Here is a 228,710-nt window from a genome sequence, read left to right as displayed (position 1 = left end):
CAGACCATCCTCATCGACAACGGCGAACTGGTGGCCGAGCCTGCGCGCACCGCGGTGTACCGGGCCAATGATTCGGCGGCCACCTTTGGCGATGTCGACACTTCGTTGTACCTGCTGTTCAAGGCCATCGGCCGCCATTCGACAGTGGCCATTTCCGGGGAAGCAGCAGACGAAGTGTTTGGCGGCTACGCCTGGTTCCGCGACCCGCAGGTACTGGCGGCGCAGCGCTTTCCTTGGCTTTCGCGCATGCAGTTGCTGCAGCCTGAGCTGATCAACCCGGACTTCAACCGGCTGTGTGACTTTGCCAGTTACCAGGACGGGTGCTATCACCAGGCGCTGGACAGCGTCGAGCACTTGCCCGGCGACAGCCCGCAAGAGCGGCGCATGCGTGAGATCTGCCACATGCACCTGCAGCGCTGGCTGCCAATTCTGCTCGACCGCAAGGACCGCCTGAGCATGGCCGCCAGCCTGGAGGTGCGTGTTCCGTTCACCGATCATGAGCTGGTCGAGTACATTTACAACGTCCCGTGGTCGATCAAAGGTAAAGACGGTGTGGAGAAGTGGCTGCTCAAGCAGGCCTGCGTCGATATCCTGCCACCGGCCGTGCTGCAGCGGCGCAAGAGCCCTTATCCGACCTCGGCCAACCTGGGCTACGAACGGTTCCTGCGTGAGCGGGCCAGGCGCCTGCTTGGGCGGGCGGACAGCCCGGTGTTCCAGGTGATCGACCGTGTCCGGCTGGGTGCTGAGCTGCATCAGCCCGAGGGCTATTTCAACTCACAGTTGCGCCGTAACCACCTCGAGACCGCTCTGGCACTGGATGCCTGGCTGCGCGAATACCGCTTAGCGGTGTGATTCGCGCTTGTCGCTGCCATCCAGAATGAACGGTTGCTGGATGGTGTCGACGAATCGGCGAGGGGCCCCCAGGTCGAGCATCGATATGAAACTGCCCAAGGCTGGGGAGGCGTTCTGGATGTTCCAGTTCATGTACAGCCCCATGGTCGGCGTGGGCTGGTCCTTGATCGGCCGGATAGGGCGAAACTGCACGCGCTCGCGCAGCGTCGAGTAGGCGATCGATTCAGGCACCAGGGCAACCCCGAAGCCGCACGCCACCAGCCCGATCAGGGTGTGGATCTGCGCCGCTTCCTGCACTACCTTAGGGTAGAAACCGGCCGATTCGCACAGCGCGATCAGCTGGCTGTGGTAGCCGCTGCCAAGCGCTTGCGGGGTGAAGACGAAATCCTCTTCGGCAAAATCGCGCAGGTCGACCACAGGCTGATGCACCTTGGCGTGGCTGGCGGGCAGCGCCATGACGATCTGCTCATTGAGCAGCAATCTGGATTCGATGGTGTCAGGGGGCATCGGCAGCTTGCGCATGAAGCCGATGTCCGCTTCACCGGCCATCAACGCCTTGGCCTGGGAGGCTGACGGCATTTCGCGAATGGTAAGCCGCACGTTCGGGTAGGTTTCGCGAAATTTCTTCAGGGTATTGAGCAGCGACTCGTAGTAAGCGATGGAGATGGCGGTGATGGTCAGCTTGCCGCAGATGCCCTCGGACACGTTACGGGCGTATTCGATGCCTTGCTCCAGCTCCTTGAGGGTACGGTAGGCGGTTTCCAGGAAGGCCATGCCTGCGGCGGTGAGCTTGACCCCGCGCTTGTTGCGCAGGAACAGGCTGAAGCCCAGCTTCTCTTCGAGTCGGTTGATCGCCTGGCTCAGGGGCGGCTGTGCCATGTGCAGGCGGATGGCTGCCTTGTGAAAGTGCAGCTCCTCGGCCACGGCAATGAACTGCCTGAGCAAACGTGTCTCGATCATTCTACGTTCCTTCATCGAGTCGAACGGGGGCCGGGAAAGCGTTCACCGGCGGCCGACCCTGCAAGGCGGCCATGATAGTGCGTGGCATCGCGGCGACAAAGCCTCTGCTGCAAACGGCTGATCCGGGGGCCTGAGGTTGCAGGTCGGGGTGCATCGGAAGATGGCAGGCCTCAGGTGATATCCAGCAGATATCAAAGTTGCATGCTTTTAATATTAAGTCATTGATTTTTTTATTGTTATCGTAAAAAAGGAGAATCGGAAGGGCGCTACAATGCCAAGCACAGACCCATTCAAAGATAAAGTCGCCATCGTCACCGGTGCCGCCCAGGGCCTGGGCCTGGATTACGCCATGGCGCTGGCCGCGCGGGGAGCGCGGGTAGTCATCAGCGACCTGGGCACTGACCGCTCAGGTGAAGGGCAGAACCCGGCGGCGGTCAGCGTCGCGCTCGAAACGCTGCGGGGGCAGGGTTTCGAGGTGGTCGCTCATGCCGGCCACCTGGAAAACGAAGACGATTGCCGCGAACTGGTGGAACTGGCCATCGCGCATTTCGGCGCGCTGGATATCCTCATTCACAACGCCGGTTGGGTCGATTATCAAGGCATCGAGACCCAGGAGCAGGCGTTTCTCGATCGCGCCCTGGGCATCAGCGTGCACGCCCCGGTATGGCTGGCCAAGCATGCCTGGAAGCACCTCAAGCAAGCCGAGGCACCGCGCATAGTGCTCACCACCTCGGACCGCGCCATGTACCAGCGCTATGCCCAGCCAGGCCTGGTCGCCTACTCGGCGGGCAAGATGGCTCAGGTGGGCATCATGAACGCATTGAGCATGGAAGGGTTGGAACACGGCATCTTGGTCAATGCGGTCTCGCCGGTGGCCAAAACCAGGATGTGGGGCGTGACCCAGCCACCGGAAGAACTCAAGCCGCAATGGGTGACACCGGGCGTTCTGTACCTGGCCAGCCCGCTTTGCCGGGATACCGGGTACATCCTGCGGGCCAGCAATGGCCAGTTCACCGCCACGCGTTTCAGCGAGAACAGCGGCGTGAGCTACCCGCGTGACCTGGCGCGCGTCGAGGCTTCCAGCCTGGGCGAAGTGGCCGAACGCTGGAGCCTCATCAAGGAATGCCACTACGTGCCGACCAAGGTCGCCAACACCCGGGCCGACCTGGGTGAGAGCCCTGTGTGGGATGCGCGCACCGGCGCGTTGTATTTCGTCGATATCACCGGCGGGCGAATTCACCGGCTGCTAACGGATGGCGAAGTCGAGACCCTCTATGAATCCGCTGCCCGTATCGGTGCCTTGGCACTGACCGACCAAGGCAACCTGATATTCACCGAAGATGCCAGCGTTGCCATTCTGGATATGTCGTCTTGCAAGGTGCGCCAGTACTCGGCGCCTGTGCATCACCGCCCGAGCTACCGCTTCAACGACGGCGCCTGCGACCCGCAAGGGCGCTTCGTCACCGGGCTGATGGACGAGGGCCCGAGCGGCAAGACCGGCGCGCTGCTGCGCTTTGACGGGGAACTGCACGATGTGGTGATCCATGACGGCATGGCGTTGCCCAATGGCATTACCTGGTCCGCCGATGGCAATACCGTTTTCTTCGTCGACTCCGCTGCTCGCTCGATCTACCGCGCCGCGTATCTGCCCGAAGGGCGGCTGGAGCAGGTCAGCCTGTTTGCCGAGACGCCTGCCGAACTGGGGCGCCCTGACGGCATCGCCCTGGATCGTGAAGGTGGGTTATGGGTGTGTCAGTTCAATGGCAGTTGCCTGCTGCGCTATGACCGCGACGGCCATTTGACCGAACAGGTGGTGATGCCAGTGCCGCGCCCGACCAGTTGCTGTTTCGGTGGCGACGGCATGAGCACGCTGTACATCACCACGGCACGGGTCGGCATGTCGCCCACCGAGTTGCGGCATTACCCGGACGCTGGCGACCTGTATGCGATTCGCCCGGAAGTGGGCGGTGTTGCCCGCTACACGTTCACGGAATGAGCGCTTGCCCCTAGCTGGCCGGTAACACGGCCAGTTCCCCAAACCGCTGGCCCGAGTCGATATAGCGCAACGCCGATTTGGCATCCTTCCAGCCCACATAACTCATCAGCGACTTCAGCTCCCAGCCGTTGGCCGTGGCCCAGGTGGCAAAACCACGGCGCAGGGAATGGCCGGTGTACAGCGCCGCCGGCACGCCGGCCCGTTCGAGCATGCGCCGCAACAGGCCGACCAGGCTGTTGCTGTTGAGCGCTGTGTCGCCCAGGTTGCCCCAGCGGTCGAGCTTGCGAAACACCGGGCCGTGGGCGATGCCCGCCACTTCGAGCCACTGCAGGTAGGCTGCGACAGGGCACAGCGCCTTCAAGGCCGGGGTGCGGTGTTGTACGCCAAGCGCTTCACGGTCACCTTTGCTGCGTGGCAGGAACAGGCTGATGCCCACGCCGGCCTCGGCCTGGATGTGCTCCACCCGCAGGCGCGCCAGTTCGTCACCGCGAAACCCACGCCAGAAACCCAGCAACAATAGTGCGGTGTCACGCCGGGCGCGGCGCAGTGCTGGCAGGTCATGCTGGTCGCGGGCCAGCCTGGCCTCTTGTTCAAAACGCTCGACAGCCGTTTGCAGGTGCTGCAACAGCAGCGGGGCGGCCTGTTTCGGCGGTGTCGGGTGCAAGGTGCGGATGCCGCGCAGCACCTGGCGCACCAGCGGGGCCTTGGTCGGGTCGGGGAAGCCTTGGCTGATGTGCCATTGGCTGAGGGCCGCAAGGCGTTGGCGCAGGGTGCTGACCGCATGCTGCCCGGCGTGATCGGCCAGGTAGCGGGCAATGCTGTCGGCAGTGGCCGGGAGGAACCCGCCCCAGTGGGCTTCGAAATGCTCGATGGCAGCCTGATAACTGCGCCGGGTGTTGTCACGGGTGGCGGCGCGGACGTAGCGCTCTATGTCGGTCATGTGAGGGTGGTGTCAGCGTGTGTTGCCACCACAATAAACCCTAACGTCTGGTCTGTCCCGGCTCTTTGACGGGTGCGCCCGCCCAAGGCTTCAGAGCACGCATGGCTTTTCCTCGATGCCGTTGAAGGGCGGGTATTCACGCAGTTGCGCCGGCGACAAGGGGCGGCTGAAGTGGTAGCCCTGGGCAATATCGCAGCCGGCAAGTTTCAGGCACACCACCTGCTCGCGCGTTTCGACCCCTTCGGCCACCACCTCCAGCCCCAGGCGCTTGGCCAGAATAATGGTCGAGGAGACGATCGGGCTGTCGTCGTGGCTGTTGCACAGCGGTGCGATCAGCGACCGGTCGATCTTGAGCTTGCTCAACGGCAGTGACTGCAAGTGGGCGAAGCCGGCGTAGCCACGCCCGAAGTCGTCGAGGCTGATGCCCAGGCCGGCCGCGCGCAGGCGGTGCAGATGCTCAACCGCCGTGCCTTCCGGGTCCAGAATGGTGGTTTCGGTGATTTCCAGCTCCAGCCGCTGCGGGCTGATGCCGTACAGCTGCAACTTCGCCAACAGGCGGGTGCTGAAGTCGGCCTGGCGCAGCTGCAATGCCGATACATTCACCGCCAGGCGGTTGTCGCGGCCCTGCAGATCCCAACGTGCCAGCTCCTCGCAGGCCAGGCGCAGCACTTCCCAGCCCAGCTCGATGATGAAACCGCTACGCTCGGCCAGGCCGATGAAGCGGTCGGGGTAGAGCAGGCCGAATTCTGGGTGGTCCCAGCGCACCAAGGCTTCATAGCCCAGCACGCGTTGGGTATCCAGGCGGATCTGTGGTTGGTAGTGCAGTACGAACTGACGTTCGGCCAGGGCACTGCCAAAGGCTTGTTCAAGGGTGAAGGCGTGGATGTCGGAAAGATTCAGCGAGGGGTCGAAGAAGCGGTACTGGGCACGCCCTGCCTGCTTGGCCGAGTACATGGCTGCGTCGGCGCAGCGGATCAGGCTGTCGATGTCCTGGCCGTCGCGTGGGCAGATGCTGATGCCGACACTGGGGCTGGTATTGACCTCCTGGCCGTCGAGGGAGTAAGTGGCCGAGAGTTTCTGCACCAGTTCGCGCACCCAGGTATCGATCTGTTCTTCACTGCGTTCGCCGGCCAGCAGTACCACGAACTCATCACCGCCGAAGCGCGAGGCTTCGTCACCTTGCTCAAGCAGGCGCTGAATGCGCCCGGCCACGGCTTGCAGCAGCAAGTCGCCGATCTTGTGGCCGAGCGAATCATTGATCGACTTGAAGCGGTCCATGTCGATGAACAGGATCGCCATCAGCCGGCGCTTGCCGCGTTGGCGGGTCAGCGCAAGGCCCGCCACCTCGACGAACTGGCGGCGGTTGTGCAGCCCACTGAGGTGGTCGGTGGCAGCGGCGTGGCTGCTGCGCCGGTGCGCATCTTCCAGTCGCCCGATCAATTGCTGGTTGACCTGTTGCGCATGCTCAAGGGCGCTGAAAGCCTCTTGACGCTTGTGCAGCAGGCGCAAGGTCCAGACCAGGCTGGCAAGGATCATCACCGTCATGCTCCAGTTCAACCAGAACTGGCGTGAATACGCCAGGGCAGTGGGGGCGAGGATTTCGTCGATGCGCTGGCTGACGATGATGCTGAACCCGCGCTCGTCGATGCGCCGGTACAGGCTCTGGTAGGGCTGGCCGGATGCATATTGGATGAGCAGCCCCGACTCGCTGGCAGATGACGGCAAACCGGGTTCGAAATCGACATCGGCCATGACCACGCCGCGGGTGTCGACACGCAGGCGCTCCTGGCCGTCGTCCTGCAGCAGGCGCATCAGGCCGGTGGTGCCCAGGTCAATGTGCTGGAACAGCACCGCGAGGTAGCCGATATCGAGCTGCACCACCAGGATCTTGTCGATCTCCCGGCCTGGCAGGCTGGTCAGCGGCAAGAGGAAGGGCAAGCGCCAGGTGGGCAGGGCCGAAGGGCTGAGGCCCGGTTCCACACGCGGCATGAAGGGTTTGAAACCGTAGTGCGCGACATGCAGTTTCAACTGCTGCAGCCAGCCGTCCGGCAGCGCCGCTACTTCATTGACGTGGCTGGCTGACAACAGCTTGCCATTTCGGTCGTACAGGCCCATGCGTTTGAACACCGGGTCCTCGGCAAGCAGCCGCGCCAGGCTCAGGCTGCCTTGGGGTAGCGCCTCCATGTCGTCCTGAGTGACGCGGCCCACAGCCTGGGCGCGATCAACCAGCTGGCGCAGGCTCTCAGCGACGATGCGGGCGAGGTTCTGGTGCTCGGCTGCCTTGGCCATCAGCGCATCCTGGCGCGCGGCGGCCTTCTGGCTGAAGTGGACCCCCCAAAGGAAGGTGAGGGTGGCGGCACAGAGCATCAGGATCAATAGGCGCAGCAGGCCTGCTGACGAGAGAAAACGGCGTATCACGGCTGGTATTCCCGACCCTGGGTGAAGGTCGGAAAATACGACAATAAGATGACAGGCTAATGACTGGTGGCTATTTGCTTCTATGCTGTCTCTCTTGCTGCCAAGGCCCTTGAAGGTACGGCTGTCGCGGGCTGCTCGGGGTGATCTGCTCCGTGACAAAGGCCCCGGAGGTGCTGTATACCTTCACGCCACCAAGGGGAGCCCGGCAACGGGCTGAGAAACCGCTGGCACTGCAGCGCGGTGACCCTTAGAACCTGATCCGGATCATGCCGGCGAAGGGATGGGACTACCAACCTGCCTTTTTGCCGGCCTCATTGCGAGGCCGCCCCATGCGCCACCGTCAAGGCCTCGCTGTCACCCTAGGGAGGGCAGCACCATGAACGAACCTTTCACCCACGCCTTGCGCCGCCAGAACGAACCGACCTGGTCGGCTGCAGTCGGCCACCGCTTCGTCACTGAACTGTGCAACGGTAGCGTGGCGGACCCGATCATGGTCCGCTACCTGGTGCAGGACCACCGTTTTCTCGACAGTTTCCTGACCTTGCTCGGCGCCGCCATCGCCACAGCCGACACCTTCGAGGCGCGCCTGCGTTTCGGCCGCTTTGCCGGGATGATCAGCAGCGATGAAAACACCTATTTCCTGCGCGCTTTCCAGGCGCTGGACGTGAGCCCGCAGCAACGCACCGAACCCAAGGACACGCTGCCGACCCAAGGTTTCAAGGCCATCATGCGCGAAGCCGCCGCGACCCGCTCCTATGCGGCGGCGCTGGCAGTGCTCAACGTTGCCGAAGGCCTGTACCTGGACTGGGCGCTCAAAGCACCGAAACCCTTGCCGGAAAACTTCGTCCATGCCGAGTGGATCACCCTGCATGACAACGCGGCATTCCAAGCGTTTGTCGCCTTCCTGCAGGCCGAACTGGACCGCGTAGGCCCGCAGGAGCCGGCACTGGCGAGTGACTTTTACCAGCGCACCGTGGCGCTGGAACTGGCCTTCTTCGACGCGATCTACGATCAGGAGGGCTGAGCATGGATATCTTCGAGCGCCTGAAAGCGGCCAGCGCCCCCCAGTGGTCGAGCTATGTGGAGCATGATTTCGTTCGGCAGATGGGTGAGGGCACCTTGAGCGAAGCAGCGTTCCGGACTTACCTGGTGCAGGATTACCTGTTCCTCATCCAGTTCGCCCGTGCCTGGGCGCTTGCCGCTTATAAAAGCAGGCTGCCGGCCGACATCCGCGCGGCCCAGGCTGGCCTGGCGGCAATCCTTGACGAAACCGAGCTGCACTTGCGCCTGTGCGCCCGTTGGGGCTTGTCGCAGGCCGATATCCAGGCCGCGCCGGAGCACCAGGCCACGGTCGCCTACACCCGCTACGTGCTCGACTGCGGCGCTGCCGGCGACCTGCTCGAACTGCATGTGGCCTTGGCACCGTGCGTGATCGGCTATGCCGAGATCGGCCGCACCCTCGCGGCGCACATCGGTGACCTCAGTGCTCACCCTTACCGAGAGTGGATTGCCGAATACGCCGGCGAGGGCTACCAGAGCGTGGCCTCTGCGGCACGCAAGCACCTCGATGAGCTGGCCGCACGCAGCATGACCGAGCAGCGGTTCGTGGAACTGGCGGCGATTTTTGGCCAGGCGTCGAGGCTGGAGGCGGACTTCTGGCAAATGGGGTTGGATGGGGCTGCCTGAGCCCGTTCAGGTTCTGTGCCGGTTACATCGGGGTTCGCACGATGTGACCGGTTGGTCGTTCAGAGGATGGGCCAGGACGGTCCTGGAATAGGGGCTGCTGTTTCGCTCACAGGATAATCGCGGGGCCTCCAGCGCGGCCGCCCCCGGTTTTTGCGCAGGCATCGCTAGCAATTACAACAACAAAAGCCTGCAGCAAAACTGAAAAGGGCCCATCGATGGCAACGCAAGAGCACGTTGAAACACCGCCGCTAGGCGTCACCGACCCGTCCAAGACTGCCGAGGCCAGGCAGGACCGCCACCTTGAAGGCAAGCTCGACTGGGCGGTGTTCGGCGTCACCAGCCTGCTGGCAATCGCTTTCATCAGCTGGGGTGTCGTCAACCAGGCCAGCCTCGCTGCAAGCGCAACCTCTGCGCAATCCTGGGTCATCGTCAACTTTGGCTGGTTCTTCGTGCTGACCTCCACCGTGTTCGTGATCTTCGTGCTGTGGTTGGCCGCCAGCCGCTACGGCAGAATCCCGCTGGGGCGCGATGGCGAAGCACCGGAGTTTCGCACGGTGTCCTGGGTTGCCATGATGTTCAGTGCGGGCATGGGCATCGGCCTGATGTTCTTCGGGGTCGCCGAGCCGCTGTCGCACTACATTTCACCACCGCCCGGCACTGCCGCAGGCCAATCGGACGAAGCACTGCAGGTGGCGATGGCGACCACGCTGTTTCACTGGTCGCTGCACCCCTGGGCAATGTACGCCATCGTCGGCCTGGCAATCGCCTACGGCACGTTCCGCCGCGGCCGTTCGCAGTTGATTTCCACCGCGTTCCGGCCCCTGATCGGCAAGCACGCCAACGGCCCTGTCGGCCGCATGATCGACATGATGGCGATCTTCGCCACCCTGTTCGGTTCAGCGGCCTCGCTGGGGCTCGGCGCCCTGCAGATTGCCGGTGGGTTGGAATACAACGGCTGGATCGAGCACCCCGGCAAGCTGTTCTACATCGCCATCATCACCTTGCTGACCATTGCCTTCGTTGCTTCGGCCGTGTCTGGCATCGGCAAGGGGATTCAGTGGCTGTCCAATATCAATATGGTGCTGGCATTGGCGTTGGCGCTGTTCGTCTTCCTGGTGGGGCCGACGCTGTTGATGCTCAACCTGTTGCCCACGTCGATCGGTGTCTACATCAAGATGTTGCCCGAGATGATGGCGCGCACCAGCGCCAGTGGGGGCGATGCGATGGACGCCTGGCTGGCCGGCTGGACCGTGTTCTACTGGGCCTGGTGGATTTCCTGGACACCTTTTGTGGGTATGTTCATCGCCCGCATCAGCCGCGGCCGCAGCATCCGCCAGTTCGTCAGCGGCGTGTTGCTGGTGCCGGGGCTGGTCAGCCTGGTGTGGTTCAGCATTTTTGGCGGCGCCGGCATCGATGCCCTGCGCGAAGGCAGCTTCGTCCTTATCGACGGTGCGGTGAACAGCAACCATGCCCTGTATCAGTTGCTCGACAGCTACCCATGGGCCTCAGCGACTTCGGTGCTGGTCATGCTCCTGGTGGCGATCTTCTTCGTCTCCGGGGCAGATGCGGCGTCGCTCGTGATGGGTACCTTATCCGAACACGGCACCACGCAACCCTCGCGTGCGACAGTGATTTTCTGGGGGGCACTGACTGGCACAGTCGCGGCCATCATGCTTGCGTTGGGCGACCCGGGTAACCCCGGCGAGGCGCTTACCGGCCTGCAGAACCTGACCATTGTCGTGGCGTTGCCATTTGTGGTGGTGATGGTGCTGTTGTGCCTGGCGCTGTACCGCGACCTGCGCAAGGACCCGATGATGCTGCGCCATCTGCGCGGCAGCGAGCTGATCGAAAAAGCGGTGCTGTACGGCGCGGTCAAGCACGGCGAGGAGTTCTACATCGTGGTGCAGGAGAAGAAACCCTCGTTCAAACCGGCCCCCGGCAAAGCCCGGGTGACAGAGCCTTGATCGACCGGGCGCGGCTGCGCCCGTCAACCGGCGGTGAGCGATGCCAACACGCAGCTTGCGATCTGGGCGTCCTGCACGGCCACCCCGGTCAGGTCGGCGAGCGTGATCTGGGCGTCATGCTCACGGCCGGTGGCGCGGCCCTCGAGTAGGGCACCAAGCTCGGCCAGTTGCTGTTCGCCGATCAGGCCGGCCTTCAGCGCATGGGAGACTTCGCCGTAATGGCTGCACTGGTAGAGGGAGTCGACGATGATACGGTCGGCACATGCCACCAGCGCAGGATCGAGCTCCTGCTTGCCCGGCGCATCGGCGCCAACGGCGGTGATATGGGTGCCAGGTTGCACCCATTCACGCTGCAGCAGTGGCTCACGGGAAGTTGTCGTGCAGACGATCAGGTTGGCGGCGTGTGCAACCTCTGCAGCGTCACGGGTTACCCGCACTTCATAGCCCAGGGCTTCAGCAAAGGTTTTGTAGGCTGCCAGTTCCCCATCACTGCGCCCCCACACCACTACGCTGCGGCAGGACGTAACTGCACCCAGTTGCTGCAACTGCATGCGCGCCTGGGTGCCGGTGCCCAGAATACCGATCGCTCTCACGTTTGCAGGTGCCAACAGGCGGGCGACGATACGCCCGACCAGCGCGGTGCGGATGCAGGTCAGCCAGCCCTCATCCTGCAACAAGGCAAGCGGCCGCCCGGTACTGGCCGAGGCCACCAGCATCAGGCCATCATTGCTTGGCAGGCCCTTCGACGGATTGTCGTAAAAGCCAGTCGACAGTTTGACCGTGAACGTGTCGCTGCCCTCGATATAGGCAGCCTTGATGCAACAGTCGCCATTGGCCTGCGCAAAAGTGAATGCCTGTACCGGTGGCACCTGGGCCTTGCCTTGGGAGAAGGCGATGAAACCGTGCTCCAGCCATTGCACTGCCTGCTCCACATCGAGCCGGGAGGTGATCTGTTGCTTGCTGAAAATGTTCATCGAACGGCCTCGAGGAATTTATCCAGCACGATGTTGCGGCCGCAAATGACGACCGCGACGCGCTTGCCGCGGTATGCCTTGGCCATCTTCTGCATGCCTGCCACCGCGACACCGGCAGCACCCTCGATGATCCAGCGCTCATGCGCGGCCACATCTCGCATCGCCGCCTTTATCTCTTCTTCACTCACAAGCACGGTACGCGACAGCAGCGCCTGGCAGAGCGGGAAAGTCACGCAGCCTGGCTCGACCCCGCCGGCCGTACCGTCGGAGATCGTCTGCTGCTCTTGCATGTCGATGATTTCCCCGGCTTCCAGCGAGCGCTGCAGGGTCGGGGCATTCGCTGGCCAGCAGCCAATGATGTCGATGCCTGGGTTGAGCGCCCGCAGTGCTGCGCCGATACCTGAAATCATCCCGCCGCCGCCGACTGCGACGAATACGGCGTCCAGGTCCGGTGCCTGTTCAAAGAGCTCCATCGCGATGGTGCCTTGGCCGGCGATCACTTCAAGGTCGTTGTAGGGCGAGACAAACGGCTTGCCCTGCTGGGCTGCTTGACGCCCCGCTTCAAGCTCCACGCCCAAAGGGTCCAGATCCAGGCTGACCACTTCGGCACCGAGCGCGCGGATTGCACCCAGCTTGTAAGCAGACGCCGAAGTGGTGGTATAGACGGTGACCGGCACCCCCATCACCTTGCCGGCAAGCGCGAGCGCTTGCCCATGGTTGCCAGAGGAGGCCGTGATGACGCCCAGTGCGCGCTGCTCGGCGGGTAGCAGGCGAAGCTTGTTACTGGCACCGCGGAATTTGAACGAGCCTGTGTGTTGCAGGTGCTCGCATTTCAGATAAACGCTGCATTCGGTCATCGCTGAAAGCCCGGCGCTGAAGTTCAGCGGGGTGACCCTCACCTCAGGGCGAAGTGCCTGGTGTGCATCTGCGATCGCTTGATACAGGGAAGACAGGTTGGGGGCATCGACAGGCATCGTGGCTACCGCTCGTATATGGACTGAGTGTCCACAATAGACCCAATATCCATGGCGGACAAGCGCTAGTCATTCATTCAGCGGCCTGGCCCCTCAGTTCCTTGAGGTACTTGTAAACGGTCGCCCGGCCCATGCTCAGCACATTGGCCACATAGTCCGCCCCGCTGCGCCCCTCGAATGCCCCTTCGGCATGCAGGGCCTCAACCAGCGTGCGCTTGTCTTTCATCTTCAGCGTACGCAAGGACAAATTGCGCGCCTTGAGCCAAGCGTGCAGGAAGGTATTGATCCGCTCTTGCCAGTCATCCTTGAACAGCGCATCGGGCTGCGGTACCAGGCGGCTGACCTGGAAAAACGCATCCAGCGCTTCACGTGCCTGTTCCAGAACAGAGAAGTTCAGGTTGATGCAGAGCAGGTACTGGGCTTCACCGTCCTGGTTGTACAGCACCGTGGTAATGGAGCGGATCTTTTGACCATCCCAGTTGAGCTTCTCGTAAGGGCCGAGCTTGGCGGCGTTGCGGAAGTCGCCTAGCTCCAGGTCCAGTGCCGAGTCATCGCCAACCTTGCGCCTGGAAAAGTTGTTGGCGATGTGGACGACCGTCTGACTTTGTACCTCGTGCACGATCACTTCGGCGTGGGGAAAGAGCAGCAGCGCAATGCTATCGGCGATTGCCTTGTAGTTTTCGATGTTCATCTTGAGCCGGGGTAGGTGCTTGATTGGGCGGGTAGCCATTTTGTCCATGGTGGACGCAAGCACGATTCAACTTCAAGGCATGGGACAGAACTCTTTTCAGGGCCTTTCGTACTGCTTGTGCTACGCCAGGCGCTTCGAATCCGGCTGATACCGCCATATCATGCGATAAGCCGTGATTATTGCACCTTAGAAATGGCTTGAGTTGATGCCTAAAAACCGACAGAATTATTACGTAAATACATGGTACGTACCATGACACGAAATCGTAGGAGCAAACATGGCCCGGGGTGGTATCAACAAGGCGGTAGTGCAGCAAGCAAGGCAAGTGCTGATTGCCCGGGGCGAGTACCCCAGCATCGATGCTGTACGTATCGAACTGGGGAACACGGGCTCGAAAACCACCATTCACCGTTATCTCAAAGAGCTGGAAGGCCAAAAACCTGCGGCGCTTCAAGGCGCGCCAGCGCTGAGCGATACGCTGGCCAAGCTGGTGGCGCAGTTGGCCGAACAGCTGCAGGATGAGGCCGATGGGCGGATCGAGCAGATCGAAGCGGCCCACAACGAGCAAAAGGAGCAGTTGCAAGCGCAGCTACAACTGGCGCAGGAGGCCTTGGCCGCAGCGCATCAGCAACAGCAGATCCAGGCGGCGGCGCTGGCCGCCGAGTCGGAGCGGCTCAGCGCCACCCAGAGCACGCTGCAAGCCGAGCAGCTGCGGGGTGCCAGCCTGAACCAGGCGCTAGGTGAACTGCAGCTGCGTTTAGCCGACAAGGATGAACAGGTGCGCTCGCTGGAAGAAAAGCATCAGCATGCCAGGGATGCCTTGGAGCATTACCGCAGCGCCAGCCGCGAACAGCGTGACCAGGACCAGCGCCGCCACGAGGCACAGGTGCAACAGTTGCAGCTCGAACTGCGCCAGCTTCAACAAGGCATGATCGTCAAGCAGGATGAACTGACCCGCCTGCACCGGGACAACGAGCGCCTGCTTGGCGAGCATCGCCAGGCCAGCAGCGAGCGCAAGGCGCTGGATGAACTGCTGGAGCAGCGTGATACACAGATTCAGGGCTTGCGCACGATCCTGGCGCAAGCGCAGGGCGCCAGTGACGAGATGCGCAGGCAATTGCAGGCACAGGGCCAAACCCTGGAAGATAAACGTGGGCAATGTGCGGAGCAGGGCAGGCAGTTGCAGTTCCTGGAAGCTGAACTGCTCAGGCGCGACGAGGCGCTGAAGGCGCTGCGCGAGGGTGCCAGGCCGTGACGGGTACGTTGCGGGGGGGCGGAAAGCCAGCCCCCGCTACGCACCATTGAAAGGCTGGAAGGGTGACTTAGCCTTCCACCCGCTTCGCAGCCTCGACACCCGCTGCCGAGAGCTTGATCGGATAGCTGACGCTGAACTGCTGATTGCTGTCGACCGTTACGCTGCCATCGTGAATCAGCCCATGATCCTGCAGCGTCTTGAGCGCATCGGCAACGGCATTTTCACCACGGTAATTATCCAGCACTTCCTTGCCCAAGCCCTGTGGGTGGGCGTGCAGCAGGCGCGTCAGGATTTCGCTGCGCAATGTATCGTTACTCATGTGTGTCCTCCGATCACTTGCCATGTTTGGCCTGAAGAGCCTTGGCCTCTTCCAGGTGTTTCTCGAGCGTTGGCAGCGTTTCGCTGGCGAAAGCCTTCAGCTCTGGTTTGTCAGACGAAGCGGCTTCTTTCTTGAACAGCTCCACGGTTTTTTCGTGGGCATCGACTTGGTTGTTGACGTAGGACTTGTCGAACGACTCCTCGCGCCATTCAAGGATCATTTTCTTCACCTTGTCGGTCAGCGCCGCCTCATCGGGCACGCTGATGTCCAGCTTGCGAGCGATGTCGCCGAGCTTCTGGTTGGCCTTGGTGTGATCGGTGACCACATGCTGGGCGAAGGTCTTGATGTCAGGGTTCTGGCTCTTTTCCAAAGCCAGATTGCCGGTGACCACCTCGGCGATTCCAGCTTCGGTAGCGGCATCGACGAAGTCATCGGAGGAAGCCGCCAGTGCCTGCAGCGACGCCATGCCCAGCACCAGCGACAAACCTGCGCGCTTGATGAACAGATTGCCCATGTTTCACTCCTTGCTATCGGTGGCGCGACCTCAGTGTCGCGTACGGTTGAGCCGGGGAAGTGGGCATAGGTTTAAATTTTTTTCAGGTTTTTGTCTGGGCGAGCCAGCACCGCGGCGCCACGGTTGAACGATACGCAGTGCTAGCGCTCACACATTCAAAGGTTGCCGCGAAGGAGCAGGGCATGAGCATAGAGCGCAGCATTCCCGAACTTGAGGCTTGGTACGCGCAATACGATGATGACAGTTACCGTCGCGAATCCCCGGATGCCTACCATCACGAATTACTGCGCACCGCCGAAGCGCTGCGTGATGACGGCGCCATCGACTGGGATGACTGGTTGGCCCTCAAGGCCTTGGCAGACGAGGCCCATGTGGGTGCGCTGCAGGCGGCGGTGCAGAGCCACGTGGATGACCCTGGCACATGAAGCCCTTGCGCATCGCCACCTTCAATATCAACGGCATCGGCAGCCGGCTACCGGCGCTGCTGGCATGGCTGGAGCGGGAAAAGCCCGATATCGCCTGCCTTCAGGAGCTCAAGGCAGCTGACGCGAAGTTTCCCCGCGAGGCCCTGGAAGCTGCAGGTTATGGCTGCCTGTATAGGGGGCAGCCTTCGTGGAACGGGGTGTCAATCCTGGCGCGCGACAGCCAGCCGCTGGAAGTCCGGCGCGGCCTGCCAGGCATGGAGGATGACGACCAGAGCCGCTACCTGGAAGCAGCGGTACAGGGTGTGCTGATAGGTTGCCTGTACCTGCCAAATGGCAACCCGCAACCGGGGCCGAAGTTCGATTACAAACTGCGCTGGTTCCAATGCCTGGTCGAGCATGCGCGGGACTTGCTTGGGAGTGGCCACCCGACTGTTCTGGCCGGTGATTTCAACGTGGTGCCGACCGATTTCGATATCTACAACCCCAAATCCTGGCTCAAGGATGCCTTGCTCCAACCCGAGTCGCGCAATTGCTACCAGGCGTTGCTTGAGCAGGGCTGGACCGATGCCATTCGTCATCTGTACCCCGACGAGCGCATCTACACTTTCTGGGACTACTTCCGTAACCACTGGGCGCGCAACGCTGGCTTGCGTATCGATCACCTGTTGCTCAGCCCGGATATCGCCTCGCACCTCAAGGCCGGCGGCGTAGATGCGTGGGTGCGCAACGAGCCCAAGCCCAGCGACCATGCACCGGCATGGATCGAGTTGGGTGCGCGCAAACGGCAGTGATCTATAGTGACAGACGGCAAACGCGTCAAGACAAGGACTTCCATGAGGGCGGGCGGAACACAGGACGAAGACGGGCTCTTGAGCGTACCCAGCGAGGTGCGCGCGGTGGCGCTGTTTCGTTTGGTTCTGTCGTTCATGGCGGTTGTGATGTTGACCTTCGTGTCGATCGAAGGGTGGCGGATCTGGCGCGATTACAAGCAAGCCTTCGTCAATGCCGAAAACACGGTCAGCAACCTGGCCAGGGCCACGGCGCAGCACGCCGAGGACGCCATTCGCCAAGTGGACGCGATTACCGCTGTGCTGGCAGAGCGCCTTGAAGGAGATGGCTTCGATCATCTCGATCACCCACGCTTGCACGCGCTGTTGGCACAACAGAAAACCATCATGCCGCAACTGCACGGTTTGTTCGTGTACGGCCCGGATGGCACGTGGATCGTCACTGACCAGGCTTCCATGCCGGCAAAGGCCAACAATGCCGACCGTGACTACTTCGCTTACCACCAGACCCACACCGACCGTGCCGTGCATATAGGCTCGGTGGTACGTAGCCGTTCCACCGGTGACCTGATCATTCCAATCTCGCGCAGGCTGGAGAATCGCGATGGCAGCTTTGCCGGGGTGCTGCTCGGCACGATCAAGGTGGACTGGTTCGTGCGCTACTACGGTGATTTCAAGATCGACAAGCGGGGCGCTCTGGTGCTGGCCATGCGGGACGGGACGATCCTGGTACGCCGGCCCTTCGTGGAGGACGTCGTCGGCCGCAGCCTGGCAAACAGCGAAGTCTTTCGCCACCACCTGCCTCATGCGAGCGGAGGGCTGGTAGAAGCGGTGGCGGTCGTCGACGGTACGCCCCGTCTGTACGCCTATCGCGCCTTGGCGCGCTACCCGTTGGTGGTAGAGGCGGGTTTGTCGCGTGAGTCGATCATTGCGCCCTGGCGGCAAGACGTCATCAAGTCAGCCGTGATCCTGCTGCTGTTGCTGGTGGGGTTGAGTGGCTTCGGCTGGGTCGTATTGCGCCAGTTACGTGAGCGAATCGCTATCGAAAGGGCGCTGTACCAGGCCCACCAGACCCTCAGGTCGCTGGCCCTGACCGACAGCCTGACGGGCCTGGGCAACCGCCGCAGGCTGGACGCGGTGCTTGATGCGGAACTCCGCCGGGCGCGGCGACTGGGGCAGGCTGTGGCGCTGGTGATGGTCGATCTGGATTTTTTCAAACTGTACAACGACCGCTATGGCCACCCTGCGGGCGATCAATGCTTGCGCCGCTTTGCCGACTTGCTGCAGCAGGTGTTGAAGCGCCCGGCGGACTTGGCGGTGCGCTATGGCGGGGAAGAGTTCACGCTTTTGCTCCCTGACACCGATGTACAGGGCGCCGAACAGGTCGTCGATGACATCCTGCAACTGTTGCGCCGCTTGATGATCGAGCATGCCGGCAGCCCGCTAGGCCGCGTCTCTGCCAGTGCCGGCATCGCTGTGGGGCACCCGGCAGTGGACGCAAGCAGCCCCGAAAGCCTGATGTCTGCGGCTGACGGGGCGTTGTATCAGGCCAAACGCCAAGGGCGCGATGGCTATGTCGTTGCTGGCCGCATGGCGATGAGTGCCGGTCATTAGGCCTGTAGCTGCCAGCATACCGAACTGACACCTTTCTCCAGGCTTACCCGGCTGACCAGGCGCTCCAGCTGCGCCGGTGCTTGTGGGTTACCGAGCAACTCTGCGCGCACCTCCAGCCGTGCGGGGGTGGGCAAGTCTTCGCTGTGCAGCGACTGCAGGCGCAGTTGCGGGTCGCTCAGGCTTTGCAGCATCAGGCTGCGTACCTGAATTTCATCTTCGGCACGGCACACCACCCGCACCTCGAAACGGTGTTCGACCTCGCTGGCCGGCACCACGCCTTGGCCGTCCAGTCGTTGGGCGATGTCGCGCAGCAGTATGTTGGCACACAGCACCACCAGGCTACCCAGGGCCGCCTCCAGCAGCAGGCCGAGGCTGCACAGCACGCCGACAGCTGCTGTGCACCACAGGGTGGCGGCCGTGTTCAGCCCGCGCACCGTGAAACCGTCGCGCATGATCACACCGCCCCCCAGAAAGCCAATGCCCGAGACCACATAGGCGGCAACCCGAGACGCATCGGTAGGGGCCATACCCGGCACCGCCTGGGTCATCAGCACGAAAAGGCAGGCACCCGTGCTGACCAGCGCATTGGTGCGCAGCCCGGTCAGGCGCTGGCGCAGTTGGCGCTCGGCACCGATCAGGGCGCCGAGCAGCAGGGCGATGCTGACACGCAGCAAAAATACTTTCCAATCCATAGCGAACCTCTTGCGCGGGCACATGCCCGCTCTAACGCCACCGTAAATGGCGTGGTTGAAAAACCAGGAATGCGCAGGACCACGAGAGGAGGAAAGAGGAGGGCTCAAGCCGCAGAGGCTGAGAAATCCACCGTCTAGCCAGTAGCGAGACAGTGGCAGGAAGCTGCCGGACTAGCTCGCCGTGTGGGCCTGTCGCAAGCGACTGGGGCTACTGTCCAATGCAGGACTCCTGTTCAGGGATGCGAAATTGCGGGCCGAACATACGCCGCAGTGTGTGTAGGGTCAAGGGCGATAACATGACAATGGCTTCATAAGGAAATGCCCTACAGCAAGCCACGGCCGAATGGAAAAACCCGCCGTTACTCGTTACCCTTGCGCCATTCTTTGTCATCCCCCGGACCGTTACATGCTGCTCAATTTTGTTGTGCTGATCGGCACGCTGGTGGCCATGGAAGGTGTCGGCACGCTGGCCCACAAGTACATCATGCATGGCTGGGGCTGGTGGCTGCACCGTTCGCACCATGAGCCCCATCTGGGCATGCTGGAGACCAACGACTTTTATCTGCTGGCCCTGGGCATCATCGCAGCGGTCTTGATGGCCCTGGGCAAGGCCGGCCATGCGCCCTTGCAGTGGGTGGGCGGCGGCGTGGCGGGTTACGGAATACTGTACGTGCTGGCCCACGACGGCTTCTTCCACCGGCACTGGCCGCGCAAGCCGCGACCGATCAACCGCTACCTCAAGCGCCTGGATTGTGCCCATCGCCTGCACCATGCGGTAAAGGGGCGTACAGGCAGTGTGTCGTTCGGCTTTTTCTACGCACCTCCCCTCAAGGCACTCAAACGTCAGTTACAGGCCCAACGCCGGCGCAACTGAGACGTCAATTCACCGTTTCGCCCTTGCCTTGGGCGTCCCCCGTGCGGTGCCCACGGCTCACCCACCAGCCAAAGCCCGCCGCCGTGAAGAACATGATCAAGCTATAGAGCGCCGCCGGCACCGCCATGGTGGCGTTGTTGAGCAGCGATGGGCTCAAGGCGACGGCGATCGCCAGGGTGCCGTTATGGATACCGATCTCCATGCCGATGGCTATGGCCTGGCGCTTGGGAATGCTCAACAGGCGCGGTACCCAGTAGCCCACGGCGAGGCTGATCACGTTGAACAGCAGTGCCGCCAGGCCGACCACCGGGGCGTAGGCAACCACGGTCTGCCAATCCTTGGCCAGGGCCAGCGCAATGGTGAAGACCAGGAACAGCGCCGCCACCAGTTTCATGGGCTTTTCCATGCGAGCGGCAAAGCCTGGCGCCCAGCGGCGGATCATCATGCCCAAGGCGACTGGCAGAAGAACGATGGCAAATACCTGCATGACCTTGGCAAATTGCAGCGGGATGGCCTGGTCCGACGCCATGAACCACATCAGTGACAGGTTGACCAGCAGCGGCATGGTCAGGATGGCGATCAGCGAGTTGACCGCCGTAAGGGTGATGTTCAGGGCCACGTCACCATGAGCCAGGTGGCTGAACAGATTGGCGGTGGTGCCTCCGGGGGAGGCGGCGAGCAGCATCAGGCCCACGGCCAGGGCCGCTTCCAGCCCGAAACCGTTGGCAATCAGGAAACAGGCCAGCGGCAGCAGAAGAATCTGGCAGGCCAGGCCGATGACCACGGGTTTAGGGTATTTCACCACGCGCGCGAAGTCGGCCACTGTCAGCGACAAACCAAGGCCTAGCATGATGATGCCCAAGGCCAAAGGCAGGAAGGCGGTAAGCAAGGGCGAAGCGGTCATGATGGCTACTCGGGCAAGGGATCAAGCCAGTCTAGGCCGGGCCTGATCGATAGCTAATTGCAATGGGCCAGCACTTGGTAACCTTTTGTTACTGAAGCGCCCGCTTGGCTGATGGCAAAGGGATTGCCCCCCTCGTTGCGACCGGCCGCTGCGCGCAGTAGCATTCGCGCTTTTACCAAGGATTCGCCTGTCATGCCGTTCCAGCAAGGGCTGCTTGCCACCCCGGTGCCTACCCAGGCCCGCCACTTGTTCTTCACCCTGCAAGCCCCCGAGGGGTTGCCTGCAGCACTGGATGCGCTGCTGCCGCATGTGGATGGCGAACGCCTGATCATGGGCGTAGGCGCCCCCTTGGCGAAGGCCTTGGGCCGAGAAGTGCCTGGGCTGCGCGCGTTCCCCCAACTGGATGCAGCGGTGGAGAACCCAAGCACCCAGCACGCCTTGTGGCTGTGGCTGCGCGGCGAAGAACGTGGTGACCTGCTGCTGCAGGCCCACGCGCTGGAGCAGGCCTTGGCACCGGCTCTGCGCCTGGCCGACAGCATCGACGGCTTCCTGCACCGTGGCGGCCACGACCTGACCGGTTATGCGGACGGTACCGAAAACCCGGTTGACCAGGACGCAGTCGACGCGGCCATCGTCGCGGGCGAGCAGCCGGGCCTGGCAGGCTCCAGTTTTGCGGTTTTCCAGTTGTGGAAGCATGATCTGGAGTACTTCAAGTCGCTGCCCCAGGCGGACCAGGACAACATCATCGGCCGGCGGCTGAGCGATAACGAGGAGCTGGACGATGCGCCGGAGTCGGCACACGTCAAGCGCACTGCCCAGGAAAGCTTCGCACCTGAGGCGTTCATGGTGCGGCGCTCGGTTTCCTGGGCCGACCACCGTGGCGCGGGCCTGGCCTTTGTCGCGCTGGGCCGAAGCTTCGATGCGTTCGAAGTGCAGCTGCGGCGCATGAGCGGGTTGGAAGATGGCATCATCGACGGGCTGTACCGCTTCAGCCGCCCGCTGACGGGGGGGTATTACTGGTGCCCGCCGATCACCGACGCACACCTGGACCTGAGCCTGCTGCTGAAGGCTTGAGCAAATATTCAGAAACAGAATCATCTGCCAGGCCGAGGTAGAGCGGCTAGTCTTGGAAGTTTCCGACTTATGACGGGAGCTTTGCCATGTATGCACGTCGCGATGTCCTACGCGCCGGCGCGACTTTGGGGCTGCTGGCTGCCAGCCCTTGGCTACGCGCTGAGTCCCGCTCCGGGCTGCTGACCCGCAAGGTGCCGTCCACCGGCGAGGCCTTGCCGGTCATTGGCGCGGGGACCTCTGGCAGTTTCGAGGTCGAGGCCGGCTCGGCCGACTACCAGCAATTGAAGGCCGTACTGAAAGCGTTTTTCGAGGGCGGCGGCAAAGTCATCGACACGTCGCCGAACTACGGCGGGGCAGACCGTATCCTTGGCCAGTTGCTGGAGGAGGGCGGCTGGCACCGGCAGTGTTTCATCGCCACCAAAATCGCCGCCGACAGCCGGGCCGACGCCGAAGCGCAATGGGCGGGCACCCTCAAAAGCCTGCGCACAGACCAGGTTGACCTGCTGCAGATCCACAACCTGCGCGACTGGAAGACCCAACTGCCCTATGCCCGCCAGCTCAAGCAGCAGGGCAAGACCCGCTACGTAGGCATTACGCATTACCTGAACAGCGGCCATGACGAAGTCGCCAGCATCGTGCGTTCCGAACCACTGGACTTCATCCAGATCAACTATTCGGTCAATGCGCCCAACGCAGCAGAGGAACTGTTACCACTGTGCCAGGACAAGGGCGTGGCAGTGCTTATCAACCGGGCGTTCGATGATGGTCGCCTGTTTGCCAAGGTCAAGGGCCAGCCACTGCCTGCCTGGGCTGTAGAAGCGGGGGTGAGCAGCTGGGCACAGATTTTCCTCAAGTTCGCCTTCAGCCACCCGGCGGTGACCACGGTCATCCCGGCAACTGGCCGCCCCGATCGCCAGCTCGACCAGCTCAAGGCCGGCCATGAGCCGTTGTTCACCCCCGCGCAGCAAAAAGCGCTGATCGAACAGTTTGCCTGACAACATGACCGGCTGGCGCAAACGCCTGGACCACGGGCTGAATATCCAGCCTGGCGAAGGCCCGGCCGTGATCGGCGGTCTGGCCCTGTTCTACCTGCTGTTCACCGGTTATTTCATGCTGCGGCCGGTGCGCGAGACCATGGGCGTGGCGGGAGGTGTCGACAACCTGCAATGGCTGTTCACCGGCACTTTCATCGCTACGCTGACCTGCCTTCCGCTGTTCGGCTGGCTGGCCTCCAGGGTACGCAGACGGCACATCCTGCCTTGGACCTACGGCTTCTTCACGGCCAACCTGTTGCTGTTTGCCGTGTTGTTTGCTCGCCAGCCAGATGACCTGTGGACCGCACGGGCCTTTTACATCTGGCTGTCGGTATTCAACCTGCTGACAATCTCACTGGCCTGGAGCGTGCTGACCGATCTGTTTTCCACAGAGCAGAGCAAGCGCCTGTTCGGGTTGCTGGCAGCGGGGGCCAGCCTGGGTGGGCTGAGCGGTCCGGTACTGGGTACGCTGCTGGTTGCCCCGCTGGGGCATGCCGGGCTGGTGTTGCTGGCCGCTTTGTTCTTGCTGGGCAGCATCGCTGCCGCCGTCTATCTGCAACGCTGGCGCGATCGCCAACCACTGCCTGTGCAGAACCAACAACCCGCGTCGCGGCCACTGGGCGGTAACCCATTTGCCGGTGCGACGGCTGTACTGCGTTCGCCGTACCTCTTGGGCATCGCCCTGTTCGTGGTGCTGTTGGCCAGTGTCAGTACTTTTTTGTATTTCGAGCAGGCGCGCATCGTCAGCGAAACCTTCACCGACCGTACACGCCAGACGCAGGTGTTCGGCCTGATCGACACAGTGGTTCAAGCCCTGGCCATCCTCACCCAAGTGTTCATTACCGGTCGGCTGGCCAAACGCCTGGGGGTAGGGGTGTTGCTGGTGGCAGTGCCGCTGGTGATGGCGGCAGGCTTCGTCTGGCTGGCCCTGGCACCGGCATTTGCGGTGTTCGTGGTGGTGATGGTGGTTCGCCGCGCAGGCGAATATGCCTTGGTCCGGCCGGGGCGGGAGATGCTGTTCACGGTGTTGCCCGCCGAGGACAAGTACAAAGCCAAGAACTTCATCGACACCGTGGTTTACCGAGGGGGCGATGCGTTGAGTGGGTGGGTCAAGCGTGCACTGGATGTGCTGGGCGACCATCCGCAACTGGCCATGATGATTGGGGCAGCCATTGCCCTGGGCTGGGGCCTCACCGGTGGGTGGCTGGGGCGGCGGCAGCGCACATTGGATGCCCACGGCACACAACCGGCTGGCGCGCAAAATACACCCCCACCGGTTATTTAACGCCACCGGTCCGAACGCGCGTCAATAAAACGAATCCCTCGCTATCGCCAAACTCCGAACCTATGTACGGCGCTCGCCGTGCATCCAGAAGTCACATGAGGTTTCAGACCATGGCAAACAAAGACAACAGCCGCACCGGCAGCCAGGGCGGCCAGGGTGGCACCAAGAACCCCGGCAACTTCGCCAACGATCGGCAAAAAGCCTCCGAAGCTGGCCGCAAGGGCGGGCAGTCCTCAGGCTCCGGCATGGCCCACGACCGTGAGTCGGGCCGCAAGGATGCCGATATGCACAAAGACCGCGAGTCGGGCCAGAAAGGCGGCCGCTCGTAAGTGACGAGAGCGCGGTGTCGGACGCTTCGGCACCGCGTTCAGTTAGAAAGAGGACGCCCCATGCGCACCACAGCCATCATCATTGCCTTGAGCAGCCTGACGCTGCTCGGCGGTTGTTTCGATCGTGACCCCGATCACCCGGCGGAGGATGCCGACCACAGCAAACCTTCGCTGCAAATGCAGCAGCCCGATGAAAAGCCTGCGCCACAACCTGCACCTGGCCCTGAGCCGATGCCACGCGAAGGCCAGAGCCAATAGTCGACAAAGGAGCGAGGCATGACGGTTCTGACGCGCAGCAACCCCTCCAAGGCGCCGGCGCCAACCGCACAGCCGCTGAGCAGCCGCTACCATGCGTTTTTATCCGGTGATTACACCACTGCACGTCAGTGGCTCGCCGAGCAGTTCGCGAAGGCGAACGCCATGGCCGATGACCTGCCGGACACGCCTGATCAGTTGCAGGCATGGAGCGCGCGTCACGCCGCACAGGTTGCAGCCGAACACGCCGCCTACCTGGCCCAGCGCCGTGAAGGCGCGCCTCGGCGGTATTTTGCCAACCGCGCCCAGGCACTGTGGTTCCTGCAACAGGTCGCACCGACCAAGGTCGTCGATGGCGCCTGGCTTCATGGGGCCCTGCGCCACTGGCAAGACCCGCGCTACCACGGCCTGATCCGCACCTACCTCGAGGAGCTGGGTGACGGCGATCCGCATTGCAATCATGTGTTGATCTACCAGCGGTTGCTGGGCAGGCTCGGCTGCCTGGAGGGTTTGCCTCTGGAGGACGAGCGCTACCTGCAAGGGGCCGTGCAATTGGCGCTGGGCAGCTGTGTGGAATGGTTCCTGCCCGAAATCATTGGGTACAACCTGGGTTACGAGCAGCCGCCTTTACATTTGCTGATCACCACTCACGAACTGGCCGAGCTGGGTATCGACGGCCATTATTTCCAGCTTCACGTCACGATCGACAATGCTGCCAGTGGCCATTCCAGCAAGGCCATTAAGGCGGTTCAGCAACTGTGCCCGGCACAGGATGCCGAGGTGTTCTACCGCCGAGTCAGGCACGGCTACCGCCTCAATGATCTAGGTACTGACACGCCGACGCTGATCAGCACCTTCGACCTTGAAGCCCAATTGCTGGCTGCGTTGGAGCGCAAGCGCGTGTTCGGGCAGTTCATGCACGCTGACCGTTGCCGACTGCAGCAGCGCACGGTCAACCAATGGCTTAGTGAACCCTCGGCGCTACCGGGATTCTTGCAAGCGCTAGTGGCGCAGGGCTGGATCAAACGCGGGCAGAACCCCGCCGACAGCCGCTGGTGGTCGCTGATCGATGGCCCGGGCGCGCCGATGTTCGGGGTGTTCAATGCCTACGAAAAGCAGTTGTGGCACGACTGGATTGCCGGCGACTGGCAAAGCACGGTGCGCCGCGTGCCGCCGGGCAGTTGGGAAGCTGCCTTGCACCAGCAGCCCAATGGCGAACAACGCCATGAAGTGATTGATATCGAGACCTTGATCGAGCGCATGGCAGGCAATCAGCACGCCTTGCCGCAGGGGCTTGCCGCCACTCGGGCGTACCTGCGTGCCACAGGCCTTGGCGAGGAGGGACCGCACTGATGACGCTTGACCCGCAACAAACCCGGGCCGACGAAGCCCTGCTTCAACTCGGCCGACGCTTGCGCGCTGACGGTTACCGGTTCACCTGCGTAACGCCTGCCACCCATGCCTACAACAATGCCCGCGCCGGCGCCGAGCGCGCGGGAAACCTGCGTGACGTGTTTGGTTGGAGCCGCCCATTCCCAGCCTCATTGATCAGTGCCGACGAGCTGGACCAGCTCAGCACCGCGCACGTGCTGTACGAGGACGGTGACCTGCTGCGCAGCCGGGTACGTTGGTCCAGCCTGGATGATCTGCTGCTGGTGCATTCCGCCTACCCGACCGAGGCGGCTGATGCGGTGTTCTTCGGCCCTGACAGCTATCGCTTCGCCCAGGTCATCCATGACCATCTACAACGCAGCCCGGTACGGGTCGAACACGCGGTGGACATTGGCTGCGGCAGCGGCGTCGGTGCCCTACTGATCGCGCGCGCGGCGCAACATGCCCAGGTCAGCGCTGTGGACATCAACCCGCTGGCACTGCGGTACACCGCGATCAATGCGGCGCTGGCGGGGGTGAGCAATGTATCCATTGCCCACAGTGACCTCCTTGCGGGCATCAGTGGCCATTTCGACCTGATCGTGGCAAACCCACCCTACATGCTCGATGACGGCCAGCGTAAGTATCGCCACGGTGGCGGTTCTCTGGGCGCCGATCTGTCACTGCGCATCATCGAGCAAGCGTGCGAGCGTCTGAGCCCTGGCGGGTCACTGCTGCTGTACACCGGCGTGGCGATGGTCGAAGGCCGTGATCCTCTGCTCGAGGCCATTCGCCTGCGCCTGGCGGGGCCTGAATGGGCCTGGGTGTACCGTGAGGTCGACCCGGACGTGTTCGGCGAACAATTGCTCCAGCCAGGTTATGAGCATGTCGAGCGCATCGCTGCCGTGGCGCTGACGGTCAACCGCAGTGCGTGACGCGCTCGTGCGCCTTGCCACCACTGCGGGGCTTGCAATCAGTTAGCGTTCACCGACAATGGCAGCGCCCTTAGCAAGCCATTCGGAACGCCCTGCGCCATGATGCTGACCCAGCAATTTCCCGCCATTACCTTGGCCGACACCTTGTTCGTATTTGCCCTCGAGGCGGAAGCCGGCAGCGTATTCGCTGACGTCCATACCGTGTTCACCGGCATCGGCAAAGTCAATGCTGCCATCGCCCTGACCAAGGCGATCGAGCGCCAGCGGCCCAAACTGATCGTCAACCTTGGGTCGGCAGGCAGCCAGCGGTACGGCAAGGGGGAGCTGGTGTGCTGCACGCGCTTCGTGCAACGCGACATGGATGTGACTGCGCTGGGCTTCGCCCGCTACCAGACGCCGCTGTCGGACGTCCCGGTGCTGCTCGAACATGGCCACGCGATAGAGGGGCTGCCACTGGGCACTTGCGGCAGCGGCGACAGCTTTGAGGTCAGCCACGGGGATGCCCCGTACGACATCGTCGACATGGAAGCCTATGTTTTAGCGTTGATCGCCCGTAATGAAGGCATTCCGTTCGTGTGCCTGAAATACATTTCCGATGATGCCGGCAGCGATGCGGCCCAGGACTGGTCCGTGCAGGTGCATCTGGCCGCCGCGGCGTTCAAGCGCGTGCTGTTCAGCAGCGGAACCTGATCAGGCGTGACAGCCAAGCCAGTGTCTGTAGCAAACCCGTAGGGCACTTGGGCTAAACCTTCCGCCCGCCGCGCAGTCATTTCAGGTAAGTGCCCGACATTTGCGGGCCGAGGAGGTGGCTGATGACCTTTGTCTGCCTACTGCGTGGCTGCCATTGGCGTGCCATGGTCAAACCCGAAGTGCCCGGGCTGCAGTGCCAGCTTTGCGAGCGTTGTGGCGCGCTGCGCTACTGCCAGCCCGGTCATCCCCTGCAACCCTAGGAGGCACGTCATGGCCAGGGCAATCTGGAAAGGTGCGATCAGTTTCGGCCTGGTGCATATCCCGGTATCACTGAACACGGCGGTGCGCACCGAGCGCGTGGACTTCGACTGGCTGGACAAGCGCAGCATGGAGCCGGTCGGCTACAAACGGATCAATAAGGTAACCGGCAAGGAAATCGACAAGGACAACATCGTCAAGGGCGTGGAGTACGAGAAAGGCCGCTATGTCGTGATCAGCGAAGAAGAGATCCGCAAGGCGAGGCCGGAAGCGACCCAGACGATCGATATATTTTCGTTCGTGGCTGCCAGCGAAATACCGCTGCAGCAGTTCGATACGCCGTACTACCTGAGCCCGGACCGCCGCGGCGGCAAAGTCTACGCCTTGCTGCGCGAAACGCTGCAGAGCACTGGGAAGGTGGCACTGGCCACGGTCGTACTGCACACACGTCAACACCTGGCATTGCTGCGGCCGCTGGATGACGCGTTGGTGATGATCACGTTGCGCTGGCCGGAGGAAGTACGTGGGCTGGATACGCTGGAGCTGGACAACAGCGTGACCGACACCAAGCTCGACAAGCGCGAACTGGCCATGGCCAAGCGCTTGGTCGAGGACATGAGCGGTTCGTGGGCTCCGGATGACTACCATGATGCGTTTCGCCAGACCATCATGGACCTGGTGGAAGAGAAGGCCAGCAAAGGCAAGATCAGTGTGGTGGACAAGGGCGAGGGGGGCGAAGCCGAAAAAAGCGCCGATATCATCGACCTTACCGAACTGCTCAAGCGCAGCCTCGGTGGCAAAGCTGCGAAAAAAGCACCTGCCGAAAAGAAACCTGCCAAGCGTACGCGTAAAGCTTCATGAACGCTTGGGCGGGTTGCCTGCCTTGTTAGCACGGCATCATTCAGATAGAGCGCCATCCACGCGGCGCTCTATCTGAAGAATTCCGAAGAGCATGGTCCAGCTGATCAACCGCCCAAACGCACCTGCAGCCCTGCCAGAAAATCCCCAAACCCTTCACGCGCCCGGCTGTCCCTTCGGCTGCTGGTCGCAACACTGTGCTTGGCTGTCCAGACGATCTGCGCGCCGCTAGCCTCCAGGTCGCGGACCAGCTGCACGTCCTCATGCGCCGCCAGCGGTTGAAAGCCGCCCACACGTTCATAAGCGCGGGCACAGACCCCCAGGTTGGCCCCATGAATATGCCGGTGGCCTTCACAGGCCTGATACCCGCTGCGGTACAGCTTGCGCAGCGCCGCACGCTGCCACGGCTGCCAGTGTTCGATATGTACCGTGCCGCAGACCACTTCAGCAGTGCACGCCAGTTGCCACAGCAACCAGTGCGAGGGCACTTGGCTATCGGCATCGGTGCAGGCCAGCCACTGGGCGCCGCGCTCCAGCATCAGGGCCGCGCCAAGCCGGCGGGCCATGCCGACACTGCCCGCTTCCACCGCCAGCGTGCGTACACCGAAGCGCGCGGCCACCGCCGCACTGGCATCACGGCAACGGTCCAGCACCACCAACACTTCAACCTGATGCCCTGCCTGCTCGGCCAAGGCTACCGCCGCTGCCATGGCCTTGAGGCAGCGCCCCAGCCGTCGCGCTTCGTTATGGGCAGGAATGACGACGGCAATCATGAGCATGTCTCGTCCAGGTCGACCACGCTGGGCTCGGCTGACCAGTATTCCAGCAAAAAGTCCGCCTCTTCATGGCGAAACACCGGGTACAACGGCACATGCTTGGCCAGCAGCTGGTGCACTTCACGCCCATCCTGGGGGCAGCCTGCGATCGGATGGCGCCAGTGACAGGCCAGCAGGCCACCGTCATAGGTCAGGCTCGCAACAGACTGCTCGATCACCTGCAACCAGTCGGTAGGGTTCAGGTAGTAACCCACTTCGCTGAGCACGATCAGGTCGAAGCTGCCGCCCGGCCAGTCCGCCGGCAAGCGGCCAGCGACGACGGAAGCATTGGGCAACCCCGCCAGGCGCTGACGGGCCAGGGCAACTGCAGTAGGGTCAAGGTCCTGGCACAGCAGCTCGGCACAGCGATCGGCCAGCGCTGCGCTCAGCTCGCCATTGGCACAGGCGGGTTCGAAGACCCGTTGGTAGCACTGGCGCGGCAGGCTGGCCATCAGCAGGTCACGCTTGCGGCGTTCGTACCAACGGGTGCGAAACGCCCAGGGGTCGTCATTGCTGGAATACAGGTCGGCGAAATATTGCGCATCGATACTCATGACAACTCCTTCACAGGAATACCAGTTCGAAGGGTTGCAGCATGCAATCGAGCAGGTCGGCAGGCAGCACCGGCGCCCGCCCTTGGTCGGGCTCCAGCTGGCTGTGATACGCCGCCAAGGCCTGACGCTTGCGCGCAACCCGTGTTTCGTCCAGCTCGATGCGATGTGCCCGTTGCCAGGGTAGGCGCGGGTCGTCAGGCTGTGCCCAATGCCAGGCCCACACAGGCACCTCCACCAGTTGCACCTGGCGCGCGAGGGCAGCCTGCGCTGCCGCCCGTCCAAGCGCTTCGTGGTCGCAGTGGCCGTCGCCGCGCCAGGTAGTCATCAGCACATCATCGGGCTTGAGCAGTTGGTTGAGGTGATTGACCAGGAACGCTTCGTCGCGTGACAGCGCCCCATCCTTGAGGTGCAGGCGCCGCCAGTCCAGCCGGTTGAGGTCCAGGTCCAGCTGCTGCAGGGCGTGCCGGCTTTCAAGTGGCCGTTGACGGCGCAGGCGGTGCTCGGTCCAGGTCGCCGATTCTGGGTGGCTTCCTTCACCATCGGTGACGGAGATCAGCAGCACGTCCTGTTCGCGGCCGTGCAGCCCGGCCAACAGTCCACCGGCCATGAGGATCTCGTCATCGGGGTGGGGCGCCAGCAGTACCAAGCGCCGGCCTGCGGGTAGTAATTGCTCCGGCGTGATCCAGCTCGCCCGCGCCAAGTGTGCAGACTGCTGCCACTCGGCCCACGGCCTGCCTTCACTGGCCTTGATCAGGTTCTCACTCATAGTTGCCAGGCTCCTGCCGGCACCTGGGCCAGCTGTTGGCCAAGTGCGGCCAGGTCACGTTCTGCATGGCTTTGGCGCAGAAACACCGGGAGGTCGGCGCTCAGCCGTGCAAAGTGGCTACTGCGGCAGAACGGCGTTGCGCCCAACGCACGCCCCACATGGTGGATCACCTGCTCTACAGCCTGCTCTACCTGGGCACGCACACGGCGTACCTCGAAGCTGGCGTCGGCGTTGGGCTGGCGGTCTATCCACGTGGCGCATTCGCGCAGTGCCGCACGGGCACCGTACAACGCGGCATCCACTGCCCCCAGGTGTGCCTGGGCGTGGGGATCCGAGTTTGGCTTGCAGCAACGCTCACGCAAGTAATCGGCCAGCGCCTGCGCTGCGCCGTACCAGCAGGCGGCGATGCCCGCACCGCCGTGCCAGAAACCGGGGCGCGACAGGTACTGCCCGGGTTGGCCTACGGCGATCCCGGGCGCATCCTCGAAGGTGATTTCAATGCTGGCGGTCGTCGCCATGCCCACCGCTTGCCAATGCTCGACCTGCACCCCCTGGCCGGGATGGGCCAGTTCGATCGCCACCAACTGCGGCTGGTCGTCATCCTCGGCCCAGGCTGTGATCAGCGCGCGGTCGATCTGCAAGGCACCTGAGCACCAGGCCTTGCTGCCGGCAAGGCGCACCTGGTCGCCGTCGCGCTCGATGATCCGAGCCCGCGCATCAGGGGGCTCGGCGGCCCACACGCCCCATATTGCGTTGCCCGCAAGGTGTGCGGCGCCGCATTCGGCGAGGATCGCCAGTGCGTCGGTATGGCCTTCGTACACTTTGGCCAGCGCCAGGTCGCAACCGGCAATACGTGCCAACGTCTGCCAGCGTTGCAAGGTATGCCCTTGGCCCGGCAGCGGCAGTTGGTCGAGATGGTCCGCCTTCAGCGCCTGCATCAGTTGCGACAGCTTGTTGTCCAGGTTCAAAGGCTGCGCGCGCTCGCTGAACGTACGCAGCAGGCTATCGAGGGTGTTCAGGTCAACATCCTGAGTGATGCTCATGTCATTCCCATCTGTTTGCGCATGCGCGCTGTGATCGATTGTCGGGTCTTGCCCATGTCCGCCCAAGGGTCATCGACCTCGGCCAAGCGTTCGTGCAGGTTGCCGATATGCCACTGGTTGGCGCCTTTGAGCTGGGCAAGTTCCTCGCGCCAGATCGGCACAGACACCGGTAAGCCTTCCCGGGCCCGCAGGGAGTAGGCGCAGGCTGTGGTGGCGCCTTTACCGTTGCGCAGGTAATCGATGAAGATCCGCCCGACCCGGTTCTTCGGCCCGGACACTGCGCTCAGCCGGTCGGGGAACAACTTGGCCAGGTAATTGACGATGGCATGGCTGAAGTCTTTCACCTCATCCCAGCCCGCACGGCGGGTCAACGGCACTACAAGGTGCATGCCTTTGCCGCCGCTGGTCTTGAGGAACACCTTCAAGCCCAGTTCGTCGAGCAGGGTGAGGGCCAGCTGAGTGGCTTCGATCATGGCCTTCCAGGGCAGTGCCGGGTCCGGATCGAGGTCGAGCACGAAGCGGTCGGGCTTGTCGAAGTCCTTATCGGTGGCATTCCAGGTGTGCAACTCGAGCATGTTCATCTGCACGGCGCCCAGTAGCGTGTCAGCGCGGTTGATGACCATCGCCGCCTGGCCGGCCTCGGCTTTGTCGTAACTGAGCACATTGGCGATATGCAGCTGATCGGCGTTTTTCTGGAAGAACAGTTCGCCGTTGAGGCCCTCTGGCGCCCGTACCAGCGCGACCGGCCGGTCCTTGAGCTGCGGGAGAATCCACTGGCTGACGCCGGCGTAGTATTCGGCAACCTGGCGCTTGGTTGCGCCAATGCTGGCGTCGATAATCCGGTCCGGATGCGTCAGGCGCAGGTCGCCCAAGTCTTCTGGCGCTTTGCTACGCCTGGTTTTGGGCAGGGTCTTGGCTGGCATGGCGCGCTCCAGGTCGATGGCGCTGGCAGGTTTGTCGTCGCGCAGCCCGTGGAAAACCGAATGACGTACTACGCCGTCGCGCGTCATTTGCGCGTACGCGACCTCGGCCATCAGTTCTGGCTTGAGCCAGTGAACACCCCGAGCCTCCGCCCCGGTGGGTGGCCGGGGCAGGGCTGGCTTGCGGATTTCCAAAGGCTTGAGGCGAGCATGGATACTCTCGAGCGTGGTGGCGCTGAAGCCGGTACCGACTTTTCCGGCATAACGGAGCTCGCCGCTGTCTGGGTCATGAAGGGCGAGCAACAGGGCACCGAAGCCGCTGCGGCTCCCCTTCGGGTCCGTGAACCCAACGATGACGAACTCCTGGCGCTGCTTGCACTTGAGTTTGATCCAGTCCGCGCTGCGCCGCCCTGTGTAGGGGCTGCCGGCGCGCTTGCCGATCAACCCTTCGAGCTCCAGCCGGCAGGCGCTGTCGAGCAGCGACTCGACCGGCTGCTCGAAGTCGGCGGAAAATTGCAGAACATCGGACTGATCATGCTCAAGCAGGTCACTCAATGCGTTGCGCCGGTCTTCCAGTGGCAATGCGCGCAGGTCCTGGCCACCCAGGAAGGGCAGGTCGAACAGGTAGTAGACGATCTGCTCGTCGCGCTCGGTATCGAAGGCATTCTGCAATGCCTGGAAGTCGGCCACGCCGTTCTCGCCGTTGACCACCATCTCGCCGTCCAGCCAAGCGCTGTCCAGGCCCAAAGCACGCAGCTCGGCCACCTGCCGGGGCATTTTATGGCTCCAGTCGTGGCCGTTACGGGTGAACAGGCGCACGTCTTCGCCTTCGATACGGGCGAGCACACGATAGCCGTCGAACTTGACCTCATAGCGCCAGTCGCCAGCGGGAGGCGAATCGACCAGGGTCGCAAGCTGCGGTTGCAGTTGCGCGGGCAAGGCTGTTTTCTTGCCTGCGCCGTTTGGTTTGCGCTTGGGCGGTTTGGCAGGTTTGGCAGGTTTGGCAGGTTTGGCAGGTTTGGCGCTGGGACTTTGCCGCGGCACGAGCGTTCGATCGCTGATCACGCTGTCGGGCTGCGCTTCGACAATGCTGTAGTCGGCCTCGCTGCGTGCCTGTGCATCGGCGGACTTGACCAGCATCCACTGCTCTTTCTTGCCTGAAAGACGGGTGCGGAACAGGTTCCACACGCCACCGAGCTTTTCACCCTTCAAGCGAAAGCGCAGCTTGCCCTTGCTGTAGGCTTGGTCCGCGTCGCCTTCTGGCTCCCAAATGCCACGGTCCCAGACGATCACATCGCCGGCGCCATAGTGCCCCTGGGGGATATTGCCTTCGAAATCGGCGTAATCGAGCGGGTGATCCTCTACATGCACCGCCAGGCGGCGGACTTTGGGGTCCAGAGAGGGCCCTTTGGGGATGGCCCAGCTTTTCAGCGTACCGTTCAGTTCGAGCCGGAAGTCGTAGTGCAGGTGGCTGGCGTCGTGCTTCTGAATGCAGAACTGCAGGGCCTGGTGACGTTTTGCACGGCCGCGCTTGCCACTGGGTTCGGGCGAGGCATTGAAGTCGCGCTTGCGCTCATATTCCTGCAGGGGCTTGGCCTTCATCTAAGGCTCCCAGGGGTGGCGGTCTCTCATTTGGGAGGCAGCGGGCAGGGCGGGAGTTCAAAAAATCGATTGCCCGCGGGCGGGCAAAAAACTCTGAATTTTCCAGGCCCACTCGCAGTCGACCGAACACACCCCCTGATGGAGAGCCCAAATGAGCCGACCCGATGATCGCCAGCCCTATACCCCCAGCGAAATCGATGACACCGAGGACCGCATGGGCAGCGTGCACGAGCTGGACTTCAGTGACCGCCCGGAGGGGCGCATAGGGGATGAGCGCCCAGCCGCGGAAGTGGCGAAGGACTTCCCGGCGCGTCGCGTCGCAGAAGGTGGCATGACCGGCGGTGAGACACTGACCGACAGCGTGCATGAAGATAACGTCACCGACGACGACCTGAGCCCTGGCACCCTGCTGGATGAGACCGGCGCGCGCGACCCTTACGAACCGGGTGATGACGAAGGCCCCGCAGACCAGAACCTGCGTGAAGTCGATGCGCAGGAGATCGGTGGTGGCATTGGCCTGGATGAAGCCGAGTTGGCACGGTCCGCGCCGCTGGACGGTGAACCTTGGACGGATGAAGTGGTTGATGACGAGCCGAGGAACTGACCATGAATGAGCGGCGATGTGCCTGTGGGAACTGTTCGTGCATGGTGGACGAGAATGCCCGCATGCAGAACGAAAAGGCCTACTGCTGTGAGGCCTGTGCGTCCGGGCACCGTAACGGTGAAACGTGCCGCATGAGTGATTGCAAGTGCGGTGACGCGGCCCAGCCTAATGAAAGCAAGGTTGACAATGCCTTGGATGAAACTTTCCCGGCCAGCGACCCGATTTCCCCGTGACGGCTTCAATAGCTAGATAACTGCTGTAGCACACGCCCCAGAGCTGGCCATACCAGCTGCTGGGGCTCAGCTATGCCCGACCGTCAATGCGTTTGCCAGATCCCGTTATTACGCTCGCAATCGGCACGGGCCTGTCCAAGGCTTGGGGTGTCGTAGTAGTACGTCATCACCCGGGCTTCCTTGGACAGCGCCGGGCTTGTGGAGGCCTCGTCACGCCCTGCCGATTTCGGGTTGGCGAGGGTTTCCTGGGTCAACGGTGCGATGCAGCTACCGACACTGCCATCGGCGCAGCGCGGCACCTTGCGCTTCTCGGTGCTGAGCATCTCTTTACTTTCATTGCTGCACGACCAATTGATCGCTTCAGCCGGCATGTCGCTGAAGCTGTAGCAGGTCCGTCCCTCAACGGGCTTGACCGCTTCGCTGGAGGACCGCGTTATCACTTCGCACGCTTCAGCCAGCACTTCTGTGCTGGCCAGGACGCCCAACACCACCATCAGCAGGGATAAACGCATGTGCCACCTCCCGGGCTCAGGGCCCGTGGTCAAGTCTTGCGTAGGGTCGCTTCACCGCGTTGGCGCATGGCGCGGGCGCGTTTTTCCAGTACCAGGTAGGTGATCACCGCCAGCAGCAGCGGGATCAGGTAGTAGAGCGTACGGTAGCCCAGCAATGCTGCCACCAGGCTGCCCTGGCCCAGTTGGCCGTGCAGCAGCGCCAGGAACACGGCTTCGAGCACACCCAATCCAGCGGGAATATGCGCGACAATGCCAGCCACGCAACTGATCAGCAAGATGCCGAGTATCGAGGGGTAGAACAGGTCACCGGGCAGCAGCCAGTAAATCAGTGCGGCCATCAATGCCCAGTTGCTGGCACCCAGCGCCACCTGGCACAGCGCCAGGCGCATCGAGGGCAGGGTGATTTCATGGTCGCGCACACGCCATGTACGACGCTTGGCAAAACCGCAGGCCAGCAGATAGGCCAGCGCCACAGCCAGCAGCAGAAAACCGATCAACTGCAGCCCGGTCACACCCACCGCCCAGCTGTCCGGCAACTTGACCAGGCGCAAGGCGAACACCGTGCCGGCCAACAGCATGTAGCCCATCCAGTTGGTCAGCAGCCCCAGGGTCAGGATTTTGGTGATGGTGCCGGTGTCCAGGCCCAACCGCCCATATAGCCGATAACGCAAGGCAACGCCGCCGACCCAGGTCGTGAAGTTGAGGTTGAAGGCATAGCAGACGAAGGCCACCGGCAGCACCTGCCGCGCCGGCAGGTGGTGGCCCGTGTAGGCGCGTGCCAGCAGGTCGTAGCTGGCGAATGTGAGGTAACTGCACACTGCCAGACCCAAGCCGATAATCAACGTGCTTGGCTTGTAGTCGACCAGTGATTGGCGAACCTCGTTCCAGTCAAGGTTGCGCGCCAGCATGTACAGCAGCGCCGGAATCAGCACGATGAACAACAGGGTCAGCAGGCGCTTGCCCCAGATATGCCAGTCTTTGTGCTTCATCAGGTATTGCCCTCGTGCAGGTCGCCCTGGGCCTGGACTTCAGGCTGGACAGATTTCAAGCGTTGCCGGTGCGCCGGGAACCAGCCGGCAATGCGCGGGAAGTAGCGGGTGAGGTGGAAGCCGATGAAGATCAGCGGCGCCCGCCACCAGTAGCCACGGATCATGCGCTCCAGCGTCACCGCCTTGCAGTGGTCGCTGGCGAGCGAGGTCAGGTGTTGGTAAAGGTGCTGGTTGAATGCCCGATCACGTATCAGCAGGTTGGCCTCGAGGTTGAACGACAGGCTCAACGGGTCAAGGTTGCTGGAGCCTACCGTCGACCATTCATCGTCCACCAACGCGACTTTGCCGTGCAGGGGGCGCTGGCAGTACTCGTGTATGCGTACGCCGTCACGCAGCAAGTAGTTGTACAGCAGCCGCGACAGCGCGCGGACCCAGCGCATGTCCGGCTGGCCCTGGAGGATCAGAGTGACCTCTACACCGCGGCGCGCTGCATTGCGCAATTCACGCAACAGGCGGTAACCGGGAAAGAAGTAGGCATTGGCAATCACGATGCGTTGACGTGCCGCGCGCACGGCTTGCAGGTAGCAGGCCTCGATATCGCTGCGGTGGCGCGTGTTGTCCCGTTCGACCAGCACAGCGCTGATTTGGCCAGCGGGCTGGGTAAGCGGGCGCACCTGGCTAGGCGGTTCAAGCACCGGGGCCATCAGCTGGCGGCTGGAAGCGTGTAGCTGCGCCACCACCGGCCCGCGCACTTCCACCGCATAATCCTGCTTGGCCATCGGCCCATAATCGCCAAGGTGATCGGCGCTGTAGTTGATCCCGCCAATGAACGCCAGCTCGCCATCGATAACGACGATCTTGCGGTGCAGGCGCCGGAACAGGTTGGTCCGCATGCCGGCCACCCGCGGTTGCGGGTCGAATGCATGAAACCGCACACCTGCTTCTGTCATGGCCGCAATGAACTCATCCGGCAGGTCGGCTGTGCCGTAACCGTCCACCGCCAGCTCCACCCGTACGCCGCGGCGCGCCGCCTCGATCAGCACCCGCTGCAGCTGTTGGCCGACCTTGTCGTCGAAGATGATGAACGTTTCCAGCAGGATCTCTTCGCGCGCCTGGGCCATCGCCTCGAACACACGCGGGTAATAGCCTTCCCCATTGATCAACAGCTCGACGCTGTTGCCCTCTACCCAAGGTTTGTTCACAGATCGATCTCCGCAGCCAACGGTGCATGGTCAGACAAGTGTGACCAGGGATAATGAGACAGCACTTGCGCCTTGCTTGGTTTGGCATTGCGCAAGTAGATACGGTCCAGCCGCAGCAGCGGCAAGCGCGCCGGAAAGCTGCGGGCAGGGCTACCGAAGTGCTCACCGAACGCTTCCACGAGGCGTTGCGAGAGCACAGCATCGGCCTTGAGGCGCCAGTCGTTGAAGTCCCCGGCGACAATCACAGGTGCGTCGGCAGGCAAGCTGTCGAGCAAGTCGAGCAGCAGGCTGACCTGGCGCTGCCGGTGGGCTTCACGCAACCCCAGATGCACGCAGACGGCATGAACCGACTCGTGGCCTGGCACGTCCAGGCGGCAGTGCAGCAGGCCGCGCTGTTCGTTGCCATGGATCGATACATCGAGGTTGCGGTGCTCGGCGATTGGGAATTTGGACAGCAGCGCGTTGCCATGGTCACCATGCGGGTAAATCGCATTGCGGCCGTAGGCGAACTGCGGCCACATGCTGTCTGCGAGAAATTCGTACTGCGGGGTGTCGGGCCACTCGGCATGGCGCAGGGCATGGTGCTCATGGCTGCCGTGGACTTCCTGCAGGAACACAAGATCGGCATCGGTGGCGCGCACTGCCTCGCGCAATTCGGGCAGGATGAAACGCCGGTTCAGCGCGGTGAAGCCTTTGTGCACGTTGATCGTCAATACGTTGAGACGATGCACCGTGGTGATCCGGTCGATGACGCTGGTGGGTGTAGGCAATGTCTTGTTCACAGTTCCACCTGCGGTGTGACACCCGGTTCTGTCACCAAGTGGCCATTGAGATCCATCTTGTCCAGAAGGCGGCGTGCATCGTAAGGGGCATGTACCTTCTGGTCGTTGTCGAAGTAGCAGTACACATCCCGTGAAGCACGCCGGGGTGGCGGCTGATCGACGATCAGGTGGGCATCATCCGGCTGCTCGCCGCGGCTCCAGCATTCGATACGCTGCTTCCAACGGCGCAAGGCGCGGGCGGTGTAGCCGCTGCTGTAAAGCTCGACATCGCCATGCAGGCGCAGGTACACGAAGTCAGCGGTCACGTCTTCGACATAAGGCCATTTACCCGCGCTGTCGGCGACTACGAGCGCCACCCGGTACTTGCGCAGCAACTGCACGAACGTCTCGCACAGAAAGCTCTCGTTTCGAATTTCCACCGCGTGACGCAGGCGGGTATTGCCGTCGATGGGACTGCCGCCATTGTGCTGTAAACGTTCTGCACAGTTGCGGGCGAAGGCGTTCGCCGCCTGGTGGTCGTGAGGCAACAGCGCCAGGAAACGCTCGAAGCGGTCCGCGTCGAATTTCATGTTCGGGGGGAACTGCCACAAAATCGGCCCAAGCTTATCGCCCAGCGATAGAAGGCCAGATGCAAAGAAGTTGGCCAGCGGCTGTTCGATGTCCTTCAGGCGCCGGCCGTGGGTGATAAAGCGGGGCCCTTTGACTGAAAAGACGAAGTCGTCCGGCGTATCGTCCCGCCAGCGCTCATAACGTTCCGGGGTCTGCAGGCTATAGAACGACCCGTTGATCTCTATGCTGTTAACGGCGCGCGAGGCAAAAGCCAATTCATCATCCTGCCGCAGGCCATTGGGGTAGAAGTCCTTGCGCCAGGGGCCATAGCGCCATCCGGATATGCCGATGCGGATCTCGCTCACACTGTGGTCCTCATTGCTGTCCCATTATTAGCGACACGCAGCGACCGCAAACGGTTCAGGATGGTTGACCAGTGGCGATCTGGCCCGCGCCAGGGAACTTTGCACCCGCTCACGTTTCCACCGCAAACCAGGCCTGAAGAATACCTTGCGCTGGCGCAAAGAGAGGCCTGTTCACCCTACGGGAATGACCCCCACGTTGGAGGTAAGCATGGCCCGACACATCATTCACTTCACCGGCCCGATCAATTCGTCCACCTGTGGCAACCTGATCAGTACCTGCTCCAAAGTGATGCACCAGGGTGGCGATGTGCTTCAGTTGAACATCGCTACGATGGGCGGCGAATGCAGCTATGGGTTTACCTTGTACAACTTCCTGCGCGCCCTGCCGGTACCCGTGCACACGCACAACCTCGGCACCGTGGAATCGATGGGTAACATCCTGTTTCTGGCGGGCGAGCGCCGTACCGCCTGCGCGATGAGCAAGTTCCTGTTTCACCCATTTCACTGGACATTACACGGTGCGGTCGACCATGCGCGTATGGCCGAATATGCGATGAGCCTGGATTATGATTTGCGGCTGTATGCCCAGATCGTTGCCGAAAGAACCGCAGGCAGTGCCGAAACGCTGGACGTTCAACGCTACCTGATGGCTTACCCGCGGATACTGGACCCTCAGGAGGCACTCGATAGCGGCCTGATTCATGCCGTCGATGAGATGCCGATCGATTCGCAGGTGACCCAGTGGAGTGTGCATGCCTGACATGCGGAGCATGGGCAAATAGGCTGGTACGCAAACATTTTCCCAGGCGGTGTTTCGTGCCACCGGTCAGCTGCCCACGATCGAATTGAGTATTCCTGTGCTTCGACGGTTCGGAAAAAGGGCATGGCAGAGATTCATGCGTCCCACCATCCCATCGCAAGGAGAAACGGCATGGCTCGTGATCAAGAGCGTACTGGACAACGTGGCGGCACCAAGGAAACCAACCCGGGCAACTTTGCCAATGACCGTGAACGGGCTTCCCGTGCAGGCCAGAAGGGCGGGCAGGCGTCGGGTGGCAACTTTGCCAATGATAGGGAGCGCGCCTCGCAAGCTGGCCGCAAGGGCGGGCAGAGCAGCCATGGCGGGGGGCGCCAGACGAATTGAAGGGTCGCGGTCGTCGAGGCCTGCCGGTGCTACCAGCGGCCTCGGCCTCCGACCTTGCAGGGACACCCAATCATCCGCGCATTGGCCTATGGCTCGATGACCAGTGGGGCGCTGCAGCAAGGGAGTCCTGCTACTTGGCGATGCACCTAACCCGCTGCTTTGCGAGAGGGTGCAGGCAGAAATTGTTGGACAATTATTTTGAATCTTTCCCAATGGGCATCACTCAATGAATGAGTCATCCATGGAGAGAGGAGGGCCCCGTGATGCCTAATCCCCAGCTGTACATAATTGACTACCAACTGCATGGCCAGCCACGCAGTTTCATCATCCGCATGGAGCGGATGGATAATACCGAAGCCTGGCATTGGGCCAGTTGTGATGCGGGTGTTGGCATCATTCCTAAGTTCGGCCGCGAAAAAATCAAGAAAGTCAGTAAACCCATGGCTGAACGCTATGGCATTACCGCAGTGAGTTGGCGGCTGTCTGGGGGTAAACCCAACCAGCCGGTCAGTGACTCTGCAATTAGCAGTTGAGGGAAATGGAGCGGGTTTCTCGCCCGCTCCCTAGCGTCAGGCGCCTGATTCGGGGTCGCTTGCTGGTACGCCTGGATGCTGCTCTTCATCATCGGTGAGATTCGGGTCAGCATCCGGGTCGTCCACTCGATCGTCAGGCTGGTCCGGATCCAGTTCAGGCCAGTCATCTTGGGCATTACCGCCGCCCATTTTCATTAGTGGGTTCATCACGGTTCTCCTTGGCGTCAGATGCACTTTGGAGTGCGATCGAGCGACAGATGATCAGCCGGCGTAATGGGAAAACCGACAGATGGATCACGACCGCAGCACGGTTTTTATCGGCCGACTTTGCCCGAATTGCCAGGTGGGGCAGGGTGTCATTAATTGATGGTCGAGATGATTGCCAGGCAACGCCGAACGATCGGGCTGATGTCACTGGCTCGGCGACTGAGGATGATTGGAGAGACGGCTTGGCTTTCTTCCAGCCGTGCGTAGGTCAAGTCGGCGCGGTGCTGCTGCTGGACCGAGGCGGGGACGAGGGTAATGCCAAGCCCTGCCGCCACCAGACCCAAGGCGGTCTGCAACTCGTTGGCCCATTGGGATACCTGGATGCCCATGCCATGGTTGGCGAATAGCGCCAGTACATGGTCGGCGTAACTGGGCCGAGGGTTGGCTGGGTAGAGTACGAAGCGTTCCTTCGACAGACGTTCCAGCGTTATCGGTTGGCCTATCAAGTGGTGCCCAACGGGTAACACCGCAACAAGTGGGTCTTCACGCAACACCTCCTGATGGATAGCCGGGTCGTCGAAATGAATCCGGCCAAACCCTATATCGATGCGGCCGCTCTTGAGCGCCTCGATCTGCTGCAACGTGGTCATCTCCTGCAGCCCCAGCTCCAGGTCTGCATCGCGCCGAAGTTCTCGAATCAGTTCCGGCAGCACGGCATACAGGGTTGACGGGGCGAATCCTATGCCTAGCCATTGGCGTTGACCTTGACCTATGCGCCGGGTGTTTTCGCATAACTGCTCAAGCTGTTTGAGCAACGTGTCGCTCTGCTCATAAAAAAAGCGGCCGGCTTCGGTCAACTGCAACGGTCGACTGCGCTCCAGCAATGCGGTGCCCAAATGCTCTTCCAATTGTTGAATCTGCCGACTCAGGGGCGGCTGGGCGATATGCAGGCGTTCTGCCGCGCGGGTGAAATTCAGGGTCTGCGCAACGGCCTGGAAATAACGAATATGCCTGAGCTCCACAATACCTCCCAGGTATGGTGCGAGATTGAAACAATATTGGACTCAACGAATGTCGAAGGTCGATCCTAAGGTACACGAAACAAGATCCTATGGGTATTGAAGCCTTGTTGGCGATCCTTACCTCTACCTTGCGAGATGGAACCTGAAATGACAGCAGCCCGGATCGAGCGCCTTGATACGATCATTGTCGACCTGCCGACCATTCGGCCACACAAATTGGCGATGCACACCATGCGCGGCCAAACCTTGGTCATTCTTCGCTTGCTGTGCAGCGATGGCATCGAGGGTATCGGGGAGGCCACCACCATCGGCGGGCTCGCCTATGGCAACGAAAGCCCGGAAAGCATCAAAAGCAACCTGGACAGCTACTTCGCGCCTTTGCTGATCGGCCAGGACGCGGAGAACATCAATGCGGCAATGCAGCGCCTGGACAAAGCCATCAAGGGCAACACATTCGCCCGTTCTGCAGTGGAAACGGCGTTGCTCGATGCCCAAGGCAAGCGCCTGGGACTACCGGTCAGCGAGTTGCTGGGCGGCCGGGTGCGTGATGCGCTGGAAGTGGCCTGGACCCTTGCCAGTGGTGACACCGGCAAGGACATCGAAGAAGCCGAGCGTATGCTCGAGCAACGTCGCCACCGCATCTTCAAACTCAAGATTGGCGCCAACGCACTCGCGCATGACCTTGCCCATGTGGTGGCCATCAAGAAAGCCCTGGGCGACCGCGCCAGCGTCCGTGTCGACGTCAACCAATACTGGAGCGAGTCGCAGGCCATCAAAGGCTGCCAGGTGCTGGGTGAAAACGGTATCGACTTGATCGAACAGCCGATTTCACGGATCAACCGGGGAGGGCAGGTGCGCCTGAATCAGCGCAGCCCTGCGCCCATCATGGCGGACGAATCCATCGAAAGTGTCGAGGACGCTTTCAGCCTGGCGGCCGATGGTGCTGCCAGCATCTTCGCGCTGAAGATCGCCAAGAATGGCGGCCCCCGCGCCGTACTGCGCACGGCCCAGATCGCCCAGGCAGCCGGCATTGCGCTGTATGGCGGGACCATGCTGGAAGGGGCTGTGGGCACCCTGGCATCGGCACACGCGTTCATTACCCTGGATCAGCTGCAATGGCACACAGAGCTGTTCGGCCCGCTGCTGCTCACCGAGGAAATCGTGACCCAAGCGCCGGTGTACCGCGACTTCCAGCTGCATGTTCCTGCCACGCCGGGCCTGGGGTTGACGCTCGATGAAGAGCGCCTGGCCAGATTCCGCCGTACTTGAAACCTTTATAGGAGATTGGGCAAATGCTGTTTCACGTAAAGATGACTGTAAAGCTGCCAGTGGACATGGACCCGCAAGTGGCTGCCCGCTTGAAGGCTGATGAAAAGGAACTGGCCCAGCGCCTGCAGCGTGAGGGGAAATGGCGTCATCTGTGGCGCATCGCCGGCCACTACGCCAATTTCAGTGTGTTCGATGTGGACAGTGTCGAAGCGCTGCACGACACCCTCATGCAACTGCCTTTATTCCCCTACATGGACATCGAAGTGACCGGCCTGTGCCGCCATCCTTCGTCGATTCATGAAGATGATCGCTGAGCGTCGCCACGCTCGCTGTTGTGAATCATAAGAACAAGATGAGGATCCCATCATGACTGTCAAAATTTCCCAAACCGCCGACCTGCAGGCGTTCTTCAAACAAGCTGCCGGGTTGGATAACGATCAGGGTAGCCCTCGGGTCAAGCAGATCCTGCTGCGCATCCTGCAGGACAGCGCACGCCTGATCGAAGACCTCGAGATCACCGATGACGAATTCTGGCGCGCCATCGATTACCTCAACCGCCTGGGTGGCCGTGGAGAGGCCGCGCTGCTGATCGCCGGCCTGGGCCTCGAGCATTTCCTGGACTTGCTCAACGACGCCCGGGACGCACAGGTCGGCCACACCGGCGGCACCCCGCGTACCATCGAGGGGCCTTTGTACGTTGCCGGGGCCCCGCTGTGCGAGGGCGAGGCACGCATGGATGATGGTACGGAGGACGGCGTTGCCACCACGTTGTTTATCGAGGGCCAGGTCATCGACCTGCAAGGCAAGCCGATCGCCGGGGCCATCGTTGACCTGTGGCAAGCCAATACCAAAGGCAACTACTCGTACTTCGACAAATCGCAGTCGGCGTTCAATCTTCGCCGCCGCATCGTGACCGATGCCGAAGGCCGTTACCGGGCCCGCAGTATCGTGCCCTCGGGGTATGGGTGTGACCCGCAGGGGCCGACTCAGGAGTGCCTTGACTTGCTCGGGCGTCATGGGCAGCGACCCGCGCACATCCACTACTTCATCTCGGCACCGGGGTACCGCCATCTGACGACGCAAATCAACCTGTCAGGGGATAAGTACCTGTGGGATGACTTTGCCTATGCCACACGCGAAGGGCTCGTCGGCGAAGTGAAGTTCATCGAAGACGCTGGCTTGGCGGCCAAACGAGGCGTGGAAGGGCGTTTTGCCGAATTGTGCTTTGACTTCCAACTGCAGCCTGCGGTTGAGACGGGTGGAGAACAACGGAGCTTGAGGCCGCGGGCGCTGCAGGTTTGAAGCAGAGCAGGATGTCGTTCTTTTCTCGAAGATCCAGGATTGGTCATTGCCCATAGGGATTCGATTGGGAGTTGAAGTTGATAGCCGGGCAGGGGCGTTGGCGCTGCCCGGGAGGCTTACGAGTCGTTTGACATGGAGGCGAAATCGCCTTGATCTAAGTAAAATTAATCAAGGCGGTACCACCATTAACATGTAGCAAGGGCTGGTAGATCATGGCCATCCCAATATAACTAAACTAAATGAATATTTAGTGTAGTTATTCCTTAGATTTATATCATAAGGGCAGGGTAGCTGATCTGGTGAGCTGGGGGTAGCTCATGTGTGATCGCTAGCACTTACGTTTTCACGATAGCGTTCAAAAGTGAGCTACGGGTAGCTCAATTGGTGGGCTACCTTCAGCGGCGGTCACCATTAAGGAGCGCATTCAATGACTCACTTTCCAGGCTGGATGCTTGGAAGCGCCCTTAAATAGGTCAAGCACTGAGCTTGCGGACGTCCAAAACGTCCTGATGTGGCTATGGTAACTGCAGCGATCGGTATGGGAATCCTGCTAAAAAGCTTATTTCCGTGCCTGATCAGCACCGAGTTACGTCCGGCGAAACCCACAAGCTCGACGTGTTAGCACTCAAAGCGGCTCACCAGCACCTGCAGTCAATCGGCAATAATCCACCCAAATATGCCCGCAGCGATTCGCAAGACCTTGGCCCTGGATAGCCAGGAAGGTTCGTGCGACGTTATGGGGATGTGTCACCAACAGCCGGTATCAGTACGAGTGGACTTGCTGAAAGCTTTCCAATCCGGCGCTGATGAGGTTGCTGCGGTGGACGTCGGCGAACGTGGTTGGCGATTGCAAGCAACGAGGCTCGCAGGATCAATTTGTGGTGAATCACATCGCTGAGGTCCAGGCCCGAGCTGCAGCGCGCGTGATGAAGGCCAGCGCCTGGCTCCAAATCTGCCCACCCACGGCCCCGGTAGCTCCATACGAGGGTGCGCATAATGCATATTATGTTAAATAGCGTATCTTGGTACTGCTCCATGACATCTGTGTCGCTTGCTGCACCAATCGCGTTTTGAGTGGAAAGTCGCCCCTAACGGCCTCAAGCCCTTGTATTCCGGGCGCTTCAGCACACCGAATGCCCTGAGCCGGCCTGATCGTTCAATGAAATGAGTGGAAAAATCCTATGGCCATTGAAGCCTAAGATACTGATTTAACTAGATTTTTCATAAATTGCTCCACATGGAATAGCTCCCTTGCCCAAGGAGAAATTAGTGGAGTCAGATTAGAGGATGCGAAACCTCACCAACCCTGGAGCCCGCGTAACACAGGGGCCCCAGCGACATTTAAAGATTTAAGTGGACATTCCGACTCACCAATTCCTAAGACGTAATGAGTGGACATTCCATGCAAAAACCAACCCGCACAATATTCTCTATATTTTCAATCTAGCCCCTAGCGGCTTTGGGCCGAATCAAACGGAGCGCCCTAAACCCATCACGGCTGCCGCTGTTAAACACGCTCAAACCCTCGTAATTCCTGGCCTGCACCATATCCACCTAATTGCGCACACGGATTCCAGATGGCACTCCTGCTCCTCGAAAACACTCTTATCGACACGGATGTCGAAACGATAGCACCGCACAGCCTGATCGACGCCTCCTAGGATTTTGCGGTCATCCTTCAAAACAATGAATGGAAATTCCATACGCCGATTCCCGCCCGAAACTCCCTGCCCCCCCTAAATCGGGGGGGTTCCTATGATTCAAAGAAACGAGTGGACATTCCAAATGGTTTTTCCGTTTAAATCTTTGAATGGAAAAACCATTCGTGATTTTCCATTTTTTCTTGGGCTCGGAGTTTCCCGCTAGGATTTCAATTATTCGCAATAATTATCGAACAATTGACACGGTGCGCTGAATGAGTTTTAGGAAGTCAGTGCGAAATTCGCAGTAGCCACCGCTAGCCATAACGTCGACAGTGATCCACAAAACGCGGAGAAGATGTAAGCCTGGCAATATCGACTTAAATACTCGAATTCGTGTCTACGTCAAAATGCAGAGTGTCCGATGGTCGAGGCCTGACAATGAGCAGGCAAGCTAACCAAGAAACGAAATACCAATGAGCCAAAAAATCAGAGCGCCCAATTACAAAAATAGATAGTCCGAATGGGAGATTTAAAACAATTAGCGGAAAAACCGTGTTGCGCACAGATAGCTATATTGAAATCATCTGTCAAGCCATGTCATAAGCTTTTTCAGTCGAGGAAGTGAAAGTTGCATCGTTGGCTGTCAGAGGCTAACATCGATCAATGTCAATCGATTTTGGACAGAGGAGACGAAGGCGCATGAAACAGGCACATCCACCCTGCCCTAACTTCCAATTACTTCCATTACTGGAAGTTTCTTATTACAGCAAAACCACACGGTAACGCACCACAATGTCTACGCAGCCAATGCCTCTATTCGAGTCTTATGAAATCTTTATTGATTTGGACTTTAGTTTGCGTACACCTGGTATGGCTTGCGTGCGTGACTACATCGAGAAGTTTCCAGCTCCAGTAGACGCCATCAAGGGCTACCTAACAGCCCGTGACTTTCTGAGAGCTTTTTCTGATAACAGCCTGACATTCACTTCTTATAGAACCCATGTAGAGCGGCTGCTGCTATGGGCACTGATCATCAAGCAGAAGCCTTTTGATCAGCTCAAACGCCAAGATGCTGAAGACTATCTGGAGTTCTGCCGTAATCCTCCAGCGGACTGGATTGGCCCGGTCGTACGTGGCCGGTTCGTGACCAGTGATCAGACCGAGTCCGCTTGGGGTGATCCTGTCATGCCAAACGAGAAATGGAGGCCGTTCAGCCTGAAGCAATCCAAGGACTCATCGAGTGAACTGAAGTCAGCACTCGACGCTTCCTCGCGAGATGCAAAGCCTGGCGTGAGCTCGAGCGTCACTCGTTATAAGCCTTCTCCTAGTACCCTAAACCAGATCTATACGATCTGCAGCCGGTTCTTTGAATACATGATCGAAGACGGGACAGCTGCGGCGAACCCTTTCCGGATGATCAAGAAGCGCTCCCTCAACCGTGGAACGCCGCAAGAGGAGGGCTCGAATCGCGCCCTGACGCCCTTGCAGTGGGACTACGTGCTGGAGACCGCCGAACGGATGGCTCATGATGAGCCAGAGCGGCACGAGCGCACTCTGTTCATCGTCGCTACACTGTTTGCGATGTATCTCCGGGTCTCCGACATTGTTGGCCGGCCGAATTGGCATCCGGTCATGGGTGATTTTCGCCAGGATCCAGAGGGCAATTGGTGGTACCACGTGGTCGGGAAAGGCAACAAGGCCGGGAAGGTCGCAGTCAGGGATGAGTACGTCTCCAATTACCTGACGCGCTACCGCCGGTTTGTTGGTCTGTCGCCGTTGCCAGAATGGAATGAGCAGACGCCTCTGCTGATGACGCTTCGAGGTCGCTCAGGACTATCGGGGCGACAAGTGCGCGCCCTACTCCAATCAGTATTCGATAACGCTTTGGCGCGTATGCGCGTTGAGGAGCGTCAAGAGCATGAAATGAATAGCCTGCGTGCAGCTTCTGCGCACTGGCTGCGACATACCTCTGCGACGTTCGATGCGCCGCTGCGTAGCCCTAAGGATCTGCAGATGGACTTGCGCCATAGCAGTCTCAGTACCACTCAGAACGTCTACTATCACTCGCATGACCAAGAACGTAGCCTTTCTGTGCGAGGTGTCGGCATGCGGGACAGGGGCTAAGAGCCCCACCTTCTCCATAGTAGTTGCGGGCGGAAATTTAAACTCTAGCTTCATTCCTAGGAGGCTGTGCGCCATGGATTTCTTGTATTGTATCTGGGATATCATCTTCCCGGATCTCAGGCCAAAGAGTGAGATTAGGCGTGAGCGCGAGTTCATCGAAGCACTCAACCAACTCAGAACCTTGCGGGTCACTGATCGCGGCGGGATGTCGATTGATCCCGAGGAAATCCGCGAACAGGTCTTGCGTAGTCGTGAAGCCGCAATGCATTTAGTCGATCCGACACACCGGAAGCGCTCAAGAACGAGGGGTGAGGACTGACAGTCTGTCCAGCACCCTCCCCTAATCACTCTTTCTAGCGTTCTCCTTAGGGGACGGCTGTTGTGAACCAAGCCACCCTTCGGGCTGCCATCCTCACGCCTTCAGCCGCAGGCCTGCGCGCTCCGCTTGCGGGAAGACATGAGTGTCTTGTTGCGCTTTATCTCCATACCAACGAAAAATGAATGAGCATTTATCAAAGATGCACTGCCGGTTTAGCGGCCAGCAACGATGTGCTGTATATGGTACGCGAAGCTACTTCCCATGCCGTATACAGTACATTTCTTTGTTTTGGACTGTTTTGTATTGATCTCCAAGCAGACCAGGTTCTGCTCGCGTTGAATTTCCCCCCGTAATGTTTGTGTTATCTTGCCAAGCCTACATTCGCGCCTTTACTTAAATGCCCCACCGTGTGCGCGCTGCTCGAAACAACACTTTGTTGAGATCTAATGGCCTCTAATCGCTCAATATTCCAGATTTTCAACGGCGCCGACGACTCCAGCTGCATCCGCATGCCGCAAAACCAGCTTGATTCAACGCTCTACATGCACCAGGTACACACACTGGCGTCCAACCTCGAGAAATTTTCGGCCGACCGTGCCAAGGCACGCGCCCAATACCCATGGGCAACCCGATTCGCCATGGGTCATCCCCTCGCCCCCTGGCAGCGCCCGGCTGTGTGGACGGATGAGCAGAAGGTCAGGTTCATTACCTCGATTTGGATGGGGGCAGACCTTGGTTCGTACTTGGTCAATGACTGGTATGCGTATGCCGATCGCACTGGAGCGTTTGCGATCAATAGTGAGGTGCTGCTGGACGGCCAACAACGCCTTACCGCTCTAGAGGGTTACCTGCTTGGGGAGTTTGGGGTGCCTGATGCGCTAGGCCAGGTGAGGTTCTGGTCTGAGTTGAGCAATGCAGAGCGCCGGCGATTCCTCAACACGCCTTTTGCCCAGGCCCGGGTGCACTCGGATGATGAAACGGCGCTCAGACAGGCCTACGATCTTAGGGCGTTTGGTGGCACGCCTCACTCCGAAGACCAGCGAGCATCTGCATAACCGGTCTCAGCTAAACAGAGGGCTCCAGCAAGGGGGCCCTCTTTTTGATCTCCAACGCCACTGCTTCCCGCGCGGCCAGAGATCATCAGCCAGTCCGACAGGTCTCACCTAAAGCTGCCTCTTGAACGCTGTGCCAACGAATCGACTTTCCGTTGACCTCCCACCTCCTGTGCCTCAGACCGAAGGCAGCGCGTACTAGCCCAAGATACAGCAGCTCGACCTGTGTCAGAGATAGTTGGTGATGCGATTCCCCCAGCTCGAGTACAAATTCATCCCGCTGGCTGACCTTGATGAAGACCACGTTCTTTGGAAAATCAGGGTCTTCACCCTCACCCTCGTAAAGCCAACCCATCGCAAGAAACTTCACGTCTCTGAAATCGGCTGAGCTCACTTCACTCACACCGAATTTTTTTGATTGAGGCACAGGTATGGGGGTTACTGATTCAACCTGATGCTCTGCCCAAGGGGTGACGGTGTCCGCTCCTGAACGCAAAGCGGATTCGTAAAGGCCTGATGCAAGCGCGTCTGCTTGTACCGCGGACAGATCGTAGCTCTCGCCCTCGAGCGTCAAGGAGATACGGTTTCCATCTGATGTGTGTACCACTGGCAGCGATGAGTCGTTGCACGATTCGATCAATTGGACAGGGTCGATTTTTGAAGGTGATGCGGTTGTTTGATCAGTCAAAGTACCAGTCCCGATTTAGAGGTCTTCACTACAACAACGGTACAAAATCGCGAAAACTTTAGCCGGACTGGCAACTTTTTGATTGGATGGAGCGGTTCAAGTGGTCAGGGTTCCCAGACCGGCAGAGTCGACTTGCCCGGCTTGTCGATCACGATTGCAAGACTCTGCTTTGCGCGTGTTGCAGCGACATAAAATGCGGCTGCAGAGGTGGCTTCGAGGCAGGCTCCCTTCTGAATGAAAGCCGTGATTGGCCCTGTGGGTACGACTAGCACACGCTCGAACGTCGCGCCCTTGGAGACCTTGAAGTTCATATAGTCGAGGGCAAACTCCTTGCCGGATGCTGCCATGGCACGAAGGCATTGCGGTCGGTACTGTTGAACGTATTGGTCAACGTGCTTTGAGTGCACCAGGAACACACCGTCATGGTCTGAGACCTCGTGGTTTTCTGAGGTGGTGCTTGGAAATTCCCAGGACGCATCAAAAATGGTGTCAGAGAACGTTGCAATCTCCGTCCGACAGCGATAGGTGACTGTCGCGTAATTGATGCTCAACAGCCCTCCTTGCTCGCGTTCCTGGAACCATTCAAGAGCGCCGGCGTAACCATACTGCTTATTCTTCTGGCCCCTCGGGTTGGTCGACAGCACGGCCTGGCGAACATCACCGACCATGCGAACGTCGATTCGAGAGTGCAGCAGATCATGGATGATCTCCCAGTCGTAACCACTCAGATCCTGAACCTCGTCGATCAGAATCTCGTCGTAGAGATGCTCCAGGCGGCGAAGCAACGCAGGTGTTGCAGCCATTAGCTCGCGCGCCAGGCGGCCGAGCTCGCAGCCGTAGATCTGGTTGCTTCCGTCCATGAACCTTTGCTTGCCCTTGGCGAACCTGTAGGGGCGCCCTTCGAAATTGAAGCCCCCTACCCGTTCACCGGGAAATTTCACCGGCAGGAACGGCTTCGCAAAGTGGCGAAGTAGAAACGTGTACCAACCCAACACCTCGATGTTGTGGAGATCACCAGCCTGTGCTCGAAGCCGATGGGAAAGCTCTTGCTGATTTGTCTGGGTAAACGTGGCGACAAGGACGCGGCGATCACTGGGCAGACCTTTGCAGTGATCTACGAGGCCCTGAGTTTTTCTCCCGCCGGCGACCGCCAGGGTCAGATGGTTAGGCATTGTGAATGAACTCCGCCGCGGCCTTCATATAAGGAGGTGGGCTGAAGGCTTCGGCAGATTCGGCGATTCGAATTGCACCCTCCGTTTTCTCACGTGCCATCCACGTCAGTAATACGGCTGACTCTTTGATGCCCAACGTCTTCCGTAACTGAGGTTCACCGTTGGCGGTGATGAGCTGCGGCTCAAGCGTTTTGCCGTGAACGACATCACCGATGAACAGATCTCTGCGTTTCGCCTCCAACCACTTCTCAACTGGTTCACGCAGCTCGTTTGGATCTATGCCATCGTTGTCTCGCATTACGGCGACCGGCTTGTTGATCGCAGCACAAAGCTCTAAGCACCGAGCCAGTGCTAGCCCGCGCATGCTGATGACATCAATGCCATGGGCCATCGGGCGAGCATCGTACAGATCCTTATAGACACGCTCGAAGATGATCTCATCAGATGGCCCCTCAACCAGGACGACTCTTCTCGCCAGTACGAGACGGAGGGTGTCGTAGCCTGGAAGCTTTTGGAAGTAGCTCACCGTTGTCGGATCGAGCTCCGTGATCTTGGCCGCGCTGTTGCGGTGGAGTAGTAGCAACGCATTGAGGCCAAGCCGGTTCAAAACGTAGGTGCTGTGGGTAGAGATGAAGAGCTGCTGCTCCTCCGTGGCCAGGTCTTCAATACGGTCGAGCAGTGTCGTTAGGCTGGTGTGTGAGAGGTGGTTCTCCGGCTCCTCGATCATCACGATTTTCACGCTTGAAGAATGCCGTTTCATCGCGAGGGAGATCTTGATTGCGGCTTGCTGCCCCTGGCCAGCCATCGCGAACGGAAGGCCGTCGACGTGAGGAGTGACCACGCTATCCCAGGATGTACGGGACGTTTGATCCATTGCTAGCGCCATAGGCTCTGACTGCAGTGCAGCGCCAAGACCCTCGAGGCGCTTGTTCACCGGCGCCAGCGCTCCTTCAGTCATGGATGCTTTGACGCCTCGATAGTCCAGCGAGATTTGCGCCTTCTCAGCCGACTCCAGGTGATCGCTCAGAATTTGTCGAAGGTGATAGTCAACCCCAGCGGCGGACTTGACCGTCCGAGAATCGATCGTGGCCACCGAAAGCGCCCGCGGGCGCCGAGTGAGCTCGTTGTCAGCAAACGACCGCCATTCGTAGGTGTAATACTCAACGGGCAACAGGGGTGATGGATCCTTGAGCCACTGATCCAGCTCGTCCTGGTATTCCTCGTTCGGGAAAATGGAGAGGAATACCCCCGGGCACACGTTGGTCGGCACGTCCGCATTCACCGCACCGAGTAGCACCTGCAAATCGGCTACATCTTGTAGATAAAGCTCAATCAGAATCTCCGGGAGCTTAGGCGTCTTCCCTGCATCCAGTAGGGCCAGAAACTCAGCCACCATTTGAGTGTTGAACCAGTGTGGGTTCAATTCTTCGAGGATCCCTCGTCCACCTATCCGGCCGTTCAGCGCCAGCGAGATGGCCTCCATCAATGTGGACTTCCCTGCGTCATTGTCACCGACGAGGATGTTCACGCCTGGGTTGGGTTTAAGCTCGAAATCTTTGTAGATGCGATACCCACGGATGCGGATTTTTGTGATCACAGTCGACGTTCCTTGGCGAAGTGCTTTTGTATGGCGCTTTGATGGCCGTGTGGCCTGATGCTATAAGCGGAGCGCTAACGTTGTCGACTCCGTCACGTTCCGTACGTCCCTCACCACCCCTTCCGGCACTCCACGCACAGGATCTGCGTATGACTACTCCCTACTACCCAAGCCGCAAAGCGTTCATAGAGTCCTTGGGGGCGACGTGTAACAACTGGACGTGGAGCTGGTCGTTTGTGAATCACCAAAAGCGCCAGATCATTTTTGGCGCATGGGATATCCACATAAGTGGCGGTCGTTCACTCCTTCTCAGCGAGGATTGGGAAATCGAAAATGGACGTCGAAACCATGGTTACTCGCAGAGCGTCGAGCATCTCAGGTTGGTTGGAGAGGAAGGATACGAACTCTATACGTTCAAGATTACACACTCGGATGAGCGCCAGGATGAGGACGGTGCTGGCCCTGCAAAGATCAAAGATTTTGAGCGCTCCATCACGCGTAAATGGCTATTGAAGCAGGATGGCGACTGGTTTGCGTACGACGACCTGCCGATGCCTGCACTCCCTGAAGAGGTCAGTCAGCCCGAGCTGTACCTCGAGGGCGCTGTCCGAGAGGTAACGGTTAATGCCTATGAGCGTAGCGCTCAGGCTCGGGCAGCATGTATTGATCACTACAAAGCGGTTTGCTTTGCGTGCAAATTTGACTTCGGACTGGCTTATGGCGAGGTTGCTGAAGGGCTCATCCATGTCCACCACATAGTTCCTCTGAGTACGATCGGCGCAGAGTACAAGCTCGATCCAATAAAGGATTTGATCCCGCTGTGCCCGAATTGCCATGCGGTGGTGCATCGTGGATCGGAGGTTATGAGCATTGCGAAGCTTAACGAGCACCTGGCTGAAGCAAAGAGACGCTCTGCCCCTGGGGCCTGACCTCATGGTTTGTAACGTGGTTTTTGGAATGTAACGTGGCTGATGTTACATTCCAGAAACTACGTTACAACCCCCTAGCCTCGGGCTTCTGCACGAGAATCACCCCCCTCTGCAGGCAAGCCTATTCGTCAGCCATCGCTGCGAGGTACCCGGCAATCTGAAGATTCTCGATCAGCCATAGCGCATCCACAATACTGAAAGCAAACGCTCGGTTGTCGATGCTGATGCATGGAAGGCTAATTTCTTCATCAAGCGCTATGCAAACCCTATGATACCTAGATCCGCTGCTGGGATTATCCGGTCGCTCGAAGTCCGCAGAGGCCACGAATTCCCAGCCGTGGGTCGTCCCCTTGAAGACATGCATAGAGGGCAAGGAAGTAGAACCCAGCCGCTTTGCCATGATCTGTTGCCATATCTCACACCCCCCCAAAAGATCTTTCTGCTCATCATCTGGTTGTAAAACACCCAGCTTTGCGTAGATACCAAACGTTTGAAGCAGATTCTTCGAAATCTCTGTGGATTGCTGTGCGCTGAAAGCGTATTCAGATCCATCTAAGGTTAGGTATACGTGACCGCCCCTGGTGGCGACTTCCCCAATGAATGCGCTCTTCAGTCCGTATCCCTGCCAGTGTAGAGGTCGGATAGACTCAAAGGAGACTTTACTACCTGCTGTTGAAATTCCTGGATCACGATGCATTGAAAATTCCACTTCCACCTATTCAAGTTGTTATTTATATATACGGCTGCCCTTAGTCAAACCTTTAGGAAAAATAAATTAATTTCTGCCTCGCTTTGTCTTGACGAATGCAAGCATTGAGAAATGTGCATCTATCTGCAGTCTTTCGGTCAATGACTTCGATTCATTAGAAGAAACGTCACTTATTTCGTAAGCGTCTAGTCATCACGCATTGACACTGTCAGCCCTGAACCGAGCCATCTGAATGATGGTCAGAGCGCTAGACGCATCTTAATGGGCTGCTCAAGCTTGCCGCACGCAAGAGTGCACGGCGGAAGGTCTTCCAGGCGGGTAAAACCAAGCTTTTCGTAAAGTGATCTGGCAGGCTTGTTTGACTCAAAGACACTGAGATCCACCGAGGTGAAGCCCGCACCTCGGCAATGCTCAATCACGGCTGAAAGGAGAGCAGTGCCGTGGCCATTGCGGCGATATTCCCGTTTCACTTGCATCCCCAGAACACCGATGCTATCGCTACCGCGAGGTCGGCAGAAGCTTTCCGGGTAGGCCTCCGCCGAGCCCACTATTTGACCATCATGCTCTATCACGTACACAGGCCAAGATTTTTTTACAACTTGCATTAATGCTCGCTCTATTGCTTCTAGAGGGGGCGGGATTGAGCGAGCTGAGTAAAGGCCTTCGGCATTTACTTCACAAAAAAGCGAGTAAAATCCGTTGATGTCATTTAGGGTAACCTGCCTAACTTCCATGTTTACCTCATCAATAGTCTTCAGAACCCCGCTCGCTGACGGTCGCATTCGGACGCCAAGCGTGGGGTAACCTTACTTCTCCCATTCGCTAACGAATTTCTCCAAATCATCAGAATGCGAGCTAGCTTCTACTCGTATGGATCCTCGGCTCACTTCTGTAAAACGCTCCAGCCACGGCGCCGGAACTGATTGGATGTCTAATATTTTGCGGCCCGAGGGGTGATTCGACGTTTTGACGAGCATGAGGAGGTGCGTACAAGACGGAGCCAAAGTATGCAGATCGCCCTTTAGGGTCGCGGGGGCGGAGATCGGAGAGAGCCCAAAGCAGCTGTCTGAACTGGCGTTCTCGTTCAATCAGATCGGCCATGGTCTACTCCCCCTCGCTCTGCCCGGCTTTCGCCTGGTTGGCTTTGATAGCTTTTGCTGCAGCTTTCCCCCCTCGCTTGGTAAGGTCAATGCCGATGACCTTGATGTCAGCTACGTTTGAATATTTAGGGGCCAAGGACTGCCATTCATCCTGCAGTGCCATGACGAGCTCGTCAAAAGCTAATCGGCCCTTCGGTGTCTCCCAAATTCCTCTGCCTCCTTGATTAACCACAAGGAATATCCCGCAGCTAGAGCGTTTGTCGCGTAGGTAGTCTCCGCCCAGCTGATTCTCAAGTCGCTCGAACAACCGCGACCCAGGCCATTTGTCAGCGAGCTTCAGCTCGATAGGCACTGGCCCATCAAATCGGCTGCTATGCATTCTGAAGTCCGGGCGTTTGTCATCTGCGAGCTGCTCCTCCTGCGGAATGACGTAGCGTCCTCCCGCACGGTCTCTGCACCAGTTTCCGATAAATTTGCGGAGGGCAGTCTCTTGGTTAGCGAGCAGCAGGATTTCTGCAATGCTCGAGTCTCCATTTTCAAGGTCGTGCTTCAAATCGTGGAGACGGTCAATCGCAAGACTCCATAGCTCGCGGTGGTTAGCTGGTGCCTTTTCAAGCTGGTTTTGGAAGTCGACTACGTCCGCCGGTTCCCAAGGCGAAGATTTTGAATCTGCAGTGGCTCTTTGCTCCGTGTAAAACGCGCTCCATGCTCGTAGACGTTGTGCTGGATGTTCAAAAGCAATTTTCTCGAGTGCGAGAAAAGCTTCATGGCCAGAGGTGTCCCGAATGATGTTTAGGAGACCATTTCTTACGTCCTGAGCGTCATCGCGCAGACCAGGCGAGTAGACGCCCTTTCCTAGGCGGTCGATATCGTCTTCAACTCGTATGTACTTGCTGGCCAGTAGATACAAATCCGCAGCTTGCTGAGGGGCTTTGTACTGTTGACGGCAGCGGCTACCGTTGCGGTTACCTGCGATAACCGTCAGGCAGAGCATCATGAGTTTTGCCTTGTCCTCCTCAGATGTCAGTGCTCCGAGGTGTTGCGCTAGAGCCGGGATTGCAACGATTGGCTGCGTCCCGATCCAAGCAGCAAACCATGTGGCTGCTATCTCAGGCGCGCTACTGGGGAGAACCATCACACTGGCCAACCTCGAAATCGCGTCATCAGCAATGGACGAATCATTCAAAATGCTCAGCGCCAGCTGAAGACCGGCGACGCTTCCGAGTGGTTTCTCCAGCCGCGAGATGAGTGACGGGGCGATATGGTCGAACATCCAAGCACCACTCCTTCGCACCTTTTCTAGTATGCAATGGTGGTGCGACTCACCTGGAGCTGCACTGAGTTCGCTCTCGATCTCCTGGAGAGCGAGTCCCGCAACGGCACCAGGATGGTAAGAGAACAGGTTCGATAGCCAAGTCGGGAAGCCGAGATCGAGCAAGCCAAAACGCGCCGCTATGTCAGCCTCGGCGACGGTCATCAGTGAGAAGAGATCTGGCTGTTCTGTGGTCTCTATAGCGAGCCCAGTTAGGCCGAATGATACAGTCGCTGATGGTACAAAGGCGTGCCCTCCTTCGCTCGGTAACTTCTGAGGGGCAGTCCTCCAAAACCTGATGGCGCCTTCTCGGAAGGCCTTGGCAATTGGCTCTCCAAACTCAGGAATGAGTGAAGCCCAGTCACCCTGTGAGCTCTTGCCTGTGCCTGTCGCCAGTGAGCGCCTCTTGCGTTCAAGAGTATGTTGGGCGTTGGTGATAGCGCCTGGTGTGGCGGAGCCAAGCAAGCATGCGAGATTTTCGGCCAAACCCTCTTTCCAAGATTGCCACTCTGCTTGCTCTTTGGCCTCTCGACGTTCCTGCTTCTCCTTCAGCTCCGCTTGACGACGCTCAAACTTAGTCATCTCGCTCGACTGAGGCTTGCTAAGGGACTCCAGCTTTGAAAGGAGCTCCAGACGCCCCCCACACGAGGTTTCAAGTTGCTCGGGCCAGGTCGCAGGACGACCAGCTTCTTGGTGGATGTGAAACGCCAGACTCAATGCCATGAGCTGATCATCGAGTTCTGTCTTCTGTGTAATGTCAGCGCATGCACGCTCAAAATTTTGGGTGTTGTATGTCCAAAGATGCCGGAAACCGCCGAGATCCCAGGTGTCGGCAATAGCCTTCTCCGCGCTTTTGCGCGTTTCGATGACATCATGCCAGAACAGTAGATGATCCATTTCGGGCCAAGTCGGCACGAGCTCCCTCACTTCTGTGATCGCACTCCTGTCGGCAAGGTCGTTGTAGCTGTCTAGGCGAGAAAGCTTTCGCAGAACAGACAGCACACGCGGCTCCATAGCATTCGCATCTTTGGATTTCAGGAGGCGCAGCGCTGCCTGAGCGGCGGGTTCTGCCAACCAGGAAAAGCGTTTAGAGATCTCGCAGTAGCCGCGATCAATTGCGGGAGCCTTATCAAAAAGCTCATCCACTCCTTCAAGAAATAGATGAAGGAGCTCTGTTGGGGATGCGTCCACGACGTCCGAGATCGCAAAAGCGAGTTCATCGTTGCTGCTGTAGCTCGGCTTACGCGCAGAGCGCGACAGAGAGTCTAAAAGCCACCGAATCCACACCTCATCCATCGGCAGGTTTTCTAGAAGCTCTGCCAAGCAGTCACGCCCGAATTTGGAGGTTCGCGCCAGCATCTCTATTCGTAGGCTAGCGACGTCATCTGCAGAACCTGCCTCTTTGACCGCGCGGATTGCAGCCACCTTGACGCGGTTGTCCTTGACATTAAGGGCGTAATCTAAGGCGTCTGGAATTACGGCAAACATCCTGGCCTGGGCAACCATATCAAGCAGGAAGGAAACGATGTGGCTGTGCTCAGAGTATTCGGCAAGGAGCTCTTTTACGACTTCCGCAAGGTCGGTGTGCGCGAACAACTGAACAGCCGTGTGCTCAGTGACTGTCCAATCATGTGCAGGTCGGGCCAGCGTCTTACACACTCGCCGGAGAATTACACGCCGCGAGTCGCTCGGGAGATGCCTAGGATCACCGTCCTCAAAAAAAATCTCCGGAGCGACACGGATAGCTCGTTCCCGGATGCGTTCATCAAGCAATGAGAGCCACGGCAAAACAGGTCGCATCGTGGGCTCTATGACCTCGCGGCCGTAATGCGTCTTGAAAAAGAGGCCTTCAATCCTGACGCGGGAGGCTTCGCTCAGGATTTGATGGTGTAGCCACTCTGCAGTGAGGTACTCCCTTACTGAGCGATGGTGAAAACGCGTGGTGCCATAGATTCCTTCATCGAAAATAGGCCGGCTGAGCAAGGCCTCGCATTCGACCTCAGTCCAATCACCGAGAACTCCATCTAGCGGCATCCCTCTAGTGTTTCGGTTCCCATCAGGGATCCGGATAGCAGACGTTTGAGCCAACGTAGTAGCCAGGGCAGCCAGTCTTGCCCCGTGGCGGAGTTTATTGGGAGCTATCGGCTTGGCATGTGATCTGTTCGTATCATGCTCCTGGAGCCGCCGTTCAATGCTGCTACGCATCAGGTCGTAGCGAGATCCAATCTTTCCCTGAGATTTCCAGAAGAGGACGAGTTCAAGGAAGTCCAACGGACGGGTTGTGAGCCCGCTCGCTTCGGTTCGCTCAATAGCCACTTTGAAGCTATCCACGTCCTCAACGCCCTTAGCTCTCAAGAATGTGTCAATTTGCTCCCCCTGGATGTCGTCCAAGGTGACAAGCATGAAGGGGCCTGCAGCGTCTTTACCTTCTGCTGCTTCACCGGAGCCAGCTGCGAACGGAAACTCTCTTTGGCACAGCGCAAGATCAGTTTTGGGGCGCCAGGCAGAAAGCCTACTGGTGATAACGATGTGAGCATTGTCACCTGCCTTCTTCGCATACAAGCCGAGCTTGCGTATGGCCACCTCAAAGTCGAGCGGGCTTCGCAGCTTCGCTTCATCAACTGAATCCATAAGGATCCAGCCTTCTGTGCCCGAGCTGCACCAGGTGATGAATTCATCGTGCGTACCTTCTTCAAATGCGCCTTCGAAGAAGTCTTTGATGTGCTCAATTCGCAGAAAAAATGCTGGCTTTCCTTCACCTCGGAGCTGTCGAGCGACATTCCTGATCTCTTCAGTCTTACCTGAGCCTGCCTCTGATAGCAGGATTACGCGGTGATGGCTCAACAGGTCAGACCAGGAGAGTTTTCCTGCTCGGTTGTGTCTGGCGTTTAGGTCTGCGTCGTCGTCGACATCTGCATCGAGGACGATTTTGGAGAAGGTACGATTGAGTTGAATGAAGGCGTCCGAATGCCCGTTCATAGATGACTCTCAAGCAGGTCAGGAGCAGACCCGACTTGGGCTGCAGAGGCTCCAGCATCCTACCTGAAACGTAGCTCTTATCGGCGGATTGTCCCTATATACGATAGGCGCCCCGTTTAGCGCCAGCATGCACGCTGCTCTCGAGGTTGGACTCCCGCTGGCTAGCGCCTTAGTGATTTTCCGGGGGTAGACCTCCAAGTGCACCTAGCTGATAGTCTGTCACCGCTTGGAACTGTTGCTCGGCAATCATCCGTAAGCGCTCCAACTCCACACCAGTGACGCCGCTGGATTGAGCCTCGTGGTACCGCTTCAAGGCCTCGACGGCCTCGGTGTACATCGGATCATCCGGCATCAAGACCTTGCTCAGATCCATCGGCTTCATTTTCACTTCACTCACTTGGGGATAGGCAGACTGGAGTCGATGACGACGTCATTCAAGGTATACGCATGGACGCTCTCATTTTCCAGCCGTGGTAGGCTGGAAGCTGAATACGTAGCCTCCTATCGAGATAGCCAATCCGCCGAGACTGAAGCATGACGCTCAAAGCCTCCTTCGCCAGCGTGCTTCGTGCACTGCGTAGTAAGCGCAACATCACCCAGAGAGATTTCGCTGACACTACCAGCCGTACCTATCTTTCCAAGCTGGAGCTAGGTAAGTCGAGCATCACATTGGACAAGCTCGATCAGGTGAGTCGACGTCTGGAACTCAGCCCGCTCACCCTCCTCACCCTGACGCTCAGTGAGGAAACGGGTAAGCCTCCTTCTGAGCTGGTTTCCAAGCTGCAATTAGAGATCGCAGGTCTGCAGCAGGAAGAGGGCTTGCCCGGCCTTCGAATGATCCCAGAGATGGGCCACCAAGTGCGTCGCTTGCCTCGTAGAGCCAGGAGCTATCATGAGTTGAACTGCATGCAGGCGGAGCTCGCCTTCGTGGATTGACCGTCCGTATCAAGTGTACGTAGCGGTAGGCCAAGCATCGCCTTACCGCCATCACAAGATCAGAGTGAGAGCTGATGAACAGTAGAGCAGCCATTTTTGATGCGTTCGGCACGGTTGTACGAATAGGCCACAGAACGAATCCATACCGCCAATTGCTGCGCGAAGGCATCAAGCAGGGCCGGCGCCCTCACCCAGGCGATGCACATCTCATCATGACGCTGAACTTGGATCTGCAAGGTGTCGCCAAGCATCTGGGCATCCATCCCTCACAGTCACGCATGGACGAGATCGAGACCGATCTGCAGGCCGAGCTCGACTCCATCGAGGCATATCCTGACGCGATCAAAGCAATCGCCATGCTCCAGGAACGTGGTGTTGCTCTAGGTATCTGCAGCAACCTCGCAAAACCCTATGGCGCGGCGGTGAAGCGGCTTTTCCCGAGCATGGATGCCTATGCATTCAGCTACGAGGTCGGCGCCGCTAAACCCGATCCTCGTATCTACAAGGCCCTACTTGAGATAATTGGCGCCAGGCCGGGGCAATCTGCCGGAGCAACTGCACCTGTGGTTTGGATGGTAGGCGACTCAACCCGATGCGATCGAGACGGTGCGCGAGCGGTTGGCATCGAGGGGCACTACTTAGATCGCTCGGGCGCTTCCGCCATCCAGAATCTGGAGCAGTTTTCAGATCTCATGCTTGAGCGACCGCTGCTGTGACCGCTTCAGTGCTGAATTTCACCCAACGTACCAGCTTTATGAAGCTGATAATCAATGACGGTTTGGTAAAGGTGATCAGCTTCTAGCCTCAGTCGCTCGACTTCAGCAGTGGGCCTACCTTCGGCCTGTGCTGTGTGATAGGCACGGATTGCCTGGAGAGCTTGCTGCAAAAGTGACTCGCCAGCCTCGGCCATTCCCAAAATTGTACGCTTCATCAGGTGCACCTCAATGCATACACGCCCTGATCTCGAGCAATAAGATTTGCCGGCCAACCGCGAACCCTTCAGCGTCTGAGGTTCCGCAGGTAGCCTACATGGTCAGTGTGCCGTATTGCTTACCTCAAGCTGGTACCTAGCCTTGCTCAATTCAGCCTCAGCCTCTTTGAGCTCGTTTTTGATACCCGTCCACATCAAAACCAGAGTGGCGATCTTCTCGCGGGAAGCCGTCAACTCTCCTCCCATAAGGGCCAGCTCGCTCTCCAGCAAAAGGCACTGATGCTCGAGCAGCTCTTCCCTCGAGAAGAAGGCAAAGCGGTCGTCTGCGGTCTCGTTTAGGTTCGTCATAACGCTCGTCGCTGCTAAGGATACAAATGTTCTCCCGGCAAGATTAGCTGTATATACTGTATGCATCAACAGTATTTCGGCGCAGGGTCGACCTCTGCGTCCCCGCTCCCTGGCGAAGCAGCCGGTTTCGAATCTGTGGACGCGGGTGGATGCAGGTTGTCAGTTCAAGCGGAGGATCCGTATATGTCACTGAAGTCATCATTCGCCATTGTCCTTCGCGCGCTTCGCAGCAAGCGAAACATCTCGCAGCGAGATTTCGGTGATACGAGCCGGACGTTCATTTCCAAGCTGGAGGGGGCTCGAGCAAGCATCACGTTGGACAAGCTCGAGCAGGTGAGTCAACGCCTGGAGTTGAGTCCATTGACCATACTGACCCTCACCCTGAGCGAGCAGACCGGCAGTTCTCCAGTGGATCTCATTAACAGCCTGCGCTGCGAAATCGAGCACCTGCAAGGTCATGGCGGTGTACCTGGACTGGGCGTTGCTTCCCATGGGCACTTAAGCTCTAGACTTCAGCCTTCCCTCGCTGCGAGGGCGAAGCAAGATGAGATCCGCTCCCCTGCCCTATAGCTGCGCGACAGTTCGTCTGTGTGGTGGATTACTCTGATGATTCAGGGCAGACGATCAGAGCAATCAGCGCCAGAACCAATCCACGCGCATCCTGCTCGTACCCTTCCCTCCACCGGTGCGACCAATCTTGAGGGGATCCTTCCTGCTCCCACTCGGCCAAGGCAAGGGCATTGAGTATCTCCATCTCAAACCAGAGGGCCTGCCACCCTTCACCATCTGTTACCAAGGCGGGGTGTTGCCAGACGAACTCAGTCTGCGCCACGAAGCGCGACCAGCTCATCAGATCTTGAGGTGCTTCCTGAGCCAGCATCCTTAGCGCCGAAAATGTCAGCACGAGTTTCCCCCAGAGAGAACGAACACACTACTCTGCATTCTGCCAGAGAGAGCTCTCTTTTCACGATCTCTCCCTTTCGCATGGCTATCCCATACGGTGCCATGCCAGCATGGCGCAACCCAAGCAACGTAAGCCAAGGATGGATAGTCAATGAAGAACGTCAGGCTGATACGCCACGGCGAGAGCGCCGCCAACGCTGGCGAGCCAACTAGGGATCACGCAAGCATTCCTTTGACGGCAAAAGGCCTGGAGCAAGCCCGCAACGTCGCGCAGTCGATCACCAGCGCCCCAGGGCTCATTCTCGCCTCACCGTTCCTTCGCGCCCAAGTTACCGCGCTGGCCACCACGGCACTCTATCCCGATGCTGCTTTCGAAACTTGGCCGGTTTACGAATTCACCTACCTGGCGCCAGCACGCTGTGTAGATACGACGGTCGCACAGCGGCGGGGTTGGGTCGAGGCTTACTGGCAGAGATCAGATCCTGCCTTTTCGGACGGTGAAGGTGCTGAGTCCTTCATCGACCTAGTGACCAGGGCTCGGGCATTTCTTGAGCGACTAGCAGAGCAGTCGGCCAGTGATATCGTTGTCTTTTCGCATGGGCAGGTCATGAATACCGTGCGCTGGCTGCTCGAGGAGAAACCTCAGGAGATCGACAGTCGAGCAATGCTGGATTGGCGTGAGTACGAGATAGCGAACCATATCCCGAATTGTCAGGGGTTCTCGCTCAGCCGGCATACGGACGGAAAAAACTGGGATCTCGGTCGTTGAATACGTCAACTACGAACGTCAGCTTTTTGCTGACCTTATCTTCACGCCCTTTTCACATGCGATGCCCGACACTCCAGCTATCCCTACGTGTGATAGACCTTGCCCGCCTAGCAGCGGGCTTTCTTTTGTCTTCAATCCCAGGCGGCTGGCTATGTTGTCGTACTCATCTCGCCGCATTACTTTGATTTGATGTCTCGGCTCATGCGCTCAGCCAGGCGATTTCATGGTTTCCGTCAATCCAGCTCCAGACAGATCAGCCTTGGTAATCTAGATCCATGCGTCTTTATCTGGCTTCAGCTCCGGGTAAACCTTGAGCACCACATCAGCAGTCGCATGCCCGACGTGGCGAAGCTGAACGACTTCTTGAGCCATATCTTCAGACGAAATATTTTTCGTCTGAGCGCCAGCTCAGCGCTCTCCATAGTGTTCCCGTTTGGGGACATTAACCCCTAAAAATGCCCTTAATGTTCCCATATGGGATCATTACACGAGGCGTTGCTGAAGGGGCCGATTTCCTCGACGAACGAGCTCCAGCAGGGGAAAATAGGTGGGTATCGACTTAACGGCAATGGCACCGGAGACGTACCCTGCCCCATGAATTCTAAGGTTCTCCAGCTTCCAAAAAATCCCCACGGTCGCGACTTTGTAGTCGGAGACATCCACTTCAAAACTACAGATCTTCACCGCGGGCTGCACGCATTGGGCTTCAATAAAGCCAAGGATCGACTGATCGCTGTGGGCGATCTGATTGATCGCGGGCCTGGTGTATTGGATGGGCTGAAGTTGCTCGGGGAGCCCTGGTTCTTCAGCGTCCAAGGCAACCACGAGCGAATGCTGATCGATGCTTATGAGGCTAATCCCGAGGCTCGCTATTCGGCGCATGGCGCGGGCTGGTGGATGACGATTGCTGATGAGTCCAAAGCGATGATCATTGGGAAGCTCCGGAGCTTGCCGATCGCCATTGAGGTTCAGTCGGATCGGGGTGCCGTGGGTGTCGTGCATGCAGATGTACCCGCGGGCATGACCTGGTCAACCTTCCTGGAACAGCTCGACAATCCCGCAATGGAGGAGATCGCCCTGTGGGGGCGAGATCGGATCGTTAAGCACCATCGTGAAGGCGTCCTGGGTGTATGGCGCGTTTGCACGGGGCATACGTGGATTCCGCGGCCTCTGAGGTTAGGCAACGTGCTGGCGCTGGATGTCACCGGCGGAGCCGACGGTTCGCTGGCCATCTACAGCATTCAGGAAGACAAAATCTTCATTGATGGTGTTGCTACGTCGATCGACCAGGCTGCGTGCTTGAGCGAGCAGCTCCAGGAGCTTGAGCAGCGTGCAGTGGCGCTCAAGACGACAGTGAACAGCAATAAGCTCATCGAAACACAGGTTCTGGCGGCGGAGCTGGAGTCCTTGGTGAAGCTAGCCAATTCAATATGGCAAGAAGTTCGCGAAGGCGTTGAGGAGCAGCAGCGGCTAGTTAACGCGCTGCATGGTCTGAGCCTTACGACTGGCGAGCGTCGGGGCGCCAAGCTCGACGAGCTATGCGCCAAGTATGAGAACACACAGGTCGAAGGGCTTCTTCGACGATTGTTAGGTTAAGAGGGTTTTATGGAATACGTGATGAGCATGAGCCAGGCACGTCGACGTTTTCGTCGAGTTATCAAGCTCGCAGAGAAAGGTCATACGTTCATTTTGACCCGATGTGGTAAGCCGGTATGTCGGTTGGAGCTCGACGAGTAGGCATAAAGGGCTTTCCAGGGCGTGCCCGTTGGGCCGGCTCTCGTGAACCAAGCCGCCCGCTTCGCATTCGTCTTGGCCCGGTGGGCTTCGATCCTCACACCTCGCGCGCTCCGCTTGCGAGCGATACCCGTGCCAGAGTCAGGTGGAGAAGTTTCGGAGATCATTCAGTGGCGACAAGGCTGCAGGCGCCAGCGATTGATTAAGGGTGCTGATTCTTGTCTCTTCGGCAGTGGGTCGCCCAGGAGCTCAGAGCTTGTTCAGAAAATCGCTAGGTAATCGTGCTCGGTATAGTCATCTGCTCTGCTGTAATTGCCGGTTCTTCTCGACACCCTGCTGTGTCCTGAGCGCAGCTCCAAACATACGCTTCAGTCGTTCAATGATTCCTGGATACCCAGAGTGACGTACTGTCTCGAGCCTCTGGATCTTTGCGATCATCCTCGCGATGCTTTCCCTTGCGCGCTGCCGACTTCCTGTCCTTTTCATTGGTGCCTCTAGATGGGTTGGATGGTGTCTCGAGAGCTTCACCCTAGCATCTCGGAAAACGAACCGCCTACCCATCGGACGCAATGATTTGTCCGCGTGCAGCGTGCGCTGTATATGCATACAGTGTATGTCTCCTGTGCGCAGATCTGATACTCACTGCACGCTGCCGTCTAATAAGTGTCCAGAAAAGGCAGCTCAGTTAGCCTGGGAGGCCCGTGTTCTGGGGTTTACGAGAAAATGAGGGCCTGCGCGGGGATAGCCTGCTCCGTGCTGCTCAATCAGCGCCAGCGATGCAAAATACGCTCAATTGGTACGCGTTTCTCCGTAGCTAACAAGTATACTGTATGCATATACAGTTATATTTGATGTGAGCAGCACTCTCCCGTCCTTACCTGCTCCGTAGCGCCAGCCTGGTTTTCTGGACATTTGTGCGACGCTTTTCAAGCTCTGCTTTCCTGGTCATCGCCATCACGCAATGACCTCAGGTGTGGGCTCGGGTAAGCTCGAGTGAAGCGAATTCCAGGATATCTCAATGCCCCTCAGTACCATCGTTAAGCTGTTGCAGGAAGCAAAGCACGTCGTGATTTTCACCGGCGCCGGCGTATCCGCTGAAAGTGGAATCCCAACGTTCAGAGATGCATTGACTGGTCTCTGGTCTCGATTCGACCCTGCCAAACTGGCAACTGCCGAAGCATTCCGAGAGGATCCTAGTCTGTGCTGGGGATGGTATGAGTCTCGTAGGCTGAAGGTGCTCCAGGCGCAGCCGAATGCAGCTCATCTCGCGATAGCAGAGCTAGCTAAGCACGTTCCTAAGCTGACAGTCCTGACCCAAAACGTGGATGACCTGCACGAGCGAGCTGGTAGCCGAGACGTGATCCACCTTCACGGCAGCCTTCACTCACCCAGGTGCATTGACTGCGGCAATGCTCACATGGCTCCCCTATCTTCCGATGAATTACCAGTGGATGGTTGCCGTCTTGAGCCGCCGCGGTGCGAGGTATGTCACGGGTACATCAGACCCGGAGTCGTCTGGTTCGGAGAAATGCTTCCAGACGAAGCCTGGGACGCGGCTTTTGCTGCCTCAGGTGCTTGTGATCTGTTCTTCTCGATCGGTACGTCCGGTGTCGTGTATCCAGCCGCGGAGCTGCCCTTACGTGCGCTAGGAGCAGGCGCGAAAGTCATACACGTTAATCCTGTACGTTTCGAAATCAGTAGCCAGGAACACTTCTTACATGGGCCAGCCACCGTCATTCAAACTCTCATCCACGAGGCTTTCGGCTGAGCTTTCGTACCTACCACCACTTCGTGTTCGCTGCGATTCGGCGTGTCCGAGGCGTCTCGGTCTTGTGCCTCCACAGTCTGAGATGGCACGGTAGTAGCTCATGATGGTGCAGGGAAGGTATTCATGCAAAGGATCCGTAACTGCCAATGATCGAGCAACTATTACACGTTGAGGTACGTGATGTCTGACCAACTGTATTTCACTCGCCAAACGCTACTGGCAGCTTCTGACCTGATAGAGGTAGCAGGGACAAGCGCTGGTTTCGACCTGATGATTCAGCGTCTCGAGCTGGAGCGATGTGTGCCCTCAGGTAGTGAGTTGTCAGTATCGAAGAAGAGAGTGGTGTTCAATAAAGCACTTTTAGAGCGTGCGGAGCTTGTCTTCTGGGCCCGCGATGGGCAAATGACTCTTGGTGAGGCTCTAGTCCGAGAGGCAGTTCGTCTCATGAGTTCGCCCGCCAGATACGCGGAGCAGAATCAGCTTGAGCGGTGCCTGGCACGGGATGGCTTTACGGTCTCGTGGGACGCAGGAGACTGTGGTCAAGGGAATCCGCCATGGCTGAGACGAAGCCTGCCACAAAATGTGGATTTGGCTGCTGGTGATGACCAAGTGCACCGGCACCTGAAAAACTTCGGTTTCTCTAGATCTTGCGGCCACCTTGACCAGGCGATTGACGCCCATACAAGGGGTGATTGGGCTGCTGCCAATGCCCAGATCAGGACATTCCTCGAAAGCCTTATATTGGAAATAGCGACACTAATCGCGCCCGATCAATTACCAGAAAATCCCTCTCTAAACAACGGGTTCCAGGCTCTGGCGAAGTGCGAATTTCTCTCCGAGAGCCGTTCAGAATGGAATCAGGATGGAAAAGGAATGCTGAACGGTTTACTGAAAATGCTGCATTCGGATGGCTCACACAAAGGGTTATCGGATGAGGATCACTCGACCTTGAGACTCCACTTGGCTCTAGTTACAGCGAGAACGCTATTGAGTAGATTCGCCAATAACCAGTAAGTAAACCTAGAGCCAAAGGATACAGAGGCTACGAGAGGGCCTCTGTGCAAGCGTCCAGCTAGGCTTTCAAACCCCTAAGTCATCGTCAAGCCGCCTCCCTACCAGTTCCCGAGGGACGACGTCAGCGGGCACTAGCAGCAGGAGACGGTCTGCGAGGTAATCGCTGTAGCACGCCAGGATCGATACGCTATTGGGCAAATCGTCAGGGCCTGGCGCTTCGATGCCCGCCTCCACCTGAGCGCTCTTAACTATCCTGAGAATGTCCTCGCCTAGCCATTGCCGCTCGAGATACTCCTTTTGACTGCGGGCGGGTTTCGGCCCGAACGAACGCAGCAGATCAGCCACGGTTTCGAGAAGTCCTTGGGGGCCCAGGTGTTCCAACGCAGCTTTCCAGAGCATTCCTTCTTGAGGCATTGTGAGTCGTTTACGAAGCATTGGTAGTACAGGATCCTTCTGATGAGAATTTTTCTGGATTGCGAATTCACGCATCTCAACGCCACAGCAAAACTGATTTCGCTGGCGCTGGTAGCAGAAGACGGCAGGGAATTTTATGTCGAATTGCTCGACACATGGCACCTGGACGACTGCAGTGATTTCGTAAAGGAGATCGTGCTCCCTCAGTTGTGGGGTGGCGACTATAGCTGTCCCATGCTCGACGCCCGGGACAGGCTGTTAGCGTTTCTACGCTCATTCGACTGCATGACTACAGTGGTGACTGATGCCCCGGAGTACGATTGGGAGCTGTTCTGCGAACTCGCGTACTACGAAGGTAAGTGGCCGCAGAATGTGTATCCGGCGCCAACCAATGCACTCAGCCTTGAGCCTCTTAACGATGGGTCAGACCTTCCCCATCATGCTTTGCTCGATGCTCGGATCATCGCCGGGATGTTTGTCCCGAAAGCCAGTGGTTAGAGACACCTGCCTCACTGCTTTTGCGTTGACCTTGTGACTAAGCCAAGAATCGCCCCTGGATGGAGGCGCGACAGCTTGTGAAGATCCAGCGAAGGGTACATTTGTACTCCCTACCTCAGAGTCTGATCAAGATGTCAAATACCCACAAAAAAATCAGGCTTATTTGTATGCTATTTGGCTGCAAAAGCAAGCTGAGGGCCTTGCAGGCCCCAAAGAGGCGACAATCGTTCGTGCGAGCACAGACACAGTCAATTTCCTCAAGATTTACCTTTGATCTCGTTCAAAAAGTCGCTTCGCAGAGATCAAGTGCAAAAAGCCAAGGAACGACCGTGCAGGCCAGCTCTATCTGGCGGGTTGATAGGTGGTAGGGACGCCGCTGCTTTGCTTTTGAAAACAAACAAGAGAACTCCGTTTTTGAATTTTTGATTCAAGGTTAGGCCACAAGAAATGTCGCATTTTTGATAGATTTGACGCATTTGCGACATTTTTCTAATGCAGAGCCATGCCATTTGGCACTAATCCTTTCCTAGTTATAGGGGAACGGCAGAGCGCTCGACCTCTGGCTTGAGATGCTCAGGCATGTTGTTCGCGACGTTCAGATCAACCGGTACGCCCAGCATTTCCTCAAGGGCCGATTCGAGCTCCATAGTGTCGAAAAGGGATATCCTCCCTTCCCGATCGGCTGGTATGGTCACGAGAAGGTCAAGGTCGCTTCCGTCGACGTCGTCACCGCGGCAAGCAGAACCGAAGATTCTGACGTGAACGAAACCGTAAGCCTCTACTGCCTTGCGGAGCATGTCGCGTTTGCCTCGAATAGCCTGAGATGGTTTCACGGCTTCCCCGACCCGACGAAAGCCCCTAAGGTCAGGCAGTTGCTCAAAGGCATCCGGGCGGTACACCCTGCTCAGCAGAAGCAAGCAACCCCGCTGGCGCTGCTGCATCTCGAAAAAGCAGTGGCACACCTGGAAGATGAGGCTGCTCAGGCAAGAGCTGCAGGCAACATGGCCGCTTTGCTCAAGGCGACTCGCGACATCGCCCTCCTCACTATTGGTTTTTGGAGGGGGTTCCGCGGAGATGAGCTGGCCAGGCTCACGATCGAGAACACGCATGCCGAGCGTTATGTCGGAATTAGGTTTTATCTCGGGTCGACCAAAGGAGACCGGCAGAACATCGGCCGCGAGTACAAGACACCTTCGCTGAGCAAGCTCTGCCCAGTGGAGGCGTACCTGAACTGGATCGAAGCTGCCGGCCTTACCAGGGGCAGTGTGTTCAGAGCTATCGATCGCTGGGGCAATATCAGCGAACGGCCTCTAGCAGCTCACAGCCTGATCCCTCTCCTTCGCGACACTCTTGATCGCTGTGGCTTGCAGTCAGAGGCATACTCCACTCATTCGATCCGGCGCGGATTCGCTACCTGGGCAGCGAGCTCGGGCTGGGATATCAAAACGCTCATGGGGTACGTGGGCTGGAGTGATGTGAAGTCAGCACTGCGGTATGTGGAGCCGGCACAACAGTTCGGCGGGCTTATCCGGAAGCTGGAAAAATGACCACTGGTTCAGTGCGGGCCGGCGCCATCATGACCACCCTCCTACACCCAAACAGCCAGAGATCAAACTTTAAGCCCAGGATAGCCCATGTACGCTGCTTCACTGAGGCTTGACCCTTTCATCAAAGAATGGCGGACGACTCCCCAATAGAATGCGCATGCACCCTTTCTCATTCATGGCACAATAGTGGCTATTTCTGGCTGCCTAGCTCCATGCCATAGCATCTGAGCCTAGGCGATATAAAACTCGTAACGGCTGAAGCTATAATGGAACTGATTGCTCAAGATGTTGACTGGACTCAAATTCGCCGAAAAATTATTTCCGAATTGTCTTCATTGAGGTTGAACGGCGCTGACGCTGACTGGGTGATACTCGTATTTGCCATTACTCATTTAAAGAGCGATAGTGACTTTCAGCTAGACCGCCTGTCCACTCCGGAAGAATTAATAGATAAAATTGGAGGATATTTTCAGAGGGACAGCTATGGCATAAAAATAGCCCTCCACGGACTAAGTGATGAAGTGTTCGCAAGCTGCCATGATGTAGTGCGAAATCATTTGCTTATCATAAATAATGATGGTGTTCGTAATTTCATTATATTTATAATTAATCACATCCTATCGGCAGGGTATGGAGTAACGGCTAACTACTCAAGGGTTTCAGCTTTTTTGACCGCTGGAATAGTTGAAAGCCTAAACTGCAAATCGATAGTTGATGTGCAGCCGATCACGGGGCAGATTGCCATCGATTCAAAGTTTAATTCTTACCACATGATTGCGGATAACCGAAGTGGTGAGAGTGAGCTGATTAAGCTTAAGCTTGAAATGCATGGCGTGAGATACACCGAGTTTGATTTTAATGGCATACCCGACTTCCCTGTAAAAAATCCAGTCTACGTCCTTGACCTAAATCGCAGAGACGTGCAGGTATCATCAACCCTTAAAATTCCGAAGATCACCCCATTGCAAGATCTTCTCAGCATAGGTGTGCGTGGGGAATTTGTCGTACTAACACCTCAGTTCCGAAAGAAAAGCCATAATTACGCATTAAAAGTCTTGAATCTAGTGGCTCAGAACTACTCCGTCAATGCAGTAATAAGCTTTTCAGCACCAACAGCAAGGTCACACTCATATGGGATGCTGATTGTTGCCACCTCCGATACCAGTCACGGGATTGATGAGGTGCTTGAAATAGATGTCTCGCGAAATAATCCCGCAATTAAAGATCTCGGCTACTTGGATGCTGCAAACCTCGCAAGCTCGATTCATAGCATTTGGGCGCAGCGCGGAAGCAGCCCTAACCGTATGCTGCCTACAGTGCAACGTATTATTAATGCTCAGTTTTCAAACGGATACACCGATATACCATCTCTGTGCAGAGTATTGCGTCGACAAAGGGGTGGCTCATTCCAATCCAGCGATTTCATGGAGGTGAGCGATCACGGTAAGGATAGCTACCAACCCAGCCTTTTGATTAACGGGGCCCCCATTCTGGAGAACCTCATCGAGTCCCAGACTAACAAATGCCTTTATATCATCGGAAATAATGGTGTGGGCAAGAGCTTTTTGCTATGCGATCTCATTCACCAGCTTGCAGAGAGAAGAATGGAGTGCACCGCACTCTCAGTATCTCGGGTCGATAGATTTCCGAAAGCTACGGGAGAGCTGAAACGATATTACAAACAGATCGGCGAGTCTCAATCTCTCGCAAAAAGGAGTGAGGCGTCAACAAAATCACTTATTTCTATACTGGAAAGCTCAAGGCGCTTTAGTATTTTCGCTGCGATTCTGATCGAACTGGGCTTCAACCAGGAAGTCTACTTGCTTCGAAAACGAAAGACGGAAAAGCTAAGCGAAGATGAATACAGTGCGATTTCGTTGAACCTTAGCAATTCTCGCGACCAAGAGGCCATTGACGCAGCGAGACAAGTTGACCCAGCCAAGTATGAGATAGGTATCGTCCCGAGGCAAGATCGCGAAACACATTCGCACAACCATGATGTCATTATTCCGTTTTCAGATCTTAGCTCTGGAGAGAGAAACATCATTCAGTTGATCGCGTTTCTTGTTAGTGCAGCAGACCCAAATACAACCTACTTCATCGACGAGCCGGAAATCAGCCTTCACGTACGATGGCAACAGGTGCTGCCTAAGGCCTTCTCAATTCTGGCTGAAGCATTTGATATTTCCGTAGTTGTGGCCACACATTCTCCCGTAATGATTGCTAACGCCGCAGACAGTAACTCGTATTGCTACAATGTGAACGAAGGTGTTCTTGATCTTTTAGACCTTGAAGACAGGCATTCGGTTGAGACCATCCTGCTGCAGGGCTTCCATACTTACACGCCCCACAACAGAGAAGTTCATGAAAAATGTGCCAGACTTGTATCCGGTGTAATTGAGCTCGTCAACACCGATGCGCGTGAAGCTAGTAATTTCGGATCCTCGGCAATCAAAGATCTTTCTACCATCAGCGATATAATTGATAAAACTGCAAAGCATGATAAAGGCGCGCAGAAATATGGCGATCTTGACCTAATTCACAAAGCCATAACAGCAATTCGCTCAGTCATTCAGGTGGGCTAGCAATGACACACTTTAGTTTCAAGAGCCAAGCCGAGATTGAAGCGTTCGAAGCTAGGTACAGTGACGAATGCCATGGGATGAAAACGCACAAGCCGGGCACGCTTCGCCTCCTGAAGGAGTTTTCAGCTCGTGCTGCAACTGAGTTCAATAGTCGCCAAGCCGGAAACCTTGAAAGTCCGAACGACTTGTGGGTTGAACTTTACGAGCACAATAAAAATAAACAATCAGGGGTAACTGGAAGGCTTCTCCGAAAGTACCTTCGAGACTTTCTCGAAGCGGAGCAAGGTCGTAAGTGCTGCTACTGTCAGCGCCCCCTGGTTAATATTTCTCACGCCAAACCAATTGAGCATATTTTACCTAGACAGCCATTCGTGCAACACTCTTTCCATCTGTGGAATCTGGCGGTTGCTTGTTTTGATTGCAATCACGCAAAGAGTAATGAATGCTGGGTTGACCCAGCTTTAGCAGCAGTGGCAGCCTACCCAAAGCCTCAAGACTTTGTTGATTCTTACCACCCGCGCTTTCACGTGTACGACGAACATGTAAAATTTGTACGGGTGCAGACAAATACTGTCAACATATCGCTGTATATAGGACTGACCCTTCAAGGCAAAAATTTGTGTAAAAGCTTGCTAAAAAATGTTTCTGCGAAAGATATTTTACTGAGTAGCAATCTGCTCTTAAAGCAAAGCATCCAAAAACTTCACGACCACATGCCAAGCCTTGACGGTAGAGCGGCTACAGCAGTTGATGAGTTCAATGAGGCCCTGGCAGGTATGACGCTAAAGTTGATCCGCTGATCGATTAACACAAGAGTGAAAGTGTGTTTGGATTCGCACTTCATACTGCCGCTGCTGAGCAACCACCTCAAAACTTCGAGGGAAGTAGTTATCACCACTTCCCTCGGGGCGCTGCCTGTCAGCCTTGAACAGAAACCCAAGACTCAACAACGTCTGCACCAAATTCAGCCCTCCACTGCATCAGGAGCTTGTGGTTACCACCCTTGGTTTCGATGATTTCGCCGTTGTTTGGGTTTTTGTAAACCTTCACATCACGGGCTTTACGGGTGGTTTTCAGTGGTGTTGCTACTGATGTACGGCGGCTCGCCTCAGGATCGAGGATATTGATTACGTCACGCAGGCTGAAGCCATATTTAGCCAACAACTCACGGAGTTTGGTTTCAAATTCCATTTCTTTTTGAAGCTCGGAGCTTCCTTTCAACTCTTCCAATTCGGCGAGCTGAGCGGCTAGAGCTTGCTCCAGTTTTCGAAATTCGGCCAAACGCGACATTTAATTCTCCCTTCGGTAGTGAATCTACTGTGTAAGGTGCCATTCTAAGCGACACTGACGAGTACGTCCCTATCGCTGCCGGTCTTGGGTAGCCGCCGTCCCTTCATTGCTCTCGCGCCAATGACTTAATGGCCCTGGGAGCCTTGAGCTCTCCACCTTCTTCATGAGTAGTCTAGGGCCCTAGTCGTTTCCATAGTCTGGCTCGTACTCAATCTCTCGCTCATCCTGCTCTACGTATTCTTCATCGAAGCCTGCCGCCTTCATAGCCTCAGACCCCTCCAGGTGCAAATCACACGTTGGGCAGTAGAACTCGACAGGTGTGGAGTACCGCTCAACCGTTTCGTATCCACTTTCATGATCCTGCTCGATCACTTCCTCGTGGATGCGATCCCCCCCTAGGAAGGATTTGCTTTCACATGCAGGGCACGGGACGTCCCAGTGACTATCCAAGTGGTACCTGAAGGCACCTCGATAAGTCCACCATTCCAAGCTCTGGGAATGCTCTCGCAGTTCCTTGATCTCTCTAAGGGAGCGCCTTTTCGGCTTCTGCTGTGATGATCCAGGCACTTCATCAGGTTTTTCGAAGGTTGCTCGGGCGTTTGCGATGCTTTGTTTAGCTGCCTGCACCTTGATCGTGTGGAAGTCCTTGGCAAGGGCTGCAGGGATTTTTGACTCACTGCCCACCCAATCCTCCAACTCCAGCCCCATGGATGCGAGGATGAGTTCCGAGGTTGTCCAGAACTCCCCCTCCCAGTCGCTATCCACAACGCCGGCGTATGCTGCCTGCCCTGAATGGAGTTCGGCATTTCTACGTGAGGAGATCAATTCGCATGACTTAGCATGCGGTGTACCGAATTTTGCCACTGTGTGCTTCAGTCGTGCGAAAACCACGTGAGCACCAATGGTCTTCACCTTGGTGTCAGTTTCGATACCGCAAGCCTCCAAAAGGCTATTTGGATTGTCGGTTTCCACGACCAGACAAGGATGAATCGCCGCAAGCTGAGCTTTACCCAGGAGCTCAAGGGCCAGAGCTGCCCAGATCTGATAGACCTCCGAGTCCTTTGAGGCCTTGGCCTGCAATGCTCGCGAGGCGTATAGCCGGGACTTCCCTAGCAGTGCCTCCGCGGAGATTGCTGATGGCACTTCTTTGCGCGGCTTCTTGGCGGTACTTTTTGTATTAGCCATGATTGCTACCATCCATCACAGTGACTCTAAGCAGTTTCCGCTCAGCGCTTCGCATTGCAGCTCCGCGGCGATGCAGGAAGCGCCAGTTATCAAGCAGCAAGAATTTCCCGGCCTGCCAAGTGATTGCCTGTTCGACAGCGGGCTCAAAAAGATCAATCGCGCGCATGATTTCCTGGGCGCCGGCATCCACTGGCGCCATGCAGCCAGGGTCGAACCTATAGTAACGGTCAGAACTTCCTCGAGCCGCAGCGTAAAAGCTGTTGCCGCCATTGGTAATCCTGAAGAGCGACGACCGAGCACCGTCTGCATTCAATGGATCGAATGTGCTCCCCTCGCAGAAGAGCGTTTGAGCAGCGCTAGGGGTGGACACCAGGCAGCCCATAACGAGGTACCGGGGCGGCGTACTCCAGTGGGCCCCGTCGGTGTGCCACGGGAATGCGCTCAAGCCATAACGGGCGCTGAGAGAGCGGGGATTCGCAGATGGCGTGTCAGTCGGGATCAGTACGTCAATCAAAGCCCCCCCATGGCGCGTTGCCCTGGGCTGTCCAAGAGAAAAAGCGATCTCGAGCGCAGCTTGCTGAATTACCAAAGCGCTAGCGTCCGGCAACTGGAGTCTTGCCCATCCATTAGAGTGCAAATCTGATAGCGCATTCTTGATCAGGTGTGGCATTAAAGCGCTCCTTCGCTGTTGTGCTGGACTTCACTCTTCGTAGTGACAGCGTAGTCGCCCTTCGTAAACTTTGGCGCACCTAGCTTAGGTTTTACACATGGACACTGTCGCGGCCGATCGGACAAATACCCCATTCAAGGCCCGAGCACGCTGTACTTCTTTCTGTACGTTGATTCCGATCGGCAATGTAGTGCAAGCTCTAGGCCGAATAACTAGGGCGTCGGATTGGTAGAAGAATGAGTCGTAACGAACAGAGAAATGTACCCACTCACGTCCGTGACCAGGCCAGGACGCTTGCCCAGCATGAGATGGGTCATTACGTCGTGTCAAAACTGATGGGCTTCGTCACCGGCGATGTCAATATTGAAGTCCATTATAAGGGCCATCTTGGCGCTGCAACGATCCACCTTGCACAACCGCTGCGAGGCGTGGACGCGGTAAGCTCTTACTTAGAGCGGCGCGTACTTGTTCTCTATGCCGGAGCTATGGCTGAAACCCTCCCTCCATCCCATATTCCCAAGACCGGCGTCGATAATGAAAAGGCCGTGGCAATCATTCGCGGGGCACAGGGCGCCGAGCAAGACCATGCGAAGGCCCGTGAAGCCATTCACTTGTTGCGCAACATCCTGCATCCAGAAACGCACGACAGGGGTGAAGTCCAGGATCAGCTAGACAAGCTCGACGAGAAGCTTTGGAAGCGTGCGGTCGAGTTGGTTGAACAGTTTGAAAAAACTATTGTTGGCGTTGCAGGCGCGCTTACCCAAAAGCTAAAGGTAGGAGACAGACGCGATACCTATCTGGCAACGCTGACAGAAAGCCAGCTCGCCGAGATTCCTGCAATCGCTCAGCTGCCTTTGCTTACCCCTTGACTAAGCCCACCAACAAGAGCGTCTCTGTGACCTCTTTCCTCAATTTCATAGCAGGCAGGCTAACCTCCCGCGCTCTTCCACCTAGTGATTGCCGAGCTGGCACCGATCGCTTTTCTGTGCTCGTCAAAAGCAAAGAGCATGGCTTGCTCAACTGGAGAATTAAGTGGCGCGGCTGACATTTACGATCAGCGGAGCTAATCTCGCGCAACCTGAGAAAGCTGCCATGCACCTTAAGGAATTCTCGATGAATGACCGCCACCCCTACTCCGATCTCTGTCTAGTCCTTGTCAATGTCGCTGGCGTCGAGCGACGCTAATCCTTAGGTAGGTCGATGAAAAGCATACGATTGGTTCGGCACGGTGAGAGCGCAGCAAATGCTGGGGCCGCTTCTCATGACCATGCAAGCATTCCTCTGACAGAGAAAGGACTACAGCAGGCTCAGCGGGTCGCGAATTCCATCACACAGCGGCCGAGCTTGATCGTCGCGTCGCCCTTTTCGCGGGCGCAAGCAACCGCGGCTAAAAGCACATCGTTGTTCCCTTTAGTTCCCGTCGAAATCTGGCCCATCGAAGAATTCACCTACCTGGAGCCTTCTAAGTGCGCGAACACCACGGTGATAGAACGCAAGGCATGGGTCGACCGTTACTGGGCTAACGCGGATCCGGCCTATGTCGACGGATTTGGTGCAGAGTCGTTTCTAGAATTTGTCGGTCGCGCTCGATCGCTCCTGGATCAGCTAGCTGCGAACCCGGCAGAGGACATTCTGATTTTCTCTCACGGTCAGTTTCTTAACCTAGTGGCTTGGCTCATAGAGCGAGAGCCAGCCCAGATTGATTGCCAGGCGATGATCGAGTGGCGCAGGTACGAGATCGATCACCATGTCCCAAATGGCTGTGGGTACATGATTTCGCGCGGTCATGGTGACTCACTCTGGGTGCTGGGTGATTCAATCGACTTGGACGGTTCCGTTAGGCCAGTGGTCTCGCCAGCTCCATCTCACCAGCCCGGGTAACAATATGACCCTGTCGCATGCAGTCCTGGCGCTCCTGTTAGCGGAGCGCATCCACGGAACCGACGCGGCCATCCGTAAAGCCGCGAAAAACATTGTCAAAAAGCTGCCCCGTAGCAAGCGTGATGTCATCTGGGACATCATTGATAGCCAGAGCCCTCGAGAAATCGTGTGGCACATCGCCGAGAATCTCGACAGCTAACTGTCCTGCAGGCACATAGCAGCAGAACTGGCTCTTAGCCCTTGCTTCACCTGCACATAAGGAAGCGATGATTTGTCCAAGCCTCCCCTTACACCTCGCGAGGTTTACCAGGTGCTCCGAGATCTCGCCATTGGTGTTCGCACAATGCGTCGGCTTGGCGAACACTCCTGGGTAAAGATTTATTGCGGCCTCATGACCGTAGAGACGGACGGCTGGGTGCTCACCTTCTACAACGACTGCGACACCCTCGATTACTGTGATAGCTGCTATGCGCCGGATGGCCGGGCTTACATTTTCGACTCAAGCCAGTTCTACGGCACCGATCCTGTCGAGCTAATGAGCACATGGGAACTTCAGAAGCTGGAAAAACGCTCGCCGAGACTTAATTGCCGGCGCCCGCAGGTGACTCCTGAAGCCAACACTCCCTCCATCCTCCGCTTGCCTAGCGGTGCTGTGCACGATCATCATTGAGCATCCACTAGCCATGGTATCGATGGAGTGCCCATGAGAGCTAACGATGTCTGCGAATGCAGCCCCGACTACGTGGCTAATGGTCAATGTTTGGCGTGCGCCAACACGAAGGTGAGAGATCTCAGTAAAGAGAGAGCCTTGAAGAGCAATCTCAGTCGACGAATTCCGACTTGGGAAGAATGTCTCGCATTCGATGGGGCACACTGCAGGCAGCTGTACGCCATGGTTGGTGCTCTCTGGAGATGCCCGAGTTGCAATCGCTCAAGATTCGAGCTGCTTCGCTGGACGATGCTCTACCCGAAAAGGCCAAACAGACATGAAGGGTGGGCAGTAGGCCTTCATACCCACCATGACCACGGAACGGATCGGTCATCAAGCCAGCTCGCACCTGGCGCCCTTCGACGAGTCAGTAGTTTTACGCCGACAGTCATCTGTGAGCAATGTAATAGCGCCGATGGCACCGTCAAAAAACGCCTGTGCCTCCCGACAAATTTCACTTTCGCACCATGGGAAATCGGTCAATTTGTGCGGGCGACTCCCCATGGTAAGCACCTGATCAGTTACGACATAGCGCAGGCAATCTTTAACCAGGTCACGACTCGTACCCCATTATTCTTCTGGTGAAATTTTGCTTGCTGAGTAGGTAATCAACAGTCTCGCGGATGGCCTTCGGACACCCCTGCAAGGCGGAAAACAGTTTAGATCAGGGATGAACCCAAATGCCCTCCATGCGCCCCTCACAGTACGCCATGCAGCAGCGTATCGACGATGGCCCCTTCCTACGCTTCGAGCATGAAGACATCGATGCCGATGCACAGGGGCAAACGCCCTCACTGCCAGAAACTGAAAGCGATTTTGAGCTTGAACTCGAACCCGAAATATCTGGCGTAACACGCGTTTACTACAGCGACGTGGCCCTCCCCGATGACTCGCCTGGCTGGCATTTGATTTTGAGGGTCACCTCAGACGATCTGACGATTTACCCTATTTACCCTAGGTCGGAGCATCCCAAATACTCAGAGCCCAAGTACGACACGATCACGTCCATCATGATCACCCGCCCTGTCTACCAGCCCTACGCACACCCAACAGATAAGTACGAAGTCGACGAAGTCCTGAGTTACCTTCCTGAAGGGTTTTCAAAGGATTGGCGCTACGGCCTCGGGTTCCACTACGAATATCGCTTCATCGCTAATGCAGTGGCAAAGATCGAGGGGGTCGAAACCATCATGATGCATGGCGGGGAAGGCCGCCATGACACCCAAATTGAAGGCTGCTTCTATCTACTTGGTGTCGCCCAGTTTCAGCATTTGAGAAGGCAGCTCGATCGCCTTACGAAGCGCCATCAGCGAGAAACGGCTGACGATAAAAAACTGGTCTGCTATGCCGGCCTACTTCATAAGGCATCACCTCAGCTCTATCCATCGCGGGCAAGAAAGTTACCTCCGGATATCTTGGCTGATCTGGTTGCCCTGGGGTCGGGGCCCACTCGCCTGTCTGCTAAAGATCAGAAACTGGTGACGACCCTTGCGCAGCAGAGCGTCCCGGCACTCGCGAAATCGACACCTCGTACGCTATTCAGCCTTAAGGCAGAGATTGAGCTAGTCACTCTCGGCCAGCTCATTGAGGTCTATCGGAAAATGATGGACAGCAACGCCAACGAGGACAGATGGCAGCGTTTCCTTAGCGAAAACCCTTTCGTACTCGACATGGCATTCGGCTATCCCGTCAAGATGATCGCAGACCGGCCTTATGTAGGTGGGAAGGACATCAACGGAGCTGGCGGGCAGTTTTCTGACTTCCTTATGGCCGCAAAAGCTACCGGCAACCTGGCTCTGATTGAGATCAAACACCCGCAGCAAGATGTGCTAGGAAGAGCCTACCGGCAGACCTATACTCCGTCTCACGAATTGAGCGGCTCAGTCGCTCAGGTCATCAGCCAGCGCAGCGTTCTGCAGAGGAACATCTACGGGTTAACCTGTGATCTGGACGATCGAGTCCATGCCCATGCGGTGGCAGCCATAATCATAATTGGTCGCACGCCAACTGAGGTCGGCAAGCAGCGTGCCTTCGAGCAATATCGCAACAGCCTAAAGGACGTGCTGGTGGTGACATTTGACGAGCTTCAAGGCCGTCTTGAAAGCATCCTCCATGCTTTGAAACCTAAACCGCCAGCTGAGCCAGTGTCATTCGAAGGAGAAGAAATTCCATTCTAGAGAGCACCCAAACTCGGTTGAGAGCGACTATCTTAGCGCCCGGAGCACGTGCTAGCGTTACAGTGGTTCAAAACCCAGCATCCAGTCTGCGCATAAACAAACGAGGCTGGCGGTCGGGAATTATCCGACTTCAACGCCAGCTGCCCCATCTCCGGCCAGGTAGTTGAATATCCGCTCAGTCCACAGCATGGGTATTGTGTGGTGAGGCTCGCTTGAAAGGTTCCAGCCTCTGACTATCGTAAGTCTTGAATATCAGGTCACATCCAGTGTCACTGGGTAACCATCGAACGAAACCCAAGTTCTATCCCGCGTAAAATTGAGTCTGGCGGTGACCTCTGAGCCGACAATGTGACCTGATTTTTCAAGGCCTTCTTCGATCACAGGGGCAAGCTCGAGGAATTGTCGCTCAAGAGACTCAATTTTTCTCCGTTCACGGTCTGATGCTGTCACTCCTTCTATCGAAACTCCGTTACCGGCATAACCACCACCCAAGGGAAACAAGAACGTGCCGTCTGAGAGGGGGGTGATGACGTTGATATCGGCATTTCTTAATTTTCGGCGGTCTTCGTCTGTGATTTTTTGAGCCAGGGTAAATTCACCTTTAAGCTTCGCGCCGTCAGTTAACTGCGGCCAGTTAGCATGTAGCGTTTCGATAACCGAGCTGTCACTCCAAGCCCCATGTTTGTACACACCGATTGCATAAAATGTGTCCTGGGTAGGGTAGCCGAAGAGGACTGGCCCTGTCCTCTCGACAAATTTGGTATTTTTGGGATGCCCACCAAGCCCCAAATGCAGGTGATATACGCCCCAATCCAGCAGTAATGGATCCCTCGCCATCACCTTCTCAATCTGAAGGCTGAGATGAGGTGACAGGTCAGCACCTGCTTCGATTTTACCCATGAGGGTTGTCCATCCTGGATGCAGGTCTTGCGGGCACTCGAATGAATTTGCAAGCACTACCCTACGACGCCGAGGCTCAATCCGTCGTTTTCCGGCATGATGAAACAAGACGCAGATGTCTTTCTCTGGAATCTGGGTTAGATCCATTGACCAGTCCTGCTCCATGATCCTCTTTAGTTCTGCTGTCCAATCCGCTACGAAATCCGCGTTTATTACCATTGGGGTTGCTCCATCGTGAAGTCATCTGATGTGTTGATTTGTTTCCGTGATTTGGCATGTTTGAGCGTTGTCTTCCAGAACCTCCTAGTCCTGATAAGCCTCTGGTGGTCGCACGCCACCCGTTCTAGCCAGTTCGCCTGCTTCAATGGCTAAGCACGCATCCCAGCTGCCGCGGGAAGGGACGACCTTGAAGGCCCATTGCCTTATCGCTGAACGTTATACTGCGCCACACCCAACTGAACGACGAGGGAACACATGGAAGCAGTAGGATCGTCTCGGGCATCGATGGAAGCGGAAACGCGAGCCATCCTGACCCGACTTGAAGCTACCCAAAATGATGCTGAGTTGCTTCAGCACCTGGGAGGCATTGGTAAAGAAGAGCACGCACTGATGGGCGAGCTCGTCCAGACCTACTGCCAGGCTGACGCTTTGTGCCGAGGTCTGGTAGCTATTTTGAAACATAAGCGGGAAGGCGTTCCCAGCGATTTTGCCTACGAACAGAATGATACAGATGTGTTGATCCACCTGAGAAAGGAAGCAAACAACACCATCCTCAGTATCGACACCGCTGGCGTGATCCAAGCGGTCGACACGTTCGAAATGCATCGCGTTTTCAGGCACACCTTCTCCCACTGGGTTGTTAAAAAGTATCTGCACGGTGATTACCTGGTGGCCTTCACCAAGAACAAGAAAGAGGGCGAAAAACGCGATGGTGTCGTGATGACTGGAGGAAAAGCTAAACTGATGGTTTTCCCAATCGTGCTCCTAGTGAACGAGCTGGAGAAACTCAAATCGAACTGCAGTTTCCTGGCGGAGCTTCATCTATACATGGAGTAAGGCCGTTCCTACCAAGTCCAAGCTTGGGCAACCTCGGATCAGGGCGTCAAAAAACGTCCTGATAGCCTACTCTGTGCTCAGCAAACCAATGAGCTCCTGACGACGGACGGATATGAGATTAGGAATTTCAACGCCAGAGCTTGTGACCCCATGCAGTCGCCCATTTAAATAGACGCTTTGCTTTCAAAATTGAAGGAGATCGCCCCCCCCGAACGGGCGATTACAAATCACAGCCACGCCCTTAGGTAAGTCTCGATCTGCTACACCCCGGTCGTCCAAGGCGTAGCTGATCTGGAGGAAGTCGAACTGTTCTGGCTGGCCAAGAAAAGACATATGCACTCGCAATTCTTGGCTGGACTGTTCCTCGCTTTCGCGGCTTGGCCAAGAACACGGCGCAACTGACCACGCTATTTGCGCTGTCGAATCTGTGGATGGTGCGCCGGCAATTATTGCCTGCTGCGGGAGAGGTGCGCCCGTGAGGGCAGAAAACCAAGGCTGTGCCTTGGTTATCCAATAATCAGCGGCTGAAAATCGGGTTTTCGGCATCCCCAAGCCGTCCATTTCCGGCTGATGGGCAACTTGCTCGGAGTTTCCCTAGTGGCAGCTTGCCAAATGGGATAGGATTAGCCATTAATTAAATGAACCATGGTCACAGTAATGATCACAAGCGGCTACCTAATCGGTCAAATCATCGATGAATTCTCCTCCCTTGGAGAGCAGGCAAAGCTGAGGAACAGGCTCGGACTTTCAGATATTTCGGTGTTCAGCGAAAATTTCTTTCGCGACATTCTGAACATTATTGAAGGCTATAAATTAGTCAACACCAACGAAGACCGAGCCAACGAACCTGGTGTTGACCTGGGAGATGAAGTCAAAAAAATTGCTTTCCAGGTCACTACTACGAAATCTAGCGACAAAGTCAAAAACACCTTAAAAAAAATAACAGAGGAGCAACTTAAAAAATATGACAGGTTTGTAGTTCTCATTCTGGGTGACAAGCAGAGTAGTTACGAAGCCGTAACCACCGCCCTGCTCAATCGAGCAGTGAGCGAAATCAGTCCGGACATCAATTTTGATCCAAATAAAGATATTATTGACTTGACTGACCTGGCGAGAAAAGTTATCGGCCTTGATCTTGAGTCAATAAAATCCCTGTACAGGCTAATTCGAGACCAGATGTCGAAGGTCAAAATCGAGTTGCAGGTTCCGGATCAGGATGGTAACTACGAAGTCAACGGATATAAGTTATGGGAAGACCTTCCAAGCCCAAAGCTCGGGAATGGCTATAATTTCGCAGAATGGGAGCACTCTCATTCTAAGCCAACCAAGCCGCCTCAAGACGATGTCGACGCAGCAAAAGAGGCGATCCAGACGCTTTCAAAAAGACTGCATAAACTGCCACGAGTGACGCGTGAATTTTTAGCCGTCCTTTTTGAACGATCTGAGGTTCATAATTACCGTTCGCGCGACCGCCGAAGCTTATTCCTTCCTACGGTAGAAAAAACCTATCCCGACGCGAGATCTGAAATAGAGTTACTCGTTACCGAGAATCTTGTTCAGATCAACAGAGACCCGGTGGATTACGATGATCATGGGTTGATTCCACCTGAAATTGATCTGTGCATGTGCGTGGGGCATGAGGGGATAAAGTTATCGCTCTATGATTTTGTGACAGAGAAGAATTTATCCTTTAGGCATGTACTCGTAGAATTGGATTTTTCTCAGTTCTAGATCAAAGGCGGCGCACAACAAACGCGCCGCCGCACCTCAACAACAAATGGGTGTGGCCTGTATGATTATCAACGGTGATGCACGCTCACTGCGCAACAAGAGCCTTGGCGCCTGGGCGAAGCTGGAAGTGCATTGGAGGCTGGCGGCCTATCAGGCATTCATTTCCCCGATGACAAGCACGGAATCGCCATACACGCGGATTTCATCGATTAAGTGGTCAATAAGTACACAAGCGCATGGTGCAGTTACGCCTACGTTACGCCTACATGCCGAGAAAAGCTCACCCTTGCGGCTTCCACACAATTAATCCCCCTCGATCTCGATAAAGCCGCTTGGAATCAATTCATAACCTTGCAATCCATTGTAGGTGCCGAGAGAGTCATTGACAACGAAGCTTTGCCCCATAAAAAAACCTGGGGCAATTGAGTTTCGCACGCATGCCGCGAAAATATTTAGTGCATGAACCAAGTTGCGATGAAGATAAAATAGATCCATTCTCCAACTCTGACTTGCCTCATCCATTTGCCTGTAAACACTTGGCGTGCGGTCTATCCTTTTCCAGCTTCTATCTTGACTCCACATGCCATTAAAGAAGGATGAATGCTCTGAATGCGTGAAATGATTGACTAAGGCATCTATCCTTACTGCCAGGCCATGAATAGCGGCTTCCAATTCCGGATCCAATCCAGGCATGTTTGTTCGAAAAACAATAGCCGTGAACTCACCAAAGCTATTTACAAGCCTTTCTGGAATACCTCCAGCAATCAGGTTGTCACTTATGTTTAACCAATACACCAGCTCGAGCTTTTGAGTGGCCTGGGCAATCAAGTGATTGTAGATAACATGTCCAGCATTATGGACGAGCACCAGGGTTCCCACCACATCGGCAATCACGTCATTTCGCTGAGAAAAAAGCCTTTCCTCTAACTGGGCTGATAGCAAAACTTCCGCACTCGATAGTCCGTGCTCAATTTTTAATGCCGAAACCGCTTGGTAGATATGTGGTGATGCGCCTTGAAATTTGTCATTAATTACGAAACAAAACTCTCGCACTGGAGAAATGGTTTCCCAATACGATTTAAGTGTTCCGAAATCCTTCTTGAGCTTGGCTATTGCGGCCTCGGTGTTAGCGGGGAGATCTTCAGGGGCATAGCATTGAAAATATCTTCCACTCGCAGAAATCCAGCCATCATTTCCACGATCGCCTATATTTCCATGTGGCTTTACAGGTTTAAAGCCAGGCTCGCAGTGCATCATTATACGAACAAATAAATCTTCGTACTTTTGACCGTTGGCCTCATGCACTGCAAGCTTGAATTTCGTCCTTAGTACACCAACATCCACTTCAGCACCTCATTTATTATTACAGACACTCAAAAGCCTCCCCAGGTTCAGCTAAACAACGCTCAAAAATCTTTGAACACTGGATGAACACAGCACATTCTCGATTATCCATCATGGTTATCCAGTTACGAATAGCACATGATCAGCGCGGCCGGGGCTGGAGCACCTCTGAGCTTTATGATTTCCTCGACAACCCAAGCGCCAACCGGCCACACTACTTGGAGCACCAGGAGAATCGTGAATGCGAGGAAGGCACGAAGCAGGTACTCATGGGTCATCTTGATACCGGTCACCTTCTCGTTGACCAGTGCGTAGTTATGTAAAACGGCGTGAGCGAGCTGTTTGGCTAAGCCCGCTTTAGGCAAACTCTCTTTCCAGGTAAGGGCTAGCTCACCTGGGCCAAGCTGAGCGAACCCAGCGACTTTGAGCGTTCTGAACGCCCAAGCCCCTGCGCGCAGCAGGAAGGCGACGGCCAGTCCGAATAAGAGAAGGCTAATGCAGCCTAGCCACTTACTCGACTTGTCGCTCCATAGGGTTGGCAGCAGTGAGACAAGTACGGGAATCAGCGCCGTGATCGCGGCCAGGTAAATACCCGCTTTCGCGTCTGCTCCTCTGCGACGGTCAACCTCCGCATCGAAAATACGCCGCGACTCGTCCAGCACCACGTCGCTGTCTGTCGACCAATTCCCGTCTCGAACAGATTCAACAATCCCCTGCCTCCATTCCGCTTCGTCTGTCTGCTCAGTAGGTGACAGTGGTACTAGGGTCGGCCACACCCAGTGGAGCCAGTCTTTAAGCTTAAGCAAGGACGTTCACCGTCAGCTCGTCCACGATTGCGGCAGCAATAGGATAGCCTGTTAGGTTCTCGATCCAGGCCCACTGCCCGTTCGGGTTGATCTCCAAGAACCACAATTTGCCGGATCTATCGCACACCAGATCGATAGCGCCGTAGCGGAGGCCTAGACGCTGCACGAGCTTCACGCACTGACGTTGAACGTGACGCTCGAGAACAATTTTCTCGTGTCGAAGATCAGGACGACTACCCTTGCGCCAGTCGGTTTCTGTTTCCTCGTTATCTTGCGACCAGATCGCCGTAGCAAACACCCGCTCGCCCACGACGGTCACTCGGACGTCGTATTGCTTCAATATCTCAGACTGCACAATGAATGGGGTCAGCCGAATCGCTTCCGCCTGTTCATCCTCAATCTCAGCGAGCCGAGAGGTGAAGATCACGCGTTCCGTCTCGCCCGCTAACACTGCTTGCCGAAGGGGCTTACCAATCGCCGTGCCGAGCGCATTGATAGCTTGAGCACATGCAATGTCATTCGTGACAAATGCCTGAGGTACTTCAAAGCCGATCTCCTGCGCGAGGAGGAGCTGCATCGGCTTGTCTTCAGCCAAGAAGATCTTTGTAGGTGAATTCAGCCACCGCCCCTCCAATCGGGAGTAGAGGCTTTTGAGAAAGCTGCTCCACTCCGCCTCGATGTACGCCCTCTCGCCAGGATCCGTTACAACGTCCGGCACAACAGGAGCTCCCGGTCTACGGAAATAGGCTGCAGTTATCTGCGAGCCACGGACAACCACTCCGTCCATTGAGATCGACCAAGCGTCCCTGGGAAATCCTGCCATCGAGCACAACGCTTCGGGCAATTGCTCGGTGTTTAGGCGGACAAAAGGCTGGCCGCGCCGGCGGAGCTCAGCAACTACGTAGTCCATCGTGATATCGCGACGATTTGTCACCAACAACAGCATGAGATGCTTCCAGATCAGTCTGAGTAATAACGGGTGTCCAAGCCAAAGGTAGGATCACCATTATCATCACGTTCCAGCTCGACACTGGTCTTCGTGATCAGCTCAAGGATGTGGTTGGCATTGCATCGATCGTCGCGCTCAGTGATCGCATCGGTTTTGGTCACGAGCTGCAGAAGGTGGTTGCTCGAGTCGAATTGGTGCAGGTGGCTGGACTCATTCGATTGACCTCGATAAGGACTGGGATCGTCATCATCGCTTTCGACCTTCTGGTAGGTCTTGGTCAACAGCTCTATCTGCCAGGATGCCTCGTCATCTTGCTCTGCGTTGACCTTAGTCTTGGTCATCAACTCATTTAACGCCCCGTCAGCGATGACTGGAACTACTCCATCAGGAGCCTTGACGGCCCACATCTGGAGCTCCGGGGAGTAGAAGCCCGGGATACTGTCCTCTCCTGTTCTAGGCGTCGCAAATCTAGATAGAAAGGGCGACGTTTTTTGCAGAGCTCCCAAGCTGGCGTCTCCTGTGCCGGCGAGTCGCGAAAGGCGACAATGCCTGGACAATACCATTTCGCCAGCATTACGGTAAACGACTACGGGCAGCGTGGAGAATTCAAACGCAATGCTCTATCAGGTGGAGCCGCTACGCCTACATACCTAGCCCTCCTGAAGAAGGCAGGCTATGTTTGAGCACCCCCCTAGGCAATGGGCACGATGAAGACATCGACCAAATACACCCTGCATGCCAGTGAAGGCCATGAGCTCGAACTGCCCTGCGGCAAATGTTGTTCAAAGACGTTCCACCGCGTGGTTTGCTCAGCTTGTGTCGAGTCCTCTCGTGAAGACCAGCACAATTTCCATGAGTGGTGGGTCGACAATCAGATTGTCCAATGCCAAGGCTGCAAAACGTTTTCGTTTCGCATGGCCTCTGGCGATTCAGAAGACGGCGATTATGATGACGATGGACAGCTGCAGCCGTCTGTCATAGAAAACCTCTACCCGCCGCGGATGGAGGGGGTAGGCAAGCTTGGACTTGACCTCTGGTGGCTTCCCCCTCCTCTCAAAGCTATCTATGACGAATCTCTGAAAGCACTTTCTGGGGGGCTGCCTGTACTAGCCGCGATTGGGATGCGTGCCCTCCTGGAAGGCGTATGCAAGGAGAAGCAAGCCGAGGGGAAAAACCTCTACCTTCAAATTGAAGACTTGGCGTCCCGAGGAATTCTGAACCCTCAAAACGCGAAAATCCTGCACAAGGTGAGAGCGCTGGGAAACGAGGCTGCACACGAGTTGACGGCACAAAAGGCTTCGCAGCTAGGCTTGGCCATGAACATTCTTGAGCATCTCCTTAGAGACGTTTACATCAATCCGCGACTGTACGAGCAGGAGTTCCCCACGCCTCCTGCTACGTGACCGCAGCCTCATGCCTCGGCTGAGGTGCCAACCCGAGCTAAACCCTCGGCACCGATGCCCAGAATGGCCCTGAGATATATTTGAGCATGAACCACCAAGCGTAGACGATTGATTCTGAGTAGATCTGGTCGTCATCAAGCAGCCCATGCGCAAACGTATTTCTGAGATTTGGGCCATATGGGCTGCAGAACACCGCTCGGACTTCGAAAGCTACGTCATCGCCAAGCAGCTCTGCTACCCCTTTGACGTCCATGAGGGTGCTCAATCCATTTTCGGTAACGATACCATCAGCATTGGTCGTCGAAGTGTTGAGACCTGCCTCCTTCATTCTGTGTCGAATGATCGCCTCCATCTGCGGAATGAGGAAATGAGCTGCCATACCAAAATCCCCTACGAACCCCCAGTACAACCCCTTCCCGATCATCTGCGCTCGATTAGGAGGTACGAGTGACGACGCCTTGGCTAGCTGAACCATGTCGCGCTCTTTGATGCAATGTGCTTCCGAGATGGTCGCGAGCGCCGGCAAAACGCCTCCCCTCACCGTAAGCTTGATGGTGTGCAAGTGTTCGCTGACCATCTTGGCTTGGACTGTGTACTCGTCTTCTTCAGTCAGTACGGCACTGAAGGACAGTGGAGGTCGCTTAGCAATCACTCTGCCAGTCTCATCGAAGAAGACTGCTCCAGTCAGCGAACTCACTATCCCAGTACGCAGTGACTGCAGGGCTCCCTGCCTGGATTCAGCGGGTGAGCAAAACGGGTACATATTTGCTAAATGATAGAGGGCAGTACCAAACGACTGGTTTTCGATTAAACGCCTGGTACGCTTCACCAGTTTCGTGATGTCTGTCCGAGTTGAGATCAGGCTCATCTGCTCAACCACCCGGGCACCCGCCTCAGCAATTCTCTGCCGCAGTACAGGTAGCATCTTGTCGACATCCAGCTCGGCGCGATAGGCCCCCGGAACAGATCGGTAGGTCTGAAGAGCATTTTCCAGGGCATTTTGCGCCACAATGGGGTGCGTCTGCTCCCCTCTTAGCTCGGCCTCTGACACCCATGTTTCAGCAACGGCCACCGTCATTTTTGCAGCGAGCAAGCCGCGGTCAAGAGAGGCGAAACCTCGGCACGCGGTCTCGAAACAACGACGAGCCCTAAACACATCCTTCTTGCTCACAAAGCGGTGGCCGAGCTCAGCCATCTTTGCGGGTAATTCAGGCACATCGGTATGTTCAAGCTGGTTCTCAATGACCGTCTCGACCAGTCCGACAGCAAATGCCAGCTCCTTCTGAATCGCCTGCTCGATTGCATCCATGAGTGTCTGGGTAAGGGTCGCGAGCCGCCCCTCAGCACCTGGGCCAATCATCTTGGCCAGGGACAACCCCCTCTGGAAGCACTCTCTGCCTTCTTGGTACCAAACATCATCATTCAGTGGCACCGTCGCATACCCGTCTATGGCCGCTCGGGCGTGCCGAATGTGCTTCAGACGAGGAGTAATCCAGCAGAGATCGGAGACCCTCGCCTTCAAGAGACCGTCAGGAAGGCCGTCGACCAAATCCTTTAAGAACAAGTACTCTTCGTCGAGCATGGTGGCCGGAGACATCGAATGCCGGTCACCAATGAGAAGGTAGGGTCTGAAGGGCTCATTTCTATTGGTAGTGTCCAGCATCATCATGCAGAGATCCGCCAACAGCCACCAGACCCTTGCTGCCTGAAACTCCTGAGCCTCCGAGGCGGCCTTTGCCAGTCCTGTCATCGCTACCGACAGGGCTGAGTAGGTTGGCTCAATTTTAGATGTGGCCTGCTCGAAATCGGTTATGCAGAACGCGCCGACATTCAAGGGGGTATCTTCAGGATAACGAGGGCTATGCTCCGGCACGACGTACTCTCAAGAAACGAAAGGAGCGCATGTTTTACGATGAACCAGTCAGAAAAGCCAAGCTTCAGACGACAGCATCGCCACTGTGGAGTGGTACACGGCTTGTGCCGGCGCAAGCGGAGCGCGCAGGCCGGTGCGACCGAAGTGCGTGAGGATGGAAGCCCGGAGGGCCGAGACGCCGTAGGTGGCTCGGTGTACGACAGCTATCCGCGAAGCGGCACGCCTAAAAACGATGAGCTAGCCCAACCCACTGTTTTTGGCTCACTCCCGTCGTCTACTGGACACATCGTACGAACCAACCTGCCAGGCACTTGTTTTCCTGACGCCCCGCGATTCTCGAGAGTGCTCAACGAAATCTAGAACGCAATACTTGCTGCACCATGGCAGTGCTCATCAGCACCATCATATAAGCAATGCATCGAACCTGGCTGCGACCGCTACCTCTTCCCTCCCCCTTCCCCTTGAATGCTAGCACTCACAACCACCTAATATACGCCAATATAAATGCTATCGACCGGAGCATTAACTCAGAAATGCAAGGTCGCCCAAAAAACCGAGCCAACCGCTAAAGTTTTTTTCTGAAACAACCGTTTTATTAATTAATAGAAACATTCGAGGATCACAACGCATGAACACCCCCTTAAATGAATTCCTAAAATTCAAACATCCAAAATGAGAGTTCGACGGTGCATTTTTCTCAAATCCACGCCTACCCGAAGAGGCTTGCAGACTTGACTTTGAAAGCTACCTGGTAATGATCGATCAGAGGTCTGACAACGAGATACTGCTCACGCTTCAAGGCGAATCATTCAGATTCACCTCAAAGCAGGCTAGCGTTCTGGGCATGAAATTACTCGAGATTGCGAGTCCTGAACCCCATTGCGTTGGCGTGACCACCGCCGAGTAATGAGGCCGTTATGAAGGTTTTGTGAAGGCCGGAGATGGGAGGCAAGCGGAGCGCGCAGGCCCTGGGCCGGAGGCGTGCAGGATGGAAGCCCGCAGGGCCGAGTCCCGCACAGCGGGACTCGGTTTACGACAGCCTGGCCGCGCAGCGGCACGCCCAAGCGCATTAGATTTCACTTGTGAAGCTTACTGAATCGCTCGATCACGACACTCGGAGCGACGCTCGGCCAGGCTTCCAAATTCGCTGACTTGCGCCAAAAATCAATAGCGCACCACAGGAAGAACAATCCAGGAATTGCCCCGCCCAACATCGAATAGCTGTGCAGAACGGGTATAGCTCCCGTTTTAGGGTGGTCTGCGAGCACTGGTAAAAGCGCAAGAAGAAACACAGCTACGTAAGCCACGGCAAACCAAATTGCACCGTAAAACATCATGTATACCGGCGTCGCTAACCGAAGTTTCGTCAGACTGCGGATCCGACCACCCTCTTCTTTAAATGCATAGATTGCGCCTGAGTTCTTAAGCTTGTTTCGAGACTTTTTGTACACACAATAAAAATCGTAGTGCTTGCCCGCTTCAATCTCTTCGTAGAGCTTAATCGGAATGTCAGTATTCGGAATGAGAACACCATCAATTTTCATGATGACTCGAACACTTCCTTCTTTATGCTCGAAGACACGGATGTCCTCTAGCTTTCCGGAGACCTTGATGTAATCAGCAATAGCCACGACTTGTAACTCCTGTCATAAGATCTTCCATTACCTGATTTCAGGCAAAGGGAGAGCGTCAGCAGCTTCACCAGGAAGCCGCTTATTTCAAAAAACTATTCTTTAATGCAAGCGGTTGGGGCTAACAAAAAACCCCTTTGATCCCACCGTCAAAAATTCGCGCAGTCCAGCCCGACCGCCGCCCTCCCGGAACGACGCGATTACATAGCGCGAGTTCAGCGTAGTAACGACCCAAAAGCGGCCTTCTTTCTGAATGCTCTGGATATCGGACGTGCGCAGGTAGTGCCCATCAGCAAATCGGCCGATTGGATTGGCTGCATGTACATGCCCGAAGACGACACCCACAGCACTGCAGGCAATGATCTGGGCATTCACAAGAAATGCAGTCACAGGCTTTGTGTACCCCTGCCCCACTGCTCGCGCGATTCGGAGGAGATCAAAGTCGGAGTACCGCCGGCTGTGCAGATCCACTTCGTAAGTGTTGGAGTCGGACATGGAACAAGCTCCTTGCTTAAGAGATGTATGAGGTCGAAAAGGTAAGAGTGAGATCAGCTCGAGGCGCGATATAGCTCTCTCACCTTACTTAGCGAGGCTCGATCAAAATTCGCATCGCAGGAGTCGTTGTAGATATCCCCGCTTTCCACCTCAAGCAAACACACAGGGCAATCATTCCTGTCGAACCCTAGGGACACAGAAGTCAGCCGCTCCATAAGCCAGCGCTCGCTGCCATTCATGCGCCCGGGTGTTACCACCTGGACGTCTTCGACAACGAATTCATCATTCTGGGCCTTGAGCAGTTCATGAAGGCGAGGCTCATCATTCAACATCTCCTCACTCCTGATGAACCTACCTTCGACTAGGCGTCTCACACTCAGGTGGTACCAGTGAGTAGAAAGAGACCTAGAAATCGAGTGCCAATGGGACAGGCCTTCGCCGAACATTTCAGGCACGCCTGCCATTTCATTTAGTTGTGTACGAAACATGGGAATGCCTCAGAAACCAGCTGCACCACGTCAAAGCGATTATGGTTAGACGATAGAAAAGATGGCTTGGATCGACGACAACGTCCGATGCCCAGGGCCCATCAGTACGTAGATCGTATTGCGCGTTGCGAACAGGTAACCGTCCTTGAACGAGGTGCCCATGGAGGAGCGCACCCAGTGACCAGGCTCAAAGCGACGCTGCTCGTCATGCACGACTTTATGGGCAAAAAGGAACATAGGCTCGCAGCCTGCGGCGGTAACCTTCGCCCGCTCGTCATCGGTGACGATGGCATCGAGGATCACCCACTCCTCTACGACACACATAGGCATCCTTTTGTAGTGCTCCCGTGCCGCCTTCAGGACTTCATCAAGGGATAGCTCGGATCCCATGAGCTCAATACCAGAATCACCTAGGAGACCGTCCTTCAGGGAAATGTCCACCAGCTCCTCGTCCTCACTACGCAAATTTCGACAAAATTGGAGGGCCACTAAACGCATACCGCCACCGCCACAATTATATCTTTTTGTGTGGCGGCAGGCAAACGCGGCATACCGTCTCCTTTTGAAGGGATAGTCTTATGTCGCTGCGCAGCTCGTATGCGTCCGTCCTCCAACTGCTACGGACACGTAAGGGGCTTTCCCAAGAAGATCTTGCTCGCTCCGTGACCCAGGCGACTGTCAGCAGCCTAGAACTCGCCAAAAGCTCGGCTACGGTTAACACTAGCTTTCAGCTAGCCAGTGCTCTCCAAATCGAACCGGTTACGCTTTTGGCTCTGGTTGCCGCTGCCTATCAAGAATGCACAGCACGAGAAGCCCTTACAGCAGCAATAGAGGAGATGGAGCGATTAGGGCTGGCGGATACTCCATTGCCTAACGAAATCCAGGAAGTCGTCCCGCAGCGGCTTCTCCAAGCCAGAGAACGATGGGCCGCTGTACAGGAGCTCAAAGCCCGCGGCTACACGCAGTCACAAGCGATCAAAGAATTACAGCTACCTGAGAGCACCCTGAGGCGGCTTTGGAATCAAGAGCGCTGAGTCAACACACCACAATGGAGTCACAACTGTTAGAAGCCTCATGTGACTTAGCCGTCCAGGTAGCGGCAATCGACACGGGTTGTTGACCACCCCGCGGGTGACCTCAGCATCACTGGGGGCTGGACTGTGAAATACCTTCCCCCTTAAGACAATCTATTCAGTAGCAATTGAATCTGAGGAACCACGGGCGCGAATTAAGGAAGATTTAGACGAGACCGAGGTAGCTAAGCGGTTCTATGTCTTTCTCCGAACGGTGAGAAACTATCTGAAGAAAATTACCATCATTGCCAAAGCCAGTGCGCCCCAAATATTTAATTTTCGAGACATTCACCACGAGAGACCACAATCTGGCTATCTAGCAAATAAAAAATGAAATAAAGTTAGTTTTCATAAAGCGTGTTCGTCTTGCCGGCATCGTTTTTTGATGTGAGCTATTATAAGTGCGTCGTTACAATCTCAAGGATAAGCAGACCTGAAATCAATGGGATTTAACAGGTCAGATGTGTGGCGAACTAGAACCAATGAAGGCGTCGTTGACATAGTCAATAGCATTATCAATCCTTTGGAGCAAGATGGTGTTAGGGATGTATGTTGTCCTATGAAGTTTATCAAGATGCTGGGGTTTAAGGTCGTAGAAACCTTTCATAAGCTTCTCGTTCAAAGTCGCAAACTTTGCTCCAGACAATGTTCGAACAACACGCCATGGGCCGATAGTGTCATAATCTAGTCGAGTAACCCCCTGCACTCGGACGACGCAGGCCGTCTGTTCCGCCAGATTCTGCCTATCCGCTTTCCACAACCAAGCACGACTGGATTGCTTCAAGTCTATTAGCGCAGAACTTAACCCCCATCCAGCCATTTCGTCTAGTCGTATCATATAAGTCAAAACCTTAAAAGCAACCACGTCCACTTGCAATACCACAACAAAATGATAGGACTTACGATTACCTGGGAGGTGTACGGTACAACCAGGTATCCAATACAGCGTTGTTAATTTATGGAGCACGCCAAATTTATGCATCATAGCTAAGCCTTACAAATCAGGGATATTAAGATCAGCAGCATTTAGGTATTGAGTTTCATAGCGTTTAAGCTCTGAGCCGAGCAGCCTAATCACACCTGAATAGTTACCAATTCTCGACCATATATGAGCAGGACTAAAAGGCGCAAAATAGTTTTCGCGTAGTGCCTTTCTGGCTTGCCCACTGGTAATCCAGCCCAAAGCAATACCGCTTAAATAAAGAGAGTGCAGTCTCGCCAAGCAAGTGCTTCGATAGATTTCCTGATAGAAATCTCCATGAACGCCAAATCCGGCATAAGGGTCAGCCCCACCCCAATTATGAAATGCTATTTTGGGGTAGGCATGATGTAATGCGGGCATCATCATTGCTCGCATCAGGCTAAGCATAAACATTTGTACTTTAAAATCCTCACCTGACCTGAACGCTCGCCTTAGCAATCTCTGGAACTGCCGTTGCACTCTCAAAGCAAGGCAATGTGTCTGCCTCCAGGCACTCCGGACATGATTCATATTATCCTTAAATTGTGGCTCATCCCAATACAGCACAAATGCTTGTACGGTATAGTCGTCATGGTTTATGAAAAGCTCCGTTGAATCAAGTAGCGGAAATCCATGCAATTCACATATCGGTTTAGTCAGATAGCACCACTGAACTTTACTAACGGGAATGCCTACATGCCTGAAAGACTCCATAAAGCAATCCGGGCAGAACGCCCTTCGAAACTGGATTGGTATCGTCAACTGATTAAATCCCGGAAAACGCTTTTCTAACCAAGAACTGGATATGCTGAAGCTCTTCTTGAGTGGTTCAATAAACGCGTTTTCAGACAAGAGGTCGCGCTCTACAAACCGCGCCCCCTGAAGCCCTAGCATATCGCTTTTTATAATACCGCCTTCCAATGAGCCAAACTGCAAATGCGATATGAGCGGGATAGTTGCTGTTGAATTAACCCTCCACATCCATGAAGATAGCGTTTCGTCAGAAAGAGGTTCAACAACCATTGTGCTTCTTGGGCTCATAAATGCTCCCCATTTTTAATCGGACAAAAATAATCAACCTTAGTGCTAATTCCGGCCGGAGACCTCATGCGCCAGCAAAACGCGCAGTTTTAGCGACAATGGCACGGGTGAGCTTTTCCAGCCCTGCCGTTTTTGCAAATTAACAGTTGACTCGATTGTTGCTTCAGTCAAACGCTCTATCTTCAGCTACATGGCGTAATTCAGATACAGACCCGAAAAAATTCTGCGACAGCTTAAGAAGCTCCGAACAATAGAACGTTTCACATGCGAAGACGATATAGTCGATAGGTAAGTCAGTGTCCCTTGCCCCACATTCGGCCATGCCGAGCGGTTGAACATTCGTGCCATATTGTCGATTGCACCAATCGAAAAAGCCTTGAATTACAAATCTTACAGTGGTCGCTGGAATGAGCCCTGCGACTGGAATCAATCTTGTTGGAATGTGTTTAATGGCAGTAAAGTCCCTGAGAAGCTTTTTATCCCTCGTCGACATGACAATTGTAAAATCACCTGGATGCCGCCTAAGCTGGACGATCTGATCGAAGATAACCTCATACATATTGTTCTGATTTGAGATTATATCTAGATCATCTATTATAATTATTGTTCGCGCGCCCTGTCGAAGCTGCACTAGACTATCAGGTACACGTTTATAGCCACGAAACTCACTGAACGGGAAAACAGAATGAAGAATTTGACTCACAAGGTTAATCCGCTCCCCGTAAATACGTGGTCTCACTAGAATTACTTGCTTACGATGCTTCGAAGCGAACGCTTCTAGTATTGACGTTATTCCTACCCCTGGCAGTCCACGCAACATTACAAGACTCGCCTCATTTGAAACCACTAAAGAATCGAGCGCCACGTATATCTTAGCCCTTTCTGGCCAACAATACTGGAAGCCGTGCAGGCCTTCCAGTACCGCGCGGGCGATCTCACGTCTTTTACGGAGTGGAAAATCGCCTTTCAATTTATGCGTACCGCTCTTCTTCATCTGCAGATTGAATCTCTGCGCTGCGCAAGGCATAGTTGAAATTAGCCATGATATCCTCGATATTATCAAGATGACGATGGTTAATGTGCTCAGTACCATCCATAATGCTAGCCATTGCCGACGCCTGAAGAATTTTAACCACGTTATCAGTAATTCCTTGCCCCTTATCCATAATCTTCAGAAACAGCATCTGATCCTTAAAATTGGTTTTTTCCTTCAGTGGCAAGTGGTGAATATAGCTAGACACAAAGTTCCTGAATTCAGGGCCATTTTCCCAACCGTTGAGGGCGACAACGGGATACCGCCGCTCAAGCTGCGGGTCTTGCCGGAGCACGCTGGCGGCATCCGGCACTCCGAACGCGAATACCGAAAGGCCGTAGGTGGAGCCTGACAGATTCTTCAAAAGTGAAAGATTGATGCGCTGCTGAAGCTCCGTCAAAGTAAGTGCATCATGGATCTCGTCAATCACAATTGCACGGATATTTTCCGTTCGAATTATGTATTGAAGTTCAGGGGTAATATTGTGTCCTTGCCGTGCCCTCCGCCCGACCCCAAGTCCCAGTTCAGTCAAGATCAAATCCTTAAGAGAGTAGCCGTTTGGGCTCTGGTGCATAGTCACGAAAATCATCTTATTTGAGCTCGTAGCATTCCTCGCCTTCATTTCGCCAATCAAAGCTGTTTTGCCACCTCCCCCAGGTGCTGTGACCAGCATGCTGGGGGCATTAATTTTGTTGCGCATCTTCATAGCCAACTCCATCCGCATCATAATCTTCTGCGCGCTAGGATGGCTTACCCAAAAATCATCAGAGCAGGTGATCAAACGCACATCGTCTGGCTGATCAAAATGGATACGAGATGCGGGGTGTACGTGAGAGTAGTCAGTCATTTAGATTTTCTCAAAGATGAGCGCATGGAGCTCCTTGATCTGGTTACAGTTTTTGCTTGTCCTCCAAAGCACCTACTCTGAAGCCACTCGAATTGACTGGCGAAATAGGAGATACTAGGACTTTCAGACTTACCAGAAACAGATGCAAGGCATGCGCCTTGAGTTAGATATTTTTTAACTTACGATTTATTGCTATCGTAAAATATTGGAGGCTCGTTGTAGTCAACCTCCTCCGACCTTCTGAAAAACCCTCCAAAGTCAAACACATTGGATGGCTTTGACGCCTTGCCGGTTTTTTTGGGCTTCTCACCGGATTGACTCGTGCTGTCGCTAACTTTGCTAGAGATAGTGCTGGCAGTATCTTCTTGGGCATTCGCGAGGCTCAGCACCCTGTCAGCGCTCTTGGCACTGCCGTGTAAAGCAGCCTGTGTCTTGTAGTCAGCCTTACCCTTTTGTGCTTTTCTAGAACGTTTCTCCTGGGTGGTTAACTTAACCTCCTGCTTTTTTTGCTTGGTTACCTCACCATACGATTGAGCCCCTTCTTTAGTCATTGTTCCATCTCGATCTCCTTTTTGCTGTCGTTGCCAGCGATACATTTCATAATCAGGGCTCCTGTTAAAAGCATTTCGCACACAACTGATTTTTTCAAAAAGCTTGCCAAACTTCACGTATATGAAACTCAAATCATAAGGATCATATTTTATTGTTAGCTTTTCCCGCACCAACTCCTTCAGTGAACGCCCGTAGTAAAATCTGCGAAAAATCTCGATTCCACCGGGTACAACTCGCTTATTCGGAACTTCTGGGTAGAATCGGTACTTGAAGTCCTCATGATCGGAAACATCCAGAATCCGGTTGTGTGGTTTTTTTGCAAAATGGCTCTCCCATGCTTCCGCCGGAGTTTTGCCCAGTTCTGAATGCTTGGTATGGTGGTAAGCATGCAGCGCGTAGGCAACGATACGCCGCAGCCCGGTTAAGCCGATTGCAGCCTTTTTATGGCTCTTCAGATGCTTACCCTGCTGGGCATTGGAGCCTGTGGTGCCTGGCAATGAGTGCATCGTCCGGAGCATTAACTTTCCGATGAGACTCTCAATATGCCCACCCTGGTGCTTCGCAGGAATGTCTCGGTGCTCAACCTTGATACCAAAATCCTTGGCATTAAGGACGAACACGTCTGAGACGAATTCCTTGGCATTGTCGGTGTGGATGACTTCCGGAAGGCCGTGGTAGGGAAGCAGGTGTTCCGGGATTCCCAGGGCTTGCAGGAACGCCGCCTTGGGCAAAACGCAACTTTCCATCAGCATGGCCACCGAGACAGCGCTTGGCGGAAGCAGTGAAACGTAGAACCCCAATATGACGCGGGTATGAAGATCGACGGCGACGCTGATGTAAGGACGTCCCAGCACGACGGTACGGTTGTCCTCATCCACCACCATCAGGTCTACAACCGTATGGTCGATTTGCACCCACTCTAGAGGTCGCGTGGTGACCTTGTAGCCAGGCTTTGCTCCGTATCTGTGCTTGCTCTGGTCTCCTGTGTGAGTGAGGCTATATAGCAGGGATTCATTTTTTGCTTTAATCCAAGTCGCAACGGTGTGATAACTTGGCCTCAGCATCCTTCGGTTATCAGCCTGCGTTTGGCACTGCTTCCACACCCCTGCCGCTGTCTTGCAGGAGGGGTAGTGTTCATCGAACATCTCCTCAATCAGCTTCAGCGTCTCAGGGTCGGTGACCGCCAGGCCTGGCTTTCGTCCCCTTTGATCAGATAAAAGCGCCCTGTAGCTTTTAGCGCCCCGCATGTACTTCAATAGCTTGTAAAAGCGAGATTTTTTGACGCTCAGTATCTCCATCGCCACTGCTGCGCTGATCTTGCCGGCCAGGTAGTCCTTAAGAACGTCGTGCCGGCTATCCGCCAGCTTGTGTCGCTCGATCTCCCCCAGTTCACTGTCTGCGGTTAAGGACGCCTTGATTCGGTTTACTTGGGTGTCGTTATGGAGGGTGAGGCTATCATCATTTTGAGGGTTTTCTTGGCGATGTCTTCCATCTGGGTGACGCTCAGATATGTCATGCACATTTCTTACCTTTTACATATAGTCAAACGCAAAGTTCCGTTGAGACGCCATTGCTCGTCCCGTCCTGCCACACCCCCGATCCTTGAATCTTTCTTAGTTCAGAAGTGCGGCAGAGTTAAATTTTGCGTCAACCATTTTCAATTTTTAAAGAGCGGATTGTATCTACCCAACAACTGGGCGGGGCGCATTAAACCCAAGTCAAAACCGCTGGTCAATACTGCCCTTCTGCCGTGTCAATTTATAGATAAATAAAAATTTCTTTTTTGGTTATATTGACCGCAAAAGTCTTGGAGGGCCCGCGCCACGGGGCTCGCAGGGCTTGGCGGATTTTTTCTGAAATTTATTTTCGCACGATAATCCAGCTAACTATTTTTCATAAATTTGCAAATCTGTCTCCAGTTATAACTTCCAGTTAGCAGCAAAAAGTCAACCAATACCGATTTATTCTAAATGGAGTGCAAAAACTTTCACGAGGGTGCCGCGGGACGCTCTCAGCTAATGTTCAATATATTTACATGCATATTGTCACCACAATCCCGGAAAGTGCTGGCGACGCTAAATTTAATAATGGCAATATTGACAGGGTCGTAGGAGTTGTTAGGCATGATTTCAAGCAAAACTGCGGCAAGACCAAAGCCTGCAACCAGTAACACGGGCAGTCCACAGCAACTGATGACAAACGGGCATTCCAAAGAGCTTCACGGTGGCCTGGATGCTTTGCTAGGGTGCTGCATGGTGACATAGACCAGACCGTTTCGACCCATGGTCAACGGTTTCGGGGTTGGTGGAATCGGGGGTGAACTTGATGGGATGATCAATCACTTGCGCCTGAGATTGAATGAGCAAGTCTTGATCGACTCGAAAACCTGCATGATTGACTTAAGCGCTGTCCACGCAACCCAAGCCTCTTCTGGCGCCGATATAATCCGGCCTCAAGCCTTCCGTAATCACCTACAACAATGCCCTTTTCTTCGACAGCATGACCCACATCATCGGTCTGGCCGCTGAAGACACATCGCAAGGCGGCTACTCCTGACCCGCAACGAGAAATGGCTCAGAGCGACGAGATAACGCTCCGTATCAAACCCTTGTCTCAGAGCACTTGCTCATTCAATTTCGCGCCTTGTGCCTGGTTTCACCGCGTTGCTACATTCTGTCATCGGGGACGATGCTTACCGACCATCGTCCTCGCCACACGCAAACTTAGCGGATCGAACGCTAGGCATAGAAGCACGAAGCTTTGGAGCCATTCACCACTGCGCTCATTAGCATCATCAGTGTTCTGGTCAGTGCCGATAGCCCCATCAGTCAACTAGCATGGCCGACCTTGAACAAAACGAGGGGATACCAGGCGGTACATCAATGGGCATCAAGATGAGCTAGGCACGAGACCAAAATGGCGATTTTTGGAATGCGGCGACCTATCAGAAAGGGCTAGGCGCAGAACCGGTGTTGTGCATGCACTGCGAAACATCCATCGTTCACAACCCTCCATACACTAGGGAATGTACGAAAAGTCAGTATTCGTACCTGGCTACTTTCGCTTGAAGCCAAAAGGGGTTCATGCTGTGCAATGCGATTACGGTGTCGATGAAAAAATCGAAAAGATCGCGAAATCCTCAGAGGATCTCATCGAGAGCATTCAGCACGACAAGTATCGCCTGCGCCTGGTCATGATCCGAGAGGCCTTAGCCGGCAATGCAGGTAAGCCTAGGTAAGGAGACGGAGAAAGACGCCAGGGCGGTCATACTTGCACCTCAAATCCGGAGCTTCTGCCGGCTTATGTCAACTCAGCAAACAGAGTCCTGAAATTCCGCGCACTTTGCGAAAGCAACGAAGAGATGGAGCAGCATCTTGATGTGGTCTTCGAGGGCGACCTCACCGTCTCTCGGAATCGGTTCTACTTCGAGCAAGAGCGGCATAGGCACGCCTATCACGGTGTGTCACAGAACACTTTGCAGCACCCTATTGCGACTCAAGGCCGTATCAAGAGCGTGCGACACGCCCTTAAAGACAGGCCTGGTGCACGATCCAAATAACCCATCCAATGGCATCAGTTTGGAGGTCAGCATTTGGTCGAACCAGCCCAATGGTTCTAAGGCTTCAAGCAAGACGAAGAGGTCGTAGTGCTTGGGGTCTGGCGCCACTCAGTTTCTGAGTTACCGGATACGCTCGACCCTATTCGTCGAGCTGAAAATTTTGCGAAAATTACGCACATATTGATTCAAAAGTCGCTTCAATCAATCAGTGGAAGATCACGAATCTGGTGAAAATAATCGGTGGAAAATCACGATTTATTTTGTTTATTCAGCGGAAAAACCATAAATAATTCCACTAATTTATCGAAGGGATCGATTTGGCCTAGGAAATACGGGACTTTACGGCTTTCCACTTAAATCACGATTGGTGCACTTGCGCCCTGAAAACGGATGCGCCAAATGGAGGCATTTAAATGCCCGGCACAAGAACCACCTCATGCACCCGCGCTCGAACCAAAGGTTGGTTTCTCAAGACCGTCGACATCACGTCAGAAAGATCCTTGCTGGATCAACTGAACGGAATCTGTGTTTCGACCGCGAAGTTGATCAACTGGGCATCGAAGCTTACGCGCGAGCGTGAGCTTGCCAAGCAACTGATTGCTGGCAGAGCCCACAACTTCTGGCCCGCCACGCGCTTCTACGAAGCCCGCTGGGAAGACCGTGTTCAAGCGTGGCTGGCTAATCTCCCCACGGGCGAACCTGATCACAGTTTGAAATCGTGAGACTCGTAGCCCAACCGCCGCCAACTCCCCTCCAGTTCGCACAATAGAATCGAGGGGCAACACGGCTCTGCTCATCTGATTGTTCAGCCTTCAGTATCAGAAACCGCGCCGATGATAAGCCCACCTGGCCGTCCTGGAGCCACCGCCAGTCTCGCGACCAACCGCCATGCTCGACATCGTTAATCAGGTCATCCAGGTGGCAGCGTCTCGAGGCCAAACATAAGTCTGTACGCATATACAGTGTTCGGTAGGCCACGCCCGCACCAGGCACCCTGCCCTCGCCCTTATCCGCACAAGCGCTAGCCGTTTGCACAGCTAGAGCAAAAACACTGAAACCGGCTCCGTTGAGTTTGCCGGTCGGGTAAACGTTGTGCGCTTTAGCGGTGTCCGTACCGTCAGCGTCGTTCCCTGGCAGCGATGCAGGTTTCTTAGGGGCATTCAAGGAAATGCACGCCGATGAGGCCGTGCTGTTCGACGCTGCGGCTCTCCGATGACCATTGAACCAGTCAGCCTGAACTTTGGCGCTACTCCAGGCTTCCCCTGCATATGCTCATAAATTTACCGCAGCAGGAGCAAGCATGATGAGAGCACTGACCTACCACGGCGCAAACGATGTGCGGGTCGATACTGTCCCAGACCCCATCCTCCAAAACCCAGACGACATCATCCTCAGGGTGACGGCCACCGCCATCTGCGGATCCGACCTCCACCTCTATCGGGGCAAGATCCCGGAAACAGAGCAAGGCGACATCTTCGGCCACGAGTTCATGGGCATCGTGGAGGAGGTTGGCAGGGACGTGACGACCCTGAAGGTTGGCGACCGAGTGGTGATTCCATTTGTCATCGCTTGTGGAAGTTGCTTTTTCTGCCAGCATGATCTCTTCGCTGCCTGTGAAACCACCAATATCGGGCGCGGATCGATCATCAACAAAAAGGGCATACCACCAGGCGCGGCGCTGTTCGGATACAGCCATCTGTATGGAGGGATCCCTGGGGGCCAGGCCGATTACGTTAGGGTGCCCAAAGGCAATGTCGGGCCATTCAAAGTTCCGACTTCGCTCGCGGATGACAAAGTGCTGTTCCTATCAGACATCCTTCCCACCGCTTGGCAAGCGGTCATCAATGCCGAGATCGGCGAAGGTTCATCGGTAGCGATCTATGGCGCGGGGCCAGTGGGCCTGTTGAGTGCCGCCTGCGCAAAGATGCTGGGCGCTCACACCATCTTCATGGTGGATGACAACAATTACCGGCTGGCCTATGCCCAGCAAGCCTATGGCGTTATCCCGATCAACTTCGAAAAGAATGATGACCCAGCCGATAGCATCATCCGCCATACACCGGGTATGCGTGGCGTGGACGCGGTCATCGACGCGGTCGGGTTTGAAGCCAAAGGCAGCACCACGGAAACCGTGATGACGGCCTTGAAACTGGAAGGCAGCAGCGGCAAGGCCCTGCGCCAAAGCATTGCGGCTGTGCGGCGTGGCGGCATAGTTAGCGTGCCCGGCGTCTATGCCGGCTTCATTCACGCCTTCATGTTTGGCGATGCGTTCGACAAGGGGCTGACGTTCAAGATGGGCCAGACCCATGTGCAGAAATACCTCCCGGAACTGCTCGAACACATAGAAGCCGGGCGCCTGGAACCGGAACTGATCGTGACTCACCGCCTCGCCCTGGAAGAGGCTGCCATGGGCTACAAAATGTTCGATCAAAAACAGGATAACTGCCGGAAAGTGATCCTCGTTCCAGGAGCGGCCGCTGGAACGTTAGGGAGTGATTACGTGTAAGCCATCGGAGCACAAACCTATGAACGCCCTTGGTATGTACTTCTGGATCGCGGTCGTCAATGGCTCATAGGTTCGAAAGCGCAGCTTTAGTGGCCTAGGATGAGTTTCTCAAGACGACTGGGGCCAGGCGTTGGGTGGAAACTGCTGGCCGGCAGTGGCGACTACTGCCCTGCGACTTGGCGCATCAGCAGCAAAGCCTTAGCAGCGTACGAAAACAACGTCGTACACCCCCCATCCAGATCGCAACCTCATCTTGAGATATGATCGAACTCGAACATCCACCGGTGACACGGGTCTTAAAAGCTTGCTTACCAAGGTACTTCGCATGATTGTCAACGCACTGGTGTTCTTGATGGCTTTGATTGGCATGGAGGGATTGGCGTTCGTCGCCCACAAGTACGTGATGCATGGATGGGGCTGGGGCTGGCATCGTTCGCACCATGAGCCTAGAACTGGGCGCTTCGAGAAAAACGACCTGTTTGCCGTCGTGTTCGCGGGTTTCGCCGTCGCGCTGATCGCCCTCGGCAATCTAGGCGTACACCCGCTGGAGTGGATCGGTGCCGGCATGACCGCGTATGGACTGCTGTACTTCCTGGCCCATGATGGGCTGGTACACAAGCGATGGCCATTGCGATTTGTCCCCCGGCACGGCTACCTCAAGCGCCTTTACCAGGCGCACCTGCTGCACCATGCCGTTGCCGGAAAAGAGGGGTGCGTGGCGTTCGGCTTTCTGTACGCACCATCGGTTTCTAAACTTCGCGCCCAGCTTCGTGCTTTGCACGGTGGGCCGTTGGCCAGACGTGATGAGGACGCTGCCACAAGCCAGCAGCGCGGTCAGGCCAGCGACGGCCACGGGACATGACGGTGCGCCATAGCCCCGCAACAATGTGCCAGACCTTTTCCAGCTTCGACGTAGAGACCCGCTCGTCCCATGCCCGGCTGCCCCGCTGTCTGACCTTCAACCCGATCGCCCGGTACACGCCGCCAGCCGTTGCCACCGCCCAGGCCGAGCGCCATGGCAACGCCGTCAACCCTGCCTGAGCGCTGATGTAGAATGGCTCTGCCATGAGGATCAGTCGCTGAGCCAGCATGGCCACAGCATCCCGGTACCTAGGGTTGGCAATGTCGTGCTCTGGAATCGACATCGCTTGCAGCCATTCTTGGGGCAGATAGCATCGGCCAACGCCCGCGTCTTCGATGATGTCCCGGGCGATATTGGTCAATTGGAACCCCATGCCCAGATCGCACGCCCGGTCGAGGGTCTTTTCGTCGCTCACCCCCATGACACGCGCCATCATCAGGCCAACCACACCCGCAACGTGGTAGCAGTAATCCAATGTGTCTTCGATGCGGTGATAGTGTCGGTTCTGGGCATCCATCGCGAAACCGGAAAGATGCGCCAAGGCGTACGGCTCAGGAATACAATGACGGCGCACCACTTCACGAAAAGCCGCGAATGCGGGCGTTTGCACCGGCCGCCCGGCATATACCGAATAGGTTTGTGCAAATAGGCTGGCCAAGCGCCGCTCGACTTCATCCTGCCCTACAGAGGTAGCAGCATGGCCTGCTACCTGCCCGTCGATCACATCGTCGCAATACCGGCACCAGGCATAGAGCATGACCGCGCTGCGTCGGGTGGCGGGGTCGAACAGCCGCGCGGCGGCGGCGAAGCTCTTCGAGCCTACGGCAATGCTGCGGTTCGCATGGTCGAACAGGGTCTGGTCATTGCCTTCAACTGTCATCATCCCTGCATGTCCTCCAGCATCAGCCCAGCGGTGGCTCGCGCCGACCCTATCACACCCGGAACCCCCGCGCCTGGGTGCGTGCCGGCACCGGCCAAATAAAGGTTAGTGAGCATCGCATCGCGGTTGTGTGGCCGGAACCAAGCACTTTGGGTGAGGATCGGTTCGAGGGAAAATGCCGACCCAAGGTGCGCGTTGAGCTCACTTTCGAAGTCGGCGGGGGTGAAGATCCGGCAGGTCACCAAGTCCTTGCGCAGCCCGGGGATGTAGTGCTGTTCGAGGTAGTCGAAAATACGCTCCCGGTAACGCGGGCCTTCGACTTTCCAGTCAATCGGGGCATTGCCCAAGTGTGGTACCGGTGACAGCACATAGTGGCTGGAGCAGCCTTGGGGGGCGAGGCTGGGGTCGGTGACACAAGGGGCGTGCAAGTACAGGGAAAAGTCGTCGGCCAACGCCTGCCCCTGGAAAATGTCCTGAATAAGCGCCCGATAACGCGGCCCAAAGCACACTGTATGGTGTTGCAACTGAGGTTGCGGTCGCTTTAGCCCAAAATGAATGACGAACAGCGAATTGCTGAAGCGCTTGCGTTTGAGCCGAGCGCTTTCCTGCACGCCTCTGCGATGCCCACTTAACAGCTGGCTGTAAGTGTGCACCACATCCGCATTGGACGCTACGCTGTCAGCCTCATAGTGCCGCCCATCCACTAGGCGCACTCCAGTGGCACGCCGGCCCGCGGTAGTAATATGGGCGACATCGGCATTGAGCTGCAGGCAGCCGCCAAGATCTTCGAACAGCTTCACCAAAGCGTTCACCAGCGCGCCGGTTCCTCCTCTGGGGAACCACACCCCCCACTCGCGCTCGAGCGCATGAATGAGGGTGTAGATCGAGGAGGTGGCGAAGGGGTTGCCCCCCACCAGCAAGGAATGGAACGAAAATGCCTGGCGCAGCTTGTCGTCCTCGATAAACGCCGAGACTTTGGCATACACGCTGCGCCAAGCCTGCAGCCGCGCCAGTTGCGGGCCTGCGGCGACCATATCGCGAAACGACAGAAACGGCACAGCGCCCAGCTTCAGGTACCCTTCACGAAACACCGCCTTGGAATAGGCCAGAAAACGCCGATAGCCAGCGACATCGGCTGCGTTGAATTGTGCGATCTGGCGGTCGAGCGCGGCCTGATCGTTGGCGTAGTCGAACTGCGTACCATCTTCCCAGCACAGCCGATAAAACGGCGCTACCGGCAGCAGTTCCACGTAATCGGCCATCGAGCGCCCCGCCAGTGTGAACAGCGCCTCGATCGCTGTCGGGTCGGTAATCACAGTCGGGCCGGCGTCGAACGTGAATCCTTGCTCGTGATAGACATAAGCCCGGCCGCCCGGCTTGTCGCGTTTTTCCAGCAGGGTCGTTTGCACCCCAGCGGCCTGAAGCCGGATGGCCAAGGCCAGCCCGCCGAACCCGGCACCAATCACGATGGCTTTCTTTGCGTCGGTCATTCTCGAATTCCATAGTGTCTGGGGTGATACCGGAGCATCGCGCGCACGGCTTCGCCGAGCGGCACCGGTGGTTTGCCCGACAGCACCCGCAGCTTGTCGGAAAAGCTGTTTTGGCCTGCATAAAAGCGGCAGATCAAACCGTCGGAGAGCCCGTAGAAACGCTGCATGACCTGCCACCGGTGCTCGGGCCGCCCGGCCAGGAACAGCATCCGGTTGAGCAGGCGGTAGAAACGCTGGCTCCGCCAGATCTTATAGGCGATCGATCGTATGCCGGCAGCCAGGACGCTTGCGTCAAGGTCGTGCTGTTGCGCGACCCAGTCGGCCAGGCGCACGGCATGGGGCAGCGAATAGCCCGTGGTGCAATGGAACAAGCCTGCGCGCAGTCCGGAAAGCGGGTGCCCCTGGGCTTCGCTCCAGAAGCCCTCGAAATCTCCCGCCAAGGTGATCGGCAACACGCCGGTTTCTTCGCGCAGACATGCCTGCACCGCCCAACCTTGCGCCTCGGCATATTCGGCGATGTGCGCACGCAATTGGTCGGGCGACAAGGTATGTCGATCTACATAGTGGGTATCTTCTATCAGCACGGTGTCTGGGCTGAAGGGCAGGACGTAAACGAACCGGTACCCCTGCCCTTGTGCCACCCGCGCGTCCATGATGATTGGCGCGACCAAGCCATGGGGCGCCTGCAATCTCAACAGTTGCCCCACAAATGCCTGATGCCCCAGCACCATCCGCGCGCTAGCCCGAGCACCTCGACCATCGATGACAGCACGCGCCTGCACGCGCTCGCCGTTCGCCAACGTTACCGACGTGGGGGTCAGGTCGATGATACGTTGGCCTACGCGCAGGTCGTCACCCAGCTCGGCGCCGATCACCTCGGCAAATCGCTCAGAGGTGATGCTAGCGTACCCCGAGTTCAGGCGGCGCGAGCGGGCTGGGAAATGCACGTCATAGCACGGCCAGCGCTTGACCACCAACGGGGCGAGCCAGTCATGTTGCTCGGGTGTCAGGTCACCGTCATGGAACGACCACGTGTGATTGCCGCCGATAAGCTTCTGCGCTTCGATGCACAGCACACGCCATGCGGGCCGCAGCTGCTTCAGTCGCCAGGCGATCAGGCCGTTGGCCAACCCGCCACCGGCCAGAATCAGGTCGTAAGTCATTGGGCAGGCCCCCCAAGTACAGCGCAGCCGGTTCGGGCAACCCTTTCAACGATATCGGCAGCCCGCGGCGTGCCCCCCGCTCGCTCCAGTTCAGCCGCCAGCCGCTGCAGCCGTTCAACCGGATGCTCCAGCAGCCGCTTCAGCGCATCATGGATGGTGCTCGCCCTCGCCCGTCGGTTGACCTGCAACCCGATACCCGCGTGCACGACCCGCGCTGCCACACCGGGCTGATCGAAGCCAATGGGCATCACCAATGCGGGGGTCCGCGCCTTGATCGCATCCATGACCGTGTTCAGGCCGCCGTGAGTCACCACGACATGGGCGTGGTCGAGCACCCATTGCTGCGGCGCGTAGCTGGTTACCCAAGTCGCCCCGGCCCTGCGCAGGCGCTCTTCCTGAGCCGGGCCGAGTTTTGCGCAGTGGGCGATCAGCAGCTGAGCATCAAGCCGTGCGCAAGCCTTGGCTATCTGGTGAAACATATCCACGCGATCACCTTGCAACGTACCGAGACTGGCGAACACAAAGGGGCGCCCGGGGTCGATCGGCCACCGCCCTACCCCGCCAGAGAACGGCGCTCGCAACGGGCCCACCGCATGGTAATGCGCAGGTAACTGCTGGCGAGGAAGATCGAACCCGGTGATCGTCTGGCTAATCTGGGCATAAGATGACAGGCACTGGTGCAGGCCATCGCGCGGCTCAATGCCGAACCGCCGACAAGCCTGGCGAATCACATCGCGCAAAGGGCGCATCAGCCAGTCATATACACGCTGGCTGCCTTCATAAAGCCGTCGCTGGCGCTCATCTTCCCCGTACGCGAACGGCATGACCGCCAACGGAATGCCAGGCTCGCGGTTGACCGGGAGTGCGCAGGCCACGGACAAGAACGGCATACCCAACGCTTCGGCCACCAGGCCGCCAGCCGCTTCCATCTGGTCGCACAGCACCACATCGACCCCGGCTTGGTTCAGCGCTGGCGGCAAGGCTTGGCACAGCATCCCAGTGTTGGCGCATAAATCACGGATTACGCCGCGCAGGCGCAACGGGTGATTGGACGTTGCAGCACGCTGCAATGACCGGTCAAGGCTGCCAAGGGGATGACTGTCACTACCCACTGCGACGAAACCGATGCGTGGATCAGTCAGCCAGCGACGCGCATCGACCTGCTGAAAGAAAGTGACACCGTGCCCGCGGTCTATCAACGCCGATGCCAGTGCCTGAAAAGCCTGAAAATGGCTATAGAACGCCGGCGCGACCACGCCGAAACGGCTCATGGGATAACCGACGCTGTGGGGCCGGATGGCAGCACGCGCACGCTGCGCAACGCTGCCAGGTTGGCGGAGCCCGTGCAGAAGCAAGCAATGCGCAGCTGCCGGATGAGCATCTCGAAATGCTCGACGACCGCCGACGTCGACTGAGTCGCCTCGTGGAGAACACCCGCCGCCTGACCGATCACATCGGCGCCCAGGCAAATGGCTTTGGCTGCATCGACGCCATCTCGAATCCCGCCCGAAGCAATCAAGGGTATCTCTGGCAGCGCACGTCTGATGCGCTGCAGGCCGAGGGCCGTCGGTATACCCCAGCCACTGAAAGCTTCAGCTACGCGACGATCCAGCGGACGCACCGCCCGAGCTGCTTCGACCGCCGCCCAGCTCGTGCCGCCCATGCCCGCAACATCAATGACTTGTACGCCAGCTTCGCTGAGGGCTAATGCGACCGGCGCCGATATCCCGGCGCCGACCTCCTTGACAACAACCGGTACACCTACCGCTGCCACCGTGCGGGTAATAGCCTCCAAAACCCCGCACCAGTTCCGATCACCTTCAGGCTGAACCGCTTCCTGCAACGGGTTGAGATGAATGATCAGCGCGTCGGCTTGCAGCGTTTCGACACACCGGTGCGCCAGGTCGAGGCCGTCTTTTTCCAGCAGTTGCGCAGCGCCGATATTGCCGAGCAAAGGTATATCCGGGGCCAGTTGGCGCAGACCTCGCGTCAGACCTTGGTCATTACCACTTCTCAGAGCAACGCGCTGCGAACCCACACCCATGGCGATCCCCAGTGCCTGTGCAGCCTCGGCCAGGTGGCGATTGATCGCGGTCGAGCGGGCTGCACCCCCGGTCATGGAACTGATCAGTATCGGCGCCCGAAGCGATTTCCCGACCAGCGCACTACCCAGATCGATGGCGTCCAGATTCAGCTCTGGCAAAGCACAGTGCTCCAATTGCAACGCATCGAAACCGGTGCCCATGCCACGTGGCTCTGTGCGCCTACTCAGCACAATGTCGAGGTGGTCGTCCTTGCGTTTACTCAATTCGCTGTCGCTCATATCAAGCTCCGGTTGCTTGAATCATTTCGTACCCAGCGTGGTCTTCTACGAATAAAACTTATACAACATTGGCAGCGGCGCTGGTTTTGTACAAGATTGATTGAGACTGAGGCAGCTGCGGGGTTGAGTCGTTCCCCGAATTCCAGTGTGGCAGATCAAAAAAACATTCGACCAATTTGGCCACAGCAGAGGCATACATCACGATGACCACCGCCCTCGTAGCTTTTTCCGACCTCGGCTCCACTGACCGCCTTTCGCAGATACGGATTTCGATCGAACAACGCCTGGATGAGTTACTGCCCGGCACAGGTAACGAACGTGATCTCGTCGCGCTCGCCATGCGCGAATCGACGCTGGCTCCGGGTAAGCGAATGCGCCCCATGTTGCTAATGCTCATTGCAAGTGGCCTGGGCCACGAGGGCTCGGCAGCCCGTGACCTGGGCTGCGCAGTGGAGCTGATCCACGCCGCCTCACTGGTGCTCGACGATATGCCGTGCATGGACAACGCCTCGCTTAGGCGAGGCCGGCCCACGGTGCATTTGAAATTTGGCGAGGATGTCGCAATTCTAACTGCGGTAGCACTGCTGAGCCGCGCCTTCGGTATCATCGCGGCTACCCGTGAAGTGCCACCTGCGATCAGGAGCGAACTGGTCGAACTGGCTTCAAATGCTGTAGGCATGCAAGGCCTGGTGCGTGGCCAGTTTCAGGATTTGAGGGACGGTCAGCAACCCCGGAGCCCCGAAGACATTGCCATCACCAATAACCTCAAGACAGGGGTCTTGTTCGGTGCCATTGTGGACATGGCCTGGCTTATCAGTGACAGCGATGAAAGCACTCGTTCAAGCTTGCAACGCTTCGCCATGGAGCTAGGCCAGGCGTTTCAGATGTACGACGACCTATGTGACGTCCGCTGTGATACCGGCAAGGACTCGAACAAAGACCGCGGTAAGTCGACATTCCTGTCGATCTACGGTGAACAAGAGCTGCAAGCGAATCTGCAAATGCATCTTTCCAATGCCGAAAAAGAACTGCGCACTGTATTCGTTGATGCTGACGTGATCGCAGGCTTCATTGTCTCGATGTTCAAGAAAGCGGCGGTGACCAGCTGATCACCGCTGCGAACGCTGAGCAATGGCCTCTTTGAGCGCCTCGCTGTCTGTATACCGCTGCTCTTGCACAACGGCGCCGCCCTGTAAGGCCAACCATTGAACGGACTCACGATCGCCTTTATAGGCACTGGCGACCCGGCCGTCGCGGTCCAACAAGATTCGGTATTTGGCGGAACGCATAGCAGGCACGGCCACTAGCTTGATCACCGATGGCATCTTTTCGATGTCTGCGACATAAATCACACGACGTGACTCCAGATAGCCTGCAGGCTCATCTTCAATTGCCGCGTTCACCAATTTAGCCGCCGCCATGCTCCGTGCCACCAGCAGCACCTGAGCATCGTCATCGAGGGTGTAGGCTTTATCGTTCTGATCCAGCAATGTCCACTTCTTGACAGGCTCCATAATCGCGCTGTCGGCCAAAGCACTGAAACTCAGCAGAGCCCCTGCGAGCAAAACAAGATGGCGCATCGATCAAGACCTTGGTAAGCCAGAAGGACTTTTACTTTACAGCAAATTGAAGACGATCGAGATAAATAGGAATCGCGCAACTTTTCATGCGCGTACTGCGGTTGAGTCGATCATCCAGGTTTACAGATCAATCAAGCCTTGCTCAATCAGTCGGTCGCTCAGTCGAGGCCGACCCCGGCCAAGTCTTTTCGACGTGCATTACTCATCCTTAGTGGCATCCAAAGCTTCGTACCAATCAGCGTAGGGCGTATGTTCCACCCGACAACGATTGTAGTCAGGACTGTCGTCGTCCCACCAAACAGGCCCCCGCTCGCCCAGTCCCACTTTGGCGGCATTCACTCGCGCACGCGCAGTTTTGAGCATTTTCGAATCGTCAGCGCGCTTGGCCCTTTTGACATCTCGTCGAGCATCCATCAGGTCATGCACAAGGCGTTGCCGCTCGCATTCACTAAGTGACGGGTTCGTACAGCGCCAGAGCTGACCTTTGACAACAAAATAGCGTCTGTCTGGTGTCGTTGGATGCATAACGCAGCTCTCTTGAGTGATACACCAAGGACACCAAAGATGACGCATTGGCTGCATGCCAGAGGGGCATAGGTTGACGTCTCCCCTACCAGGGGACCTTCCATCAGCCCAGCGCCCTCCGCTTGGTGGCTCTGGTTAGTTCTCTTTCGAGTACGGCTTGATGCCGCTTTTAGCAAGAAGGGACTCTATTAGAGCAACATCAAGAAAGCCGCTCAATCAACGGCAAGCCATTCACCTGCGGTCGGGCGAACAGATACCCTTGCATCAACTCGATCCCCAGCGTCGCCAACGCTTGGCACTCTTCGTCAGTCTCAATCCCTTCGGCGATAAGCGTAATGCCCAACCGCTCGGCCACCAGAACGATACCGGCGACAAAGGCTTGGCGAACTGAATCCTTGCAGATTCCCCGCGTGAGTGCCATGTCCAACTTGAGCACAGCCGGCTGAAACTCTGCCAGTAGATTCAGCCCTGAGTACCCCGAACCAAAATCATCTATTGCAGTGGTAAAGCCCTGTCGCTCGTACTCCTTGAAGATTGATTTCAAGTGCTCGGTGTCTTCGATCCGCTCGCCCTCGGTCACCTCGAACATGAGCCGATTGGCGGGGAAGTCGAATGTTCGAGTGGCTTCTAGGGTGGCCCGGATGCAGGTGCTGGCACTGTAGACGGCATTGGGCAGGAAATTGATGCTCAATTTGCACTCTTTCTGCCGCCCCAAGCCGAGTGCAGCTGCTTGTTCAATGGCCTTGACGCGACAGGCCTGATCAAAGCGGTACAGATTGTCAGGAGATACCTTGGCCAAAATTTCCGCAGCGCTTTCGCCGGCCAGACCGCGAACCAGCGCCTCATAAGCGAACGGCCTGCCTGAAGGAACATGGATTATCGGCTGGAACGCCATAGTAATTTCGAAATCCAGCCTGGCCAGGTCACGACACTGGGAGCAGCCCATCGCTGAAAAGGGCTGGGGGAAAACAGAGTTGCTCATGGGCTATCGTCGAGCTTGAAGAGGATGGCTATGCAGGATGCTTGAATATGCATCATAAGCCAACCGCCTTCCATCCAAGCCCTTTATCAGTAAATTGACTGCTCAAGGGGGCCGGCCTGGTAGAACTGGTAGCCGCTGGCGGTTGGTGCAGAGGGTCAGCCTCCAGGCGAAGCCGTACTCCGCGTCGACTGGTAGCGCGACTTCAAAACACAAAGTTATGCCCTAGCTCGCTCTCCATCCACTCCAAGAAACGCCTGACGCGCGGAAAGCTTGAGTGAGCTTTAGGAAAAACCAAGTGATGCGCTGCCACTGGGGCCGTCAAGCGCTCGGGCGCCACCTCTACCAGCGCTCCGGATGCCAAATATTTCTGGGCCAGCAACGTACTTTCCAGGGCAAAGCCCAGTCCATGACTTGCCGCCTCGAGCGTCATGTACGAGCGATCAAAACTCAACGCGTAGGGATGCTCCGGACGCGCCAGGCCATGCTGAGCGAACCATGCGGGCCACTTTAGCAGGGTGGCTTCCGAGAGAATCAGGTCCCGCTCAAAGAGATCCGCAGCCTGAGTCACTGGATACCGGGCAAGCAACGAGGGAGCGGCCAAAACCGCAAACGTTTCGTGGCGGACAGTACGCACCTCATAGCTCGGCCAATTGGGATGCCCGTGACGGATGTCGACGTCGATCTTGTCTCTGCTGAAATGCAACGATTCATAGGAGCAGGAAAGATTGATCTGAATGTCAGGGTGGCTATTGCGAAACGCTTGCAAACGCGGCATCAACCAGAGCAAGCCGAAACTAGGTGATGAATGCAGTCGCAGGCAATCCAGGCTCACATCACTGGCCGCGCGCTCAGTGGCCATCTCCAGGCTATGCAAAAGTCCCGAAACGTCTTTCAGATACTGCTCACCTACCGGAGTCAGTGTCACACCACGTGCTGCCCGAACGAACAACTGACGCCCTATCAGCGCTTCGAGTTTGGCCAATTGGTGACTGACTGCCGACGGTGTCAGGTCCAGCACTTCAGCCGCCCTTGCCAGATTGCCGAACCGAGCGGTTTGCTCGAAGGCCTGAATAGCTCTCAACGGTGGGAGGTCAATGGGGGCACGATCGTCTTGACGCATAGCTGCTCTCACTCGGTTTCCATTGATAACCAGGCCACCTCGGATTCAACCACTGGAAGTGCGGCATGGCGAGAGGTGAATTTTATTCACCTACCAGTGACGTTTACATAATTGCTCGACCAGCTGCAAGGGGACACTCTGAATCATCGATCGCTGAATCGAACCATAAAAACAATCAGAGGAACTCTTCATGCTGCTGCAAGGTAAAGTTGCCATCATCACTGGCGCTGCATCGGAGCGAGGGATCGGTCGAGCTACGGCCATCACCTTCGCTAAACATGGCGCCAAAGTAGTAATCGTGGATCTCGATGAATCCTCGGCACGTAAAGCTGCTGAAACGCTGGGTGAAGGCCATCTGGGGCTGGGAGCCAACGTCGCTGATGAAGCGCAAGTGAAATCCGCGGTGGCGAGCGTTCTTGAACATTTCGGGCGTATCGACGTTCTGGTCAATAACGCGGGGATCACCCAGCCTATCAAGACACTGGATATTCGCCCGTCTGATTACGACAAGGTGCTAGACGTCAGCTTGCGGGGCACCCTCCTCATGTCGCAAGCGGTGATCCCGACCATGCGAGCCCAATCCACAGGCAGCATTGTATGTATGTCGTCGGTTTCCGCGCAGCGCGGGGGCGGCATCTTTGGCGGCCCACACTACAGTGCTGCCAAAGCTGGCGTATTAGGCCTGGGTAAGGCCATGGCCCGAGAGTTTGGCCCTGACCAGATTCGCGTCAACTCCATCACTCCCGGCCTGATACACACCGACATCACAGGTGGCCTCATGCAAGACGAGCGTCGACACGCAATCATCGATGGCATCCCGCTCGGCCGCCTGGGTGCAGCCCAGGACGTGGCCAACGCTGCACTGTTTCTTGCCAGCGACCTGTCGTCCTACCTCACGGGCATCACCCTAGACGTGAATGGCGGGATGCTCATTCATTGAGTTGAAGTACGTGGGTCGTTAACGGCCCGCCCTGTTCTGAATCGATGACCCACTCGGCGTTACAGCCGGGTGGTCTATAAAAACAAGAGATCAGACTGACATGATTACCACAATGCCCCTCGACGCGGCCTCGACCGTGCGTTCGAATGCTTACCGCAAAACGGCCTGGCGGCTCATGCCATTCCTGATGCTGTGCTACCTGTGCGCGTATCTGGATCGGGTGAATGTCGGCTTTGCCAAGCTGCAAATGATGAATGACCTGTCGCTGAGCGAAACCGTTTACGGTTTGGGCGCGGGTATGTTCTTCATTGGTTACTTCCTCTGTGAGGTACCCAGCAATCTGATCCTGCACAAAGTCGGCGCGCGGCGCTGGATTGCAAGAATCATGATTTCCTGGGGCATCATCTCTGCCCTCTTCGCCTTCGTCGAGACCGCCTGGCAGTTCTATGCACTGCGTTTTCTGTTGGGGATCGCCGAAGCAGGCCTGGCCCCCGGACTGCTGCTGTACCTGACTTACTGGTTCCCCTCCTACCGGCGCGCCAGAATGACCGTGCTCTGGTTTGTGGCTATCCCGTTGTCGGGCATGGTCGGCGGCCCACTGTCAGGCTGGATCATGAATCAGTTCGCGGGTGTTCACGGCTGGGCAGGTTGGCAATGGATGTTCGTGCTGGAAGCCATTCCTACGGTGATCGTCGGACTGCTGGTACTGAGCTACCTCAAAGACGGCGTGCATCAGGCCACCTGGTTAACCGATGAAGAAAAAGCGCTGATCAATAAGGAATTGGCCGAAGACAACAGCCATAAGGTCACTCATGGATCGCCTCGCGAGTTCATCCGTGACAGCCGCCTATGGCTACTGGCATCCATCTACTTCTGCGTTGTCATGGGCCAGTACGCAATCACCTTCTGGCTACCAACCCTCATCCGCAATGCCGGGGTTTCCGATCCACTGCACATCGGCTTGCTGACCAGCCTGCCCTACATGTGCGCCATCGCCGCAATGTTGCTTATGGGACGCAGCGGCGACAAGCATCGCGAACGTCGCTGGCACCTGATTGTGCCCATGCTCGCAGGGGCCGTCAGCCTGACGCTTGCGGCCATGCTCGGGGGCAATCTGCTGCTGTCAGTGCTGAGCCTCTGCGTGGCCGCCGCAGGTGTGCTTTCGGCTTCGTCACTATTCTGGATGCTGCCCACCACGCTGCTGGGTGGGGTCTCTGCGGCGGCAGGCATCGCCGGCATCAACAGTTTTGCCAACCTTGCGGGCTTCTGTTCGCCCTACCTGATCGGCTGGATTACCACCACGACCGGGTCGAGCGCCATCGGCATGTACCTGATCACCGGGGTGCTGTGCATCGGCGCATGCCTGGTGCTGCGTATTCCAGCTGCTTCGGTCAATCGTTAACTACTCGGAGTTATCACCATGGCTGTCAATGCCTCAACTACCGGGCTCTCGGCTTTGGCCGAGCGCGCCTTCAACATTCGCCGCCATGCTCTGCGCATGGGCCAGGTGCAAGGCCAAGGCTACGTCGGCCAAGCACTTGGGGCTGCCGATCTGCTGGCAGTGTCGTACTTTCACGCTCTGCGCTATCAACCGCACAATCCTGAATGGGAAGAGCGCGACCGTTTTTACCTGTCGATCGGCCACTACGCCATTGCCCTGTATGCAGCGCTGATCGAGGCCCAGGTCATCCCCCTCGATGAACTGGGAACCTACGGGTCGGATGACAGCCGCTTGCCGATGTCAGGCATGGCGGCCTACACGCCTGGCATGGAAATCACCGGCGGCTCCCTCGGCCACGGCCTGGGTATTGCCGTTGGTGCTTGCCTGGGTCTGAAGCGTAAAAAATCCGATTCGTTTGTTTACAACTTGCTGTCCGACGGCGAGCTGAACGAGGGTTCGACCTGGGAAGCTGCAATGTCGGCCTCGCATTGGAAGCTCGATAATCTGATCGCGATCATCGACGTCAATAACCAGCAAGCCGATGGGCACTCGAGTGAAGTCTTGGCCTTCGAGCCCATCGTCGACCGCTGGCAGGCGTTTGGATGGTTCACCCAACGAGTGGACGGTAATGACATCGGGGCATTGGTCACAGCCTTCGATGCAGCACGCAGCCATCAGGGCCCACAACCCCGGGTCATTATCAGCGATACCAAAATGGGTAAAGGCGTCGACTTTCTTGAAAGCCGCGAAAAGACGCATTTCATCCGCGTCGATGAAAACGAATGGGATCTGGCACTGCAAAACCTGAAGGTCGGGAGAACCGTATGAGCCGCGCAAACACAACCGAGACCGGCAAGAAACGACTGACGACATCAGCGATGATTGCCTCTATCGCCGCCGAAGGTCAGGCAACACGATCTGCGCCATTCGGCCATGCACTAGCTGCGCTAGCGGATCAGCGTTCGGATATCGTGGGCCTGTCTGCTGACTTGTCGAAGTACACCGACCTGCATATTTTCGCCAAGGCCCACCCCGATCGCTTCTATCAGATGGGTATGGCTGAGCAGCTACTCATGAGCGCTGCTGCTGGTATGGCGCGTGAAGGCTGCGTGCCGTTTGCAACGACTTACGCTGTTTTCGCTTCACGGCGGGCCTATGACTTTATCTGCATGGCGATCGCCGAAGAAAACCTCAACGTGAAAATCGTCTGCGGGCTGCCCGGCCTTACCACCGGTTATGGGCCAAGCCACCAAGCGACCGACGACCTGGCGATTTTCCGCGCCATGCCGAACCTGATGATTGTCGATCCCTGTGATGCCTTGGAAATCGAACAAGCAGTGCCAGCCATTGCAGAACACCAGGGCCCCGTGTACATGCGCTTGCTGCGCGGCAATGTGCCGCTGGTGCTAGACGAATACGGATACAAGTTCGAGATAGGCAAAGCCAAGACGCTGCGCACTGGCAGGGACGTGCTGATTATCTCAACGGGTCTAATGACCATGCGCTCGCTGGAAGCGGCAGCACGGTTGCAAAAGGACGGGATTGACGTGGCTGTGCTACATGTACCGACCATCAAACCTCTGGATGAACAAGCAATTCTCAGCGAGGCCCGTAAATCCGGGCGCTTGGTGATTACCGCCGAGAACCACTCGATCATTGGCGGCCTTGGCGAAGCGGTCGCAGGCTTGCTGCTGCGCAACGGAGTGGCACCCACCTTCCGTCAAATTGCCCTGCCGGATGCTTTCCTGGATGCAGGAGCACTGCCGACGTTGCATGATCGGTACGGCATCTCTACCGAGGCGGTTTGCGCTCAGATCAAAAGCTGGATGTGACGACTCAAAGGAGGGCAACACAGCCCTCCTCTTTTTCACAAGTCAGAGCGTGGCGGTGCTACCCCAACGAACAAGGTGGGGTGCTGAATGCTCAAGAAGCCACGCTGCTGACCTGAAGCGCCTACCTCGCCGGTGTCAATTCTGACTCCGCTTGCTGCAGCTCAGCTTGGACGTCCGTCCACATCCATACCAACATGGCGATCTTTTCGCGAGAGGCCGTCAGTCCCTCGCCCATCACCGCGAGTAGTACAAATGTTCTCCTCACGCGCTTAGCGAGATATACTGGATGCATCCACAGTGTCTCACTGGAGCGGTAGCTCCTCCTGACCGCAAGAACAGGCAAGCCAACGGGCTTCGAGGTTACGCAGAAATCCCATGTGGATTTCACCGAAGACACGCTCAAGCGGAGAGGTCGCATATGTCACTGAAATTGTCTTTCGCCCTTGTCCTCCGGGCGCTACGCAGTCAGCGCAAAATCACGCAGCGTGACTTTGGTGACACCAGTCGGACGTTTCTTTCTAAGCTGGAGGGGGGCAAAGCCAGCCTGACGTTAGATAAACTCGAGCAGGTCAGTCAGCGGCTAGGGGTGAGCTCACTGACGCTACTGACACTGACCTTGAGCTTGGAATCTGGCCGATCCTCAGCGGAGCTTATCGATGATCTTCGCTTGCAAATAGAGAAACTGGAGCGTGATGGTGGCTTAGCGGGCTTAGAAAAGTCGCCCGCCCCAGTGCCATCCGCTTGGCACCCTATCGGCCTCCGACGCTGATGCTGGTGAGCTTCCCTCGCGCTGGCCACGGGGCTTATATGCAGCAGCCTGAGGCGGCGGCCAGTCACATCGCTGCGTGCATCTCGGCCTGGGCTACCTGAGGGCCCCCGGTGGCCCCTCCTCCCTCATCCGGTTACCACTCGCCTGGCATCCCTACGTACTGCCTGAGGCGGAACACCAAGCCCACGAATGAACACTTCCCGCATATGTCGGCGATCCCTGAACCCCGTTTCTCTGGCCACTACATCCAAGCTGTGCCGGCTCTGCTCGATCATCAACCGGGCAGCTTCCAGGCGCAGACTTTCTACGGCTTTGGCCGGTGACTGTCCGGTTTCTGCGGTAAAGACCCGGGTGAACTGCCTGGGGCTCAAATGCGCTACTTCAGCAAGCTCCTCAACGCTGAGTGGCCGGCCAAGATGCTTGCGTGCGTAATCCAAGGCGCTCTGGATGCGGTCAGACTTAGGGGAAAGCGTCAGCAGTTCGGAATGCTGGGATTGCCCACCGGAGCGGCGCTGATGCATGACCAGTTTCCGCGCCACCGACCGGGCCAGCTCAGTGCCGTGATCCTTTTCGACCATCCCCAATGCCATGTCCAGAGCGGCTGTCATGCCCGCAGATGTCCATATCGGCCCATCCACGATGAAAATCCGGTCTTCTTCGACCTCGATTTTCGGGTACAACTCACGAAGCTTATTGGCATAGGCCCAATGTGTCGTTGCCCGCCGATTGTCCAGGACACCTGCCTGCGCCAACACGAAGCAGCCCGTACACAGGCCTGCAGTGCGCCGCGCACCGTCCACAAAACCTCGCACACTGGCAAGTACCTCTTCACTCGGCGGCGTCAGTGGCGTAAACGTCCCGGTAATCATCCAGGTGTCGGCCAAGCCAGGCGCACCCAAGGGAAGCGTATCCATGTACATCCCCAGCGAGGAGCGCACCGTTCCGCCCTTTATGGAAAAATTCTGGATCTTGTAAGCCGTTTCGCCGGCAACGATATTGGCAAACTCGAAGACAGATTGCGTGGCCAAAGACATGACCTGGAAACCTTCGGTTATCAGATAGCCGACCCGGTGCATCGAATGACTCCCTACGCGATGTCCTAAAAACGTATCTTATGCGTCATTTAAGCCGAAAGCGACCTTCTGCATCATGGCTTCACACCAAACAATGGAGCATGACCATGACGCAGCAATCCAAAGGCACCGCGCTCATCACCGGCGCTTCCACCGGGATCGGCTCGATCTACGCAGAGCGTTTGGCCCGCCGTGGCTACGACCTCGTACTGGTGGCCCGCAACCGGGAACGTCTCAACGCCCTGGCCAGCCGTATTACCAGCGAGACCCAGCGAAATGTGGAGGTTATTCCGGCAGACCTTTCCAACGCCGCTGACCTGGTTAAGGTTGAACGCCAACTTCGTGAGGACGCCAGCATAAGCCTGCTGGTAAACAATGCGGGAATCGGCACTCACACAAGCCTGATGGAGAGCGATGTCGAACGCATGGCCGAAATGATCAGCCTCAACGTCACCGCCTTGACCCGCCTGACCTACGCTGCCGTTCCAGGTTTCATCGCCCGCCAGCAAGGCGCCGTCATCAACATCTCGTCCATCGCAGGCCTTGCGCCAGAGCTGCTCAACGGTGTCTACGGTGGCAGCAAGGCCTACGTGACCGCCTTCAGCCAATCCCTGCACAAGGAGCTTGCAGACAAAGGCATCAAGATCCAGGCGGTGCTGCCAGGAGCCACTGCGACCGACTTCTGGCAGATCGGCGGCCTGCCTGTCGAGAACCTCGACCCCGGCATCGTCATGTCCGCTCATGATCTGGTCGACGGTGCTCTGCAGGATTTCGACAACGACGTGCTGATCTCCATCCCTTCGCTGCATGACTTGCACGCTTTCCAACACTACGAAGCCAGCCGGCAGGCGTTGTTCAGCCAGTTGTCGAGTAACCAGCTCGCGCCGCGTTACAACGCCAAGTGATCATCAGCACAGGAAGCTGAATCATGACTCGAATCAATGCGCTGACCCTCGACCAGGCGCCTGCAGCAGCGCGTAGTGCCCTGCAGGGTGTGGAGAAAGGCTTGGGCTTTATCCCGAACGCGTTCGCCACCCTCGCCCATTCGCCGGCAGCCCTCGCTGGCTATCTGGCGCTCTCGCAAGCCCTTAACAAGAACAGCCTCAGCCCTGCCGAGCGTGAAGTAGCGGCGCTGGCTGCATCAGCGGTGAATGGCTGTGACTACTGCATCGCCGCCCACAGTTTCTTCGGCGAAAAAGCAGGTTTGGATGCTGGTGCGCTGCTGGCTGCTCGTGCCGGCACTCTCGATGGCGTTGCTGCGTTCGCCAGAGCGGTGACGCTAAGCCGAGGCCAGGTCAGCGAGGTGCAACTGGCGGCAGCACGGGAAGCAGGGCTGGATGATACGAAAATCGTGGATGTCATCGCCCAAGTCTCCCTCCTGACGCTGACCAACTACCTCAACAATGTGGCGATGACGGACATCGACTTCCCACCTACCGACAACCAATGAACTGCGCGAGGTGTCCAGGCACCGGTCGCCAGCGCCTCCCGCTAGTTTCATTACACGCGAGAACGCCTTGCTGCTTTGAGGCTGATTTTCGAATTAATCAAAGACAATACCCTGTGCCAACTTTTGATTCTTATTAGAGGTAGTGCCATGAAGGCTGTCGTTTACACGCAACCCGGATTACCTATTCACGACGCTCGGTCTCTGTATGACACGGAGCTCACGAAGCCAAAACCCGGCGCACGCGACCTGCTCGTCGAGGTCAGGGCGATTGCCGTCAATCCCGTCGATACCAAGGTTCGCGCCAGCCGTGGTACAGAGCAACCACACGTTCTCGGCTGGGATGCTGTCGGTGTGGTCCGCGAGACTGGCCCAGAGGTAACGCTCTTCAGGCCTGGGGATGAAGTGTTCTACGCCGGTGCCCTAGATCGACCAGGCAGCTATAGCGAGTTTCATGTGGTGGACGAGCGAATCGTCGGGCACAAGCCTAAGAACTTGGACGACGCCAGTGCCGCCGCCCTGCCGCTGACGTCGATCACCGCGTGGGAGTTGCTGTTCGACCGTTTGGCCGTCGAAGAACATGGCGGCAAAGGTCAACGTCTCCTGGTGGTCGGGGCAGCAGGCGGAGTGGGCTCGATCCTGGTTCAGCTGGCAAGGAAGCTGACGCAGCTGACAGTCATAGGCACTGCCTCAAGACCTGAGACTCAAGCCTGGGTCAAAGAACTGGGAGCTCATCATGTCATTGATCACTCTGAGTCGATCCCGCTTCAGTTGGCAGAGCTCAAGCTCGAACCCATTGATCACGTGATCAGCCTGACCCACACCGACACTTACCTGCCGCAATTGGTGGAAGTGCTTCGCCCCCAAGGCAAGCTCGCACTGATTGATGATCCGGCACAGCTGGATGTCATGCCGCTCAAGCGCAAATCGCTGTCACTACACTGGGAACTCATGTTCACCCGCTCGCTGTACAAGACCGAGGACATGATCAAACAGCACCAACTGCTCGAGCGTGTTTCCCAGCTGGTTGACGAGGGCACACTGAAGACGACTGTCGGAGAGCATTTCGGAAGCATTTGTGCCGAAAATCTCAAGCGAGCCCACGCGTTGATTGAAAGTGGTAAAGCCAGGGGCAAAGCTGTCCTGGAAGGTTTCTGATCATTGCTCGAATAATAGCCCGCGTTAACGTGGGCTAACCTGAAAGCACCGCTGCTCAGTAACATCGCACCGGTAGGCGCGGATTGGAGGAAGCGCCAGCACTCCAACCCACAGGATTGCCCTGAAGTGCGGCTTCTACGACCAGCCGCGTTTCTGCCGGACGTTTATGAGATCCGAAGGGATTACCCCTCAAGCATGGAAGCGGTTTTTCCAAGCTGAGGGGCATCGATGGTCTCGAGTTAGCCAAATACCTATGGCGTGAGCATCCTGCTTTTCCAGTGATCATCCTCTCAGGCCATGTCGCCATTTAGCGTCACCTCGTGAACTAGCGTCGAATTTAGCCGGTCAATCTTTAACCGGCGATTGCGACATGTGGGACAAACCCAATGGTTTCGTTTGATCTGCACAGGATGCTCATTGGCGAACTCCCGCCGACCTTTCTCTTGGAGGTCGCCCTGCGCGTTTCAGCGGCTTTTTTGGCCGTGTTCTTCTTTTTGAAATTCAGTGGTCGACGTGGAATCAGGCAACTGTCTCGATTCGAGCTTGTGGTGATCCTGACCCTGGGCTCAGCCGCCGGTGATGTCACCTTTTACGAAGATGTACCTTTACTCCCCGTCGGATTGGTGTTCCTGACGCTCCTGATGCTCTATCGCGGAACCATCTCCTTGATGAGGCGCAGCAGAACATGCGAAGCCTGGATCGATGGGCTACCCATCACGGTAGTAAAGGACGGGATGTACGAAATTCATTCGCTGCAGAATTTGAACATCTCGTCCAACGAATTGTTCATGGAACTGCGACAACAAGGTGTGGAGCATCTCGGCCAGGTTCGACTCGGTTTATTGGAAACCGATGGCGATCTCAGTCTGTATTTCTACGGGCCTGATGACACCCGGCCAGGGCTTTCAGTGCTGCCAGTCGAACATCGTCCTGAGTACCAGGCGCCGCCGAACGCCGGCCTGCACTGTTGCGTGAGTTGCGGCTTCACGACCTTCCATGAACCCGTGGACTCAGTCGTGTGTGAACGCTGCGGTCATAACGTCTGGTCACCTGCCCTTGGTACCTTACGCAACCGTTAAGGCTCCAGCCACTAACGTCGGACGTAAACTGCGATGAACCAAAACCTGATGGGTTGCGTCCACCGCAAAAGAACAAGCGAGTCGATTCTTCAATGGCAACCGACCCTGTACTGGCCGCCCTCGGCTATCTCAAAGACAATCAGTTAGTCCTGACGACTGCGGAGTCGTGCACGGCAGGTTGCATGGTGGCCCTCCTAGCAGGGGTACCCGGTGCCGGGGAGGTAGTGGAGAGTGGTTATGTCGTTTACTCACCCAGTGCGAAGCAGCGCTTGCTCGGCGTAAGCGCCGAAACTATCGAGCGCTATGGCCTCACCAGCGAAGCAGTCGCGTGGGAAATGGCCTTGGGCGCATTGAGAGGCAGCGATGCCAATGTGGTGATCGCCACCACTGGCGTGGCTGGGCCACTACCTGAATCTAGCGTACCACCAGGCACCGTGTGCTTCGCTTGGGCATTCGCCGGCGAGCCGGTAGCCGTGTTTACACGAACTCAGCGCTTCTTTGGTGAACGCGCCGACGTGATGCGTCAGGGCGCACTTTTTGGACTCACCCGACTTTCCCATTATCACCAGCGATGGCTGCGAGGCGAGCGCGCCTGACTGTTTCTTTCATTGGCGCATCAGTCAAGAACTACGATGACCATCCGATTCAAGCAGCCTACGCTTGATGAACCTTTGGTGGCACCCTGCGATCAATCATCAATATCACTGCGGAGTATCGCGCGAATCTGCAGCGCCAATACCTTATGCAGTGAAGGCGCGTTTGCTAGATTCAGCGAATACGCCGGCAGTCTTGACGCCCACTGCCCCAAGCAGGGCCACCCAGTTCAGGAATGAAAATGAATGCCCCATAAGATATCCGCAACGCTATCTGTTGGTAACGAAGGATTGGATCTAATCCTCAAAGGCGGGCTGCCGGTGCATAGGCTCTACTTGGTAGAGGGCACGCCAGGAGCTGGCAAGACGACATTAGGGCTTCAGTTCCTGTTGAGTGGTGTGACCAACCAGGAGCCGGTGCTGTACGTCACCCTCTCCGAGACTGCGGATGAACTTGAGAGTGTTGCCAGGTCACATGGATGGAGCCTGGACGGCATCGAGGTGTTCGAGCTGTCCCAGACGGACGAGATTTTCGGCGAGGCCGCAGAGCAGACCATTCTGCATCCGTGGGAAGCTGAGCTCGGAAACACTATCAAGCTTATCCAGCAGCGCGTGGAGCAGTCCAAGCCCACTCGGGTAGTGTTCGATAGCCTTTCTGAGATGAGGCTGCTGGCACAAGACCCCCTTCGATACCGCCGCCAGGTACTGGCACTGAAACAGTATTTTGCGGGACGAAACATCACAGTCTTGCTGGTGGACGACCTGACTACATCCCATGGTGAGCATGACAACCATCTCCATAGCATCTGCCATGGAGTGATCACGCTGGAGCGACTAACGCTTGATTTCGGCGCGGCTCGGCGGCGGTTGCAGGTTCAGAAGCTAAGGGGTGTCGACTTCGTTGCCGGCTATCACGACTTCGTGATCGTAAAGGGAGGATTGCATGTCTTCCCTCGGATGATGGCGGGAGGACAACATTCGGCCTTCGAGCTTGAACCTGTGGGCAGTGGCGTGGCAGCGCTTGACCGTTTGCTTGCTGGAGGCCCTCTCAGAGGCACAAGCACGCTGATCACCGGGCCTGCGGGGTCGGGCAAGACCACGGTGGCATTCGCCTATGTGGCTGCGGCATGTGAGCGTGGTGAGTGCTGCACCGTCTATGAATTCGATGAGCGGGTCGGCACGCTGTTGAGAAGAGCCGAGGCTATGGGCTTCGCGCTTCAAAAATACATCGCCAGCGGTCTATTGAATGTGCAGCAAATCAACCCTGCCGAGATTTCGCCAGGCGAATTCTCATGGCGAGTCCGTACTCAGGTAGAGGCCAGGAATGCCCGGGTGATCGTGATCGATAGCCTAAACGGCTACTTGGCGGCGATGCCACAGGAGCAACAGCTGATACTTCAGATGCACGAAATGCTGTCCTATCTCGCCCAGCATGGTGTGGCAACGTTCCTGATCAACGCTCAAAGCGGACTGATCGGCACGATGACAACCACCCTCAATATCTCTTACGTCGCGGACACGGTCATCCTCATAAGGTTTTTTGAGGCTCAAGGCCGTCTGCGCAAAGCGATCTCTGTCCTGAAAAACCGTGGTGGCGCCCACGAAGATGCTATTCGCGAACTGAATATAGATAGCCAAGGCGTCCGTGTTGGTGAGCCCCTGACCAAGTTCAAGGGCGTGCTGACCGGAACTCCCGAATATTTTGGTAGCCAAGAACCCTTGCTGGAAGGCCGCCCCTTTGGACGTTAGCCGCCGATCTCAAGAACGGTCGTTGCTGGTGGTCGCGCCATTCCGAGGCGATGCGGCTGTACTCCAGCGTGTTGCGGGCACACTTTACCGAGTACAGGCATATTGTGACTTGAGCGCTCTGGCAAAAAACATTGGTGATGAGACAGGCATCATCCTGATCACCGAAGAGGCCTTGAGCGGAGACATCGCAGACCTCGGAAAGGCGTTAGCGAATCAGTCTTCCTGGTCCGACATTCCGATTTTGCTGCTGACCTCCAATCGAAACCGCGCCGGGAAAGACAATGATGAAGTTCGCAGGCGCCTTCCCTCCAGTGCCTCCAACGTAGTAGTACTGGAACGCCCGATGAGCTCCTCTGCCTTGATGAGCGCCATTGCTGCGGCATGGCGATCTCGAGCACGCCAATTCGACATGCGCGATCGTGTTGCGGAATTGGGAATTGAGCGAGAACGGCTTCGTATCCTTCTGGAGAATGTGCCTGTTGGCATCAGCTTCGTCGACGCCTTTGGTGTGTCGCTGATCAGCAACCCGCTTTATAACCAATATGTCCCGGAACGAGTTATTCCCTCCAAGGCTATCAATGGCCGGGAGCAATGGGTCTCGATAAGCGCTGATGGCCAGCCAGTCACGCCAGAATCATTCCCCGGTGCACGCGCCTTGAGAGGCGAAGTTGTCGACGGCATGGTGTTCCAGCACAAGCCTGCCGGTCAAAACGAGGCCTGGATACGGGTCAGCGCTGTTCCGCTTTGGGGAGCCCATGGCACGATCATGGGGGCAGCCATTGTGATTGTTGACGTCACCGACCAGAAGCAGTCAGAGCTGACGCTTCGTGGGTTTAATGAAGCATTGGAAGAGCAGGTAGCTGGCCGCACCCAAGCGCTTGCCCTGGCTGTCGAGCAACTCCACCGGGAAAGCAGAGAGCGGGAGCGAGCTGAAGATCAACTGCGACAATCCCTGAAAATGGAGGCCGTTGGACAGCTCACTGGCGGAATTGCCCACGACTTCAACAACATGCTGACGGGGATTCTAAGCGCTCTCGACCTGCTTCGATTGAGGCTCAAAAAGGGCAACCTAGACGCACTGGAGCGCTATATCGATGCGGCTCAAACCTCTGCAAAACGCGCAGCGTCCCTCACGGAACGCTTACTCGCGTTCTCCCGCAGGCAATCGTTGGATACAAGACCGCTATCAGCCAATGACCTCATCGTCAGCCTGTACGACCTCCTGAAGCGCTCGGCGACCGAGCAGATCAGGGTATTGATGAAACTCGGCGACGACCTCCCCTACGCCATGGCGGATGCCAACCAACTGGAAAACGCGATACTCAATCTTGTCATCAATGCCCGCGATGCTATGCCGGATGGGGGAACGATCACAGTATCGACACGCGAAGTGATCGTCGCGCAGGCGTCCTCAGAAGCCGATGAGCTCGCAGCCGGGCAGTATATCCGGATTGATGTGGAGGATACCGGGACGGGGATCAGCGCTGATCTCCTGCCAAAAGTGATTGAACCGTTCTTCACCACTAAGCCTATCGGCCAGGGTACGGGTCTGGGGCTTTCGATGGTGTATGGCTTTGCCAAGCAAAGCCGCGGGAAAATGGAGATATCGAGTATTCCACATAAGGGAACCACGATCTCGTTGTACCTCCCAACCGCTGACGGCCAGCTTCATCAGCCTGTTGAAACACCCCATGCAGCGAATCACGGAACCGGACAGATAGTGCTGCTGGTTGAAGATGATCAGTCAGTCCGGATGCTGAATCAGGAGGTGCTCACCGAGTTGGGCTATGAGATTTTCGTTGCCAGCGATGGCGAGGAGGCATTGCACGTGCTCAAGACCCTGGAGAGTGTCGACATTTTGGTCACCGACGTGGGGCTCCCAGGCATGAACGGTAGACAATTGGCGGAGATCGTGCAGCAGAGGTATCCCAATCTCCCAGTGCTCTTCCTGACAGGTTATGCCCAGGCTGCATCTGACAGAGAGGCGTTTCTAGGCCCCTGCATGAGGTTACTGACCAAACCCTTCACGCTACAAGCGCTCGCTGAAAATGTAAGTTTGATGCTGGAGCCGAACACCAGGGATACCTAAGTCTCACGACGCCGCCCCTCTACCGCAGGGGGAGCCAGCAGCTAGCTAAGGTCTGTGGATCTACCCAGCAATGGCTTCGTTGGAGATCTGAGCTATATTCCCAAGATTGGAAAAGCCCGCCTTATAGCGCGGGCTCCTCCCTATGCCGGATGATCAGTTATCCAGCGCGTCTTTGATGATCTTGCCGTCGTGCGGGTCAACCTGGAACTCATACTGCTTGCCGTCAGCTTTCATGCCCTCACCTTCCCAATGACCGTCATCGGCCTCGATCTTGGTGATCTGCGTGTAGCCGGCGCCCTTCAACGTGGCTTCAGCCTGATCCTTGGTCACCTTCCAATCAGCGCCAGGCTGGTCAGCCCATGCTGCAGAGCTTGCCAGTGCGCCAACCATGGCGAGGCCAGTGAACACTCGAGTCATCGCTTTCATGCTACCTTCCTTTTTCGTGACAGTTACCGTTCCGACCCCCGCGCTGCTCTCGGCGTTCAGTTTGTGTGGGGGCTGTACTGAAACTGAGGCATCATCAGCGTGCACGAGCTCCGGCAGAGGCTCGTGCACGCAAGGCAAATGAGGATGCTGTGCACTGGGTGCCACAGCGCCCCTCAGCTCATCGAAGCCAACCAGGCTCTCCAGCCGCCCCATTCCGTGATGTCCGTGGCCCCCTCAAGCCCCGCGCCTTCGCAGATGAAACCTGTCTCCCAGCGACCATCGCTCAGTTCCACCTTGCCCAGCCCCAGCGGCGCCGGGATACCGGTCAGGAATGAGCCCAACTCCATGCTCGGCATCTCCCAGACCTCAACGGCGATGGCGGCGCCGCCCTCTTGCACCCGCACCATCCCGGGTCGTTTCACAGCTCCGCCGGCAAGCGCGTAGAGCTTGTAGTGGGAAGAGCTGCTTGTGGACTCCAGCAAGCGTGCGCCACGCTGGCGGAGCTGCCAATTGAGCGCGAGCCCATCCAGGTGGGCACCACAAACCACCAGGCGGGTCATGTCATTACGAGCATCGCTCGCTGGCGCTTCGAGCCCTTGGTAGGCGTTCGCGAGGCTTAGCAGGTAGTGGTCGGTGTATGCCCTGCCCATTAGCGTGATGCCCCAAGGCAGGCCGTTCTGCATGACACCGCTGGGCACAGCAACGGCTGCATAGTCGAGCAGGTTCATGAAGTTGGTGTAATAGCCCAGTTCAGAATTGCGCTTCACCGGTTCATCAGCGAGCTCGGCCAGGGTCACGGGCCGACCGATTGTGGGCGTTAGCACACAATGCAGGTCCTTCAGGGTTTGATCGCATTGGGCCTTGAGCCTCTGCAACCGATACTGAGCGCGGAAGGTATCGACGCCGCTTACCTTCGGGCCTGCCTCAAGCACCGCATGAATGACTGGCAACACGGCTTCCGGTTGGGCCTGTGCGAGCGCCCCCACAACACTGTAACGCTCGGCAACCCAAGGGCCTTCATACAGCAAGCGTGCAGCCTCAAGGAATGGTGAGAAGTCGATGGTGACCGGCTCTCCCCCCAGCGCCTTCAGGCGCTCGACGGCTGCTTCAAACAACCCTGGCCCCTCGCTGCATCCAAAAAACTCCAGGTCGCACGCTCGCGGGATGCCAAACCGGAAGGATGTGATGCGCCCAAACGCACTGCCATCATTCCAGGCAGGGTTGGCTCGGCTGTATTCGTCCGCAGGATCCTGCACGGCAAGCAAGGCCAACAATTGGCTGGCTTCCCGTGATGTCGCCGTGAATGTAGTGACGCAATCCAGGGTGCGGCATGCGGGTACGACGCCTGCGGTGGAAATCAGCCCTTTGGTTGCCTTCAAGCCCACAAGGCCATTGAGGGCTGCAGGTACGCGACCTGAGCCTGCAGTATCGGTACCCAGGGCGAAACTGGTGATACCCAGTGCCACGGCCAAAGGTGATCCAGCGCTCGAGCCTCCTGAGGGGTAATCACTATTCACACTGTTCACGCATGCACCGTAAGGTGATCTCGTGCCATTGAGCCCTGTCGCGAATTGATCAAGGTTGGTCTTCCCCAATGGCACGGCACCGAGGTCGATCAGGCGCTGGACGACGCTGGCCGAGCGCTCAGGGGTGTAAGCATAGGCAGGGCAAGCCGCCGTGGTCGGCACGCCCGCCAAGTCGATATTGTCCTTGATGGCGAAAGGCACCCCATACAAGGGCAAACGCTCAATAGGCGTCGACTCCAGCACCGCAAGGTACGGCTCAAGCTCCTCGGGGCTCAGCAGATGGATGAACGCGTTGAACTGGGGGTTGATGCTCTGGGCCTTGTCATGCAAGGCCAGCATCAGCTGCCGAGGGCTCACGTCACCACGCACATAGCGCTCACGCAATGCATCGATACGCAGATCATTCTTCATGCGGCGGCCCCTTTAGCGATAGGCTCAATCACAACTACCCGCTGCCCGGCACGAATGGCTGCCCCTGGCTCCACGCGGATCTCCCTGACCACACCTGCACAGGGCGCGCACACCGGTATTTCCATCTTCATGGATTCAAGCACCACCAAGGTCGTGCCAGCCTCGACTTCATCACCAGCAGCGATCTGGACTTGCCACAGGTTGCCAGCAATCGGGCTCTCCACGCCCAGCAGATGGTTGGCTAGGGGGCTCTCCTCGCTCTGCGCGGCGACAGCCTCGCTACTCTCGAAGTGCGCTTGCCCCGTATCAATCCAACGCTGCCGCTCGGCGGCGAACGCGGCCTGTTGCTGATTGCGGAAGGCTGCAATGCTGTCCGCCTCACCCGCCAGAAACACCTGGTAATCGGCCAGTCGAAGTTGGCTCTGCTCGATACGCAGGTCGTATCGGCCGAGCGGGAAGTCCCTGCGAATACGTTGCAGCTCTTGGGCTGTCACAGGATAGAAGCGAATTTGATCAAAGAAGCGCAGCAGCCACGGTTTGCCGCCGAACGCCTCTACTTCTCTGTAGCGGTTCCACATCTGCAGGGTTCGCCCGACAAACTGGTACCCCCCCGGCCCCTCCATGCCGTAAACGCACATGTAAGCGCCGCCGATGCCGACAGAGTTTTCTGCAGTCCACGTACGTGCAGGGTTGTATTTGGTGGTCACGAGGCGGTGGCGAGGATCGAGCGGTGTGGCCACGGGAGCGCCGAGGTAAACGTCGCCAAGGCCCATGACCAGGTAACTGGCTTCGAACACCGTGCGCTGCACCTCATCCAGGTCTGGAAGAGCGTTGATGCGACGGATGAACTCGAGGTTGCTTGGGCACCAGGGGGCATCCTTGCGCACGGTGGTCATGTACTTTTCGATGGCCAGCTGGCACGCAGGGTCGTCCCAAGACAACGGTAAGTGGACGATACGCGACGGTACCGCAAGATCTTTAGCGGCGCACACCGCATCCCACTCGCCGGCGATGGCTTGCAACAGGTGGTCCAAGGGAAGCCGCTCGGGCTGGTAGTGGACCTGAAGCGAGCGGATCCCGGGCGTCAGATCGATGACCCCGGGTAGCGCCTGGGCTTCCAGCGCCTGCATCAGCGCGTGGCCACGGAAGCGCAGTACCAGATCGAGCTCTGGTTCGCCAATTTCCAGCAACAGATGGGTATCACCCGCTAACCGGGCTACCAGGCGCATCTCGCCCTCCCCCAAGTCCATCACGACTGGAGGCAAAAGCTCGGACATTTTCACCGGGCAGGCGGTACGAGCCGGCACCTCCCCCAGCAACGGCGAAATCGCCAGTGCCCGGGCGTGCGCGATGTCCGTAGGTACGAAGCGGACCTTATCACCGGCTTTGAGCTGCCCCAGCTTCCACAGGTCGGCTTCGATCACCGTGACCGGGCAGACGAACCCCCCCAGGCTTGGCCCGTCCGGGCCCAGTATCACCGGCATGTCGCCAGTGAAGTCCACCGCCCCGATCGCATAAGGATTGTCATGGATGTTAGAAGGATGCAGCCCAGCCTCCCCTCCATCAGCGCGCACCCACTCGGGCTTTGGCCCGATCAGCCGAACACCGGTGCGGCTGGAATTGAAGTGCACTTCCCACTCAGTGGCGAAGAACGTCTCGATATAGGCCGGCGTGAAGTACTCGGGCGCCCCATGGGGGCCGTAAATCACACGGATCTCTCGGCGCGCCCCTAGCGGCGCTTGCTCTGGCAGTTGCTTTCCTGCACTTGAATCGGTCAAGCGGTGGATGTGCAGAACATCCCCCGCGCGCAAGGCTCGCCCCGCGTGGCCGCCAAATTGCCCAAGGGTGAACGTGCTCCTGCTGCCCAGATACTCAGGCACCTGGATGCCTCCACGTATACACAGGTAGGCCCTGGCGCCAGCACCGCCGATCGTGCCAATGCTCAGTACCGAGTCTGCCTTGATCAGCAGCGCGGTGTTCATCGCAGCGGCGTTGCCATCGATCAGTACCGGAATCTCTGCCCCCGTGACTGCTACCACGGCGTCGGTGTTGAAACGAATGCTCGGCCCGGTCATGGTGATTTCGAGCCCAGCCTCACCTTCAGGGTTGCCGATCAGCTGATTGCCAAGGCGCAATGCTCGACTGTCCATGGGCCCTGACGGGGGCACGCCGACGGCCCAGTACCCTTGGCGACCAGGGTAGTCCTGCACGCTGGTCTGCGTGCCACCGCTGAGGACCTCGAGGGTTGACGCTTCATACACCAACCCCTCAAGGCAGCGCGTCCACGGCTCGCCGGTCGCGAATGGGGCATCCAGCAGGATCTGCTTGAGGTATTCGCGGTTGGTTTCAACGCCGTAGATGACGCTGTTGTCGAGCGCAGCGTGCAACCGCGAACAGGCTTGGTCGCGATCATCTGCCCAAGTGATGACCTTGGCGATCATGGGGTCGAAGTACGGAGGAATCTCACACCCCGCCTCTACCCATGTGTCGATACGTAAGGTATGGCCGTCGGCGTCCGGGAATTCAACGGCGGTGAGCAGGCCAGGGCTTGGCTGGAACTCCTTGCCGGGGTCTTCTGCATAGAGCCGGGCCTGAACGGCATGGCCACGAGGCGCCAGGGTGCGCGCCAGGGCCTTGAGCGGTGGCAGGGTCCCAGCCGCGAGCTCGACCATCCAGCGCACAAGATCGATACCCCAGACCTGCTCGGTTACGCCATGCTCGACCTGCAGGCGGGTGTTGACCTCCAGGAAGTAGAACGCTTGCGCATCGCTGTCGAACACGAACTCTACGGTACCTGCACTGCGATAGTTCACTGCCTTGGCCAGGCGAATGGCAGCCTCACAAAGTGACGCTGCGATCCCGTCCGGAAGATTCGGAGCGGGGGTTTCTTCCAGTACCTTCTGGTTTCGACGCTGGACTGAGCAATCACGCACGCCCAGTGCAAGGACGTCCCCACGGCCATCGCCGAACACCTGGACTTCAAGATGGCGCGCACGCTGGATGTACTTCTCGATGAAGACGCCTGCATCGCTGAAGTTGTTCTGACCCAGCCGTTTTACCGTCTCGAATGCGTCTTCCAGCTCCGCGGCTGACCAACATACCCGCATGCCGATGCCGCCGCCGCCGGCTGTGCTTTTGAGCATGACCGGGTAGCCCACCTCCTGCGCAGCTGCCAAGGCCTCCTCCACGCTGTCGAGCAGTTCGGTACCCTCAAGCAGCGGGACGCCATGCTCGCGCGCCAGGGCGCGCGCAGTATGTTTGAGGCCAAACAGCTTCAGCTGATCGGGCGTGGGGCCGACGAAGGCAATGCCTGCCGCCTCACACGCCTGCGCGAAAGCCGCATTCTCGGAGAGGAAGCCGTACCCTGGGTGAATGGCGCCTGCGCCGGTTTCCCTGGCAGCAGCGAGGATCTTGTCAACGCACAGATAGGTGTTGGCAGCAGCGCCCTCCCCCAAGCTCACAGCCTGGGCTGCATCACGAACGTGAAGGCTGGCCACGTCAGCTTCTGAATAGACAGCGACGCCCTGCACATCCATCTGGCGGAGCGTACGCAGGATCCTGCAGGCGATAGCGCCACGGTTGGCGATCAACAATGATTCGAACATAAGAAGCCCCTTACGACGGTACATGTCCGTGCGGTTGGGTTGTGGGTCGTCCCACAGTGCTTACGAGGTCTTGGGGTCGTCCCCAGCCTGGATCAGGAATGCTTGTCAGGGCAGTCTGGTGGGTCGCTGCGGTACTGGATGCGCCCAGCACGGTAGTGGCAGTACACGTAGAACATGTACCTCAAGCGCTTCGCCCACGTATTCATGCCCATATGGTCAGCTCTGCTGGTGTCGGGTTGTAGCCGTTGCAGGGGTTGTTCAACTGCGGGCAGTTGGAGATGAGCACGATTACATCCATCTCTGCGCGCAGCAGCACGTATTTGCCGGGCGCAGAAATGCCGTCCTCGAAGGTCAGGCCGCCATCAGGAGTGACTGGCACGTTCATGAAGAAATTGATGTTCGGGCTGATATCGCGCTTGCTCAATCGGCCGTCATGGCTGCAGGCCCGAAGGTAATTGTCACGGCAGCTGTGCATGTGACGCTTGTCCAGGGCATAACGGACGGTATTGCTCTCCTGCGCACAAGCGCCGCCGAGTGTGTCGTGGCGCCCACAGTTGTCCTCGATGAGGGTGAGTAAAGGCCGGCCCAGGTTCGAGTACAGAACGCTGCCCTGGCCCAGGTAAACATTGTTCTGCCGCCGCAAGGTGCGCTGGACGTCATAGCGCTCACGAGGATTGGCGGCACTGTAGAACAGGGTGTCGATCGCCTGGTTACCTTCAAGATCCCGGATGCGTAGAGTCTGGCCAGCCTTCACTTCAGTCAGCCAGGGTTCCCCGGCTGGAATGGTGGCTTGGTACAACGCGTTTTCAAGGTGCAATGATGCAGTCATGAGGCTTCCTCAGGCATGTATCCGTTGGGTGTTGATGAAACCGCGCTCGTTCTCCGGGCGCGACGTCCGACAGTGTTCGGCGACCTCTTGCGCGGCCTTCATGAAGGTGAGCTCGACAGGCTTTGGCGCATAGGCCTTCGAAGGATCCATCGGATGCTGAAGGGCGGTAATCACGAACAAGGTGTCCATCGGTGCATAAAGCTCGATGCAGTCGCCTGCTTTGGAATTACCCTCGACGAACTGCAGCCTGCCATCGGTGTCGACGTCGACTCGGCTGAACATGTTGAGCACCATCGTCAGATCGCTCAGCCCCAGCCCCCACTTGCCCATTTCCACGAGCAGGTTGTCCGCACCGTTGCGGTAGAAACCATTGCGCAATTCCTGGTAACGGCCATTACCGTATTTCTCTAAGACTTCCTCAGCGCAAAGCACGCCTGCGATGCTGTCACTCCAACCACAGGTGTCGCGCGTGATTGCAGCGAGCACCCGGCCCATATCCGAGTACAGGCAATGGCCTGCCGTGAGCTTTGCGGTGTGCTGGCACTTCAAGCTGTCGGGCAGGTTCAAGCGCTCGGTCTTCTCGTGGGCGTTGAACAGCATGACGCTGACGTTCGCCCCGCCCTTCACGTCGGTCAGGCGCAACAACTCACCGCGCTTGAGCACGAATGAGAGGTGACCTCCTCCCGGTAGCAACTCATTGGAAAACACAGTGGGTTCGATCATGGGTAGCATTCCTTGGTTGGTTGAATCGCACACGACAGCGATGCACCAGAAGCCAGCTGCGCATGTGTACGTTTACTGTTGAGTGGCAAGTCGTAGGTCACCCGCGCGCCATATGAAAGTGGCGCATGCGGGTCGACGCGGACCTTGTCGAACACCATCAGCCGAGTGCCCAGGCTGAAGCCTTCGCTGAGGTCGTGGGTAACCATGAAGACCGTCAGGCCTGTCTCCCTCCACAGCTCCAGCAGCAGCGCATGCATGTCTTTGCGAATGCCCGGGTCGAGCGCCCCGAACGGCTCATCAAGCAGCAGAACGCGAGGCTTCATGATCAACGCCTGCGCGATGGCCAGGCGTTGCTGCATCCCCCCTGAGAGCTGCGATGGGTACTTGCCGAGTGCGGGTTGCAGACCTACTTTGCTCAAAAGCGCCGCCGCCTGATCCCGCGCAGCGCGTTTTCTCGCGCCAAATAGCCGCCCCAGCACAGGTGCAGTCGGCAACTCCAGCCCCAGTGCGACGTTGTCCAGCACTGTCAGGTGTGGAAACACGGAGTAACGCTGGAACACGACGCCACGCGCAGGATCGGGCTCGGCGCCAAGCGGTTGGCCACCCAGGAGGATCTGGCCTTTACTTGGGGTTTCCTGGCCCAGCAGCAGGCGCAAGAACGTGGATTTTCCGCAGCCGGAAGTCCCGACCATGGTGCAGAACTCGCCTTCCTCGACAGTGAGGTTCAAGCCTTCCAGCACCACGTGCTCCCCGTACTGCTGCCATACATTTTTGACTTCTATAAAGCTCATGCGCGCGCGCCCTCATACCAGGGGAAGGCTCGGCGGGTGAGCGTTTTCAGCGCCCAATCCATCAACCAGGCCAGCAGCGTGATCCACACGACGTATGGAAGAATCACGTCCATCGCCAGATAACGGCGCACCAGGAAAATCCGATAGCCCAGGCCGTTTTCAGCTGCGATGGCTTCGGCAGCGATCAGGAACAACCATGCGGAGCCAAGCACCAGCCGCAGCGAAATCAGCAGGCGCGGCAGTAACTGCGGCAGCACGACCCGCAGTATCAGCGTCCAGGTACTGGCCCCCAGTGTCTGGGCCTTGATCAGCAGCTCCATCGGGATCTCCCGGGCCCGTTGTTCCAGGTCGCGGGCCAGGATGGGGGTGATGCCGATGACGATGAGCATCACCTTGGACAGCTCGCCCAGCCCGAAGACGATGAACAGGATCGGCAGGATGGCCAGTGGCGGAATCATCGACAGCACGACGAGCATTGGTGACAGCGATGCGCCAACCAGTGGCAAGGTACCCGCGGCGATACCCAGGCACAGGCCGACGCCTGCGGCAATGGCCAGGCCAGTACCCAGCCGTTGCAGGCTGGCGCCTGTGTCCTGCCATAGCAGGTAGGCACCACTGCGCTTGTCCTCGGTGAACGCCATGCGTTTCATGGCGTCGGCCATTTGCACCGCGCTGGGCAGGAGCTTGTCGTTCGGGTTATCCGCCAGGCGCTGCGCCGAACTCACGAAGTACGTGCACAGCACCAGAAGTAGCGGGAGTATCACCAGCAACAGCCGTGAACTCCGGTCGGGATGTCGGTTGATCAAGCGCATTGAGCACTCTCCCTTCACAGGGCGCCGTCGGCGGCCATTTGCACGTAGGTCGGGTCAAAGCGCAGCTTCAAGTTGGCTTGGTTGCCCAGGGTGACGCCATTGGCGAAACTCATGCCCACCACGTTGCTGTCAGGTGCTCCATCACCCAACAAACCGTGCTCGAACGAGAAGTTCGCGACCTTGCCCATGGTCTGTGGCAGCTCCGGACTCTTGGCGAATGCCAATGCATCCTGGGCAGTGAAGAACAGGTGGGTGGTTGCCAGTTGCGCCCTGAAACCGGCAAGGTCGGTACCTGATGCCTTGGCCATGTGCTCCTCGGCCGCTTCGGCGCCGGCGTCCCTGGCGCTCATCATGCTCATGACCTCAAACCACGCCCCTGTGAGTACCTTGCCCAGTGCGGGGTTGTCTTTGAGGGTTTCGGTGTTGACCACCATCATGTCGAGGATCTCGCCAGGTATCTGGCTGGAATTGAACACTTCGGTCACACCGGGCGTGGCCCTGATGTCGGAGAGCATCGGATTCCAGGTGGTGACGGCCTGGACGCTCTCGGTGTTGAAGGCGGCGGAGATGTCTGCATCAGACGTGTTGATCACCTTCAGATCCTTCTCTCGAAGGTTGGCCGTATCGAGTGCTCGGGCCAGCAGGTAATGCGATACCGAGAGCTCGACCAGATTCACATCCATGCCCTTGAGGTCGGAAACGGTCTTGCCTGCCCCTTTGATGACAACACCGTCGTTGCCATTGGAGTAGTCGCTGACGATCAATGCCGTGCTGTCGACACCGCCGGCAGCTGGAATGGTGAGCGCGTCCATGTTGGTCATGGTGCAGCCGTCGAACTGGCCAGCGGTGTACTGGTTGATCGATTCGACGTAGTCGTTGAGCTGAGTCAGGGCGACATGGATACCGTATTTCTTGGCCCATTTGTCGACGATGCCTTGCGTCTGTGCAAACTCCCAAGGCATCCAGCCGGCATAGATCGTCCAGCAGACGTTGAAGTCTTTCTTGGCCGCAGCGTGTGATGAAGTGGCAGCCAACAGGGCAATGCCTGCTGCCATGAAAGCGGAGAGTAAGGGCTTTCGCATGGTGGGACTCCAGTTGACGGTGAGCGGACAGGAGCAGCGCATCACCCTCTACAAGGTGGTCTGTCTCCCGGGCTTTTATCCCGCCGTGTAACCTCAACTGGAGGTCGTCAGCTCTCGGTCCAGACACTCGTTTTCGCGAGCCGGAACCCTAGCCAACCATTGTTCAAATTGTGGTGCACTCAGCCAGCGCTGCTCCTGCACGGAATTACACGATGCGAGAGGCGTGCCAACCTGCTTGGATCAATGCCACTGCCACTCCAAGGCCCAGCAGTTACGGCCGGTTGAGCTATACCCACGGGCGCGGGCACAGCGTTGTCTCATTGCGGTGCGCCCTGTGAGGCGCCTCTTTTGAGGGCGGTGATGCGCTGAAAGTGGGCAAGAAAAAACCTCGTCACAGCGCAGTTGCATTAGTTTTTCTAATCCGTCATGCCCGCTATTCATTGCAGTGATCACTATTTCAGGCAGACTTTTGCCTACATTTTCTGGAGGTGACACATGGCCGGTGAAAAATCTATCGCTGCCCTGCTACGTGGTATGAGCCCAATCCTCAACGAGGGTGAATACGTTTTCTGCACCGTCCCTGATTTCGCAGGGCTGAGCCCGGACGACGTGGTGGGCAGCTTCAAAGAGAAGGAAGGCTTGACCCTGATCATCGAACGAAGCCGTGCCGAAGCGCTCGGGCTAAAGTTTGATTTCGTCGCTGCATGGATCACCCTGACCATCCATTCGGCCCTCGATGCAGTCGGGTTGACTGCGGCGTTCTCGGCTGCCCTGGGCCAGGCAGGGATCAGCTGCAATGTGATCGCGGCCTATTTCCACGATCATGTCTTCGTAGGGAAAGATGATGCGCAAAAAGCAATGAAGGTGCTGAACACCCTGGCCAACGCTTCTGAATGAAACGGGTCGAGGTGCTTTAGCGCTCAGGTTTTGCTGCATGGCCGCGGTCACGAGCCTGCTCCACAACGGATCTGCCAACCCTTCCCACCAGCCATCGAGGTGACCGACCGATGTCGCCCTTGCGGCCGACGGCTGAGTATCCGTGATGTAATGATCGGCCAGCGGAACCTCAGGCTGTTTATAATCCGGGCCAACCATGCAACCTGCAGTGAGACTTCAGCTCGACAGCAGAGCAATCGCCCGGTAGGGAAGCATGATGATTCTCACAGACCAATAGGGGTTGTGACCATGCTATATTTTGGTCACTACCTGTCAATCAGTTCCAGGATGCTTCAGAAATGAGTAAACCTTCTCCACCCTCGCCGGCGCGAGGGCCAGCCGATCATGACGTGAGGGATCAGATCATCCAGGCGGCCATGGAGCACTTCGCCCACTATGGGTACGACAAGACCACGGTCTCTGACTTAGCCAAGTCGATCGGCTTTTCGAAGGCTTATATCTACAAATTCTTCGAGTCCAAACAAGCGATCGGAGAAGTGATCTGCTCCAGCCGCCTAGCGCTCATCATGCAGCACATTGCGACGGCTACCAGCGACGCCGCAACTGCATCAGAAAAGCTAAGACGCCTATTCCGCGCGCTTGCAGAGGCGGGAGCTGACCTTTTCTTCCACGAGCGGAAGCTCTACGACATCGCGGCGGTCGCATCGCGCGATCAATGGTCGTCGGTCAAGTCTCATGAGGCCAATATCAGCAAGGTCATTATGGAGATCCTGATCCAGGGCCGCGACGCTGGGGAATTTGAACGCAAGACACCATTGGACGAATTGACGCTGGCCATTTTTCTGATCATGAGGCCTTACGTAAATGCCGCGCTCCTTCAGCACAACCTGGACACGCTTCAGGATGCGGTCATCCAACTGCCGGCTTTGATACTCAGAAGCCTCGCGCCGTAGCATGATGTGACCATTGACAATATTGGTCACTGGTTGAAAAATGGGATCCCTCTATCGCCTTTTCAGAAAGGGATCCCATGCGCCTGCGTCCTGCCGCCTTAGTCGGTTGCCTACTCCCACTCGCCCTCGCCGGTTGCGGGGACTCTTCACCTGGAAAAGACCCGAGAGATAAACCGCCGGTCGTGAAAGCGGCGTCAGTACAGGGCGCATCAGAACTTGCACGTTCGTTTTCCGGAGTTGTAGTCGCTCGCACACAGAGTGACCTCGGCTTCCGAGTATCCGGCAAAATCTTGCAGCGCCTAGTCGATACCGGCCAAACCGTCAAACGCGGTCAGCCCTTGATGCGTCTGGATCCAGTGGATCTGAACCTACAGGCCCGCGCGCAGCAAGAAGCAGTAACCGCCGCTCGCGCACGGGCCAAGCAGACCGGCGACGACGAAGCTCGGTATCGAAGGTTGGTGGCCGAGGGCGCGGTCTCGGCATCTTCTTACGACCAGATCAAAGCTGCGGCTGATGCTGCCAAGGCGCAACTCAGTGCGGCGCAAGCACAGGCTGACGTTGCCAGGAACGCCACCGGCTATGCGGTCTTGCTAGCCGACGCCGATGGTGTGGTGGTGGAGACACTGGCCGAACCGGGCCAGGTCGTCAGCGCTGGCCAAGCAGTGGTAAAGCTGGCCAGGGCCGGCCAACGAGAAGCTGTCGTCTACTTGCCAGAAACGCTTCGCCCGATGCCTGGCTCCACTGCTCTGGCCACGCTATTTGGCAAGCCTTCACAGGCCGTACCCGCCCAACTGCGCTTACTTTCAGATGCAGCAGACCCTATCACCCGTACGTTCGAGGCCAGGTACGTACTCTCTGGCCCTTTGGCGAGCGCGCCACTGGGTGCAACCATTACGCTTGATATTCCCAGTTCTGATACGCATTCCGACGCTAAGCAGATACCCATCGGTGCACTCTTCGACCCGGGGACCGGCGCCGGGGTCTGGGTAATCGCAGGCCAACCGGCCAAGGTGTCATGGCACGCAGTGCAGGTGCTCAGTGTCAGTGACGAAAAAGCTGTCGTGAAGAGTGATCTGAACGCTGGCGATCGGATCGTGGCACTGGGTGCGCATCTGCTGCGCGATGGCGTCGAGGTCATGGAACAGGCTCAAACAGCGCAGGTCACGGAGCACCAGCCATGAGCCAGTCTGGTTTCAACTTATCCGCGCTCGCGGTACGCGAGCGGTCGATCACCCTCTTCCTGATCGTGCTGATCGCCTTGGCCGGAACGTTGGCCTTCTTCAAGTTGGGCCGTGCAGAAGATCCACCCTTTACCGTCAAGCAGATGACGATCATCACTGCCTGGCCCGGCGCCACTGCACAAGAGATGCAGGATCTGGTGGCCGAACCGTTGGAAAAACGCATGCAAGAGCTGCGGTGGTATGACCGTACCGAAACCTACACCCGGCCTGGGTTAGCCTTCACGATGGTTTCGCTGCAAGACAAGACCCCGCCTTCGGCGGTTCAGGAGGAGTTCTACCAAGCCCGCAAGAAAGCCGGTGACCAGGCCAAGCTCATGCCAGCGGGCGTGGTTGGCCCAATGCTCAATGATGAATTTTCGGACGTGACATTTGCGGTCTACGCGCTCAAAGCCAAAGGCGAACCGCAGCGTCAGCTGGTACGCGACGCCGAAACGCTGCGCCAGCAGCTGCTGCACGTGCCGGGCGTCAAGAAGGTCAACATCATCGGGGAGCAGGCTGAACGGATATTCGTGTCCTTTTCCCATGACCGGCTGGCCACGCTCGGAATCACGCCGCAGGACATTTTCTCAGCCCTGGCCAACCAGAACGCCTTGTCGCCGGCGGGCTCGGTTGAAACGCAGGGGCCGCAAGTGGTGATCAGGGTTGACGGCGCCTTCGATCAACTGGCAAAGATTCGCGAAACCCCGGTGGTCGCACAGGGCCGCCCGCTGAAGCTGTCGGACGTGGCCGACGTCGAACGCGGATATGAAGATCCCGCGACGTTCCTGGTGCGTAACGATGGCGAGCCGGCCTTGCTGGTTGGCATTGTCATGCGCGAAGGGTGGAACGGCCTCGACCTTGGTAAAGCCCTGGACGCCGAAACAGCCAGAATCAACGAACGCATGCCCTTGGGCATGACGCTCAGCAAGGTCACCGATCAGGCGGTGAACATCACGTCCTCCGTCGACGAATTCATGATCAAGTTCTTCGTTGCCCTGCTGGTCGTGATGCTTGTCTGCTTCCTCAGCATGGGCTGGCGTGTCGGCGTGGTCGTCGCAGCAGCGGTGCCATTGACGCTGGCGATCGTATTCGTGGTGATGGCCGCAACAGGCAAGAATTTCGACCGGATTACCCTGGGCTCGCTCATCCTGGCCTTGGGGCTGCTGGTCGACGACGCGATCATCGCCATCGAAATGATGGTCGTGAAGATGGAGGAAGGTTACGACCGCATCAAGGCGTCGGCCTATGCCTGGAGTCACACGGCTGCCCCCATGCTCTCCGGCACATTGGTTACCGCCATTGGATTCATGCCTAACGGCTTCGCCCAGTCCACTGCCGGCGAATACACCAGCAACATGTTCTGGATTGTCGGCATCGCCCTGATCGCATCCTGGGTCGTCGCGGTAGCGTTCACCCCCTATCTGGGTGTGAAGTTGTTGCCTCAGATAAAAGCGATCGAAGGGGGGCATGCCGCCATCTACAACACCCGGCATTACAACCGGTTCCGTACCTTATTGGGCTGGGTGATCGCACATAAATGGCTCGTGGCGGGCGCCGTCGTTTCGTCATTTGTGGCCGCTGTGCTTGGCATGGCCCTGGTAAAGAAGCAGTTCTTCCCGACCTCTGACCGCCCCGAAGTGCTTGTCGAGCTGCAGATGCCCTATGGCACCGCCATCGGACAAACCAATGCCACCGCGATCAAGGTGGAGTCCTGGCTTCGTCAGCAAGAGGAGGCAAAGATTGTCACCACCTACATCGGCCAAGGCCCGCCCCGCTTCTTCCTGGCAATGGCCCCTGAGTTGCCCGACCCGTCCTTTGCCAAGATTGTCGTCCTGACCGAGAGCCAGGAGGCTCGTGAGGCCCTCAAGCATCGTCTGCGCGAGGCCGCCTCCGAAGGGCTGGCGCCTGAAGCACAAGTGCGGGTAACCCAACTGGTGTTCGGCCCCTACTCGCCTTATCCGGTGGCCTATCGGGTGATGGGCCCCGACCTTGCGCAACTGCGCCAGATCGCTGGCCGAGTCCAGAGCGTGCTGCAGGCAAGCCCCATGATGAAGACTGTCAATACCGACTGGGGCCCGCTTGTACCCACGCTTCACTTCTCGCTGAATCAAGATCGCCTGCAGGCGGTTGGCCTGACGTCCGCCTCGGTGTCGCAGCAGCTTCAGTTCTTGCTCACCGGTGTGCCGATCACGTCGGTCAGGGAAGACATTCGCTCTGTGCAGGTGGTCGGGCGGGCCGCGGGCCGGATCAGGCTCGACCCTGCCCAGATCGAGAATTTCACCCTGGTAGGCTCGAACGGTCAGCGGGTTCCGGTTTCGCAGATCGGTGATGTGAGTATTCGCCTGGAGGATCCCATCCTTCGTCGCCGCGACCGAACCCCCACCATGACCGTGCGTGGCGACATTGCCGAAGGGCTGCAGCCGCCCGATGTATCCACGGCACTCTGGAAAGACCTCCAGCCCATCGTCACGCAACTGCCGGCGGGCTACAAGATCGAAATGGCAGGTTCCATCGAGGAGTCAGGCAAGGCAAGCCAGGCTATCGTCCCTCTTCTGCCGATCATGATCGCCCTGACTTTGTTGATCATCATATTGCAGGTGCGCTCTATCTCGGCGATGGCCATGGTGTTTCTGACGTCACCGCTGGGGCTGATCGGCGTAGTCCCGGTGTTGCTGCTGTTCGGACAACCGTTCGGCATCAACGCGTTGGTTGGCTTGATCGCGCTGTCCGGGATCTTGATGCGCAACACCCTGATCCTGATCGGGCAGATCGACCACAACCAGCTTGAAGGGCTCGCGCCTTTCGACGCGGTGGTCGAGGCCACGGTGCAACGCGCCCGCCCAGTGTTGCTCACGGCATTGGCAGCCATCCTGGCCTTCATCCCTCTTACCCATTCAGTGTTCTGGGGCACCTTGGCCTACACCCTGATCGGAGGCACGTTCGTGGGTACGATCATGACCTTGGTGTTCCTGCCGGCGATGTACGCCATCTGGTTCAAGATCCGCCGCACTAACCGCACTCGCCGCATTGCCAAGCCAGAAGCTGCTCACAGCGCCTGAGTACGCATTGCCTTCAAACCGCGCGCCAACGATGCAGTTCGAGGTGCGCACAGGCTCCAAGAGAGGTCGAAATGAATCACAACGTTAGTCAAAAGCGCATCGTGGTGACCGGCACCGGCGTTGTCAGCCCATTGGGCTGCGGCGTAAGGGAAGTGTGGCGCCGCTTGCTGGCGGGGCAGTCCGGGATTCGCGCCCTTGCAGCCGATACCGTCGAAGGCACCGGCGTGTCGGTAGGTGGGCGCGTGCCCACGCTGGACGAGGATCCAGCGGCAGGTTACCAGCCCGATCGTATCATCCCCGCTAAAGCGCGCAAGAAGATGGATCGCTTCATCGAGTTCGCGCTGGTTGCTGCGGATGAAGCCTTGCAGCAAGCTGGCTGGCACCCCGAGGGCGCGAAAGAACGGTCACGTACCGCCACGATCATCGCATCGGGCGTAGGTGGCTTCGGCGCCATTGCCGACGCGGTACGTACCACTGATACGCGCGGCCCTCGCAAGCTCTCGCCCTTCACGGCGCCATCATTCCTGGCCAATATGGCAGCGGGTCATGTCTCCATACGCTACGGGTTCGAAGGCCCACTTGGGGCACCCGTCACAGCCTGCGCTGCGGGGGGGCAGGCCATCGGCGACGCCGCTCGGCTCATCAGAAGCGGCGAAGCGGATATCGCAGTCTGCGGCGGCGCCGAGGCGGCAATCGATCGTGTGACGCTTGGCTGCTTTGCGGCTGCACGAGCGCTCAGCACGGGCTTTTCGGATAGCCCTGAGCAAGCCTCCCGTCCTTTCGATCGCCAACGTGACGGGTTTGTCATGGCTGAAGGGGCTGGCTTGCTGGTGATCGAGTCGCTGGAACATGCCCTGGCCCGTGGCGCCAAGCCACTGGCCGAACTGGTCGGCTACGGAACGAGCGCTGATGCCTACCATCTGACCGCTGGCCCAGAAGACGGAAGCGGGGCCAGGCGTGCCATGCAACTTGCGCTGCAACAGGCGTCGGTAGCGCCTGGGGATGTGGACCACATCAATGCACATGCGACTTCGACCCAGGTTGGCGACAAGGGTGAACTTGCAGCGATTCGTGCAGTATTCGGTAGCGGCAGCGGCGTGGCGATTACATCGACCAAATCGGCCACCGGCCACCTGCTGGGCGCGGCAGGCGGTGTCGAAGCCCTATTCACGGTGCTGGCGCTGCAAGACCAGATCGTCCCACCCACGCTCAACCTGACGCAGGTCGATGACGCTGCGCTCGGCCTTGACCTGGTTGCCCGCATAGCCCGTGAAATGCCCATCGAATATGCCTTGTCCAATGGTTTCGGCTTCGGTGGTGTGAACGCCAGCGTGCTGTTCCGCCGCTGGGAGGCCGACGTATGAATAGCCAACTCGAGCCACACGCCAACGAAGCTGATGGCGACGCTCTGAAAGCCAACGCCCTGACGGTCAAGGTCATCCTGTTACTGGCAGCACTCGCTGCCATCAGCAACTTGTCTACCAATATCATCCTGCCCGCTTTTCCGGACATAGCGCGACAACTTCACGTCTCGTCCCAGGAACTCGGGCTGACGCTCTCGAGCTTCTTCATTACGTTCGCCTTCGCTCAGTTAGTGGTAGGGCCGCTTGCCGATCGCTATGGCCGAAAGCGGCTGGTAGTCGGTGGGCTGATGATTTTCGTGGCGGGTACGTTTTGGGCGGCTAACGCGGCGACACTCGACATGCTGATCCTTGGCCGGGTAATCCAGGCCATTGGCGTGTGTGCCGCCGCGGTGCTGGCCAGAGCCATCGCGCGAGATCTTTTTGAGGGCGAGAACCTGGCACGCGCGTTATCGCTGACCATGATCGCTGCCGCCACAGCCCCAGGCTTCTCACCATTGATCGGCAGTGTGCTGAACACCACGTTGGGTTGGCGCGCACTTTTCATAGCCGTCGGCATGTCGGCAATCCTCATCGCCCTGCTCTACCTCAGGGGGATAGGTGAAACCCTTCCGCGCCATCGGCGGGTCAGCCAATCAGTACCTGCGACCCTGATCGCATACGGCAAACTGGCGTCCAAGGGCATCTTCATTTTGCCCGCACTCGCGACCAGTCTGCTGATGAGCGGTTTATTCGCGTCGTTCGCCGCTGCGCCCTCAATCCTGATGGAAGGCATGGGCCTCAATTCGCTGCAAGTGGGCCTGTATTTCGCGGCAACTGTTTTCGTGGTCTTTGCCGCTGGCGTGGCGGCTCCGCGCCTGGCTCATCGTTGGGGTAGCCGCGCCATCACCCTGGCAGGTCTCACCACTGCGTTTACAGCGGGTGCCTTGCTGCTGGTAGGCCCAAGCAATCCAGGCCTGGGCTGGTACTCATTGTCGATGGTGCTATTCCTATGGGGTATGGGGATTGCCAACCCGCTGGGAACGGCCTTGACCATGACACCGTTCGCGAAAGAAGCAGGGCTGGCCTCAGCCCTTTTGGGATTCCTCACCATGGCGATCGGCGCAGTGTCGACCTGGGTGGTCTCCACACCGAAGTTCCCCACGATTGCCGTACTGGGAGCCACTCAAACCTCTGTGTGCCTCCTAGCACTGATGCTTTTCGCTTGGTATGTCAAACGCCATGCCGCTCGCATGCCCAACCGCAGCTAGCAGCACGCCTGGGGGGATCGAAGCATTAGTGTTTCACTCAATCGTCGCGCATGTGCCGTTCATTGCGCTCCTGGCGTTCCTTGGCCTCCACGCACAGGGTGGCGGTTGGCCTGAGCAGCAGACGCTGCAGGCCGATCGGTTCGCCGGTTTCCTTGCACCAGCCATACTCGCCACGGGCGATGCGCTCCAGCGCTTCGTCGATCTTGTCCAGCAGTTTTTTCTCCCGCTCCAGCAGCCTCAATTGCCATTGACGATGCTCCTCCGCCGTGCCGATATCGGAAGGATCGCTGGTGGGTTCGAAGTCGCGGATAACTTCGAACTCTTCAGCGATGCGTTGCTGAAGCTCCTTGCGCTGGGCATGCAGCAGCTCACGGAAGAAACGTTGCTGCGCAGCGTCCATGTAAGCGTCTTCAGGTTGGGATAGCAGCTCTTGTTCGGTCATTGCAGGTGTTCTCAAGTCAATGAAAAGAAATGGGGCTCAGCCGCGTCGTGCGTTGAAGGCCAGAGGCAAGCCTTGGCAGCCCTCGACTAGCCGGCCTTCATGCCAGGCCAGCTGCCCGGAGACCAAAGTCGTGGCTACTCGATAATGGAAACGATGGTGCTCGAACGGCGTCCACTGGCAGTGCGCCAGGACTGGATCGAGGCTGACAGCGCGAGGTTCGGGCAAACGCTCGATCAGCGTCATGTCCGCCCAGTAGCCCTCACGCAGGTAACCGCGTTCTGCGATGGCGAACAGGTCCGCGACGGCGTGGCTGGTCTTGCGCACCAGTTGGGCAATGGTCAGCACGCCCTCCTCCACCAGCTCGAGCAGCGCCACAAGTGCATGCTGTACCAACGGCAAACCTGAAGGCGCCGAGGCATACGGGCGTTGTTTCTCTGCCAAGGTGTGGGGGGCGTGATCGGTACCGATGACATCGATGCGGTCGCACAGCAGCGCCTGACGCAGGGCGTCCCGGTCTTCCCTGCTTTTGATGGCTGGGTTGCATTTGATCAGGTTGCCTAACCTGGCATAGTCGCGGTCATCGAAAAGCAGGTGATGTGCGCACACTTCAGCGGTGATCTGCTTGCCCTGCAAAGGGCCTGGCTGGAACAACTTCAGCTCCTGGGCGGTGGTCAGGTGCAGCACGTGCAGCCGTGTGCCGAACTGCTTGGCAAGCTGCACGGCCAGGCTCGAAGAGCGCAGGCAGGCATCGGCATCACGAATGATCGGGTGCATGGCCGGCGGGATGAAGTCGCCGTAGCGCTCACGCATGCGCGCTTCGTTGGCGAGGATCGACGGGGTGTGCTCACAGTGCGCCAGGAGGATGGTCGGCACGCTGGCGAACAGCCGTTCCAGCACCCTTGGGTCATCCACCAGCATGTCACCGGTGGAGGCGCCCATGAACACCTTCACCCCCGCGACCTCACGTGGGTCGAGGGCTGCCACGGTATCGAGGTTGTCCTTGCTCACGCCGAAATGAAAACCGTAATTGGCAACCGAGGTGGCGGCGGCGCGGGCTTTCTTGTCCTGCAGCGCGGCAAGATCCAGCGTGGCAGGGTTGGTGTTGGGCATGTCCATGAAACTGGTGATACCGCCCGCCACGGCGGCGCGCGACTCGCTGGCCATGCTGCCCTTGTGCGTAGCGCCAGGCTCACGAAAATGCACCTGGTCGTCGATCATGCCGGGGAGCAGCCATTGGCCACGGGCGTCGATTTCGATCGGCGCATTGACGCCCGTGATGCTGCGGGCGATTTTTTCGATACGGCCATGGGCGACCAGGACATCGGCCTCCTGTATGACCCCTTCATTGACCAGGCGGGCGTTGCGAATGATGATCCGGCTCATGCGCCCACCTCCGCCGGGTTACCCGTCACCACTACCTGATCACCCTGGATCGCGTTGTAGAAACAGCTACGACGGCCCGTGTGACAGGCGGCCCCCTTCTGATCGACCAACACCAACAGCGCGTCGCCATCGCAGTCCAGCCGCACGTCATGGACATGCTGAACATGCCCCGAGGTTTCGCCTTTGCGCCACAAGCGTCCGCGGCTACGCGACCAATAGCAGGCCCGCCGGGTCTCGAGGGTTTCCAGCAACGCCTCTTCATTCATCCAGGCCAACATCAGCACCTCGCCGCTGTCATGCTGCTGAAGGATGGCGGGAATCAGCCCCTGGGGGCTCCAGGGAATGTGGCGAAGCACATCGGTCAAGGCAAAGCGACTATCCGCTACTGCCTGCTCAAGGGTAAGGAACATGATTTGCGACCTACTGTAAATGTTATGTTATAACACTGATAACGTAGCAGATAACGCCCCTACGGTTCATCTTTTCGACTCGCGCAGGTAAAACGCCATGACCGAAACACGCACCAACCCTTGCACCGAAACCTACGCCGACACCGAACTGGCCTGCCTGGCAGGTGCCAAAGCAGCGCTCTACCATTGGGCCGCTACCGTGGCTACCCGTGATGTTGATCAGGTACTGGCACTGTACGCACCGGATGCGATCCTGGTGCCGACCCTGTCCAACCAAGTGCGTGACTGCGACGACAGCCGTCGCAACTATTTTGAAAATTTCCTCGCCAACGACGGGCTGGTCTGTGACATCCAGTTGTTCAAAAAGCGCGTCAGCCGCAAGCTGGGCACCGTGGTGGTCGGCGGCCAGTACACCTTCGTCTACCGTGAAGATGGCGAGCAACGGGTAGTGCCAGCGCGCTTTTTGTTCACCTTCGAACGAATCGAACAGCAGTGGCTGATCACCGGCCACCATTCCTCCATCGAGGCATGAAGGTCGTGACCCACTTCCCGCACTCAACGGGCTCTTTCCCGGCTACGCGCATGCGGCGTAACCGCGCTGACGAATGGACGCGTCGTCTGGTCGCTGAAAACAGCCTGTCTTGCGATGACCTGATCTGGCCGGTCTTTCTCAAGGAAGGCTCAGGTACACGCGAGGCGATCAGCGCCATGCCGGGCCAAGTACGGGTGAGCCTGGCCGAACTGCCGGATCATGTAGGCCGGGCGGTCGAGCTGGGCATTCCGGCCATTGCCCTGTTTCCCGCTACCCCGGCGCAGCGCAAGGATAGTGAGGGTAGCCACGCCCTAGACGCGGACAACCTGATCTGCCGCGCCGCCAGGTTGCTCAAGGCCACATTCCCCAACCTTGGCCTGATCGGCGACGTCGCCCTGGACCCCTACACCGATCATGGCCACGACGGGGTGCTGCGCCAAGGCCGCGTGGCCAACGACGAGACCTTGCAGATGCTGGCGGCTCAAGCCGTGGTCCAGGCCCAGGCCGGCATCGACACCTTGGCACCCTCGGACATGATGGACGGGCGCATCGGCGCGCTCAGGTCCGCGCTGGACCTGGCCGGGTTCAACGAGGTGCGGCTCATGTCCTACGCCGCCAAATACGCGTCCGGCTTCTACGGCCCTTTCCGCGATGCGCTGGGCTCGGCGGCCATGCTCAAAGGGGACAAGCGCTCGTACCAGATGGACCCGGCCAACAGCGACGAAGCCCTGCGTGAAGTCGCGCTGGACCTTCAAGAAGGCGCCGACATGGTGATGGTCAAGCCCGGCATGCCCTACCTGGACATCATTCAAAGGGTCAAGGCAACCTTTGCCGTGCCAACCTTCGCCTACCAGGTCAGCGGCGAGTATTCGATGCTCAAGGCCGCGATCGACCAGGGCTGGCTGGATCCGGACACGGTCATTCTGGAGGCATTGATGGCGTTCAAACGTGCAGGGTGCAACGGCATTTTGACTTACTTCGCCCTGGAGGCCGCCGCGCGACTGCGGCGGGGGTGACGGCCTTGATAGACGCATTCACATCGGTGATGTGAATGCGTCGGTTCAGCGCTTCATGTCAAAGGGGTGGGAACCGCTGGTTTGGCAATCACGCGCCCGTCGCGGTCCAGTATCACCCCAGGCAAATCGTGGCTCAGGGTCTCATGCTCCCGATAATGAATGACCGAGCGAATCGCTTCACCGCGCTTGAGGAGATCGAACGCGTGATTCAGCGTTTCGTGGTCCATGTTATGCGTGATGTAGGGGTCGACATTTATTTCCCCGCGCAACCACTCGTCCACCATCCCCGGCAACTCGGAACGCCCCAGCACCCCGCCGAACGCGCTGCCTTTCCAGACGCGGCCGGTAACCAGCTGGAACGGCCGCGTGGCGATCTCCTCCCCGCCCCCTGCCACGCCGATGATGATGCTTTCGCCCCACCCTTTGTGGCAGCACTCAAGGGCTGCACGCATCAATTCCACATTACCGACGCATTCGAACGAAAAATCCACGCCGCCGTTGGTCATATCGATGATCACGTTCTGCAGCGGCTCGCGAAAATCCCTTGGGTTGACGCATTCGGTCGCCCCCAGGGAAAGGGCCAACGGAAACTTATTCGGGTTGACGTCGATCCCGATGATCCGCCCCGCCCCCTGTAACACCGCCCCCTGAATGACCGCCATACCGACGGCGCCCAGGCCGAATACCGCGACCGTGTCACCGGGGCGTACCTTGGCGGTATTGCGCACGGCACCGATCCCGGTAGGAATCGCACAGCCCATGATCGAGGCCTTGGCCAATGGTGCCGCAGGGTCGATCTTGGCCACGGCGATTTCCGGCAGGACCGTGTACTCGCTGAATGTGGACGTGCCCATGTAATGAAAGATCGTGCGCCCCTTGTAGGAGAAGCGGCTGGTGCCATCGGGCATCAGCCCCTCCCCCTGGGTTTTGCGAATGGTCTGGCAAAGGTTGGTCTTGCCGGACTTGATGAACGGGCAGTTCGGATCTTCCGGTGTATAGAGCGGGATCACGTGATCGCCCGTCTTGACCGTGGTCACCCCCCGCCCCACGTCCTCGACGATACCGACGCCTTCATGGCCGAGGATGCAGGGGAACTTCCCTTCCGGGTCACGACCGGACAGGGTGAATACATCGGTGTGGCAAAGGCTCGTGGTGACGATACGAACCAGCACCTCGCCCTCTTTGGGCCCCTGCAAGTCGACCTCTTCGAACTCAAGCGGTTGATTGGGCCCCCAGGCGATAGCTGCACGTGTTTTCATGTCGCTCTCCATGTAATGTTATAACGCTTGAGAACATTAACCTGCGTGATTCCGTGCGCCAGATCACCCGGCCAAAAGTGGCCGGATCCGTACGAAATCTGTCCGCAAGCGCCCATGGAGTTCGATCGCGAATGTCTGACCAAGCCTCTTCTGAACGCAGGGTGCACATAGTCATCTACCCCGGTTTCAAATCAATCGAGGCTGTAGGTGCCCTCACCGTCTTCGACTACGCCAACAAACGCCAGGCGGCCGAAGGGTTGCCTGCGGCCTACAGCCTGCATCTGGTGGCACCACAACCGGGGCTTGTAGGTTCGGACACCTTGGTCACCCTGCAAGCCGACGACCTTCGTAGCAGCCCACGCCCGCACACCGCACTGGTTGTCGGCGCACGTGACATTGGCACGGCGATAGTCGAGCAGCGGTTGATCGTCGACTGGTGCAGGCAGGCCGCCTCTCGCATCGAGCGGCTGGTTGGCGTCTGCTCGGGGGCCTTTTTTCTTGCCCAAGCGGGAGTCGTAGACGGCCTGAATGTCACTACCCACTGGAGCGTCGCCAGTAAGCTGGCCAGTGATTTCCCCTTGGTCAATGTCGACTCCGATGCCATCTTCATCGAGCAGGGGCGCATATGGACGTGTGCTGGCGTTTCAGCTGCCATCGACCTGAGCCTGGCGCTGGTCGAACAAGACCTCGGCCAGGAAATGGCCCTGCAAATTGCCCGCGAACTGGTGGTATTCCTCAAGCGCCCGGGTGGCCAATCGCAGTTCAGCCAGCACCTGGACAGCCAGATGACCCCGCACTCCGCGATCAGGCGCCTACGGTTGTGGATCCTGCAGAACCTTGATCGGCCGCTGAGCCTGGAGTTGCTCGCCGAGCGCGCGAACATGAGCAGTCGGAACTTGCGCCGGTTGTTCCACAGGGAGTCGGGCTGCTCACCCTTGGTATTCATCGAGCGGGCGCGAATGGAGAAGGCAAGGCGGTTACTGGTGGACGAGGACACTGCACTCAAGCGCATTGCCGACCAGTGCGGTTTCGGCTCCGAAGAACAGATGCGCCGGGTGTTCCAGCGCAACCTCAAGCTGACCCCTCGGCGCTATAGGGAGCAATCCCGCGCTCAATGACGTCTGAGCCAATGAAGGATCACGCCTGCCCCCTGGCCGCGATCAGGCTGCCAGCCGGTGGTTTCTGGCGGAAGTAGCTGTCCAGCCCGTCGAATATCGCCTGCGCCACCTTGCGTTGATGGCGCACATCATGCAGCCGCCGGCAATCTCCAGCATTGGAAATGAAACCGGTCTCGACCAGGATCGAGGGTACCGCCGCTGACTTGAGCACGGCGAAGCCCGCCTGCTCCACCCGCGTTTGATGCAGGCCCGACACCTGCCCAAGCTGGGCGAGCACCTGATGACCGAGATCCAGGCTGGTGGCGATCGTCGAGTTCATCGACATGTCCAGCAGCACGCCCGCGACCATAGGGTCGTGCTCGCGCAGCTTGATCGGTAATCCCCCGCCGACCCTGTCGGCACCGTTTTCGCGCTGCGCCATCCAGCGTGCCATCGACGACGTAGCGCCGCCTTGCGACAAGGCGAACACCGATGCCCCCGACGCCGTGAGCCGCGGTGCAGCATCGGCGTGTACCGAAACGAACAAGTCCGCGTTCAGCCGCTGAGCGAGTTCGGCACGCTTGCGCAGCGGAATGAATACATCGTCACGACGTACCAAGCGCGCCTTGTAGCCCGGCTGCGCATCGATGCGCTTGGCCAGCAAACTGGCGATCTGTAGCGCGACGCGTTTTTCCTGCTCCCCCTTGGCGCCCAGCGCGCCGGGATCTTTACCGCCATGCCCGGCATCGACCACGATCAACAGGTCGCGCTGACGGCGCGAGGGCTTGGCAACCGCTGGCACAACGGCCACCGCTGGCTGAGTGAGCAGCAACTCCAGGCCATGGCTCGCTGTGTTGAGCGAGCGCACTTCGCTGCGCACCGCCGAGTCGGCTAAGTCGAGCACGATACGCAAGTCACCCGTGGCGGTAATGCCACTGCGCACGGCCGTGACCGCAGTGCCGTCCAGGGCGAGCTCGTTCAGTGACGCCTCCAGCGTGGCATGAGGAAGATCAAGCACCAATCGCGCAGGCGCTGTGAGGCTGAAATGCTTCGCGGCTACCGGCCCGGTCAACTCCAGCGACACCTTGGTCACGCTGCCCGCTCGGCTCACCCGGACCCGTTTCACCGCCTGCCCGGCTTGCGCCGCCAGAGGCAGCGGCAATGCCAGGCAGGCAAGCACTAATTTCAGCACTCTGCGTCGATCCATACGTACTCCTGTTGACCTGCGAACCAGCGGCCCCCCGGCAATTTAGCTGGCCATTTTATAAATGTTACTTTATAACATCCTACTTCCAGATAAAAATGAAGACTGCCTGCCAAACGCAAGGAGGCCTGCATGCAACTGACCAGCAATCAGCAACGTGTCCTGACGGCGCTTCGGCAAGCCGACAAGCCGCTCAGTGCCTACGCCATCCTGGACAGCCTGCGCAATGAAGGTGTCAGGGCGCCGACGCAGATCTACCGCGCGCTGGGCCACCTGGCCGAGCAAGGCTTGATTCACCGGCTGGAGTCATTGAACGCTTATGTCAGTTGCACCTGCCCAGGCCAGTGCGAAGCAGGTTTCAGAGCGTTCGCCATCTGCGATAGCTGCGGCCATGTCGATGAGTTCAACGTGCCGCACCTGAGCCAGGCCTTGGGGCTCTGGATGAAACAGAACGTGTTTTCGCTGTGCAGCTCGGTCATCGAGTTGCACGGTCAATGTGCCCTCTGCACTCGCCGTGATGCAGGCGAGGACTGAGCAGAGCCGCACGCATGCGCACCCCCCTTTATCACGAGGCGTCCCGATGAGCACCCCCATCCCCCATAGCAACGAGGCCGCGCTGCGCCCGCGCGTCGATGCCTGCCTGCTGACCGATGAGGAAATGGCCCAGGGACCGCGAGGCTGGATGAAGCTGCCCAACCCGTTCACCCGCGGGACCTGATTCATACGCCTTGCTGCAAGGTGCAAGGCTCCCACCACTGGATATACATGATGAGCTCAGCATTACCCGACGTTTCCGTCACCGACCTCGCCCCTACCCTCAGCCCGCTGCAATGGGTCGGGATGCAAGGTATCGACCTGCCGCTAAGGATCGAAGAACCGGCCTACCAGCGCGAGCTGCACGCCCGGGCGGATGTCCAGGTCGACCTGCCAGCACCGCACGTCAAAGGCATTCACATGTCCAGGCTGTACCGCCTGCTGGACGCCTGGGGGGAGGCTGAAGCGGTGTCGCCGGCAAGCCTGTTTGCGCTGTTGCAGGACATGATCGATAGCCATCAGGACTGCGAAAGCCGCAATGCCAGGTTGCGCCTGGATTTCGACCTTCTGGTTCGCCGCCCTGCACTGGTGACCGAGGGCCTATCTGGCTGGAAGTCGTACCCGGTTCACGTGCTCGCCACGAAGGTCGGTGGGGTGCCGAACCTGAGCATCGAGGTCAGGATCGGCTACTCCTCGACGTGCCCCTGCTCGGCCGCTTTGTCCCGGCAATTGATCGAGGACGGCTTTGTGCGAGCCTTCAAAGACCAGCCACTGCTCGAAGCCAGCGCCGTCGCGCAGTGGCTGCGCAGCAACGCATCGCTGGCCACGCCGCACAGCCAACGCAGCGAAGCCCGGGTGCGCGTCGCGGTGCCTGCCGATGCCCCTGATCTGGGGTTGCTGGCCCTCATCGACCAAGTCGAAGGCGCCCTGCGCACCCCGGTTCAGACCGCCGTGAAGCGGGCTGACGAACAGGCGTTCGCAGCCCTCAACGGGCAGAACCTGATGTTCGTCGAGGACGCTGCGCGGCGTATTCAGGTCAGCCTGCACGGTTACCGCGATAGCCAAGTGCATGTTCGCCACCTGGAAAGCCTGCACCCGCACGATGCCTCGGCTTGGTCCGCCCCGCAGGCCGCTGCACATGACTGAACCGATCTACCTGCACAACACGCTTACCCGGCGTAAGGAAGTGCTGCGCACCGCAAGCCCCGAGCGAGTGACGATGTACGTCTGCGGCCCCACGGTCTACAACTATGCGCACATCGGCAATGCGCGCCCTGCGGTGGTCTTCGACCTGTTGGCCAGGCTGCTGCGCCACGACTACGCCGAGCTGGTGTATGCCCGCAACTTCACCGACGTAGACGACAAGATCAATGCCGCCGCGGCAGCGGCAGGCGTGCCCATCGCCGATATCACTGACCGCTTCATCGATGCCTACCATCAGGACATGACGGCACTCGGGGTGGCGTCACCCGACCTCGAGCCCCGGGTCACCGCGCACATACCGCAGATCATCGAGTTGATCGAGACCCTCATCGCGCGTGGCCATGCCTATGTGGCGCAAGGCCATGTCCTGTTCCATGTGCCCTCCTACCCAGCCTACGGCGAGCTTTCCGGCCGTAACACCAAGGACATGCTGGCGGGCGCCCGCGTGGAGGTCGCGCCTTACAAGCGCGACGCGCTGGACTTCGTGCTGTGGAAGCCGTCCACGGCCGACCAACCCGGCTGGAGCAGCCCCTGGGGCAGAGGCCGGCCGGGCTGGCATGTGGAGTGCTCGGCGATGATCGGGCAACACCTTGGGCATACCATCGACATCCATGGGGGTGGCCAGGACCTGATCTTCCCTCACCATGAGAATGAGATTGCCCAAGGCACCTGTGCCCACGGTACGTTGTATTGCCGCACCTGGGTGCACAACAGCTTCGTCACCGTGGATGGGCAGAAGATGTCCAAATCACTGGGCAACGTGCTACTGGTGCGCGACCTGCTCAGCCAGGCCCCTGGCGAAGCGATTCGGCTGGCGTTGCTGTCCACCCACTACCGTCGGCCGATGGACTGGAACGCCGAGCGCCTGAGTGCGGCCGTGCAGAGCCTCATCCGCTTCTACGCTAGCCTGGCTCGCTGCGACGACGTGCCCGGCGCCGACGATGTGCCAGCCGACGCGCAATTGCTTGCCGCGCTCAGGAACGACCTGGGCGTCGCTGAAGCCCTGGCCCGCCTGCATGTGCTGCGCCAGGCGCTCGACAATGCCAGTGACGGTGCATCCCGTGCCCAGGCCAAGGCCCGGCTGCTCAAGTCGGCCGCGCTACTCGGCCTGTTGCAGCAGGCGCCGCTGGCAGCACTACGTGCCCTGCAGCCACACAGGGACGAGCCGCCACCGCAAGCCGCGTTACTCCGTTTGCTCGAGGCCCGCGAGGCCGCGCGCAACGCCCGCGACTTTGCCACTGCCGACCGGCTGCGAAGCGAGCTGGAAGAGGCTGGCTACACCGCCGAGGATACTGCTCAAGGGCCAAGACTGCGCCGCCTCCAGCAGACCACCCGCGGCCCCGGCAATGCAGGTGACCCATGCTGATTCGCAAACTGTTCAAATTCGAGAACGCCCACATCGTGCGGGGCTGCAGCACCCGGCGCTGTTCCCACTCTATTCATGGGCACTCCTACAAGGTCGAGCTGATCCTGCACGCCGACGCGCTGGACAATGGCCAGATGGTCTACGATTTCGGCCTGCTCAAGGGCGACATCAGGGACTTGATCGACGCCTTTGACCATAGCGTCGCGCTGTGGTCCGGTGATGATCCCGACTACCTGGCGTCGGTCCGCCGGCATTCGGAACGCTGGGTGCTGGTGCCGGTTTCGCCCAGCGCCGAACAATTCTCGCGCCTGTTCTTCTGCCTGGTCGACGCAGCGCTGGCGCAGGCCGAAATGCGCAATGGCGAGGCGGATGTACGCTTGCATTCGGTCATCGTGCATGAAACCGAGACCGGCTACGCCCAGTGCTTCAGGGCAGACGCGCAGAACCCGCGAATGGGCCTGATCGACCTGCACGCCATCGAATTTTCGCCCGCCATCTGCCAAGCCTGGGCAAACCCTGGCGTGTTCGAGCACCTCAAATCCCACTCCGCCATGCTCCAGACCGAGCAAGGGCTGGGTTGACCGACCCGCTGCCACACTATTGAACGCCGAGCCTGAAAAAATGCCAGAAAACGCCCAACCCCCCGCCTTCTCCGTGACCTTGCCCGACGGGTCGCAGCGTCACTTCGACAGCCCCGTCACCGTGCTCGACGTCGCACGATCGATTGGCCCCGGCCTTGCTCGTAGCACCGTTGCCGGCAAGCTCGACGGGCAGTTGGTCGATGCCTGCGAGGTTATCGCCCACGATGTGAACTTGCAGATCATCACGCCCAAGGATGACGAAGGCCTGGAAATCATCCGACACTCCTGCGCCCACCTGCTTGGGCACGCCTTGAAACAGTTGTTCCCCACCGCGCAGATGGTGATCGGGCCAGTGATTCGCGATGGCTTCTACTACGATGTCGCCTATGAAAGGCCGTTCACCCCGGCCGACCTGGAGGCTATCGAGGCCCGCATGCGCGAACTGATCGCCCAGGACTACGACGTGATCAAGCGCATGCTCAGCCGCGCAGAAGCCATCGACGTGTTCAGCGCCCGCAACGAAACCTACAAGCTTCGCTTGATCGACGATCTCCCGATGGCCACGCACCTCGGCTTGTACTTCCATCAGGAATACGTCGACATGTGCCGCGGTCCGCATGTGCCGAACACCCGCCTGCTGAAAGCATTCAAGCTCACCAAGCTGGCCGGCGCCTACTGGCGCGGTGATGCGCGCAACGAACAACTGCAGCGCATCTATGGCACTGCCTGGGCCGATGCCAGACAGCTGGCGGAGCACCTGCGCGGTCTCGAAGAGGCAGAAAAGCGCGATCATCGCAAATTGGGCCGCGAGCTCGACCTGTTTCATTTCGAAGACGATGCGCCTGGCGCGGTGTTCTGGCATCCACGGGGCTGGGCTGTATTCCAGTCGCTGATCGCCTACATGCGTCGTCGCCGGGACGACGCAGACTACATCGAGGTCAACACGCCGGATGTGATGGACCGCAGCCTGTGGGAAATTTCCGGCCACTGGCACAACTACCGCGACAACATGTTCACCACCGAAACCGAAGATGGCCGTGCACTCGCGCTCAAGCCCATGAACTGCCCCGGCGGCTCGCTGCTTTACAAGCACGGCCTGAAAAGCTATCGGGATCTGCCAATTCGCATGGGCGAATTCGGCAAGGTGCACCGCTACGAACCCTCGGGTGCGCTGCACGGGCTGCTACGGGTGCGCCACTTCACCCAGGACGATGCGCACATCTTCTGCACGCCACAGCAGATGGATCAGGAATGCCAGTCGGTGGTGGCCATGGTGCTCGACATCTATCGCCAGTTTGGCTTCGAGGATGTGCGTATCAAGCTTTCCACACGCCCGAACAACCGTATGGGCGACGATGCCACATGGGACCTGCTGGAAGGCTCGCTGATCACCGCGCTCAACGCTATGCACCTGGCCTATCAGGTGAACCCCGGCGAAGGCGCGTTCTATGGGCCGAAGCTTGAGTTCGTGCTGCGCGACGCCATTGGCCGGGACTGGCAATGCGGCACCCTGCAGGTGGATATGAACCTGCCAGCACGTTTCGGCCTGGAGTATGTCGACGAGGACGGCCAGCGCCAGCGACCGGTGATGCTGCATAGTGCACTGTTCGGCTCGCTGGAGCGCTTCACTGGCATCCTGCTCGAACACCATGCCGGTAAGCTGCCAGCCTGGCTGTCGCCGGTACAGGTGGCGGTGTCCTCGATCACTCAGCAGTACGCAGGTTATGCCCAGGATGTGGAGAAGCTGTTGCGCGGCGCCGGCTTGCGTGTCGAGGCCGATACGCGCAATGAAAAGATCGGCTACAAGGTGCGCGAGCAGACCTTGCAACGTGTTCCGTTCCTGTTGATTGCCGGTGCCAAGGAACAGGCAGAAGGCACCATCGCCATTCGCAACCGCGACGGACAAGACATGGGCAGCTTCGAACTGCGCTCGGCCATCGACCTGCTGTTGCAGCAGTGCCAAGCGCCGGATGCGGCTGAGCGGCGACTGGAGATGGAGCGCCTGTGGGCGGGCGTCTCGCCTGCCAATCGCTCAGCGACTGCCTGAACCCGCCTTGAACCAACGCCTCTGGAGGGCAGCATTGCATGCGACCCTCCAGAGTGCGCTGACACGGTTCGCCTTCTAGCCCAGCCTGCTGTTACGGCTTACCGCCAAACCCGGAAAAGCGTTTCTTGAAGTTGGCGATGCGCCCTTCAGTCGTGGCTTGACGTTGCTGGCCGGTATACACCGGATGCGAGGCGCTGGAAACGTCCAGTTGCACGTAGGGATAAGTCTTGCCGTCGGTGTGCTGGTAGGTGCGGTCGGATTCGGCCGTAGAGCCGATGAGGAAGAAGATGTTCGCTGAGGTGTCGTGGAACAGCACGGGACGATAGTTGGGATGGATGCCAGGTTTCATAAATAACTCCTTAACGTTACTGGATAACATTACACTACCAATACGAATCACTTGCAACTGGGAATGATCATTAAGCTCTGGCGTTACGTTATTACATCTTCTAAAATGCGCGCCCCAAGATGAACGCTTCCTCATCAAGATTCATTTATCAGGCCTGGCGCTAGGCCTGCGCCGTGACACCTGACGTGTGTCCCTTGTAATCCCTTACCAACTCGCGGGCAGTGCCCAAGCCAGGACAACTAAAAAATGCAGCGTTATGGCGTGAAAAACGGAGACTTTTCGTGAACCCTCGTACACCCCTTCTGGCCGGCCTGACGCTGGGTTTGTTCGGCCAGCCGATTCTAGCGGCAGAACCTTTGGTGCTGGACGAAACCGCCATCACCGACGTTTACCTCCAAGAGCGCGCCGACGGGCCGGTGCAAGGTTATCGTGCCACCCGCTCAGCCACGGCCACCCGCACCGATACCGACATCCGCGACACACCGCAGAGTATCGATGTCGTGCCCGCGCAGGTCATCAAGGACCTCAACACCACCCGCATCGACCGCGCCCTGGACTTTGCTGGCGGCGTGTCGCGGCAGAACAATTTCGGCGGCCTGACGTTCCTCAACTACAGTGTGCGCGGCTTCACCACTGGCGAGCTGTACAAGAACGGTTTCGCCATCAACCGCGGAAGCTACAGCGCGCCGGACACGTCCAACATCGAGCGCATCGAAGTGCTCAAAGGCCCGGCTGCCAGCCTGTACGGCCGTGGCGACCCTGGAGGCCTGGTCAACATCGTCACCAAGCGTCCCCAGGCCGAAGCGTTCAGCAACCTCACCCTCAGTGCCGGCAGCTGGGATCGCTACCGCACCGCCCTGGACGCCAACTCGCCGCTGGACAGCGAAGGGAACCTGTTGGGCCGGATCAACCTCGCCATCGAGGACAACGACAGCTTCCGCGATCATGTCGGCAGCGAGCGCCGTATCGTCAGCCCCTCCCTGAGCTGGCAGCTGTCGCCCGACACCCGGCTGATGATCGACACCGAGTTTTCCCGTACCGAGTCGGTGTTCGACCGTGGCATTCCGGCGGTCAACGGCGAAATGGGTTCGGTCAAGCGCTCGACCTTCCTCGGCGAGCCGAATGACGGCAAGATCCGCAACGACAACCAGACCCTCGACCTCGCACTGGAACACGTGCTCAACGACAACTGGAAGCTGCGCCTGGCCAACCACTACACCCAAGGCACGCTCAAGGGCAACAGCTCCGAGCCCCAGGCCCTGGTGGGCACCACCATCACGCGCTTCTATCGCGAACGCGACTTCGAATGGAACGACAACATCACCCAGGCCGAGTTGCACGGGCAGTTCGAGTTGGGTGGCTGGCAGCATCAGACCCTGGTCGGGCTGGAGTACGAAAACTACCGCAACAGCCAGAAGTACCCGCAAAGCGCCACCTCAGCAGGGTATGGCCTGGATATCTACAACCCGGTATACGGCAAGCCGAAGCCGGCCATCACCCGTGCCAACGACTTCTTTGAGCACACTGAAAGCTACGCGATCAACCTGCAAGACCAGATCGCCTTCACCGACCGCTTGCGCGGACTGCTGGGTGTACGCCTGGAACGCTTCGAGCAGACATCGCAGAACCGCACCACCGGTGCCAGCGACAGCCAGGAAAAGGACGTCGCGACTCCGCGCATCGGGGTCTTGTATCAACTGACCCCGCAAGTCGGCGTGTTCGCCAACGCATCCACGTCGTTCAAACCCAACACCATCGGCACCCAGGGTCAGGTCTACAAGCCTGAAAAGGGCTTGGGTTACGAGACCGGGGTCAAGCTCGACCTGCTCGACAGCCGCCTGGGCGCGACCATCGCCCTGTTCCATATCGACAAGGAGAACGTCATCACCACTGACGCCCTTGGCGAGAGCGTGGCGGCTGGCGAGGCCCGCAGCCAAGGCCTGGACCTGCAGTTCAGCGGTCAGCTGACCGACGCCTTGCGGGTGATCGGTGCCTACGCCTATATCGACGCGGAGGTCACCAAGGGCGACGCGGCCCTGCCAAAAGGCAGCGACCTGCTGGGCATCGCTCGCAACAGCGGCAGCGTGATGGGTGTGTACGAATTCCAGGAAGGTGCCCTGCGCGGTTCGGACGTTGGGGCGGCGGTGAATTACGTCGGCGAACGTTCCGGTCAGGCCGGCAGCGACTTCACCCTGGACGCCTATACCACCGTCGACCTGTTGGCGCATTACAAGGCCAGCGAACAGGTCACCGTCGGCCTCAACCTCAACAACCTGTTCGACCGCAAGTACTACGAACGGTCGTACAACAGTTCTTGGGTGCTGCCCGGTGAGCCGCGCAACTTCAGTGTCAGCCTGACCCTAAGCCTTTGAACCGAGGAATCATCATGCATCCATCGTTGAAAGTCGTCGCCCTGTTGACCCTGATGGTCAGCGTCAACGCAGGCGCCCACGGCCTGTGGACCGAGGAGCGACGCGGCAATATCGAGGTCGTGTACGGCCACGGCGCCGAGGATAACGCCTACAAGGCGCAGAAGATCAAGCGCGCCTGGGCGTTCGACGCGACCGGGGACATGGTCCCGGTCACCGTCGAGCGCCTGGCGGACCATGCTGTTCTGCAGCCGCTCACGCCGCCTGCGGCACTGGCCGTGCTGCTGGACAACGGGCCTTGGTCGCAGCGCCCGGACAAGCAGTGGGTCAATCAGGATCGCACCCACATCAAGGATGCGATCGCCTCCACCCACAGCTTCAAGTACAGCCTGGCGATCTACCAGAGCGGTGCTCGGCTGCCGAAACTGGACATGCTGCGTTTGGCGATCGTTCCCCTGAGCGATCCTCTGCAGGTCGGCCCGGGCAAGATGCTGGAAGTGCAGGTGCTGCTCGATGGCAAACCGGCTGCGGATATCCCGCTTGTGGGCGATTACCGGGGCGCCCCTCACCAGGTCAGCGCCACCACCGACCAGCAAGGCCGCGCACGTGTCACCGTTCGCAATGAAGGGCTCAACATCATCGCGGCTCAGGCTACCCTGCCGATGGCCGAAGGCAGCCCCGTTGCCCAGCAGAGCTTCTTCAGTTCGCTGACGTTCCTGGGTGAACCGCACCACGAGTGACGAAAGTAGCGTACCTCGGCCATCTCGGCCGAGGTACGGCAGGGATGTCAGGCCAAGGACCGACGGTCTTCACCGGATTGGAAGAAGCGGCGCCCGCCAACTACGCTGAATGTCTCAGCACTCGTTAAAGGCGTTCGAAATGGGTACCTGCAACCAGCATCCCCACCATGACCATCAGCACAAACCCGGCTGCGGCCACACTGCAATCGAGCACGATGGGCATATCGATTACCTGCACGACGGGCACTTGCATCACGTGCATGGCGACCATGTCGATGAACACACACTGGAAGCCAACGGCCAGAATCCCGACCGTTGCACCCCCGGCCACCAATGTGGCGGCCATGCTGCCGACCATACCCACGGCCCGGGCTGCGGGCATGAGGCGATCCCCCATGGTGATCATGTCGATTACCTGGTCGATGGCCACCTCCACCACCCGCACGGCGATCACTGCGACGACCACGGCCCGGTGACCGTGGTCAAATGACCGTTGCCCGCCTCCAGCCGGCAACGGCTGGAGGCGCTGGCCTCACTGGCCTGCCAGCGCCTGGGTGAGGGTTTGCACATTCTGCCGATACATGCCCAGGTAGGTACTGGCAGGGCCTTGGGCGGCAAGTGCATCGGAATACAGCGTCCCACCTATCTTCGCTCCGGTATCGTCGGCAATCTGCTGCATCAGCCGGGAATCCTTGATGTTCTCGATAAACACGGCCTTGATCTTGTCGCGCTTGATCATCGAAATGATGCTGGCGACATCCTTGGCAGTAGGCTCCTGGTCGGTGGAAAGGCCTTGGGGAGCCAGGAACTCGATGCCGTAAGCCTGGCCCAGGTAACCGAAGGCATCATGCGAGGTAACGATACGCCGGTTGTTTGCTGGTAAGGCCGCGAAGCTTTTCTTCACCTCGGCCAGCAAGGTGTCGATCTGCTGCTGGTAGGCGGCCAGGTGGCTGCGATAGGCCTGCGCATTGCCGGGGTCAACCGCTTCCAGCGCCTTGGCAATATTGGCCGCGTAGATCTTGGCGTTGGCCAGGCTGTTCCAGGCATGGGGGTCGGGGATGGTCTGGCCCTCCTCGTCCAAGGTACGCGGAAGGATCCCCTGGCTAGCCCGGACGACCTGAGCCTGGGTGCCGGTGGTCTTGATCAGGCGGTCCAGCCAGGGCTAGAAATTCAGGCCGTTCTCCACCACCAGGCGCGCCTGCAACACGTGCCTGGCATCATCCGGCGTGGTTTCGTAGACATGCGCATCGCTGTCGGGCCCGACGATATTGATGACCTGTACCTGATCGCCACCGAGCTGTCGGGTGATATCGGCCAGAATACTGAAGCTGGTCACTACCTTGATGCGTTCGGCGGCAGACAGTAACGGTGACAGCAACAACATGAGCACAACGATCAACGGGCGCATAGCGGCTCCTCAGTGAGTGACAGGGGTGTAGTGACGACGCAGCAGCCCGCGGACCGGCCCCACCATCACCGACAACAGGTAGGCACAGCCGGCCACGACGACGATCGCCGGGCCACAGGGCAGTGAGGCGTAGTAGGACAACAGCAACCCCAGCCAGACCGAGCCCATGCCGATCAGCGCCGAAATGGCTATCAGCCAGGGCAGGCGCTGGCTCCAGAAACGTGCGGCGATGGCTGGCAGCATCATCAGGCCAACCACCATCAAGGCGCCGATGGCCTGGAAGCCAACCACCAGGTTGATGACCACCAATCCGAGGAACACGCCATGGGCGATTGGCCCAAAGCGGCTGACGCTGCGCAGGAACAGGGGGTCGAGGCTGTCGAGCAGCAAAGGCCGGTAAATCAGGGCAAAAACCAAGAGACTGCCTACGGCTACCCACACCATGGTTTGCAAGGTCGCCTGATCGACCGCCAGGGCCGAGCCAAACAGCAACCCCAACAAGTCCAGGCGCTTGCCCGCCAGCCCGAGCAGCAGAACGCCCGAAGCCAGTGAAATCGGGTAAACCGCCGCCAGGCTAGCGTCCTCACGCAAACCGGTGTGCCGGCTCACCAGGGCTGAGAAGCCTGCTACCATCAAGCCCGCCGCCAGGCCGCCCAGTGTCATGGCAACCACGGACAGCCCTGCCAGCCAAAAGCCCAAAGCAGCGCCCGGTAAAATGCCATGGGAAATGGCGTCACCGATCAGGCTCATGCGCCGTACCACCAGGAATACCCCCAACGGCGCGACACTCAGCGCCAGGGTGAGCCCGCCGAAGAGTGCACGGCGCATGAAGGCGAACTCGACGAAGGGTGCCCATGCCATATCCAGCATCACTGCACCTGCCCCAGTGCGGCACGCCCGATCACAGATTGACTGGGGCCGTATTGGCACCCCTCGCTGTCGATCAGCAGGCAATAGTCGGCCATCGCTTGCACGCGCGGCAGGTCATGACTGACCACCACCACTGTCTGGCCAGCTTTGTGCCAAGCGTCGATATGACGCCAGAGCAACGCCTGCCCCGGCTTGTCCAGCGCCGAGTCCGGCTCGTCGAGCAGCAGCAGGTTGGCGTCGGTCAGGCTCAAGCGTGCCAGCAGCGCACGCTGCAGTTCGCCGCCGGAAAGCGCTTCGAGCGGGTGGGCTGCGAGCTTTTCGATTTCCCAGGCTTGCAATGCCTGGCGCAACCGCTCGCTGCGCTCCCGACGGTGCAGGCGTTGCCCCCAGAAGCCGCCACTGACCAACTCGCCCAGGCTGATGGGGAACTGCCGGTCAATGGCAGAGCGCTGGACCAGATAGCCAATTTTCGTGCCTTCGGCACTGATGCGAAGGCGCCCGGCCAGAGGCTTCTGCAAGCCGGCAAGCACCTTCAAGAGGCTGCTTTTGCCAGCACCATTGGCCCCCACCACTGCAGTCAAACTACCCGCTGGCAGCGTGATGTTCAGATGCGGGGTCAACGGGCTTTTGGCAGCCCCCCACAAGAGGTCTTGGCACAGAATCACGGGTGAGTTCCAAAACGAAAGGAATGACGCGGCCGGAAAACCCTGGCCTCACCCGCATAATGATATGTTATAACACATCGAAAGCAACGCCTTTCTTCTAGTCACAGCCTTTCAAACGATTGCAACTAAGTCGGCCTTGGCCGCCGCCAGAGGTAGAAAAGCGAGTGATTACCGCATACCAACAAAGCACTTTTTACTCGACATCCGTTGGGCTCGGGCAGCGAACTGCATCATTCGGTTGAATACGCACACTTGAAAAAACACCCTGTTCAGACGTTTCAGAAGATGTAGAATCGCGCCGCCACATCTAACCTGACAACTCAGTGCCATCCCGAGTACTGCCATGAAACTGGCCCGCCACACACGATCGCATGTCGCCTGGGTGCTGTATTTCAGCATTCTGTTCGGCTCGTTGCTGTGCGCCATGGGCCATGGGCAGATGGCCGGGTTGCGCCTTGCCGGGTTGGATGACGCCGCCTGGTGCTCCGCAGACGCCAGCGGTTCTTTCAAAGCTGAGCAAGACACTGCCGACCCCATGCTGCCTGCCGGCGGTGACTGCGTGATCGCCAGCCTGTTCAGCGCCACGCTGCTGGCTGTATTTTTCGGCCTGCTGACCCTGCTCGCCGAACAGCCGGCCAGCCCCTTACCCAGCCAACCCACGCCACGCCTGCCCAAGCTGCGCTGGCCACGGGTGAACCCCCGCGCCTCTCCTGCTTCGCTTCCCGCGTTCTGACATCGCCCCCGAGCCACCTGACCGGCATCGGCGGTGCGTTCATCGATTTCAACCAGGAAGCCTCGCATGCTCCGCATGACCACTTTGGCGCTGCTCGTTGGCAGCGCAAACTGCGCCTGGGCGCAGGATGAAACCCTTACTTTGCCATCCAGCACCGTTACCGCCACCGCTGACCAACCCACCGAGGCCACGCGCCTGGACCTCGACCGCCCCATCGAAAGCGGCTCGCGCCTTAACCTCAGCGCCCGTGAGAACCCTGCTTCGGTCAGTGTGGCCGACCGCAAGACCATGGAGCGTATCGGCGCGCGCAACTTCCAGGACGCCGCCAACGCACTGCCTGGCGTGAACGCCTCGGCGCCGCCAGGCTGGGGCGGCTATGTGTCGTACCGGGGTTTCAATGGCGCGCAGATCAGCCAGTTGTTCAACGGCATCAATTTGCAGTATGGCGGCGCAGCGCGCCCGGTGGGCGCCTGGATCTACGACCGCATCGAATTGCTCGGCGGGCCGTCCTCCTTCCTCAATGGCAGCGGTGCTGTCGGTGGCAGCCTGAACTTCATCACCCGGCTGGCAAGCCGAGACGAAGACACGTTTGAAGGGCGCGTCAGTTATGGCCGCTTCGACACTACTGAAACCTCGGTCGGTTTCAACAAGGCGCTCAACACAGGCGACGGCCCGCGCCATTACGCCCGTCTCGATTACAGCCGCACCAGCACCAACGGCTACATCGATCGCCAGGAGAATGGGGCCGGCAACCTGGCCTTCTCGCTGCTCAGCGACATCAACGACCAGCTCTCGCACACGCTGGCCATCGAATACCTGGAAGAGAAAGAAGACAGCCCTTACTGGGGCACTCCGGTATTGCAGCCACTGGTCGGCACCCTGCACATCGACAAGCACAACCGCTTCAACAACTACAACGTTGAAGACGGTCGCTACGAGCAGCGCACTCGCTGGCTACGCTCGATCACCGACTACCGCTTCGACGACAATACCCAACTGCGCAATACCTTCTATCACTACAACGGCCAGCGCGATTACCGCAACCTCGAGGTGTATCGCTACAACGCCGACAACAGCGCCATCGCTCGCTCGGGCGGCTACCGCCAGCGTCACGACCAGGAGGTGAACGGCGACAGGGTCGAGCTGACCCATCAGGGTGAGCTGTTCGGCCTGGCCAGTGACTGGGCGTTCGGCATGGATTACAACAGCAACCAGCAAACCAACTACCCGCTGTCCAAGGGCGCGTTCGACACGGTTGACCCCAATGGCTTCGAGCCAGGGCGCTTCCTCGATATCCCCGGTATGGACGCGCCCATGGCCAAGGGACGCACCACCACCACCGACACCACCTCGGCCTTTGTCGAGAACCGTACCCGTCTGACGGATCAGCTGTCATTGATAACCGCCTTGCGCTACGACCACATCGATTTCGACGTCATCGACCACGTTGCGCGGGCCAAGCTGGACCGGCGCTGGGACGCAGTGACCGGTCGCCTGGGCCTGGTCTACGACCTGACCCCGAATGTCAGCCTCTATACCCAATACAGCACCTCGGCCGAACCGCCGGGAGGCACCCTGACCAGTGCCTCGATCAGCCAAGTGGGCGACTTTGACCTGAGTACCGGGCGCCAGGTCGAAGTGGGCAGCAAATTCGACTTCTTCGATGGCCGTGGTACGGCCACTGCAGCGGCTTACCGGATCGTGCGCAAGAACATTTCGGTGCCCTCCTCGACCGTGCCAAACACCACCGAGCAGGCAGGCCAGCAGACCTCTACCGGCATCGAACTGGCGGCTTCGTTCAAAGTCACGCCCAAGCTGCTGGCGGCAGGTAACTTCAGCTGGGTGAACGCCGAATACGACGAATTCAACGAGACTATCAGCGGTGTGGTGTATTCGCGCAAAGGCAAGAACCCGGTGAACATCCCTGATCGGGTGGCCAATCTCTGGCTGACCTACGACCTCGCCCCCGGCTGGCAGGTCGGCGCCGACGCCCGCTATGTGTCGTCGGTGTACGCCAACACCGCCAATACTTCTTGGGTACCGTCCTACACCGTTTACGGGCTTTCCATGACCCACGACCTGGACAAGCACGTGCAAGTCAGCGCGCGGTTGCGAAACCTGACCGACGAGGTCTACGCCCGGTTCATCCACCAGACCAATACCCAGTACTACCTGGGTGAGCCGCGCAGCCTGGAAGTCGCCGTGCAGTGGCGCTACTGATGAGCCTGAAGCGCCAGCTCTACCTGTGGCACCGCTGGCTGGGAATCGTCGCCTGCGTGTTCATGGCGCTGTGGTTCGTCTCTGGGGTGGTCATGCTGTATGTCGGCTACCCCAAGCTGACACCGGCCGAACGCCTTGCCCACCTGCCGGCTTTGCCTGCGGGTTGCTGCGCCGAGTTACCCGAGCAGTGGGCGCAGCAGCCTCTGAAAGCGCTGCGCCTGACCAGCCTGGGTGGGCGGCCGTATTACCTGTTGGAATTGGCCGATGGCCGCCGCGTCGCGCTCGACGCTGCCAGCGGCCAGCCCCTGGCGCAGGTCGACGCCGGCTGGGCGCTGGAAAGCGCGCGGCAGTATGCAGGCGAGGTCGGGGTGGCGTACCGGGGCACGGTGGACGAGGACATGTGGACCCACTCCACCGCCTTGGACAGCGACCGCCCCTTGCACCGGGTGCAGGTCGACGATGCAGCCGGTACCTGGCTGTACCTGTCCGGACGTACTGCAGAAGTGGTGCGTGACGTCACAGCCCGGGAGCGCGCCTGGAACTGGGTCGGGGCCTGGCTGCATTGGCTCTACCCGCTACGCGGCGGGTTTGGGTTCAGCAACGGCTGGCGCACCCTGGTAATCGGGCTGTCTCTGGCCGCAACGATCATGGCGCTGCTGGGCATGGCTGTCGGCATCTTGCGCCTGCGGCTGCGCAAGCGTTATCGCAGTGGCTCGTGCAGCCCTTATCCCGGCGGTTGGCTGCGCTGGCACCATATAGGTGGGTTACTGTTCGGTGGGATGTTGGTGCTGTGGATATTCAGCGGATTCATGTCGATGCGCCCCTGGGGCCTCACCGACAGTCGCTCGCAACTGGCCACCCAGGCTCTGCATCAAGGGCCGCTACGTGCCATGGACATCGGCCAGCCAGTGGCCCAAGCCTTGGCCCGCCTGCACAAGATACCTGGGTTCGACCCTGTGGAACTGCAGTGGCAACGCCTTGGCGCTGACACCTTTCTGGTGGCCCGCGATGCCGTGGGCGATAGTCGGATTCTGGAGGCCGACGCGGCACCCGTACGGCAGTTGTCCGAGCAGCGCCTGCTCAACGCTGCCCACGCGATGGCCGCAGGCATCCCGGTGCATACCCATTGGCAGCGCCACTACGACACCTACTACTTCGCCCGCGACGCTCAGAGCATGTATGGCTCCCAGCGCCGCCCGTTGCCGGTGCTGCGCCTGCGATTCGACGACGCCGCCAGCACTTGGGTCTACCTTGATCCGGCCAGCGGGGAAATGGTGGCCAGCCACGATACCAGGCAACGCACCGGCCGCTGGCTGTTCAATCTCTTGCACAGCTGGGACCTGCAACCCCTGCTGCAAAGGCCGGCGTTACGCGAAAGCCTGATCATCGCCTTGAGCATCGGCGGCCTGGTGATCTCGCTAAGTGGAATCATCTTAGGCTGGCGCAGGCTACGTCGCTCCACAGTTCGAGCCCGCGGTTGAACGGCTTTGGCAGCGGCGATCTGCTAGGCGCCCGCTTGGCCAGCGTCAAGGTGCTCGCGGCCTGAAATTTCAACTGAGCATCTAAAAAGACAAAAGCCGGGGCGTTGATACGCCCCGGCTTTTGTTTGACCCGATGAAAACCCTGCCAAGAGTCAAACACCGGATCGACTTCAACGTAGCACGGCCTCGGCTCAAAGCCGCCCTGCGACATCCTGCCGCACCCCATGCACCAACCAGGCAGGTAAGCCTTGGCAGCCCGGGGTGCGGCAGGGTGTCGCACCTGACAGGCATGCGTACTCCCATAGACTCTGCCTTCCAATAAAAAACCTGAGAGGTCGGTCATGAAAAAAACACTGGCAATGCTTGCTTGCCTGGCAACCGCCAGCCTGGCTCAAGCGGCCCAGGACCCGGAGGCAGTGTTCAACCGCGCGTGCCAGATGTGCCACAACGGCCAACTGCCCACGGCACCGAAAAAAGGTGACCACGAGGCCTGGAAGCCACGGCTGGCCAAAGGCAACGAGGTACTGGTCAAGCACGTCACCGAAGGCTTCAACGCCATGCCGCCGCGCGGCCTGTGCATGGATTGCACCGCAGACGACTACAAGGCCGTGATCGACTACATGTCCAAGTGATTGGCGTACCAGGGCCGCCTTCAGCAAGGCGCGCCCTTGGTAACCGCCTACACAGGGTCAGTGCGGCGGTATCTCGCAAGCCAAATTCAGGTGCGGCAGGCTGTCGCACCCTGCGTAAACAGCAAGCGTTGCTAGACTCGCGCACCGCACCATTTCAACCGCCGCAGTCATCGAGCAAGGGATATGCACCGATCAGCAGGACGTCGTCACGCCTACGCCTGGCTCCTTTACGCCAGCGTGCTGTTTGCCGTGCTGCACTGCGGGCTCGGCCACGGCCAGACCAGCGGCCTGACGCTCAATGGCGCAGGTAGCGCCTTCTGCGGCCACGCCGGGGTCCCGCCCGGTCCGCTTGGCTTCGCGCCAAGGCTGGGTGACACCTTGGCCGCAGGCGCTACGCTCGATTGCCCCTTGTGCAGCCACACCGGCCTGGCATTGATGCCCCTGCTGCGCGACCTTCCGGTCGCCCGGGTGACACCTGACAGTTCCCTGCCCGCCTCCCCTGCAGCCTGGCCTCGTCGCCTTTGGCCTGCAGTCAACCCCCGCGCCTCACCCGCCCTGACCTGAATCAACCCAATAGCCTCACCACGCCCCCGGCTCTATACACATGGGGATGTCGCCTGGCGCGTGGACTACGGCTCGCCTTGCCACTTTTGCATTCAGGAATACCCAGAGCATGAAGAACAAGACAATCTGCTGCGCTGCTGCACTCGCGTTATCCAGTGGTGCCACGCTGGCCCAGACCAACACGGTGGAGTTGGCCGAAACCTCGGTGGTCGGGACCTCGGTCATCGACCAGAACAACGTCGATAGCTTCGGCAGCTTGACCACCGTGGTAGGCCAGGAGCAAATCCGCGACCTCAACGCCCTCGACCTGTCCTCGGCCCTGCGTCGTACACCCGGCGTAGTGGTGTCGCGCTTCAACCCGGTAGGCTCGTTCGGCGGTGCCGAAGGCGGTGCGGTGTACATCCGGGGCATGGGTGCCAGCCGCCCGGGCAGCGAGATCAAGACCTACATCGACGGCGTTCCGTTCTACATGGGCGTCTGGGGCCACCCGTTGCTCGACTTGCTGCCGATCAACGCGATGCAGAGCATCAGCGTGTACAAAGGCCCGCAGCCGCAGAAGTTCGGCAACACCTTCGCGGCCATCGACCTGACGCCCAAGGTTGCCGAGCAGGGCGACAACCACCATGGGGAGCTGCAACTCACCGGCGGCAGCTTCCGCACAGCCACCGAACAAGCCAGCCTGATTGGCCGGGAAGGCGATTTTGATTACCTGCTGGCCCAGGGTGCGGCCCACTCCGACGGTGACCGCAGTGACGGTGATGGCCGGCTGAACAATGGCATGGCGCGCTTGGGTTACCGGCTGAATGAGAACTGGAGTACCGGGTTGCTGCTGCTGCATGCCAATAACCAGGTCTCTGACCCCGGGCAGAAAGGCCTGCCGGAAACCAAGAATGGCGAGTTCAATACCCGCGGCACACTCGCTTCGCTGTCCTTGGCGCACAATCACGAATGGGGCGATGGCAGCCTAAAGGTCTACCACAACGAAGGCCGAGGTTCGGCCCTTGACCAGACCGGCCTGGACGGCGACACCATCAGTGACTTCACGCTACAAGGCATTCGCTGGGAAGAACAGCTGCGCCCCTGGCAAGGCGGCGAAGTGGCCTTGGGCCTGGACATCGACGAGAGCAAGGGCGAGGTCCACTTCAAGCGCATCGCCCCGGCGCCACAAGCGAAGTTCGATGCGCCCACCCTGCGCGTGACATCGCCGCACCTCGCCGTCAGCCATGCCTTTGCCCTCAACGACACCTGGACCTTGACCCCCTCGGTCGGCGTACGCACGTATGAGCACAATGTGTTCGACAACGCCACCGCCCCGCACGCAGGCCTGTTGCTGTCATCGAGCAATGTCGAGTTCCGTGCCAACGCCTCGCGCGGCATCAACTACCCCGGCCTGGAAGCCTCGGTGATGTCGAGCCTGATCCCGGCGCTGGGTGAAACCTGGAAGGACCTGAAGCCCGAGAAAGTCGACCACCAGGAACTGGGCGTGCGCTTCAACCCCATCGACAGCGCCACCCTGGACCTCGCGGTGTTCAAGGACAAGCTGCAGGACCGCTATCTGTTCGCCTTCCCGCCGGCCGTGTCGAGCCCCTCCTACATCAACCTGGGTGACTACGACATCAAGGGTACCGAAGCCACCTGGCAGCAGCGCTGGACCAGCAATTGGAGCAGCTTCGTCGGCTTCACCTGGCTCGATCCGTCCCTCAAGACCCTGCCCTACGCGCCGCAGAAATCGCTGTCGCTGGGCACCACCTACGAGACCGGGCCTTGGCGCCTGTCGGCTGATGCGCAGTACCAGAAAGACATGTACGTGCTGGCCGAGGAACGCACCGCCGGCGCCAGCAACTTCTCCAAAGTCGATAGCTTCACCGTGGTCAACATGCGCGTCGGTTACGCCGTACCCGCACTGGGCAAGGTGGGCGAAGTGTTCGTCGCCGTGGAGAACCTGTTCGACCGTGACTACGCCTACCGTACCAACTACCCGATGCCCGGTACTTCGGCGCAACTGGGTGTGAAGATGGGCTTCTGAGCCCGCCACCGGAAGCTGCCGACAGCAGTCGGCAGCCTTACAAGGAACAAGCACATGAAAGCACCGATCCTTGCGCTGCTGCTGGCCTGCAGCCCGCTGCTGGCCGTGGCCGATACCGCCAGCGAGCAGCAGAGCATTCAGCACCTGATGCGACACAACTTCGAACGCCCGGATGCGCCACTGGACGTTGGCCCGGTTACCATCCAGGGCGAGCATGCGGTAGCCGGCTGGTTGCAAGACCAGCGCGGCGGCCGTGCCTTGTTGCGTAAAGGGCCTCACGGCTGGCGCGTGGTGCTGTGCGCCGGCGATTCACTGCTCGACCCGGCAACCCTGCACAGCGCCGGGCTCAGTGAACAGGACGCGGCCCAACTGAGCCAGGCAGTGCGCCAGGCCGAAAGTGCTCAACCCGCCGAGCGGGTCAAGCAGTTCGCGCTGTTCCAAGGCGTGGTCAAGGTCGACAAGGACGCTGCCCACGGCAATCACTGATGAACAACCCGGGGGCTTTCAGGCCCCCGTCCGGTTGTGGTACAGCGATACCTTGCGGGCACAACTGGTCCAGGCAATGGCCAGGGAGTTTGCGCGCACATTCGCAGTTGGTTCACGATGGCAGGGTTCGGAGTTTGCCAGAGATAATCTCGAGGCATGACGCTCGAATGCGTGATTCACGCAATGCGTTCATCGCCCTGGATCGAGCAAAGCGCATGGCGTTGGCGTTTTCTAACTCGCTTCGATGGCTCGATCAGCAGGTGCGAGCCCTTGAGGCTGACACCCAGGGTGTAAGCCAGCAACATCGGTAGCAGCACACTGGCAACAATCAGCAAAGTCCCCAAGGTTCTTTCGTCACCGGCCGCGCTCCATAGCGTCATGCTGGCAGACACTTGCACGCTGGAAGGCAAGATCAAAGGGAATAACGCGAGCCCCACACTGCACAGCACAGCCCCCACCGTCAGGCCACTGCCCAATAGCGCCAGGCTAGACCGGCCATTGGCGCAAGCGAACAGACTGATGACAGTGCCAGACAAGGCAAACAATGGTGCCAGAACAGCTGCAGGCCAGGCCTGAAAATTGTCCAGCCAGCCAGGGTTGTTGGCCAGCACCACCCAGGTGCCAGGCCCGCACAGGGTAGCGGGACGCTCCACCGCCCACACACTGTAGCCGCGCGCATTCGTTGCCAGCCATATCGCAGCCACTATGAAACTGGCCAGGAACATAACGCCTGCAACGCCTGCGACCCGGCTTGCAGGCTGATACCAGCAGCCGCCGCCGCGCTGCATCACCCAGGCAGCGCCAAACTGGCAAACCATCGCCAGGCTCACCACGCCTGTAAGCAAGGCGAACGGACTGAACAGCCCGCCCACGCTCCCGTGAAACTGTATTCCCGCCTGGCCACAGCGACTCAATGGCAACCCAAGAAGCACGTTGCCCAGCATGCCCCCCAGCAGAACTGCCGGCAGCAGGCCGACTGCCAGCACGCGCCAGGCTTGTCGTGGCCGGGCGGCTTGCGAGGCAGATCGGCGCAACAGTACCAGCAGGCCCAACAGGCCCGTCATCAGGCAGGCCAGGCCACCGAGCGATGGCCAGACCAGCGCAAGGGTGAAACTCAGGGCCAGCAACCACAGCAGGTTGATATGCGCTGGCGCCGCCGGTGCTTGCGGCAGCGGGTCGCCACTTCGACCCGACAACCACGGCACCAGTACCCGCGCGCCCACGTCCAGGCTTTCGCCCAGCATAAAACTGATCAGCATTACGCCAATCAGTAGCCACCAGACGATTTTCAGCAGTTCATGGTCCATGACGGCTCTCTCGGCTCGAAAGAAAGCGGCCCGCCCAAAGGCGGGGGGCGTTGCGGGTCGCCTGGCGTGCAGCGTGAAGGGGACGAAGGAATACAGGCGCCGACCATGCTAGGCGCTGTCTGCTGCCCGCCCAACTGCGACAGCTCGTCGCATGTCGCGCAACGCGCTGACTGCACGGGCGTCGAGCAGTGGCTTTGGGCTCGCTGCGGCAGTCTGTCGCACCACAACGTGCCGGCACCACACCTGCCACGCCCTCATACAGCACCGACTATGCTATTTGACCAGGCGTCCTTCATACACAAGGCTGGCGCCGCCAATCAACAAGGAGTTCCTGATGAAACCACTCGCGCTCAAAGGCTTGCGCAAGGCCAATGGCCTCCTGTTCGGTTTGTTAATGACGAGCTTCGCCAGCACCGCCCTGGCTCAGGTCGAAGTGAAGGTGGAGGCCCCCTGGGTCAGGGCCACGGTACCCAGCCAGCCCGCCACCGGAGCCTTCATGCGCCTTACCGCCAACGAGGACGTCAAGCTCGTTCGGGTCAGTTCACCCGTGGCCGCCAAGACGGAGCTGCACGAGATGACCATGAAGGACGGCGTAATGACCATGAAGCCATTGGCGAGCCTGTCACTGCCAGCGGGCCAGCCAGTGGTGCTGGACACCCACGGCTACCACATCATGCTGATCAACCCCAAAGAGCAGATCAAGGAAGGCGCCACTGTGCCGCTGACCCTGACCGTGGTCGATGACGCGGGTAACGAAACCTCGGTCAAGGTCGATGCGCCTGTGCGCCCGTTGGCCAGCGGCGAAGACGACCTACCCGATTAACAAGCGCCCAGTTGGAGCGCTGCGCCCGTTCGGGTATTGGCCTGCCCGTTCGTGGGCAAGTCCAGTGTGTGGCGGTGTATCTCGTTCTCTGCGGTATCCACCAGTTCGAGGATAACCCGGCAGCGCTTCAAGTAACGGTTGCCGGCTTCGGTCAGGGCGATGCGGCGGGTCGTGCGGTTCAACAAGCGAATATGCAGATGCGCCTCCAGGTTGGAGAGCATCCGGGAAACGCTGGCGGTGGTGGTGTCGAGGCGTTCGGCCGCGCCGGTCAGGCTGCCGGCCTGAACCACGCAACTGAACGCGCGCATGGCTTGGAGTATGTCCATCGTCGGTCTCTCGCTAAGCATTCAACGAATAGGAAAACGGGCGGCGCAACGCCGCCCCTGTGCCGCCCTGCCTTAGCCAGGTACCGGCAACCAACGCCGGAAGCTGCTCTGGCCTTTGGCGCTGAGTGGGCTCCAGGAAAATTCCCAAGGGGGTGACGGCAAGTCTTCGTCCGCCTGGGAGGCTGGCAGCGCCGGCCGTACGCCGGTTTTCCACTCCACGACCCGTTCGCCCATAGGCTGCCAGGCCAGCACCAAGCCACGGGCCTGAGACACATCAGTCGCCACCCACAAGGCGGCCGCGGCCACCATGAAGGCCTCGATGTGCTCCTCAGTCACACGCGCCTGGTAGGGGGAGCTCAGCAACCAGCGGCAAACGCTGATGTAATACGTCCAATCCAGCGCCGGATGGTGCCGGTAGGCCCAGGTCATGAAGCGTCGGAACAACTCAAGACCCTCAGGCGGGTCGAGCTTCAGCAAGCTTGGGCAGACATCGAATAGCGTGTGCCAGTAAGGCAACAGGCGCGCATCGAGGTTGACGAAACTGCGGGCGTTGCAGGGGTAATCGGGAAACGGCAACAGGAAGTCGCCCGCGCGCGACGGGCGAATGGAGGGCTCCAGCAACGCTGAAGCGGTCAGGGTGCGAGACATCGTGTGCTCCTGGGTACGGCTAGCCATCGGCAGGCCGACGCCCCGCTTCCAGCGGGTGCGGCCTGGGTCCTTGCGGGTCAGGCGATCGACGTCGGGGAGGCACGGGGGTTGATCGACGGCCAGCAGTGCCGCGGTGAATGCACCAGAACGGCGGGCTGCTGGTCGACCGGCAGCACGGGCAGCACGAAGCCGGCCAGGATCAACGAGGCAGGCAGAGGTGCAGGGCCGCCCTGGGCGCAACAGCAATGCCCCGGGGCGGACGTCTTCGGGCTGAGGTTGCCGTCCTTGTCCGGCATGGCCGGCTGAACGCCGCCCGACGAGCAATAACTGCCCGCCAGCAACTGCGCCAGGCTCAGGTCGCCCAGGGTACTGGCCATGGGCAATGCCAATACCTTGAGCAGCATGGCAAGCAACGCGGCGACCCAGAGGCTATCCCAGGTGCGTGCGCGCAGGCCGCAATGGCGCATGTTCATGCCTCGCCAGGTAGCGCGGGCGTGGAGATTCGACAGGTCATGAGGGCTTACCTCCAACGACGGCCAAACCAACCGGCAGGTGCATGCCTGAGCATGCACCGTAGATCCGGCGTGTTAATGGCAGGCACTGGCCCGCCACGGCGCCTAGGCGCAGGTAGCGTCAGAGAGGTGAAGCGCGAGGGTTGGATGAGGGCCAGCAATAACGCGGCGGGGCATGGCTGCGTACTTCACGCAGGATTGGCCGGCGCTCGCTGCTGGCCAGCAGCCAGCCGACAGCGATGAGAAAGACCAGGGTAAGAAAAGCCGCCGAGCCCATCGGGCAACTGAACGGAATGCTCAAGTCGCTCGCCAGGGCGCCGTCCTGCTTGGCCTTGAGAGGGGCGGTATCGCCACCTAAGCTGCAGAACGCGCCGCCGAATCCATTCAGCGCCAGCCCCACTACCTGCCCGTGGGCTAGGCCACAGCCAAGTACATTGAACAGGACACAGAAGTACAGTGCCCAGGCAACGAGGGGTCGGTTTGAAGGCAGACGGTTCATGGGCGGCGACTTTAGCATCGAAACCGGCCCCGTAGAAGCTTCAGCGGTGGCCTGCCCCGTCTGCGACAAGCCGCCACACCTGGCGCAGTTGGACGCCATTGGCCAATGCGGGTGGCCCCCAGGGACAGATTGTCACAGTTGGTCAGACCCACCACGGTCTTTACAGTGGCGCCGCCATCGCAATGGCTCGGTGCAATCCCACGCAGACAAAAGCGCAGAGCCGGCCAGGACCCTCCCAAGGTGGCCGTCGGTATGCGCAGTCATTGAGCCTTCGGCGGGGTGCGTCTGCGACAAAATGGCGCACTGCTGAACTTTTACAGCCCGCAACAGATGCGGCTTAATGCACGCCTTACCCGTCCGGGGGTTTCATGACGATACGTGCTCGCGCACATTTTTGCCTCCTCGCCTGTCTCGCCATGCTGTTCAACCTGCTGGCGATGCCGCTCGACCGTGCCTTGCAAACACCCCGCATCGACAGCCAATCGCTGATTCTCGGCAGCTTCTGCAGCCTGCACGGTGCGCAGAGCCTGCCCAAATCGTTGCTGGCCCAGCTCAAGGCCGAACTGCCGCAACTCGGCGATCAGTCCGAGACGAAACACCCGGCAGGTGACTGCTGCTGTGGTCATGCCGGCCATGCCATGTTGGCCAGCTCCCATTATCGCCACCTCTATCCCCGCTACTGGCCCGACGCGCTGCTGCTCGGCGCCAGCCACACGCTGTTGCTGCCGCGCGAGCAGTGGCCAAAGCTCAACCCGCGTGCCTCTCCCCTGGCCTGACCTGTCGTTGCTTGCCCACGGCTGCACCGTGACCTTCGGTGCGCAGCCCTGCCCGACTGTCTGACCAGGAAACCTTCCATGCCTGCGTTCCGTTGCACCGCACGCGCTGTCCTGCCCGTGCTCGCTTTGTTCAGCCTCAGCCCCCTGTCGCTGGCCGTTGCCGAAACTCTGCCTGCTGAAAACTCCACCCTCACCCTTGGCGCGGTCAACGTGACCAGTACCGAAAGCGGCCCGCTGGCCACCAGCAGCGTGCTCAGTTCGGTGGACATTCTGGGCGGTGACATCCTCGAAAAGATGCCCGTGGCCTACAGCTGGGAGCTGTTCAGCCGCGCGCCAGGGGTGATGCTCACCGAGTTCAACCAGGGCACCACCTCAGGCAAATTGTCGTTCCGCGGCTTCAATGGCGAAGGCGAAGTGAACGCGGTGAAGTTGCTGATCGATGGCATCCCCAGCAACACCAATGACGGCAACATGCCCTTCCTCGACTCGGTGTTCCCCATGGACATCGACAGCATCGAGGTGGTGCGCGGCACCAGCGACCCGCGCTATGGCCTGAACAACATCGCCGGCAACGTCAATATCAACACCCGCACCGGCGGCAACTACAACAAGGCGCGCCTGCGCTACGGCAGCTTCAACACCCGCGAGGTGCAGCTGGCCAAGGGCATCGAGACCAGCAACTGGACACAGAACTACTTCTTCGCCCGCCAGCAGGTCGACGGTTACCGCGACCATGCCGATACCGAACGCTACAGCTTCGGCGGCAAGTGGTTCTATACCCCTGACGATGGCAGCTATCGCCTTGGCCTGATCGCCCGCCACTACGAGTCCGAAGCCCAGGAGGCCGGCTACCTGACCGAGGATGACGCCCGCCATCATCCACGCATGAGCAATGACTACAACGCCACGGACAAAGGTACGCGGCGAATGAACCAGGTCAGCGTGCACTTCGACACCGACCTGGCCGAAACGCTGTCCTGGTCGGCCAAGACCTACCTCAACACCTATGACGACCGTCGCTGGACGCAGTACTGGCGCACCAGTTCACAACAGGAGCGCGACACTTACGAGGATCAGTACGGTGCCATTACCTCGCTGACCTGGCGGCCACAGGTGGACTGGCTGCATGCGTTCGCCCTTGAAGGCGGAAGCGATGTGCAGAAACAGCAGAACCGCAGCGAGCGATACCGCACGATCAATCGCGTGCGGCAGGCGCAGACCCGTGACCAGGACTTCGACTTCAACACGGTCGGGGCCTATGTGCAGGCTGAAATCGAGCCAGTGGAGTCGCTCAAGATCGTGCCGGCCTATCGCGTCGACAAGATCAGCGGTGACTTTACCAACAAGATGACCGGGCTGGACTCGGACATCAACGACTACGGGCTGATCAAGCAGCCCAAGCTCAGCATTGTCTATTCGCCGTGGAAGTTCGCCAGCGTTTACGCCAACTGGGGCCGGACCTTCCAGGTCGGGACGGGCGCCGCAGCCTACAAGGTGCCGCCGCGCAACGAGGACCTGGACCCATCGATCAACGAAGGCTGGGAAACGGGCGTCAAGTTCACCCCGGCCAGCTGGATCGATGGCCGCGTGGCTTATTGGCGTCAGGACGCCTCTGGCGAGGTGAGCCGTCGCCTGAACGACCCCAGCGGGGAGTCGGACAACGTTGGTGAAACACGCCGCTGGGGCTATGACCTGCAGGTCAACCTGCACCCGGACGAACGCACTGAGGTGTGGATGTCCTACTCCTGGCAGTACTCCAAGATCCTGGAGCCCAGCAGCGCCTTACCAGGCAGCAAAGGCCAGGAAATCGATCACGTGCCCCACCATCTGTGGAACACCGGCATCAGCTATCAGGCTACCCCGAAGCTGCAGCTGACTGCCTGGGCGAACGGGCAGACCAACTACTACCTGGAGCGGGAGAACACCCAAGGCACGTATGGCGGCTACGTGCTGATGAACCTCGGCGCCACCTACAAGCTCAGCGAAACGCTGAGCGTCGACCTGCAACTGAAGAACCTGACCGATCGCTACTACGAATACGTCTGGTACGACCCGGACGGTGCCGATGCATCGCTGCACTCCCCCGGCGACGGTCGCGCCCTGTATGCAGGGCTCACCGTCGACTTCTGAAGCAAGGCACGGCAAGCGACCAGGCCGTCGCTTGCCGTGCTCTCAGCGCTTGAGCAGCACGATGAAGAACAGCCCACCCAAGGCTGCAGTGGCAATGCCAATCGGCAGGTCCTCCGGCGCGATCAGCGTGCGCGCAGCCACATCCACCCAAACGATGAACAGCCCGCCGAGCAGCGCGCTGACCGGCATCAACCGCCGGTTTTCCGCCCCCACCAGCGCACGCGCCACGTGCGGCACCATCAGCCCCACGAAGCCTATGGCGCCCGAAAGCGAAACCAGCACCCCTGTCAGCAACGACGTGCAGATGAATACATGAAGACGCAGGCGGCGGCCGCTGAACCCCAGGCTGATCGCGGTCTGCTCTCCGCTCATGAGCGCGTTCAGGCCACGCCCCATCACCTGTAGCACAAGCAACCCAAGCAACACACACACTGCCGGCAAGCCGATAACGCTCCAGCGCGCCGCGCCCAGCCCACCCAACATCCAGAACACCACCGAGGCTGCAGCATGCTGGTCAGCGGTGTACAGCAACAGGTTGACCAAGGCCATCAGGACGAATGACACCGCGACACCCGCCAAAAGCAGGCGGTCACTCTCCATGCGCCCTCCACGCCTGGCCACGGCGATAACCAACAGCATGCTCGCCGCTGCCCCCACAAAAGCTGCCAGGGGCAGGCTGAACACGCCGATGAATTCGCCGAGGTACAGCATGACCAGCACCGCGCCCAGCGCGGCGCCAGAGCTCACGCCCAGCAGGTGCGGGTCGGCCAGCGGATTGCGCGTGACGGCCTGCAGGGCGGTACCCACCAATGCCAGCCCCGCGCCTACCACTACCCCTAACAACACACGCGGTGCGCGGATCATCCAGACGATCTGCGCCTGGCTGTTGCTCCACGCTCCCGGAAGATCGACGCCCAACTGCTGGGCAACGATCCCGAACACATGGCCCACCGGGACCGAGGCCGGGCCGAATGCCAGAGCGATCACTGAAGAAAGCACCAACAGCACAACCAGGATCACGATCAGCCAGCGATAACTCCCCGGGCTGCGCCCCCAGGTCATGGTGTTGCCTCCTTGAACAACGCCGGATGCAACGCCCGCGCGATCTTCGCGACGGCCTCGGCGTTTTCCACCGAAGGGGTGACTTGCAGGTACGTCAAGGGGACAAAGCGCTGCTCGCGTATGGCCCGCACATCCTTCAACGCAGGTTGGCGCAACAGGAAGTCGCGCTTCTGCTGCCAGGTTCTAGGGCCGTAATCGACGATCAAAATCACTTCAGGGTCGCGTTCCACCACGCTCTCCCAGTTCACCTGCGTCCAGCTGGCCGCCACGTCCTGCATCACATTCACGCCACCGGCAGCATCGACCAAGGCCTGCGGCATGCCCAGGCGCCCCGACGTGGTCGGCCGGTCTTCACCGCTGTCGTAAAGGAATACCCGTGGCCGATGCTGCGCCTGAGCTACCCGCCTGCGCACCTCGGCAACCTGCTGGCGCATGTGCGCCGTGAGGGCTTCGGCTTGCGGCTCGACACTGAAGATGCGGCCCAGATTGCCCAGGTCGCGGGAGACATCATCGAAGCTGGCGCGTTGCTGGGGCATGACCCAGGAGCACGACTCGCTCAGTTCATAGACCGGGATCTCAAACGCTGCCAGCGTTGCGGGCGTGACCGGGCCACCCACGTGCATGCCGTAGTTCCAGCCAGCGAAGAACAAGTCGGCGTCTATCGCCAGCAAGGTTTCGATGGAGGGGTAACGACTGGCCAGTTGCGGCACGCCCTCCAGCGCATCATCGATCCATGGGTCGCGGTGTTTGTGGCGGGTAAAGCCGGTGTAACCGACGATGCGCTCGCGCAGGCCCAGGTGCAACAGCATGGCGGTCATGTTCACATCGTGCACCACAACCCGCTGCGGCGCTTTGCTGAAACTCACCGAACGCTCACAACTGCGGATGTTCAATGGGTATTCACTGGCCGCGATGGGCAATGCCATCAGCAGAGACAACAGGCCGATCAAGGCGTAGATGTTCATGGCCGGGTTATCCAGGTAATGCGTGGGTAAGGATGCAGCGGGTGCGTGTCGATCAGCGCTTGCAGGCCGAAGACCTGCCACAGTAGCTCGACGGTCAACACCTGCTGCGGCGCGCCGCTGGCAATGATTCGCCCGCCGTCGATGACGTACAAGCGGTCGCAAAACGCCGCTGCCAGGTTGAGGTCGTGAAAACTGGCCAGGGTGCTCAGGCCCAGGCCTCGCAAATGCTGCAGCAACCCGAGTTGATAGCGGGGGTCGAGATGGTTGGTCGGTTCATCGAGAATGAGCATTTCAGGGCGCTGTACCAGCGCACGGGCCAGCAGCACTCGCTGCTTTTCACCTCCCGACAACGTGGCGAAGGTCCGTTCGCGGTAGCCGCTCAGCCCTACCCGTTCGAGCACCTCAGCGACCAGTTGCAGATCGTCGGCTGTGTCCCCTTCAAACAGCGATTTGTGCGGCGAGCGGCCCATGGCGACCACTTCGCCGACACTCAACCCGAACTCCTCTGGAAACTCCTGCAGAACCACGGCAATGCGTTGGGCGCACCAGCGCGGGTTGCGCTGCCACAACTCGACGCCGTTCAAGCTGACCTGGCCTGCGGTTGGCTGCGTAGCCCGGTAGGCGCAGCGCAGCAAGCTGGTCTTGCCGCTGCCGTTGGGGCCAATCAGCCCAACGAACTCTCCCTTGCCGACACACAGATCCACGGCGTGCAGCAACGGACGTTGCCTGCCGCCTCGCTCAGGCACAGACCAATGCAGGCCGTCGATTTTCAGATGCATCATTGAACCCACTCCAGCAAGCACCGGCCCGAAGGCCGGTGGCGGCCCCCTCAGAAGCTGTAGTCAGCCGTCACGAAGAACGAACGCGGCTCGCCCAGGTACCACTGCAGGCCGTTGTTGTCAGTGGTGGTGGCATACTGGCGGTCGAACAGATTGTTCAATTGCAGGCCCAGCGTGAGATCAGGTTGGACATGCCAGTCGAAGTTGGCATCGACCACGGTGTAGCTCGGCACCTGCACGGTGTTGGCGTTATCGCCATAGCGGCTGTCGACATAACGCGCCCCTGCCCCGGCGCTGAAGCGCTGACCGAAGTCCTTGCTCAACCACAGGTTGGCCGAACGCCGCGGTACGTTGACGGGCCGGTTGCCACTGTAGTCGTTGCTGCCGCTGGCAAACTCGTCGTACTCGGCACGCACCCAGGCGGCGTTGGCTGAAAGCTGCATATCGTACGGCAGGCGTAGCTCCAGCGTGGCTTCGATGCCGTCCGAAGACTGCTGGCCGATCTGTTGTTGCACCGTCGGGTTGAGCGGATCGGTGCTGAGCAGCTTCTTCTTGACGATGTGGTAGGCCGCCAGGGTCCACTCGCCACGGCCCTCAGGCAGCATCTGCTTGATGCCCACCTCGGTCTGTTTGGCGGTGCTCAGGTCCCAGCTTTGTTGCGCGGCGCTGAGGGTCAGCAGGTTGCTGACGCCCTCGGTGCTGGTGGCGTACTGGCCGTAGACCGAGAGGTCCTGGCTAAGCGCGAACACCAGGCCCGCTCGCCAGTTGTCGCCACTCAGGCTGCGATCCGACCGGGTATCGGTATCCAGATCATCACGGTCCAGGTGCACCTGGTCACGCCGCACCCCGGTAATCAACGACAACCGCTCGGTAAGCTGCGTGCGGTTTTCGGCGAACAACGAGAACTGCTTAGCCTGGTTGGCTTCGCGCGAGCGGTAGGGGTCAGTGCTGATGTAGTCGCCGCCACCCGAACCGGACAGCGGCACGGTATCGGTGTGGGTATTGCCGAAGTCATGCTTGCGCACGAACCGGATCGAGTTGTAGTCGGCGCCGACCACCGTCTGGCTGTCCAGCCCGAACAGCGAATGCTGCAAGGTAAACGACTGGCGATCGCCGATCTGCTCCTGGACCTGCTTGATGCTGATGAAGTTGCTGCGCTGCACCTGACCACCCGGCAGCCAGGTATAGCTCTCGGCGTTGCGCCAGCGGCGTTGAGCCTTGAGGAAGTACAACTGATTGCTGGCGGTGAGGTTGTCGCTGATCACCCACTCAGTGACCAGCCGCGTGGACTGGTCGTTGTAGTGGACCTCGGCGTTATCGACGTTGTAATTGTGGTCGCGTATCGACTCCTGGTAATGCCCGTTGACCAGCGGTGTACCGAAGTACTGCTGTGGGTCCTGATCACCGTAATCGTGGCTGAGGGTGACGCTGAGGTCGTCATTCGGTTGCCAGTGCAACGCGCCGCTGACGGCGATGCTTTCTGATTCACCGCAGTCGACCCAGCCGTTACTGGCAAGCTTGTTGAGGTTCAGTCGGTAGCTCAGCGTATCGGTCAGCGAGCCGCCGCTGTCCAGCGCCACTTGCCGACGATCGTTGGAGCCGTAGCCCAAGCGTACATGGTTGCGCACTTCCCCATCGAAGGGCTTTTTCGGCACCACGTTGATGACCGCGCCCGTGGCACCCTCGCCATAGAGCACCGATGCCGGGCCGCGCAGCACATCGATGCGCTCGACCGACCAGGTGTCCACAGGAAAGGTGACGGTGCCGGCGCCCACGTACAGCCGGGTGCCGTCGTACAGCTGCATGGTGGAACTGTGCCCGGTAAACCCTCGGGCCGAGAGCGCCGTGCCGCCGTTGCCGGGGGTGCCGATGAAGGTGATGCCGGGCGAGCGCGTCACTGCATCCTGGACGGTGTTGTTGTTGCGGGCTTGAATCTGCTCGGCGCTGATGCTGGTGACGCTCGCAGGCGTTTCCAGGGGTGTGAGGTTCAGGCGTGAACCACTGGTGCTGGGGGTATGCAGATCCGGTTGGGTGTCTTGCCCGAGGGTGCCTGTAATGGCGGTAGCCGGTAACGCCAGTGCCTGGTCAGCTTCGGCGCCGTGCGCCGGGACGGTGATGAAAACACAAGGCACCAGGCTTGCACGCATCAACGTGCCTGGCAGAGAACTGAAAAGCGAGTAGCGGGACATATCTTTCCACTTGCAGCAGGAATGAAAGAATCCCGGAGGGAACAACGCATGGGGAACGCGCAGGCGCGCACGCCCACGGAAACCGGCCTGCGCCCGCCCACCGCGGGTTTGCCAAACTGTGCTTCAGGCCGGTCTCCGGGCTCGCGAGGGTCATGAAGCATTCACCTTCCCATGCCGAGGCACAGTGGTGTGTCGAATACTTCGCTCGCATACCGTTGCGGGGGCAGCGCCGGACTGATCATCGCGAGGATGACGAACCGGCTTCCCGTTTCACCCCATGCACGGCGGCAGGGGGCACCTGAAACAGGCGCGCAGATGATCATCAAAACCGTTTCAGGTCAACTGCCATCTTGAAGTAATGGCTTTGTCTGGAAATGAGCCGATGGGTTTGCACGCGCCGGGCACTTGCACAATCGGGCCGGATGGAGTGGCTGGCCTGTAACGTGGCGCGCCTGAAACAAGGAGATTCACCGGCTTAGTGCCCAACCCTCGGGCATCATTTGCCTAGCTACAGCGCTACCTTCTCCAGTCAAGCGACCAAGGCCGGAAGGTTGCGCGCCAGCAGTTCAGCAGCTGCGGGCCCTAGCCGGGACGGTCCCAGCTTGCGGCGCTGTACCCACTTGCACGCCACGATTTCGTTCTGCGGCACAGGCCGGTCTCGTTCATCGATCTGCAAGGTAAAGATGTGATGGACAATGCGACCGGCACGGACCGTACACAGCTGTACCAGGCGCTGCCGGCGAATACCCGTTTCCTCCTGGAGTTCACGAACGGCAGCACTGAGGGGGCACTCATGCGGCTTGACGCTGCCACCTGGGAAATTCCACCCACGCGATTTACGGCGCACCAACAACAGTCGGCCACTGCGAAAGCAGAGCACTGTTGCACGCGTCCGGAGCTTGCCAGGTGTCGACATCCTCACTCCCTTTTCCATTCTTGAGTGACGGTGGACCGCCTGAAGATCCGGCAAGTTCACGCCATCCGCATTTGGGCTCGTTGCCTTGCTCATGCCGCCTGCCACCTGCTCTGAACTTTGCTGCCTCTGCCGGCTTCAGTTGCTTAGTCACTCCACATTCGGGCTTGTGACTCGCAGAGTCCGACGAACACAGCAAACGCCAAGCGATCGCTGGCCTTTGACCGAAGGGGTTCGAACCATGATCGATCAAGCGACAGGCATGAAACCAGGCGAACGCTACTGCGTGGAGAACGTCGAGCGCGCTCATCAGTTCCCTGGTTTCTTTCAGGACGGTAAGTATTACCTCGGCCCCGAACTGCTCACGGCAGTAGGCTGGCTCGAAGGGACGAAATTCCTCTATGACAGCCTGGATGCGCAGGGTGAACCCGTTTTCCCGGACCGGGTGGCGGGCACCATCGAGGGCATGAAGCTGGTGCTGATCGACGGCACGGCCTTGCAGCTCTCGAAGATACCCGCCAGCGCCACCCTCGCACCTACCGCGGACAACGTCGAGCAGGCCCCAGAACCTGCCCATCCTGCAGCCCCTACCCCGTTAAAGGGCCCGTTGCGCGGCAAGGTCGTGGTCATCACCGGCGCTTCCAGTGGTATAGGCAGGGCCGCGGCACATGCATTCGCTTGCACCGGTGCGCGGTTGGTGCTCGCTGCACGCGATGAGCAAGCCTTGTTCGATGTGCTCGATGAATGCACCGACTGTGGCACAGACGCCGTGGCGATCGTCACCGACGTCACCCGCAGCGACCAGGTGCAGGCGCTGGCCACACAGGCTGCCGAATTTGGCCACGGACGGATCGATATCTGGGTCAATAACGCCGGCGTTGGCGCGGTGGGCAACTTTGAGCAAACACCGCTGCAAGCACACGAACAGGTCATTCAGACCGACCTGATCGGTTACCTGCGTGGCGCCTACGTGGCCCTGCCCTATTTCAAGGCCCAACGCAGCGGCATTCTCATCAACACCCTGTCACTGGGAAGCTGGATCGCCCAACCCTATGCGGCGGCCTATTCGGCGAGCAAGTTCGGCCTGCGCGGGCTGACCGAGGCGCTGCGCGGCGAATTGACCGAGTTCCCGGACATCCACGTCTGCGACATTTATCCAGCGGTCATGGACACCCCGGGCTTCAGGGATGGTGGCAATTACACCGGCCATGCGCTCACACCGCCCGGGCCGATCTACGACCCGCAGCAGGTAGCCAAGGCCATGGTGGCCAGCGCTATTTCCCCTCGCGCCCACACCACCGTTGGCACTGCCGCCCGCCTTGCCCACCTGGCGAGCTACCTGGTCCCGCGCCTGGCGCTGGTTACAGGGTGGTTGACACGCAGGGCGTTGAACCGCAGCCCCAGTGCACAGATCACCTCCGGCAACCTGTTCGAGCCAACCAGTGACCGGCGCAGCGTGGAGGGCGGCTGCAAATCCAGCAACGGCAACATGACGCTGTGGGTGGTTGCGGCAGCCGTCGGTGTCATCGCCGGGCTCGCCGCCACCCGCTCGCCACGCAGGCGCCGCTAAGCACACCGCTGAGCATCGAGCAGGAACTTTGCTCGCCATGGCGGGCCCCTATTGAAGGTTTATTGGTAAAGGAGATGAATGATGAATGCACAACTGAGCGGTAAGCGTGTGGCCTTTCTGGTCACTGACGGCTTCGAGCAGGTGGAACTGACCGGCCCCCGTGAGGCTTTGGAAAAGAGCGGCGCGGTAGTCGACATCCTGGGTGAGAAAGAAGGTACGGTCCGAGGCTGGAACCATGACAAGCCCGCCGACGAATTCACCGTGGATACGACTTTCGACAATGCCCAGGTCGATCTTTACGATGCCCTGGTGCTGCCCGGCGGCGTTCAGAACTCCGACACCATTCGCTTGATCCCTGGCGCGCAACAGCTGGTCAAAAGCCATGACGCTGCCGGCAGACCCCTGGCGGTCATCTGCCACGGTGCCTGGTTGCTGATATCGAGTGGGTTGGTCAAAGGCAAGCGGATGACCAGCTACAAGACCTTGCAGGATGATATTCGCAACGCCGGCGGCACGTGGGTAGATGAACAGGTGGTGGTCGATGGCAACCTGATCAGCAGCCGCCAGCCGGACGATATTCCTGCCTTCAATGAGCAATTGATCAAAGCATTGGCAGGCTGAGTTTCGCGTAGCTGCCCAGCGCATGAACAGCAGTGTTTGCTGTTCTGCTCCCGGTCAGCAATAACGGCGCGAGCTGTGGTGTGTTCGGCCTGGTCCACTCTCACAAGCCACTGCCAACGCCGGGAGCTCGCGCAAGGGGAATGGCCATGACCGTCGAAGGCATGGCCTTGATTGAATGATTTGGATTGTGCCCGATGGAAGACTGGATCGGTTTATTGGAATGGCCTGCCATGGCTGTGACGGTGGTGGCGGCCTGGTGCATCGGCTCGCGCCGCCCAGGCCGGCGTAAAGTGGGGTTCTGCTGCTTCATCGCCAGCAACCTGCTGTGGTCGATCTGGGGCTTGCATGCCCAGGCATGGGCTTTGATCGTATTGCAGGTCGTGCTCTGCCTCATGAACCTCAGAGGCTGGTGGAAGAGCAAAGTAGCGTCAAAGCGATCGCATGGGGTGCATTCTCGGCCGGCTTGATCTGTGGCCATGCCCCAGTGCATCGTCTCACTGGTTTGTTCCCTGTAGCGTACGGCTTGTACATGGGAATGTGCGATTAGTGGCAGCACTTAGCACGGTTGCCGACAGCAAGAGCACGCCGCTGGCGACGAATGTGGCTCGGTAGCCGAACCCGTCATACAGCACGCCACCCACGGTAGCCCCCGCAGTGATGGCCAGCTGAATCACTGCGACCATCAAGCCGCCTCCAGCCTCCGCTTGGTGCGGCATTGCTTTGGCCAACCAGGTGAACCATCCCACGGGGGCACAGGTAGAGATCAGCCCCCAGATACCGAGCAAGACAGCGACTGGAACGACCCAACTACCGACCATGATCACTGCGAAAGCGATGGCAGTCATGATCAAGGGTACGCCCAGCAGCACCCGATTCAGGTGTCGACCAACGAGCGCCCCAACGACCATGGTACCGACCAGCCCTGCGGTACCGGTGACCAGAAGCACAAGCGAGAGGGTGGGCACGTCCACACGGGTGACCGTTTCCAGGAAGGGCCGCAGATAGGTGAACAGTGTGAACTGCCCCATGAAGAGGCAAGCCACGGCCGCCATGCCGAGCGCGACCCTGGAGTCTGCCAGCAAACGCAAGGTTGCGGTGGCTGACGCGGCCTTGCGTTCGCTCGGCATCGCAGGCAGCGTGAAGGCTTGCCACATCAACGCCAGCGCGGCCAAGGGCAAGACGCACACGAACGCGCCTCTCCAGCCAATCATGCCGCCCAGGTAGCTTCCAACGGGCGCCGCGATTGCCGTCGCCAAAGCGGTACCGCCCTGCATCAGGGCAATAGCCTTGGGAACCAGCGGTGCGGGTGCGATGCGCATCATCACCGCTGTGGACATCGACCAGTAGCCACCAATGGCGACGCCTAACACCGCCCGCCCCACCATCAATGTCAGGTAGTTCGGGGCAAAGGCCACCATCCCCCCGGAAACCAGCATCAGCGCGGTTGTGGCCAGCAGTACAGGCTTGCGGTCGATACCCTGAGTCAGGGGGGCCAGCATCAGGCTGGTGATCACGGCAAACAAACCGGAGATGGAAATGGCCTGCCCTGCCTGGCCTTCAGTCAGTGACAAATCGGCCGCAATCGGCGTGAGCAAGCTCACTGGCAGGAACTCCGAAGCCACCAGGGCGAACGCACACAGCGACATTGCCAGGACTGCGCTCCAGACCTGACGGCTTGTGTGGTGAAGGTATGTTGCTGAGCTACTCATAACGGACTCGGTCTTCCCATTGCAAAGACGCAGGTACCTACGCCCAGCCGAGAGAGGCTGGGCCTGGCAGTAGTGCTGGTTATTTGAGGTGTTCGCTGAAGAATGCCGTCAGCTTGCCAAAGGGGATCAATGCGACGCGGTCATAGAGGTCGACGTGGCCAGCACCCGGCACGATCACCAGTTGCTTGGGTTCGCCGGCAAGGCGATACGCCTCTTCACTGAACTCACGGGAGTGGGCGTCCTCCCCCGCGATGAACAACATTGGGCGTGGCGAGATCGTCTCGATGTCATTGAACGGGTAGAAGTTCATGAACCTGACATTACTGGTCAGTGTGGGATGTGTCGTCAAAAGCGGCGACAACCCTTTGGGGGTGAACTCGCCCCGAGGCGTGCGGTAAAAGTCGTAGAACTCACGCTCAATGGCGTTGGAATGCTCGGTCAGCTTGTCGACCGTTCCACTGGTGTACAAGGTGTCACCGCCGGCAAACTCGACATCCCGCTGAGCTGCTGCTTGAGCTATGGCCTTCTTGCGCTGCTCGACCGTTACCGCATGCTTGAGGCCGTTGCGATTGGCGCCGCCCATGTCGTACATGCTGACCGTAGCAATGGCTTTCATCCGCGGATCAATTTTCGCCGCACTGATGGCAAAGCTGCCACTGCCGCAGATGCCCAGCACACCGATGCGATTGCGATCGACGAATCCCTGAGCGCCAAGATAGTCGACCGCCGCACTGAAGTCTTCGGCGTAGATGTCCGGGGATACCAGGTTGCGCGGACGCCCTCCACTTTCACCCCAGAACGATAGATCGATGGCCAAGGTGACGAAGCCCTGCTCTGCCAGCTTCTGGGCGTACAGATTCGCGCTCTGTTCCTTAACTGCGCCCATCGGATGGCCGACGATGATCGCGGGGTAACGGGTTCCGCGCTCAAGGGTTTGAGGAACGAACAGGTTCCCGACCGTCGTCATCTGAAACTGATTCTTGAAGGAAACCCGTTCGCGTGACACCTGGTCACTCTTGTAGAAATTGTCGGCTTCATGGGACATATCGGCGGCTCCCGCAGTGAATGAGCTGGCCATCAAGGCAAACGCTAGGAACAAAGTCTTCAACGCACGCATGCTTGTCTGCTCGAAATGTAATGGGTGCGAGGGGCCTGCTCGGCTGAGCACGCTGGCCCCGTCGCCAGTAGCCATCTTCGTCGCACGCAGCGCTTCATCAATAGAGCAAACGGGTAGTTTTATTGCCTGATTCTCCAGCACCTAGCGACTGGGCATGGACAGAGGAGGCACTGCGCCCGTAATGTTTTCACACGATGATCGGAAGCTTCCTATGCCTGCCACCCTGCCACCGCCCTCCTCAACGAACCCCATGGCCAAGCTGTGCAAGGTGATCGGCGCGCACGCGCCCACGGCTGGCGATTTCACGACTCAAATCGCAGACCTCAGCGTCTACCGACGTAACGTAACCGCCCCACCGATTACCTGTATCCTCGAGCCGAGTATCGTGCTGGTGGTGCAGGGCGCCAAGGAGATGGTCATCGGTAGCCAGGCCTTCCCCTACGACACATCCCGCTTTCTCGTCACCTCGCTGAACATCCCGGCGAATTCGGCGGTGACCATGGCCAGCGAGCTGGCCCCTTGCCTGGGCCTGGTGTTCAAGCTGGACCTGCGCACACTGGCGGAATTGATCGCACAAGATGGTCGCCTGCCAGTGAGTGGGCAGTCCTTTCACACCAGCGCTGGAGTCGGTGAGTTGGGCCCGAAGTTACTGCAGAGCTTCACCCGCCTGATCGAACTGCTGGAGGAGCCCGATGCCATACCTGTGCTCTGGCCGCTCATTCAGCGGGAAATCCACTACCGGTTGCTGCTGAGTGACCAGGCCCCGCTGCTGCGCCATATCGCTAGCGTGGGCAGCAAGGGGCACCGAATCGCCAAGGCCATCGACTGGATGAAACTGAACTACGCCGCGCCGCTGCGGGTGGAGGAGCTCGCCTCCCAGGTGCAGATGGGGCTCTCGACCTTCCACCAGCATTTCCGTCAGCTGACCGCCATGAGCCCGCTGCAATACCAGAAATGGCTGCGGTTGAACGAGGCGAAACGGCTGATGCTCAACGAGCATCTGGATGCCGCCACCGCGGCCTTCAAGGTCGGCTACGAAAGCCCCTCGCAGTTCAGCCGTGAATACGGGCGCCAGTTCGGCACGCCGCCAAAGCGCGATATTGCAGAACTGCGCCTGAGCGCGGAAAGATCAACTGCGTCCTCGCCCAGCGTGCCCTGAGCCCTGGGTTGTAGCCATGGTGTAGCGGCGTCAGGCCGCGCCCGGTCCGCAGCCATGCAGGAACTCAGCTTTAGTCCAGCGCATTGCTCCGCGGCATGGCCCACAGGGGTAACAGACCCGCCCGCAGATCGCACAATGGTTCGATAATCGCACACCATCCGCTTACCCCCTCTCTACTTGTGCCCGATCTTGCGGCACGCTTAGCACATGCAGCAAACATGTCCCAAGCGCTGGCTGGCCCCCTGTTCGAAGGGCGCGCCAGGCAGGCCCACAACCCATACTCCAGGAACAACCAGGAGCTCGCTTTGATCAATAAAACATATGAGTCCATCGCCAGCGCGGTGGAAGGAATCACAGACGGGTCGACCATCATGGTCGGTGGTTTTGGCACTGCCGGCATGCCGTCCGAGCTGATCGATGCGCTGATCGATACCGGTACTCGCGACCTGACCATCATCAGCAACAACGCCGGCAATGGCGAGATTGGCCTGGCCGCCCTGCTCAAGGCCGGCAGCGTGCGCAAGGTGGTCTGCTCCTTCCCACGCCAGTCCGACTCCTACGTCTTCGACGAACTGTATCGGGCCGGCAAGATCGAGCTGGAAGTGGTGCCGCAAGGCAACCTGGCCGAACGTATCCGTGCAGCAGGCTCGGGCATCGGTGCATTCTTCTCGCCGACCGGCTACGGCACGCTGCTGTCCGAAGGCAAGGAAACCCGCGAGATCGATGGTCGCCAGTACGTGCTGGAAATGCCGCTGCACGCCGACTTCGCGCTGATCAAGGCGTACAAGGGTGACCGTTGGGGCAACCTGATCTACCGCAAGGCGGCGCGTAACTTCGGCCCGATCATGGCCATGGCGGCCAAGACCGCCATCGCTCAGGTCGACCAGATCGTCGAACTCGGTGAACTGGACCCGGAACACATCATCACCCCGGGCATCTTCGTGCAGCGCGTGGTCGCCGTTACCGGCGCTGCTGCTTCTTCGATCGCCAACGCTGTCTGAGGCCTGCCATGACCATTACCACAAAACTTTCCCGCACCCAGATGGCCCAGCGTGTGGCCGCAGACATCCAGGAAGGCGCGTATGTGAATCTGGGCATCGGCGCGCCAACGCTGGTGGCCAACTACCTGGGCGACAAGGAAGTGTTTCTGCACAGCGAAAACGGCTTGCTGGGCATGGGCCCGAGCCCCGCGCCGGGCGAGGAAGACGATGACCTGATCAACGCCGGCAAGCAGCACGTGACCCTGCTCACCGGGGGTGCGTTCTTCCACCACGCCGACTCCTTCTCGATGATGCGTGGCGGCCACCTGGACATCGCCGTTCTGGGCGCCTTCCAGGTGTCGGTCAAAGGTGACCTGGCCAACTGGCACACCGGCGCTGAGGCTTCGATCCCGGCCGTAGGCGGCGCGATGGACCTGGCCACCGGCGCGCGCCAGGTGTTCGTGATGATGGACCACCTGACCAAGACGGGCGAAAGCAAGATCGTGCCTGAGTGCACGTACCCGCTGACCGGTATCGGCTGCGTCAGCCGCATCTACACCGACCTGGCCGTGCTGGAAGTGACCTCCGACGGCCTGAAAGTGGTAGAGATCTGCGCTGACATCGACTTCGACGAGTTGCAGAAGCTCAGTGGCGTGCCGCTGATCAAGTAAGCTGCTGCCTGTATCCGCCTGGCGGCGAAGGGGCCGAGAACCCCATTGCCGCCGTGGCGCCGTCGTACTGCGATAGACCAGCCCGCCTTTTCAGCCTTCTGCGCCCCCTTGCCCGGCGCGCCTCTTGTCACGCTTGGTGACGCCTGTGACGCCCATTGCCAGCTTTTGTCACAACTGCTCGGAAATCTCGATCAGGTTGAGATCCGGGTCGCGCACGTACACGGAACGGATAGGCCCGGTCGCACCGGTTCGCTGAATCGGCCCCTCGATGATCGGCCAACGCTGACGTTCCAGCTGCGCGATGACCGCTTCCAGGCTGACACTGGCGATGAAGCACAGGTCCAATGCGCCCGGAACAGGCAGATGAGCTTTGGGCTCGAACTCATGCCCCCGCACATGTACATTGATCTTCTGATTGCCGTAGCAGAACGCCAAGCGTCCTTGGCCGAAGGTTTCCAGGCGCATGCCGAGCACGCGGCCATAGAAGTCTTTGCATGCATCGACATCGACGGTGGTCAGTACCAGGTGGTCCAGATGGTCAATCACGTCGCGATCTCCGGTTCTGTTGGGGGCTTGGTGACGCGCAAAACGTTCCCTGGCAACTTTTGAAGGGCCCGCTCTGCTTAAATTGCTTTCGGAATGAACGTTTTACCCACTTGACCACTCCATGTACCGCATCATCATTGCCAGCCGCCACAAAAGCGCAGTGAAGGATCCTGCGCGAGTTCCATGGAGAGGAAGATCATGAGTGTCACCCTGAAATGCCTCAAGTGCGGTGGGCAAGATTTGGTAAAGCCCGGCAGGCTCCACAGAAAATCGATTGTCACCTGCCGGGAGTGTAATGCCATCGCTCAGTACGGGGACCTGGTGGAAGCAGCGGGTCGGCGGTTGCTCGCTGAGCTTCAGCAGCAGCTGGCCGGCTTGAAGGCAGGCTGAGCAGCCTGCACGCGCGCAGCCCGCCGACCACGCCTACTCGCCTGGATGTACTTCGACTTGGGTTATCTCAAGCGATTTGGCCTGCTGCAGGATCTCCGTCGGGGAGGCATCTGCAGCTGGCATCACCAGGCTGTTTTCGCCATCCCCGTAATGCAACACAATCAAATGCAACGCGGCTTCGTGAAGCGAAAGCCCGTGCTGTTTGAGCTCGAAACGGTGATAACGCGGTTCGCCCTTGAACAGGTACGTCAGGTTGTACGTGTGCATGCTGACCTCTCTAGTGCTGGATAGGTAAATATCCTGACCAGTGGGTCAGCATATGGTTCGACTCATGTCGACCCTCATCCCTCGGTTGTCAGAGCTGAAAACGCTTCATCATCCCGTTCAAGCCGATCGACAAGCTGGCCAGCTCCTGGCTCGCCGTGCTGATCTGGTCCGCGCCCTCAGAGGTCTGCACGGCAAGTTCCCGAATATTCAACAGGTTACGATCGACTTCTCGAGCCACTTGTGCCTGTTCTTCAGTGGCACTGGCCACCACCATATTGCGCTCATGGATCGTGGTCGCGCCATCGGTGATCTCATCCAGTGCCTGCCCGGCCAACTCAGCCACCTGCAGGGTATGCCCCACCTGCTGGCTGTTGCTGTGCATCGACTCCACCACCCGCGCCGTGCCGCTGCGAATGGCGTTGATCATTTCCTCGATCTCCAGTGTCGAGGTCTGGGTCCGCGCTGCCAGCGCACGGACTTCATCTGCCACCACGGCAAAGCCGCGCCCCGCTTCACCCGCCCTCGCCGCCTCGATCGCGGCGTTGAGCGCCAGCAAGTTGGTCTGCCCGGCAATGGCGCCGATCACATCGAGTACCTTGCCCACTTCCTGCGACTGCACCGCCAGCGCTTCGATCTGCCGCGACGCCTCATGTACATCCTGGCTCATCTTGCCGATCGAACTGATCGCCTCGCCCACCCGCTGACGACCGCGCCGCGCCGCGTCTTCGGACTGACGGGAGATTTCCGAGGTGCTCACGGTATTACGCGCCACCTCTTCCACCGCCACGCTCATCTGCGTCACGGCAGTCGCCGCTTGCTGGATCTCGTCGTTCTGCCGGTTGAGGTCGCGGGAGGTTTGCTGGGTAATCGCCGACATCTGTTCACTGGCCGCCGCCAGCTGATGGGAGGAATCGCCGATCAGCCGCAGGGCGTCCTTCAGGCTGGCCTGCATCGCCGCCAGGGCATGCATCAACTGGGTCGCCTCGTCGCGGCCAGTGGCATGCACGGTGTGGGAAAGGTCGCCCTGGGCAATGTTCTGTGCCACGTCGATGGCTTCACGCAGCGGGCTGACGATACTACGGGTCAGCAACCAGGCAAGGCCAATGGTCAGCACCAGCACCAGGCCAAGTACACCGAAGGTCAGGTACAGGGCACTCTGGTACTCAGCGCGGGCGTGGGCGGTGTGCTGTTCGGCGGTGTCGCTGCTGAACTTGACCAGGTTGTCGTATAGCTCACCGATACGGTTGGAAATGTCCTGCATGGCGCCACTGAGCATCGTCTGCATCTGGGCTACCTGGTTTTGCTCGGACAACGCCTTGTACTGGTCGAGCAGCACACGGTATTCGTCGATCAGGTGCTGCATCTCGGTAAAGGCCGGTTTGCCCGCCGCTGGCAATACTGCACCGTAGCCCTCTACACCCTTGTCGAGCAGGCCTTTGAGCACCTCCAGGCGCGCCAGGGTCGGTGCCAACTGCGCGGGCTCACGGGCGATGGCCATGCGCATGGTGATGATGCGCAGGCCCAGCATGTGGCTGCGCACTTCGCCCAGGTAGCGGGTGCCGACGTTGGTCACCTGCTCGGTATACACCACCGCTTCGCGCATGCTGGAGATCTTGTTGATGGAAAACAGCCCGAGCACTACGACCAGTGCAGCGATCAGGCTGAAACTCAGGTAAGAGCGAGTAGCGATATTGAGATGGCGCAGGCGCATGGGGGACGTATCCGGATGGCAGTGGGATGTACTACCCATTACGTTCGGCACGTTAATCAGAAGGTTGAGTGCATGAAGGGCGTTAGCGCCCGATAATCGAACATTATCGATTTCGCGCTCATGAGCATCGGGCGCAGCCCGTGCTGCGCTCGATGCAATACTCATTTGGAAACAACGGGATACGCCACAATCCTAATATGTTTTCTCAAAAGTGCGCCTTGACCAGTACACTTACTGAATTCTGATCCGTCGGGAACCCGTGGCTGTCCTCGATCCCATACTTGTCCGACCAGTAATCCCATTCGAGCCCCGCATACAACCGCTTCGGCGTGTGCCCGAGGGCCTTGCCAACGTCGTATTTGACCTGCGGATTGAAGTGGAAGCTCTTGGCCACGTAATCCGACGTACCCTTGCTGCCCACGTCATTCACGTACCACTCCAGGTAACCATCGAACAGAATGTCCGACCGCCCCAGCGGTAGGGTCATCGCCCAGGTCGGGTTGATCTGCCATTGCCCTGACGCCTTGCCGGTAATCCCGTCGGGCTTGCGGTAATAGGTATTGAGCGAAAAGCGATCGAACCCCGGGATAGTCAAGTCCACGGCAGGCCCCAGCAGGTACTTGCGATTACGCCCCTCGCCACGCTCGTAGGTGGCGGCGATCAGTACATCTTTGACGATGCCAAAGCGCAGGTTCTGTCCGCTGACCTTGCCCAGCGATAACCGCGGAGAGAATTCACCGTAGTAGGTATGGCCGTCATTGCCCGACAACCCGTTGGACCATTTGTTGTCGACGAACAGAAACACATCCCCCCAGTTCCAACCGCTGGCGTGTTCGAAGGTGACGGTCTGCTGGATGTCGTTGCCGGTGCCGTCGACTTTGTAATTGTGGCCGTAGAGGTAGCTCAGGCTATTGTCGTACCACATCAGCGGGCCGGCCTGGGCGCCGGAGGCACAGAGGGGCAGGAAGCAGTAGCTAAGGCAGGCAAGAGGGGTGAGTTTCATGGGCATCCCTTGGGTCGAGGTCGGTGAGGTTCACCAGCAAGGGATTCAGCGGACGGACCTCTCCTCTGGCCACGATGCAAACCGTGGCGCCACCCTTGCCGGGTGTGCGGCGTGCTGCCGCCAGAGCAATGTCCCATGCCATATCTGGCACTGACCGCTTCTACTCGACTGTGCCATAGCAGGGCGCGTGCCAACTGATCGAATACAGTCTAGATCAGTGATTGTGGCCAATTTATGGGATTACTGAGTACCAGGCCACCCATGGATTGCGCACTCTAATGGCGCCCGGCAGTCCTGCCTTGCACCTTCCCGGATCACTGTCCTGCCCTCGCAACACCTACCTGCACCTGAACAGCCCGTTTTTGGCGGTCGCCGCACATTGGCACGCTTCTGGCTTGAGCTGCCTTCGAGTAGAAGCGGTCAGTGCCAGACATGGCATGGGGCATTGCTCTTGCGCCTTGGATAGGGCGTACATCCGAGCGGATGATTTGCACGAGGCCTGCCGGCCCTGGGCAAGTAGAGAAGTGTCAGCCGTGGCTGCTGCATGCTGTGCACCCCTCCTCTTGCTGCGTTCTCTCTCCGCTCGGTCCTCGCTGGCGTGTTCCCGAACACCTGGCGCATTTCGAATCGAGGTGGAGAACAATCATGAAAAACCGCTTTGCTTTGACTTACCCGCTTCGCTCGCTGCTTGGCGCAGCAGTGTTCAGCAGCGCCTCCCTGGCCATGGCCAACGACAAAGTCGTGTTGCTCACCTCTTGGTACGCCCAGGCAGAACAGGGTGGCTTTTACCAGGCCGTGGCCGATGGCTTGTACGAAAAAGAAGGCCTGGATGTGTCCATCCGCATGGGCGGCCCACAGGTCAACGGCATGCAGTTGCTGGTCAGCAAGCAAGCCGACTTCATCGTCAACTACGACCTGCAGATCCTCAAGAGCGTGGAGCAAGGGCTGCCGGTGGTCGCGGTGGCTGCACCTTTCCAAGGTGACCCGCAGGGCTTGATGACGCACGCCGATGTCAACGGCCTGGACGGCCTGAAAAACAAGCAGGTGCTGGTCTCTACGTCCGGCCAGCAGACCTGGTGGCCCTGGCTCAAGGGCAAGTACCAGCTCGAGGACAACCAGGCACGGCCCTACACCTTCAACCTGCAACCCTTCCTCGCCGGCGCCGACACCACCCAGCAGGCCTACGCCAGCTCGGAACTGTTCCAGGCCATCAAGGCCGGCCAGAAACCCAACTTCTTCCTGTTCGCCGATGCCGGTTACCCGCCCTACGGCTCCACCGTGGTCACCCGCCAGGACGTCATCGACCAGCATCCCGAGCGGGTCGCCGGTTTTGTCCGCGCCTCGCTCGAAGGCTGGAAACGCTACCTGGCCAACCCCGCGGCGGGCAATGCGCTGATCAAGCGCGACAACCCCAACATGAGCGATGAACTGCTGGCCTGGGGCGTCTCGACGCTCAAGCAATACCAGCTGGTCACCGGTGGCGATGCTGCCAGCCACGGCATCGGCACGATGAATGACGCCCGCTGGCAAGCCACCCGCGACTTCATGGTCCAGGCCGGCCTGCTCGGCGCCGCGGCCCCTTGGCAGAAAGCCTACACCACTCGCTTCGTGCAAGACCTCAATGTGCAGCCCGACACCGTCCAGGCGGCCAGCCGCTGAGCCTTGTAACAACAACCGATACCGTGAGGAAACTGGATCATGCTGGTCACCAAACAACCTGTATTGCGACGCTTCTGGTACGCCCTGCTGCCCATGACGGCGCTGGACGACGGGCCACAACCCTTCACTTTGCTGGGTGAAGCCCTGGTCCTCTGGAAGCGGCCCGACGGCACCCCGGTAGCGATGCGCGACCGTTGCTGCCACCGCACCGCCAAACTATCCAAGGGCTTTGTCAGCGAAGACGGCAATATCGCCTGCGGCTACCACGGCTGGGAGTATGACTGCAGCGGCGCCTGCGTGAAGATCCCGCAGAACCCCACGGGGGCGATACCACCGGGCGCAGCCGTCAAGGCCTACCATTGCCAGGAAAAGTATGGCTATGCCTGGGTCGCGCTGGACGATCCGCTGCAGCCGATCCCCGACTTCCCCGAAGACGGCGCCCCCGGTTACCGGCGTATCTTCCAGTTCTATGAAGAGTGGAAAACCAGCCCGCTGCGGGTAATGGAGAACTCGTTCGACAACTCGCATTTTTCCTTCGTGCACAAAGCCAACTTCGGCCTGTTCGACCAGCCGCAACCGGCCAGCTATGACTTTCGCGAAACCGACTACGGCTTTGAAGCCGAGACCCGCGTGCCCATCCGCAACCCTGAAGAAAGCTTCGCCATTACCGGCACCCGTGCGCCGATCACCGAGCGCCACTTGGTCAACCGCTACTACCTGCCATTCTCCCGCCGCTTTGGCTGCATGTACCCGGACAGCGGCATCCACCACATCATCTACAACTGCGCCACACCGATCGATGACGGCCGGCTGATGCTGGTGCAGTGGCTCTATCGCAATGACAGCGAGACCGACTGCCCGACCCAGGCGCTGATCGACTGGGACGCGGCGATCACCGCCGAAGACCGTGACATCCTTGAGGCCACCGACCCGGACGCCTGCGTCGATACCCGGCGGCGTGTGGAGCTGCACATGCCCTCGGACAAGCCAGGCCTGGTGATCCGCCGGCAACTGCTGGGCCTGCTCGAAGCCCACGGCGAAAGCGAAGTATTCGCCAGCCACTGACCGCCTGTTCGGCGCCCCGGTGTGCCGGGGCATATGCAACCGCTCATGACCTTATGGGAGAGCGCCATGTTGATGCAGACCCTATCCGAAACCCGCGCCCAGCTGCAGGCGCCACCCAACGCCGACGCGTTGGGTGGCGATACGCCGCTGTTCGCCAACCAGGTCGAGAAGACCTACAGCAACGGCACCGTCGCCCTGCACCGCGTCAAGCTGGCGATCCAGCGCGGCGAGTTCGTGTCGTTGCTGGGCCCGTCAGGCTGCGGCAAAAGCACCTTGTTGAAAATGTTCGCCGGCCTTGAACAACCCTCGGCAGGCCACGTGCGCTGGTGGGGCAAGGATGCCCCAGGCAGCGAGCCATTGGGCACCGGTGCGGGGCGTAGCCTGGCGATGGTGTTCCAGGAGGCGACCTTGATGCCCTGGGCCAAGGTGCAGGACAACGTGCGCCTGCCGCTGGACCTCGCCGGCATGCCCAAAGCCCACAGCCAGCCCAAGGTACAGGCGGCGCTGGAGCTGGTAGGCCTGGGCGCGTTCGGCCAGGCCTACCCCCGCGAGTTGTCGGGCGGCATGCAGATGCGCGCATCGATCGCCCGGGCGTTGGCCACCGAACCCAACCTGCTGTTGATGGACGAGCCGTTCGGCGCCCTGGACGAGTTCACCCGTAACAAGCTCGACAGCGACCTGCGCCAGCTCTGGGCCCAGCGCGACCTGACCGTGGTGTTCGTCACCCACAGCATCTTCGAGGCGGTGTACCTGTCATCGCGGGTGGTGGTGATGGGTGCCCGACCCGGGCGGGTGATCGCCGATGTGCCCATCGACGGCCCGCTGCAGCGGGATGAGGCCTACCGCACCTCCCCCGCCTTCATCGCCCAGTGCGCCCACCTGTCCCGGCTGCTGGCCCAGGCCAACGGCGAGCCTGCTTGAGCGCATAACTTCAGAGCACAACATGAGAGCCCTGACATGAGTCGACCCTCTACTCCCTGGCTACACAACCCCACGGTGCTGCGCATCGCTTCGCCGCTGCTGGTCGGCGCTGTGCTGCTGGGCCTCTGGCAGCTGGCATGCATTGCCTGGCAAGTACCGGTCTACCTGGTGCCATCACCCGCCGACATCGGCCGCACGCTGATCAGCGACGGGCCCATGCTGCTCGGTGCGCTGTGGATGACCCTGAAGATCACCTTCCTCTCGTTCGCCCTCGCAGTGGTCATCGGTACCCTGGCCGCATTCGTGTTCGTACAGAGCCGGCTGGTGGAAGCCAGCCTGTTCCCCTACGCGATATTGCTGCAGGTGACGCCGGTGGTGGCGATTGCACCGCTGATCATCATCTGGTGCAGCGACACCACCCTGGCGCTGGTGATCTGCGCCACCCTGGTGGCGGTATTTCCGATCATCGCCAACACTGTGCTGGGCCTGCGCAGCGTCAACCCGGGGCTGCTCAACCTGTTCCGCCTCAATCGCGCCAGCCGCTGGCAGGTGCTGTTGCGCCTGCGTATTCCCAGTGCCTTGCCGTGCTTCTTCGCCGGCCTGCGCATTGCCAGTGGCCTGGCATTGATCGGCGCTGTGGTGGCCGAATTCGTGGCCGGCACCGGAGGCACCGGCGCCGGGCTGGCGTACCAGATCCTGCAAGCGGGCTTTCAGCTCAATATTCCGCGGCTGTTCGCCGCCCTGGTGCTGATCGCCCTGACCGGCGTCGCATTGTTCAGCCTGATGGCCCTGCTGGCACGTTTGAGCCTGCGCCACTGGCACGAAAGTGAACTGGGTTAAGCCCTTGGAGCCCCTCATGAACCCTACCGACAGCTGGCTGATCCGCAACGCCAGCGCCATCCTCACCGGCCTGCCCGGCGCAGCCGCCCGCCACGCCGGGCCGGACATCCGTATCAGCCAAGGGCGCATCGCTGCCCTCGGCGCTTTGCAACCGCTGGCCGCAGAGCAAGTGCTCGACGCCACCGACTGCGTGGTTTACCCAGGTTGGGTGAATACCCATCATCATCTGTTCCAATCACTGCTCAAAGGGATCCCGGCTGGCATCGATCACAGCCTGGGGGCGTGGTTGGCCGCGGTGCCCTATCGCTACCGCGGCCTGTTCGATGAGCACAGCTTCCGCCTGGCCGCGCGTATCGGCCTGGTAGAGCTTGCCCGCTCCGGCTGCAGCACGGTCGCGGATCATCATTACCTGTACCTGCCAGGCATGGCCTTTGATAGCGCGCAGATTCTGTTCGAGGAGGCAGAGCGACTAGGCCTGCGTTTCGTGCTGTGCCGAGGCGGCGCAACCCAGGTGCGCCAGGCCGAAGGCGCCGCCAGTGCCGGCCCGGAAACCCTCGAACAGTACCTTGATGACGTCGGGCGGCTGGTGCGCACCTACCACGACCCTGCCCCCGACGCCTGGCGCCGGGTGGTGATGGCGCCCACCAGCCCGCCTTACTCGATGCCGCCAGAGCACCTGCGCGAAACCGCCCGCGCTGCACGCAAGCTGGGCATCCGCCTGCACAGCCACCTGAGCGAAACGGTGGAGTACCAGAACGAGGTACAGCGCCGCTACAACCTGTCTCCGGTGGCGTTTTGCGCAGAGCACGAGTGGCTCGGCGCTGACGTGTGGTTCGCCCATCTGGTCAAGCTCAGCCGCGAGGAAATCCGCCTGCTGGGCGCCACCGGTACCGGCATTGCCCACTGCCCGCAAAGCAACGGGCGTTTGGGCAGCGGCATCGCCGATATCCTGGCGATGGAAGCGGCCGGCATGCCGATCTCGATCGGTGTCGACGGCGCAGCCTCCAACGAAGCCTGCGACATGATCAGCGAAACCCACGCCGCCTGGTTGATGCAACGGGCCAAGGCCGGTGAGCGGGCGTTGCCCGACTATGCAGGCGGCGAGCTAGAAGGCGGCGCCCATGCCGCCAGCGTGGAAGACGTGGTGCGTTGGGGCACCGCCGGTGGGGCTCAGGTGCTCGGGCTGAACGCCCTTGGCACGCTGCAGGTCGGCATGGCAGCGGACCTGGCGGTCTACCGCCTGGACCAGCCGCGGTACTTCGGCTTGCATGACCCGGGCATTGCGCCCGTGGTGGGGGGTGGCCGGCCGACCTTGCGGGCTTTGTTGGTAGGTGGGCGCCTGAGCGTGGACAACGACACGATACCTGGCCTGGACCTCGCCGAACTGGGTAGCCAGGCCCGTGAGGCCGTGCTGCGCCTGCAGCGCGCTGCGGGGGTGCGCGCATGAGCTGGACCTCATTGCAAGTACGCGCCTTGCGCCTGGAAGCTGACGACGTGCTGGGTGTCGAGCTCGGCACGCCGGGCGGCGCACCGCTGCCGCTGAGCTGGGCCGCCGGCGCCCATGTCGACCTGCGCCTGGGCAACGGCATGGTCCGCCAGTATTCGGTGGTCAGCCTGCCCGAAGAGGGCCATCTGTACCTGGGCATCAAGCGTGAGCCTGCCTCACGCGGCGGTTCACAGTGGCTGCACGAGCACCTGCGCCTGGGCGCACGGATCGAGGTCGGCACCCCGCGCAACCAGTTTGCCCTGCAACCGGGCACAGGCTCAGTGGTATTGCTGGCGGCCGGCATCGGCATCACGCCCCTGCTGCCGATGTACCGCCAATGCCTGGCCCAAGGGCGCGCGGTGCGCCTGCTGTATTTCACCCGTGACGCGCACCCGCTGCCGCTGGTCCAGCGCCAGGGCCTGCCCATCGAAGTATTCAGCGGCTTGCGCGCTGCGCAGATCAAGCAAGCCTTGAGCGAGCTGTTGCCCGTTTGGCAGCCCGACGCCAGCGTGTATTGCTGCGGGCCCGCAGGGTTCATGGACAGTGTGGAGCACGCCGCTCTCAACCAGGGCTGGCCAGCATCGGCCCTGTACCGCGAGCACTTCAAGCCCGGCGAGCCCACCGCCGTAACCCATTCCAGCTGCACACTGGTGTTGCAGCGCAGCGGGCATGAGGTGCAGGTACAAACGGGCGAGAGCCTGTTGCAAGCCGCTGCGCGGGTCGGGGTGGACCTGCCCATCTCGTGCGGCATGGGCATTTGCGGCGCGTGCATGTGCCGGGTCATCGAGGGCACGCCAGAGCACCGTGACGAGTGCCTGACCGAAGCTCAACGCAGCAGCGGGGAATGGATCACGCCGTGTGTTTCAGGGGCGCGCTCTTCGCGCTTGGTGCTCGATGCCTGAAAGCTGCACGCACTAAGGGCGTCGAAGCACGCGGTGAATCGCTGAAACCACCTGCAGCGTAGCGTCTTCGATCGTCCCTTCATTGCGGCACATCAGCCAGCCGTTGTCTGCAACGGCTCGCTCGAAGGCCTGGGTACAGGCCACATGCTCTTCGAACCTGTGCATCACCGTGCTGCTCAACCCGCGCGTGCGTGCCGTCGCCCTCGCCCATGAAATAGCCGGGGCGGTGACCACCCCCACATGCAGGTCGGGTATGCGCACATCACAAGCGGTGTTCAGGCGCAGAATCCCAGGGAACGGGATCAGCCGGCGAAATGCAGCGTCCGAAGGGTACCAGCGGTCGATCAGGATGATGCTGTCCGGCGGCTGCCTGGCCAGCACGTGCCGGGATATCCACGCACGGCTCTGGGCAAAGCGCTCACAGATCGCCAGCTCAAGGTCCGGGCTGGGGTTTCTGACGAACTGGTTGACCAGTGCCATGGTTTCAGCCCTGTAGGGGTCGCTTTTTCGCTCGCAGATGCGGATGACTTTCAGCCCGTCAGCCCGCAGTGCCTGGGTGACTGACTCCAACAATGTGGTTTTGCCGGTGCCCTTGGGCCCGTCCATGGAGACGAACAGCGAACGGCTCATGAAGCGGGGCTTGCGGTGGGCATAGGGTGCAACGGCATCTTGATTCCTTGGCGAAGGCAGAGGTGAGCATTCTACAGCGTGGTGACGTCCCTGCATCGCTTGATGAAGCCGACTCCTGCACGCCACTGAAGGTTGCCTGAAGCCGGCTATGCTGGAAACAATTCGCAGGCAGGCGCCGGAGAGTGAAGCATGGGGATCAAGCGTTGGTCTGGGCGGGTGGCTTGGCTGATTCTGGGGTTGTACATGATGGTCTCTCCCCTCGTTAACGCCGACGGCGAGCAGCCCGCCACAGGTGTCGAGGGCGTCATTGCCGAGCCAGCCGCGCTCACGGTCATCAACCGCACGGTTTTCGTCTTTCGTTCTACCTTGCTGGGCGAAACCCCCAAGGCGCGCGCCCAGCGCGCAAAGAGCCTGATCGAAGAAACCCTGCAGGAAGACAACGACCTGCAAGTCAGGACCGACCCTATCCTGAACAGTTATCTGGTGTTGCTGGGGGGCCGTCGCGCCTTCATCGTTACACCGCTCGATGCCGCAGCCGACGCCATCACGCCAAACGAGGCTGCCGAACGTGCTGCCGAAAACCTGCGCCTGGTGGTCGAGGAAACCCGCCAGGCACGCAGCCTGAAGTTCCTGTTGACGGCGGTGGGCTACTCGGCGGCCGCCACCTTGGTGTTCGTCCTGCTGCTCAAGGCTGCAGGTTTGGGTCGCAGCAAGCTGCTGGGTCTGTTGCCCCGCCTGATGGGCAAACACTCCGAGCGCTTCAAGGTCGGGCACACGCCGCTGTTCGATCTGCAGAACCTCTACTACCTGATCGACCGCTCACTGTGGCTGTTGTACTGGTTGATCGTGCTGCTGCTCTGTTACCAGTGGCTGGGGTTCGTGCTGTCGCAGTTCCCCTACACCCGCTCCTGGGGCGAAAGCCTGAATATCCACTTGATGGAGCTGTTCAGGTACCTGGTCAGCGGCATTCTGCGTGCCATGCCGGGCCTTGCCGTGGCCATCTCGATCTTCTTCATCGCCCGTGGCATCAGCGCCTTTTCCAAGCGTGTGCTGCGGCGCATGGCCCGCCCGGGCACATTGACCTGGCTCACCGCCGAAACCCTGCAACCCACCATGCGCCTGACCTCGCTGGCCATCTGGCTGTTCGCGCTGGTGATGGCTTACCCGTATCTGCCAGGTTCAGGCACCGATGCCTTCAAAGGGCTGTCGGTGTTGATCGGTTTGATGATTTCACTGGGGGCGACCAGCGTCATCGGCCAGGGCGCAGCCGGTTTGATCCTGACCTACACCCGTACCCTTCGGGCCGGCGAGTTCGTCCGGGTGGGCGAATACGAAGGCACAGTGACCGAAGTGGGGATGTTCACCACGACGATCAGAACCGGGCTCGGCGAAGTCCTGACGCTGCCCAACTCCATGATTACAGGGGCGGTGACCAAGAACTACTCGCGTATCGTGCAAGGGCAAGGCTATGTCGTGGACACGGTTGTGACCATCGGCTACGACACGCCTTGGCGACAGGTGGAGGCCATGTTGCTGGAAGCGGCACGGCGCACCGACGGCGTACTCCAGGACCCCAGACCACAGGTGTTCCAGACGGCTCTCTCGGATTTCTACCCCGAATACCGCCTGGTCGCGCAGGCCGTTCCCGCTGAGCCCAGGCCGCGCGCGCTGCTGCTGAGCCTGTTGCACGCCAACATTCAGGACGTGTTCAACGAATATGGGGTGCAGATCATGTCCCCGCACTACCTGGGTGACCCCGAGCAGGCCAAATGGGTACCCAAAGAGCAGTGGCATACCGCCCCGGCCAGCCCCCACTCCCCTGAACAAGGCCCGGTCAGCTGAGCATCAGGGCAATGCTTACCGGCCCGCAGGCCGCCAGCGGTGCTATCGGGCAAAGGCAGCTACAAACCCGGCTGAATGCGCTGGCCCACGGGTTTACAGTTTGTTCGCACAACATTTGCCTAATACAGCAGCGCTTCTATATTCACAAAGGCCTGCCCTCAGTTGACCAGAGCGTCATGATGCCCCCGACAGAGCAATTGATCATCTGCGAGCACTGCGACTGCGTGTACGAGAAAGCACTGCTCGCCAAGCATCAGAAGACCTTGTGCGCCCGCTGTGGCGGTGTGCTGCAGCGGCACAATGGCCTGACGGTGGAGCAACGCCTGGCGCTCACGCTCACGGCCGCGGTGCTGTGGTTGTTCGCCAATTTCTACCCAGTGATGAGCATCAGCCTGAAGGGCCTGAAGAACAGCGCCACGTTGTGGGATTCGGTATTGGCACTGAGCCAGGGGCCGATCACTTTCATGGCCATGGTCGCGGCCATCTCGATTATCATCGCCCCGGCATTCCAACTGCTTCTGCTCATCTGGGTCCTGGGTTACGCCCTTGCCGCCCGCCGCTCACCGGCATTCAAGCTGTGCATGCGCTGGCTGGAGACACTGCGCCCCTGGAGCATGCTGGAAGTGTGCCTGCTCGGCGCGATGGTGGCGGTGTTCAAGCTCGCCGGGATGCTCGATGTGCTGCCGGGCATCGGCCTGCTCGCACTGGCCGCCCTGAGCCTACTGATGATCCGCATTGCCGGCCGGGACATCCGCGACCTGTGGGAGATGCCATGAACAGGCCGCCGACCGCCAGCGAACTCAACCTGTGCCTGTGCCACAGTTGTGGGCTCGCCTGCGACATGCGCGACGAACCGCATCGGTGCCCCCGTTGCGACGCCCCCTTGCATCGGCGCAAGACCAATTCCCTGGGACGTACCTGGGCCTACCTTCTCGCGGCGCTTGCCTTCTATATACCGGCCAACGTGCTGCCGGTGATGAACACCACCATGCTTGGCAGCGGTGCCGACAGCACCATCATGAGCGGCGTGATCGAGTTCTGGGAGCACGGCGCCTGGGATATCGCGCTGATCATCTTCATTGCCAGCATCGCCGTGCCAGGCGTGAAGTTCATGGCATTGACGATGTTGTTGATCACGGTCCAGCGTGGCAGCGATTGGGCGCAACAGCAGCGCTCCAAGCTCTACCGGTTCGTTGAACTGATCGGCTATTGGTCGATGCTCGATGTGCTGGTCGTTGCCCTGGTTGCGGCGCTGGTGAAGTTCCAGGCGCTGGGCGATATCGAGCCGCGCCCCGGCATTCTGTTCTTTGGCCTGGTGGTGGTGTTCACCATGCTTTCTGCGATGAGTTTCGACCCCCGTCTGATCTGGGACACGCCACCTGACAAGGAGCTCATGGATGAACCCATCCAGCAATGACAGCCCAGCCGTGCCGGGCAAGGCACAGGTCAAGACCCGTCGGTTCAGCTTCTCACTGGTGTGGATCGTGCCGATCGTGGCAGTGCTTGTGGGCCTCTCGCTGGTGGTGCACAACCTCCTGCAGGAAGGCCCGACCATCACCCTCACCTTCAAGACCGGTGCCGGGCTTGCAGCCAACAAGACCGAAGTGCGCTATCGCAATGTCGTGATCGGCCACGTGACCGAGGTCGCGCTCAGCAACGACCAGAAGAACGTCAACGCCACCGTCAAGCTCGACAAGCAGGCCGAAGGCTTCACCCGTGAGGACTCGAAATTCTGGGTGGTCCGCCCACGGATCGGTGCCGGCGGCGTGTCGGGCATAGACACCCTGCTCTCGGGCGATTACATCGGCGCCGACATCGGCCAGTCAAACACCCGGGTCAAACATTTCACCGGCCTCGAAAACCCACCCGCCATCACCTACGGCGAGCCCGGCAAGCATTTCACCCTGCACACCCAGGACCTGGGCTCGCTGGACATCGGCTCCCCGGTGTATTTCCGCAAGATCCCGGTCGGCCAGGTGGTCGCCTACGCGCTGGACAAGGATGGCAGAGGGGTTGATGTAGAGATCTTCGTCCACGCGCCCAACGATGCCTTCGTGACCGCCAACACCCGCTTCTGGAACGCCAGTGGCATTGACATAGACGTCGGCGCCAATGGCTTCGCGCTAAAGACCGAATCGCTGTCTTCCATTCTGGTCGGGGGCATCGCCTTCCGTGCACCGGACTACAACCCCAATGACAGCGCCGCCAGTGAAGACCAGCGCTTCGAGCTGTTCGCCGACCAGGCCAGCGCGCTGGCACCGCCCGCCGGCAAGGCGCAGTACCTGGCACTGCGCTTCGACCAGGCGATGCGCGGCCTGAAGGTGGGGGCACCGGTAGAGTTTCTGGGCGTGGAGATAGGCCGCGTGGTCTCGGTGAACCTTGACTTCGATGAGAAACAGCGCAGTTTCCCGGTCAACGTCGGCATCGTGATCTACCCCCAGCGCTTGGGGCGCGCGCACGAGAAGATGCTCAAGGCCCTGCAGCACGATCCTAATGACGAAGCGTCCGCCGCCAAACTGATGGGGACGTTCATCGACAACGGCCTGCGAGCCCAGGCACGCAGTGGCAACCTGCTCACGGGCCAGCTGTACATTGCCCTGGATTTCTTCCCAAAAGCGCCGAAAGCGGCATTCGACCCTACTGCCCGACCGGTGATGATCCCGACCATTCCTGGCAGCCTGGAGCTGCTGCAAGAGCAGTTGCAGACCATGGTAGACAAGGTCAATCGGCTGCCGCTGGAACGTATTGCCAGCAACTTGGACGCCAATCTGGTCGAGCTGCGCAAGAGCCTGAAACAGTTCAACGCCAAGACATTGCCCGGGGTGCAAGGCACTTTGGCCGAGGTCAGCAGCACGCTGAAATCTGCCAACGCGACGCTGGCAGAAGATTCGCCACAGCGGGAACAAATGACGCAGACCCTGGACGAGCTCAGCCGTATGTCGCGCTCGCTGCGCGAGCTCGCCGATTACCTGGGCCGCAACCCTGAGTCCCTGCTGCGTGGCCGCCCGGACAACGCCGCGCCGATGGACCTGCAAGGGCCGCCACGCAATTGACCACAGGAGTGTTGAGCATGACCCCGTTGCCAAGGATTACCCTGCTGGTCGCGCTGATGGCACTGGGCGCCTGCCGCAGTGACCCTATCCAGTTCCATACCCTCACGCCGGCGGTGCCTGCGCCGTCCTCCCACGCCGCCACGGACGAAATCCTGCTTGAAAGTGTCAGCGTGCCGCCCCAGGTCGACCGGCCCCAACTGGTGATCCGTCAAGGTAATAGCAGCCTGGCCATCCTCGAGACGCAGTGGTGGGGCGCCACCCTGGTGGATGAGCTGCGCAGCGCCTTGATCGACCAATTGAGCAACACCCGCCCTGCGCGCAAGCTGTCACTGCGGGTGGATGTGCAACGGTTCGATTCGGTGCCCGGGCAGTATGCCCTGCTGGACGCACGATGGCGCTTGCGAGCACGCGGCGCCGATGCCCAGCTGACTTGCCGCAGCACCTTGCAGACGGCGGCCGGCAATAGCATCGATGACGTTGTGATCGCCCAGCAAGCCAACGTCAAGCGCCTGGTGGCCCTGATCAGTCAAGCGGCTTCGTCGACGAACAGCACTTGCCCTGTCGAGCACTGATCACCGCCGTTGCAAAAGTGCTGCACGCGCTGAACCGTGAGGCGCAACAGCAGCGTCCAGCCGTTATCGGCTTGAATGTCCAAGCAGCGTATTGACGTTCAGCGACAGCGCTTCGAGTGCAAACGGCTTTGTCAGCACTGCCGTGTGCGCTTCCATCGGGGCCTGGTCCAGTACATGCGGCTGCGCATACCCGGTCATGAACAGCACCGGCAACCCAGGCCTGCAAAGGCGGCCCGTCTGCGCCATCTGCCGGCCGTCGATGCCACCAGGCAGGCCTATGTCCGTCACCAACAGGTCGATACGCGTATCCGAGCGCAGCAGTTGCAAGCCCGCCAGGCTGTCAGCCGCTTCAATCACGACATAGCCACAGCTGCCCAGGGCTTCGCTGACGAACATCCGCACCGAGGGCTCATCGTCGACCACCAGGACCGTGGCACCGGATAGCACCGGCGGCGCCTTCACTGGCGCTCGTACAGACGCATCCTGGCCTGCACGGGCGGCTTGGCTGGGTAACTGCAGGTAGACGCGGGTGCCTGCGCCCTCCTGCGATTCGATCTTCACCTGCCCCCCTGACTGTTTGGCGAACCCATAGATCATCGACAAGCCCAGCCCGGTGCCCGCACCGACCGGCTTTGTCGTGAAAAAGGGCTCGAATGCGCGGCTGAGTGTTTCGGCATTCATACCGATGCCATTGTCAGCCACGCAAACTGTCAGATACGTTCCGGGGGACAGCTCTGGATCGAGGTCCAGGCCTGGCTGCAGCACTTGGTCGAATGTACTGATGGCTATCTCACCGCCGCCGGCGTCACGGCTATTGATACAGAGATTGAGCAACGCATTTTCGACTTGCGCCGGGTCGACCAGGCACGTGCTGGCCTGCGCATTGAGCAGCACCCGCAGGTTGATCGAGGGGCCGACCGTTCGACGAATCAGCTCTTCCATATCGCTGATCAAGGTATTGACGTCGGTATGCTCAGGCAGCAACGTCTGGCGGCGCGAGAATGCCAGCAGGCGGTGTGTCAGTGAGGCAGCACGCTGGGCAGCCCCTTGCGCTACCGACAAGTAACGCTCCACGTCCGCGACCCGCCCCTGGTTCAAACGCAGCTTGATCAGGTCCAGGCTGCCAGTGATGCCTGCCAACAGGTTGTTGAAGTCGTGGGCAATCCCCCCGGTCAGTTGGCCGACCGCTTCCATCTTCTGCGACTGACGCAGCGCCGCCTGGGCCGCTTCGCGCTCGGCCACGGCTTCCTCGATGCGTGCTTCCAGCGTACGGTTGAGCTCACGCAACTTGGATTCAGCATTTTTGCGGGCGGTTACATCGATGGAGGACCCGATCAGGCCCATGACTTCGCCGGTGTCGCTCAGCAGCGGGGCCTTGATGGACAGCCAGTAGGTCGCCGAGCCATCGGGCATGTCGACCCGTTCCTCGATCTGCTCGGCCACACCGCCGTGCATGATGCGCTGATCTGTCTCCATCACCTGGCGAGCCTGGGCTTTGTCCTCCAGGAACTCGACATCGGTCTTGCCCAGGTAGAACTCCGGCGGCTTGCCGATCAGTTGCGTGGCCCCATGGTTGGCCACCAGCATGCGCCCCGCCAGGTCCTTGGCATAGACAACCCCGGGCACCGCTGCCGTGAATGTTCGCAAAAGGGCCGACATCCTGTCGCGCTCAGCCTCTGCCGAACGCCGCGACTCGATATCCATGAGTATGCCAGGGAAGCGCACAGCCACACCTTGCAGGTCGTGCTGTGCGCGGCCATTGGCCTCGACCCATCTGTAGCCGCCATCGTCGTGACGCACCCGGTACTCGCACCTGAATGCCCCACCACGGTCCATCGCTTGCTGGATGTCTGCCCAGACTCGCTCACGGTCGTGCGGGTGAATGGAGGCGAACGCTTCTTCGATCGGTATGCCCGCCATGCACCTGTCTGCCGACAGCCCGAAGGATCGGGAGAAGCGCTCATCGGCTGTGACCTGGTTGTTGGGGATATCCCATAACCAGGTGCCGATGATGGCACCTGCATCGAGCGCCAGCTGCAATCGCTCTGCAGTATTGGTTGGAAACGCATGTTCCTGGTTCTGCGCTGCAGACGCGCCAGTAGGGCTGTAAATGCCAGGACTTTCGCGATCCATAACCTGTCTCTCAGTGACAACCGTCGGCCATGGTCGCACACCTGCGCCAAGCGCCGGAAGGCTCCACCATGCTCAAGCTCAAGATTAAGCTGCGATTAAGTCTGGCACCTTAACCTGTCCCCAGCAAAGGCGCTTTCGCCCGTCTTCAAAGGGCTTACAAGGAGTTGTGCCATGACCCACGCACTGGATATGAAATGGAAATGCCTGGCCAGGACGGTCACATACGTCGGGTGGTCGCTGCTGTGGCTACTGCTGTGGGACGTGGCCGTTACCCTCGATGCCATGCTGGTCACAGGCTACGGGTTCGAGCTTCCGCTGATGCCCCTGACGCTGTTGTGCTCCGCGCTGGTGGTGCTCATCAGCTTTCGCAACTCCAGTGCGTACAATCGCTGGTGGGAGGCCAGGACGCTGTGGGGGTCGATGGTCAACAGCTCGCGCAGCCTGGGCCGGCAGGTGCTTACCCTCATCGAAGACAGCCAGGGCCTGAACCCGGTCAAAGCCCAGCTCATGCGCCGGCACGTGGCTTATCTGCATGCCCTGCGCATGCACCTGGGTGGCGACAGAAACCCCGAAGCGCTGGGCGCTTTGCTCACTGAAAGTGAACGGGCCCGCCTGGCCGGGTCCAGCAACGTGCCCAACGACATTCTCAGCGGTTCGGCAGAATTGATCACGCACGAGTTCAACGAAGGTCGCCTGGACAGCATCAGGCTGGCGCGCATCGAGTCGACCCTGGTAGACCTGTCGAACTGGCAAGGCGGCATGGAGCGTATCGCCAATACACCGCTGCCCTACCCTTATGTGTATTTCCCCAGGCTGTTTGGCACGCTGTTCTGCATCATCATGCCGCTGAGCCTGGTTCCAACCTTAGGCTGGTTCACGCCGGTCGTATCGACGGTCGTGGGCTGCATGCTGCTGGCCATGGAACGGATCGGCACGGACCTTCAGGCGCCGTTCGGCAACAGCCAGCACCGCATCCGTACCGAAGACTTTTGCCGCAATATCGAAAGCAATCTCAAGTCGATGTTCAACTCGCCGGAACGCGGGGTGCTGTCGCTGTGTAACGAGCCAACCCCGGCGCTGCAGAGGCTTTGAGCCGCGCCGACCGAAACAGGCGCGGCGCGGCTGATTTTCACCGTAAAAGTGAAAGTCTTATCCGATTGCCCCTGTTTTTGACTCAACACAATGCAGGTAGCCTCAGCAGCACTCCTTCCCCTAACGAGGTCATGGCAATGAAGGCCATTGTTTTCACCCAACCCGGTTTGCCGATTCAGGACCCGCAGTCGCTGTACGAGGCCGATCTGCCCAAGCCCACCCCAGGTGCCCGCGATCTGCTGGTCGAAGTCAAGGCCATTGCGGTCAACCCGGTGGACACCAAGGTAAGGGCCTCGCGCAGCGCCGACCAGCCGCAGGTGCTGGGCTGGGATGCGGTCGGTATCGTGCGCGAGGTCGGCAACGCGGTGACACTGTTCCAGCCCGGTGACGAGGTGTTCTATGCCGGTGCCATCGACCGCCCTGGCAGCTACAGCGAGTACCACCTGGTGGATGAGCGCATCGTCGGGCGTAAACCCCGCAGCCTGGACGATGCCAGTGCCGCAGCCTTGCCGCTGACGTCCATCACCGCCTGGGAACTGCTGTTCGACCGCCTGGGCGTTGAGCAGCACGGTGGCAAGGGGCAACGCCTGCTGATCATTGGCGCCGGTGGCGGCGTTGGGTCGATCCTGGTGCAGCTGGCCAGGCAGCTGACGCAACTGACCGTGATCGGCACGGCATCGCGCCCACAAACCCAGCAATGGGTCAGCGAACTGGGTGCCCACCATGTGATCGATCACACCGTTTCGATTCCCCAGCAACTGGCAGAGCACGCCCTGGAGCCAGTGGATTATGTGATCAGCCTGACGCACACCGACGCTTACCTGGCGCAACTGGTGGAAGTGCTTCGGCCGCAAGGCAAGCTTGCGCTGATCGATGACCCCGCCCAACTGGACGTCGTGCCGCTCAAACGCAAGTCATTGTCGCTGCACTGGGAGCTGATGTTCACCCGTTCGCTGTACACGACCGAAGACATGATCAAACAGCATCAGTTGCTCGAGCGCGTGTCGGCCCTGGTCGACGAGGGTGTGCTCAAGACCACCGTGGGCGAGCACTACGGCGCCATCAGCGCTGACAACCTGCGGCGCGCCCATGCCCTGCTCGAAAGCGGCAAAGCCCGCGGCAAGATCGTGCTGGAAGGCTTTTGAAGCAGAGGTTCATGGCAACAGTGCAGTACCCCAGGGGGATTAGGTAAACCGACCACTGCCCGCTGCTGGCCTATCCTGTGCTCAGGGGCCAGTGGCAGGTCGCGCCACGCCGTCGAACATGGTCACGGTACTGCAATGTCCGATCAACACTCACCTTGGCACGGCCTGGCGAAATTCTGCCAAGGCATACGTTCGGAGTTCGTCACCCCACAGCGGCTGCCCCAGCGCCTGGTCGACGAGGCGGAAACCCTGCTTTCAGTGCTGCTGGCCATAGCCATGGCGCACTACCTGGGCGTTGCCAATGTCGGCTGGGCCGCGTTCAGTGGGTACATGGTCATGCGCTCCAGCCTGCACGACACTGTCTATCGGGGCGGGCTGAGAATCATCGGCACCGCGGCCGGCGCCATGGCCGCTGCCGTACTCGCGACGCGCACGGGGCTGCCCGGGCACTGGCTTGGCCTGGTCATCGGCCTGGTCGGTGCTGCCACGTTGCTGTGTGCCATCCGCTATGCCCATGGTTATGCGTGGTTGTTCACCGGGCTTACCTTCGCCATGGTGTCTATCGCGAGCCTGCAGGCCGACGACCCCGATGCCGTGCTGTACTTCGCCAGAACCCGGATCGAAGAAGTGGCCTGCGGTACCCTGGCCTGCTGGTTCGTGGCGATGCTCTCTGGCCACACAGTGAGGCGCGCGTTGCCTGTCGTCACAGCGCACGCCCCGCTTGCCAAGGCGGCCCTGCCCGCCAAGGTTACCCGCAGCATGCGGGTGCACGCCCTGCAGGCCGGCGTTGCGCTGGCACTGATTCCACTGCTGGGCCAGTGGCTCGCCGTCGAGGGGCTAAGCCAGGCAGCCATTACCATCATGGCGGTGATGATGGTGCCGCCAGCCGCGCTGGTGCCTGGCAGCAAGGCAGTGACCCTGCGCAATATCCATCGCCTGATCGGCTGTGCTGCCGGCGCCGCGTGCGCTTGGCTGGCACTGGGGTTGATGGGTTCGAACTGGCTGGCCATGACCTTGGTGATGTGCATCGGGGTGCTGTTGGGCCGGCATATCGAGAACAGCAACCGCTCCTTCGCCTATGCCGGCACTCAGTTCGCGCTGGTGTACCTGGTGGTGATGGTGCCGGACGCCTATGCCGATGCCAGCCCTGAACCTGGGCTGATACGCCTGGAAGGTATCGTTGCCGGCTTCATCCTGATCGGTGCAGTGCAACTGGCGAACCTGTTAGTCCACCTACGCGCGCAGGGCAAAACGGACACCAGATCAGGCAGGTGAACCACCGTTCGCGCCCCGAAGGCGCTCGTTCTGCCAAAGCGGGCGCCAGGATTGCCACAACCAGCAGGCAAGGCTGCATCCCTGGGCCTCAGGCGATAGGGTACGGGGCATCGCGCATCCCAATTGCCAAGGAGGTGGCCATGGCGCTGTTCTGTAGGCTAAGTTTGTTGATCCTGCTCGCCGGCATGCTGCTGGGCGACATCGTGATCGCCTCGGTAGGCCTGCTCGGCGTATGCGGAGCGGCCGTATATCTCGACATCCGCCAGGATGCACTCAATGATGCGCCCAACCCATCGGACTTCCAGGCGTAGGTCAACCCGCCCCGGCGCCCTTGGCCCAAGCCTGCACACCCAAGCCATCGCGCCGGCACCCGCTGATGGCAATTTGGGCGATAGCCGCCGAAACCTCTGCGACGCCAAGGTGACTAAGCCATAGGCGCAGGCTAGACTCGCCAGTTAATGCAACTGTGAACACTGCGTTTGCTTGAACATGCTCGGCGGTCACACAGGCAGCCGGTCTTAGCACTGCCGGCGGAAAACCATGACCTTGCAACCTCACGTCAACTTGACCAATTGCGATCGCGAGCCGATCCAGATACCGGGCAGCATCCAGCCACACGGCTGCCTGCTCGCCTGCGACGCCTCAGCCAGCCTGGTCCTGCGCCACTCGGCAAATACCGCGTCCATGCTCGGCGTGGCAGGCGGCGTCAATGGTCAACGGCTGGAGGCAATCATCGGCGTCGAGGCAGCCCACACGGTGCGCAACTCACTGGCGCGTGTGAGGGAAGCTTCCCGACCAGCGCTGTCGTTTGGCGTGGTGCTGGCCTCAGGCAAAGCATTCGACGTGTCTGCCCACCTGTTCAAGGGCACTGTCATCCTTGAGTTCGAGCCTGCCAGCCAAAGCATCGCCGAACCAATCGAACTGGTGCGCACGGTCATCGCCCAATTGCGCGAGATCGACCGCTCCGACAGGCTCGTGGCCGATACCGCCAAGCGGGTTCGCGCACTGCTCGGTTACGACCGCGTGATGATCTACCAGCTGGGCGCCGACGGCGCTGGCAAGGTCGTGGCCGAAGCCAGGCGTAGCGGGCTTGAGAGCTTCCTGGGGCAATACTTCCCAGGCTCGGACATTCCGCAGCAGGCCCGGGCACTGTACCTGCGTAACCCGGTGAGGGTCATTTCCGACGCCAACTTCAAGACCGTGCCGCTCGAGCCGGTACTGGACTTGTCTGGCGAGCCCCTCGACCTCTCCTATGCCCACCTGCGCAGCGTTTCGCCGATTCACTGCGAATACCTGAACAACATGGGCGTGGGCGCATCCATGTCGATTTCAGTGATCGTCGACGGTGCCCTTTGGGGGCTGATCGCCTGCCACCATTACGCACCACGCACGCTGAGCATGGGGCAGCGGGTCGCGGCTGAGATGTTCGGCGAGTTCTTTTCCCTGCACATCCAGACCCTCAACGCCCGCCAAACGCTGGAGGCCGCCGCCCACGCCCGGCAGGTGCTCGACAACCTGCTGCACGATGCGCACCGCACAACGGACATCGACGAACTGCTGCGCGCGCGCTTGCCCGACTTTCAGGGCCTGATCCCCTGCGACGGTATTGGCATGGCGCTGCAAGGCCAATGGACCGTGGCCGGGCTGACGCCGCCAAGGCAGGCGGTACCCGGTTTGCTCAGCTTTGCCGAAGGCGTCGCCGAAGGCCGCACCTGGGCGTCGAACTGCCTGTCGCTGGCGCACCCTGCAGCCAAGGACTATGCCTTGGATGTCGCGGGGGTGCTGATCATCCCGATGTCGCAGCACCCACGTGACTACCTCATGCTGTTTCGCAAGGAGGTGGTCGAAACCCTGAACTGGGCGGGCGACCCCAACAAGACGTACGAAAGCGGCCCTCTGGGCGACCGCCTCACCCCCCGCAAGAGCTTCGCCGTGTGGAAAGAGACAGTCCACCACCACTGCTTGCCCTGGTCCGAGCAGGACCGCCAGTTTGGCGAAGCCATCCGTGCGGCGGTGGTCGAGGTGGCGCTGCATAACAGCGAACTGCTGGCCGATGAGCGTTCCAGGGCGGCTGTTCGCCAGCGGATGCTCAACGAGGAACTGAACCACCGGGTGAAGAACATTCTTGCGCTCATCGGTACGCTGGTGGCCCACCCCACCTCGGAAAACCAGACGCTCAGTGGCTATGTGGCGACGCTCAAAGGGCGGATCCAGGCATTGTCCCTGGCACATGATCAGGTGGTACGCGGTGACGGTGGCGGCCGTTTTGGCAACTTGCTGGAGGCCGAACTGTCGCCTTACCGCACCAGCGCCGATGCACTGGCGCTCAACGGCCCCGCGCTGCTGCTCGATGCCCGCGCCTATTCGGTGATGGCCCTGGTGCTTCACGAACTGGCGACCAATGCGGCCAAGTACGGGGCCTTGTCCAGGGCGGGCGGCAAGCTGGCCGTCAGCTGGGTGGTCGACTCGGGTGGGGCCTGTGACATCACTTGGCGCGAGAGCGGCGGGCCAATCGTACGGGCACCGACCCGCAGCGGCTTCGGCTCTGTTCTGATCGAGCGAAGCATCCCGTTCGACCTGGGTGGCAGCAGCACTCTCGAATACAGGCCAGAGGGCCTGCAGGGCTTCTTCCGGATTCCGGCGAAGCACCTGACGCTGGTCGAAGAGCTCGCCAGCGAGACCCCGGCCGTTACCCACCAGCAGCCACAGGTAGACTGCAGCAGCCTGGCCAAGGCGCGCGTGCTGATACTCGAAGACCAGCTGGTGATCGCGGTTGGCCTTGAGCAGATCCTGGCCGATGCGCAGGTGCAGGAAGTGCTCACCGCCAGCTCTGAAGCCGAAGCCCTGAAGTTGCTTGCCAGCCACACCCCGGATGTCGCCGTGCTGGACATCAACCTGGGCACCGGCACCTCCATTGCCGTGGCCGAAGCGCTGACCAACCTGAATATCCCCTTCCTGTTCGCCACCGGCTACGGCGACAGCATGAACATCCCCGAGCATTTGAAACATGTGCCGGTGGTGCGCAAGCCCTACGACGCAGCCTCGATCCTGCACAACCTGGAAAACCTGCTGGCCTAGCGCGCCACCTGCGTGCAGGAGCCATGGCGCGGCTCCTGTACAGGCTCCCCCCAAAGGGTGATTTCGGGTGCGCCGCGAGTGTGGGAGCATTCCCTCGTCCCACCTCAAGCTCTGCCCCTGATCCAACGCCATCAACAGTATCGAGCCTGCTCGCATATTGCGGCGTCCTGCATCCAGAACCAGGAGTCAGCAATGCATACAACAACAAATACAGCCCACCCGCCCCGCTCTGCGTCGCACCCCACCGCTTCAGGCCGCTTCAGAAAATCCATGGGCATGACCGCACTGGTGCTGTTCGGCCTCGCCTACATGGTGCCCCTGGCCGTGTTCACCACCTACGGGCTGGTCACCCAGATGACCAAAGGGCATCTGCCCACCGCCTACCTGCTGACCCTCGCCGCCATGTTGCTCACCGCCTACAGCTACGGCCGCATGGTCCAGGCCCACCCGTACTCCGGCTCGGTCTACACCTACACCCGCAAGGCCTTCGGCAGCCACTTCGGTTTCATCGCCGGCTGGACCCTGCTGCTCGACTACATCTTCCTGCCCTTACTCAGCTACCTTTTGATCGGCATCTACATGTCCGAGTACTTCCCGGCGGTGCCCGCCTGGGTGTGGGTGCTGGGCTCGATCACCCTGGTCACCTTCCTCAACCTGATCGGCATCGAGTCGATCACCCGGGTCAACTGGATACTGGTGGTGGCGCAACTGGTGTTCATCATCGTTTTCGTCGCGCTGTCGGTGCGCAACCTCAGCGAGCAGAGCGCACCGGTGTCATTGCTGGCACCGTTCCACCACGAGGGCTTCAGTGTTCCGCTGATCATGACCGGCGCTGCGGTGCTGTGCCTGTCGTTTCTGGGCTTCGACGCGGTGTCGACCATGGCCGAGGAAACCAGCGACCCGACCCGGCGTATCCCGCAGGCGATCCTGGCCGTGTCGGTGATCGGTGGCCTGCTGTTTTTGCTGGTGTCGTACTGCGCCCAGATGGTCTTCCCCGACTGGGCCTCGTTCGCTGACCCGGACTCCGCCTCGGTGGATGTGATGCGCCATGTCGGTGGCGAACTGCTGGTGACCGGCTTTACCGCCACCTACGTGGCCGGCTGCTTCGCCTCGGCCATGGTGTCCCAGGCCAGCGTGTCCCGCGTGCTGTTCGCCATGGGCCGCGACGGCGCATTGCCGCGGGCGTTTGGCCGCCTGGTGACGCGAAAGCGCGTGCCGGCCACGGCGATCATGCTGGTCAGCACCCTGTCGCTGGTCGCCCTGTTCATCACCTTGGACACCGTCGCCAACATGATCAGCTTCGGCGCACTGTTTGCTTTTTCGGCCGTCAACCTAGCGGTGGTCAAGCATTACCTCGTCGACCAAAAGCTGCGTGGCACACGCAACTGCCTGCTGTATGGCGCCCTGCCGGCGCTGGGTTTCTTGAGCACACTGTGGCTGTGGAGCAGCCTGTCGAGCATGTCGTTCACCATCGGCCTGTGCTGGATGGCGGCAGGTTTCGTCTGCTTGCTCGGGCTGACCCGCGCCTTTCGGGTGAAGCTGCCCGAGCTGCAGATGATGGACTGAACCACTGCCCGTCGTCCTCGACGCTCAGTGGACGAATTGACTATGATCCCGCCTTGAACGTTTCAGCATGTTTCAATAGGGATCCTAATGTCAGTTCATGAAGTACCGCCAGTCGCCCTTTCCAAAGGCGAAATCGGCAAGATGGAAGCCGCCATGGCCTTGGGCAGTTTTGCCATTGGCACCGGCGAATTCGCGATCATGGGGCTGATGCCGGACATCGCCGCCAACCTGCACCTGAGCGAGCCCCAGGTAGGCCATGCGATCAGCGCCTACGCGCTGGGTGTGGTGGTGGGTGCGCCGGCACTGGCCATTCTCGGTGCCAAGCTGCTGCGCAAGCACATGCTGCTTTTGTTGATGGCGCTGTATGCCATCGGCAACCTGGCCACCGCCTTCGCCCCGTCGTTCGCAGGGTTGGTGGCCTTCCGCTTCATCAGCGGCCTGCCCCATGGTGCGTACTTCGGCATCGCTGCGGTGGTTGCCTCGAGCATGGTACCGAGCAACCAGCGCGCCGGCGCCGTAGCCCGGGTAATGATGGGCCTCACACTGGCCATGTTGCTGGGTAACCCCGTGGCGACATTCCTGGGGCAGTACTTTGGCTGGCGCTCGGCGTTTTTGCTGGTGGGCCTGATCGCCCTGTGCACCATCGCCCTGGTCTGGCACTACGTGCCGCAACGCAGCGATGAAGTACGCAGCGACCCACGCAAGGAACTGAAAGCCTTCACCCTGCCGCAGGTGTGGATGGCGCTGGGCATCGCCTCGATCGGTTTTGCCGGCATGTTCTGTGTGTTCAGCTATCTGGCGCCGACCATGCTGGAAGTGACTCGAGTAGCGCCCCAGTGGATTCCCTTTGGCCTGGCCGCCTTCGGTCTTGGCGGCATCATCGGCAACATTGCCGGCGGCAAGCTGTTCGACCGGCTGCAGTTCCGCGCCGTGGGCATCGTCCTGGTGTGGTCGACCGCCGTGCTGGTGTTCTTCACCTTCGCTGCCCATTCGCTGTGGACACTGTTGTTGGGCATCGGCCTGGTCGGCACCATGATCGCACTGGCCGCGCCCTTGCAGATCCGCCTGATGGACATTGCCCACGAAGCGCCGAGCCTGGCAGCGGCTTCCAACCATGCGGCCTTCAACCTGGCCAATGCCTTGGGGCCGTGGTTTGGCGGCATGGCCATCAGTGCCGGGCTGGGCTGGACCAGCACCGGCTATATCGGCGCCGCTGCGGCGCTGGTGGGCTTGGGGATATACGCGGTGGCGCGGCGCATGAAGGGTGGCCATTAGCAGGCTGCCTTCCAGTGAGCGCCGCACGTGCGGCGCTCGCGTTCAGACCTCATTCACCAGATTCGCCGGCCTGTGCCCCGCCAACGCGCTCAACAGGTTCTCTACCGCACAGCGCGCCATGGCCTCGCGGGTTTCATGGGTTGCCGAGCCGATATGCGGGGTTGCCACCACATTGTCAAGGTGCAACAGGGGCGAATGTGCCGGCAACGGCTCCTGCACGAACACATCCAGCCCGGCGCCGCGTATGCGCTTGGCCTGCAACGCCGCAAGCAGTGCCTGCTCATCCACCACACGTCCGCGGGCAATGTTCACCAGGATGGCCTCGGGCTTCATCAGCGAGAGCTCCCGTGCACCGATCAAGCCTTCGGTGCTGGCGCTCAAAGGCACCGTCAAACAGACAAAGTCCGCCTCGCTCAGCAGCGCGTCCAGGGTGCGATAGCGGGCACCATAGCGGGCCTCCACCTCTGGTTTGGCCCGCGAACTGTGGTACAGCACGCGCATGCCGAACCCGGCGGCGCCACGCCTTGCCAAGGCCTCGCCAATGCGCCCCATGCCAACGATGCCCAAGGTCTTGCCATGCACGTCACTGCCAAAGTGCGCCGGCCCAATGTTGGCCTGCCAGTGGCCGTCACGTACCCAGCCGGCCAGCTCCACGACCCGACGGGCAGTGGCCAGGATCAGGGCAAAGCCGGTGTCGGCGGTGGTTTCGGTCAAGACATCAGGGGTATTGGTCAGCATCACGCCACGGCGGGTGAGTTCGGCAATGTCGTAGTTGTCGACGCCGACCGACACACTGGCCACCACTTCAAGCTGGGGCGCCAGGTCCAGCAGGCTGCTGTCCAGCCGCACACTGGCGCCCAGCAGGCCGTGGGCGCCGGGCAAGGCATCGCGCAGCCGGGCCAGGCCGTCACTGCCGGTGGTATCCACCCAGGTCACCTCGACCTGCTGTTGCAGGCGCGCCAGCAAGGCCTCGGGCAGGCGCTTGTAAAGGACGATTCGCTTTTTCATGGCTGTTTCCTATTGGCTCATGGCCAGGCGCTGGCCGCGGGGCTTGGCCTGGCCGGAGGTTTGCGGAGTTTTCAGTGCAGCCGTGAGCGCCACTGCTGTCAGCAGCGCACCGCACATGAACAGGTAAGAAGCGCCAGGGCCACCGGTGGCGCCGTTGAGGTAGCCCACCAGCCACGAGCCGCCGAACGAGCCCAGCGCGCCCATGCTGTTGATCAGGGCCATGGCCCCACCGGCCACATTGCTGGGCAGGATCTCCGGCACGATG

At 59.1% G+C, this 228,710-nt stretch carries 215 protein-coding genes, 5 pseudogenes and 3 riboswitches (2 of these 223 only partly in view); of the genes and pseudogenes, 121 read left to right on the top strand and 99 right to left on the bottom strand.

Annotated elements, in window-relative coordinates; genetic code table 11:
* Positions 1–852, top strand: partial view of an asparagine synthase (glutamine-hydrolyzing) gene (asnB, locus tag ABRP30_RS13370; RefSeq protein ID WP_349975335.1) — the 3' end only. 984 nt of this gene lie to the left of the window's left edge; only the last 852 of its 1,836 coding nucleotides appear in the window; its start codon lies beyond the left edge, outside the window; it ends in the stop codon at positions 850–852.
* Here the strand turns inward: asnB and ABRP30_RS13365 are convergent.
* The gene (locus ABRP30_RS13365) at positions 841–1,812 is read right to left on the bottom strand and encodes a LysR family transcriptional regulator (RefSeq protein WP_241803453.1); all 972 of its coding nucleotides are present in this window, start codon (positions 1,810–1,812) and stop codon (positions 841–843) included. The two genes, asnB and ABRP30_RS13365, sit on opposite strands and share 12 nt — an antisense overlap.
* A gap of 271 nt (positions 1,813–2,083) precedes the next feature.
* On the opposite strand from ABRP30_RS13365, the pseudogene ABRP30_RS13360 reads away from it, so the two are divergent.
* Together ABRP30_RS13360 and ABRP30_RS13355 are read left to right on the top strand one after the other, a co-directional pair.
* A pseudogene (locus ABRP30_RS13360) lies at positions 2,084–2,656 on the top strand (SDR family NAD(P)-dependent oxidoreductase); the annotation flags it as partial.
* Between the two features lie 42 nt (positions 2,657–2,698).
* Entirely contained in the window at positions 2,699–3,808 is a 1,110-nt protein-coding gene (locus ABRP30_RS13355) for an SMP-30/gluconolactonase/LRE family protein (protein WP_372490488.1), read from the top strand.
* 10 nt (positions 3,809–3,818) lie between these two features.
* Here ABRP30_RS13355 and ABRP30_RS13350 read toward each other — a convergent pair whose 3' ends face one another.
* Together ABRP30_RS13350 and ABRP30_RS13345 are read right to left on the bottom strand one after the other, a co-directional pair.
* Complete coding sequence (locus tag ABRP30_RS13350; protein ID WP_349975336.1) at positions 3,819–4,748, bottom strand: site-specific integrase; 930 nt, start codon at positions 4,746–4,748, stop codon at positions 3,819–3,821.
* A gap of 90 nt (positions 4,749–4,838) precedes the next feature.
* Positions 4,839–7,166 carry an EAL domain-containing protein gene (locus ABRP30_RS13345; protein WP_349975337.1) on the bottom strand — a complete coding sequence of 776 codons (2,328 nt, stop codon included), beginning with the start codon at positions 7,164–7,166 and terminating at the stop codon, positions 4,839–4,841.
* A gap of 184 nt (positions 7,167–7,350) precedes the next feature.
* A riboswitch (TPP riboswitch) is annotated at positions 7,351–7,464 on the top strand.
* A 78-nt stretch (positions 7,465–7,542) separates the two neighbouring features.
* Between ABRP30_RS13345 and ABRP30_RS13340 the strand changes: the two genes are divergently transcribed.
* The 3 genes from ABRP30_RS13340 to ABRP30_RS13330 all read left to right on the top strand — a co-directional run bounded on the left by ABRP30_RS13340 (position 7,543) and on the right by ABRP30_RS13330 (position 10,816).
* The gene (locus tag ABRP30_RS13340; protein ID WP_349975338.1) at positions 7,543–8,190 is read left to right on the top strand and encodes a TenA family protein; all 648 of its coding nucleotides are present in this window, start codon (positions 7,543–7,545) and stop codon (positions 8,188–8,190) included.
* Between the two features lie 2 nt (positions 8,191–8,192).
* Positions 8,193–8,852: a thiaminase II gene (tenA, locus tag ABRP30_RS13335; RefSeq protein WP_267815997.1), complete on the top strand. Its 660-nt coding sequence runs from the start codon at positions 8,193–8,195 to the stop codon at positions 8,850–8,852.
* 215 nt (positions 8,853–9,067) lie between these two features.
* The gene (locus ABRP30_RS13330) at positions 9,068–10,816 is read left to right on the top strand and encodes a BCCT family transporter (protein ID WP_349975339.1); all 1,749 of its coding nucleotides are present in this window, start codon (positions 9,068–9,070) and stop codon (positions 10,814–10,816) included.
* Between the two features lie 23 nt (positions 10,817–10,839).
* On the opposite strand, the gene ABRP30_RS13325 is transcribed toward ABRP30_RS13330, so the two are convergent.
* The 3 genes from ABRP30_RS13325 to ABRP30_RS13315 all read right to left on the bottom strand — a co-directional run bounded on the left by ABRP30_RS13325 (position 10,840) and on the right by ABRP30_RS13315 (position 13,455).
* Entirely contained in the window at positions 10,840–11,790 is a 951-nt protein-coding gene (locus tag ABRP30_RS13325) for an ornithine cyclodeaminase family protein (RefSeq protein ID WP_349975340.1), read from the bottom strand.
* Positions 11,787–12,764, bottom strand: coding sequence for a threonine/serine dehydratase (locus ABRP30_RS13320; protein WP_349975341.1), 978 nt, complete (start codon positions 12,762–12,764; stop codon positions 11,787–11,789). Before ABRP30_RS13320 ends, ABRP30_RS13325 begins: the two co-directional genes overlap by 4 nt.
* Positions 12,765–12,837: 73 nt before the next feature.
* Entirely contained in the window at positions 12,838–13,455 is a 618-nt protein-coding gene (locus ABRP30_RS13315; protein WP_267823966.1) for a transcriptional regulator, read from the bottom strand.
* 277 nt (positions 13,456–13,732) lie between these two features.
* On the opposite strand from ABRP30_RS13315, the gene ABRP30_RS13310 reads away from it, so the two are divergent.
* Positions 13,733–14,710, top strand: coding sequence for a DNA-binding protein (locus tag ABRP30_RS13310; RefSeq protein WP_349975342.1), 978 nt, complete (start codon positions 13,733–13,735; stop codon positions 14,708–14,710).
* 67 nt (positions 14,711–14,777) lie between these two features.
* On the opposite strand, the gene ABRP30_RS13305 is transcribed toward ABRP30_RS13310, so the two are convergent.
* The gene (locus tag ABRP30_RS13305) at positions 14,778–15,029 is read right to left on the bottom strand and encodes a hypothetical protein (RefSeq protein WP_349975343.1); all 252 of its coding nucleotides are present in this window, start codon (positions 15,027–15,029) and stop codon (positions 14,778–14,780) included.
* A gap of 13 nt (positions 15,030–15,042) precedes the next feature.
* Entirely contained in the window at positions 15,043–15,543 is a 501-nt protein-coding gene (locus ABRP30_RS13300; protein WP_241803443.1) for a DUF4142 domain-containing protein, read from the bottom strand.
* Between the two features lie 182 nt (positions 15,544–15,725).
* On the opposite strand from ABRP30_RS13300, the gene ABRP30_RS13295 reads away from it, so the two are divergent.
* From ABRP30_RS13295 to ABRP30_RS13285, 3 genes are read left to right on the top strand one after another with little or no spacing between them, the layout of a single operon-like run.
* A complete protein-coding gene (locus ABRP30_RS13295; protein WP_241803442.1) occupies positions 15,726–15,968 on the top strand; it encodes a hypothetical protein in 243 nt (80 codons plus the stop codon).
* Positions 15,965–16,759 carry an exodeoxyribonuclease III gene (gene xth, locus ABRP30_RS13290; RefSeq protein WP_349975344.1) on the top strand — a complete coding sequence of 265 codons (795 nt, stop codon included), beginning with the start codon at positions 15,965–15,967 and terminating at the stop codon, positions 16,757–16,759. Before ABRP30_RS13295 ends, xth begins: the two co-directional genes overlap by 4 nt.
* A gap of 42 nt (positions 16,760–16,801) precedes the next feature.
* The gene (locus tag ABRP30_RS13285; protein ID WP_349975345.1) at positions 16,802–18,370 is read left to right on the top strand and encodes a sensor domain-containing diguanylate cyclase; all 1,569 of its coding nucleotides are present in this window, start codon (positions 16,802–16,804) and stop codon (positions 18,368–18,370) included.
* Here ABRP30_RS13285 and ABRP30_RS13280 read toward each other — a convergent pair.
* A complete protein-coding gene (locus ABRP30_RS13280) occupies positions 18,367–19,062 on the bottom strand; it encodes an MgtC/SapB family protein (protein ID WP_267815981.1) in 696 nt (231 codons plus the stop codon). The genes ABRP30_RS13285 and ABRP30_RS13280 overlap by 4 nt on opposite strands.
* A gap of 406 nt (positions 19,063–19,468) precedes the next feature.
* On the opposite strand from ABRP30_RS13280, the gene ABRP30_RS13275 reads away from it, so the two are divergent.
* On the top strand, positions 19,469–19,936 hold the full coding sequence (locus tag ABRP30_RS13275) for a sterol desaturase family protein (protein ID WP_349975346.1): 468 nt from the start codon (positions 19,469–19,471) through the stop codon (positions 19,934–19,936).
* A gap of 4 nt (positions 19,937–19,940) precedes the next feature.
* On the opposite strand, the gene ABRP30_RS13270 is transcribed toward ABRP30_RS13275, so the two are convergent.
* A complete protein-coding gene (locus tag ABRP30_RS13270; protein WP_349975347.1) occupies positions 19,941–20,840 on the bottom strand; it encodes a bile acid:sodium symporter family protein in 900 nt (299 codons plus the stop codon).
* A 192-nt stretch (positions 20,841–21,032) separates the two neighbouring features.
* Here ABRP30_RS13270 and ABRP30_RS13265 point away from each other — a divergent pair, with 192 nt between their 5' ends.
* The 10 genes from ABRP30_RS13265 (at position 21,033) to ABRP30_RS13220 (ending at position 28,932) form a co-directional block, all read left to right on the top strand.
* Entirely contained in the window at positions 21,033–21,914 is an 882-nt protein-coding gene (locus tag ABRP30_RS13265) for a Dyp-type peroxidase (RefSeq protein WP_241803436.1), read from the top strand.
* A gap of 86 nt (positions 21,915–22,000) precedes the next feature.
* On the top strand, positions 22,001–22,909 hold the full coding sequence (locus ABRP30_RS13260) for an aldo/keto reductase (RefSeq protein ID WP_349975348.1): 909 nt from the start codon (positions 22,001–22,003) through the stop codon (positions 22,907–22,909).
* A 4-nt stretch (positions 22,910–22,913) separates the two neighbouring features.
* On the top strand, positions 22,914–24,233 hold the full coding sequence (locus ABRP30_RS13255) for an MFS transporter (protein WP_349975521.1): 1,320 nt from the start codon (positions 22,914–22,916) through the stop codon (positions 24,231–24,233).
* 110 nt (positions 24,234–24,343) lie between these two features.
* A complete protein-coding gene (locus ABRP30_RS13250) occupies positions 24,344–24,562 on the top strand; it encodes a general stress protein (RefSeq protein WP_241803433.1) in 219 nt (72 codons plus the stop codon).
* A gap of 60 nt (positions 24,563–24,622) precedes the next feature.
* Entirely contained in the window at positions 24,623–24,820 is a 198-nt protein-coding gene (locus ABRP30_RS13245; protein ID WP_349975349.1) for a hypothetical protein, read from the top strand.
* 18 nt (positions 24,821–24,838) lie between these two features.
* Entirely contained in the window at positions 24,839–26,170 is a 1,332-nt protein-coding gene (locus tag ABRP30_RS13240) for an iron-containing redox enzyme family protein (RefSeq protein WP_349975350.1), read from the top strand.
* Positions 26,170–27,123 (top strand): class I SAM-dependent methyltransferase, encoded by a 954-nt coding sequence (locus tag ABRP30_RS13235; protein WP_349975351.1) that lies wholly within the window; start codon positions 26,170–26,172, stop codon positions 27,121–27,123. Before ABRP30_RS13240 ends, ABRP30_RS13235 begins: the two co-directional genes overlap by 1 nt.
* 99 nt (positions 27,124–27,222) lie before the next feature.
* Positions 27,223–27,813 (top strand): 5'-methylthioadenosine/S-adenosylhomocysteine nucleosidase, encoded by a 591-nt coding sequence (locus ABRP30_RS13230; protein ID WP_349975352.1) that lies wholly within the window; start codon positions 27,223–27,225, stop codon positions 27,811–27,813.
* Between the two features lie 122 nt (positions 27,814–27,935).
* On the top strand, positions 27,936–28,073 hold the full coding sequence (locus ABRP30_RS13225; RefSeq protein WP_241803428.1) for a PSPA7_2676 family Cys-rich small protein: 138 nt from the start codon (positions 27,936–27,938) through the stop codon (positions 28,071–28,073).
* A 10-nt stretch (positions 28,074–28,083) separates the two neighbouring features.
* Positions 28,084–28,932: a Ku protein gene (locus ABRP30_RS13220; protein WP_349975353.1), complete on the top strand. Its 849-nt coding sequence runs from the start codon at positions 28,084–28,086 to the stop codon at positions 28,930–28,932.
* A gap of 104 nt (positions 28,933–29,036) precedes the next feature.
* On the opposite strand, the gene ABRP30_RS13215 is transcribed toward ABRP30_RS13220, so the two are convergent.
* Genes ABRP30_RS13215 through ligD form a run of 5 tightly spaced genes read right to left on the bottom strand, consistent with a single transcriptional unit; the run spans position 29,037 to position 34,629 of the window.
* Positions 29,037–29,702: a glycosyltransferase gene (locus tag ABRP30_RS13215; protein WP_349975354.1), complete on the bottom strand. Its 666-nt coding sequence runs from the start codon at positions 29,700–29,702 to the stop codon at positions 29,037–29,039.
* Positions 29,699–30,298: a class I SAM-dependent methyltransferase gene (locus tag ABRP30_RS13210; RefSeq protein WP_349975355.1), complete on the bottom strand. Its 600-nt coding sequence runs from the start codon at positions 30,296–30,298 to the stop codon at positions 29,699–29,701. Before ABRP30_RS13210 ends, ABRP30_RS13215 begins: the two co-directional genes overlap by 4 nt.
* 10 nt (positions 30,299–30,308) lie before the next feature.
* On the bottom strand, positions 30,309–31,064 hold the full coding sequence (locus ABRP30_RS13205; RefSeq protein WP_267815961.1) for a PIG-L deacetylase family protein: 756 nt from the start codon (positions 31,062–31,064) through the stop codon (positions 30,309–30,311).
* Positions 31,061–32,107 (bottom strand): acyl-CoA dehydrogenase family protein, encoded by a 1,047-nt coding sequence (locus ABRP30_RS13200; protein ID WP_349975356.1) that lies wholly within the window; start codon positions 32,105–32,107, stop codon positions 31,061–31,063. Before ABRP30_RS13200 ends, ABRP30_RS13205 begins: the two co-directional genes overlap by 4 nt.
* Entirely contained in the window at positions 32,104–34,629 is a 2,526-nt protein-coding gene (gene ligD, locus ABRP30_RS13195; RefSeq protein WP_349975357.1) for a DNA ligase D, read from the bottom strand. Before ligD ends, ABRP30_RS13200 begins: the two co-directional genes overlap by 4 nt.
* 151 nt (positions 34,630–34,780) lie before the next feature.
* Here ligD and ABRP30_RS13190 point away from each other — a divergent pair, with 151 nt between their 5' ends.
* Entirely contained in the window at positions 34,781–35,233 is a 453-nt protein-coding gene (locus ABRP30_RS13190) for a phosphotransferase system, HPr-related protein (RefSeq protein ID WP_349975358.1), read from the top strand.
* Positions 35,234–35,235: 2 nt separating this feature from the next.
* Positions 35,236–35,466, top strand: coding sequence for a metallothionein (locus ABRP30_RS13185; RefSeq protein WP_349975359.1), 231 nt, complete (start codon positions 35,236–35,238; stop codon positions 35,464–35,466).
* A gap of 83 nt (positions 35,467–35,549) precedes the next feature.
* Here ABRP30_RS13185 and ABRP30_RS13180 read toward each other — a convergent pair whose 3' ends face one another.
* The 5 genes from ABRP30_RS13180 to ABRP30_RS13160 are packed head-to-tail and all read right to left on the bottom strand — an operon-like array spanning position 35,550 to position 39,865.
* Positions 35,550–35,978 carry a hypothetical protein gene (locus tag ABRP30_RS13180; RefSeq protein WP_349975360.1) on the bottom strand — a complete coding sequence of 143 codons (429 nt, stop codon included), beginning with the start codon at positions 35,976–35,978 and terminating at the stop codon, positions 35,550–35,552.
* A gap of 29 nt (positions 35,979–36,007) precedes the next feature.
* Complete coding sequence (locus tag ABRP30_RS13175; protein ID WP_349975361.1) at positions 36,008–36,967, bottom strand: lysylphosphatidylglycerol synthase domain-containing protein; 960 nt, start codon at positions 36,965–36,967, stop codon at positions 36,008–36,010.
* Positions 36,967–38,169 (bottom strand): cardiolipin synthase ClsB, encoded by a 1,203-nt coding sequence (gene clsB / locus ABRP30_RS13170; protein ID WP_349975362.1) that lies wholly within the window; start codon positions 38,167–38,169, stop codon positions 36,967–36,969. The genes ABRP30_RS13175 and clsB overlap by 1 nt, the downstream gene beginning before the upstream one ends.
* Positions 38,166–38,951: an endonuclease/exonuclease/phosphatase family protein gene (locus ABRP30_RS13165; protein WP_267815945.1), complete on the bottom strand. Its 786-nt coding sequence runs from the start codon at positions 38,949–38,951 to the stop codon at positions 38,166–38,168. The genes clsB and ABRP30_RS13165 overlap by 4 nt, the downstream gene beginning before the upstream one ends.
* A complete protein-coding gene (locus tag ABRP30_RS13160) occupies positions 38,948–39,865 on the bottom strand; it encodes a DUF72 domain-containing protein (RefSeq protein ID WP_349975363.1) in 918 nt (305 codons plus the stop codon). The genes ABRP30_RS13165 and ABRP30_RS13160 overlap by 4 nt, the downstream gene beginning before the upstream one ends.
* Positions 39,866–40,073: 208 nt before the next feature.
* On the opposite strand from ABRP30_RS13160, the gene ABRP30_RS13155 reads away from it, so the two are divergent.
* From ABRP30_RS13155 to ABRP30_RS13145, 3 genes are all read left to right on the top strand, one after another.
* Entirely contained in the window at positions 40,074–40,625 is a 552-nt protein-coding gene (locus tag ABRP30_RS13155) for an ATP-dependent Clp protease proteolytic subunit (RefSeq protein ID WP_241803415.1), read from the top strand.
* A 123-nt stretch (positions 40,626–40,748) separates the two neighbouring features.
* Complete coding sequence (locus tag ABRP30_RS13150) at positions 40,749–41,009, top strand: general stress protein (RefSeq protein ID WP_372490461.1); 261 nt, start codon at positions 40,749–40,751, stop codon at positions 41,007–41,009.
* A gap of 263 nt (positions 41,010–41,272) precedes the next feature.
* On the top strand, positions 41,273–41,542 hold the full coding sequence (locus ABRP30_RS13145) for a DUF6555 family protein (RefSeq protein ID WP_349975365.1): 270 nt from the start codon (positions 41,273–41,275) through the stop codon (positions 41,540–41,542).
* 36 nt (positions 41,543–41,578) lie between these two features.
* On the opposite strand, the gene ABRP30_RS13140 is transcribed toward ABRP30_RS13145, so the two are convergent.
* Both ABRP30_RS13140 and ABRP30_RS13135 read right to left on the bottom strand, forming a co-directional pair.
* The gene (locus tag ABRP30_RS13140; protein WP_349975367.1) at positions 41,579–41,749 is read right to left on the bottom strand and encodes a hypothetical protein; all 171 of its coding nucleotides are present in this window, start codon (positions 41,747–41,749) and stop codon (positions 41,579–41,581) included.
* Between the two features lie 152 nt (positions 41,750–41,901).
* Positions 41,902–42,771, bottom strand: a complete 870-nt coding sequence (locus tag ABRP30_RS13135; protein WP_349975368.1) for a LysR family transcriptional regulator — start codon at positions 42,769–42,771, stop codon at positions 41,902–41,904.
* A 147-nt stretch (positions 42,772–42,918) separates the two neighbouring features.
* Between ABRP30_RS13135 and ABRP30_RS13130 the strand changes: the two genes are divergently transcribed.
* The 6 genes from ABRP30_RS13130 (at position 42,919) to ABRP30_RS13105 (ending at position 50,483) form a co-directional block, all read left to right on the top strand.
* A complete protein-coding gene (locus ABRP30_RS13130; RefSeq protein WP_349975369.1) occupies positions 42,919–44,040 on the top strand; it encodes a muconate cycloisomerase family protein in 1,122 nt (373 codons plus the stop codon).
* A 23-nt stretch (positions 44,041–44,063) separates the two neighbouring features.
* Positions 44,064–44,354 (top strand): muconolactone Delta-isomerase, encoded by a 291-nt coding sequence (catC, locus tag ABRP30_RS13125; RefSeq protein ID WP_014756783.1) that lies wholly within the window; start codon positions 44,064–44,066, stop codon positions 44,352–44,354.
* A 52-nt stretch (positions 44,355–44,406) separates the two neighbouring features.
* Entirely contained in the window at positions 44,407–45,342 is a 936-nt protein-coding gene (catA, locus tag ABRP30_RS13120) for a catechol 1,2-dioxygenase (protein WP_349975371.1), read from the top strand.
* 2,435 nt (positions 45,343–47,777) lie between these two features.
* Positions 47,778–49,109, top strand: coding sequence for a site-specific integrase (locus tag ABRP30_RS13115; protein WP_349975373.1), 1,332 nt, complete (start codon positions 47,778–47,780; stop codon positions 49,107–49,109).
* 73 nt (positions 49,110–49,182) lie between these two features.
* Positions 49,183–49,428: a hypothetical protein gene (locus ABRP30_RS13110; protein WP_349975374.1), complete on the top strand. Its 246-nt coding sequence runs from the start codon at positions 49,183–49,185 to the stop codon at positions 49,426–49,428.
* A 446-nt stretch (positions 49,429–49,874) separates the two neighbouring features.
* Positions 49,875–50,483, top strand: a complete 609-nt coding sequence (locus tag ABRP30_RS13105) for a DUF262 domain-containing protein (protein ID WP_349975375.1) — start codon at positions 49,875–49,877, stop codon at positions 50,481–50,483.
* 85 nt (positions 50,484–50,568) lie between these two features.
* Here ABRP30_RS13105 and ABRP30_RS13100 read toward each other — a convergent pair whose 3' ends face one another.
* The 3 genes from ABRP30_RS13100 to ABRP30_RS13090 all read right to left on the bottom strand — a co-directional run bounded on the left by ABRP30_RS13100 (position 50,569) and on the right by ABRP30_RS13090 (position 53,937).
* Positions 50,569–51,168: a hypothetical protein gene (locus tag ABRP30_RS13100; RefSeq protein ID WP_349975376.1), complete on the bottom strand. Its 600-nt coding sequence runs from the start codon at positions 51,166–51,168 to the stop codon at positions 50,569–50,571.
* Between the two features lie 104 nt (positions 51,169–51,272).
* Complete coding sequence (locus ABRP30_RS13095) at positions 51,273–52,340, bottom strand: UvrD-helicase domain-containing protein (RefSeq protein WP_349975377.1); 1,068 nt, start codon at positions 52,338–52,340, stop codon at positions 51,273–51,275.
* Positions 52,333–53,937 (bottom strand): AAA family ATPase, encoded by a 1,605-nt coding sequence (locus tag ABRP30_RS13090; protein ID WP_349975378.1) that lies wholly within the window; start codon positions 53,935–53,937, stop codon positions 52,333–52,335. Before ABRP30_RS13090 ends, ABRP30_RS13095 begins: the two co-directional genes overlap by 8 nt.
* A 149-nt stretch (positions 53,938–54,086) precedes the next feature.
* On the opposite strand from ABRP30_RS13090, the gene ABRP30_RS13085 reads away from it, so the two are divergent.
* Positions 54,087–54,866 carry an HNH endonuclease gene (locus ABRP30_RS13085; RefSeq protein WP_349975379.1) on the top strand — a complete coding sequence of 260 codons (780 nt, stop codon included), beginning with the start codon at positions 54,087–54,089 and terminating at the stop codon, positions 54,864–54,866.
* Positions 54,867–54,987: 121 nt separating this feature from the next.
* Here the strand turns inward: ABRP30_RS13085 and ABRP30_RS13080 are convergent, their stop codons facing one another.
* From ABRP30_RS13080 to ABRP30_RS13065, 4 genes are all read right to left on the bottom strand, one after another.
* Positions 54,988–55,563 carry a hypothetical protein gene (locus ABRP30_RS13080; RefSeq protein ID WP_349975380.1) on the bottom strand — a complete coding sequence of 192 codons (576 nt, stop codon included), beginning with the start codon at positions 55,561–55,563 and terminating at the stop codon, positions 54,988–54,990.
* A 251-nt stretch (positions 55,564–55,814) separates the two neighbouring features.
* Positions 55,815–56,309, bottom strand: coding sequence for a GNAT family N-acetyltransferase (locus ABRP30_RS13075; RefSeq protein ID WP_349975381.1), 495 nt, complete (start codon positions 56,307–56,309; stop codon positions 55,815–55,817).
* Positions 56,310–56,679: 370 nt separating this feature from the next.
* Positions 56,680–60,966 (bottom strand): hypothetical protein, encoded by a 4,287-nt coding sequence (locus ABRP30_RS13070; RefSeq protein ID WP_349975382.1) that lies wholly within the window; start codon positions 60,964–60,966, stop codon positions 56,680–56,682.
* A 169-nt stretch (positions 60,967–61,135) separates the two neighbouring features.
* Entirely contained in the window at positions 61,136–61,348 is a 213-nt protein-coding gene (locus ABRP30_RS13065; RefSeq protein ID WP_349975522.1) for a hypothetical protein, read from the bottom strand.
* Between the two features lie 152 nt (positions 61,349–61,500).
* On the opposite strand from ABRP30_RS13065, the gene ABRP30_RS13060 reads away from it, so the two are divergent.
* Together ABRP30_RS13060 and ABRP30_RS13055 are read left to right on the top strand one after the other, a co-directional pair.
* Entirely contained in the window at positions 61,501–61,902 is a 402-nt protein-coding gene (locus ABRP30_RS13060) for a helix-turn-helix transcriptional regulator (protein WP_349975383.1), read from the top strand.
* Positions 61,903–61,976: 74 nt separating this feature from the next.
* Entirely contained in the window at positions 61,977–62,618 is a 642-nt protein-coding gene (locus ABRP30_RS13055; protein WP_349975384.1) for an HAD-IA family hydrolase, read from the top strand.
* A gap of 5 nt (positions 62,619–62,623) precedes the next feature.
* Here the strand turns inward: ABRP30_RS13055 and ABRP30_RS13050 are convergent, their stop codons facing one another.
* From ABRP30_RS13050 to ABRP30_RS13035, 4 genes are all read right to left on the bottom strand, one after another.
* Positions 62,624–62,833 (bottom strand): hypothetical protein, encoded by a 210-nt coding sequence (locus tag ABRP30_RS13050; protein WP_349975385.1) that lies wholly within the window; start codon positions 62,831–62,833, stop codon positions 62,624–62,626.
* Between the two features lie 102 nt (positions 62,834–62,935).
* On the bottom strand, positions 62,936–63,181 hold the full coding sequence (locus ABRP30_RS13045) for a hypothetical protein (protein ID WP_349975386.1): 246 nt from the start codon (positions 63,179–63,181) through the stop codon (positions 62,936–62,938).
* Positions 63,182–63,379: 198 nt separating this feature from the next.
* Positions 63,380–63,640: a hypothetical protein gene (locus ABRP30_RS13040; protein WP_349975387.1), complete on the bottom strand. Its 261-nt coding sequence runs from the start codon at positions 63,638–63,640 to the stop codon at positions 63,380–63,382.
* A gap of 139 nt (positions 63,641–63,779) precedes the next feature.
* Positions 63,780–64,085, bottom strand: coding sequence for a hypothetical protein (locus tag ABRP30_RS13035; protein WP_349975388.1), 306 nt, complete (start codon positions 64,083–64,085; stop codon positions 63,780–63,782).
* Positions 64,086–64,235: 150 nt separating this feature from the next.
* Here ABRP30_RS13035 and ABRP30_RS13030 point away from each other — a divergent pair, with 150 nt between their 5' ends.
* From ABRP30_RS13030 to ABRP30_RS13010, 5 genes are all read left to right on the top strand, one after another.
* The gene (locus ABRP30_RS13030; RefSeq protein ID WP_349975389.1) at positions 64,236–64,853 is read left to right on the top strand and encodes a histidine phosphatase family protein; all 618 of its coding nucleotides are present in this window, start codon (positions 64,236–64,238) and stop codon (positions 64,851–64,853) included.
* Positions 64,854–65,447: 594 nt separating this feature from the next.
* Positions 65,448–66,449, top strand: a complete 1,002-nt coding sequence (locus ABRP30_RS13025; protein WP_349975390.1) for a metallophosphoesterase — start codon at positions 65,448–65,450, stop codon at positions 66,447–66,449.
* 1,156 nt (positions 66,450–67,605) lie between these two features.
* Entirely contained in the window at positions 67,606–68,355 is a 750-nt protein-coding gene (locus ABRP30_RS13020; RefSeq protein ID WP_349975391.1) for an NAD-dependent deacylase, read from the top strand.
* A 180-nt stretch (positions 68,356–68,535) separates the two neighbouring features.
* Positions 68,536–69,369 carry a hypothetical protein gene (locus ABRP30_RS13015; RefSeq protein WP_349975392.1) on the top strand — a complete coding sequence of 278 codons (834 nt, stop codon included), beginning with the start codon at positions 68,536–68,538 and terminating at the stop codon, positions 69,367–69,369.
* Positions 69,370–69,825: 456 nt separating this feature from the next.
* The gene (locus ABRP30_RS13010; protein ID WP_349975393.1) at positions 69,826–70,281 is read left to right on the top strand and encodes a hypothetical protein; all 456 of its coding nucleotides are present in this window, start codon (positions 69,826–69,828) and stop codon (positions 70,279–70,281) included.
* A 530-nt stretch (positions 70,282–70,811) separates the two neighbouring features.
* Here the strand turns inward: ABRP30_RS13010 and ABRP30_RS13005 are convergent.
* Positions 70,812–71,078 (bottom strand): nucleotidyltransferase family protein, encoded by a 267-nt coding sequence (locus tag ABRP30_RS13005; protein ID WP_372490459.1) that lies wholly within the window; start codon positions 71,076–71,078, stop codon positions 70,812–70,814.
* A gap of 204 nt (positions 71,079–71,282) precedes the next feature.
* On the opposite strand from ABRP30_RS13005, the gene ABRP30_RS13000 reads away from it, so the two are divergent.
* The 3 genes from ABRP30_RS13000 to ABRP30_RS12990 all read left to right on the top strand — a co-directional run bounded on the left by ABRP30_RS13000 (position 71,283) and on the right by ABRP30_RS12990 (position 75,213).
* Positions 71,283–71,828: a tyrosine-type recombinase/integrase gene (locus ABRP30_RS13000; protein WP_349975395.1), complete on the top strand. Its 546-nt coding sequence runs from the start codon at positions 71,283–71,285 to the stop codon at positions 71,826–71,828.
* Positions 71,829–72,094: 266 nt separating this feature from the next.
* Entirely contained in the window at positions 72,095–74,413 is a 2,319-nt protein-coding gene (locus tag ABRP30_RS12995) for an AAA family ATPase (RefSeq protein WP_349975396.1), read from the top strand.
* Positions 74,414–74,415: 2 nt separating this feature from the next.
* Positions 74,416–75,213: a hypothetical protein gene (locus ABRP30_RS12990; protein ID WP_349975397.1), complete on the top strand. Its 798-nt coding sequence runs from the start codon at positions 74,416–74,418 to the stop codon at positions 75,211–75,213.
* Positions 75,214–75,331: 118 nt separating this feature from the next.
* Here the strand turns inward: ABRP30_RS12990 and ABRP30_RS12985 are convergent, their stop codons facing one another.
* From ABRP30_RS12985 to ABRP30_RS12975, 3 genes are all read right to left on the bottom strand, one after another.
* On the bottom strand, positions 75,332–75,703 hold the full coding sequence (locus ABRP30_RS12985; RefSeq protein ID WP_349975398.1) for a histone-like nucleoid-structuring protein, MvaT/MvaU family: 372 nt from the start codon (positions 75,701–75,703) through the stop codon (positions 75,332–75,334).
* Between the two features lie 180 nt (positions 75,704–75,883).
* Positions 75,884–76,888: a hypothetical protein gene (locus ABRP30_RS12980; protein ID WP_349975399.1), complete on the bottom strand. Its 1,005-nt coding sequence runs from the start codon at positions 76,886–76,888 to the stop codon at positions 75,884–75,886.
* Positions 76,881–77,558 carry a TauD/TfdA family dioxygenase gene (locus ABRP30_RS12975; RefSeq protein ID WP_349975400.1) on the bottom strand — a complete coding sequence of 226 codons (678 nt, stop codon included), beginning with the start codon at positions 77,556–77,558 and terminating at the stop codon, positions 76,881–76,883. Before ABRP30_RS12975 ends, ABRP30_RS12980 begins: the two co-directional genes overlap by 8 nt.
* 236 nt (positions 77,559–77,794) lie before the next feature.
* On the opposite strand from ABRP30_RS12975, the gene ABRP30_RS12970 reads away from it, so the two are divergent.
* The 5 genes and pseudogenes from ABRP30_RS12970 to ABRP30_RS12950 all read left to right on the top strand — a co-directional run bounded on the left by ABRP30_RS12970 (position 77,795) and on the right by ABRP30_RS12950 (position 82,325).
* Complete coding sequence (locus ABRP30_RS12970; RefSeq protein WP_349975401.1) at positions 77,795–78,427, top strand: hypothetical protein; 633 nt, start codon at positions 77,795–77,797, stop codon at positions 78,425–78,427.
* A 331-nt stretch (positions 78,428–78,758) separates the two neighbouring features.
* Entirely contained in the window at positions 78,759–79,439 is a 681-nt protein-coding gene (locus ABRP30_RS12965; RefSeq protein WP_349975403.1) for a histidine phosphatase family protein, read from the top strand.
* Positions 79,440–79,443: 4 nt separating this feature from the next.
* Positions 79,444–79,638 carry a hypothetical protein gene (locus ABRP30_RS12960; protein WP_349975404.1) on the top strand — a complete coding sequence of 65 codons (195 nt, stop codon included), beginning with the start codon at positions 79,444–79,446 and terminating at the stop codon, positions 79,636–79,638.
* A 72-nt stretch (positions 79,639–79,710) separates the two neighbouring features.
* Positions 79,711–80,007, top strand: a pseudogene (locus tag ABRP30_RS12955) (hypothetical protein); the annotation flags it as partial.
* A gap of 821 nt (positions 80,008–80,828) precedes the next feature.
* The gene (locus ABRP30_RS12950) at positions 80,829–82,325 is read left to right on the top strand and encodes a Shedu immune nuclease family protein (RefSeq protein ID WP_349975406.1); all 1,497 of its coding nucleotides are present in this window, start codon (positions 80,829–80,831) and stop codon (positions 82,323–82,325) included.
* A gap of 252 nt (positions 82,326–82,577) precedes the next feature.
* On the opposite strand, the gene ABRP30_RS12945 is transcribed toward ABRP30_RS12950, so the two are convergent.
* Complete coding sequence (locus ABRP30_RS12945) at positions 82,578–83,225, bottom strand: hypothetical protein (RefSeq protein ID WP_349975407.1); 648 nt, start codon at positions 83,223–83,225, stop codon at positions 82,578–82,580.
* A gap of 474 nt (positions 83,226–83,699) precedes the next feature.
* Here ABRP30_RS12945 and ABRP30_RS12940 point away from each other — a divergent pair, with 474 nt between their 5' ends.
* The 3 genes and pseudogenes from ABRP30_RS12940 to ABRP30_RS12930 all read left to right on the top strand — a co-directional run bounded on the left by ABRP30_RS12940 (position 83,700) and on the right by ABRP30_RS12930 (position 86,012).
* Positions 83,700–84,281: a hypothetical protein gene (locus ABRP30_RS12940; RefSeq protein WP_349975408.1), complete on the top strand. Its 582-nt coding sequence runs from the start codon at positions 83,700–83,702 to the stop codon at positions 84,279–84,281.
* Positions 84,282–84,631: 350 nt separating this feature from the next.
* Positions 84,632–84,760, top strand: a pseudogene (locus ABRP30_RS12935) (IS5/IS1182 family transposase); the annotation flags it as partial.
* Positions 84,761–84,938: 178 nt separating this feature from the next.
* A complete protein-coding gene (locus ABRP30_RS12930; protein WP_349975409.1) occupies positions 84,939–86,012 on the top strand; it encodes an SMEK domain-containing protein in 1,074 nt (357 codons plus the stop codon).
* 303 nt (positions 86,013–86,315) lie between these two features.
* On the opposite strand, the gene ABRP30_RS12925 is transcribed toward ABRP30_RS12930, so the two are convergent.
* From ABRP30_RS12925 to ABRP30_RS12910, 4 genes are all read right to left on the bottom strand, one after another.
* Positions 86,316–87,356, bottom strand: a complete 1,041-nt coding sequence (locus ABRP30_RS12925; RefSeq protein WP_349975410.1) for a hypothetical protein — start codon at positions 87,354–87,356, stop codon at positions 86,316–86,318.
* Positions 87,357–87,481: 125 nt separating this feature from the next.
* On the bottom strand, positions 87,482–88,162 hold the full coding sequence (locus ABRP30_RS12920; protein WP_349975411.1) for a hypothetical protein: 681 nt from the start codon (positions 88,160–88,162) through the stop codon (positions 87,482–87,484).
* Complete coding sequence (locus ABRP30_RS12915) at positions 88,155–89,108, bottom strand: hypothetical protein (RefSeq protein ID WP_349975412.1); 954 nt, start codon at positions 89,106–89,108, stop codon at positions 88,155–88,157. Before ABRP30_RS12915 ends, ABRP30_RS12920 begins: the two co-directional genes overlap by 8 nt.
* Before the next feature lie 14 nt (positions 89,109–89,122).
* Entirely contained in the window at positions 89,123–89,518 is a 396-nt protein-coding gene (locus tag ABRP30_RS12910) for a hypothetical protein (protein WP_349975413.1), read from the bottom strand.
* A 300-nt stretch (positions 89,519–89,818) separates the two neighbouring features.
* On the opposite strand from ABRP30_RS12910, the gene ABRP30_RS12905 reads away from it, so the two are divergent.
* Complete coding sequence (locus tag ABRP30_RS12905; protein ID WP_349975414.1) at positions 89,819–90,514, top strand: DUF4145 domain-containing protein; 696 nt, start codon at positions 89,819–89,821, stop codon at positions 90,512–90,514.
* A gap of 37 nt (positions 90,515–90,551) precedes the next feature.
* Here the strand turns inward: ABRP30_RS12905 and ABRP30_RS12900 are convergent, their stop codons facing one another.
* The 5 genes from ABRP30_RS12900 to ABRP30_RS12880 form a co-directional block, all read right to left on the bottom strand.
* Positions 90,552–92,348 (bottom strand): DUF4209 domain-containing protein, encoded by a 1,797-nt coding sequence (locus ABRP30_RS12900; protein WP_349975415.1) that lies wholly within the window; start codon positions 92,346–92,348, stop codon positions 90,552–90,554.
* Positions 92,349–93,463: 1,115 nt separating this feature from the next.
* Entirely contained in the window at positions 93,464–94,018 is a 555-nt protein-coding gene (locus ABRP30_RS12895; RefSeq protein WP_349975416.1) for a hypothetical protein, read from the bottom strand.
* Positions 94,019–94,120: 102 nt separating this feature from the next.
* Positions 94,121–94,513, bottom strand: a complete 393-nt coding sequence (locus tag ABRP30_RS12890; RefSeq protein ID WP_349975417.1) for a hypothetical protein — start codon at positions 94,511–94,513, stop codon at positions 94,121–94,123.
* Positions 94,514–94,566: 53 nt separating this feature from the next.
* Entirely contained in the window at positions 94,567–94,845 is a 279-nt protein-coding gene (locus ABRP30_RS12885; protein ID WP_349975418.1) for a hypothetical protein, read from the bottom strand.
* 201 nt (positions 94,846–95,046) lie between these two features.
* A complete protein-coding gene (locus tag ABRP30_RS12880; protein WP_372490487.1) occupies positions 95,047–95,331 on the bottom strand; it encodes a hypothetical protein in 285 nt (94 codons plus the stop codon).
* Positions 95,332–95,579: 248 nt separating this feature from the next.
* Between ABRP30_RS12880 and ABRP30_RS12875 the strand changes: the two genes are divergently transcribed.
* On the top strand, positions 95,580–96,035 hold the full coding sequence (locus ABRP30_RS12875) for a helix-turn-helix transcriptional regulator (RefSeq protein WP_349975420.1): 456 nt from the start codon (positions 95,580–95,582) through the stop codon (positions 96,033–96,035).
* A gap of 496 nt (positions 96,036–96,531) precedes the next feature.
* On the opposite strand, the gene ABRP30_RS12870 is transcribed toward ABRP30_RS12875, so the two are convergent.
* The 5 genes from ABRP30_RS12870 to ABRP30_RS12850 all read right to left on the bottom strand — a co-directional run bounded on the left by ABRP30_RS12870 (position 96,532) and on the right by ABRP30_RS12850 (position 102,028).
* The gene (locus ABRP30_RS12870) at positions 96,532–97,059 is read right to left on the bottom strand and encodes a hypothetical protein (RefSeq protein WP_349975421.1); all 528 of its coding nucleotides are present in this window, start codon (positions 97,057–97,059) and stop codon (positions 96,532–96,534) included.
* Positions 97,060–97,068: 9 nt separating this feature from the next.
* Positions 97,069–98,058, bottom strand: a complete 990-nt coding sequence (locus tag ABRP30_RS12865; protein ID WP_349975422.1) for a hypothetical protein — start codon at positions 98,056–98,058, stop codon at positions 97,069–97,071.
* A 181-nt stretch (positions 98,059–98,239) separates the two neighbouring features.
* The gene (locus tag ABRP30_RS12860; protein WP_349975423.1) at positions 98,240–99,070 is read right to left on the bottom strand and encodes a hypothetical protein; all 831 of its coding nucleotides are present in this window, start codon (positions 99,068–99,070) and stop codon (positions 98,240–98,242) included.
* Positions 99,048–99,956 carry a TniB family NTP-binding protein gene (locus ABRP30_RS12855; RefSeq protein ID WP_349975424.1) on the bottom strand — a complete coding sequence of 303 codons (909 nt, stop codon included), beginning with the start codon at positions 99,954–99,956 and terminating at the stop codon, positions 99,048–99,050. The genes ABRP30_RS12860 and ABRP30_RS12855 overlap by 23 nt, the downstream gene beginning before the upstream one ends.
* 179 nt (positions 99,957–100,135) lie before the next feature.
* Positions 100,136–102,028: a transposase family protein gene (locus tag ABRP30_RS12850; protein WP_349975425.1), complete on the bottom strand. Its 1,893-nt coding sequence runs from the start codon at positions 102,026–102,028 to the stop codon at positions 100,136–100,138.
* A 2,452-nt stretch (positions 102,029–104,480) separates the two neighbouring features.
* Between ABRP30_RS12850 and ABRP30_RS12845 the strand changes: the two genes are divergently transcribed.
* The 3 genes from ABRP30_RS12845 to ABRP30_RS12835 all read left to right on the top strand — a co-directional run bounded on the left by ABRP30_RS12845 (position 104,481) and on the right by ABRP30_RS12835 (position 107,435).
* Complete coding sequence (locus ABRP30_RS12845) at positions 104,481–104,789, top strand: hypothetical protein (protein ID WP_349975426.1); 309 nt, start codon at positions 104,481–104,483, stop codon at positions 104,787–104,789.
* Between the two features lie 581 nt (positions 104,790–105,370).
* On the top strand, positions 105,371–106,573 hold the full coding sequence (locus ABRP30_RS12840) for a zinc-dependent alcohol dehydrogenase (protein ID WP_349975523.1): 1,203 nt from the start codon (positions 105,371–105,373) through the stop codon (positions 106,571–106,573).
* A 325-nt stretch (positions 106,574–106,898) separates the two neighbouring features.
* A complete protein-coding gene (locus tag ABRP30_RS12835) occupies positions 106,899–107,435 on the top strand; it encodes a sterol desaturase family protein (RefSeq protein ID WP_349975427.1) in 537 nt (178 codons plus the stop codon).
* Here the strand turns inward: ABRP30_RS12835 and ABRP30_RS12830 are convergent.
* Genes ABRP30_RS12830 through fni form a run of 5 tightly spaced genes read right to left on the bottom strand, consistent with a single transcriptional unit; the run spans position 107,323 to position 113,291 of the window.
* Positions 107,323–108,318 carry a phytoene/squalene synthase family protein gene (locus tag ABRP30_RS12830; RefSeq protein WP_349975428.1) on the bottom strand — a complete coding sequence of 332 codons (996 nt, stop codon included), beginning with the start codon at positions 108,316–108,318 and terminating at the stop codon, positions 107,323–107,325. The two genes, ABRP30_RS12835 and ABRP30_RS12830, sit on opposite strands and share 113 nt — an antisense overlap.
* On the bottom strand, positions 108,315–109,805 hold the full coding sequence (locus ABRP30_RS12825) for a phytoene desaturase (protein ID WP_349975429.1): 1,491 nt from the start codon (positions 109,803–109,805) through the stop codon (positions 108,315–108,317). The genes ABRP30_RS12830 and ABRP30_RS12825 overlap by 4 nt, the downstream gene beginning before the upstream one ends.
* Positions 109,802–110,968, bottom strand: a complete 1,167-nt coding sequence (gene crtY, locus ABRP30_RS12820) for a lycopene beta-cyclase CrtY (RefSeq protein ID WP_349975430.1) — start codon at positions 110,966–110,968, stop codon at positions 109,802–109,804. The genes ABRP30_RS12825 and crtY overlap by 4 nt, the downstream gene beginning before the upstream one ends.
* Entirely contained in the window at positions 110,965–112,239 is a 1,275-nt protein-coding gene (locus ABRP30_RS12815) for a glycosyltransferase (RefSeq protein WP_349975431.1), read from the bottom strand. The genes crtY and ABRP30_RS12815 overlap by 4 nt, the downstream gene beginning before the upstream one ends.
* Positions 112,236–113,291: a type 2 isopentenyl-diphosphate Delta-isomerase gene (gene fni / locus ABRP30_RS12810; protein ID WP_349975432.1), complete on the bottom strand. Its 1,056-nt coding sequence runs from the start codon at positions 113,289–113,291 to the stop codon at positions 112,236–112,238. Before fni ends, ABRP30_RS12815 begins: the two co-directional genes overlap by 4 nt.
* A 203-nt stretch (positions 113,292–113,494) precedes the next feature.
* Here fni and ABRP30_RS12805 point away from each other — a divergent pair, with 203 nt between their 5' ends.
* Entirely contained in the window at positions 113,495–114,400 is a 906-nt protein-coding gene (locus ABRP30_RS12805) for a polyprenyl synthetase family protein (protein WP_349975434.1), read from the top strand.
* Here ABRP30_RS12805 and ABRP30_RS12800 read toward each other — a convergent pair whose 3' ends face one another.
* From ABRP30_RS12800 to ABRP30_RS12785, 4 genes are all read right to left on the bottom strand, one after another.
* The gene (locus ABRP30_RS12800; protein ID WP_349975435.1) at positions 114,401–114,871 is read right to left on the bottom strand and encodes a hypothetical protein; all 471 of its coding nucleotides are present in this window, start codon (positions 114,869–114,871) and stop codon (positions 114,401–114,403) included.
* A 198-nt stretch (positions 114,872–115,069) separates the two neighbouring features.
* Complete coding sequence (locus tag ABRP30_RS12795; RefSeq protein ID WP_349975436.1) at positions 115,070–115,396, bottom strand: hypothetical protein; 327 nt, start codon at positions 115,394–115,396, stop codon at positions 115,070–115,072.
* A gap of 199 nt (positions 115,397–115,595) precedes the next feature.
* Complete coding sequence (locus tag ABRP30_RS12790; RefSeq protein ID WP_349975437.1) at positions 115,596–116,378, bottom strand: EAL domain-containing protein; 783 nt, start codon at positions 116,376–116,378, stop codon at positions 115,596–115,598.
* Positions 116,379–116,580: 202 nt separating this feature from the next.
* Positions 116,581–117,498 carry a LysR substrate-binding domain-containing protein gene (locus tag ABRP30_RS12785; RefSeq protein ID WP_267823806.1) on the bottom strand — a complete coding sequence of 306 codons (918 nt, stop codon included), beginning with the start codon at positions 117,496–117,498 and terminating at the stop codon, positions 116,581–116,583.
* Positions 117,499–117,688: 190 nt separating this feature from the next.
* On the opposite strand from ABRP30_RS12785, the gene ABRP30_RS12780 reads away from it, so the two are divergent.
* The 4 genes from ABRP30_RS12780 to ABRP30_RS12765 all read left to right on the top strand — a co-directional run bounded on the left by ABRP30_RS12780 (position 117,689) and on the right by ABRP30_RS12765 (position 121,711).
* The gene (locus ABRP30_RS12780) at positions 117,689–118,438 is read left to right on the top strand and encodes an SDR family NAD(P)-dependent oxidoreductase (protein ID WP_267823804.1); all 750 of its coding nucleotides are present in this window, start codon (positions 117,689–117,691) and stop codon (positions 118,436–118,438) included.
* A 100-nt stretch (positions 118,439–118,538) separates the two neighbouring features.
* Positions 118,539–119,840: an MFS transporter gene (locus ABRP30_RS12775; RefSeq protein ID WP_349975438.1), complete on the top strand. Its 1,302-nt coding sequence runs from the start codon at positions 118,539–118,541 to the stop codon at positions 119,838–119,840.
* Between the two features lie 18 nt (positions 119,841–119,858).
* Complete coding sequence (locus ABRP30_RS12770; RefSeq protein WP_349975439.1) at positions 119,859–120,707, top strand: transketolase; 849 nt, start codon at positions 119,859–119,861, stop codon at positions 120,705–120,707.
* Complete coding sequence (locus ABRP30_RS12765; RefSeq protein WP_349975440.1) at positions 120,704–121,711, top strand: transketolase family protein; 1,008 nt, start codon at positions 120,704–120,706, stop codon at positions 121,709–121,711. The genes ABRP30_RS12770 and ABRP30_RS12765 overlap by 4 nt, the downstream gene beginning before the upstream one ends.
* A gap of 894 nt (positions 121,712–122,605) precedes the next feature.
* Here ABRP30_RS12765 and ABRP30_RS12760 read toward each other — a convergent pair.
* A complete protein-coding gene (locus ABRP30_RS12760; protein WP_267823795.1) occupies positions 122,606–123,556 on the bottom strand; it encodes a GlxA family transcriptional regulator in 951 nt (316 codons plus the stop codon).
* 104 nt (positions 123,557–123,660) lie between these two features.
* Between ABRP30_RS12760 and ABRP30_RS12755 the strand changes: the two genes are divergently transcribed.
* The 7 genes from ABRP30_RS12755 to ABRP30_RS12725 all read left to right on the top strand — a co-directional run bounded on the left by ABRP30_RS12755 (position 123,661) and on the right by ABRP30_RS12725 (position 131,668).
* Positions 123,661–124,458 (top strand): SDR family oxidoreductase, encoded by a 798-nt coding sequence (locus tag ABRP30_RS12755; protein ID WP_267823793.1) that lies wholly within the window; start codon positions 123,661–123,663, stop codon positions 124,456–124,458.
* Positions 124,459–124,481: 23 nt separating this feature from the next.
* On the top strand, positions 124,482–125,003 hold the full coding sequence (locus ABRP30_RS12750; protein WP_267823791.1) for a carboxymuconolactone decarboxylase family protein: 522 nt from the start codon (positions 124,482–124,484) through the stop codon (positions 125,001–125,003).
* Between the two features lie 147 nt (positions 125,004–125,150).
* Entirely contained in the window at positions 125,151–126,158 is a 1,008-nt protein-coding gene (locus tag ABRP30_RS12745) for a zinc-binding alcohol dehydrogenase family protein (RefSeq protein WP_349975441.1), read from the top strand.
* A gap of 386 nt (positions 126,159–126,544) precedes the next feature.
* Positions 126,545–127,237 (top strand): DUF421 domain-containing protein, encoded by a 693-nt coding sequence (locus ABRP30_RS12740; RefSeq protein WP_349975442.1) that lies wholly within the window; start codon positions 126,545–126,547, stop codon positions 127,235–127,237.
* 92 nt (positions 127,238–127,329) lie between these two features.
* Positions 127,330–127,833, top strand: a complete 504-nt coding sequence (locus ABRP30_RS12735) for a CinA family protein (protein ID WP_349975443.1) — start codon at positions 127,330–127,332, stop codon at positions 127,831–127,833.
* Positions 127,834–128,076: 243 nt separating this feature from the next.
* A complete protein-coding gene (locus tag ABRP30_RS12730; RefSeq protein ID WP_267823782.1) occupies positions 128,077–129,579 on the top strand; it encodes an ATPase domain-containing protein in 1,503 nt (500 codons plus the stop codon).
* Positions 129,580–129,688: 109 nt separating this feature from the next.
* Positions 129,689–131,668, top strand: a complete 1,980-nt coding sequence (locus tag ABRP30_RS12725; protein ID WP_349975444.1) for a response regulator — start codon at positions 129,689–129,691, stop codon at positions 131,666–131,668.
* Between the two features lie 153 nt (positions 131,669–131,821).
* Here the strand turns inward: ABRP30_RS12725 and ABRP30_RS12720 are convergent, their stop codons facing one another.
* From ABRP30_RS12720 to ABRP30_RS12685, 8 genes are all read right to left on the bottom strand, one after another.
* Positions 131,822–132,094, bottom strand: coding sequence for a PepSY domain-containing protein (locus ABRP30_RS12720; RefSeq protein ID WP_241806958.1), 273 nt, complete (start codon positions 132,092–132,094; stop codon positions 131,822–131,824).
* Positions 132,095–132,267: 173 nt separating this feature from the next.
* Positions 132,268–134,031 carry an allophanate hydrolase gene (atzF, locus tag ABRP30_RS12715; RefSeq protein WP_349975445.1) on the bottom strand — a complete coding sequence of 588 codons (1,764 nt, stop codon included), beginning with the start codon at positions 134,029–134,031 and terminating at the stop codon, positions 132,268–132,270.
* Positions 134,028–137,636: an urea carboxylase gene (gene uca / locus ABRP30_RS12710; RefSeq protein ID WP_349975446.1), complete on the bottom strand. Its 3,609-nt coding sequence runs from the start codon at positions 137,634–137,636 to the stop codon at positions 134,028–134,030. Before uca ends, atzF begins: the two co-directional genes overlap by 4 nt.
* A 202-nt stretch (positions 137,637–137,838) precedes the next feature.
* Positions 137,839–138,465, bottom strand: coding sequence for an urea amidolyase associated protein UAAP2 (locus ABRP30_RS12705; RefSeq protein ID WP_267823772.1), 627 nt, complete (start codon positions 138,463–138,465; stop codon positions 137,839–137,841).
* A 9-nt stretch (positions 138,466–138,474) separates the two neighbouring features.
* The gene (locus ABRP30_RS12700; protein WP_267823770.1) at positions 138,475–139,188 is read right to left on the bottom strand and encodes an urea amidolyase associated protein UAAP1; all 714 of its coding nucleotides are present in this window, start codon (positions 139,186–139,188) and stop codon (positions 138,475–138,477) included.
* Positions 139,185–139,979 (bottom strand): ABC transporter ATP-binding protein, encoded by a 795-nt coding sequence (locus ABRP30_RS12695; protein WP_267823768.1) that lies wholly within the window; start codon positions 139,977–139,979, stop codon positions 139,185–139,187. Before ABRP30_RS12695 ends, ABRP30_RS12700 begins: the two co-directional genes overlap by 4 nt.
* Positions 139,976–140,791 (bottom strand): ABC transporter permease, encoded by an 816-nt coding sequence (locus ABRP30_RS12690; RefSeq protein WP_267823766.1) that lies wholly within the window; start codon positions 140,789–140,791, stop codon positions 139,976–139,978. The genes ABRP30_RS12695 and ABRP30_RS12690 overlap by 4 nt, the downstream gene beginning before the upstream one ends.
* A gap of 14 nt (positions 140,792–140,805) precedes the next feature.
* Positions 140,806–141,873 (bottom strand): putative urea ABC transporter substrate-binding protein, encoded by a 1,068-nt coding sequence (locus tag ABRP30_RS12685; RefSeq protein WP_267823765.1) that lies wholly within the window; start codon positions 141,871–141,873, stop codon positions 140,806–140,808.
* Positions 141,874–141,935: 62 nt separating this feature from the next.
* Positions 141,936–142,036: riboswitch (guanidine-I (ykkC/yxkD leader) on the bottom strand.
* 332 nt (positions 142,037–142,368) lie between these two features.
* Between ABRP30_RS12685 and ABRP30_RS12680 the strand changes: the two genes are divergently transcribed.
* From ABRP30_RS12680 to ABRP30_RS12655, 6 genes are all read left to right on the top strand, one after another.
* Positions 142,369–142,770: an ACT domain-containing protein gene (locus tag ABRP30_RS12680; protein WP_349975448.1), complete on the top strand. Its 402-nt coding sequence runs from the start codon at positions 142,369–142,371 to the stop codon at positions 142,768–142,770.
* A 338-nt stretch (positions 142,771–143,108) separates the two neighbouring features.
* A complete protein-coding gene (locus ABRP30_RS12675; RefSeq protein WP_267823761.1) occupies positions 143,109–143,723 on the top strand; it encodes a TetR/AcrR family transcriptional regulator in 615 nt (204 codons plus the stop codon).
* Between the two features lie 77 nt (positions 143,724–143,800).
* Positions 143,801–144,904, top strand: coding sequence for an efflux RND transporter periplasmic adaptor subunit (locus ABRP30_RS12670; RefSeq protein WP_349975449.1), 1,104 nt, complete (start codon positions 143,801–143,803; stop codon positions 144,902–144,904).
* Entirely contained in the window at positions 144,901–148,002 is a 3,102-nt protein-coding gene (locus ABRP30_RS12665) for an efflux RND transporter permease subunit (RefSeq protein ID WP_349975450.1), read from the top strand. Before ABRP30_RS12670 ends, ABRP30_RS12665 begins: the two co-directional genes overlap by 4 nt.
* A gap of 71 nt (positions 148,003–148,073) precedes the next feature.
* Positions 148,074–149,366, top strand: coding sequence for a beta-ketoacyl-ACP synthase II (gene fabF, locus ABRP30_RS12660; RefSeq protein ID WP_349975452.1), 1,293 nt, complete (start codon positions 148,074–148,076; stop codon positions 149,364–149,366).
* Positions 149,363–150,613 (top strand): multidrug effflux MFS transporter, encoded by a 1,251-nt coding sequence (locus tag ABRP30_RS12655; RefSeq protein WP_349975453.1) that lies wholly within the window; start codon positions 149,363–149,365, stop codon positions 150,611–150,613. The genes fabF and ABRP30_RS12655 overlap by 4 nt, the downstream gene beginning before the upstream one ends.
* 37 nt (positions 150,614–150,650) lie before the next feature.
* On the opposite strand, the gene dksA is transcribed toward ABRP30_RS12655, so the two are convergent.
* From dksA to hisI, 3 genes are read right to left on the bottom strand one after another with little or no spacing between them, the layout of a single operon-like run.
* The gene (gene dksA, locus ABRP30_RS12650) at positions 150,651–151,055 is read right to left on the bottom strand and encodes an RNA polymerase-binding protein DksA (protein WP_267823751.1); all 405 of its coding nucleotides are present in this window, start codon (positions 151,053–151,055) and stop codon (positions 150,651–150,653) included.
* 36 nt (positions 151,056–151,091) lie between these two features.
* Positions 151,092–152,438 (bottom strand): dihydroorotase, encoded by a 1,347-nt coding sequence (locus ABRP30_RS12645; RefSeq protein ID WP_349975455.1) that lies wholly within the window; start codon positions 152,436–152,438, stop codon positions 151,092–151,094.
* Positions 152,435–152,848 carry a phosphoribosyl-AMP cyclohydrolase gene (gene hisI, locus ABRP30_RS12640; RefSeq protein WP_349975456.1) on the bottom strand — a complete coding sequence of 138 codons (414 nt, stop codon included), beginning with the start codon at positions 152,846–152,848 and terminating at the stop codon, positions 152,435–152,437. Before hisI ends, ABRP30_RS12645 begins: the two co-directional genes overlap by 4 nt.
* Before the next feature lie 97 nt (positions 152,849–152,945).
* Between hisI and ABRP30_RS12635 the strand changes: the two genes are divergently transcribed.
* Both ABRP30_RS12635 and hemB read left to right on the top strand, forming a co-directional pair.
* Positions 152,946–153,380 (top strand): DUF4440 domain-containing protein, encoded by a 435-nt coding sequence (locus tag ABRP30_RS12635; protein WP_241806954.1) that lies wholly within the window; start codon positions 152,946–152,948, stop codon positions 153,378–153,380.
* 50 nt (positions 153,381–153,430) lie between these two features.
* Complete coding sequence (gene hemB / locus ABRP30_RS12630; RefSeq protein ID WP_372490456.1) at positions 153,431–154,396, top strand: porphobilinogen synthase; 966 nt, start codon at positions 153,431–153,433, stop codon at positions 154,394–154,396.
* A 53-nt stretch (positions 154,397–154,449) separates the two neighbouring features.
* Here hemB and ABRP30_RS12625 read toward each other — a convergent pair whose 3' ends face one another.
* Positions 154,450–155,655 carry an S-(hydroxymethyl)glutathione dehydrogenase/class III alcohol dehydrogenase gene (locus tag ABRP30_RS12625; protein WP_349975459.1) on the bottom strand — a complete coding sequence of 402 codons (1,206 nt, stop codon included), beginning with the start codon at positions 155,653–155,655 and terminating at the stop codon, positions 154,450–154,452.
* A 131-nt stretch (positions 155,656–155,786) separates the two neighbouring features.
* On the opposite strand from ABRP30_RS12625, the gene ABRP30_RS12620 reads away from it, so the two are divergent.
* Complete coding sequence (locus ABRP30_RS12620; RefSeq protein WP_349975460.1) at positions 155,787–156,773, top strand: helix-turn-helix domain-containing protein; 987 nt, start codon at positions 155,787–155,789, stop codon at positions 156,771–156,773.
* A gap of 19 nt (positions 156,774–156,792) precedes the next feature.
* Here the strand turns inward: ABRP30_RS12620 and ABRP30_RS12615 are convergent, their stop codons facing one another.
* Positions 156,793–157,959 carry an N-acetylmuramoyl-L-alanine amidase gene (locus ABRP30_RS12615; protein ID WP_267823738.1) on the bottom strand — a complete coding sequence of 389 codons (1,167 nt, stop codon included), beginning with the start codon at positions 157,957–157,959 and terminating at the stop codon, positions 156,793–156,795.
* Between the two features lie 129 nt (positions 157,960–158,088).
* On the opposite strand from ABRP30_RS12615, the gene ABRP30_RS12610 reads away from it, so the two are divergent.
* The 6 genes from ABRP30_RS12610 to thrS are packed head-to-tail and all read left to right on the top strand — an operon-like array spanning position 158,089 to position 163,687.
* Positions 158,089–158,490: a Fur family transcriptional regulator gene (locus ABRP30_RS12610; RefSeq protein WP_349975462.1), complete on the top strand. Its 402-nt coding sequence runs from the start codon at positions 158,089–158,091 to the stop codon at positions 158,488–158,490.
* A 46-nt stretch (positions 158,491–158,536) separates the two neighbouring features.
* Positions 158,537–158,674: a hypothetical protein gene (locus tag ABRP30_RS12605; RefSeq protein ID WP_349975464.1), complete on the top strand. Its 138-nt coding sequence runs from the start codon at positions 158,537–158,539 to the stop codon at positions 158,672–158,674.
* A gap of 50 nt (positions 158,675–158,724) precedes the next feature.
* The gene (gene folE2 / locus ABRP30_RS12600; protein WP_349975466.1) at positions 158,725–159,636 is read left to right on the top strand and encodes a GTP cyclohydrolase FolE2; all 912 of its coding nucleotides are present in this window, start codon (positions 158,725–158,727) and stop codon (positions 159,634–159,636) included.
* Positions 159,629–161,059: a cysteine--tRNA ligase gene (gene cysS, locus ABRP30_RS12595; RefSeq protein WP_349975468.1), complete on the top strand. Its 1,431-nt coding sequence runs from the start codon at positions 159,629–159,631 to the stop codon at positions 161,057–161,059. Before folE2 ends, cysS begins: the two co-directional genes overlap by 8 nt.
* On the top strand, positions 161,053–161,640 hold the full coding sequence (locus tag ABRP30_RS12590) for a 6-carboxytetrahydropterin synthase (protein WP_349975469.1): 588 nt from the start codon (positions 161,053–161,055) through the stop codon (positions 161,638–161,640). The genes cysS and ABRP30_RS12590 overlap by 7 nt, the downstream gene beginning before the upstream one ends.
* Positions 161,641–161,680: 40 nt before the next feature.
* Complete coding sequence (gene thrS, locus ABRP30_RS12585; RefSeq protein WP_349975470.1) at positions 161,681–163,687, top strand: threonine--tRNA ligase; 2,007 nt, start codon at positions 161,681–161,683, stop codon at positions 163,685–163,687.
* Positions 163,688–163,778: 91 nt separating this feature from the next.
* Here the strand turns inward: thrS and ABRP30_RS12580 are convergent, their stop codons facing one another.
* A complete protein-coding gene (locus tag ABRP30_RS12580) occupies positions 163,779–164,036 on the bottom strand; it encodes a type B 50S ribosomal protein L31 (protein WP_241806943.1) in 258 nt (85 codons plus the stop codon).
* A 281-nt stretch (positions 164,037–164,317) separates the two neighbouring features.
* Here ABRP30_RS12580 and ABRP30_RS12575 point away from each other — a divergent pair, with 281 nt between their 5' ends.
* The 3 genes from ABRP30_RS12575 (at position 164,318) to ABRP30_RS12565 (ending at position 167,635) form a co-directional block, all read left to right on the top strand.
* The gene (locus tag ABRP30_RS12575) at positions 164,318–166,408 is read left to right on the top strand and encodes a TonB-dependent siderophore receptor (RefSeq protein WP_349975471.1); all 2,091 of its coding nucleotides are present in this window, start codon (positions 164,318–164,320) and stop codon (positions 166,406–166,408) included.
* Positions 166,409–166,422: 14 nt separating this feature from the next.
* Positions 166,423–167,145 (top strand): DUF4198 domain-containing protein, encoded by a 723-nt coding sequence (locus ABRP30_RS12570; RefSeq protein ID WP_349975472.1) that lies wholly within the window; start codon positions 166,423–166,425, stop codon positions 167,143–167,145.
* A gap of 139 nt (positions 167,146–167,284) precedes the next feature.
* Positions 167,285–167,635: a hypothetical protein gene (locus ABRP30_RS12565; protein WP_349975473.1), complete on the top strand. Its 351-nt coding sequence runs from the start codon at positions 167,285–167,287 to the stop codon at positions 167,633–167,635.
* Positions 167,636–167,677: 42 nt separating this feature from the next.
* Here the strand turns inward: ABRP30_RS12565 and ABRP30_RS12560 are convergent.
* The 3 genes and pseudogenes from ABRP30_RS12560 to ABRP30_RS12550 all read right to left on the bottom strand — a co-directional run bounded on the left by ABRP30_RS12560 (position 167,678) and on the right by ABRP30_RS12550 (position 170,088).
* Positions 167,678–168,553: pseudogene (locus tag ABRP30_RS12560) on the bottom strand (metal ABC transporter substrate-binding protein).
* 9 nt (positions 168,554–168,562) lie between these two features.
* Entirely contained in the window at positions 168,563–169,423 is an 861-nt protein-coding gene (locus tag ABRP30_RS12555) for a metal ABC transporter permease (RefSeq protein ID WP_349975474.1), read from the bottom strand.
* A complete protein-coding gene (locus tag ABRP30_RS12550; protein WP_349975475.1) occupies positions 169,423–170,088 on the bottom strand; it encodes an ATP-binding cassette domain-containing protein in 666 nt (221 codons plus the stop codon). Before ABRP30_RS12550 ends, ABRP30_RS12555 begins: the two co-directional genes overlap by 1 nt.
* A gap of 343 nt (positions 170,089–170,431) precedes the next feature.
* Here ABRP30_RS12550 and ABRP30_RS12545 point away from each other — a divergent pair, with 343 nt between their 5' ends.
* The 7 genes from ABRP30_RS12545 to ABRP30_RS12515 all read left to right on the top strand — a co-directional run bounded on the left by ABRP30_RS12545 (position 170,432) and on the right by ABRP30_RS12515 (position 178,230).
* The gene (locus ABRP30_RS12545) at positions 170,432–170,821 is read left to right on the top strand and encodes a DUF2946 family protein (RefSeq protein ID WP_349975476.1); all 390 of its coding nucleotides are present in this window, start codon (positions 170,432–170,434) and stop codon (positions 170,819–170,821) included.
* Positions 170,822–170,887: 66 nt separating this feature from the next.
* A complete protein-coding gene (locus ABRP30_RS12540) occupies positions 170,888–173,041 on the top strand; it encodes a TonB-dependent receptor (RefSeq protein ID WP_349975477.1) in 2,154 nt (717 codons plus the stop codon).
* A gap of 5 nt (positions 173,042–173,046) precedes the next feature.
* Positions 173,047–174,522 carry a PepSY domain-containing protein gene (locus tag ABRP30_RS12535; RefSeq protein ID WP_349975524.1) on the top strand — a complete coding sequence of 492 codons (1,476 nt, stop codon included), beginning with the start codon at positions 173,047–173,049 and terminating at the stop codon, positions 174,520–174,522.
* A 341-nt stretch (positions 174,523–174,863) separates the two neighbouring features.
* Positions 174,864–175,154 carry a cytochrome c5 family protein gene (locus ABRP30_RS12530; RefSeq protein WP_267823708.1) on the top strand — a complete coding sequence of 97 codons (291 nt, stop codon included), beginning with the start codon at positions 174,864–174,866 and terminating at the stop codon, positions 175,152–175,154.
* Positions 175,155–175,337: 183 nt separating this feature from the next.
* Complete coding sequence (locus tag ABRP30_RS12525; protein ID WP_267823706.1) at positions 175,338–175,718, top strand: DUF2946 family protein; 381 nt, start codon at positions 175,338–175,340, stop codon at positions 175,716–175,718.
* A 109-nt stretch (positions 175,719–175,827) separates the two neighbouring features.
* A complete protein-coding gene (locus ABRP30_RS12520; RefSeq protein ID WP_267823704.1) occupies positions 175,828–177,744 on the top strand; it encodes a TonB-dependent receptor domain-containing protein in 1,917 nt (638 codons plus the stop codon).
* A gap of 54 nt (positions 177,745–177,798) precedes the next feature.
* Positions 177,799–178,230 carry a copper uptake system-associated protein gene (locus ABRP30_RS12515; RefSeq protein WP_267823702.1) on the top strand — a complete coding sequence of 144 codons (432 nt, stop codon included), beginning with the start codon at positions 177,799–177,801 and terminating at the stop codon, positions 178,228–178,230.
* Between the two features lie 176 nt (positions 178,231–178,406).
* On the opposite strand, the gene cydB is transcribed toward ABRP30_RS12515, so the two are convergent.
* Positions 178,407–179,537 carry a cytochrome d ubiquinol oxidase subunit II gene (gene cydB, locus ABRP30_RS12510; protein WP_349975478.1) on the bottom strand — a complete coding sequence of 377 codons (1,131 nt, stop codon included), beginning with the start codon at positions 179,535–179,537 and terminating at the stop codon, positions 178,407–178,409.
* A 334-nt stretch (positions 179,538–179,871) separates the two neighbouring features.
* Between cydB and ABRP30_RS12505 the strand changes: the two genes are divergently transcribed.
* On the top strand, positions 179,872–180,360 hold the full coding sequence (locus ABRP30_RS12505; RefSeq protein ID WP_267823698.1) for a copper chaperone PCu(A)C: 489 nt from the start codon (positions 179,872–179,874) through the stop codon (positions 180,358–180,360).
* A gap of 80 nt (positions 180,361–180,440) precedes the next feature.
* Here ABRP30_RS12505 and ABRP30_RS12500 read toward each other — a convergent pair.
* From ABRP30_RS12500 to ABRP30_RS12485, 4 genes and pseudogenes are all read right to left on the bottom strand, one after another.
* Positions 180,441–180,686, bottom strand: a pseudogene (locus tag ABRP30_RS12500) (LysR family transcriptional regulator); the annotation flags it as partial.
* A gap of 72 nt (positions 180,687–180,758) precedes the next feature.
* Entirely contained in the window at positions 180,759–181,334 is a 576-nt protein-coding gene (locus tag ABRP30_RS12495) for a putative natural product biosynthesis protein (RefSeq protein WP_241806930.1), read from the bottom strand.
* Between the two features lie 77 nt (positions 181,335–181,411).
* Entirely contained in the window at positions 181,412–181,807 is a 396-nt protein-coding gene (locus ABRP30_RS12490) for a DUF2946 family protein (protein WP_267823695.1), read from the bottom strand.
* Between the two features lie 160 nt (positions 181,808–181,967).
* Positions 181,968–182,345 carry a DUF2946 family protein gene (locus ABRP30_RS12485; RefSeq protein WP_349975479.1) on the bottom strand — a complete coding sequence of 126 codons (378 nt, stop codon included), beginning with the start codon at positions 182,343–182,345 and terminating at the stop codon, positions 181,968–181,970.
* 368 nt (positions 182,346–182,713) lie between these two features.
* Between ABRP30_RS12485 and ABRP30_RS12480 the strand changes: the two genes are divergently transcribed.
* Both ABRP30_RS12480 and ABRP30_RS12475 read left to right on the top strand, forming a co-directional pair.
* Positions 182,714–183,121: a DUF2946 family protein gene (locus ABRP30_RS12480; protein ID WP_349975480.1), complete on the top strand. Its 408-nt coding sequence runs from the start codon at positions 182,714–182,716 to the stop codon at positions 183,119–183,121.
* Positions 183,122–183,199: 78 nt separating this feature from the next.
* Complete coding sequence (locus ABRP30_RS12475) at positions 183,200–185,251, top strand: TonB-dependent receptor (RefSeq protein WP_349975481.1); 2,052 nt, start codon at positions 183,200–183,202, stop codon at positions 185,249–185,251.
* Positions 185,252–185,293: 42 nt separating this feature from the next.
* Here the strand turns inward: ABRP30_RS12475 and ABRP30_RS12470 are convergent, their stop codons facing one another.
* The 5 genes from ABRP30_RS12470 to ABRP30_RS12450 form a co-directional block, all read right to left on the bottom strand.
* Positions 185,294–186,313: an iron ABC transporter permease gene (locus ABRP30_RS12470; protein ID WP_267823687.1), complete on the bottom strand. Its 1,020-nt coding sequence runs from the start codon at positions 186,311–186,313 to the stop codon at positions 185,294–185,296.
* A complete protein-coding gene (locus ABRP30_RS12465) occupies positions 186,310–187,278 on the bottom strand; it encodes an ABC transporter substrate-binding protein (RefSeq protein WP_267823685.1) in 969 nt (322 codons plus the stop codon). Before ABRP30_RS12465 ends, ABRP30_RS12470 begins: the two co-directional genes overlap by 4 nt.
* Complete coding sequence (locus ABRP30_RS12460) at positions 187,275–188,060, bottom strand: ABC transporter ATP-binding protein (protein ID WP_267823683.1); 786 nt, start codon at positions 188,058–188,060, stop codon at positions 187,275–187,277. Before ABRP30_RS12460 ends, ABRP30_RS12465 begins: the two co-directional genes overlap by 4 nt.
* A gap of 47 nt (positions 188,061–188,107) precedes the next feature.
* Positions 188,108–190,246, bottom strand: a complete 2,139-nt coding sequence (locus tag ABRP30_RS12455) for a TonB-dependent receptor (protein ID WP_372490453.1) — start codon at positions 190,244–190,246, stop codon at positions 188,108–188,110.
* A gap of 108 nt (positions 190,247–190,354) precedes the next feature.
* A riboswitch (cobalamin riboswitch) is annotated at positions 190,355–190,563 on the bottom strand.
* A gap of 212 nt (positions 190,564–190,775) precedes the next feature.
* Entirely contained in the window at positions 190,776–191,162 is a 387-nt protein-coding gene (locus ABRP30_RS12450) for an NUDIX domain-containing protein (protein WP_372490485.1), read from the bottom strand.
* A 238-nt stretch (positions 191,163–191,400) separates the two neighbouring features.
* Here ABRP30_RS12450 and ABRP30_RS12445 point away from each other — a divergent pair, with 238 nt between their 5' ends.
* The 3 genes from ABRP30_RS12445 (at position 191,401) to ABRP30_RS12435 (ending at position 193,817) form a co-directional block, all read left to right on the top strand.
* The gene (locus ABRP30_RS12445; RefSeq protein ID WP_349975484.1) at positions 191,401–192,729 is read left to right on the top strand and encodes an SDR family oxidoreductase; all 1,329 of its coding nucleotides are present in this window, start codon (positions 191,401–191,403) and stop codon (positions 192,727–192,729) included.
* Positions 192,730–192,810: 81 nt separating this feature from the next.
* Positions 192,811–193,350, top strand: a complete 540-nt coding sequence (locus ABRP30_RS12440) for a type 1 glutamine amidotransferase domain-containing protein (protein ID WP_349975485.1) — start codon at positions 192,811–192,813, stop codon at positions 193,348–193,350.
* A 194-nt stretch (positions 193,351–193,544) separates the two neighbouring features.
* Positions 193,545–193,817: a hypothetical protein gene (locus tag ABRP30_RS12435; RefSeq protein ID WP_349975486.1), complete on the top strand. Its 273-nt coding sequence runs from the start codon at positions 193,545–193,547 to the stop codon at positions 193,815–193,817.
* Positions 193,818–193,844: 27 nt separating this feature from the next.
* Here the strand turns inward: ABRP30_RS12435 and ABRP30_RS12430 are convergent, their stop codons facing one another.
* Together ABRP30_RS12430 and ABRP30_RS12425 are read right to left on the bottom strand one after the other, a co-directional pair.
* Positions 193,845–195,059 (bottom strand): MFS transporter, encoded by a 1,215-nt coding sequence (locus ABRP30_RS12430; RefSeq protein WP_349975487.1) that lies wholly within the window; start codon positions 195,057–195,059, stop codon positions 193,845–193,847.
* A 79-nt stretch (positions 195,060–195,138) separates the two neighbouring features.
* Complete coding sequence (locus ABRP30_RS12425) at positions 195,139–196,167, bottom strand: alpha/beta hydrolase (protein WP_372490484.1); 1,029 nt, start codon at positions 196,165–196,167, stop codon at positions 195,139–195,141.
* A 259-nt stretch (positions 196,168–196,426) separates the two neighbouring features.
* On the opposite strand from ABRP30_RS12425, the gene ABRP30_RS12420 reads away from it, so the two are divergent.
* From ABRP30_RS12420 to ABRP30_RS12410, 3 genes are all read left to right on the top strand, one after another.
* Entirely contained in the window at positions 196,427–197,335 is a 909-nt protein-coding gene (locus ABRP30_RS12420) for an AraC family transcriptional regulator (protein WP_349975489.1), read from the top strand.
* A 305-nt stretch (positions 197,336–197,640) separates the two neighbouring features.
* The gene (locus tag ABRP30_RS12415; RefSeq protein ID WP_039601534.1) at positions 197,641–198,336 is read left to right on the top strand and encodes a 3-oxoacid CoA-transferase subunit A; all 696 of its coding nucleotides are present in this window, start codon (positions 197,641–197,643) and stop codon (positions 198,334–198,336) included.
* An 8-nt stretch (positions 198,337–198,344) separates the two neighbouring features.
* Complete coding sequence (locus ABRP30_RS12410) at positions 198,345–198,986, top strand: 3-oxoacid CoA-transferase subunit B (protein WP_349975490.1); 642 nt, start codon at positions 198,345–198,347, stop codon at positions 198,984–198,986.
* A 168-nt stretch (positions 198,987–199,154) separates the two neighbouring features.
* Here the strand turns inward: ABRP30_RS12410 and ABRP30_RS12405 are convergent, their stop codons facing one another.
* A complete protein-coding gene (locus ABRP30_RS12405; RefSeq protein ID WP_267823670.1) occupies positions 199,155–199,532 on the bottom strand; it encodes a VOC family protein in 378 nt (125 codons plus the stop codon).
* Positions 199,533–199,730: 198 nt separating this feature from the next.
* Between ABRP30_RS12405 and ABRP30_RS12400 the strand changes: the two genes are divergently transcribed.
* Complete coding sequence (locus ABRP30_RS12400) at positions 199,731–199,922, top strand: hypothetical protein (protein WP_241806913.1); 192 nt, start codon at positions 199,731–199,733, stop codon at positions 199,920–199,922.
* A 33-nt stretch (positions 199,923–199,955) separates the two neighbouring features.
* Here the strand turns inward: ABRP30_RS12400 and ABRP30_RS12395 are convergent, their stop codons facing one another.
* The 3 genes from ABRP30_RS12395 to ABRP30_RS12385 form a co-directional block, all read right to left on the bottom strand.
* Positions 199,956–200,189 carry a hypothetical protein gene (locus ABRP30_RS12395; RefSeq protein WP_349975491.1) on the bottom strand — a complete coding sequence of 78 codons (234 nt, stop codon included), beginning with the start codon at positions 200,187–200,189 and terminating at the stop codon, positions 199,956–199,958.
* Positions 200,190–200,277: 88 nt separating this feature from the next.
* Positions 200,278–201,900, bottom strand: coding sequence for a methyl-accepting chemotaxis protein (locus ABRP30_RS12390; protein WP_267823665.1), 1,623 nt, complete (start codon positions 201,898–201,900; stop codon positions 200,278–200,280).
* 205 nt (positions 201,901–202,105) lie between these two features.
* Positions 202,106–202,909: an outer membrane protein OmpK gene (locus ABRP30_RS12385; protein WP_349975492.1), complete on the bottom strand. Its 804-nt coding sequence runs from the start codon at positions 202,907–202,909 to the stop codon at positions 202,106–202,108.
* A 639-nt stretch (positions 202,910–203,548) separates the two neighbouring features.
* Between ABRP30_RS12385 and ABRP30_RS12380 the strand changes: the two genes are divergently transcribed.
* The 6 genes from ABRP30_RS12380 (at position 203,549) to ABRP30_RS12355 (ending at position 209,776) form a co-directional block, all read left to right on the top strand.
* A complete protein-coding gene (locus ABRP30_RS12380; protein ID WP_349975493.1) occupies positions 203,549–204,562 on the top strand; it encodes an ABC transporter substrate-binding protein in 1,014 nt (337 codons plus the stop codon).
* A 39-nt stretch (positions 204,563–204,601) separates the two neighbouring features.
* Entirely contained in the window at positions 204,602–205,627 is a 1,026-nt protein-coding gene (locus ABRP30_RS12375) for an aromatic ring-hydroxylating dioxygenase subunit alpha (RefSeq protein WP_267823662.1), read from the top strand.
* A gap of 66 nt (positions 205,628–205,693) precedes the next feature.
* On the top strand, positions 205,694–206,548 hold the full coding sequence (locus tag ABRP30_RS12370) for an ABC transporter ATP-binding protein (RefSeq protein ID WP_267823660.1): 855 nt from the start codon (positions 205,694–205,696) through the stop codon (positions 206,546–206,548).
* A 111-nt stretch (positions 206,549–206,659) separates the two neighbouring features.
* Entirely contained in the window at positions 206,660–207,388 is a 729-nt protein-coding gene (locus ABRP30_RS12365; RefSeq protein ID WP_172655317.1) for an ABC transporter permease, read from the top strand.
* Positions 207,389–207,404: 16 nt separating this feature from the next.
* Positions 207,405–208,835 carry an amidohydrolase family protein gene (locus ABRP30_RS12360; protein WP_349975494.1) on the top strand — a complete coding sequence of 477 codons (1,431 nt, stop codon included), beginning with the start codon at positions 207,405–207,407 and terminating at the stop codon, positions 208,833–208,835.
* A complete protein-coding gene (locus tag ABRP30_RS12355) occupies positions 208,832–209,776 on the top strand; it encodes a PDR/VanB family oxidoreductase (RefSeq protein WP_349975495.1) in 945 nt (314 codons plus the stop codon). The genes ABRP30_RS12360 and ABRP30_RS12355 overlap by 4 nt, the downstream gene beginning before the upstream one ends.
* A 12-nt stretch (positions 209,777–209,788) precedes the next feature.
* On the opposite strand, the gene ABRP30_RS12350 is transcribed toward ABRP30_RS12355, so the two are convergent.
* Positions 209,789–210,406: a dTMP kinase gene (locus tag ABRP30_RS12350; RefSeq protein ID WP_349975496.1), complete on the bottom strand. Its 618-nt coding sequence runs from the start codon at positions 210,404–210,406 to the stop codon at positions 209,789–209,791.
* Between the two features lie 189 nt (positions 210,407–210,595).
* Between ABRP30_RS12350 and ABRP30_RS12345 the strand changes: the two genes are divergently transcribed.
* The 5 genes from ABRP30_RS12345 (at position 210,596) to ABRP30_RS12325 (ending at position 215,873) form a co-directional block, all read left to right on the top strand.
* Positions 210,596–212,248, top strand: a complete 1,653-nt coding sequence (locus ABRP30_RS12345; protein ID WP_349975497.1) for a mechanosensitive ion channel domain-containing protein — start codon at positions 210,596–210,598, stop codon at positions 212,246–212,248.
* Between the two features lie 179 nt (positions 212,249–212,427).
* Entirely contained in the window at positions 212,428–213,024 is a 597-nt protein-coding gene (locus ABRP30_RS12340) for a paraquat-inducible protein A (RefSeq protein WP_349975525.1), read from the top strand.
* Positions 213,021–213,665: a paraquat-inducible protein A gene (locus ABRP30_RS12335; RefSeq protein ID WP_349975498.1), complete on the top strand. Its 645-nt coding sequence runs from the start codon at positions 213,021–213,023 to the stop codon at positions 213,663–213,665. Before ABRP30_RS12340 ends, ABRP30_RS12335 begins: the two co-directional genes overlap by 4 nt.
* Positions 213,646–215,301: an MlaD family protein gene (locus ABRP30_RS12330; RefSeq protein WP_349975499.1), complete on the top strand. Its 1,656-nt coding sequence runs from the start codon at positions 213,646–213,648 to the stop codon at positions 215,299–215,301. Before ABRP30_RS12335 ends, ABRP30_RS12330 begins: the two co-directional genes overlap by 20 nt.
* A gap of 17 nt (positions 215,302–215,318) precedes the next feature.
* Positions 215,319–215,873: a PqiC family protein gene (locus ABRP30_RS12325; protein ID WP_349975500.1), complete on the top strand. Its 555-nt coding sequence runs from the start codon at positions 215,319–215,321 to the stop codon at positions 215,871–215,873.
* A gap of 63 nt (positions 215,874–215,936) precedes the next feature.
* Here ABRP30_RS12325 and ABRP30_RS12320 read toward each other — a convergent pair whose 3' ends face one another.
* Positions 215,937–218,006, bottom strand: a complete 2,070-nt coding sequence (locus ABRP30_RS12320) for a PAS domain-containing sensor histidine kinase (protein WP_267823643.1) — start codon at positions 218,004–218,006, stop codon at positions 215,937–215,939.
* Between the two features lie 171 nt (positions 218,007–218,177).
* Between ABRP30_RS12320 and ABRP30_RS12315 the strand changes: the two genes are divergently transcribed.
* From ABRP30_RS12315 to ABRP30_RS12285, 7 genes are all read left to right on the top strand, one after another.
* Complete coding sequence (locus tag ABRP30_RS12315) at positions 218,178–219,098, top strand: bestrophin family protein (RefSeq protein WP_267823642.1); 921 nt, start codon at positions 218,178–218,180, stop codon at positions 219,096–219,098.
* A 137-nt stretch (positions 219,099–219,235) separates the two neighbouring features.
* Positions 219,236–220,243: a zinc-binding alcohol dehydrogenase family protein gene (locus ABRP30_RS12310; protein WP_267823640.1), complete on the top strand. Its 1,008-nt coding sequence runs from the start codon at positions 219,236–219,238 to the stop codon at positions 220,241–220,243.
* 135 nt (positions 220,244–220,378) lie between these two features.
* Entirely contained in the window at positions 220,379–221,518 is a 1,140-nt protein-coding gene (locus ABRP30_RS12305) for an FUSC family protein (protein WP_267823638.1), read from the top strand.
* 140 nt (positions 221,519–221,658) lie between these two features.
* Positions 221,659–221,829, top strand: coding sequence for a hypothetical protein (locus ABRP30_RS12300; RefSeq protein ID WP_267823636.1), 171 nt, complete (start codon positions 221,659–221,661; stop codon positions 221,827–221,829).
* Positions 221,830–222,058: 229 nt separating this feature from the next.
* Positions 222,059–224,596 carry an HWE histidine kinase domain-containing protein gene (locus ABRP30_RS12295; RefSeq protein ID WP_267823633.1) on the top strand — a complete coding sequence of 846 codons (2,538 nt, stop codon included), beginning with the start codon at positions 222,059–222,061 and terminating at the stop codon, positions 224,594–224,596.
* A 192-nt stretch (positions 224,597–224,788) separates the two neighbouring features.
* Positions 224,789–226,162: an APC family permease gene (locus ABRP30_RS12290; protein WP_267823630.1), complete on the top strand. Its 1,374-nt coding sequence runs from the start codon at positions 224,789–224,791 to the stop codon at positions 226,160–226,162.
* Positions 226,163–226,249: 87 nt separating this feature from the next.
* Positions 226,250–227,437 (top strand): MFS transporter, encoded by a 1,188-nt coding sequence (locus ABRP30_RS12285; protein WP_267823628.1) that lies wholly within the window; start codon positions 226,250–226,252, stop codon positions 227,435–227,437.
* 42 nt (positions 227,438–227,479) lie between these two features.
* On the opposite strand, the gene ABRP30_RS12280 is transcribed toward ABRP30_RS12285, so the two are convergent.
* Both ABRP30_RS12280 and ABRP30_RS12275 read right to left on the bottom strand, forming a co-directional pair.
* Positions 227,480–228,445: a D-glycerate dehydrogenase gene (locus tag ABRP30_RS12280; protein WP_267823626.1), complete on the bottom strand. Its 966-nt coding sequence runs from the start codon at positions 228,443–228,445 to the stop codon at positions 227,480–227,482.
* 9 nt (positions 228,446–228,454) lie between these two features.
* On the bottom strand, positions 228,455–228,710 hold the final stretch of the coding sequence (locus ABRP30_RS12275; RefSeq protein WP_267823623.1) for an MFS transporter. It continues 1,037 nt past the right edge of the window; the window shows 256 of its 1,293 coding nt (coding positions 1,038–1,293); its start codon lies beyond the right edge, outside the window; it ends in the stop codon at positions 228,455–228,457.

This window comes from Pseudomonas sp. WHRI 8519, from assembly GCF_040224055.2.
Lineage (GTDB): Bacteria > Pseudomonadota > Gammaproteobacteria > Pseudomonadales > Pseudomonadaceae > Aquipseudomonas > Aquipseudomonas putida_X.
The sequence above is the reverse complement of the archived record's forward strand: the minus strand, read 5'-3'. Positions and strand labels throughout refer to the sequence as shown.

Coding starts and splice junctions, on each gene's coding strand:
- ABRP30_RS13365 (WP_241803453.1), bottom strand. CDS start 1,812: ATGATCGAGACACGTTTGCTCAGGCAGTTCATTGCCGTGGCCGAGGAG.
- ABRP30_RS13355 (WP_372490488.1), top strand. CDS start 2,699: ATGTGGGGCGTGACCCAGCCACCGGAAGAACTCAAGCCGCAATGGGTG.
- ABRP30_RS13350 (WP_349975336.1), bottom strand. CDS start 4,748: ATGACCGACATAGAGCGCTACGTCCGCGCCGCCACCCGTGACAACACC.
- ABRP30_RS13340 (WP_349975338.1), top strand. CDS start 7,543: ATGAACGAACCTTTCACCCACGCCTTGCGCCGCCAGAACGAACCGACC.
- tenA (WP_267815997.1), top strand. CDS start 8,193: ATGGATATCTTCGAGCGCCTGAAAGCGGCCAGCGCCCCCCAGTGGTCG.
- ABRP30_RS13330 (WP_349975339.1), top strand. CDS start 9,068: ATGGCAACGCAAGAGCACGTTGAAACACCGCCGCTAGGCGTCACCGAC.
- ABRP30_RS13325 (WP_349975340.1), bottom strand. CDS start 11,790: ATGAACATTTTCAGCAAGCAACAGATCACCTCCCGGCTCGATGTGGAG.
- ABRP30_RS13320 (WP_349975341.1), bottom strand. CDS start 12,764: ATGCCTGTCGATGCCCCCAACCTGTCTTCCCTGTATCAAGCGATCGCA.
- ABRP30_RS13315 (WP_267823966.1), bottom strand. CDS start 13,455: ATGAACATCGAAAACTACAAGGCAATCGCCGATAGCATTGCGCTGCTG.
- ABRP30_RS13310 (WP_349975342.1), top strand. CDS start 13,733: ATGGCCCGGGGTGGTATCAACAAGGCGGTAGTGCAGCAAGCAAGGCAA.
- ABRP30_RS13305 (WP_349975343.1), bottom strand. CDS start 15,029: ATGAGTAACGATACATTGCGCAGCGAAATCCTGACGCGCCTGCTGCAC.
- ABRP30_RS13300 (WP_241803443.1), bottom strand. CDS start 15,543: ATGGGCAATCTGTTCATCAAGCGCGCAGGTTTGTCGCTGGTGCTGGGC.
- ABRP30_RS13295 (WP_241803442.1), top strand. CDS start 15,726: ATGAGCATAGAGCGCAGCATTCCCGAACTTGAGGCTTGGTACGCGCAA.
- xth (WP_349975344.1), top strand. CDS start 15,965: ATGAAGCCCTTGCGCATCGCCACCTTCAATATCAACGGCATCGGCAGC.
- ABRP30_RS13285 (WP_349975345.1), top strand. CDS start 16,802: ATGAGGGCGGGCGGAACACAGGACGAAGACGGGCTCTTGAGCGTACCC.
- ABRP30_RS13280 (WP_267815981.1), bottom strand. CDS start 19,062: ATGGATTGGAAAGTATTTTTGCTGCGTGTCAGCATCGCCCTGCTGCTC.
- ABRP30_RS13275 (WP_349975346.1), top strand. CDS start 19,469: ATGCTGCTCAATTTTGTTGTGCTGATCGGCACGCTGGTGGCCATGGAA.
- ABRP30_RS13270 (WP_349975347.1), bottom strand. CDS start 20,840: ATGACCGCTTCGCCCTTGCTTACCGCCTTCCTGCCTTTGGCCTTGGGC.
- ABRP30_RS13265 (WP_241803436.1), top strand. CDS start 21,033: ATGCCGTTCCAGCAAGGGCTGCTTGCCACCCCGGTGCCTACCCAGGCC.
- ABRP30_RS13260 (WP_349975348.1), top strand. CDS start 22,001: ATGTATGCACGTCGCGATGTCCTACGCGCCGGCGCGACTTTGGGGCTG.
- ABRP30_RS13255 (WP_349975521.1), top strand. CDS start 22,914: ATGACCGGCTGGCGCAAACGCCTGGACCACGGGCTGAATATCCAGCCT.
- ABRP30_RS13250 (WP_241803433.1), top strand. CDS start 24,344: ATGGCAAACAAAGACAACAGCCGCACCGGCAGCCAGGGCGGCCAGGGT.
- ABRP30_RS13245 (WP_349975349.1), top strand. CDS start 24,623: ATGCGCACCACAGCCATCATCATTGCCTTGAGCAGCCTGACGCTGCTC.
- ABRP30_RS13240 (WP_349975350.1), top strand. CDS start 24,839: ATGACGGTTCTGACGCGCAGCAACCCCTCCAAGGCGCCGGCGCCAACC.
- ABRP30_RS13235 (WP_349975351.1), top strand. CDS start 26,170: ATGACGCTTGACCCGCAACAAACCCGGGCCGACGAAGCCCTGCTTCAA.
- ABRP30_RS13230 (WP_349975352.1), top strand. CDS start 27,223: ATGATGCTGACCCAGCAATTTCCCGCCATTACCTTGGCCGACACCTTG.
- ABRP30_RS13225 (WP_241803428.1), top strand. CDS start 27,936: ATGACCTTTGTCTGCCTACTGCGTGGCTGCCATTGGCGTGCCATGGTC.
- ABRP30_RS13220 (WP_349975353.1), top strand. CDS start 28,084: ATGGCCAGGGCAATCTGGAAAGGTGCGATCAGTTTCGGCCTGGTGCAT.
- ABRP30_RS13215 (WP_349975354.1), bottom strand. CDS start 29,702: ATGATTGCCGTCGTCATTCCTGCCCATAACGAAGCGCGACGGCTGGGG.
- ABRP30_RS13210 (WP_349975355.1), bottom strand. CDS start 30,298: ATGAGTATCGATGCGCAATATTTCGCCGACCTGTATTCCAGCAATGAC.
- ABRP30_RS13205 (WP_267815961.1), bottom strand. CDS start 31,064: ATGAGTGAGAACCTGATCAAGGCCAGTGAAGGCAGGCCGTGGGCCGAG.
- ABRP30_RS13200 (WP_349975356.1), bottom strand. CDS start 32,107: ATGAGCATCACTCAGGATGTTGACCTGAACACCCTCGATAGCCTGCTG.
- ligD (WP_349975357.1), bottom strand. CDS start 34,629: ATGAAGGCCAAGCCCCTGCAGGAATATGAGCGCAAGCGCGACTTCAAT.
- ABRP30_RS13190 (WP_349975358.1), top strand. CDS start 34,781: ATGAGCCGACCCGATGATCGCCAGCCCTATACCCCCAGCGAAATCGAT.
- ABRP30_RS13185 (WP_349975359.1), top strand. CDS start 35,236: ATGAATGAGCGGCGATGTGCCTGTGGGAACTGTTCGTGCATGGTGGAC.
- ABRP30_RS13180 (WP_349975360.1), bottom strand. CDS start 35,978: ATGCGTTTATCCCTGCTGATGGTGGTGTTGGGCGTCCTGGCCAGCACA.
- ABRP30_RS13175 (WP_349975361.1), bottom strand. CDS start 36,967: ATGAAGCACAAAGACTGGCATATCTGGGGCAAGCGCCTGCTGACCCTG.
- ABRP30_RS13155 (WP_241803415.1), top strand. CDS start 40,074: ATGGCCCGACACATCATTCACTTCACCGGCCCGATCAATTCGTCCACC.
- ABRP30_RS13150 (WP_372490461.1), top strand. CDS start 40,749: ATGGCAGAGATTCATGCGTCCCACCATCCCATCGCAAGGAGAAACGGC.
- ABRP30_RS13145 (WP_349975365.1), top strand. CDS start 41,273: ATGCCTAATCCCCAGCTGTACATAATTGACTACCAACTGCATGGCCAG.
- ABRP30_RS13140 (WP_349975367.1), bottom strand. CDS start 41,749: ATGAACCCACTAATGAAAATGGGCGGCGGTAATGCCCAAGATGACTGG.
- ABRP30_RS13130 (WP_349975369.1), top strand. CDS start 42,919: ATGACAGCAGCCCGGATCGAGCGCCTTGATACGATCATTGTCGACCTG.
- catC (WP_014756783.1), top strand. CDS start 44,064: ATGCTGTTTCACGTAAAGATGACTGTAAAGCTGCCAGTGGACATGGAC.
- catA (WP_349975371.1), top strand. CDS start 44,407: ATGACTGTCAAAATTTCCCAAACCGCCGACCTGCAGGCGTTCTTCAAA.
- ABRP30_RS13115 (WP_349975373.1), top strand. CDS start 47,778: ATGTCTACGCAGCCAATGCCTCTATTCGAGTCTTATGAAATCTTTATT.
- ABRP30_RS13110 (WP_349975374.1), top strand. CDS start 49,183: ATGGATTTCTTGTATTGTATCTGGGATATCATCTTCCCGGATCTCAGG.
- ABRP30_RS13105 (WP_349975375.1), top strand. CDS start 49,875: ATGGCCTCTAATCGCTCAATATTCCAGATTTTCAACGGCGCCGACGAC.
- ABRP30_RS13095 (WP_349975377.1), bottom strand. CDS start 52,340: ATGCCTAACCATCTGACCCTGGCGGTCGCCGGCGGGAGAAAAACTCAG.
- ABRP30_RS13085 (WP_349975379.1), top strand. CDS start 54,087: ATGACTACTCCCTACTACCCAAGCCGCAAAGCGTTCATAGAGTCCTTG.
- ABRP30_RS13080 (WP_349975380.1), bottom strand. CDS start 55,563: ATGCATCGTGATCCAGGAATTTCAACAGCAGGTAGTAAAGTCTCCTTT.
- ABRP30_RS13075 (WP_349975381.1), bottom strand. CDS start 56,309: ATGGAAGTTAGGCAGGTTACCCTAAATGACATCAACGGATTTTACTCG.
- ABRP30_RS13070 (WP_349975382.1), bottom strand. CDS start 60,966: ATGAACGGGCATTCGGACGCCTTCATTCAACTCAATCGTACCTTCTCC.
- ABRP30_RS13065 (WP_349975522.1), bottom strand. CDS start 61,348: ATGAAGCCGATGGATCTGAGCAAGGTCTTGATGCCGGATGATCCGATG.
- ABRP30_RS13060 (WP_349975383.1), top strand. CDS start 61,501: ATGACGCTCAAAGCCTCCTTCGCCAGCGTGCTTCGTGCACTGCGTAGT.
- ABRP30_RS13055 (WP_349975384.1), top strand. CDS start 61,977: ATGAACAGTAGAGCAGCCATTTTTGATGCGTTCGGCACGGTTGTACGA.
- ABRP30_RS13050 (WP_349975385.1), bottom strand. CDS start 62,833: ATGAAGCGTACAATTTTGGGAATGGCCGAGGCTGGCGAGTCACTTTTG.
- ABRP30_RS13045 (WP_349975386.1), bottom strand. CDS start 63,181: ATGACGAACCTAAACGAGACCGCAGACGACCGCTTTGCCTTCTTCTCG.
- ABRP30_RS13040 (WP_349975387.1), bottom strand. CDS start 63,640: ATGACCTTGCAGGTGCTCGATTTCGCAGCGCAGGCTGTTAATGAGATC.
- ABRP30_RS13030 (WP_349975389.1), top strand. CDS start 64,236: ATGAAGAACGTCAGGCTGATACGCCACGGCGAGAGCGCCGCCAACGCT.
- ABRP30_RS13025 (WP_349975390.1), top strand. CDS start 65,448: ATGAATTCTAAGGTTCTCCAGCTTCCAAAAAATCCCCACGGTCGCGAC.
- ABRP30_RS13020 (WP_349975391.1), top strand. CDS start 67,606: ATGCCCCTCAGTACCATCGTTAAGCTGTTGCAGGAAGCAAAGCACGTC.
- ABRP30_RS13015 (WP_349975392.1), top strand. CDS start 68,536: ATGTCTGACCAACTGTATTTCACTCGCCAAACGCTACTGGCAGCTTCT.
- ABRP30_RS13010 (WP_349975393.1), top strand. CDS start 69,826: ATGAGAATTTTTCTGGATTGCGAATTCACGCATCTCAACGCCACAGCA.
- ABRP30_RS13005 (WP_372490459.1), bottom strand. CDS start 71,078: ATGCTCCGCAAGGCAGTAGAGGCTTACGGTTTCGTTCACGTCAGAATC.
- ABRP30_RS13000 (WP_349975395.1), top strand. CDS start 71,283: ATGGCCGCTTTGCTCAAGGCGACTCGCGACATCGCCCTCCTCACTATT.
- ABRP30_RS12995 (WP_349975396.1), top strand. CDS start 72,095: ATGGAACTGATTGCTCAAGATGTTGACTGGACTCAAATTCGCCGAAAA.
- ABRP30_RS12990 (WP_349975397.1), top strand. CDS start 74,416: ATGACACACTTTAGTTTCAAGAGCCAAGCCGAGATTGAAGCGTTCGAA.
- ABRP30_RS12985 (WP_349975398.1), bottom strand. CDS start 75,703: ATGTCGCGTTTGGCCGAATTTCGAAAACTGGAGCAAGCTCTAGCCGCT.
- ABRP30_RS12980 (WP_349975399.1), bottom strand. CDS start 76,888: ATGGCTAATACAAAAAGTACCGCCAAGAAGCCGCGCAAAGAAGTGCCA.
- ABRP30_RS12975 (WP_349975400.1), bottom strand. CDS start 77,558: ATGCCACACCTGATCAAGAATGCGCTATCAGATTTGCACTCTAATGGA.
- ABRP30_RS12970 (WP_349975401.1), top strand. CDS start 77,795: ATGAGTCGTAACGAACAGAGAAATGTACCCACTCACGTCCGTGACCAG.
- ABRP30_RS12965 (WP_349975403.1), top strand. CDS start 78,759: ATGAAAAGCATACGATTGGTTCGGCACGGTGAGAGCGCAGCAAATGCT.
- ABRP30_RS12960 (WP_349975404.1), top strand. CDS start 79,444: ATGACCCTGTCGCATGCAGTCCTGGCGCTCCTGTTAGCGGAGCGCATC.
- ABRP30_RS12950 (WP_349975406.1), top strand. CDS start 80,829: ATGCCCTCCATGCGCCCCTCACAGTACGCCATGCAGCAGCGTATCGAC.
- ABRP30_RS12945 (WP_349975407.1), bottom strand. CDS start 83,225: ATGGGTAAAATCGAAGCAGGTGCTGACCTGTCACCTCATCTCAGCCTT.
- ABRP30_RS12940 (WP_349975408.1), top strand. CDS start 83,700: ATGGAAGCAGTAGGATCGTCTCGGGCATCGATGGAAGCGGAAACGCGA.
- ABRP30_RS12930 (WP_349975409.1), top strand. CDS start 84,939: ATGATCACAAGCGGCTACCTAATCGGTCAAATCATCGATGAATTCTCC.
- ABRP30_RS12915 (WP_349975412.1), bottom strand. CDS start 89,108: ATGCTGTTGTTGGTGACAAATCGTCGCGATATCACGATGGACTACGTA.
- ABRP30_RS12910 (WP_349975413.1), bottom strand. CDS start 89,518: ATGTGGGCCGTCAAGGCTCCTGATGGAGTAGTTCCAGTCATCGCTGAC.
- ABRP30_RS12905 (WP_349975414.1), top strand. CDS start 89,819: ATGAAGACATCGACCAAATACACCCTGCATGCCAGTGAAGGCCATGAG.
- ABRP30_RS12890 (WP_349975417.1), bottom strand. CDS start 94,513: ATGTCCGACTCCAACACTTACGAAGTGGATCTGCACAGCCGGCGGTAC.
- ABRP30_RS12885 (WP_349975418.1), bottom strand. CDS start 94,845: ATGTTGAATGATGAGCCTCGCCTTCATGAACTGCTCAAGGCCCAGAAT.
- ABRP30_RS12880 (WP_372490487.1), bottom strand. CDS start 95,331: ATGCCTATGTGTGTCGTAGAGGAGTGGGTGATCCTCGATGCCATCGTC.
- ABRP30_RS12875 (WP_349975420.1), top strand. CDS start 95,580: ATGTCGCTGCGCAGCTCGTATGCGTCCGTCCTCCAACTGCTACGGACA.
- ABRP30_RS12870 (WP_349975421.1), bottom strand. CDS start 97,059: ATGATGCATAAATTTGGCGTGCTCCATAAATTAACAACGCTGTATTGG.
- ABRP30_RS12865 (WP_349975422.1), bottom strand. CDS start 98,058: ATGGTTGTTGAACCTCTTTCTGACGAAACGCTATCTTCATGGATGTGG.
- ABRP30_RS12860 (WP_349975423.1), bottom strand. CDS start 99,070: ATGAAGAAGAGCGGTACGCATAAATTGAAAGGCGATTTTCCACTCCGT.
- ABRP30_RS12855 (WP_349975424.1), bottom strand. CDS start 99,956: ATGACTGACTACTCTCACGTACACCCCGCATCTCGTATCCATTTTGAT.
- ABRP30_RS12845 (WP_349975426.1), top strand. CDS start 104,481: ATGCCCGGCACAAGAACCACCTCATGCACCCGCGCTCGAACCAAAGGT.
- ABRP30_RS12840 (WP_349975523.1), top strand. CDS start 105,371: ATGAGAGCACTGACCTACCACGGCGCAAACGATGTGCGGGTCGATACT.
- ABRP30_RS12835 (WP_349975427.1), top strand. CDS start 106,899: ATGATTGTCAACGCACTGGTGTTCTTGATGGCTTTGATTGGCATGGAG.
- ABRP30_RS12830 (WP_349975428.1), bottom strand. CDS start 108,318: ATGATGACAGTTGAAGGCAATGACCAGACCCTGTTCGACCATGCGAAC.
- ABRP30_RS12825 (WP_349975429.1), bottom strand. CDS start 109,805: ATGACCGACGCAAAGAAAGCCATCGTGATTGGTGCCGGGTTCGGCGGG.
- crtY (WP_349975430.1), bottom strand. CDS start 110,968: ATGACTTACGACCTGATTCTGGCCGGTGGCGGGTTGGCCAACGGCCTG.
- ABRP30_RS12815 (WP_349975431.1), bottom strand. CDS start 112,239: ATGAGCCGTTTCGGCGTGGTCGCGCCGGCGTTCTATAGCCATTTTCAG.
- fni (WP_349975432.1), bottom strand. CDS start 113,291: ATGAGCGACAGCGAATTGAGTAAACGCAAGGACGACCACCTCGACATT.
- ABRP30_RS12805 (WP_349975434.1), top strand. CDS start 113,495: ATGACCACCGCCCTCGTAGCTTTTTCCGACCTCGGCTCCACTGACCGC.
- ABRP30_RS12800 (WP_349975435.1), bottom strand. CDS start 114,871: ATGCGCCATCTTGTTTTGCTCGCAGGGGCTCTGCTGAGTTTCAGTGCT.
- ABRP30_RS12795 (WP_349975436.1), bottom strand. CDS start 115,396: ATGCATCCAACGACACCAGACAGACGCTATTTTGTTGTCAAAGGTCAG.
- ABRP30_RS12790 (WP_349975437.1), bottom strand. CDS start 116,378: ATGAGCAACTCTGTTTTCCCCCAGCCCTTTTCAGCGATGGGCTGCTCC.
- ABRP30_RS12785 (WP_267823806.1), bottom strand. CDS start 117,498: ATGCGTCAAGACGATCGTGCCCCCATTGACCTCCCACCGTTGAGAGCT.
- ABRP30_RS12780 (WP_267823804.1), top strand. CDS start 117,689: ATGCTGCTGCAAGGTAAAGTTGCCATCATCACTGGCGCTGCATCGGAG.
- ABRP30_RS12775 (WP_349975438.1), top strand. CDS start 118,539: ATGATTACCACAATGCCCCTCGACGCGGCCTCGACCGTGCGTTCGAAT.
- ABRP30_RS12770 (WP_349975439.1), top strand. CDS start 119,859: ATGGCTGTCAATGCCTCAACTACCGGGCTCTCGGCTTTGGCCGAGCGC.
- ABRP30_RS12765 (WP_349975440.1), top strand. CDS start 120,704: ATGAGCCGCGCAAACACAACCGAGACCGGCAAGAAACGACTGACGACA.
- ABRP30_RS12760 (WP_267823795.1), bottom strand. CDS start 123,556: ATGCACCGGGTCGGCTATCTGATAACCGAAGGTTTCCAGGTCATGTCT.
- ABRP30_RS12755 (WP_267823793.1), top strand. CDS start 123,661: ATGACGCAGCAATCCAAAGGCACCGCGCTCATCACCGGCGCTTCCACC.
- ABRP30_RS12750 (WP_267823791.1), top strand. CDS start 124,482: ATGACTCGAATCAATGCGCTGACCCTCGACCAGGCGCCTGCAGCAGCG.
- ABRP30_RS12745 (WP_349975441.1), top strand. CDS start 125,151: ATGAAGGCTGTCGTTTACACGCAACCCGGATTACCTATTCACGACGCT.
- ABRP30_RS12740 (WP_349975442.1), top strand. CDS start 126,545: ATGGTTTCGTTTGATCTGCACAGGATGCTCATTGGCGAACTCCCGCCG.
- ABRP30_RS12735 (WP_349975443.1), top strand. CDS start 127,330: ATGGCAACCGACCCTGTACTGGCCGCCCTCGGCTATCTCAAAGACAAT.
- ABRP30_RS12730 (WP_267823782.1), top strand. CDS start 128,077: ATGCCCCATAAGATATCCGCAACGCTATCTGTTGGTAACGAAGGATTG.
- ABRP30_RS12720 (WP_241806958.1), bottom strand. CDS start 132,094: ATGAAAGCGATGACTCGAGTGTTCACTGGCCTCGCCATGGTTGGCGCA.
- atzF (WP_349975445.1), bottom strand. CDS start 134,031: ATGAAGAATGATCTGCGTATCGATGCATTGCGTGAGCGCTATGTGCGT.
- uca (WP_349975446.1), bottom strand. CDS start 137,636: ATGTTCGAATCATTGTTGATCGCCAACCGTGGCGCTATCGCCTGCAGG.
- ABRP30_RS12705 (WP_267823772.1), bottom strand. CDS start 138,465: ATGACTGCATCATTGCACCTTGAAAACGCGTTGTACCAAGCCACCATT.
- ABRP30_RS12700 (WP_267823770.1), bottom strand. CDS start 139,188: ATGATCGAACCCACTGTGTTTTCCAATGAGTTGCTACCGGGAGGAGGT.
- ABRP30_RS12695 (WP_267823768.1), bottom strand. CDS start 139,979: ATGAGCTTTATAGAAGTCAAAAATGTATGGCAGCAGTACGGGGAGCAC.
- ABRP30_RS12690 (WP_267823766.1), bottom strand. CDS start 140,791: ATGCGCTTGATCAACCGACATCCCGACCGGAGTTCACGGCTGTTGCTG.
- ABRP30_RS12685 (WP_267823765.1), bottom strand. CDS start 141,873: ATGCGAAAGCCCTTACTCTCCGCTTTCATGGCAGCAGGCATTGCCCTG.
- ABRP30_RS12680 (WP_349975448.1), top strand. CDS start 142,369: ATGGCCGGTGAAAAATCTATCGCTGCCCTGCTACGTGGTATGAGCCCA.
- ABRP30_RS12675 (WP_267823761.1), top strand. CDS start 143,109: ATGAGTAAACCTTCTCCACCCTCGCCGGCGCGAGGGCCAGCCGATCAT.
- ABRP30_RS12670 (WP_349975449.1), top strand. CDS start 143,801: ATGCGCCTGCGTCCTGCCGCCTTAGTCGGTTGCCTACTCCCACTCGCC.
- ABRP30_RS12665 (WP_349975450.1), top strand. CDS start 144,901: ATGAGCCAGTCTGGTTTCAACTTATCCGCGCTCGCGGTACGCGAGCGG.
- fabF (WP_349975452.1), top strand. CDS start 148,074: ATGAATCACAACGTTAGTCAAAAGCGCATCGTGGTGACCGGCACCGGC.
- ABRP30_RS12655 (WP_349975453.1), top strand. CDS start 149,363: ATGAATAGCCAACTCGAGCCACACGCCAACGAAGCTGATGGCGACGCT.
- dksA (WP_267823751.1), bottom strand. CDS start 151,055: ATGACCGAACAAGAGCTGCTATCCCAACCTGAAGACGCTTACATGGAC.
- ABRP30_RS12645 (WP_349975455.1), bottom strand. CDS start 152,438: ATGAGCCGGATCATCATTCGCAACGCCCGCCTGGTCAATGAAGGGGTC.
- hisI (WP_349975456.1), bottom strand. CDS start 152,848: ATGTTCCTTACCCTTGAGCAGGCAGTAGCGGATAGTCGCTTTGCCTTG.
- ABRP30_RS12635 (WP_241806954.1), top strand. CDS start 152,946: ATGACCGAAACACGCACCAACCCTTGCACCGAAACCTACGCCGACACC.
- hemB (WP_372490456.1), top strand. CDS start 153,431: ATGCGGCGTAACCGCGCTGACGAATGGACGCGTCGTCTGGTCGCTGAA.
- ABRP30_RS12625 (WP_349975459.1), bottom strand. CDS start 155,655: ATGAAAACACGTGCAGCTATCGCCTGGGGGCCCAATCAACCGCTTGAG.
- ABRP30_RS12620 (WP_349975460.1), top strand. CDS start 155,787: ATGTCTGACCAAGCCTCTTCTGAACGCAGGGTGCACATAGTCATCTAC.
- ABRP30_RS12615 (WP_267823738.1), bottom strand. CDS start 157,959: ATGGATCGACGCAGAGTGCTGAAATTAGTGCTTGCCTGCCTGGCATTG.
- ABRP30_RS12610 (WP_349975462.1), top strand. CDS start 158,089: ATGCAACTGACCAGCAATCAGCAACGTGTCCTGACGGCGCTTCGGCAA.
- ABRP30_RS12605 (WP_349975464.1), top strand. CDS start 158,537: ATGAGCACCCCCATCCCCCATAGCAACGAGGCCGCGCTGCGCCCGCGC.
- folE2 (WP_349975466.1), top strand. CDS start 158,725: ATGAGCTCAGCATTACCCGACGTTTCCGTCACCGACCTCGCCCCTACC.
- cysS (WP_349975468.1), top strand. CDS start 159,629: ATGACTGAACCGATCTACCTGCACAACACGCTTACCCGGCGTAAGGAA.
- ABRP30_RS12590 (WP_349975469.1), top strand. CDS start 161,053: ATGCTGATTCGCAAACTGTTCAAATTCGAGAACGCCCACATCGTGCGG.
- thrS (WP_349975470.1), top strand. CDS start 161,681: ATGCCAGAAAACGCCCAACCCCCCGCCTTCTCCGTGACCTTGCCCGAC.
- ABRP30_RS12580 (WP_241806943.1), bottom strand. CDS start 164,036: ATGAAACCTGGCATCCATCCCAACTATCGTCCCGTGCTGTTCCACGAC.
- ABRP30_RS12570 (WP_349975472.1), top strand. CDS start 166,423: ATGCATCCATCGTTGAAAGTCGTCGCCCTGTTGACCCTGATGGTCAGC.
- ABRP30_RS12565 (WP_349975473.1), top strand. CDS start 167,285: ATGGGTACCTGCAACCAGCATCCCCACCATGACCATCAGCACAAACCC.
- ABRP30_RS12555 (WP_349975474.1), bottom strand. CDS start 169,423: ATGCTGGATATGGCATGGGCACCCTTCGTCGAGTTCGCCTTCATGCGC.
- ABRP30_RS12545 (WP_349975476.1), top strand. CDS start 170,432: ATGAAACTGGCCCGCCACACACGATCGCATGTCGCCTGGGTGCTGTAT.
- ABRP30_RS12540 (WP_349975477.1), top strand. CDS start 170,888: ATGCTCCGCATGACCACTTTGGCGCTGCTCGTTGGCAGCGCAAACTGC.
- ABRP30_RS12530 (WP_267823708.1), top strand. CDS start 174,864: ATGAAAAAAACACTGGCAATGCTTGCTTGCCTGGCAACCGCCAGCCTG.
- ABRP30_RS12525 (WP_267823706.1), top strand. CDS start 175,338: ATGCACCGATCAGCAGGACGTCGTCACGCCTACGCCTGGCTCCTTTAC.
- ABRP30_RS12520 (WP_267823704.1), top strand. CDS start 175,828: ATGAAGAACAAGACAATCTGCTGCGCTGCTGCACTCGCGTTATCCAGT.
- ABRP30_RS12515 (WP_267823702.1), top strand. CDS start 177,799: ATGAAAGCACCGATCCTTGCGCTGCTGCTGGCCTGCAGCCCGCTGCTG.
- cydB (WP_349975478.1), bottom strand. CDS start 179,537: ATGGACCATGAACTGCTGAAAATCGTCTGGTGGCTACTGATTGGCGTA.
- ABRP30_RS12505 (WP_267823698.1), top strand. CDS start 179,872: ATGAAACCACTCGCGCTCAAAGGCTTGCGCAAGGCCAATGGCCTCCTG.
- ABRP30_RS12495 (WP_241806930.1), bottom strand. CDS start 181,334: ATGTCTCGCACCCTGACCGCTTCAGCGTTGCTGGAGCCCTCCATTCGC.
- ABRP30_RS12490 (WP_267823695.1), bottom strand. CDS start 181,807: ATGAACATGCGCCATTGCGGCCTGCGCGCACGCACCTGGGATAGCCTC.
- ABRP30_RS12485 (WP_349975479.1), bottom strand. CDS start 182,345: ATGAACCGTCTGCCTTCAAACCGACCCCTCGTTGCCTGGGCACTGTAC.
- ABRP30_RS12480 (WP_349975480.1), top strand. CDS start 182,714: ATGACGATACGTGCTCGCGCACATTTTTGCCTCCTCGCCTGTCTCGCC.
- ABRP30_RS12475 (WP_349975481.1), top strand. CDS start 183,200: ATGCCTGCGTTCCGTTGCACCGCACGCGCTGTCCTGCCCGTGCTCGCT.
- ABRP30_RS12470 (WP_267823687.1), bottom strand. CDS start 186,313: ATGACCTGGGGGCGCAGCCCGGGGAGTTATCGCTGGCTGATCGTGATC.
- ABRP30_RS12465 (WP_267823685.1), bottom strand. CDS start 187,278: ATGAACATCTACGCCTTGATCGGCCTGTTGTCTCTGCTGATGGCATTG.
- ABRP30_RS12460 (WP_267823683.1), bottom strand. CDS start 188,060: ATGATGCATCTGAAAATCGACGGCCTGCATTGGTCTGTGCCTGAGCGA.
- ABRP30_RS12455 (WP_372490453.1), bottom strand. CDS start 190,246: ATGTCCCGCTACTCGCTTTTCAGTTCTCTGCCAGGCACGTTGATGCGT.
- ABRP30_RS12450 (WP_372490485.1), bottom strand. CDS start 191,162: ATGTCGACACCTGGCAAGCTCCGGACGCGTGCAACAGTGCTCTGCTTT.
- ABRP30_RS12445 (WP_349975484.1), top strand. CDS start 191,401: ATGATCGATCAAGCGACAGGCATGAAACCAGGCGAACGCTACTGCGTG.
- ABRP30_RS12440 (WP_349975485.1), top strand. CDS start 192,811: ATGAATGCACAACTGAGCGGTAAGCGTGTGGCCTTTCTGGTCACTGAC.
- ABRP30_RS12435 (WP_349975486.1), top strand. CDS start 193,545: ATGGAAGACTGGATCGGTTTATTGGAATGGCCTGCCATGGCTGTGACG.
- ABRP30_RS12430 (WP_349975487.1), bottom strand. CDS start 195,059: ATGAGTAGCTCAGCAACATACCTTCACCACACAAGCCGTCAGGTCTGG.
- ABRP30_RS12420 (WP_349975489.1), top strand. CDS start 196,427: ATGGCCAAGCTGTGCAAGGTGATCGGCGCGCACGCGCCCACGGCTGGC.
- ABRP30_RS12410 (WP_349975490.1), top strand. CDS start 198,345: ATGACCATTACCACAAAACTTTCCCGCACCCAGATGGCCCAGCGTGTG.
- ABRP30_RS12400 (WP_241806913.1), top strand. CDS start 199,731: ATGAGTGTCACCCTGAAATGCCTCAAGTGCGGTGGGCAAGATTTGGTA.
- ABRP30_RS12395 (WP_349975491.1), bottom strand. CDS start 200,189: ATGCACACGTACAACCTGACGTACCTGTTCAAGGGCGAACCGCGTTAT.
- ABRP30_RS12390 (WP_267823665.1), bottom strand. CDS start 201,900: ATGCGCCTGCGCCATCTCAATATCGCTACTCGCTCTTACCTGAGTTTC.
- ABRP30_RS12385 (WP_349975492.1), bottom strand. CDS start 202,909: ATGCCCATGAAACTCACCCCTCTTGCCTGCCTTAGCTACTGCTTCCTG.
- ABRP30_RS12380 (WP_349975493.1), top strand. CDS start 203,549: ATGAAAAACCGCTTTGCTTTGACTTACCCGCTTCGCTCGCTGCTTGGC.
- ABRP30_RS12375 (WP_267823662.1), top strand. CDS start 204,602: ATGCTGGTCACCAAACAACCTGTATTGCGACGCTTCTGGTACGCCCTG.
- ABRP30_RS12370 (WP_267823660.1), top strand. CDS start 205,694: ATGTTGATGCAGACCCTATCCGAAACCCGCGCCCAGCTGCAGGCGCCA.
- ABRP30_RS12360 (WP_349975494.1), top strand. CDS start 207,405: ATGAACCCTACCGACAGCTGGCTGATCCGCAACGCCAGCGCCATCCTC.
- ABRP30_RS12355 (WP_349975495.1), top strand. CDS start 208,832: ATGAGCTGGACCTCATTGCAAGTACGCGCCTTGCGCCTGGAAGCTGAC.
- ABRP30_RS12350 (WP_349975496.1), bottom strand. CDS start 210,406: ATGAGCCGTTCGCTGTTCGTCTCCATGGACGGGCCCAAGGGCACCGGC.
- ABRP30_RS12345 (WP_349975497.1), top strand. CDS start 210,596: ATGGGGATCAAGCGTTGGTCTGGGCGGGTGGCTTGGCTGATTCTGGGG.
- ABRP30_RS12340 (WP_349975525.1), top strand. CDS start 212,428: ATGCCCCCGACAGAGCAATTGATCATCTGCGAGCACTGCGACTGCGTG.
- ABRP30_RS12335 (WP_349975498.1), top strand. CDS start 213,021: ATGAACAGGCCGCCGACCGCCAGCGAACTCAACCTGTGCCTGTGCCAC.
- ABRP30_RS12330 (WP_349975499.1), top strand. CDS start 213,646: ATGAACCCATCCAGCAATGACAGCCCAGCCGTGCCGGGCAAGGCACAG.
- ABRP30_RS12325 (WP_349975500.1), top strand. CDS start 215,319: ATGACCCCGTTGCCAAGGATTACCCTGCTGGTCGCGCTGATGGCACTG.
- ABRP30_RS12320 (WP_267823643.1), bottom strand. CDS start 218,006: ATGGATCGCGAAAGTCCTGGCATTTACAGCCCTACTGGCGCGTCTGCA.
- ABRP30_RS12315 (WP_267823642.1), top strand. CDS start 218,178: ATGACCCACGCACTGGATATGAAATGGAAATGCCTGGCCAGGACGGTC.
- ABRP30_RS12310 (WP_267823640.1), top strand. CDS start 219,236: ATGAAGGCCATTGTTTTCACCCAACCCGGTTTGCCGATTCAGGACCCG.
- ABRP30_RS12305 (WP_267823638.1), top strand. CDS start 220,379: ATGTCCGATCAACACTCACCTTGGCACGGCCTGGCGAAATTCTGCCAA.
- ABRP30_RS12300 (WP_267823636.1), top strand. CDS start 221,659: ATGGCGCTGTTCTGTAGGCTAAGTTTGTTGATCCTGCTCGCCGGCATG.
- ABRP30_RS12295 (WP_267823633.1), top strand. CDS start 222,059: ATGACCTTGCAACCTCACGTCAACTTGACCAATTGCGATCGCGAGCCG.
- ABRP30_RS12290 (WP_267823630.1), top strand. CDS start 224,789: ATGCATACAACAACAAATACAGCCCACCCGCCCCGCTCTGCGTCGCAC.
- ABRP30_RS12285 (WP_267823628.1), top strand. CDS start 226,250: ATGTCAGTTCATGAAGTACCGCCAGTCGCCCTTTCCAAAGGCGAAATC.
- ABRP30_RS12280 (WP_267823626.1), bottom strand. CDS start 228,445: ATGAAAAAGCGAATCGTCCTTTACAAGCGCCTGCCCGAGGCCTTGCTG.